At 47.3% G+C, this 230,686-nt stretch carries 178 protein-coding genes and 1 pseudogene (2 of these 179 only partly in view); 82 read left to right on the forward strand and 97 right to left on the reverse strand.

The annotated features are described in order from the left end of the window. Positions 1 to 364: the 3' portion of an FMN-dependent NADH-azoreductase gene (locus DXN05_RS03820; RefSeq protein WP_116845868.1), read on the forward strand. 239 nt of this gene lie to the left of the window's left edge; only the last 364 of its 603 coding nucleotides appear in the window; its start codon lies off the left edge, out of view; the stop codon is at positions 362 to 364. 47 nt (positions 365 to 411) lie between these two features. On the opposite strand, the gene DXN05_RS03825 is transcribed toward DXN05_RS03820, so the two are convergent. From DXN05_RS03825 to DXN05_RS03850, 6 genes are all read right to left on the reverse strand, one after another. Continuing rightward, entirely contained in the window at positions 412 to 828 is a 417-nt protein-coding gene (locus tag DXN05_RS03825) for a nuclear transport factor 2 family protein (protein WP_147313832.1), read from the reverse strand. A gap of 168 nt (positions 829 to 996) precedes the next feature. Beyond that, entirely contained in the window at positions 997 to 2,136 is a 1,140-nt protein-coding gene (locus tag DXN05_RS03830; protein ID WP_116845870.1) for a VWA domain-containing protein, read from the reverse strand. Then, positions 2,129 to 4,420, reverse strand: a complete 2,292-nt coding sequence (locus DXN05_RS03835) for a DUF5682 family protein (RefSeq protein ID WP_116845871.1) — start codon at positions 4,418 to 4,420, stop codon at positions 2,129 to 2,131. Before DXN05_RS03835 ends, DXN05_RS03830 begins: the two co-directional genes overlap by 8 nt. 24 nt (positions 4,421 to 4,444) lie before the next feature. After that, positions 4,445 to 5,524, reverse strand: a complete 1,080-nt coding sequence (locus DXN05_RS03840; RefSeq protein ID WP_116845872.1) for an ATP-binding protein — start codon at positions 5,522 to 5,524, stop codon at positions 4,445 to 4,447. A gap of 14 nt (positions 5,525 to 5,538) precedes the next feature. Then, positions 5,539 to 6,999 (reverse strand): DUF5691 domain-containing protein, encoded by a 1,461-nt coding sequence (locus tag DXN05_RS03845; RefSeq protein WP_116845873.1) that lies wholly within the window; start codon positions 6,997 to 6,999, stop codon positions 5,539 to 5,541. Beyond that, the gene (locus DXN05_RS03850; RefSeq protein ID WP_116845874.1) at positions 6,999 to 8,300 is read right to left on the reverse strand and encodes an SWIM zinc finger family protein; all 1,302 of its coding nucleotides are present in this window, start codon (positions 8,298 to 8,300) and stop codon (positions 6,999 to 7,001) included. Before DXN05_RS03850 ends, DXN05_RS03845 begins: the two co-directional genes overlap by 1 nt. A 139-nt stretch (positions 8,301 to 8,439) precedes the next feature. Here DXN05_RS03850 and DXN05_RS03855 point away from each other — a divergent pair, with 139 nt between their 5' ends. Further along, a complete protein-coding gene (locus tag DXN05_RS03855) occupies positions 8,440 to 9,060 on the forward strand; it encodes a hypothetical protein (protein ID WP_147313833.1) in 621 nt (206 codons plus the stop codon). A 40-nt stretch (positions 9,061 to 9,100) separates the two neighbouring features. On the opposite strand, the gene DXN05_RS03860 is transcribed toward DXN05_RS03855, so the two are convergent. From DXN05_RS03860 to DXN05_RS03885, 6 genes are all read right to left on the reverse strand, one after another. Next, on the reverse strand, positions 9,101 to 11,524 hold the full coding sequence (locus tag DXN05_RS03860; protein ID WP_245975112.1) for a TonB-dependent receptor: 2,424 nt from the start codon (positions 11,522 to 11,524) through the stop codon (positions 9,101 to 9,103). Between the two features lie 190 nt (positions 11,525 to 11,714). Further along, complete coding sequence (locus DXN05_RS03865; protein ID WP_158559114.1) at positions 11,715 to 12,299, reverse strand: hypothetical protein; 585 nt, start codon at positions 12,297 to 12,299, stop codon at positions 11,715 to 11,717. Continuing rightward, positions 12,290 to 16,369 (reverse strand): RHS repeat-associated core domain-containing protein, encoded by a 4,080-nt coding sequence (locus DXN05_RS03870; RefSeq protein ID WP_116845878.1) that lies wholly within the window; start codon positions 16,367 to 16,369, stop codon positions 12,290 to 12,292. Before DXN05_RS03870 ends, DXN05_RS03865 begins: the two co-directional genes overlap by 10 nt. 168 nt (positions 16,370 to 16,537) lie before the next feature. Then, entirely contained in the window at positions 16,538 to 18,634 is a 2,097-nt protein-coding gene (locus DXN05_RS03875; protein WP_116845879.1) for a M48 family metallopeptidase, read from the reverse strand. A 71-nt stretch (positions 18,635 to 18,705) separates the two neighbouring features. Continuing rightward, positions 18,706 to 19,566, reverse strand: coding sequence for a hypothetical protein (locus DXN05_RS03880; RefSeq protein WP_116845880.1), 861 nt, complete (start codon positions 19,564 to 19,566; stop codon positions 18,706 to 18,708). Between the two features lie 444 nt (positions 19,567 to 20,010). Continuing rightward, on the reverse strand, positions 20,011 to 20,211 hold the full coding sequence (locus DXN05_RS03885; protein WP_116845881.1) for a hypothetical protein: 201 nt from the start codon (positions 20,209 to 20,211) through the stop codon (positions 20,011 to 20,013). 141 nt (positions 20,212 to 20,352) lie between these two features. Between DXN05_RS03885 and DXN05_RS03890 the strand changes: the two genes are divergently transcribed. Continuing rightward, complete coding sequence (locus DXN05_RS03890; RefSeq protein WP_116845882.1) at positions 20,353 to 22,227, forward strand: M1 family metallopeptidase; 1,875 nt, start codon at positions 20,353 to 20,355, stop codon at positions 22,225 to 22,227. A 57-nt stretch (positions 22,228 to 22,284) separates the two neighbouring features. Here the strand turns inward: DXN05_RS03890 and DXN05_RS03895 are convergent, their stop codons facing one another. Then, on the reverse strand, positions 22,285 to 23,805 hold the full coding sequence (locus DXN05_RS03895) for a S10 family peptidase (RefSeq protein ID WP_116845883.1): 1,521 nt from the start codon (positions 23,803 to 23,805) through the stop codon (positions 22,285 to 22,287). Between the two features lie 87 nt (positions 23,806 to 23,892). Between DXN05_RS03895 and DXN05_RS03900 the strand changes: the two genes are divergently transcribed. The 5 genes from DXN05_RS03900 to DXN05_RS03920 all read left to right on the forward strand — a co-directional run bounded on the left by DXN05_RS03900 (position 23,893) and on the right by DXN05_RS03920 (position 27,737). Continuing rightward, positions 23,893 to 24,525, forward strand: coding sequence for a class I SAM-dependent methyltransferase (locus tag DXN05_RS03900; protein WP_116845884.1), 633 nt, complete (start codon positions 23,893 to 23,895; stop codon positions 24,523 to 24,525). 230 nt (positions 24,526 to 24,755) lie between these two features. Continuing rightward, a complete protein-coding gene (locus DXN05_RS03905) occupies positions 24,756 to 25,361 on the forward strand; it encodes a hypothetical protein (protein ID WP_116845885.1) in 606 nt (201 codons plus the stop codon). Positions 25,362 to 25,510: 149 nt separating this feature from the next. Further along, entirely contained in the window at positions 25,511 to 25,819 is a 309-nt protein-coding gene (locus DXN05_RS03910; RefSeq protein WP_116845886.1) for a hypothetical protein, read from the forward strand. A 66-nt stretch (positions 25,820 to 25,885) separates the two neighbouring features. Next, positions 25,886 to 26,623, forward strand: coding sequence for a DUF481 domain-containing protein (locus DXN05_RS03915; RefSeq protein WP_116845887.1), 738 nt, complete (start codon positions 25,886 to 25,888; stop codon positions 26,621 to 26,623). A gap of 73 nt (positions 26,624 to 26,696) precedes the next feature. Beyond that, positions 26,697 to 27,737, forward strand: a complete 1,041-nt coding sequence (locus DXN05_RS03920) for an MBL fold metallo-hydrolase (protein ID WP_116845888.1) — start codon at positions 26,697 to 26,699, stop codon at positions 27,735 to 27,737. Here the strand turns inward: DXN05_RS03920 and DXN05_RS03925 are convergent. Then, positions 27,734 to 28,999, reverse strand: coding sequence for an RNA polymerase sigma factor (locus tag DXN05_RS03925; RefSeq protein WP_116845889.1), 1,266 nt, complete (start codon positions 28,997 to 28,999; stop codon positions 27,734 to 27,736). The two genes, DXN05_RS03920 and DXN05_RS03925, sit on opposite strands and share 4 nt — an antisense overlap. 3 nt (positions 29,000 to 29,002) lie before the next feature. Further along, positions 29,003 to 29,347: a YciI family protein gene (locus DXN05_RS03930; RefSeq protein WP_116846380.1), complete on the reverse strand. Its 345-nt coding sequence runs from the start codon at positions 29,345 to 29,347 to the stop codon at positions 29,003 to 29,005. A 560-nt stretch (positions 29,348 to 29,907) separates the two neighbouring features. Between DXN05_RS03930 and DXN05_RS03935 the strand changes: the two genes are divergently transcribed. The 4 genes from DXN05_RS03935 to DXN05_RS03950 all read left to right on the forward strand — a co-directional run bounded on the left by DXN05_RS03935 (position 29,908) and on the right by DXN05_RS03950 (position 33,469). Next, positions 29,908 to 30,600 (forward strand): class I SAM-dependent methyltransferase, encoded by a 693-nt coding sequence (locus DXN05_RS03935; protein ID WP_116845890.1) that lies wholly within the window; start codon positions 29,908 to 29,910, stop codon positions 30,598 to 30,600. 29 nt (positions 30,601 to 30,629) lie between these two features. Beyond that, complete coding sequence (locus tag DXN05_RS03940) at positions 30,630 to 31,214, forward strand: peptidylprolyl isomerase (protein ID WP_116846381.1); 585 nt, start codon at positions 30,630 to 30,632, stop codon at positions 31,212 to 31,214. Positions 31,215 to 31,312: 98 nt separating this feature from the next. After that, positions 31,313 to 32,590 (forward strand): endonuclease Q family protein, encoded by a 1,278-nt coding sequence (locus DXN05_RS03945; RefSeq protein WP_116845891.1) that lies wholly within the window; start codon positions 31,313 to 31,315, stop codon positions 32,588 to 32,590. Between the two features lie 39 nt (positions 32,591 to 32,629). Next, a complete protein-coding gene (locus tag DXN05_RS03950) occupies positions 32,630 to 33,469 on the forward strand; it encodes a hypothetical protein (protein ID WP_116845892.1) in 840 nt (279 codons plus the stop codon). Between the two features lie 96 nt (positions 33,470 to 33,565). Here the strand turns inward: DXN05_RS03950 and DXN05_RS03955 are convergent, their stop codons facing one another. The 6 genes from DXN05_RS03955 to DXN05_RS03985 all read right to left on the reverse strand — a co-directional run bounded on the left by DXN05_RS03955 (position 33,566) and on the right by DXN05_RS03985 (position 39,024). Continuing rightward, positions 33,566 to 35,968, reverse strand: coding sequence for a beta-L-arabinofuranosidase domain-containing protein (locus DXN05_RS03955; protein ID WP_116845893.1), 2,403 nt, complete (start codon positions 35,966 to 35,968; stop codon positions 33,566 to 33,568). A 105-nt stretch (positions 35,969 to 36,073) separates the two neighbouring features. Further along, positions 36,074 to 36,259 carry a hypothetical protein gene (locus tag DXN05_RS03960; protein ID WP_116845894.1) on the reverse strand — a complete coding sequence of 62 codons (186 nt, stop codon included), beginning with the start codon at positions 36,257 to 36,259 and terminating at the stop codon, positions 36,074 to 36,076. Further along, positions 36,246 to 36,818 (reverse strand): zeta toxin family protein, encoded by a 573-nt coding sequence (locus DXN05_RS03965; RefSeq protein WP_116845895.1) that lies wholly within the window; start codon positions 36,816 to 36,818, stop codon positions 36,246 to 36,248. Before DXN05_RS03965 ends, DXN05_RS03960 begins: the two co-directional genes overlap by 14 nt. Positions 36,819 to 37,533: 715 nt before the next feature. Beyond that, the gene (locus DXN05_RS03975) at positions 37,534 to 37,872 is read right to left on the reverse strand and encodes a cupin domain-containing protein (protein ID WP_116846382.1); all 339 of its coding nucleotides are present in this window, start codon (positions 37,870 to 37,872) and stop codon (positions 37,534 to 37,536) included. A gap of 198 nt (positions 37,873 to 38,070) precedes the next feature. Next, positions 38,071 to 38,616, reverse strand: a complete 546-nt coding sequence (locus DXN05_RS03980) for a helix-turn-helix domain-containing protein (RefSeq protein WP_116845897.1) — start codon at positions 38,614 to 38,616, stop codon at positions 38,071 to 38,073. 141 nt (positions 38,617 to 38,757) lie between these two features. Continuing rightward, the gene (locus tag DXN05_RS03985; RefSeq protein WP_116845898.1) at positions 38,758 to 39,024 is read right to left on the reverse strand and encodes an RNA recognition motif domain-containing protein; all 267 of its coding nucleotides are present in this window, start codon (positions 39,022 to 39,024) and stop codon (positions 38,758 to 38,760) included. A gap of 463 nt (positions 39,025 to 39,487) precedes the next feature. Between DXN05_RS03985 and DXN05_RS03990 the strand changes: the two genes are divergently transcribed. Then, entirely contained in the window at positions 39,488 to 40,048 is a 561-nt protein-coding gene (locus DXN05_RS03990; RefSeq protein WP_147313834.1) for a hypothetical protein, read from the forward strand. Between the two features lie 316 nt (positions 40,049 to 40,364). Continuing rightward, positions 40,365 to 40,628 carry a hypothetical protein gene (locus tag DXN05_RS03995; protein ID WP_116845900.1) on the forward strand — a complete coding sequence of 88 codons (264 nt, stop codon included), beginning with the start codon at positions 40,365 to 40,367 and terminating at the stop codon, positions 40,626 to 40,628. A gap of 160 nt (positions 40,629 to 40,788) precedes the next feature. Here the strand turns inward: DXN05_RS03995 and DXN05_RS04000 are convergent, their stop codons facing one another. The 4 genes from DXN05_RS04000 to DXN05_RS04015 form a co-directional block, all read right to left on the reverse strand. Continuing rightward, entirely contained in the window at positions 40,789 to 41,841 is a 1,053-nt protein-coding gene (locus tag DXN05_RS04000; protein ID WP_116845901.1) for a phosphatidylinositol-specific phospholipase C, read from the reverse strand. Between the two features lie 321 nt (positions 41,842 to 42,162). Next, positions 42,163 to 45,549 carry an ATP-binding protein gene (locus DXN05_RS04005; RefSeq protein ID WP_116845902.1) on the reverse strand — a complete coding sequence of 1,129 codons (3,387 nt, stop codon included), beginning with the start codon at positions 45,547 to 45,549 and terminating at the stop codon, positions 42,163 to 42,165. Beyond that, positions 45,515 to 46,120, reverse strand: coding sequence for a DUF4194 domain-containing protein (locus DXN05_RS04010; RefSeq protein ID WP_116845903.1), 606 nt, complete (start codon positions 46,118 to 46,120; stop codon positions 45,515 to 45,517). The genes DXN05_RS04005 and DXN05_RS04010 overlap by 35 nt, the downstream gene beginning before the upstream one ends. Positions 46,121 to 46,150: 30 nt before the next feature. Then, complete coding sequence (locus DXN05_RS04015; protein ID WP_116845904.1) at positions 46,151 to 47,617, reverse strand: DUF3375 domain-containing protein; 1,467 nt, start codon at positions 47,615 to 47,617, stop codon at positions 46,151 to 46,153. A gap of 510 nt (positions 47,618 to 48,127) precedes the next feature. Between DXN05_RS04015 and DXN05_RS04020 the strand changes: the two genes are divergently transcribed. Beyond that, the gene (locus tag DXN05_RS04020) at positions 48,128 to 48,748 is read left to right on the forward strand and encodes a phosphatase PAP2 family protein (RefSeq protein ID WP_116845905.1); all 621 of its coding nucleotides are present in this window, start codon (positions 48,128 to 48,130) and stop codon (positions 48,746 to 48,748) included. A 60-nt stretch (positions 48,749 to 48,808) separates the two neighbouring features. Here DXN05_RS04020 and DXN05_RS04025 read toward each other — a convergent pair whose 3' ends face one another. Together DXN05_RS04025 and DXN05_RS04030 are read right to left on the reverse strand one after the other, a co-directional pair. After that, positions 48,809 to 49,966, reverse strand: a complete 1,158-nt coding sequence (locus DXN05_RS04025; protein ID WP_116845906.1) for a hypothetical protein — start codon at positions 49,964 to 49,966, stop codon at positions 48,809 to 48,811. Beyond that, on the reverse strand, positions 49,959 to 50,936 hold the full coding sequence (locus tag DXN05_RS04030) for a DUF2157 domain-containing protein (RefSeq protein ID WP_116845907.1): 978 nt from the start codon (positions 50,934 to 50,936) through the stop codon (positions 49,959 to 49,961). Before DXN05_RS04030 ends, DXN05_RS04025 begins: the two co-directional genes overlap by 8 nt. Positions 50,937 to 51,099: 163 nt before the next feature. Here DXN05_RS04030 and DXN05_RS04035 point away from each other — a divergent pair, with 163 nt between their 5' ends. From DXN05_RS04035 to DXN05_RS04050, 4 genes are all read left to right on the forward strand, one after another. Then, positions 51,100 to 51,561 (forward strand): PA2169 family four-helix-bundle protein, encoded by a 462-nt coding sequence (locus tag DXN05_RS04035; protein ID WP_116845908.1) that lies wholly within the window; start codon positions 51,100 to 51,102, stop codon positions 51,559 to 51,561. A 204-nt stretch (positions 51,562 to 51,765) separates the two neighbouring features. Next, positions 51,766 to 54,138 carry an ABC transporter permease gene (locus tag DXN05_RS04040; protein WP_116845909.1) on the forward strand — a complete coding sequence of 791 codons (2,373 nt, stop codon included), beginning with the start codon at positions 51,766 to 51,768 and terminating at the stop codon, positions 54,136 to 54,138. Positions 54,139 to 54,265: 127 nt separating this feature from the next. Further along, on the forward strand, positions 54,266 to 55,117 hold the full coding sequence (locus DXN05_RS04045; RefSeq protein ID WP_116845910.1) for a DUF6089 family protein: 852 nt from the start codon (positions 54,266 to 54,268) through the stop codon (positions 55,115 to 55,117). Between the two features lie 197 nt (positions 55,118 to 55,314). Continuing rightward, entirely contained in the window at positions 55,315 to 56,169 is an 855-nt protein-coding gene (locus DXN05_RS04050; RefSeq protein WP_116845911.1) for a DUF6089 family protein, read from the forward strand. A gap of 4 nt (positions 56,170 to 56,173) precedes the next feature. Here the strand turns inward: DXN05_RS04050 and treS are convergent, their stop codons facing one another. From treS to DXN05_RS04065, 3 genes are all read right to left on the reverse strand, one after another. Continuing rightward, positions 56,174 to 59,509 carry a maltose alpha-D-glucosyltransferase gene (treS, locus tag DXN05_RS04055; RefSeq protein ID WP_116845912.1) on the reverse strand — a complete coding sequence of 1,112 codons (3,336 nt, stop codon included), beginning with the start codon at positions 59,507 to 59,509 and terminating at the stop codon, positions 56,174 to 56,176. 38 nt (positions 59,510 to 59,547) lie between these two features. Beyond that, the gene (locus tag DXN05_RS04060; protein WP_116845913.1) at positions 59,548 to 60,627 is read right to left on the reverse strand and encodes an AI-2E family transporter; all 1,080 of its coding nucleotides are present in this window, start codon (positions 60,625 to 60,627) and stop codon (positions 59,548 to 59,550) included. A 61-nt stretch (positions 60,628 to 60,688) separates the two neighbouring features. Next, positions 60,689 to 61,873, reverse strand: a complete 1,185-nt coding sequence (locus DXN05_RS04065) for a DUF5009 domain-containing protein (RefSeq protein WP_116845914.1) — start codon at positions 61,871 to 61,873, stop codon at positions 60,689 to 60,691. Positions 61,874 to 62,115: 242 nt separating this feature from the next. Between DXN05_RS04065 and DXN05_RS04075 the strand changes: the two genes are divergently transcribed. Continuing rightward, complete coding sequence (locus DXN05_RS04075) at positions 62,116 to 62,442, forward strand: DUF6799 domain-containing protein (RefSeq protein WP_116845916.1); 327 nt, start codon at positions 62,116 to 62,118, stop codon at positions 62,440 to 62,442. 64 nt (positions 62,443 to 62,506) lie between these two features. On the opposite strand, the gene DXN05_RS24830 is transcribed toward DXN05_RS04075, so the two are convergent. After that, entirely contained in the window at positions 62,507 to 62,677 is a 171-nt protein-coding gene (locus DXN05_RS24830; RefSeq protein ID WP_170148863.1) for a hypothetical protein, read from the reverse strand. 81 nt (positions 62,678 to 62,758) lie between these two features. Further along, positions 62,759 to 63,148 (reverse strand): VOC family protein, encoded by a 390-nt coding sequence (locus DXN05_RS04085; protein ID WP_116846383.1) that lies wholly within the window; start codon positions 63,146 to 63,148, stop codon positions 62,759 to 62,761. 346 nt (positions 63,149 to 63,494) lie between these two features. On the opposite strand from DXN05_RS04085, the gene DXN05_RS04090 reads away from it, so the two are divergent. Together DXN05_RS04090 and DXN05_RS04095 are read left to right on the forward strand one after the other, a co-directional pair. Continuing rightward, positions 63,495 to 63,731, forward strand: a complete 237-nt coding sequence (locus DXN05_RS04090; RefSeq protein WP_116845918.1) for a DUF3820 family protein — start codon at positions 63,495 to 63,497, stop codon at positions 63,729 to 63,731. A 30-nt stretch (positions 63,732 to 63,761) separates the two neighbouring features. Then, on the forward strand, positions 63,762 to 65,435 hold the full coding sequence (locus DXN05_RS04095) for an AsmA family protein (protein WP_116845919.1): 1,674 nt from the start codon (positions 63,762 to 63,764) through the stop codon (positions 65,433 to 65,435). Between the two features lie 288 nt (positions 65,436 to 65,723). On the opposite strand, the gene DXN05_RS04100 is transcribed toward DXN05_RS04095, so the two are convergent. Then, complete coding sequence (locus DXN05_RS04100) at positions 65,724 to 68,162, reverse strand: TonB-dependent receptor domain-containing protein (protein ID WP_116845920.1); 2,439 nt, start codon at positions 68,160 to 68,162, stop codon at positions 65,724 to 65,726. Between the two features lie 223 nt (positions 68,163 to 68,385). Between DXN05_RS04100 and DXN05_RS24565 the strand changes: the two genes are divergently transcribed. From DXN05_RS24565 to DXN05_RS04150, 10 genes are all read left to right on the forward strand, one after another. After that, positions 68,386 to 68,544: a hypothetical protein gene (locus DXN05_RS24565; protein ID WP_158559115.1), complete on the forward strand. Its 159-nt coding sequence runs from the start codon at positions 68,386 to 68,388 to the stop codon at positions 68,542 to 68,544. A 235-nt stretch (positions 68,545 to 68,779) separates the two neighbouring features. Next, a complete protein-coding gene (locus DXN05_RS04110; protein ID WP_116845922.1) occupies positions 68,780 to 69,613 on the forward strand; it encodes a CvfB family protein in 834 nt (277 codons plus the stop codon). An 851-nt stretch (positions 69,614 to 70,464) separates the two neighbouring features. After that, the gene (locus DXN05_RS04115) at positions 70,465 to 71,343 is read left to right on the forward strand and encodes a sensor histidine kinase (RefSeq protein ID WP_158559116.1); all 879 of its coding nucleotides are present in this window, start codon (positions 70,465 to 70,467) and stop codon (positions 71,341 to 71,343) included. Between the two features lie 172 nt (positions 71,344 to 71,515). Continuing rightward, positions 71,516 to 72,277, forward strand: a complete 762-nt coding sequence (locus tag DXN05_RS04120) for a LytR/AlgR family response regulator transcription factor (RefSeq protein WP_116845924.1) — start codon at positions 71,516 to 71,518, stop codon at positions 72,275 to 72,277. A gap of 442 nt (positions 72,278 to 72,719) precedes the next feature. After that, entirely contained in the window at positions 72,720 to 73,376 is a 657-nt protein-coding gene (locus DXN05_RS04125; RefSeq protein ID WP_116845925.1) for a class I SAM-dependent methyltransferase, read from the forward strand. Continuing rightward, complete coding sequence (locus DXN05_RS04130) at positions 73,377 to 74,528, forward strand: hypothetical protein (RefSeq protein WP_116845926.1); 1,152 nt, start codon at positions 73,377 to 73,379, stop codon at positions 74,526 to 74,528. 353 nt (positions 74,529 to 74,881) lie between these two features. Continuing rightward, entirely contained in the window at positions 74,882 to 75,697 is an 816-nt protein-coding gene (locus DXN05_RS04135) for a 2OG-Fe(II) oxygenase (RefSeq protein WP_116845927.1), read from the forward strand. Positions 75,698 to 75,746: 49 nt separating this feature from the next. Next, entirely contained in the window at positions 75,747 to 76,994 is a 1,248-nt protein-coding gene (locus tag DXN05_RS04140; RefSeq protein ID WP_245975114.1) for a glycosyltransferase, read from the forward strand. Positions 76,995 to 76,996: 2 nt separating this feature from the next. Beyond that, positions 76,997 to 77,920, forward strand: a complete 924-nt coding sequence (locus DXN05_RS04145) for a UbiA prenyltransferase family protein (protein WP_245975115.1) — start codon at positions 76,997 to 76,999, stop codon at positions 77,918 to 77,920. 288 nt (positions 77,921 to 78,208) lie between these two features. Next, positions 78,209 to 78,826 carry an HAD family hydrolase gene (locus DXN05_RS04150; RefSeq protein WP_158559117.1) on the forward strand — a complete coding sequence of 206 codons (618 nt, stop codon included), beginning with the start codon at positions 78,209 to 78,211 and terminating at the stop codon, positions 78,824 to 78,826. A 183-nt stretch (positions 78,827 to 79,009) separates the two neighbouring features. Here the strand turns inward: DXN05_RS04150 and DXN05_RS04155 are convergent, their stop codons facing one another. The 12 genes from DXN05_RS04155 to DXN05_RS04210 all read right to left on the reverse strand — a co-directional run bounded on the left by DXN05_RS04155 (position 79,010) and on the right by DXN05_RS04210 (position 97,013). After that, positions 79,010 to 84,457, reverse strand: coding sequence for a PKD domain-containing protein (locus DXN05_RS04155; protein ID WP_158559118.1), 5,448 nt, complete (start codon positions 84,455 to 84,457; stop codon positions 79,010 to 79,012). A 529-nt stretch (positions 84,458 to 84,986) separates the two neighbouring features. Beyond that, the gene (locus tag DXN05_RS04160; RefSeq protein ID WP_116845930.1) at positions 84,987 to 85,853 is read right to left on the reverse strand and encodes a DUF707 domain-containing protein; all 867 of its coding nucleotides are present in this window, start codon (positions 85,851 to 85,853) and stop codon (positions 84,987 to 84,989) included. 72 nt (positions 85,854 to 85,925) lie between these two features. Beyond that, positions 85,926 to 86,822, reverse strand: a complete 897-nt coding sequence (locus DXN05_RS04165; RefSeq protein ID WP_116845931.1) for a beta-1,6-N-acetylglucosaminyltransferase — start codon at positions 86,820 to 86,822, stop codon at positions 85,926 to 85,928. Then, complete coding sequence (locus tag DXN05_RS04170) at positions 86,803 to 88,170, reverse strand: oligosaccharide flippase family protein (RefSeq protein WP_116845932.1); 1,368 nt, start codon at positions 88,168 to 88,170, stop codon at positions 86,803 to 86,805. Before DXN05_RS04170 ends, DXN05_RS04165 begins: the two co-directional genes overlap by 20 nt. Before the next feature lie 11 nt (positions 88,171 to 88,181). Next, complete coding sequence (locus DXN05_RS04175) at positions 88,182 to 89,432, reverse strand: glycosyltransferase family 4 protein (RefSeq protein WP_116845933.1); 1,251 nt, start codon at positions 89,430 to 89,432, stop codon at positions 88,182 to 88,184. Between the two features lie 31 nt (positions 89,433 to 89,463). Continuing rightward, positions 89,464 to 90,240 (reverse strand): class I SAM-dependent methyltransferase, encoded by a 777-nt coding sequence (locus DXN05_RS04180; RefSeq protein ID WP_116845934.1) that lies wholly within the window; start codon positions 90,238 to 90,240, stop codon positions 89,464 to 89,466. Positions 90,241 to 90,245: 5 nt separating this feature from the next. Continuing rightward, complete coding sequence (locus DXN05_RS04185) at positions 90,246 to 91,373, reverse strand: glycosyltransferase family 4 protein (protein ID WP_116845935.1); 1,128 nt, start codon at positions 91,371 to 91,373, stop codon at positions 90,246 to 90,248. 8 nt (positions 91,374 to 91,381) lie between these two features. Beyond that, entirely contained in the window at positions 91,382 to 93,289 is a 1,908-nt protein-coding gene (gene asnB, locus DXN05_RS04190) for an asparagine synthase (glutamine-hydrolyzing) (RefSeq protein WP_116845936.1), read from the reverse strand. A 2-nt stretch (positions 93,290 to 93,291) separates the two neighbouring features. Beyond that, positions 93,292 to 94,194: a glycosyltransferase family 2 protein gene (locus tag DXN05_RS04195; protein ID WP_245975116.1), complete on the reverse strand. Its 903-nt coding sequence runs from the start codon at positions 94,192 to 94,194 to the stop codon at positions 93,292 to 93,294. Then, a complete protein-coding gene (locus DXN05_RS04200) occupies positions 94,184 to 95,398 on the reverse strand; it encodes a glycosyltransferase (protein WP_116845938.1) in 1,215 nt (404 codons plus the stop codon). The genes DXN05_RS04195 and DXN05_RS04200 overlap by 11 nt, the downstream gene beginning before the upstream one ends. Continuing rightward, positions 95,391 to 96,554 carry a sugar transferase gene (locus DXN05_RS04205; protein WP_211329969.1) on the reverse strand — a complete coding sequence of 388 codons (1,164 nt, stop codon included), beginning with the start codon at positions 96,552 to 96,554 and terminating at the stop codon, positions 95,391 to 95,393. Before DXN05_RS04205 ends, DXN05_RS04200 begins: the two co-directional genes overlap by 8 nt. Before the next feature lie 9 nt (positions 96,555 to 96,563). Further along, positions 96,564 to 97,013: a response regulator gene (locus DXN05_RS04210; protein WP_116845939.1), complete on the reverse strand. Its 450-nt coding sequence runs from the start codon at positions 97,011 to 97,013 to the stop codon at positions 96,564 to 96,566. A 316-nt stretch (positions 97,014 to 97,329) separates the two neighbouring features. Here DXN05_RS04210 and DXN05_RS04215 point away from each other — a divergent pair, with 316 nt between their 5' ends. The 9 genes from DXN05_RS04215 to tkt all read left to right on the forward strand — a co-directional run bounded on the left by DXN05_RS04215 (position 97,330) and on the right by tkt (position 115,196). Next, complete coding sequence (locus DXN05_RS04215) at positions 97,330 to 98,523, forward strand: glycosyltransferase family 2 protein (RefSeq protein WP_116845940.1); 1,194 nt, start codon at positions 97,330 to 97,332, stop codon at positions 98,521 to 98,523. A 202-nt stretch (positions 98,524 to 98,725) separates the two neighbouring features. Next, entirely contained in the window at positions 98,726 to 105,499 is a 6,774-nt protein-coding gene (locus DXN05_RS04220; RefSeq protein ID WP_158559120.1) for a fibronectin type III domain-containing protein, read from the forward strand. Positions 105,500 to 105,575: 76 nt separating this feature from the next. Next, complete coding sequence (locus tag DXN05_RS04225) at positions 105,576 to 106,730, forward strand: acyltransferase family protein (protein ID WP_116845942.1); 1,155 nt, start codon at positions 105,576 to 105,578, stop codon at positions 106,728 to 106,730. A gap of 292 nt (positions 106,731 to 107,022) precedes the next feature. Next, on the forward strand, positions 107,023 to 109,113 hold the full coding sequence (locus tag DXN05_RS04230) for an exopolysaccharide transport family protein (RefSeq protein ID WP_158559121.1): 2,091 nt from the start codon (positions 107,023 to 107,025) through the stop codon (positions 109,111 to 109,113). Positions 109,114 to 109,227: 114 nt separating this feature from the next. Beyond that, the gene (locus tag DXN05_RS04235; protein WP_116845944.1) at positions 109,228 to 110,727 is read left to right on the forward strand and encodes an O-antigen ligase family protein; all 1,500 of its coding nucleotides are present in this window, start codon (positions 109,228 to 109,230) and stop codon (positions 110,725 to 110,727) included. Positions 110,728 to 110,737: 10 nt separating this feature from the next. Beyond that, positions 110,738 to 111,475, forward strand: a complete 738-nt coding sequence (locus DXN05_RS04240; protein ID WP_116845945.1) for a TolC family protein — start codon at positions 110,738 to 110,740, stop codon at positions 111,473 to 111,475. Between the two features lie 37 nt (positions 111,476 to 111,512). Next, complete coding sequence (locus tag DXN05_RS04245; RefSeq protein WP_116845946.1) at positions 111,513 to 112,598, forward strand: acyltransferase family protein; 1,086 nt, start codon at positions 111,513 to 111,515, stop codon at positions 112,596 to 112,598. Positions 112,599 to 112,750: 152 nt separating this feature from the next. Continuing rightward, entirely contained in the window at positions 112,751 to 113,083 is a 333-nt protein-coding gene (locus DXN05_RS04250) for a hypothetical protein (protein WP_116845947.1), read from the forward strand. Between the two features lie 112 nt (positions 113,084 to 113,195). Next, positions 113,196 to 115,196 (forward strand): transketolase, encoded by a 2,001-nt coding sequence (gene tkt, locus DXN05_RS04255; protein ID WP_116845948.1) that lies wholly within the window; start codon positions 113,196 to 113,198, stop codon positions 115,194 to 115,196. Between the two features lie 53 nt (positions 115,197 to 115,249). On the opposite strand, the gene DXN05_RS04260 is transcribed toward tkt, so the two are convergent. The 9 genes from DXN05_RS04260 to DXN05_RS04300 all read right to left on the reverse strand — a co-directional run bounded on the left by DXN05_RS04260 (position 115,250) and on the right by DXN05_RS04300 (position 128,715). Then, positions 115,250 to 116,587, reverse strand: coding sequence for a TldD/PmbA family protein (locus tag DXN05_RS04260; RefSeq protein ID WP_116845949.1), 1,338 nt, complete (start codon positions 116,585 to 116,587; stop codon positions 115,250 to 115,252). Positions 116,588 to 116,590: 3 nt separating this feature from the next. Continuing rightward, a complete protein-coding gene (locus DXN05_RS04265; protein WP_116845950.1) occupies positions 116,591 to 118,228 on the reverse strand; it encodes a TldD/PmbA family protein in 1,638 nt (545 codons plus the stop codon). A gap of 191 nt (positions 118,229 to 118,419) precedes the next feature. Further along, positions 118,420 to 119,751 carry a TldD/PmbA family protein gene (locus tag DXN05_RS04270; RefSeq protein ID WP_116845951.1) on the reverse strand — a complete coding sequence of 444 codons (1,332 nt, stop codon included), beginning with the start codon at positions 119,749 to 119,751 and terminating at the stop codon, positions 118,420 to 118,422. 10 nt (positions 119,752 to 119,761) lie between these two features. After that, positions 119,762 to 121,399 carry a TldD/PmbA family protein gene (locus DXN05_RS04275; protein WP_211329970.1) on the reverse strand — a complete coding sequence of 546 codons (1,638 nt, stop codon included), beginning with the start codon at positions 121,397 to 121,399 and terminating at the stop codon, positions 119,762 to 119,764. 63 nt (positions 121,400 to 121,462) lie between these two features. Further along, on the reverse strand, positions 121,463 to 123,205 hold the full coding sequence (locus DXN05_RS04280) for a hypothetical protein (RefSeq protein WP_116845952.1): 1,743 nt from the start codon (positions 123,203 to 123,205) through the stop codon (positions 121,463 to 121,465). Beyond that, entirely contained in the window at positions 123,202 to 125,331 is a 2,130-nt protein-coding gene (locus DXN05_RS04285) for a hypothetical protein (RefSeq protein ID WP_116845953.1), read from the reverse strand. Before DXN05_RS04285 ends, DXN05_RS04280 begins: the two co-directional genes overlap by 4 nt. Beyond that, a complete protein-coding gene (locus tag DXN05_RS04290; RefSeq protein WP_147313835.1) occupies positions 125,318 to 126,784 on the reverse strand; it encodes a BatA domain-containing protein in 1,467 nt (488 codons plus the stop codon). The genes DXN05_RS04285 and DXN05_RS04290 overlap by 14 nt, the downstream gene beginning before the upstream one ends. Position 126,785: 1 nt before the next feature. After that, the gene (locus DXN05_RS04295) at positions 126,786 to 127,670 is read right to left on the reverse strand and encodes a DUF58 domain-containing protein (protein WP_211329971.1); all 885 of its coding nucleotides are present in this window, start codon (positions 127,668 to 127,670) and stop codon (positions 126,786 to 126,788) included. A gap of 46 nt (positions 127,671 to 127,716) precedes the next feature. Further along, entirely contained in the window at positions 127,717 to 128,715 is a 999-nt protein-coding gene (locus DXN05_RS04300; RefSeq protein WP_116845955.1) for an AAA family ATPase, read from the reverse strand. Positions 128,716 to 128,926: 211 nt separating this feature from the next. Here DXN05_RS04300 and DXN05_RS04310 point away from each other — a divergent pair, with 211 nt between their 5' ends. Further along, complete coding sequence (locus tag DXN05_RS04310) at positions 128,927 to 129,553, forward strand: DUF4159 domain-containing protein (protein WP_116845957.1); 627 nt, start codon at positions 128,927 to 128,929, stop codon at positions 129,551 to 129,553. A gap of 72 nt (positions 129,554 to 129,625) precedes the next feature. Here the strand turns inward: DXN05_RS04310 and DXN05_RS04315 are convergent, their stop codons facing one another. The 3 genes from DXN05_RS04315 to DXN05_RS04325 all read right to left on the reverse strand — a co-directional run bounded on the left by DXN05_RS04315 (position 129,626) and on the right by DXN05_RS04325 (position 134,937). Next, the gene (locus DXN05_RS04315) at positions 129,626 to 130,420 is read right to left on the reverse strand and encodes an SDR family NAD(P)-dependent oxidoreductase (RefSeq protein ID WP_116845958.1); all 795 of its coding nucleotides are present in this window, start codon (positions 130,418 to 130,420) and stop codon (positions 129,626 to 129,628) included. A gap of 87 nt (positions 130,421 to 130,507) precedes the next feature. Then, entirely contained in the window at positions 130,508 to 134,134 is a 3,627-nt protein-coding gene (locus DXN05_RS04320; protein WP_116845959.1) for a BamA/TamA family outer membrane protein, read from the reverse strand. Positions 134,135 to 134,538: 404 nt separating this feature from the next. Then, positions 134,539 to 134,937, reverse strand: coding sequence for a hypothetical protein (locus tag DXN05_RS04325; RefSeq protein ID WP_116845960.1), 399 nt, complete (start codon positions 134,935 to 134,937; stop codon positions 134,539 to 134,541). Between the two features lie 576 nt (positions 134,938 to 135,513). Between DXN05_RS04325 and DXN05_RS04330 the strand changes: the two genes are divergently transcribed. Next, on the forward strand, positions 135,514 to 136,392 hold the full coding sequence (locus tag DXN05_RS04330) for a HEPN domain-containing protein (protein WP_158559122.1): 879 nt from the start codon (positions 135,514 to 135,516) through the stop codon (positions 136,390 to 136,392). A gap of 42 nt (positions 136,393 to 136,434) precedes the next feature. Beyond that, positions 136,435 to 139,380, forward strand: coding sequence for a DEAD/DEAH box helicase (locus tag DXN05_RS04335; RefSeq protein ID WP_116845962.1), 2,946 nt, complete (start codon positions 136,435 to 136,437; stop codon positions 139,378 to 139,380). A 51-nt stretch (positions 139,381 to 139,431) separates the two neighbouring features. Here the strand turns inward: DXN05_RS04335 and DXN05_RS04340 are convergent, their stop codons facing one another. Next, on the reverse strand, positions 139,432 to 140,250 hold the full coding sequence (locus DXN05_RS04340; protein WP_116845963.1) for a chitinase: 819 nt from the start codon (positions 140,248 to 140,250) through the stop codon (positions 139,432 to 139,434). 137 nt (positions 140,251 to 140,387) lie between these two features. Beyond that, positions 140,388 to 140,861: a peptide-methionine (R)-S-oxide reductase MsrB gene (gene msrB / locus DXN05_RS04345; protein ID WP_245975117.1), complete on the reverse strand. Its 474-nt coding sequence runs from the start codon at positions 140,859 to 140,861 to the stop codon at positions 140,388 to 140,390. 240 nt (positions 140,862 to 141,101) lie between these two features. On the opposite strand from msrB, the gene DXN05_RS04350 reads away from it, so the two are divergent. The 5 genes from DXN05_RS04350 (at position 141,102) to DXN05_RS04370 (ending at position 146,651) form a co-directional block, all read left to right on the forward strand. Then, complete coding sequence (locus DXN05_RS04350) at positions 141,102 to 141,716, forward strand: adenylate kinase (RefSeq protein WP_245975118.1); 615 nt, start codon at positions 141,102 to 141,104, stop codon at positions 141,714 to 141,716. Between the two features lie 163 nt (positions 141,717 to 141,879). Then, positions 141,880 to 142,965, forward strand: coding sequence for a lipase family protein (locus DXN05_RS04355; RefSeq protein WP_116845966.1), 1,086 nt, complete (start codon positions 141,880 to 141,882; stop codon positions 142,963 to 142,965). An 18-nt stretch (positions 142,966 to 142,983) separates the two neighbouring features. Then, positions 142,984 to 145,029, forward strand: a complete 2,046-nt coding sequence (gene paaZ / locus DXN05_RS04360; protein ID WP_116845967.1) for a phenylacetic acid degradation bifunctional protein PaaZ — start codon at positions 142,984 to 142,986, stop codon at positions 145,027 to 145,029. 161 nt (positions 145,030 to 145,190) lie between these two features. After that, a complete protein-coding gene (locus tag DXN05_RS04365) occupies positions 145,191 to 145,973 on the forward strand; it encodes an enoyl-CoA hydratase/isomerase family protein (RefSeq protein WP_116845968.1) in 783 nt (260 codons plus the stop codon). Between the two features lie 42 nt (positions 145,974 to 146,015). Next, complete coding sequence (locus DXN05_RS04370) at positions 146,016 to 146,651, forward strand: DNA-3-methyladenine glycosylase family protein (RefSeq protein WP_116845969.1); 636 nt, start codon at positions 146,016 to 146,018, stop codon at positions 146,649 to 146,651. A 145-nt stretch (positions 146,652 to 146,796) separates the two neighbouring features. Here the strand turns inward: DXN05_RS04370 and DXN05_RS04375 are convergent, their stop codons facing one another. The 6 genes from DXN05_RS04375 to lptB form a co-directional block, all read right to left on the reverse strand. Continuing rightward, a complete protein-coding gene (locus DXN05_RS04375; protein WP_116845970.1) occupies positions 146,797 to 147,444 on the reverse strand; it encodes a carbonic anhydrase in 648 nt (215 codons plus the stop codon). A 117-nt stretch (positions 147,445 to 147,561) separates the two neighbouring features. Beyond that, positions 147,562 to 149,127 carry a SulP family inorganic anion transporter gene (locus DXN05_RS04380; protein ID WP_116845971.1) on the reverse strand — a complete coding sequence of 522 codons (1,566 nt, stop codon included), beginning with the start codon at positions 149,125 to 149,127 and terminating at the stop codon, positions 147,562 to 147,564. 226 nt (positions 149,128 to 149,353) lie between these two features. Then, a complete protein-coding gene (locus tag DXN05_RS04385) occupies positions 149,354 to 149,650 on the reverse strand; it encodes a hypothetical protein (RefSeq protein WP_116845972.1) in 297 nt (98 codons plus the stop codon). 158 nt (positions 149,651 to 149,808) lie between these two features. Then, positions 149,809 to 150,564 (reverse strand): 3-oxoacyl-[acyl-carrier-protein] reductase, encoded by a 756-nt coding sequence (gene fabG / locus DXN05_RS04390; protein WP_116845973.1) that lies wholly within the window; start codon positions 150,562 to 150,564, stop codon positions 149,809 to 149,811. 167 nt (positions 150,565 to 150,731) lie between these two features. After that, entirely contained in the window at positions 150,732 to 152,249 is a 1,518-nt protein-coding gene (locus DXN05_RS04395) for a GH3 auxin-responsive promoter family protein (RefSeq protein WP_116846389.1), read from the reverse strand. 103 nt (positions 152,250 to 152,352) lie between these two features. Then, positions 152,353 to 153,147, reverse strand: coding sequence for an LPS export ABC transporter ATP-binding protein (gene lptB / locus DXN05_RS04400; RefSeq protein WP_116845974.1), 795 nt, complete (start codon positions 153,145 to 153,147; stop codon positions 152,353 to 152,355). 190 nt (positions 153,148 to 153,337) lie between these two features. On the opposite strand from lptB, the gene DXN05_RS04405 reads away from it, so the two are divergent. Next, positions 153,338 to 154,291 carry a methylenetetrahydrofolate reductase gene (locus tag DXN05_RS04405; RefSeq protein WP_116845975.1) on the forward strand — a complete coding sequence of 318 codons (954 nt, stop codon included), beginning with the start codon at positions 153,338 to 153,340 and terminating at the stop codon, positions 154,289 to 154,291. A 69-nt stretch (positions 154,292 to 154,360) separates the two neighbouring features. Here DXN05_RS04405 and DXN05_RS04410 read toward each other — a convergent pair whose 3' ends face one another. Continuing rightward, positions 154,361 to 155,881, reverse strand: a complete 1,521-nt coding sequence (locus DXN05_RS04410) for a TlpA family protein disulfide reductase (RefSeq protein WP_116845976.1) — start codon at positions 155,879 to 155,881, stop codon at positions 154,361 to 154,363. 72 nt (positions 155,882 to 155,953) lie between these two features. Between DXN05_RS04410 and rlmD the strand changes: the two genes are divergently transcribed. The 6 genes from rlmD (at position 155,954) to cysS (ending at position 163,178) form a co-directional block, all read left to right on the forward strand. Then, entirely contained in the window at positions 155,954 to 157,411 is a 1,458-nt protein-coding gene (gene rlmD, locus DXN05_RS04415) for a 23S rRNA (uracil(1939)-C(5))-methyltransferase RlmD (protein WP_116845977.1), read from the forward strand. 91 nt (positions 157,412 to 157,502) lie between these two features. Further along, positions 157,503 to 158,186 (forward strand): rhomboid family intramembrane serine protease, encoded by a 684-nt coding sequence (locus DXN05_RS04420; protein WP_158559123.1) that lies wholly within the window; start codon positions 157,503 to 157,505, stop codon positions 158,184 to 158,186. Between the two features lie 61 nt (positions 158,187 to 158,247). After that, positions 158,248 to 159,174, forward strand: coding sequence for a rhomboid family intramembrane serine protease (locus tag DXN05_RS04425; RefSeq protein WP_116845979.1), 927 nt, complete (start codon positions 158,248 to 158,250; stop codon positions 159,172 to 159,174). Positions 159,175 to 159,193: 19 nt separating this feature from the next. Further along, on the forward strand, positions 159,194 to 160,324 hold the full coding sequence (locus DXN05_RS04430) for an endonuclease/exonuclease/phosphatase family protein (RefSeq protein WP_116845980.1): 1,131 nt from the start codon (positions 159,194 to 159,196) through the stop codon (positions 160,322 to 160,324). A gap of 75 nt (positions 160,325 to 160,399) precedes the next feature. Continuing rightward, positions 160,400 to 161,521 carry an endonuclease/exonuclease/phosphatase family protein gene (locus DXN05_RS04435; RefSeq protein ID WP_158559124.1) on the forward strand — a complete coding sequence of 374 codons (1,122 nt, stop codon included), beginning with the start codon at positions 160,400 to 160,402 and terminating at the stop codon, positions 161,519 to 161,521. A gap of 151 nt (positions 161,522 to 161,672) precedes the next feature. Next, positions 161,673 to 163,178: a cysteine--tRNA ligase gene (gene cysS / locus DXN05_RS04440; RefSeq protein ID WP_116845982.1), complete on the forward strand. Its 1,506-nt coding sequence runs from the start codon at positions 161,673 to 161,675 to the stop codon at positions 163,176 to 163,178. Positions 163,179 to 163,250: 72 nt separating this feature from the next. Here cysS and DXN05_RS04445 read toward each other — a convergent pair whose 3' ends face one another. After that, the gene (locus DXN05_RS04445; protein WP_116845983.1) at positions 163,251 to 163,694 is read right to left on the reverse strand and encodes a MerC domain-containing protein; all 444 of its coding nucleotides are present in this window, start codon (positions 163,692 to 163,694) and stop codon (positions 163,251 to 163,253) included. 126 nt (positions 163,695 to 163,820) lie between these two features. Between DXN05_RS04445 and DXN05_RS04450 the strand changes: the two genes are divergently transcribed. Then, positions 163,821 to 164,477, forward strand: coding sequence for an SCO family protein (locus tag DXN05_RS04450; RefSeq protein WP_116845984.1), 657 nt, complete (start codon positions 163,821 to 163,823; stop codon positions 164,475 to 164,477). A 30-nt stretch (positions 164,478 to 164,507) separates the two neighbouring features. Further along, positions 164,508 to 164,930 carry a Fur family transcriptional regulator gene (locus DXN05_RS04455; protein ID WP_245975119.1) on the forward strand — a complete coding sequence of 141 codons (423 nt, stop codon included), beginning with the start codon at positions 164,508 to 164,510 and terminating at the stop codon, positions 164,928 to 164,930. A 131-nt stretch (positions 164,931 to 165,061) separates the two neighbouring features. On the opposite strand, the gene DXN05_RS04460 is transcribed toward DXN05_RS04455, so the two are convergent. Beyond that, complete coding sequence (locus DXN05_RS04460) at positions 165,062 to 166,186, reverse strand: CofH family radical SAM protein (protein ID WP_116845986.1); 1,125 nt, start codon at positions 166,184 to 166,186, stop codon at positions 165,062 to 165,064. A 401-nt stretch (positions 166,187 to 166,587) separates the two neighbouring features. Between DXN05_RS04460 and DXN05_RS04465 the strand changes: the two genes are divergently transcribed. From DXN05_RS04465 to DXN05_RS04480, 4 genes are all read left to right on the forward strand, one after another. Continuing rightward, on the forward strand, positions 166,588 to 167,814 hold the full coding sequence (locus DXN05_RS04465) for an aspartyl protease family protein (RefSeq protein ID WP_245975120.1): 1,227 nt from the start codon (positions 166,588 to 166,590) through the stop codon (positions 167,812 to 167,814). 95 nt (positions 167,815 to 167,909) lie between these two features. Further along, the gene (locus DXN05_RS04470) at positions 167,910 to 169,148 is read left to right on the forward strand and encodes a M16 family metallopeptidase (RefSeq protein ID WP_116845987.1); all 1,239 of its coding nucleotides are present in this window, start codon (positions 167,910 to 167,912) and stop codon (positions 169,146 to 169,148) included. Positions 169,149 to 169,192: 44 nt separating this feature from the next. Continuing rightward, positions 169,193 to 170,473: a M16 family metallopeptidase gene (locus DXN05_RS04475; RefSeq protein ID WP_116845988.1), complete on the forward strand. Its 1,281-nt coding sequence runs from the start codon at positions 169,193 to 169,195 to the stop codon at positions 170,471 to 170,473. 11 nt (positions 170,474 to 170,484) lie between these two features. Continuing rightward, complete coding sequence (locus DXN05_RS04480) at positions 170,485 to 170,847, forward strand: phage holin family protein (protein WP_116845989.1); 363 nt, start codon at positions 170,485 to 170,487, stop codon at positions 170,845 to 170,847. 109 nt (positions 170,848 to 170,956) lie between these two features. Here DXN05_RS04480 and fabF read toward each other — a convergent pair whose 3' ends face one another. After that, positions 170,957 to 172,201: a beta-ketoacyl-ACP synthase II gene (gene fabF, locus DXN05_RS04485; protein WP_116845990.1), complete on the reverse strand. Its 1,245-nt coding sequence runs from the start codon at positions 172,199 to 172,201 to the stop codon at positions 170,957 to 170,959. A gap of 178 nt (positions 172,202 to 172,379) precedes the next feature. On the opposite strand from fabF, the gene DXN05_RS04490 reads away from it, so the two are divergent. The 4 genes from DXN05_RS04490 to DXN05_RS04505 all read left to right on the forward strand — a co-directional run bounded on the left by DXN05_RS04490 (position 172,380) and on the right by DXN05_RS04505 (position 178,750). After that, on the forward strand, positions 172,380 to 174,371 hold the full coding sequence (locus tag DXN05_RS04490; protein ID WP_116845991.1) for an alpha-ketoacid dehydrogenase subunit alpha/beta: 1,992 nt from the start codon (positions 172,380 to 172,382) through the stop codon (positions 174,369 to 174,371). Positions 174,372 to 174,519: 148 nt separating this feature from the next. Next, a complete protein-coding gene (glk, locus tag DXN05_RS04495) occupies positions 174,520 to 175,554 on the forward strand; it encodes a glucokinase (RefSeq protein WP_116845992.1) in 1,035 nt (344 codons plus the stop codon). 3 nt (positions 175,555 to 175,557) lie between these two features. Then, a complete protein-coding gene (locus DXN05_RS04500) occupies positions 175,558 to 177,663 on the forward strand; it encodes a S41 family peptidase (protein ID WP_116845993.1) in 2,106 nt (701 codons plus the stop codon). 31 nt (positions 177,664 to 177,694) lie between these two features. Then, positions 177,695 to 178,750 carry an LIC11966 family surface protein gene (locus DXN05_RS04505; RefSeq protein WP_116845994.1) on the forward strand — a complete coding sequence of 352 codons (1,056 nt, stop codon included), beginning with the start codon at positions 177,695 to 177,697 and terminating at the stop codon, positions 178,748 to 178,750. An 82-nt stretch (positions 178,751 to 178,832) separates the two neighbouring features. On the opposite strand, the gene DXN05_RS04510 is transcribed toward DXN05_RS04505, so the two are convergent. Beyond that, positions 178,833 to 180,416 carry an N-acyl-D-amino-acid deacylase family protein gene (locus DXN05_RS04510; RefSeq protein WP_116846391.1) on the reverse strand — a complete coding sequence of 528 codons (1,584 nt, stop codon included), beginning with the start codon at positions 180,414 to 180,416 and terminating at the stop codon, positions 178,833 to 178,835. A 191-nt stretch (positions 180,417 to 180,607) separates the two neighbouring features. Between DXN05_RS04510 and DXN05_RS04515 the strand changes: the two genes are divergently transcribed. The 6 genes from DXN05_RS04515 (at position 180,608) to purU (ending at position 189,916) form a co-directional block, all read left to right on the forward strand. Continuing rightward, the gene (locus DXN05_RS04515; protein ID WP_245975121.1) at positions 180,608 to 183,628 is read left to right on the forward strand and encodes an amidohydrolase family protein; all 3,021 of its coding nucleotides are present in this window, start codon (positions 180,608 to 180,610) and stop codon (positions 183,626 to 183,628) included. Between the two features lie 66 nt (positions 183,629 to 183,694). Then, positions 183,695 to 184,105 (forward strand): four helix bundle protein, encoded by a 411-nt coding sequence (locus DXN05_RS04520; protein ID WP_116845995.1) that lies wholly within the window; start codon positions 183,695 to 183,697, stop codon positions 184,103 to 184,105. Positions 184,106 to 184,134: 29 nt separating this feature from the next. Next, on the forward strand, positions 184,135 to 185,448 hold the full coding sequence (locus DXN05_RS04525; RefSeq protein ID WP_116845996.1) for an amidohydrolase family protein: 1,314 nt from the start codon (positions 184,135 to 184,137) through the stop codon (positions 185,446 to 185,448). Between the two features lie 141 nt (positions 185,449 to 185,589). Then, on the forward strand, positions 185,590 to 188,424 hold the full coding sequence (polA, locus tag DXN05_RS04530) for a DNA polymerase I (protein ID WP_116845997.1): 2,835 nt from the start codon (positions 185,590 to 185,592) through the stop codon (positions 188,422 to 188,424). A gap of 150 nt (positions 188,425 to 188,574) precedes the next feature. Next, complete coding sequence (locus tag DXN05_RS04535) at positions 188,575 to 189,075, forward strand: RNA polymerase sigma factor (RefSeq protein ID WP_116845998.1); 501 nt, start codon at positions 188,575 to 188,577, stop codon at positions 189,073 to 189,075. Positions 189,076 to 189,088: 13 nt separating this feature from the next. Next, a complete protein-coding gene (gene purU / locus DXN05_RS04540; protein ID WP_211329973.1) occupies positions 189,089 to 189,916 on the forward strand; it encodes a formyltetrahydrofolate deformylase in 828 nt (275 codons plus the stop codon). 31 nt (positions 189,917 to 189,947) lie between these two features. On the opposite strand, the gene DXN05_RS04545 is transcribed toward purU, so the two are convergent. Both DXN05_RS04545 and DXN05_RS04550 read right to left on the reverse strand, forming a co-directional pair. Then, complete coding sequence (locus DXN05_RS04545; protein WP_116846000.1) at positions 189,948 to 190,148, reverse strand: hypothetical protein; 201 nt, start codon at positions 190,146 to 190,148, stop codon at positions 189,948 to 189,950. Positions 190,149 to 190,178: 30 nt separating this feature from the next. After that, a complete protein-coding gene (locus tag DXN05_RS04550) occupies positions 190,179 to 190,919 on the reverse strand; it encodes a copper resistance protein NlpE N-terminal domain-containing protein (protein WP_116846001.1) in 741 nt (246 codons plus the stop codon). A gap of 226 nt (positions 190,920 to 191,145) precedes the next feature. Here DXN05_RS04550 and DXN05_RS04555 point away from each other — a divergent pair, with 226 nt between their 5' ends. The 3 genes from DXN05_RS04555 (at position 191,146) to DXN05_RS04565 (ending at position 194,927) form a co-directional block, all read left to right on the forward strand. Next, entirely contained in the window at positions 191,146 to 191,733 is a 588-nt protein-coding gene (locus DXN05_RS04555) for a DUF5606 family protein (protein ID WP_116846002.1), read from the forward strand. 81 nt (positions 191,734 to 191,814) lie between these two features. Beyond that, positions 191,815 to 193,536 carry a M3 family oligoendopeptidase gene (locus DXN05_RS04560; protein ID WP_116846003.1) on the forward strand — a complete coding sequence of 574 codons (1,722 nt, stop codon included), beginning with the start codon at positions 191,815 to 191,817 and terminating at the stop codon, positions 193,534 to 193,536. 266 nt (positions 193,537 to 193,802) lie between these two features. Continuing rightward, entirely contained in the window at positions 193,803 to 194,927 is a 1,125-nt protein-coding gene (locus tag DXN05_RS04565; RefSeq protein WP_116846004.1) for a sensor histidine kinase, read from the forward strand. 64 nt (positions 194,928 to 194,991) lie between these two features. On the opposite strand, the gene argH is transcribed toward DXN05_RS04565, so the two are convergent. The 14 genes and pseudogenes from argH to DXN05_RS04635 form a co-directional block, all read right to left on the reverse strand. Continuing rightward, entirely contained in the window at positions 194,992 to 196,332 is a 1,341-nt protein-coding gene (gene argH / locus DXN05_RS04570; RefSeq protein WP_116846005.1) for an argininosuccinate lyase, read from the reverse strand. 32 nt (positions 196,333 to 196,364) lie between these two features. After that, on the reverse strand, positions 196,365 to 197,444 hold the full coding sequence (locus tag DXN05_RS04575) for a M20 family metallo-hydrolase (RefSeq protein ID WP_116846006.1): 1,080 nt from the start codon (positions 197,442 to 197,444) through the stop codon (positions 196,365 to 196,367). Next, on the reverse strand, positions 197,444 to 198,262 hold the full coding sequence (gene argB / locus DXN05_RS04580; RefSeq protein ID WP_116846007.1) for an acetylglutamate kinase: 819 nt from the start codon (positions 198,260 to 198,262) through the stop codon (positions 197,444 to 197,446). The genes DXN05_RS04575 and argB overlap by 1 nt, the downstream gene beginning before the upstream one ends. 16 nt (positions 198,263 to 198,278) lie before the next feature. Continuing rightward, positions 198,279 to 199,235, reverse strand: coding sequence for a Rossmann-fold NAD(P)-binding domain-containing protein (locus DXN05_RS04585; protein ID WP_116846008.1), 957 nt, complete (start codon positions 199,233 to 199,235; stop codon positions 198,279 to 198,281). Between the two features lie 49 nt (positions 199,236 to 199,284). Next, complete coding sequence (locus tag DXN05_RS04590; protein ID WP_116846009.1) at positions 199,285 to 200,454, reverse strand: aspartate aminotransferase family protein; 1,170 nt, start codon at positions 200,452 to 200,454, stop codon at positions 199,285 to 199,287. Positions 200,455 to 200,557: 103 nt separating this feature from the next. Further along, a complete protein-coding gene (gene argC / locus DXN05_RS04595; protein WP_116846010.1) occupies positions 200,558 to 201,553 on the reverse strand; it encodes an N-acetyl-gamma-glutamyl-phosphate reductase in 996 nt (331 codons plus the stop codon). Between the two features lies 1 nt (position 201,554). Beyond that, positions 201,555 to 201,737: pseudogene (locus DXN05_RS25225) on the reverse strand (cupin domain-containing protein); the annotation flags it as partial. A gap of 86 nt (positions 201,738 to 201,823) precedes the next feature. Beyond that, a complete protein-coding gene (argG, locus tag DXN05_RS04605) occupies positions 201,824 to 203,017 on the reverse strand; it encodes an argininosuccinate synthase (RefSeq protein ID WP_116846012.1) in 1,194 nt (397 codons plus the stop codon). A 23-nt stretch (positions 203,018 to 203,040) separates the two neighbouring features. After that, positions 203,041 to 203,310, reverse strand: a complete 270-nt coding sequence (locus DXN05_RS04610) for a hypothetical protein (RefSeq protein ID WP_116846013.1) — start codon at positions 203,308 to 203,310, stop codon at positions 203,041 to 203,043. Between the two features lie 20 nt (positions 203,311 to 203,330). Beyond that, positions 203,331 to 204,035, reverse strand: coding sequence for a GNAT family N-acetyltransferase (locus DXN05_RS04615; RefSeq protein WP_245975122.1), 705 nt, complete (start codon positions 204,033 to 204,035; stop codon positions 203,331 to 203,333). A 455-nt stretch (positions 204,036 to 204,490) separates the two neighbouring features. Beyond that, entirely contained in the window at positions 204,491 to 207,310 is a 2,820-nt protein-coding gene (locus tag DXN05_RS04620) for an outer membrane beta-barrel protein (protein ID WP_158559125.1), read from the reverse strand. A 387-nt stretch (positions 207,311 to 207,697) separates the two neighbouring features. After that, positions 207,698 to 211,468 carry a DEAD/DEAH box helicase gene (locus DXN05_RS04625; RefSeq protein ID WP_116846016.1) on the reverse strand — a complete coding sequence of 1,257 codons (3,771 nt, stop codon included), beginning with the start codon at positions 211,466 to 211,468 and terminating at the stop codon, positions 207,698 to 207,700. Positions 211,469 to 211,636: 168 nt separating this feature from the next. Further along, positions 211,637 to 212,359 (reverse strand): 2-phosphosulfolactate phosphatase, encoded by a 723-nt coding sequence (locus DXN05_RS04630; protein WP_116846017.1) that lies wholly within the window; start codon positions 212,357 to 212,359, stop codon positions 211,637 to 211,639. A gap of 87 nt (positions 212,360 to 212,446) precedes the next feature. Further along, positions 212,447 to 212,788: a single-stranded DNA-binding protein gene (locus DXN05_RS04635; protein WP_116846018.1), complete on the reverse strand. Its 342-nt coding sequence runs from the start codon at positions 212,786 to 212,788 to the stop codon at positions 212,447 to 212,449. Between the two features lie 161 nt (positions 212,789 to 212,949). Here DXN05_RS04635 and DXN05_RS04640 point away from each other — a divergent pair, with 161 nt between their 5' ends. Further along, positions 212,950 to 213,321, forward strand: coding sequence for a hypothetical protein (locus tag DXN05_RS04640; protein WP_116846019.1), 372 nt, complete (start codon positions 212,950 to 212,952; stop codon positions 213,319 to 213,321). Between the two features lie 4 nt (positions 213,322 to 213,325). Here the strand turns inward: DXN05_RS04640 and DXN05_RS04645 are convergent, their stop codons facing one another. The 6 genes from DXN05_RS04645 to DXN05_RS04670 all read right to left on the reverse strand — a co-directional run bounded on the left by DXN05_RS04645 (position 213,326) and on the right by DXN05_RS04670 (position 218,636). Next, positions 213,326 to 213,562 carry a hypothetical protein gene (locus DXN05_RS04645; RefSeq protein WP_147313836.1) on the reverse strand — a complete coding sequence of 79 codons (237 nt, stop codon included), beginning with the start codon at positions 213,560 to 213,562 and terminating at the stop codon, positions 213,326 to 213,328. Between the two features lie 251 nt (positions 213,563 to 213,813). Next, positions 213,814 to 214,233: a septal ring lytic transglycosylase RlpA family protein gene (locus tag DXN05_RS04650; RefSeq protein ID WP_245975123.1), complete on the reverse strand. Its 420-nt coding sequence runs from the start codon at positions 214,231 to 214,233 to the stop codon at positions 213,814 to 213,816. A 6-nt stretch (positions 214,234 to 214,239) separates the two neighbouring features. Continuing rightward, positions 214,240 to 214,710 carry an SRPBCC family protein gene (locus tag DXN05_RS04655; RefSeq protein ID WP_116846021.1) on the reverse strand — a complete coding sequence of 157 codons (471 nt, stop codon included), beginning with the start codon at positions 214,708 to 214,710 and terminating at the stop codon, positions 214,240 to 214,242. 88 nt (positions 214,711 to 214,798) lie between these two features. After that, the gene (gcvT, locus tag DXN05_RS04660; RefSeq protein WP_317125855.1) at positions 214,799 to 215,893 is read right to left on the reverse strand and encodes a glycine cleavage system aminomethyltransferase GcvT; all 1,095 of its coding nucleotides are present in this window, start codon (positions 215,891 to 215,893) and stop codon (positions 214,799 to 214,801) included. A gap of 190 nt (positions 215,894 to 216,083) precedes the next feature. Continuing rightward, a complete protein-coding gene (locus tag DXN05_RS04665) occupies positions 216,084 to 218,267 on the reverse strand; it encodes a PspC domain-containing protein (RefSeq protein WP_116846022.1) in 2,184 nt (727 codons plus the stop codon). 12 nt (positions 218,268 to 218,279) lie between these two features. Continuing rightward, complete coding sequence (locus tag DXN05_RS04670; protein ID WP_116846023.1) at positions 218,280 to 218,636, reverse strand: PadR family transcriptional regulator; 357 nt, start codon at positions 218,634 to 218,636, stop codon at positions 218,280 to 218,282. A gap of 544 nt (positions 218,637 to 219,180) precedes the next feature. Here DXN05_RS04670 and DXN05_RS04675 point away from each other — a divergent pair. Together DXN05_RS04675 and DXN05_RS04680 are read left to right on the forward strand one after the other, a co-directional pair. Next, positions 219,181 to 219,633: a hypothetical protein gene (locus tag DXN05_RS04675; RefSeq protein ID WP_116846024.1), complete on the forward strand. Its 453-nt coding sequence runs from the start codon at positions 219,181 to 219,183 to the stop codon at positions 219,631 to 219,633. A gap of 6 nt (positions 219,634 to 219,639) precedes the next feature. Next, entirely contained in the window at positions 219,640 to 221,967 is a 2,328-nt protein-coding gene (locus DXN05_RS04680; RefSeq protein WP_116846025.1) for a PAS domain-containing hybrid sensor histidine kinase/response regulator, read from the forward strand. Positions 221,968 to 221,973: 6 nt separating this feature from the next. On the opposite strand, the gene DXN05_RS04685 is transcribed toward DXN05_RS04680, so the two are convergent. The 5 genes from DXN05_RS04685 to DXN05_RS04705 all read right to left on the reverse strand — a co-directional run bounded on the left by DXN05_RS04685 (position 221,974) and on the right by DXN05_RS04705 (position 227,262). Next, positions 221,974 to 223,134 (reverse strand): methionine aminotransferase, encoded by a 1,161-nt coding sequence (locus DXN05_RS04685; protein WP_211329975.1) that lies wholly within the window; start codon positions 223,132 to 223,134, stop codon positions 221,974 to 221,976. Between the two features lie 425 nt (positions 223,135 to 223,559). Continuing rightward, a complete protein-coding gene (gene mtgA / locus DXN05_RS04690; RefSeq protein ID WP_116846026.1) occupies positions 223,560 to 224,255 on the reverse strand; it encodes a monofunctional biosynthetic peptidoglycan transglycosylase in 696 nt (231 codons plus the stop codon). A 68-nt stretch (positions 224,256 to 224,323) separates the two neighbouring features. Further along, entirely contained in the window at positions 224,324 to 224,869 is a 546-nt protein-coding gene (locus tag DXN05_RS04695) for a hypothetical protein (RefSeq protein ID WP_116846027.1), read from the reverse strand. Between the two features lie 64 nt (positions 224,870 to 224,933). Beyond that, the gene (locus tag DXN05_RS04700; RefSeq protein WP_116846028.1) at positions 224,934 to 225,593 is read right to left on the reverse strand and encodes a LysE family translocator; all 660 of its coding nucleotides are present in this window, start codon (positions 225,591 to 225,593) and stop codon (positions 224,934 to 224,936) included. Positions 225,594 to 225,735: 142 nt separating this feature from the next. Then, on the reverse strand, positions 225,736 to 227,262 hold the full coding sequence (locus DXN05_RS04705) for a GH3 family domain-containing protein (RefSeq protein WP_116846029.1): 1,527 nt from the start codon (positions 227,260 to 227,262) through the stop codon (positions 225,736 to 225,738). Positions 227,263 to 227,452: 190 nt separating this feature from the next. On the opposite strand from DXN05_RS04705, the gene DXN05_RS04710 reads away from it, so the two are divergent. The 4 genes from DXN05_RS04710 to thiL form a co-directional block, all read left to right on the forward strand. Further along, a complete protein-coding gene (locus tag DXN05_RS04710; RefSeq protein WP_116846396.1) occupies positions 227,453 to 227,746 on the forward strand; it encodes an ArsR/SmtB family transcription factor in 294 nt (97 codons plus the stop codon). 68 nt (positions 227,747 to 227,814) lie between these two features. Continuing rightward, positions 227,815 to 228,927: an alkene reductase gene (locus DXN05_RS04715; RefSeq protein WP_116846030.1), complete on the forward strand. Its 1,113-nt coding sequence runs from the start codon at positions 227,815 to 227,817 to the stop codon at positions 228,925 to 228,927. A gap of 93 nt (positions 228,928 to 229,020) precedes the next feature. Next, a complete protein-coding gene (locus DXN05_RS04720) occupies positions 229,021 to 229,797 on the forward strand; it encodes an inositol monophosphatase family protein (protein ID WP_116846397.1) in 777 nt (258 codons plus the stop codon). An 18-nt stretch (positions 229,798 to 229,815) separates the two neighbouring features. Continuing rightward, a protein-coding gene (gene thiL / locus DXN05_RS04725) for a thiamine-phosphate kinase (RefSeq protein ID WP_116846031.1) crosses the window boundary here: on the forward strand, positions 229,816 to 230,686 show its 5' portion. It continues 164 nt past the right edge of the window; 871 of the gene's 1,035 nt are visible here — the first part of the coding sequence; the start codon lies at positions 229,816 to 229,818; its stop codon lies beyond the right edge, outside the window.

Raw genomic sequence — 230,686 nt, forward strand, 5'->3', positions numbered from 1 at the left:
TGCTGAGATCAGGGATGCAGACATCCTGGTGATTGGCGCGCCGATGTACAATTTCGCCATTCCCTCTACCTTAAAAGCCTGGATTGACCAGGTAGTAAGAGCAGGTGTTACTTTCAAATATGATTCTAATGGTCCTGAAGGTTTGATTAAAGGTAAAAAAGCCTATATCATTGTTTCCAGCGGTTCTGTTTATTCAGACGGCCCGATGAAAGACTATGACTTTGTTACCCCTTACCTGAAAACGGTGCTGGGCTTTATCGGCATTACCGATGTAGAGGTGATTCGTGTAGAAGGCACATCCGTATCCGGCATCCAGGACGCTGCATATGAAAAAGCAGTGAACAGCATTGCCGCTGTAGCTTAGTTTATACTTACTAACAACAGGAGCAATTGGTTCCTGTTGTTAGTTGTTTAATTTCCGTGCTTGTGTACTTCCATCGAGGCAATCAGCCCGTCTTTCATCAGGAACACATGTTTCAGCGTATCATCTGATACAACATTCTCGTGCATATCGCGTATTACCTGGCGCACATCTACGGTAATTTTGCCGTTGCCTTCATTGGTAAATTGTAATGGCTCTACGTCGGGATCTATAATGCTCCATTGTTTTGCCCAGTAATCGCGTACATTGGTAACGCCTTGTACATAACCGCCTTCGGTTCCGTTTGACCAGCACACTTCGGGGTGCATCATTGATAAGGCAGTGTCCACATCTCTTACATTCATGGCGTAGTACGCCTTCTTCAAAATCGCAGTATGTTTATCCATGGTATCGGTATTATCCGTTTTTATTTTTAAACGGGTTAGTATCAATGGAAAACAATTCATACACTATGCCAATTTTAGCACAACCGGTAATTGTAACAAGTGTTTAGATACTGCATACCATATTTTATCCCGGGATTGTTTAAAAGTTAAACGTTTGAAGTTGGATGTTCTTCGCAGCAGTGATGTGCGAAGGACTTTTTTGGGGAACAATTTTGACCGGGCGGCCTGTTATTTTTTAATGGCGATATTTTCCCCTGCTGCCCATTGCGCCACATCCTGCTTACTGAGTGCGGCGGCCATTAAACCGGGAAACTGATCGGGTGTGCAGGCAAACACCGGTACACCAAGTGCAGCCATAAACTGCGCGTTGCCATGATCGTATGAAGGAGCGCCATCATCGTTGAGGGCAAGCAGTACAACCAGCTGCACGCCTGCGCTCACCAATTCCTGCGTGCGTTTTTGCATACGGGATGCATCGCCGCCCTCGTACAAATCAGTGACCAGCACCATCACCGTATCTGCCGGGCGGGTAATTATCTGCTGGCAATAACCCAGTGCCAGCTGAATATCGGTACCACCGCCCAATTGTACGCCAAACAACAGTTCTACGGGATCGGTAAGCTGTGCCGTTAAATCAACCACAGCAGTATCAAACACCACCATTTTGGTTTGAATGGCAGGCAGGGAAGCCATTACTGCGCCAAAAATACCGGAGTACACCACAGAGGTGCCCATGGATCCGCTTTGATCAAGACAAAGCACCACCTCTTTCAGGGCAGTGCGTTTGCGGCCATACCCAATGCGGGTTTCAGGCACAATGGTTTTGTATTCGGTCTGGTAGTGCTTTAAATTTTTGAGTATGGTAGCATGCCAATTGATCTCGTTGTGCCTTGGCCTGTGGTTGCGGATGCTGCGGCTCAAGCTTCCATTGATGGCCTGTACGGTAGGTTGCGAAAGCTTCTGCATCAATGCATCTACCACTTTGCGTACTACCTGCCTGGCAGTGTCTTTGGTTTTATCAGGAATCACCCTGCTTAAAGTCATTAACGTAGCCACCAGGTGCACATCGGGCTGAATATTTTCCAGCAGCTCTTTCTCAAACAGCATCTGCGTTAAGTTCAAACGTTTGAGTGCATCCTGCTGCATTACCTGTACTACGGTAGAAGGAAAAAAAGTACGTATATCACCCAGCCAGCGGCTTACGTTGGGAGATGAAGCGCCTAATCCACCTGTCTTTTGCTGATCATATAAAGCCTCCAGCGCTTTATCCATCTGCAATTCACGCCCGCTCAGCTGCATGCTGGTGCCGTCGTTTTCGCCGCCGCCCAGTATCATGCGCCATTTACGTATTTCGTGTTCGTTACTCATGACTTGTTTGTTGAATACCCAATAATTGCAATACCACAGGAATAGCACATTGCGCCCGTTCCATATCAATGGCCGCATCTGCAACAGCAGGCAACGGGGCACCGGTACTGCTGTGTTTTACTTTCTCGCCCAGCTTGCGCCGTTCGGGTGGTGTAAACCGGGCAAAGGTTCTGCGCAGCAAAGGCAGCACTTCTTCAAACGGGCCTTCTTCCAGCTCGCTTACCCAGGTGGTGACTACCTGCCACAATTGCGGATCGAGCAGCAGGAAAGCGCCGTTGCCTTTCAGAAAACCTTCCAGCCATGCTGCACTCATGGATGGCGGATTGCTGCGCGACATGCCGTAGTAAAATAGTTGTACCAACTGCCGGCCCTGCAATACCTGCGCATCGGCCAGCAAACGTGTAGCATATCCCTTTAGTACAGGCGCCGCACCCGTGTGATGGGCGATAACCTGTAATGACTGCTGCCATTGCACCGAAATGTCTGCATGTTGCAACAGCCGCACAGCATCATCAGTTTGATACAGCAGCTCCAGTATTTTCTGCGCAGCTGCATCATCAATAGCAGTACAGGCAACCGGTAAACCCACGCAAATGCGTGTGATCATGCTTTCGGTAATGCCGGTAACCATAGCAGCATCTGTGTTACGCACATTGCCGTAACGTATTACGCTCACCAGCCCTGGCACAGCTTCCATCAGCTGCACCACATCGCCGTTAGAGGCGGCGAGGTTTTGTATACACTGTACCAGTTTTTCAACAGCAACGGGGAGTTCGGCGGGTAATGCTTTCGCCAGTAACTGGCACACTATTGCCAGGTGCTGCGCCTTCTCTGCTTCGCTGTTCACATATTTGGTGGCCGCTTCTGCTACCGTATTGCCCCAGCTGCCTTTTTCAATAATGGTAATGGAATATTCCGGCTCCCATTGCAGTCGCCACAGTTCTTTAAAAGTGCCCTTGCCGCCGGTGGCGTGGTTTTGCCCCCAGTTAATATCCAGCAATTGCAGGCGATGCAGAAACACACTGCGCTCCAGGTCGTTTTCCTTACGCAGATCGAGTGTGTATTCCTTCATTTCTGCTGTAGCAGGCAGGCGCAGGCTTTTCTGTGTTTTTTCAATATCGTGCTGCAGCGGCGGTTTGGGTACTTCACCGGGTACATCGCCAATGGTATCACTTACAATTAAGGCATCGTGTATCAGCTGCAGCAGTACATCTTCGCCATTGCACAATACACTCAGCGTGGCTTCATTCAGTTCTTCCAGTCCGGCCTTGCTATAACCGCGTAAGGCGGCTAGTGAACCGGCCATGCGCACGGCGTCTATCACATGCGCTACAGAGGTATCCATTTGTTTGGTACGCAGCAAACCTGCAACGCGGGCCATCCAGCGGGTACCATCATCGTGCGGGTATTGCCAGGTATGGGCATACCAGCCGGGTGAAAAAATGCCTGCGCCATAACCGCTGGTAAAACTCAGGCGATTGTAGGTCCAGGGAATCCAGGTGCATTCTACTTTTACTTTGGGTAAGCCTTTCAGCAGTTCATTATCATCTTTCTGTTTGGGCATATGCTGTAATGCCGGAGCATGCCAGGCGCCGCAAACAACGGCCAGTGTGGTATACAATTCTTTTTCGGCCTGGCGTATGGTTTTACGCATCCAGGCTTCGCGCAGTTTTTCCATGCGCGACATTTTAGGCAATTCATCACGCAGTGCAGACATGGCCTCAGCTACTGCATCAAATATGCCGCCTGTATCCTGCCGGTATTCAAACATATGCTCCCACCATTTTTCTCCATCGCTGAAACCCGCAGCTGCGGCAAGGTGACTGATGGGATCGTGCGCAAACACAGGCATGGCACCGGTATCATCTGTTTCTTCGGCAACCGCACTGTTGTTCATGTGCAGAGGAGGCGGCGCATCATCCGGGTTACCGGCATGCAACGCAGCACGCTGTGCACGCTCGTTCTGTAATGCAAATACATGCGCCACCGGCAGGTCCATAAAACGTACGGGAATATTGCGCTCCCGTGCATATTGAATGGCCTGCCATTCGGGCGAAAACGCTGCAAACGGGTAAAATACTCCCTGCTGCAGGCGGTCTGGCTGGTAGCACAAAATCGCTACCGGCGGCTGCAATTCCTTATGCCCCACCCATTGCAGCAATGCATCTGCATCGGGCGGACCTTCCACCAGCACCATATCGGGCTGCAGCGCTTCCAGGTACTGCCGCACATTACGTGCAGAACCCGGGCCATGGTGCCTTATTCCTAAAACATGAACAGCCATGTTAGTGATTTAAAGTAAACATTGTTATTCCAGCTCACGGCAGGCACGGTAAATATCCTTCCAGTCTTCACGGGTTTTGATCACCGTTTCCACATACTCCTGCCACACCAGCTTATCCTGTACGGGATCTTTAATCACAGCGCCGATAATACCTGCAGCAAGATCGGATGCCGTGATGCGGCCATCACCAAAATAAGCCGCCATTGACAAGCCGTTGTTCACCACAGAAATGGCTTCAGCCGTACTGAGTGTGCCGCTGGGTATTTTTATTTTTGTTTTGCCATCGGCAGTAACGCCGTTGCGCAATTCCCTGAATATGGTTACAATGCGGCGTATCTCCTGCGCAGCCGGCGGCTCCGCAGGCAGTTGCATTACCTTTTCAAAACTTTCTACACGGCGGCGCACAATGTCTATTTCCTCTTCCGTATTATCCGGCACCGGCAGTACCACTGTATTGAAACGGCGCTTTAATGCACTGGACAATTCATTCACGCCCTTGTCCCTGTTGTTCGCCGTAGCGATAATATTAAACCCGCGCACCGCCTGAATAGCAGTATTGAGTTCAGGAACAGGCAATGATTTTTCAGAGAGTATGGTAATCAGCGAATCCTGCACATCGGCACCAATGCGTGTGAGCTCTTCAATGCGTGCTATTTTACCCAGCTGCATGGCACGCATAACCGGTGTTTCAACCAGGGCCTGCCTGGTGGGGCCTTCAGCCAGCAGTCGTGCATAGTTCCAGCCGTACCGCACCGCTTCTTCACTGGTGCCTGCAGTGCCCTGTACAATCAATGTAGAATCGCCGCTGATGGCAGCAGCCAGGTGTTCACTTACCCAGCTTTTGGCGGTACCCGGCAAGCCATACAGCAGCAGGGCCCTGTCTGTGGTGAGTGTAGCCACTGCAATTTCCATCAGGCGTTTGTTGCCGATGTATTTGGGTGATACTTCAAACCCATTGGGCAACGTGCCTCCCATTAAATAGGTAACCACCGACTGCGGTGCAAGCACCCAGTTTTGCGGGCGGTGACCGCTGTCTTGTTGCTTCAGTTCTTCCAGTTCCTGTGCAAACAGTTGTTCTGCATGCTGGCGTAAAATATCAGACATAGAATGATTTGCTTTTATTGATGAAAAACGCGGATGGTTTGTTCTTTCAGCGAAACCAGGCGTACAACGAACGCACTTGTTTGCTGCCAAACCCTTGCGGCATACGCTTCTTTAGGCGCCAGCTGAGCCAGCAGGGGCAATACCGATTCGGGTATATGGCGGATGTGCTGCTGGAAAAACGTGCGGTTGTACAGGTAAGGCTGTTTGGCCACATGGGTGAATATCACTTTGGTTAATTCAAGGCTCCATTTGCGCTCAAAACCTGCCGCCGCACGCAGCACATAATCCGGGTCACTGGCAAAATACTGAATGCAACTGGCATCCTGTTCCACGGCGGGTAGTACACTGAGCAAATCCAGGTAAAACACCTGGCTGTATTGTGCCAATGCCAGCGCCCAGCGCTGATCGTTAAACCGGCGCGTTGCAATCACCAGTGCGCGCACATGCTGCAGGCTTTCTTCCCGTTGCTGAAACCAGGTAATGATTTGCTGCGGCGAAGCACTCCACAACTGCTCCCAGAATACGGGCGGAACAGCTTCTATCAACTGATCCATAATATAGGCATTATCGCTCAGCTCTTTCCTGTTACTGAGTTTATCGATGCCTGTTTTAAAGAGTGCACCCTCCCATTGTGCCGGCATAACAAACTGTATGGTGCCGGCAGTTTTGTTCAGGTTAACCACCTGCTGCAGCGCCTGCTGGTATTGCAGTATAACAGGTGAGCCGGGAATACGTTTCAGCAAACGGGCAGCTTCTTCCTTTACTTTCTGGCTCTTTTCTGTGAGCAGGGATTGCAGCCAGGCAATATCATCAGTGCCTGCATTTACTGACATGAATGATAACAGGTCGGCCCTGGTAGCTGCATTCTCCTGCGGCCAGGTTTGTATTAACCATTCACGTGCAGTAGCTGCATCTGTGCTACGCATATTGCGCAATACCTGTTTGCGTTGCTCCAGTGTGCCTGTTTGCCAAACGGTTTCCATATCCTCTGTAATAAAGTACTGCCATTCGGTATTTAAAGATGCCAGCCAGGCACCGCGCTCACCACTGCATTGCACCACGAGTTCGCGCAGCCGCTTCTCTTTCACAGCAAGGTTCAGTAAACCGGGCAAAAATTCGGGCCATACCAGCTGTGTTTTAGCTGCACATTGAATAAGCCAGTATTCAAGCAGCGGCACACTATCTTCATCCAGCACCTGTTTGAGCAATTGCGTGGCCTGCGCGCTGCAATAGTTTTTTTCTTCAGGGCCTGCTTCTGCAAAAGACACCGCATCGACTGCAACAGGTTGCACACCTGCCTGGCGGATGGTGGCAGTTAAAGCAGCCAGTTGCAGAAAGCCATCTGTTTCATCTTCCTGCTGTTGTTGTATGCTTTGCCACAACGGCTGCAATACAGGCAGCAGATCTGCTGCACCGGCGCTGCGTTTGCCTGTGCCGAGCAAGGCTATATTTACAAGGTTGTTCCAGGTTTGCATTATAATAACTTGTATTCATCATTACGCCACACGCCCAGCAGGCGGTAGGTATTTTCTTTACCCACTACTGCAGTTTGTATAGGCTTACCGCCACTGATGGCGAGCATTTTCCATACACCGGTACTGTTTTCGTCGAGCTGCATCAGCTGCTGTTGTGCATCCTGCAGCCACCAGGTGCCATTGCGTTTAACAGCCCGCAGCTGATCTACTACAAAAGGATATGCTGCCGTAAAAGGCTGCTGTGCAATAAACACACTTTGTACAGCAACCACCTGCTGCCAGTGCGACATGGGTGTTACGGCTGTTTTGGATGTAATACCTGTTTGCTGTTTCAGCAGTGCGCGCTGCGGCATGGCAGAGGGATAATACACCAGCTCGGCCGAAATAACCGATCCCGGTGCAAACGACAGCGGCGGCAGCTGACTGCCTATATAAAACTGCAGTATCAGTGCATGATTGCCGGTTTGCGTACCGTATAGCCAGTTGCGTTCAACGGTTAACTGTTCTTCCTGGTTGTATTCCCTGCCCAGCACCAGCCAATCGTCCTGCACACCGGGCAGCGCACGAATTTCGTCCTGGCTTTGCGGGAACCCGGTTAAACTGCGCACATCCTGCTGCAGCGCAGGCGGCAGCTGATCGATATGCCGGAAGCTTTTCGCCAGCAGGTACAGGCGGCTCAGGTGGTTTACGCAAAGAGAAGGCCAGTGTTCGTTGTAATAGTTTATTTCGCCCAGTTCGCGCAGCATGGCAGCCAGTCCGGGTGCCTGCGCATCAATCATGCGTTTGCTCATGCCCTCTATAAAGCCGGTTCCTTTTTCAGGAAGTTGTGCCAGTCCGCCGCGCACCAGGTCTTTTATCCAGCGCATCAGTTCAGTAACACCATCGCTTACTTTCTGCTGGCGCGCCTGTACGCGCTTTTGCTTAGCGGCATCGCCGGTTTCCTTTCCTGATTTAACGGCTTTCTTTTCCTCACGCTCACCGCGTTTCTGCAACCATTCGTTAACCCATTCAGGCTGTTCGGTTGCTGTAAAAAGAGCAGCATTGCGTGCATACAAAAGCAATACACCCAGCCCGTGTTTACAGGGAAATTTACGACTTGGGCAGGAGCATTTGAAAGCGAGGTTAACGGTATCTACCTGTGTTTGGTAAGGCTTGCTGCCGCTGCCCTGGCATAAACCCCAGATGGCCGCAGGCGTTACACCCAGCTCTGACCATTTGGCCGGGCTGGCGAGCTCTTTACCGGCCTTTTTCGCTGCATCATCCGGCGCCAGGCCAAGCACCTGTTCTTCTGATAAATTCAAACAATGAATAATTTGGATTCTAAGGTAAGGTAAAGGAGTTTATTGCGGCATGCATGGGTTGTTAAAGAATAGGCGCCTTATATCCCTGTTGCAGTTTACGGCGCAACGCTTACATTTGCCTGAACCATACATTAAACCCATGCTTCAGTTACCGGTTAGTATCCGCATTCCGCAGGCAAATGAAATGGCGCACAGGCCCGATATTGATGCTTTGCTGAACAAACGCAGCAGCGCCAATATTGTACAGGGTTTTACCATTACCCCTAACAATACGCCGCAATTGCCTTTTAAATATTACGCAGCCATTAATGTGCACAACAACAAGCTGTGGGAGCTGTTCTCCGCGTTAACCGGCATGCTGCCGGATGAAGTAAGCTGCGTGTATGGCCTGCATGATGATGAGCCCATTACTACCGGTTATTTCGCAAAGGATTATGTGCTGAAAGTATTGCAGCAATACCGCATTGAACTGTCGCAGGACGGCACGCTGGAATTCGGGCTGCTGTTTCATACCAAGGACACGCTGGTTGAACTGTTTGTTACAGCCAGCAAATACATCAAGTTCTGGGGCATGGATATGGATGCCTTTGTAAAAATCATGCTCGACCAGGAAATTCCTTCCAAAGAGCAGCTGGAGTTTGTGGATGAGTATCCTAAAATTGTAGAACCGCTGCGTGATTTTATCCCTTCTGCCAAACATCCCGAAAGCGTGATACACCAGCTAAACATTGCATTTGAAGTAGTAAAGACGCATGACTGATAAAAAAAATCCCCCCGGTTAAACCAGGGGGATTTTTTGACTAGAATTTGTACGTGAGGCTCGCAGCGAAATTTCTTCCTTTCTGCGGGTTTACCGACCAGTAGCCGATATAATAATATTTGTTGGTGATGTTGTTTACATTAAATGCGATTCTCACCTTTTTGGCGTTGAAAAACACACCGCCGTTCAGCAAGGTGTAAGCAGGCAGTTCAAACACACCGGTAACACTGTTGTCGATTACCTTGTACACACCGGCATAGTTGCCACCAAAGCCCAGGCCAAAATTCTTCAAAGTACCCTGGCGAAACTGGTAAGTACCCCACAGGTTGGCCTGGTTCTGCGGGCCCTGGCCACCCGGACTTCTGCCCGGTTCATTGTAAAAATCTTCTTTGTTGCCGTTGATTACTTTGGTACTGTTATGGCTAAAGCCGGCCAGCAGGCTAAGGCCATCAATTGGATTGGCGTGCAAATCGAGTTCCACACCCTTGCTGCCAACCTTACCACCCTGTACAGAGTTGTTGGGGTTGGAAGGATCGGGGTAAACGCGGTTGCCCACTTTAATATCATAATAAGAAACAGTTGCACTGAGTTTGTTATCGATAAAGTTGCCTTTAACACCTGCTTCCCACTGGTTGGCATGCTCGGGTTTAAAGGAGCGAATGCCACTTACCTGGCCATCGGCATCAAATGTTTGCTGCGGCGCCACGTTAATAAAGGCATTCATGTAGTTTACAAACACTGACACTTTATCAATCACAGGCTGGTACACCAGGCCCAGTTTGGGCGATACTGCCCACTGGTGGTAATCATCTGTAGGATCGCTTTTCTCCCCTTTTGAATCAAAGTAATCAGCGCGCAATGCGACCATGGCGCTCAGTCTGGGCGTAAGGTTTACCACATCAGATACATAACCGCTGTAGGCATTGTTGCGGCTGTTGGTGCCTGTGCCATACGTACCGGACAGCAGGTTATCTACCAGCTCTTTGGTTAAATGTACAGGTGGGTGCACTTCACCGGTAGTGGGATCGGTATATTCCACTTCTGCAGCCTGTGGTGTTACCTGGCGGGCAACTTCCCAGCCTGAGCCGTTGTCTTTTACATTGCGGGTAAAGTAATCCAGGCCCACCAGCAAGCGGTTTCTCACGTTACCAATCTTGAAATCACCGTTGAAGTTCTGCTGTACGTCGATAGTACTGGTTCTTTGGTTTTCGTTATGGAAATACTGGTCGAAGTATTTATCGCCGGAAATATCATCCCATATGTAAGTGTAAAAACCTTTTGATTGCACGCCGCCTGTTGAGAACACGGTTTGTGAAGTCCACTGGCGTGACAATTTGTATACTGCCTGCGCCTGCACATTGTAGCGCGGATTGCGGATAGAGAGGTCGTTGCTGGTAAAGGAGCGCTTCCTGTCCAGGTTCAACTCCTGCAGGTTTTTAAAAGGCAGCGGGCTCATCCTGTCTGAGTTAAAGAAAACCGGCGCTACAGCTCTTTTTTCTTCCATCACTTCGGCCATTACATTAAACGTAAGCCGGTCGTTTACTTTATATACCAGTGAAGGCGCGATAAAGAAAGAATGTTTGAAACCCGCATCCTGGAAGCTGTTTTCTGTTTGATAAGCAGTGTTGATGCGCAGGGCAATTTTGTCTTTTTTGCTCAGCGGTGTATTGATATCTGCGGTAACCCTGTTCAGTCCGTAGCTGCCTACCGTATAAGCAACTTCTCCGCCAAAATCATAATAAGGCTTTTTGGTGATGGTATTGATGATACCGCCATAACCGTAAAAGCTGGCTCCGAACAGGGTGCCTGATGGCCCTTTGATCACCTGTATTTCTTCTACATCAGCAGGATCGAGGTTGCCGCTGGTTAAACCGGGCAAACCGTTGATGAGGGAAGGCTGCGCATCAAAACCGCGCAATGCAAAATAAGAAGCGCCGTCGCCTGCCCTGCCGGTGGATTCCCATGTCCTGGCAATACCGGGCACATTTTTCAATGCATCGTCGTAGCTGGTAATCACCTGCTGTTTCATCACTTCTGAAGAAACACTATTGTACACCTGCGGGTTCTCGAGATTTTTCAGCGGCATTTTGGCCACAAACTCACCGCTCCTGTTGCGGTTGGCCGACACAACTACCTCATTCAGCTGCGAAGTATTTTCGTTCAGCAACACATCGGGTGCATAAGTGGTTTCGTTGCTTTTTACTTCTACCCGCACTTCTTTGGTAACAAGACCGGTAAAGGTAGCCACCAGGGTATGCACACCGGGTTTCACTTTTTTAAATTCATATTTCCCGTCTTTGTCAGATGAAGTAACCATGCCGCCGCCTTTAATACCGATGGTTACCGATTCGGCCGGGTGCCCGTCTGATGTTCTGATAACGCCTTTGATGGTACCTGCGCTTGTTTGCGCCCACGCGTAAATGCCTGATAATAGCAGGAAGAGTAGTAATATAGCTTGTCTCACAAACATTGATTTTTCAACGCGCAAAGTACCCAATGTGCAGACGGGGTATTTACATAATCAGGAAATGCGTTTACGAGAAGGGGAAATATGAAGCGGGGATACAAGAAGATCTGAGGGTGTGGCATAAAAGCCTGGGATCAGTAATTAGCCTGACACAAGTCCAAAAACGCACTGTCGCAGAAGTGATAGTTCAAATTAAATATTCGTATATTGAGAAGGCTGCGAATTGACTTGTATTGTATGCCGTTTCAATATAAGACAATTCATGTCTCATCTCAGCCTCATGTCTCGCGCTTAAATATGCTTCGCATTGTTGAGCTGTAGAGAAGAGATAGTTTTCGTTCAGATAACTTTGCAACTTTATTAAGTTAGGGTTGCCATTTTCCCGAATTTCATTCAATATGCCCGAGAAAAAAATGGGTTCCTCGAATTCTTCCAAAATACCGACATCATAACCTCTGAATAATATATGTGGATCTTGTTTCTCCTTAGTTGGGTTTAATAATAGCAAATCGAACTCTTTCTTAAATGCCGCTTTTAATGCTATTGTGTACGAAATGATGGCTTCTTTATCGGCATAACTACCAAGATCATTAGTTATTTCAAATAAAATTTTCCCGGCTTTACTCCATTCTTCATACAATGGCCATTGCATGCCGGAAAATCCTTTATATCTAAACATCTTCTCTCTTTGTGTATGTGCCAGACTGCTCCATACATTGGTATTATCCCGCTCTATAACCAATAATACATTTTCAATTCCCATTACTGACACGGTATATGTTTGTTATGAATGTGAATGTGTCCGTCAGAGCCTTCATGAGCAAAATGTCCCGGTGCGGGATTATTTCCTGATGAAAACTTATGATTCAGTATTTTCACTTCCATTGTAGCATTTAAATTTACTTCTTGGCCCCATTGTAACAAAATGTCGGCATCTCCGGACGAGATTGGCAATTTCCCTTTATTAGAAGCTTCCATTGCTAAGTTGATAAGGGCTTGTTGATCTGGCGTAAAACCTATTAACCCCAACACATCTACCCAAGTACACGGATCCGTCACATACCCATACAACCGCATCCCGCCGCTCAACCCTATCGGGTCCTGGCTGATGTATATGCCCTCGGCCGGACTGTAATACCTGAACCGGTTGTAATACAAGCCGGTTTCAGAATCTTCATACTGGCCCTGGTAACGGAATGGACAACTCCCCGGCTCTCCCTGCTGCATGCGCATGCGGCCGTAGCTATCTAACCTGCCCTGCCAACAGCATGTGCCGTCTTCCCTGTAAATTTCTTCAGGAGTGCCCAGATGGTTTGCAATGATACTGTATTTTTTATCGCCTTTCAGTCTGGCGGCCGGCACAAAATTGCCGGCCTCAAACACCCATGTAATCAGGTCATCCGGCGTGCTTTCACGTGCGTCAAATGTTTTCCATTCGTGCAATGGCGTATTGCCGTCCCATATCCAGCGGGTAGTGGTTTGCCTATAGCGTTTCCAGATGCGGCGCCCAAGCGCGTCGTAACCAAAACTTACCTTATAGCCATCCGGACGAATCACCTGTTGCAGGCTGCCATTGTCATTCCACAGGTATTGCCATATACCGCCATTGGCTTCTTCTTTACGTGCAAGGTTACCTGCTGCATCGTAGTGGTAATGGCAGCCTTTGGCCTTTAACAGCCTGCCGCCTGCACCATATTTGCGATCGGTCTGTGTACTTGTTTCAAAGAGATTACCCGCAACATCAGGCAGGCGGCATTCCGTTTTACCATCACCATACACCAGTTCGGAAAGATTACCGTACACATCGTGTTTAAACTGTACAGAACCGGTTTGTGTATCGCTGACAGACAGCAAACGATCGCTCACACCCCAGTTGTATTGAAGACGCCTGCGGGTGGTTTTGCCATGCAGCACCTGTTGCTCCAGGGGCCTGCCAAAACGGTCATAACGCCATTGCTGCTCAATACCGCCTGTAAGTGCTCTGTGTATTTCATCGCCGGTATCGTTGTGCTGCAACTCGCTTTGCCAGCCACCGGCCTGCAGCGAAGCGGCATACCCCCTGCTGTTATACGAAACCTGTATGGTTGCGCCCAGGGAACTGTTAAGCGCAGTACGGTTACCTGCTGCATCCCTGGTGTGTTGTAATACTACCGGCTGCTGATCCTTTACCAGTATCGTCTCAGCCGTTACCCGCCCCAGTAAATCACGCTCCATGGCAACCGAACAGGCATCATTGTTTGCTTTTACCAGATTGCCGAGGTTATCGTATTCAAATGTTTCGGTAAGCCCGTCTGCATACATCACCTGCGTAATACGGCCTGCTGTATCGTATTCATACTGCGTGCTCCGGTTGCCGGCGCATTGCATGGTAATTACCTGCCCCGCTGCGTTGCGCCGGTAATGGCGGGTAACCCCGTCAAAACCGGTTTCAGCAAGTACACGGCCTTCACTGTCACGTACAAAATGATATTGCTCATTATGTTCATTTGATATACCAGTAAGCTGGCCTTCCCTGTCGTAGATAAACGTTACGGATGCTGCACCCTGCCTGCGGCGCGTAACATTGCCAAAGAAGTTGTATTCCAGCGAAGCTTTATACAGCTTGTCTGCTGCAGCAACCAGGTTATCCATTGCATCGTATTGCAGGTGGCGGATATTGCCATCTGCTTCCCTTACTTCAACCAGGTTATTGTTGCCATCGTATTTGCGGAACTGGTGATTGCCATAAATATCTTCCAGCTGTGTGCAACGGCCAATGGCATCGTACCGGTAGCGGATGCGGGCATTGGCCGACAATACGACTTCGCTTAAAGCATACTGCCGGTTGTAGCGCAGCTGTGTTGTGTGGCCAGCCGTGTTTGTAATGGCAGTAACCTGCCCGCAGGTATATGCATACCTTATTGTGCCGCCTGCAGGATTAATCTCTTCCAGCAGGTTGCCCTGTTCATCATATACATATTGCCAAACGCCGCCATTGGGTTGTGTTACCTGTACAGGCAGATTGTGGCTGTTGTACGCGATGCCTGCATGCCCCTGCCCGGGTAGCCCGATGCCGGTTGTATTGCCACGCTCATCATACCGGTAGTTTTTCACTCTTCCCAGCTCATCCTGCACGCCCAGCAGGTTGCGATTGCTATCGTACCGGTAAATGGTTTCCGCACCCTGGCTGTTGACAATTCTTGTAACAAGTCCGTCGCGATGGTAATAGCCGGAACGATGGCCCAGGCTGTTGCTAACAATGGTGCAGCCGGCCGTATATGCAAAGCGGTAACTGTATATGCCATCCGGTCCAAGCGCCGCCGTGCATTGCCCGCTGCTGTTGTAGGTAAAACGGAAAATAGTGCCGTCCCTGAAGCGGCGGGCAGTTACCAGCCTGTTGTGCCATTGCAGGCTGTTGTAATTACCGCGTGCATCGTAAAAGCTCAGCAACTGGTTTTCACTGCTGAAGCTATACCGTACAGTATCTGTGTATTCACCTGGCAGCTCTGCATGCGGCAGCCGTATTGCTGTAATACGGCCATGATCATCGTTCACCACTATAAGTTCGCGGTGCGTGCTGTCGGTTATTTTCACCAGCTGGCCGCGGATATTGTAGTTGAAACGGATGATAAAACCGTTGCGATCATTGATGCTGCGCAGTTTGTGGTAGCCGTCGCTGCCTGCAAAATGGTTAAATGCATAACAAATACCGGTATTGCCGGTTACGGTATAAATGCCATCCATACTGCGGTGCAGGGTATATTTATCACGCGGGTTAAAGAAGCTGTCGCCAGGCGCTAACCAGGCAAACGGAACGGCGCAGCCATATTGATCGCGTAGTATCACCAGTTCTTCTGCCTCCAGCATTTGCAGGGTAATATCGTAGCTGTGGTAAATGCTTTTCCCGAGCGGCCCCTCATATTCACTGTCACTATAGTAATTGGCTTCCCACACAAACGGTATGGGTCCAGGCAGTGTAAAACCCTGCAGCAAGCTGGCCATATGCCCGCTGGCAGCATCAACCGGTTCGCCGAGGTAATGGCAGATGTGCGGCTGCACTGCTGCACCATGCGCGCGGTAGGCCGGGAACTTTTCCATCAGTGCCCGGTTCATTTTAGTCAGCAGTTTGCCGAGTGTTTTAGACAACAGTTTGCCTGCCCCGCGCATCATACCCATCATCATCAGGGAATTGATTAAATCGGCCGGCGTAAAAGCATGCTCCACGAACGGCCCGCCTACCAGCACCGGTTTGCCAAAGGGCAGTACCGCGATAACGGCTGTTGCATAATTATTAAACAGGCCGGCAGGCATATTGGGTACAAAGCGGCCAATATCCGCACAACTGAATGCACGGCAAAACAGTGCACTCTGTTCACTACCGGCAGTGTGTACGGTTTCACTACCGTGCGACAACTGCCCGTCGTGCGGGGCCATATTGGGAAACACGAATACAGGCCTGGGTATTATTGCATGCAATGGGTTGAACTTTTTAGCCAGGTTCGCCATTTGCTTAAACTTACCGGGCAAAGGCGCAGCCATAGGCGGCAACGACAGTACGCTTGTTGTGGCGGCAGCACGGTAGCAGCCGTTAATGGTAACCGTGCCGCCCACCGGAATATTGGTTTGCAGGGAAAAGCCTCCTTCATTACTGTAAACAGGCATTACCGGCAGGGTCATGTGCAGGTAATCCATGGGATCGAATACCATAGCTGCAAAGGGCACCACCGGGCAGGGAATTACTGTGGGCGGTATTTTGATAAAATGAAAATCGAGCCCCAGTACAATGTCAAAATGCCTGGCAGCCGGCTGCGGTGTAACAGACGGTTTGCGCGGCGGGATATTCGCCTTTATTCTCAGCGCCATAGGTTAACAAGTGAAATGATTCAACAAAAATCATGTGCCTCGCATATGGCTTTTCAATGGACTGGAAGAATAAAACAATAAATTTACTTTCCTGTACTACCCGGAATGTATTCAATTTGTTCAGCAAAGTGCAACGCCCTGAAAGGATGCATTAACGGTGGCAGGGATTTATACAATCGCTGCCGCCTGTTTCTGATCTGCCGGAGCTTTCTCGTGCACCGCGTACAGCCAGTTGCGCAGCGCAATAAACCGCTGCCTGGCCAGCCATTCGCTGTTTTTATGCAACAGCTGGTACAGGGTTTTTAATTCGGCTGATTCAAGCCTGTTGTTGGTAAGGTAGGCGTAATTGGTGATAAGGAAACTTTCAGCTTCTTCCCGCAGCTCATCATTGCCTTCGTATATACCTGCTGCCAGGCATTTCCGCAGGTCTTCTTTTACCATTGGTTCGTATTTGTTCTTGAGCAGCGTAATGCGGTGAATAACATCGTTGATAGAGGCGCCGCCCGATGGCTGGAAAAACGGATGTATGTTTTCTGCGGTTAAGCCAGCCGTATCGCCAAAGGTGTTACAAAGTGCGGCGCGAACAGCATATGCTTCAAAACCGGGAGCTTGCTGCTGCAACAGGTAGCGCCGCACACGCACGTGCAGCTGGCTTAATTGCCGGTCAGCTTCCGCCTTTTCCTGTTCCAGTTTAGCAGCCAGCGCAGCGGCTTCGGAGGCAGGATATTTCTCCCCGTCAAAGTCAAAACTATTGGTTTCTACCTGCCTGGCAGCAATGGCTTTCAGCATTTCAATATCATTATCCAGGATTTTGATGTGGCGCGGCAGTTGTAAGTTCACGGGTGTTGCAATAGCCGCCCATTCTTCTTTCGGCGCATTTATTTCTGCTGCTGTATCCAGTCCTTTTGTTTCAGGATAATAGCCCTGCAATATTGCGGTAAAATGTTCGGGCAATTGCCAGTCGTCTTTTTCTGCCCTAACCTGTTCTGCAAATTCATGCGCCGTATAATAAGTGAGCGAGGCGGTTTCAATGTTTGATAATGCATATAGTCGCTGCGTCATTGCTTCCTGCACCTGTTCGGGGTTATTGAACAGATCCCAGGCCTTTGCTTCAGTAACCGGCGCCTGCATCTGCAGCCGGTCAACATTCACGGCACGTTCTTCATCGGTAGGGTGGCTGGCCCACTGGTCTTTATAGTTTACCCGCGTGGTGCGCAGGGTATCACGAAAAGCAGGGGTAACCACCGGCAAACCGCCACTCAGCGGCAACTGGTAATCGGCAGATAGCTGCTGCAGTACCACCATTTGGTCGGCAAACAGGTTAGCAGATATTTTCTTGGCAGCAAGGTTTTCATTCACACTATCTACGGCCCTGTTATAACTGATATCTGCCAGGGTAATGCGGCCTGATGCGGAGTTCAGGTTATTGCCGCCTGCAACGGAAGCAGCAATTGCATCTGCATGAAATTCCATTTCCCGGCTAAGGCCCATGTATCCTTTGTTCACTATTTTATACATCTGCTGTAATACCCACTGTATGGCCTGCGCCGTTTTAGCGGTAATGGTCATAAATACGCTCAGTATACCGTGCAGGTTACCCCATGCCTGCAGGAAGCCTGTATAACCGCTGTTATTGTACAGCATGTCGTAAATAATGAGGTTTACATTGTAGGTAAAACTGCCCAGCTTCATGCTGCGCTGGCTGAAATGGCCAAACTCATGCGCCATCACGGCTTTAAACTCACCCATGTTGAGGCCATTCACCAACCCTAACCCGATAACCAGGTTTTTTTTCACCGGTAAAAACATACTCCTGAAACTGGAATCGTAAAACACGGATGCATTTACTTCGGGCGAAAGGTAAATTTTACCGGGAAAGGCAGTTTGGGTTTCGGTGGTGAGCTGCCGTATAAATGCAAACAGGTGTGGCTGTTCTGCTTCTGTTATTTCCGTTAGGGCATTATTGCTTTTTTTGCGGGAAGCAAATACAAATTTCACGAGAAAAAACACGAGTGAAACGCCCACAGCCATCAGGCCCAGGCCACCAAGCAACGTGTAAAAACCCAGTCGGGCCGTCATTACAAACACCCCTGCATAAAAGCAGCCTACTGCAAGCGCAATGGCCGCCAGCACCAATAGCAGGTATACAATCATGAAACAAACAATACGTAAAACAACACTTGTAACACCTTTTTTAAAAGACGGGGATACACTAATGGCATCAACACCACCATTGTGCGGGGCGGGAGGAAAATCAATTTTCATATGTATACAATTACAATAAAAAGTGGCTGAATATACTACTTACCTTGTTTTTATTCAATACCTCTTAACCCTTAATTCAGGGCTTTGAGGGCAGCGCTGTCTTTCCGTTGCAGTGCAGCCGTATACAACACCAGCATGCTGTCTGTTTGCGTGTGCGGGTAATGCAGGCTAATATACCGGTAGGCATCGCGGTAATAACCGGCGAGCGTTTCTCCTTCCAGCAGCGGCGTATCGTCTGATCCGCGCAGCAGCAAATTGCGGTACTCCTGTTTTTTGTGCAACGCACCGGCTGAAAAAATAAAGGATTGCAGCGTTCTCTCGCCACAAAAACGCTCCCACCAGATAGCGCGCTCTGCCAGCTGTTGCGGAGATACCACCAATTCAGCATCAATATCCAGTCCCTCCCTGTTTTCCCTGTTCAGCTGTTCCAGGTATTGTTTCATGGTTGCGCTAACGTAACTGTATACATATGCAGGCGCAAAATCGCGGCAAAACACCACGCGCGGTACATCCTCTTCTGCTGCTATTGCAAACCCGTTTTCTTTTAATTGCGTCACATAATCTTTCAGCCCGGCATGAATAACCGGTTTGTGGCCGTTTACTTCATGCAGGGCCAGCACCTCGTAACTGGTGCTTTTATCGTTGCTCATTTGTGTATTCAGGCTGTTTTGAATGCATCCGGCGAGGTGTTCAAATATATAGTAGGCAGTATCGCAAACCGGTGCAGGCTGCCCTTTGAACAGCACCCTGAATTTTTGCGCAGCCAGCGGAAGGGAGGTGGCTTTTGCCGTATCGAGCGATGCGATATACGCATCGTACTGCAGCAGGCGTTTATTGCCATAGGCAAAGAGCGAGCGGCCGTTTGTAACCGGCGCAGACGGGTGGCATGCGGCCAGCAGGCATGCCAGTATAATAAGGATAGAGGGTTTCATGCATTAAATATACACACAATATAACAATGCAATAAAAGCCTCCCGTGCGGGAGGCTTTTGTGTATGCACAGAGAGGCACGTTGTATGATTCATAGCACACAGCAATGAACAGCATACAGTGCAGGTGCTGTTACGTAAAGTATACATTGCTTTTTTCCAGGATTGCTATTGTTTGCGCGGTACAGGCGGCAGGTTTGCAACTGCGGAGTACAGGTAGGCTGTGAAGGTTCAGCGGTGGAAATTGGTGTAGTCATATCTTTTCGGCTATGGCGCAATAATCGGTACCAAGATTACGAAAAAACCGCGAGAATCGGGTGACCGGGGCTAAATGAGTTTGTACTTCCAATCTTACCTGCAGTGAGATCGTCTTTATTGATGGCTCACGAAAAAGCCCCCGCATAGGCGAGGGCTTCCTGTTTATTGAACGAGTTATGGGTTAGTTTTCTAAGCCAGTGCATTATTCATTTCGATATTGGCTTCTCTGTTCGATTTGCGGATATGTTTTTTTACAGCATCATGTGCATCACCGGCTGCGTCAGCTATATCGTGCATTACCTGTGATGTTTTGTTCCTGTTACGCATATACATCATTACACTTGCGGCTACTGTACCTACCACTCCTGCTGCTATTAATATGTTTTTCATAATCGTACGTTTTTGGTTAGTTTATATGCTTTGTATAAATCAATAGGTATGCCAGTTAAGGAAGCCGCCGTTTAAATAAAAATGTTAAAACCGGTATCGTATTGACTTACTTTAGCTTATTCATTGAGATAACTACAGTCTATGTTGAAAAAACTGATTTTTGGTCTGGCGCTTTGCAGCGCCGCGCCCCAGCTGCAGGCGCAGGGGCTTTATATGCCACGTAATATTAAAGCAGCATACGATAAAGGCACCCGTTCGTACACCGGCGAGCCGGGTAAAAATTACTGGCAGAACAGCGGCCGGTACGATATTACCATTACCGCCAACCCGCCCCAGCGTACCATTTATGGCACTGAAACCATCGTATACCGCAACAACAGCAACGATGCGCTTACCAGCCTTGCTATCCGCCTTATTTGTAACATACACAAACCAACAGCACCACGTGACGGTTTTGCTTCGCCCGATTTTTTAACCAATGGCGTTACTATCGACACCCTGCTGGTAAACGGCAAAACGCAACGCTTCAACAACAATGTAGCCACTGTAGGCGGTATACGCCTGCAACAGCCGCTGAAAGCGCACGATTCCATACAACTGAGCATTAACTGGCATTACGATGTATCGCTGCAAAGCAACCGCGAAGGCATGATTGACAGCACCACTTACTTTCTTGCCTATTTTTACCCGCGTGTAGCCGTGTATGATGATTACAATGGCTGGGACCGCATACCGCATACCGGTGGTATGGAGTTTTACAACGACTTCAATGATTATACCTTGCAGGTAAAAGTGCCCAAAAACTATATCGTATGGGCCACCGGTACCCTGCAGAATGCCAGCGAAGTGCTGCAGCCCGCAGTGGCCGCCAACCTGCAGCAATCGTACACATCAGACCAGGTACAACATATTGCCTCCTTGGCCGATGTACAGCAGCACAAGGTTACCCGGCAGCATGACTGGAACACCTGGAAATGGGCAGCTTCCAATATTGTAGATGTAACCGTTGGCCTCAGTGATCATTATGTATGGGATGCATCAAGCGTAATGGTCGACAGCAGCACCCGCCGCAGGGCCAGCATGCAGGCAGCTTACAACGATACTGCTAAAGATTTCCACTACTCTGTAAGCTTCGGCCGTCATGCGCTCAACTGGTTATCGAACAACTGGCCGGGTGTGGCGTATCCTTTCCCCAAAATGACCGCCTTCCAGGGTTATGCAGATATGGAATACCCCATGATGGTAAACGATGGCACAGAAGAAGATACCAGCTTTGCACAGCTGGTGCAAGATCATGAAATAGCCCATACCTATTTCCCTTTTTACATGGGCATCAACGAAACCCGCTATTCGTTTATGGATGAAGGCTGGGCCACTACGCTCGAATACCTGATTGGCATTGCAGAAAAAGGCAAAGAAAATGCGGATAAACTGTACAAGGCATTCCGTGTAAATGGCTATACCAGGGACCCCTCCAGCGACCAGGACATGCCTGTTATTACCATGACCAACCAGTTTAATGGTGTTGGTGCGGGCAGCAATGGCTATGTAAAACCATCTTTAAGTTACCTCGCACTGAAAGATATGATGGGAGATGAAGTGTTTAAAAAATGCCTGCATGCCTATATGCATAACTGGAACGGCAAGCACCCCATTCCCTGGGATTATTTTAATTCGATGAGCACCGCATACGGCCAGAACCTCGACTGGTTCTGGAACAACTGGTTTTTCAGCACCCATTATCTTGATATTGGTGTTGACAAGGTAAACGCACATGGCAAAACAACTGATGTAATTGTTAAAAACACAGGCGGTTTCGCCATCCCTTTTGATGTGGTGGCCACCTATGCAGACGGCACTACCGCCACTTTTCATCAAACACCACAGGTATGGAAAGCGAACCAGACGCAGGCCAGCATCAGCATCCCCTCCGCTAAAAAAATCAACTCCGTTAAACTCGACAACGGCATTTATGTAGATGCCAATGAAGCGGACAACGAATGGAAGGCGCAATAAAAAATCCCCCGGCGGGGCCGGGGGATTTTAATGGTTTTATTGTTTTACTGCGGCTATCTAATACTTCGCCGGTTCTCCCGGTTTGGGCAATGCGTCATGAATAAATTTGCGCAGGTTATCGGTCGCTGTGCCCAGGTCTTCTTTGCGCAGGTACATCATGTGACCGCTGCGATAGCCTTCCCATTTCAGCCTGTCTTTTAAACGGCCGCTGGGGTCAAGCTGCCACATGCTGTATTTCGCGTTGAAATAATCACAGGCGCCATCATAGTAGCCTGACTGTACCAACAGGTGCAGATAAGGGTTCTGGGCCATTGCCTGGCGCAGATCTTCGCCGGTATGGTTGTTCTTGTTATCCCAGGGCCATACCTCGCCAAACATATTGTATTTTAAATCGGTTTTATAGTTCAGCTCATCACGCAGGTAAATATGAATAGCCGGTGTAAAAGAATGCAGCCAGCTGGTTAATTCCGCATTGTAATCAGGCTCGCTGCCATAGGCCTGCCTGTCAACACCGCGGTAACGCGAATCCAGTCTGCCCACGGTAAAACCTTTATCGCGCAGCAGTTCTTTCCAGAACAGGTTGGTAGATACATCGAGGTTATTACCCAAAATTACTTTCTCTGAAATACCGCTGTAGCGCGCCATTTTAGCGGCAATAGCAGCCTTCTTCGCGTCATCGAGAAAACCGCCCCTTGACAAGGCAGGCAGCAATTCATTGATGGTAAAATCCTCTACTTCGGGCAGGTAGGCAGTAAGGTCTTTCTGCTGCAGATCAGCAGCCAGGGCCTTGTGATACCAGGCAGTGGCTGCAAAATAAGGCAGGCGCAAAGCAGCATCTGCCGGGCCATTGCGTTCAATGCCCAGTTCGGTTGGCGATACAAGTATTACGCCGTTCAGGTACATCCACTGTGCATTCTGCAATTCAAGTGCAAGACCGGAAACACGCGTGGTGCCATAGCTTTCACCGATCAGGAACTTGGGAGAAGCCCAGCGGCCGCGGCGGGTAACAAACGTGCTGATCCACTCAGCGAGGTATTTGATATCGGCATTAACACCATAAAACTTAGAGCCGGGTACATCTTTGCTCACCGTTCTTGAATAACCGGTATTAACAGGATCAACATATACAATATCGGCTACATCAAGAATAGAGTTGTTGTTATCGCGCATACCATAAGGCTGCACCGGGTAACCTTCGTCATCCACGTTCAGCAAACGCGGGCCAGTATAACCAATTTCCATCCAAACAGAGGGCGTGCCGGGGCCACCGTTGAAAGAAATCACCAGCGGGCGTGAGGCCCTGTCTTTTACATCGTCTCTTTCATAATACGTGTAAAACACACCTGCAACCGGGCGGCCATCTTCATCCCACACCGGCATGCTGCCTGCGGTGGCGGTGTATGCTACATGCTGACCTTTAATGGTCAATTCATGTTTGGTAACTACTGCAGAATCTACATTTAAAATGCGGCTGGGAGATGGCGGGCGCTCATTTTTAAACCCTCCCTCTTTGGGCTGAGCCTGCGCTATGCTGCACACGGCGCCCATCACGGCGATGGACAGTACAAATTTTCTCATGTTGTTCGGAGACTGATTAGTGAGTGGTAAATATACAGCAGCCCGTTAACTTTGCCCGCGTTAAAGCACATAAAAGGCCAATACAACATGCTGCAATGGACCACCATACAACAACCTGCCTACAATGTTTCGTTGTATATACCCGATGCAACGCGGGTACAGGAAACCTTTGCGCAGCAAAAAGCAGCTGATGCTGCAGCGCCCCTTCCCTACTGGGCCAAACTGTGGCCGGCCGCATTGGCCATGGGCAGCTTTATTACCGAACACCCGGAATATGTGCAGGGCAAACACGTGCTGGAACTGGCAGCAGGATTGGGTTTGCCTTCCCTGGTGGCCGCACCGCTGGCCGGCAGGGTGGTTTGCAGCGATTACCTGCCCGAAGCAGTAGACACCCTGGCGCTTAGTGTGCAGCGCAATCAATTCAGCAATGTAGACTGCCAATTGCTGAACTGGCATTACCTGCCTGAAAATTTAACTGCAGATACATTGATTATGAGCGATATTAATTACGATACCGCCGAATTTGAGCAGCTCTATATAGTACTGGAAAAGTTTATACAAGCCGGTACAACCATCCTTTTAAGCACCCCGCAACGGCTCATGGGCAAACCCTTTATCGAGCGCATTTCGCAGTGGGTAACCGTTTGCGCAGAAACAGCGGTAACACATCAATCAGCCACTACTTTCATCAGCGTATTTGCACTGAAAATGAAATACTAATAAATTACTGTATTCCGCGTTGTATCTCAGTTTAAACACTGATAATATTTCCATTTTAAGCAATATTTTAAGGGCTCTTTTATTGCGCTTTGAAAGACTATTCACTACCTTCATATTGTTTCCAGCCCTACAACTCTTCAGCGTTCTTTTTTAAGGAACCATTACTGTTTTACCCCCGTATTAACCCACGCCCTTACTAAACCTGTAATTGCAAATTAAAACACAACGATATGCAGCAGGTAAAACAAATTTTTGCCCCAGCCACTGAAGACGTATGGATTGCGTTTAACTATGATTATGCCGAACTCGGCAGGTTAACCGACTACCATGTAAACATTGAACAAGATCACCGCGTTACCAGTCTTGACATTGACGTACACCTGGGCGGCAGCGCCGAAGGCGGTTACGAAACCACCATTTTAACCGCACCGCTTGGCCATATGGGCGACTACCGTTTTTCCATACAACCACAGGATATATTCAGCGACATCAGCCACTTGCTGGGTTCAAAACACATTAAACTGGGCTACCCCGAATTTGACAAGGAACTGTTTATAAAAACAAACGACACTGAGCGCACTGCGCAGCTGTTTAAAGACGAGTTTGCCCGCAAGGTATTCAGCGTACTCTCCGGTTACTGGTTTGGTATTAACCGCAATAAAAAAACCGGCCTGTACCAGCTTGAGCTGCGCATGCAGCGTGGTGTAACCAACACCCTGCTGTTATGGGAAATATACTACTCGTTCCATGAAGTATTGATGGGCTTAACACCTGACTACGATCCGGCTATTTCTCTGGTAAACCAGGAAGCCATGGAAGAAGTGGCACACGCATAATACATCATCACGAATACCGCTATCAATAAAAAAGCCGCCTCCACGAGACGGCTTTTTTGCTGGTACAAACTGTCTCTGCACGCTCCGGGCAATAATTGTCCTGGCTGTAACAGGCACAATACTTGGTTAACATTCTAATAAAACAGCCTATGCATCCCAATAAACAAGCGCAAACACAAATGGAGCAACACCAGTACAAGGAAGCCCTCGCCATCCTGGAACACCAGACCACCGAACATCCAGAAAACTTCAGGATATGGCACCAGCAGGGTATGTGTAAATTTCACCTGGGCCATTCCACAAAAAACAAACAGCTGCTGTTGGAAGCATTCAACGAAGTAAAACATGCGCTGGCACTGGCAGCAAAGGCAAACACTCCGTTTCCTGAAGCAGAGGCAGACTTTGCTGCAGTAACCGCTACCTGGGAAAAAGACGTAAAACCCTACTTCGAGTATTAAGCGCCACCCGTCAGGCATATAAATTGCGACAGAACAGCCATTTTGTTACCATCGCAATCAGCGCCTATGACTACAATCCGGTTATTGCTTATTTTTTGCCTGGGTATTTGTACCAGCGCCCGGGCACAGTTCAGCGACAGTGCACATTATTATTTTAACTACAATTCCACCGGCTCTATCAATAAAACCAACGACGGCAGCTCGTACCTGCTGAACAATGGTTTTAAATTCAGTGTAAAGAAAAAGACCGGTGTGCTTAATCTCAACAACAACTGGATTTACGGCCGCTCACAAACCGATCTTACCAACAACGATTACAATGCAAGTCTCGATTTTGACCTGTACCAGAAAAAGATCCCGCATTTTTATTACTGGGGACTGGCCAACTACACCACCAGCGTATCACTCAAAATCAACAACCAGTTGCAAACCGGTGCAGGAGCGGCTTACAGCCTGTACGACAAGCCAAACGCCTACCTCAACATCAGCGAGGGCCTGCTGTTTGAAACCAGTAATTTGTTTTTAAACGATACCACCCATGATATTTACCACACCTTCCGCAACTCGCTTCGGGTACAGTTCAGGTTTGTGGTGAAGAACATTTTCGTGATCGATGGCTCCAACTTTTTGCAAAATTCCCTGTCACGCGGCAGCGACTACATTGTACGCTCTAACCTGAACCTGTCTGTTAAACTGCAGAAATGGCTCAGTTTTACCACTGCATTCAACTACAATAAATTCAACCGTACCAGCCGCGAAAATCTTTTATTGAGCTACGGCCTCAGTTTTGAAAAATATTTTTAACGTTCAATCGTCTATGGCGAATAGAGAATGAAGCGGCATTTTCCCCATCAACCAATACCGCTAACTTTAAAGTATGATACACGCATTCGGGCACAAGCCATCAGGAGAAGAATTAAAACGTATAGAACAATCGCCCCGGTACCGCGGCGGGAGCTTCCAGAACGAACACGATACCCCGCAGCTGGCCGAAGGAGCCAACATTATCACGGTAATGCGCCATGCACTTAAAAAGAACCCGGCTAAAACCCCGCCCTTTTTACTGCCCTCTGTAAAACGCCGGCTGCCCGAACGCTGTGATGCGTTTACCCTAACCTGGTTTGGCCACTCCGCCTACCTGGTACAGGTTAACCAGCTGAACATACTGGTAGATCCTGTTTTTGGCGAACGCCCTTCATTTTCCAAAAACCTGGGGCCTAAGGCCTTTCCCGGATCACGTGCTTACGATGTGAAAGACCTGCCGCCGATTGATATACTGATACAAACACACGACCATTACGACCACCTGGAATACCCCACCATATTACAACTGAAAAACAAGGTAAAACACTGGTACGCACCGCTGGGGGTGGCATCGCACCTGGTGTACTGGGGTGTGCCCGAAGCAGCCATTACTTCGCTCGACTGGTGGCAAACCACTGCCCTGCCAGGCAATATGCAGCTTACGGCCACACCTGCGCGACATTTCTCAGGCCGCGGACTGGTGCGCAATAAAACGCTGTGGACTTCCTTTGTGCTGCAAACACCGAATGAAAAAGTCTTTCTTGGTGGTGATTCCGGTTACGATACCCATTTTGCCGCCATCGGTGAACAATTCGGCCCGTTTGATCTTGCAATTCTTGAATGCGGGCAATACGATGCCTTCTGGCCCTACATACACATGATGCCCGAGCAAACTGCCCAGGCCGCCGTTGACCTCAACGCAAAATGGCTGTTGCCTGTACACTGGGCCAAATATGCACTGGCTGCACATGCCTGGGACGATTCAATTAAACGTGTTACCGCGGCTGCAGCCAATTTACCCTTACAATTAACCACACCACTTATTGGTGAAGAACTGGTATTAAACAGGCACATGCCGCAAAAACAATGGTGGAAAGAGATATTGCCGCATTAGGCCGGCAATTGCGAGAGTTTGTGCTGCAGTAATTTTTTCTCGGCAAGCGAGCTGGTCAGCTCATACGCATGCTGCAGGTGGCGGCGTGCTTCGGGAATGTTATTGCCTTTACTGTACAAATCGCCCAGCACCGCGCTGTACATGTAGTGATGCTTTAATAGATCGTGAATGCCGTAAATATCCAGTATACTATCAATTGCCTGTGGCAAACGGTTCAGTTGTGCCAGTATTACTGCGCGGTTCAGCTGTACAACAGGCAAGGGCTTTTGCGCCAGCAACATATCGTACAGTTGCAGCAGGCGTTCCCAGTTGGTTTGCTCAAACGCAGGCGCCATGCAATGTTCAGCAGCAATGGCCGATTCAATGTGATAAATCGATAACCGGTTACCACTGCTTGATTTGCGCAGGTACTGGTAACCCAACTGTATCAACTCATGGTTCCATTTCTGCCTGTCTTGCTGCTGCAGCAGGATAATTTCATTGTCTTCATTTATACGGCTGTCGAACCGCGAGGCCTGCAAACACATCAGCGAAAGCAGGGCAAAACTTGCGGGCACACCGGCCACGGCATGTGTAGTCAGCAGCCTGCACAAACGCATGGCTTCTGCACATACATCGTACCGTATCAATTCATCGGCCTTCATCGAATTATAACCTTCGTTAAACAGCAGGTACAATACCGTATGCACGCTCTGCAGCCGCGTGTACAGGGCTTTACCGGCAGGTATTTCAAATTGAATCTGCCGGTTTTTAATGTATACCCTCGCGCGGTACAATCTTTTCTGAATGGCCGCTTCGTTCGAAACAAGCGCCCGTGCTATTTCCGCCACACCAAAGCCCGACACCGTTTTCAGCGTTAGCGCTACCTGGTCTTCTGGCGGCAGCGCCGGATGGCAACAGGTAAAAATCAGCCGCAGCTGGCTGTCGGCAATCTCTGTGTCAAGAAAAAACTGTTCAATGGTTTGCGTGGTATCGGCCTGTAACTGGGCCGCTACTTCATCTGATACGAAATTCAATTTCTGCTGCCGCCGTATTAAATCGATCGATGCATTTTTGGCCACACGCATCAGCCAGGCCTGCGGGTTACCGGGCACTGCATTGAACTTCCATACCTGCAGGGCTTTTACAAAAGTTTCCTGTACCACATCTTCTACCAGCTGCAGATTGTGGATACCAAAAATGCGCGTCAACACGGCGATCATCTTTCCCGATTCGTGCCGGAAAAGATGATCCACCAGTTGCTGTGGCTGTTCCCCGTTCATGCGTTATTCCATTTTCATGATTTCACGCACTTCTACCGAACCGTTGCGGTCAAAATCAGGAAAGCCTTTGGCCATTTCAGTGGCGGCTTCGAGCGATTCGGCTTTTACAATAAAATAGCCACCAACCAATTCCTTTCCTTCGGCAAAAGGGCCGTCTGTAACAACTGTCTTGCTTCCCTGCAACACCTTGCCGCCGGGCAGCAATGGCTCGCCGCCCACGTATACCTGTTTTGCACTCAGCTGGTTTACCCAGTTGTACCATTCCTGCATATTGGCCTGCACTTCTTCGGGTGATAACTGTAATTCCTCGTAAGAAGGGCCACGGAAAATAAACATGAAGTCTTTCATATACCGCTTGTTTTTGGTGGTGAAAAATGTTTTTGTACCGGTATGACGAACAACCCGCACCCGGGCAGGACAAAAAAGTAAAATATTTTTTCCGGTTATGCCAGCAATGCTGCCCCAACCTTTTGTGAAAGCATAAAAAAGCGGGTTGCCACACTCAAATAATGGCAACCCGCGCACCAACTGTATTAAAACTAAAAACAACAGCCTATTCTGTACGCAGGCTTTTTACCGGGCTGGCAACAGCTGCTTTTAAAGACTGGTAACTCACCGTGAGCAGGGCTATAAGTATAACTATGGCCGCCGTAAATGTAAACACCCGCTACTGCACATTGAACAGCGCCAGGCAATGAGCAGGTAGTTACGAAACATATAGCAGAAAGGTTTAAGCGTGCATTTGTACCTATGTTCGCTAAAAAATATGCCTTGTTGCAAACAGCTGGCAATCATCTCATTTTTAGTATTTTCACGCGGCAGCCTGTCCGTTTATGATACAGCCCTGTTTGTTTCCGTTACATATGCACACAGCACGTAATTTTGTTGCTCAACTATTTTCAGCGAACATGTCAGATGTTTTGGGAGAAGCCCTGCACGATTATTACCTCGGTACCCAGCAGGGCAAATTATGGATTCACAACAAATACGGTCCCAAAGAGGAAATGTACCCCGGTATCTATTTCCGCAACGAAGCCGACCTGCCCGAACTGGAGCTGATGGCTTTACAGCATTGCCGCGGCAGCGTTCTTGACATTGGCGGCGGCGCAGGCAGTCATGCCCTGTTGCTGCAGCAGCGCGGACTGAATGTTACAGCCCTCGATATTTCGCCCAAAGCGGTGGAAGTAATGAACCTGCGCGGTGTACGACAAACCGTACAGGGGGATATATTCACCTATAACCAGGAACGCTTCGATACCTTGTTGCTGCTCATGAATGGTATTGGCCTGGCAGCAGACATAGCCGGGTTAAAACGCCTGCTGGCTCATTTTAAAACACTGGTGCAGCCGGGCGGACAGGTTATTTTTGATTCATCAGACATTGCCTATCTCTACGATGGCAAACTGCCCAAACAACCACCTTATTACGGTGAGGTGAGCTACCAGTATTCCTACAAAAAGATGAATACCCCGTGGTTTAAATGGTTGTACGTAGATCAGCAAACCCTGATTGAGACCGCCAACAACGCCGGCTGGAATGTGGATATACTGGCAGAAGACGAGTACGACCAGTACCTCTGCAAACTTACCCTGCCCTATTAACCTCATTGCCCATCACCGATACTATACCTATGCGCAAACTATTACTGTTTATCTTACTCACCACCCTCCTGTTCGCCTGTAAAACGAAATACAAGCATCCCCATGTGCTCATTCAAACCAATGCGGGCGATATTGAGGTAGAAGTATACCCGGACCAGGCGCCCAAAAGCGCCGGTGCCTTTCTTAGTTATGTAGACAGCGGTTTGTACAAAAACAGTTCGTTTTACCGCGTGCTGAATACCGATAACCAACCCAGCAATGCCTTTAAAGCCGAACTGATACAGGGCGGCATCTGGCGCACCAACTATAAAAAACGCAGCACTATACCCGGCATACCGCACGAAACCACGCAGCAAACCCACCTGCTGCATAAAAACGGCACCATCTCCCTTGCGCGCCTGGAGCCTGGCACAGCAGGCACCGAGTTTTTTATCTGCATCGGCGACCAGCCCGGTTTTGATTTCGGCGGCGAAAACAATCCCGATGGCCAGGGTTATGCAGCCTTTGGCCGCGTGGTAAAAGGCATGAACATCGTACAAACCATTTACAACCGCCCCGAAACTGACCAGGCTTTTACGCCGCAGGTAGCTATTTTTGACATCACCAGGTTGTAGCGGGAACCTTGTTTGATGGTTCTATGGTTTTAAACATCAAACGTTAAACCTTAAAACAAAACCGCATTTATTGCTAATTTTATTAGTAAATTACACCCATGTTCTACCGCGCCGATCTCCACATACATTCACACTATGCCCAGGCATGCAGTAAAAACCTGAACCTCGAAACCCTGTACCAGTGGGCAAGGGTAAAAGGCATTCACGTGCTGGGCACCGGCGATTTTACACACCCCGCCTGGTTTGCTGAATTGCAGGAAAAATTGCAGCCGGATGGCAGTGGCTTTTTTACCTTAAAAAACCCGCCGCAACAGCATGCACCGGAAGGAATGAAAGTGACGGATACCGATGTGCGGTTTTGCCTTTCAACCGAAATCAGTTCAGTGTACCAATGGGATGGCCGTACACGCAAAAACCACAACCTGGTATACGCGCCTGATTTTGAAACCGTGGCAGAGATCAACAAGCGGTTGTCCAGGTACGGCAACCTTGCTGCAGACGGCCGGCCAACCGTAAGCCTTCCCTCGCGCGATGTGCTGGAACTGGTATTGAACACCTCACCGCGTGCGCGTTTTATTCCCGCCCATGCGTGGACGCCCTGGTTCAGCACGCTCGGCTCACGCGGTGGCTACAACAGCATACAGGAATGTTTCCGTGACCTTACTCCACATATATTCGCCATTGAAACCGGCCTGTCCAGCGACCCGGCCATGAACTGGCAGTGGAGTGCGCTGGATGCCATTACCATGGTATCGTTCTCTGATGCACATTCGCCGCAAAAGCTGGGCAGGGAAGTAACCTTGTTTAACACCGAACGCAGTTACGACGCCATGTTCGCTGCCATGCAAACAGGCAAAGGATTTGGCGGCACCTACGAATTCTTTCCCGAAGAAGGAAAATACAGCTACGATGGCCATCGCCTTTGTAAAGTGGTGCTGAGCCCGCAGCAAACCAACGCATTAAATGGTATATGCCCGCACTGCGGCAAGCCGCTTACCATTGGTGTGTTTAACCGTGTGCATACGCTTAGCGACCGGCAGGCACCACTGCAACCCGCCACTGCCAGTAATTTCAGCCATATTGTGCCATTGCCCGAAATATTGTCTGAAATAAACGGTACTTCGCCTGAAAGCAAAAAAGTACAACAGGCCTTCATCAGTGCAGTCAGCAAATTCGGTAATGAGTTCACCCTGTTGAACGATACTCCTATACCGGATATTGAACGGTTCAACGCCACACTGGCAACAGCCATTGGCAACATGCGCAAAGGACAGGTAACACGCACACCCGGTTACGACGGCATTTACGGTCATATTAAGCTTTTGCAAAATGAGTTGCCCCGCTCATCACAAACACTCCAGACAAGGTTGTTTTAGTCGCTGTTTTGTTATTTTTGTTTACCTAAAAAAATAACTATGCACAAACACGCCTTAACTTATGCTGCTGCACTTCTACTACTCACCGCACCATTCTGCAGCAAAGCACAAAACACCGTTGACCAGGTAAACAATACTGCAGACAAAGTGAACAGCACCGTTGATAAAGTAGGCGGCTGGTTTAAAAAGAAAAACAAGAATAAGAAAGATACCACGGTAGTAAACCCTGCCAACAACACACAGGCAACCGGCACCAATATCACCATCAACAGCAACTACGATTTTACACCAGGCAGCACAGTTATTTTTGAAGATAATTTTGACAGCACACATATCGGTGGCTTCCCGCACAAATGGCTTACCAATGGCAGCGGCGAAGTGGTAACGCTTGATCAATACCCCGGCAAATGGCTGAACACCACCAACAACTCTGTTTACATCCCTAAAATAAAGGGTGGCATCTCTAAAGACTTTACAGTTGAGTTCGACGTTATTGTAGCCAACAGGAGCAGCAGCGTAACATTCAAAATGGATTTTGAAGACGCACTGAACAACAACTACGACATTTACCCAAGCAACAACGCCTACCTGCAGGTACGCCTGTACGATCCCAATAATCTTTATCTCGACAGCAAGAACGGCAATAAAGACCTTAACACCAACGCCAGCACCAATACTTTTAACAGCGGCGGAAAAGTAAACCATATCGCCATCCGTAAAACCGGCGAACGTTTTCAGCTGTATGTAAACAAAGAAAAAGCATTTGATGTAAACAAGGCATTCGACGGCACACGCACCTACAGCACTTTTAAATTCGAATCAGATTTAAGCAGTCCTACCGGCCTGCTGGTATCTAACTTTAAAATAACCCAGTTATAGGGATCACTTTGTTCATTCAAAACAGGAGAACAAGGTTTACCCGGCACAAAAAACGCCGCATAACAATTATGCGGCGTTTTTTTATGTATAAACAGTTTAGTAATGCTGCACCTGCACTACATCGTACAAGCCGCCGGTAACGCCGGGTTTGCCATAAAAGCCTTTTGATACAAACCGCACCTGCACCTGCTGCTGACCGCGGGTAAGCTTAACCGGTATGGGATACAGCACATCATACCAGTTATCCGGGTTTTGTTTTTCCAGGTATTGTGTAGCAATGGCCGTGTATTTGCCGGTATTCGCATTGTATACTTCAATATCAAACAACCGTACTGCATCTTTCAGCGCAGCATCGCTGCCCCAGTAACGGCATTGTAAAAACATTTCTTTCGCGGGATCTACTTTTACGGTAAAACCCAGCCAGCCATTCACGCCCGCGTCTATCCAGCTTTTGCCATTGAACTGCCCCTTACCCATGTACATGGCCAGCAGGTTGTGTGCAGCAAGTGACAGGGAATCCCCGATGGTAACAACATCTGTTAACTGTGCAGGGCGTGGTGTGCTGATAAGCGTATAACCATTGTACCCTTCATTTTTAATGCGGTTGATGGGTTTAAACACCGCAGTTTTGCCCCCCATTACTGCAGTAAACTCGCAGGGGTTGCCGGTTGGCTGTAAACTTTGCAGCAAGGCCTGTTCTGTACCGCTGAAGGTACTGCGGGCAGCGGCTGTATTCACCAATACATGCGGACCATAGGTAACCGTCACGTACTGCGGCGCATCGGGCATGGGTGCAGTGGCCAGGCTAAACGGGAAGTTCACTTCTACCACATCGCCGGTTTTAAAGCTGCGGTTGAGTATCGCAAAGCTGCCAGGCGCTTTGGCAATAGGCTGTTCTGTACCGTTTAATTTGATGCTTGCATTTTTACCGGCCCATCCGGGAATTAAAATATGCAGCTGCAATGCCGTAGGCTGCACTGTGGTAAAAGTAATTTTAGCATAGCCATTATCGGGAAACACGGTAGACTGTGTAACCTGCACACCTTTCTGTTTCCAGTTTAAAGTGCCGGCCAGCAGGCGGTTTATCCACAGGCCGTTTTTACCATCATTAAAATAGGCACCTTCAGCCAAACCGGCATAGGCTTCCACGCCTGAGCCGTAGCAGCACCAGAAAGTATTGTCTGGCGTACCAAACTCTTTCTTTGCGCCCTGCTTTAAATCCAGGTTGTAAATAAACATCCCGTCATCAGGATTTTGCTGCGCCATTACTGCGTTTACAAAACGTTTTTCATACGCACCTGCCCAGCGCGCATCGCCTGTCCAGGTAAAAGCATATTCGCTGAGTTTATTTAAATTATGCGAACAGCAGCTTTCGCCATTATTGTGGTGTTCGTGCCCGGGCGAGCTGTTTACCTGGTAGTTGATGTTTTTGGGATAGTTAAACAGTTCCCCGCCATAATCCAGCGGTTCAGGATAGGCTGATTTGCCGCTGATGCTGCCGGTAGAAAATTCATGCCCTTCTTCCATCCAGGTTAAAAAATTCAGTGCGCCGGTTTTATACATGCTGTCGCCGGTTATTTCGTAAGCATGTGCCATGCCTACTACGCAGGGCACTTCACTATTGCTGTGCTCGGCATTGCGGCCCAGGTTGTCTTCATTGCCTGCCAGCATTTCGTTAAACCATTTTCTGCTGAATTTATTGGCCAGCTGCAGGTGTGCGGGTTTGCGGGTAACACTGTACAGCTCCAGCAGCACATCGTGCATGCCGCCAAATTCCATAAAATATCCCTGGTACTGCCCGGTATAGCGGCGGGTGTTGAGCATGGTTTCAAGTGTAATCTGGTCAACCCGGTTCAGTCTCCAGCTAAAGTAATCTGCTTCGCCTTCGGCCACTTTCAGCGCCTGTTTGTTGCCGGTTATGTTATAGGCATCCAGCAAGCCCATCAGTATTTTATGAATAATGTAGAAGGGCACATCAGCAGACTGTAAATTCTCCAGCCTGTCGAACTGGCTGGCGCTTTGTGCATTCAGGTACCCGGGATGGCCGGGATAATCGGCTCCTTTTTTTGCGCTGATGGCAGCCTGGCATTCAGCCAAACCGTTCACCAGGTAATTGATTTTATCGAGGAAGCGTGCGGCTTTTGCTGCATCTGTATTTTTGAGCTGGTTGTACATACGGCAGCAGGCGCTAAGGTAATGCCCGGCAAACTCACCACGCAGGGTGCCGCCGCTCCACTCCCATCCACCATAGCCTTTCGCACCTTTGGTATCCAGCCCTGCGAAATCGCGGTAACTGTACAACATGCGGTCACCATCCAGTGATAACAGGTAATCCACGTTTTTTACGGTCATTTCGTACAACCTGCTGCCGGGTGCCAGCTGCACCTGGTTGAGGTTAAAAGCATGCAGTATTTTTTTGTCGGGCTGCTGGGCAATGGTTGTGCTGCCGGCCAATACCAGGGCCCCTGAAACAAGCAAACGGCGGGATAATAATTTCATGAGATGTTACAGCAAATAATTAGTGTCTTAAAAACACTAAATATAAGGGATTAGCTGTTTAGTGCATGCAGGGGCCTGCAGCATTTCGTTATTGAAGCGTGTGCATTACTGCTGCAATTTCTGCAATAGCTCCCTGGCCGGCACTTTGCGGCAATTGCCTTCTTCATCGCCAATGACAAGTTCGTCATTTTCTGCAGCAGCCTGCTCAATTACGGTTTGTACGGCCTGGCGCATACCCTGCAGCACTTTCTCGGTAAAAGTTTGCAGTTCTTCCTGTTTACTGGTATCCATGGTATTCGCTTTGTTGAAGTAATTGTTCCCACATATGTTCGTTGATTACCTGCCCGTTCAACCCCATCAGCCCGCTGGCAATGGGTTCGGGGTTTTCAACTGCATTGCTCACGGCTACCCATTTATCACACAGCGGAATATATACATGCAGCAGGTTGTGCAAGCCACGGTAAAACCTGCGCTCCACAATATCGTCGGGAATATTCTGTTTGCTCTGCTGTACACGGCGCATAGCAAAATCGGGAGAGTTTAACCAGAGAAACAACAGGTTAACCGTATAGCCCAGCTGCCTGGCTTTTTTTATCAATGCGGCATAATTGATAGTGGCCAGCGTGGTTTCAAAAGCAAAATCTACCCCGTTGTGCAGCAGCGTCATCATACGTTGCAACATAATGGCCTCGGCTTCGGGCGCAGCATTTTCAGGATGAAAAGGGGAAATGCCTGCGGCAATATTGTCGGCATTTACAAATTCCGGGCAATGCAGCTGTGGCAGCAAAGCATAGCTGGTGGTAGTTTTACCTGCACCGGGACAGCCTGCTATAATGTAAGCATTGGGCATGGTAGGCGTTCTCTATTGGATTACGGAATAAAACACTGCAACTAATATACCTAACTAAACGCGAAAAACCCAGCACCAGTGTGCCCTGCCGGGATGAATGGCTATTTCTTAACAAAGACCGGCACTGTGCGGCTACATATAAAGGTTTCTGTTCAGGTGATCACGTTACATGACGATTGTTTAAATGCAGGCCGTTATTCATAGTGCAAGCTTTTAAACAACCGCAGCCTGCAGCGTTCTGTTCATTTTTATTCCTGTTTGCCGGGCGCTTGCAGTTTTGCGGGTCAGTAGCTACTTTCGCTCACCCCTTACAGCAATCTGCATATCCCGCCTGTAAAACCAAAACACCCAACACCGTTAACGGCATTATTGTTAACCTGTTTTAAGCGCTGCCTATGACCATATAGCCGGGCCTTCGGCCATTGCAGTACGCTGCCTTTATGGATGCCTGCAACGCCGCCCGCGTATTAAACATATAAAACACCATGTGTGATTATCGCATGTAGTTTATTGCCTGTTTTCCAATTCAGCCTGTTTTTATTACGTTCCCGAAAACATGACCGCGCGGCGCGAGGGGCGCCGCCTTTGTATGAAAAGTAAGATGAAATGATATTGTAACGAATACGGTTTTGCGATGCCGTATGCTCAACGTTCGCGCTTTTAGGTGTTATTACAGCAGGCCGCCCTTTCTCTAAGGGGGGCTTTTTATAACACCTTATTCGTAGCCGCTTTTGATGATAGTGGAGATCATTTTAAAACGCTCATTGGCGTTAATCAGGTTCCATTTGTGTGCAGGTATCACCATACCCTGGCCGGGCACCAGCTCTTTGGAAATGCCCTCTATTATTACTTCTGCCCTACCTTCTATTACCTGTATAAATGTATCGAAAGGAGAGATTTTTTCTGCGAGGCCCTCGCCTGAATCAAAAGACATGAGGGTTACATTACCGGTAGACTTGCGGAGAATGGTTTTGCTTACTACAGAATTTGGAATATACTCGATTATTTCCACTATAATAAACTCTTTGGCTTTGGTTATCTCGCTAGTCTCCATACGCATTTTACACGAAGATACATGTATGATTCTTAATATTTTGAACAATTTGGCACCCCTCCAGCTTAAACAAAACTGCGCCTGGAAAGGCGCGGTTTCGTTGTGTCAGCTGGGTTTAGTACTTTATATGCTAAAGGTCACATATTTACAAATGGTTATGCTTACAGCCTTTTGCAAAAAACTTATATCAATCACACATTAATCATAGTTGTTGCGTTTTATTTTACGGAAATGGGAAGGCGATAAGCCGGTTACTTTTTTAAACTGGTTACTCAGGTGCCCGATACTGCTGTAATGTAATAGATTAGCTATTTCAGTAAGGTTTAGTTCATCGTATACGATCAATTCTTTTACCCGCTCAATTTTCTGGGTAATAAAATACTGCTCAATGGTAATTCCCTTAATACTTGAAAACAGGTTGGCGAGGTAGGTATAGTTGTGGTTAAGTTTTTCGCTGAGATGAACAGACAGGTTTACCTGTAACGGATCTTCTGAATAATATACCAGTTCGATAATAACTAACCGTATTTTTTCTATCAAAACGCTCCTGTTATCATCCATGAGTTCAAGGCCTGCTTTTTCCAGGCTGGCACTCAATTTTATCCTGCTTTCGGCCGATAATTCAGCAGGCATTTGCACCATGCCCAGTTCAACCACGGTAAAAGGTATATCCAGTTCTTCAAGCGTTGAACGCACGACCATTTTGCACCGTGTGCACACCATATTTTTAATAAACAGCTTCATAGTGTCGTGTTAACAACGCAGGTATTGAAGTTACGGACAACCGCGCAATACCTGTATCTAAGGGTTTTTACTTCAACAAATATTTCATTGTTTCGGCCGGCTACCCGTACCGGTAAACCACAGATTAAATTTTATAGCCTGCTAAAAAATGTTCTTTCCTTTCTTATTCTTTGGTCTTGCCACGGTTACAGAAATAAATCGCCCTTCCAGGTTAAAACCTTCAAGGCTGGTAATGGCCGTCTGGCCGTCTTCTTCCCGCAGCATTTCCACAAAACCGAATCCCCTTGATTTACCTGTTTCCTTATCAAGGATAATACGTGAAGAAACCACTTCACCGAAAGGCGAAAAAAGCTGCTTCAAATCATCCTGGCTGATATGAAAATTCAGGTTATGGATAAAAATGTTCATGACAACGAATTAAGATATGGCTGGTGAAATGAGCAAAATTGGCTAGCTGAAAGCAGGAGGGGAATGTCGCAGAATCTGGTGGTGGCGGATACTGGATACATCTCATTGCTCAATTGTAAAACTACCGTATTAATACTACTGCACCAAAACCCTCCTGCAAACAAACTGACCAATTGCACATGGGAACAAGTGCAATTGATCAGATTGGAAAAGAGGAAACGCGTGTAAAGTTTAAGAAAAACTAAGCTGTTTTTCTTACACAATTTGCCCGTGATTTTACATAATTCACACATCTATCTTTACTCAATGTCTCTGTCAATCAGTTTATTGTAAAAATACATATATGTCAGCCCCTTCGGAAAATGATGTAAATTATTGTTGAAATGATGTAAGTCGCCCGGTCTTGCAAAAGCATACCTTAGTAAGCGCCCGCATTATTGAAACCAATATCAAGTTACAAGTGATGAAGCTATTGAAAGCAGTACAATATGAATTAGGCTATACTGAACTGAAGCAAATCAATGCCGGCAAATCACCTTTTATTACCCAACATATTATACCACCTGCCCATCGTTTTGGCCAGGCCGCAATACCTGCAGTATTAATTGGTTTTTATTCCTACAGCCAATCCGGTATAACGGCGGCGGCCAATGTGTTACAAAAGCCGCTCCCGTTTAACTGGATCAGCGAACTATTCAACAATGCCACCCCCGACCTGCTGGTTCGTATTGCCACCTATGCACAGGTACAGCATCCTGAAAGTTTTTTATTATCGCGCCTGCAAGACATCGCTTACGAAGTTATACGCTCCATCAAAAAACACCTTGGCCCGCGCGCCAAACCATTAAACGTAAGACAATACCTGGCCACACAAAAAAAAGACATTCTCAAATACCTGCCGTCGGCCTTGTCGCTGGATATTTTGCTGAACGACCCATCGCTTTGCACAACCGTTGCCAGCCAGGAAAAACCGCAAAACCTGCACTATATTTTAGGAGATAATTTTCCTGGAACTATTCACTAATGCCGGTCCCTGTGTTGCAAAATGCAGGGATTTTTTTAGGCTGAAAGAAGAGGCGGCCTACTCAAGCATCTGTATCGGCGGTCTTCGTAACGTACAGCACCCAATGCGGCATTTGCGCATTAATGCGGTGTTGTTTCCACAACCGGTAAATACCCGTACAGATCAATGTGCCTGCTGTAACGGGCCTGTTGCAACGTTTTGAGCAACACGCTCTACAAAAAATGCGATAGAACAACAATGAACAAGCTGCTTAACCTATCCGGCAAAAATGGAATGGGCTTTGAAATAATACCTGTTATAACCAAATGGATGGTATATGAAACAGGTAATCAACAGCAGCAAAAAATTACTGGGCCGATCGGGATTGGGATGGATAGGTATCAGTGTATTCCGTCTTATATACGACCAGGAAAACATACTGGTGCCGGTACTGCAATATTATGCCACCATGCTTTCCAACCTTTGCCGTTACCTGCCTGCCCTTTGCATCAGCGCCGGGAAACAATGGCTGCAACACCTGCAAGCCAGCCTGCACGCGCTTTCACGATCTCCTGAAAAAAGATCGTTCCATTATAAATAAAGAGCAGCCATTCTGTAAAAGGAATGGCTTCTTTGTTTTATATCCGTGGTGCGATAGCAGCAGGCTCATAGCAGCAATCTGTAGTTTGTCTCATAAAATGTATCCGGTTTTGATTTAAAATGGCGGAGTTAACGATTCAGTAATATAGCAACCGGGTATGTTAAAAGTTGGTATTGAAAATGAGCGATACGCGTGAGGGATCGGCAAAATCCATCGGGATAATACCAAAGCGGCCTTTGGTGTTGGCCGTAAAATAAGCGGCAATACCGTTATTGATTGCTTTGGATACCGCCGTTATATTGGGAATACTGAAGAGTAAAGGTTTATACCCGCTGGCAAAACCGATATACAGGGTATTGCCTTTTGCAGTACGGGCTTCGTCAAAAAAAGTACACATCGACTTCCATTTGTGTTGTGGATTGGCCACTACATAATCATCTTCAATACGCAGGCTGGCCTGTTTGCCATCGATGCTGAAAGTACTCTTCTTCCATTCGCTCGCGTCAATACCTTTAACGTTCCCGGCTGCAAAGCGGCGCAGCAGTACAATTTTGCCACGCGCCTCTTTTAAGGCAGGTACATTTTCACCCAGGTACCAGATGCCGGGATACTGGCGTACATAGTTGGCAAAAGTTTGCTCAAAACTGTGGGTGCAGCCATCTGCACGGTATTCTTCCTTAATGCTCATCACAATGCTTTCGCCCGGGTGATTGCGTAAAAAGGCAGCGCAGGTATTGATGACTTCAGCGAAATACAGGTTCTGGTAAAACGGACCGTGGTTAATGACAAACCCGTTTTTTACGTGGCGGCAGCGGATATCGAGAAAGCGCACGCCAATGTTGAGCTGTGCAGCAATAGAAAGGTTCTGGCATTTGGCAATACCGGCAACAGGTTCGTAACAGGCACCTGCATCATGTGAACCGGGAATAGACAGCTGGGAAAGATTGACAGAATCCGGTAAAGCTCCCATCCAGTTTTCGGGAGAACGACCTGCTATTTTGAATGCATTAAGCGGTGCAGCGGTGGTGTGTATAATACTGCCGACCGTATGGAGCACATCAGATTCAGCATCGTGCGCGTTGCAATTATAAGAAGCGGCGGCCAGCAGCAGCAACGACAGTGAATAACCGACTGTGCGCAACAGCTTTTTTAATAAATTCACACGCATTGCCGGGCATACAGCGTGCTCGGACACCGGGCGGGTTGCCTTCATCGTATATCTGGAAATTTAGTAGGTTTTGTGCTGCGCCCCTGCGCAGGCGTATTGCCGGTTTATCGGGGTATCTGTTCGTCTTGAAACCAGTGCTGATCTTCCGTGTAAAAATAACGAACATCGGCATCCTTTTATTTTGCCCGTTACAACTTAACGAACTAATAATCTAAAGAAACGATGGTTATTATTGTTCAGATTGTAAAATAGCTGATTTGCAGAAGCTGAAACCTTAAAATATTTTAATTATACTAACGGATCTGATACCTTTTGAACATATTGTTGGTTAAGTTTTTCTTGTAAAAGACTAGTATGTTTAAAAACCTATGCTGGTTCAGCTATTTTTTCTTTCAGTTCTTTCATGGTCATGTTGTATAAAATGCTCTCCCTGTTTTTTACCCTTTGTACCAGGTGAACATAGGCAATAAAATCCTGCACTATCTGTATTTTATCACTTGGCGTAACTACCAGCAATTGCAGGTGCAGCTGCTTACACAATTCCATGAGATAGGTGGCTTTTTCTTCATCCTGGTTGCTGAAACTTTCGTCTACTGCAATAAAGCGCAGGCTTTTGCTGTTGCTGCCTTCACGGGTAATGCCAAACTGGTAAGCAATAGCGCTACATAAAATAGTATAGGTTAACTGCGCTTTTTCACCACCACTCAGCTGTCCCATCTGGCGATAGGTTTTCTTCAGCTCATCGGTATTGCGGAATTTTTCATCGGCCCAGAATTCAAACCAGTTGCGCACATCCATTACGCGGGCGCGATATGCTTCGTTCTCATTGAGGCTGTCAATCAGGGGTTGTACTTTTTGCCTGAAGTGTGACGCCTTATCTTCAAAGCTGCTCTGTTGCCAGTTTACAGCCTGCGGCAGACTTTCGAGCAGGCGGTTGCGGAATTCTTTGATGGAGGTATCCGTTACCGCACGTTTGCCCAGCTGGATATAGGTATCGGGCAGGCGGTTAAAGTTGATACCTGCAAGCGACTGGTTAAGCTTGGTTACGCTGTTGCTGATATTGCGTTCCCAGTTCTCCAGCTGCTCACTCAGCTCACCCATTTTGTATACCATGGTTTCGTGCAGGTAGCGTTCGAAGTCTTTTTTGTACTTGGGCAGGTTATCGTTTTCGAGTTTGGCCAGCCATTCCATGTATTCAATGGTATTCGATGCATCATCTCCCAATAACTGTACATCACCCAACCAGTCGGGGAATCGTTGCAGTATGTCGGCAGCGGGGTTTTTAATGCGCCCGATGGCCTTATTTAAACCGGTTTCTTCGCGGTGAACTGCATCCTGCAGCCTGTTGATGGTGCCGGATGTTTTTTCGCGTGTGTGCTGGTAAACGGCATCAATGGTATCCAGCGTTACGGTGCCTACCAGGTCGGCATATTGCTGCTGAAACTGCAGCAGCTGGTCTTTCTCATGCTCGCGTATATGCTGCAGCAGTTCCTGTAGTTGTTGCAGCTGCATGCGCATGTGCGCAATACGGTCTTCTTCCACACGTTTTTTGCCCAGCAGGTCTTCCCGCTCAAACTCCAGTTGCTGCCTGGTTAACAACAGGTCGTCCAGCTGCTTGGTGAGTTCGAGCAACTGGTTACTGCTCTGGCGCAGCTGCTGCAATTGCTCTTCGATGGTGCGGATACTGCGTTGTGCACCGGCTATATTGATCTCTGCAAAACTCTCCTGCTGTTCTATACGGGTATGCGCATATATTTCATTTCTGAGACGCTCGGCCTTGCGTTTGCAGCGTTGTAAGGTTTCTTCTGCGGTGGCCAGTTCATCGGCCAGCAAATGCCGTTTACGGATCAACGATTCCTTTTTACGTTCATTATCCCAGCCCATTACGTAGTTGCCTGCATCACCGCGTTGCGGGCGGTCATCTTTCTCGTGCCGGTCGCGGTTTTTTATAAGGCCGTGCAGGGTAATGGCTTTGTCGTAACGTTCCAGTGTACGTTCATCATCCAGGCAAACGTAATTGAACTGTTGTATTACCTGCTGCTCTACCCATTCTGTTAATGGATGATCGGGATGAAATTCCAGTTTGTGAAACACGGTATCATCATCGGCATATTGCTGCAGGGCGCTATCGTTTACGCGGTAATACACCAGCCTGGCGCGCAGGTCGGTATTGTTGACGTAGCGGTTTACTTTTTTGTAGTGCTTATCGGGAATCAGCAACCGCAGGGCAAAGCCATGCAGCAGTTTTTCCAGTGCCGGCTGCCATTGCAGGTCGGTTGTTTTTACCTGCATCAGTTCACCTGCAAAAGGCAGGTCGTCGGTATCGAGCTTCAGCGCTTCACACAAAGACTTGCGCAGGGTAACGAGGTGGCCGGGAATATTGTGTTTGCTTTGCAGCAATATATTCAGTTCCGCTTCGAGCTGTGTTTTGGAAGAACCGACGGTACGCTGCACATTTTTTGCTTCAAACTCATCGTCTTCATTCAGGCGCGATTCACGGTCAATGCGCAGTTTGGCCCTATGTGCTTCTGTCTTTACGCGTTTGTAAGAAGCTTCATCGCTGATGCCGTTTTCCTGCAAATGCAAGGCATTGCACCATTCGGTAAACTGTGTGGCATTGGTTTCTGTTTGTTTCAGTTTTCCTTTTGCGTCATCCAGGTCTTTTTCCAGTTGTGCCAGGCGCTGACCTGCCTTGTTTTGCTCCAGCTGGTTCCTGGTTACCCTTTCCTGTTCGAGCAATGTACTGATCGCTGCTTTGCCTGTTTCCAGTTTCTGTTGCAGGGCAACCAGGTCGTGTTCAGCTTCCTGTACCGCCTGTTTCAGCAGGTGGTGTTTGGTATAACTGTTCCATACCAGCACGGTATCCAGCTCCTGTTTGGCCTGTACCAGTTGTTGCTGGTGTAAAGTATATGTTTCGTATTGCTGCTGCAGGGGTTGCAGCAGGTGAATCTGCGCTTCTGCTTTTTCAATGTTGCGCTGCGCATCGAGCAGGGTGCCAAGGTGTTTCTTGAGATCGAGAAACTGCTCTTCCATATTGCGCGGCTCGAGCATGTGCATGCGGATAAACTCATCGAGGTTACCCAGTACTTTAATACCTACCGTTTGGTTAAACAAACTCAGCGCCTGTATGCTTTGCATGCCCAGCACTTCGGTCATGCGCTGTGCGTAATTGCTGGCAGCATTAAACCATTCTACCTGTTTGCGGCTGCCGGTGTTGTAGCGCTTATCGATGTTCTTTTTCCAGCTGCCTAAATCAAACGGCTTGAAATCATCTTCAATACGCAGTGGTTTGTGTGCAATGCCAAATACTTTTTTCATATCGCCGTTTACAAAATACCGCACCTGGAACAGGGTGGCTGTTTGTTCGGCCTCATTGGCAAAATTGGCCAGGAGTATGCTGTATACTTCGTCGCGGTTTTCGCGCAGGTACAGGGTTTTGGTGCTGCCGGTGCTTTCGCTGTTAACAGAGCCGTAGCCGCCCTGCACATAAGATTCTTCTGTACGGTCGCCCTTTTTTTCGCTGCCGCTCGACTGGTTGTAAAACCTGTATTTTTTCTCCGGCACAATCAGCGTAAGCAAAGCATCCACAAACGTGGTTTTGCCGCTGCCGTTTGCGCCGGTAAGCAAAGATGTTTCGCCCATGGGTTTTATGCGGTGCACAATTTCATCGAACGTGCCCCAGTTAAACACCTCCATGTATTGCAGGCGGAAACCCGATTTATGATTGTCTGTGCTGAATACGTTGAGCTGCATGTTCGCTTAATTTCTGTTTAAACTGGTCCAGTATTTCCGTATCTACTTTTGCCTTGATGATCTTTTTGATCCTGAACTTCTGTTCATCGGCAATATCATTGTGTTCTGTTTTATCGAGAAAGCCGTTTTCTTCTGCTTTGTCAATCAGCCTGTCCAGCTCCCTGGTAAATTTTACCCGGCTGGCATTCTCTTTAAAGAACAGTTCAGCATATTCTTTTATTTCGCGCCGCTTTTTAATGAGTTCACGCGCAGTAACCTCACCTACTTCAAATTCTGCCATCATTTCGCGCAGCAGTACCAGCATTACGCTTTCATCGTAGGTAAGGGGCCTGCGCTGTATCCAGCTTACGGCAGCTTCATCGTCTTCTTCGGTAACGCGGTGGGTTAAATAAGCGTAGCCATCCTGCTCATCGAGCACCAGCTGCAAACCCAGCTGCTGTACAAAACGCGTAAGCTCGGTTTTATACACAATCAGTTTCTCCCAGGCAGATTTCTCCACATATTCCACCGGGCCTTTCAGCAGTTTAATAAACACCGGTGTATAGGGTAATATTTTATCGTTCTGATTCATATTTTCTTGTTATTGCCGCATTGCGGACTTTTACTTGCTGAACAACAGGTATGGCACTTCTATAAATTTTGTTTGCGCTTCATTGATGGGGATATGCTCTGTAATCTCCTTCATTACCTGCACCCGGCTGCCCTTGTCGCGTACAAAACTGAAGTAGGCAATCACTTCAGCAATACCTGCTTCCAGCCCGGATGCATCTACTATTTCTTTGAGTGTAGCTGTTTGCTGGTGTTGCAGCACCTTCTCCACCTTTTGCCACAACACGCGCTTGTCAACATGGCTTGTATTCAGCAATCGGCTGAAGCGGTCCATATCGGCAATCTTTTCTTCGGCCGATTGCGGTTGTTTTAGTACACTGGTGGTTTTCTTTTGTTCATCGGTAAGCTTTCTGTCCATCACCATACGAATGTCTACGCCTTCTGTAATCTCAATACCGCAGGGTACTTCGTCTTCATCCATCAGTTCAAATACCAGTTCCTTGATATTGCTGATTTGCTGGCGCATGCGGCGGTGGCGGGCAATTTCCTTTTCGGTGATAATGCGGCTGAGTTTCTCGGCCATTTTATCATTGGCTTCATACACATTACGTCCCTGCTGCAACAGCAGTGATTTCACATTCTGCAGAAAATGGCGGTCTGTTTCAATGGCACGGTCTTCGAGCAGGGTAAGCAACTGGTTGGTGAGCTCCCGCCATTCTTCCTGGCCTGCGCGGGAAATAAGAAAGTCCCAGAAAGCATAAAAGCTTTTACCCTGGTCGCTGGTGCGGAGCGCATCGTATGCCTCAAATGCATAGCCGATAATAGCGCCTTTGTTCAGCTCGGCGCGCGTATGTTGTTCTACAATATTGCGGTGTATCTGTTTAAAATTATCTTCCACCTCCCTGAAATCACTGATCAGCTCGTAACACAGGCGGGTAAACAGTTCCAGGCGCTCTTGTACCTGTGCGTTGCTGTACACTTCTACCGGCGCACCGAGTTCCAGTGCTTTAATTTCCTTATCAATTTCGGCACGGCGGTTTTTTAGTTCTTCCAGTCGCAGTGTGCGGTCGTCTTCGGTTTTCTCCACCATATCCTGTAAGGAATTGAAGAGAATTTTAAACCTGCTTTCTGTACCAACAAACTGTCGTTTCTCTAAACTCTGCAGCCATTGAAACAATTTTTCGCTGTGCGAACTCAGCTGGTACAGAGTGCCGCCTGCTTCATCTGGTAAATCCTGCAGCAGCCTTTTCTGCACCCAGTTGAGCAGGTATTTGCGTGCGCGGCTTTCTTCGTCTTCACCAAATTCAATACGCGCTTCTTCAAGGTATTCGGTGCCATCGGCATGCATGCTGAGTGTTTCGGCCAGCAAGGTTACCAGCTGTGGCTCGGCAACAGAAAACACGCCTGCTTCTTTAAACACCGTATATAAAAAAGGCAGCACCCAGTGCGCATTGCGCATACGCAGCATTTGCACAGAAGGTGAGTTGGTAATAATAAATTGTATATCCGGAAAAGCCATAGGCGATTAATCGATGTGTGCAAGTTTAGCGGTATTTCCGCTTCGCTGCGTGTGGTGTTTAGTTTTTGTGGGAAAGATTGGGATAATTAAAAATAAGATCGCATCTTTGTTAAAGAAAACAAAAAACGCTGCATCCTGCGTTTTCATTTATCCACATCAGCAGGCCACCTTACATTGCTTACTAACTACAATAATACGTTTGCCCCGCCTTCAACTGCGGGGCTTTTTTTTTGCGTCGCAGTTCCTGTAACCGGTGAATAGTGAATGAAAATACAAGCGGGGCAAACGTTCATTTACAGGGTTAAATCATACAAGCTTGTTAACGCCCTTTGTGAAGGAAAAACAAAAACCTGCTTAAAAGCCATGTATAAACTTCTGAAACCCCGTGGCAAGGCCCTTTCAGGACCTACTCTTTAACAAATTCTAAGGCAGCATTTAAGGTGTTTCTAAGCATATTTGCCGGCAGAATTCATAATTTGCCGTATCTGGTGATGTAATTATTCCGAAAACATGTTCAAATATCTTTTGTTGCTCTGCGCGGGCATTGCTATGTGTCGTAGTGTGCACGCACAAAACCTTGATGTGGATATTCTAAAACACATCAACCCTTCAAATGGCCATTATTCCGGTGTTATGACCGGGATCAGTAATTCTGCCTACAATATAGGCATTGGCGTACCGGTGGCCCTGACCATTGGCGGGTTTGTATCCGGCAACAAAGACCTGGGCTGGAAAGGCCTGCGCATTGCAGAAACAGTGGCCATTTCGTCTATTGTTACAGAACTGGCCAAACGTGCAGCCAGCCGTAACCGCCCGTCATTTACGTACAAAGGCATCATACACGCCTACAGCCCGGGTAATGATGATAAGTCTATGCCTTCCGGCCATACCTCGCTGGCTTTTTCCCTGGCAACCAGTGTAACGCTTGAATTCAAGAAATGGTATATCGCCGTACCGGCTTATGTGTGGGCAGGCTCGGTAGCCTACTCGCGCATGTACCTGGGTGCACACTACCCTTCTGATGTATTTGCCGGCGCAGTAGTTGGTACAGGTACTGCCTTTGCCACCCGCTGGCTCAATAAAAAATTATTCAACCGGCCCAAACCGGTTTTAAGGCCACTGCCTGAATAAACAAAAGCCCCGTTCACAGCAAACGGGGCTTTTTTATGTCCAATACATTTACCAGGAGTATCAATAATCGCTGTTTGCTCCACCTCCCCCGCTGCTGCCTCCGCCAAACTGCGTATGATCAACCGGCATTTTTTTAATGGCAGCCGATTGCAGCAATAACAGCGCTTTAGCCTGCAACAATCCTTTTTCATCACCTGCACCGGCTTCAAAAGTATAACCGTATTTGCCTGTTTTTACCAACCGTATTAACACATAAGCAATACCCAGTGCCAGCAAACCGCCCCATACCATAGCTTGTTCGGGCGGCATAATGGAGTAGTAGTAACGCACGGTAAAAACTGATACCAGTAATAAAGCCAGGCCAAGCCGCACTATTGCCATATCTTTTTTACGGATACCCGCTACCACATATATCAACGGCACTGCGATGGTAAACACCCAGAAAATCAAGCCCAACACAAAACCAGTAGCCCCAAAACCCGGGAACAGGTAAGCGCCTGCCTGCATAATCACATAAAAATTACCCGCCGTGTACAGGCAGGTGAGTGCCAGCAGGCGAATGCAGGTAAAACAATAACGGTATGCCAGCAAAGATTCGCGCTGTACGTATTTACCGGCCAGCCTGTACAATGCAACCGAAACAATCATTACCAGTAAAGGCAGCAGGTACCAGGGCATCAGCCTGTTACCCAGCGCAAATACCAACGTGAGTAAAGCAACCACTGCCAGCATGCCCATAAACGCATCTACAAAGCGCGCACACAGCGCCGTGCAAATAACCAGCATGACCAGTGCTACAATTGCTAATGGAGGCTGGCCATAGTCTGTGCCGTATAAAGCAACCAAACCACAAATAACAATGCCTGCAAGCAGTACATTGTCTACCCCGCCGTTGTAATATCGTTTGCTTTTGACCATCGCTTCCAGTACAAAATAAGTTGCTGCGCCCATTATTATGGCCGCAATGCTGAAGCCTATTTTGTTAATACCGCCTTCCAGCAAAAACAACGATAAAAAACCGCAACCGAACAACCAGCCCACAACCGTGAGCAGGCCAATGGCAATGGCAATAAACAAATCGGGTGTATATAATTCAGAAGGATATGCCTGCTCAATATTGTTAAGCGATGCCTCACTAATGCAATGTTGTTTGTTTGCAGTTGCGGCAGCCTGTTGCACATACCTGTTGTATAAATCTGCCTTTGAATAGCTATGCATGTGCTTTAAATTTTTTATTGTAATGAATCAGCAGCCAGGTTAGCAACACACTTAAAGAGATGCCATATAACAGTCCCAGGTAAATAACGCCCACTTCATTGGGCATAAGCGCCAACAAGGCGATACCGGCATACATGGCAGCTGCATAACTATAGGCTATGGTTACAGCGAAATAGTAATAACTATTGGCGGCGACAGCGTATTTCAGGCAAGCTGCTGCAGCAGCTGCAATTAACACAAACCACAGGAAGTATGCATCGTGAAAAACAAACATGGCCGTGACAGCACCGATAAAGAACAGGTGCGTACCAAAATTCAGGTACACCTTATAAAAATGCTTCTTCACATTTTTATAAAAGCTGAAGGCAGCAATGCCAACGAGGAAAGCGCCCAGTAAAACGGCTGTATAAATCAGGCGCTCATTGCCAAAATCATTACCGCTGACAACAGAAAGCGGCGCCACCGTAATACCCAGCCATGCAGCCAGGTTACTGATGCCCAGGCTCAACACGCCTGCATGATCAAAATAATAAGCAGTAGCAAACAACAGCACCATGGGTACAAAACCGGCCAGGCCCCATCGCTCACCAAACACATGATATACAAACTGCATGTAGCCCACCCATATCAGCAGCAACAGGCTGCCGAAGAGTATTACATAGTCGAACCCGGTGTTGGGCGACTGCACTTTGGCCTGCGAATAACCGCTGGCCTTTTTAAAACACCATACATAACAAGCCGTGCAGGTAATAGCTATAAAGGCGATTATGGCCATATGACCAATACTGTCGATGTTTTGATAAACGACAATACCAAGACCTGTGCATAAAACCACGATGCCTGCATATAACAAAGTAAGCAGGTCATTACGCACTGATAAGGGGCGTTGTTGCTGCACAGCAACATTGTCGAGTTCATCGGGGGTAATAAGCCCTTGCTGCTGCAGTTTGGAGAAAAGGTTGTACAACATGCTTTAAATAAATGTTAAGCAATATAGGCAAACATTTTCCTGCCGTAAAATACCCCTTACTGGGGAATGCTTTCTACTCGCAAATGCAGCATGCAAGTGTATTTCAACGTAGATGGCACAACGGAACAGTATTTGACCCGTAAGAAGTATAAAAAGCTAAACTATGGAAAAGAATACAGCAGCAATCGAAGTGTTGAACGATCTTATTCAAATCAATAACGATCGTATCGCGGGCTACGAAAAAGCCATTAAAGAATTAAAAAAGAAAGAACAGGACAACGACCTCAGCACCCTGTTTACAGCCATGATTGCGGAAAGCCATGAAATACGCAACGAACTTGGACAGGAAGTGCAAGCCCTTGGCGGTTCTATGGACGATGGTACTACCACCAGCGGTAAAATTTACCGTGCATGGATGGATATAAAAGCCATATTCACCGGGAACGACAGACACGCAGTTCTTGAAAATTGTGAAGCAGGTGAAGATGCCGCACAGAAGGCCTATACCGCTGCGCTTGAATCAGATGTGCTTCCAGCCTACATTCGCCAGATGCTGCAGGAACAGCAGGACGCACTGCGCCAGTCGCACGATGAAATCAAATCGCTGCGTAACCAATACGCATAAGCCGGGGCTAACCTGGAGTATCATACGGGGCATCCTATTGCAGGGTGCCCTTTTTATTTTGTATCTTCTACACGAAAGCGAACAGTTGCTGTATCAAAAACGAACACATTCGTAGAAAAAACAGAACCGACTGCACTTGATTATCAACCATTTGCCAAAGCTGCATCATTTTAGAGCCTGTTTTGGCCTACATAAACCACGACAATGCTCAAAAACTATCTGCTCATTGCCTGGCGCAATTTGCTCAAAAGCAAAGCTTATTCCAGCATCAATATCCTGGGCCTTGCCGCAGGCATGGCCGTAGCCCTTCTTATCGGGTTATGGATTTATGACGAACTTTCTTTTGATCACTATCACGCCAGGCATAACAGGCTGGGCAGGGTAATGACCACCCAGACTTTTAATGATCATACCGGCACACACAATGCCGTATCTATTCCGCTGGGATACGAGCTGCGGGAGAAATACCGGGCAGATTTCAAGAACGTAACGCTTGCCTCCTGGAACTTTTCACATGTACTTGCTGTTGGCGATAAAAAAATAAGCCAGAGCGGCATGTGGGTACACCCGGAGTTTCCCGGCATGTTGTCGCTGAAAATGATACAGGGAAATATCAATGCCCTGAATGCTCCTTACACCATATTGCTCACTGAATCGGTTGCCAAAACACTGTTCGGTAACACGAACCCGATGAATAAAATCATTAAGCTCGACAACAAACACAGTGTTAAAGTAGCCGGCGTATACGAAGATTTACCGCACAACACCTCTTTCTTTGATACCAAATTCTTTATGCCCTGGGATACCTATGTGGCCACAGAAAAATGGCTTACCGAATCACGCACACAATGGGGCAACCACAGTTTTCAGCTGTTCGTGGAACTGAATGACAATGCAGACTTCGATGCCGTAACACGCAAGATTGCCAACATTGCGAAAGAGCATGTAAAAGAAGGCAATGAACACGGGCTGGTGCACCCAATGGACAAATGGCACCTGTACAGTGAATTTAAAGATGGCCGTGTGAAAGGCGGCCGCATTCATTTTGTATGGCTGTTTGGCGCCATCGGCATTTTTGTGCTGCTGCTGGCCTGCATCAACTTTATGAACCTGAGCACCGCACGCAGCGAGAAGAGGGCCAAAGAAGTAGGCATACGCAAAGCCATTGGCTCGTTGCGCCGCCAGCTGATGGGACAGTTTTTAAGTGAATCTATTGTTGTGGCTTTCCTGTCGCTGCTACTGGCCATTATACTGGTGGTATGCCTGCTGCCGTTCTTTAACAGCATTGCCGATAAACACATGCGCCTGCCCTGGGGCAATCCCATTTTCTGGTCTGCCACCATCCTGTTTACCTTTCTTACCGGGCTTGTTTCAGGCAGCTACCCCGCGTTTTACCTTTCCAGCTTTGAACCCATCAAGGTATTAAAAGGCACTTTTAAAACAGGCCGCTTTGCAGCATTGCCCCGCAAAATACTGGTGGTAATACAGTTTACTGTTTCGGTTACATTGGTAATCGGCACCATCATCGTATATAAACAGATCCAGTATGCGAAAGACAGGCCGGTTGGTTACTCCCGTGCCGGACTAATTATGATGAATATGCAAACACCTGAGATCAATGGCCATTATGATGCCCTTCGCGGCGATCTGCTGAAAACAGGCGTGGTGGAAAATATGGCTGAATCATCCAGTCCGGCTACAGAAATATGGAGCAACCAGATTGGCTTTGACTGGAAAGGTAAAGATCCCAACACCACCCCGGTATTCGGTATACAGGCGGTTACCCATGATTATGGTAAAACCATTGACTGGCAGATAAAAGAAGGCCGTGACTTCTCCCGCAATTTCACCACAGACAGCGGCGCACTGATTTTAAATGAAGCAGCAGTAAAACTTACCGGCTTGAAAAACCCGGTTGGCGAACTGATTAAATGGAACGATAAGGAACGCAGGGTAACCGGAATTGTAAAAGACATGGTGATGGAATCGCCCTATGAGCCGGTAAAACCCACTGTTTTCTTCCTCGACTATGGCTGGACACAGGTGATCACTATCCGCGTAAAACCAACCGTGGCCATGCATGAAGCCATTTCTAAAATTGAACCGATATTCCGCAGCTACGATCCCGGCAGCCCGTTTGACTATAAATTCATTGACCAGGAATATGCGCAGAAATTTTCTGATGAAGAACGCATTGGCCACCTGGCCACTTTCTTTGCCATACTCGCGATTTTTATTTCGTGTTTAGGTTTGTTTGGATTGGCATCATTCGTTGCCGAACAACGCACCAAGGAAATTGGTGTACGCAAAGTACTGGGCGCATCGGTGTTTACCTTGTGGGGCATGCTTAGTAAAGACTTTGTTACGCTGGTATCCATCTCCAGCTGTATTGCCGTGCCTATTGCCTGGTATGCGCTGTACATATGGCTGCAGAATTATGAATACCACACGCCTATTTACTGGTGGATATTTGTGGCAGCCATTTTAGGCGCCCTTGCCATTACGTTAATGACCGTTAGTTACCAGGCCATCCGCGCAGCGCTGATGAACCCTGTGAAAAGTTTGCGATCAGAATAAAACAGTTTATTATAAAAAAGCCGGGGCAAACCTGTTGGTATGCCCCGGCTTTTCTTTTACCGCGTGCCAGTAAGCATATTTGAGCCTGCTCCCCTATATTTGCCTGTTCCCTAAACCTCCAATATCAATGAAAAAGCTTTTACTGTTGTGCTGCTGCCTGCCGGTAACACTGTTTGCACAAAACTTTTATTTCTCTGGCAGGATCGGGCTCGCCAATTACCAGGGCGATTTACACCAAACAGGCTTTACCCTCAGCCAGTCTAAATTTCTTTTTTCTGCAGGTGCCCGGTACGATTTATCAGAACATATTGCCGCCCGCTCTTACCTCACTTTAACAGGTGTACAGGGTGATGATGCCAAAGGCTCTCCGGGAATGCAGCAACGCAACCTCAATTTTAAATCGAAAATATTTGAATGGGAACTGGGTGCGCAATACAATTTTTTAAGTTTGAACAACCATTGGTGGACACCCTATGTTTTTGCAGGCCTGGGCGTTTATCATTTTAACCCCTATACATACGACAGTACAGGCGATAAAGTACTGCTGCAGCCGCTGAGCACAGAAGGCGAAGGTTTTGTTCGTCATGTGGATGTATATAAACGCTGGCAGCTCAGTATTCCCTATGGCTTCGGCGCCGATTTTGCGCTTAATGAAGACATGCGCGTAGGTATTGAATTCGGTTTCCGGAAATTGTTTACTGACTATATGGATGATGTTAGCGGCAAATATGTTGACGCTGCGCTGCTGCAAAAAAATGCAGGAGACCAGGCTGTAGCTATGGCCTACCGTGGTGCAGGCGCTTACCCGGCTGCAGGCACTATGCGCGGCAGCGGCGGCGGTAATGATTCCTGGTATTTTGTAGGGCTTACGTTTACCATCCGCTCGTTCATTGACCAGTACAAACGCATCAACGGCTTGCCTGGCTTTAAACACGATAAAAAAGTAGGCTGCCCGGCCACCCGCATTTACCGCTGGTAAAACAGCAACCGGTGATACTGAACCCGCAGGTATTTTTCACCTGCGGGTTTTGTTTTGTGTTCTCCTGTCTTTTCTTCGCTTATTTTCGGGCAGCATTTAGTTTTGTTTACTACTCTTTCCAATATCCTCCCGAAGCCACATCAATCACCTGCCAACCATTCAGGTATCATTTTTGGAAGAATGCGTAATCAAACCGTATGAAAAAATTACTGACACTGCTCTGTTTCTGTCCGATTGCTGTTGTTGCACAGGATTTATACCTGTCTGTGAAGGCAGGTGTAGCCAATTACAATGGCGAACTTGCTACCAGCTCGTTTACACTCAAACAAAGTAAAATAATGGGCAGCCTTGGTGCCCGGTACGATATTACTGAACACATTGCTGCACGCACCTACCTTACGCTTACTTCCCTGCAGGCGAATGATAAATACGGCACACCCGTACACCAGGCCCGCAACCTGAATTTTAAAACCGGCCTGTTTGACTGGGAACTGGCCCTGCAATACAATTTTCTAAACCTGAATTATAACTGGTGGACGCCTTACGTGTTTGCCGGTGGTGCGTTGTACCATTTTAATCCATACACCTACACCACAGACGGCATCAGAACCAACCTGCAGCCGCTGAGCACAGAAGGAGAAGGCATAACCGGTACAGGCGTTAAACCTTACAAGCTTACCCAGTTTGCCGTGCCGCTGGGCGTTGGGGCCGACTTTGCTTTGAATGAAGACATGCGTGTAGGTGTTGAATTTGGTTACCGCGTATTGTTCACCGACTACCTGGATGATGTAAGCCGCAAATACATTAACGAAACCACGCTGCGCAATGCACGCGGGCAAACAGCCGTAGACCTTGCCTACCGCGGCAATGAAGTAAATGCCGGCCCCTACCCGGGACCAGGCGTAGCCAGAGGCAATCCCAATGCCAGAGACAGCTGGTATTATCTTGGTCTTACCTTCACCGTACGCTCGTTTGTAAACCAGTATAAGCAATTAACACGGCCAACCAAACGGTATAAAAAAGTAGGTTGCCCTGAGCGGATGTATAAGTAAGTGCTTACACTTTTTCTTTTTGCGGCGTCAGCAGTGCGGCAATCATATCGAGCGGTACGGTTAACCAGTCGGTACGGTTGTTTTGCAGTTCGGTATTTAAATCTTCGAGTGCCTGCTGCAGCATAAAATTCTGCAGCAGCATTTCCTGGTCGTCTTGTTCTGCTGGTATCAATGCCGTGTTCTTTACCGTATCGAGCCAGGCATAAATAAAAATACCGCTGATATGATGCCACCAGTAGTTGGCAAACGGCAATAATGCAGGCAACTCTTCTTTCTGAATATGGTTGTCGTTGCGGAACGCCTCGTGCGCTGCATAGTGCAGAGAACTAACCATACTGGCCACATCTTTCAATGGTGAGCGCTTTAACCTGCGTTCGCTGTAGCGCTGGGATGCTTCGCCACCATAATCCTGTATTGCCAGGTCTTTTCCGGTAAGCAACACCTGCCCCAGCTGAAAATTACCGTGTATGCGTATTTTCAGTACGTCGAGCTTTTTATCGTAAATATGTTTAAGTGTGCCCAGCAACTCTGTTCTTTTATTGAGCAGGCTTTCTGCCGCAGGTTTTACTTCGCCATCCAGGTTAGCTGCTGCGCGGTTAAGCCGGTGATAGGTTTCACGCACCAGCGACACCATTGATGCAAATAAAGAACGTTGATAGTGCAGCGAAAACTCTTCGGGTTTAAAATCCTTATTTGTTACATCCGATGCCAATGCCAGGTGCATCTGGCCGGTGCGTACACCGAGCAAACGGGCTTGCTCTGCAGCCGAGTTGCCCAGCAATACCTGCAGCATTTCGGGCAGGTGTTCGTAAGGCAAGGGGTTTACCAGTGAACCCACACGCTGTTCGGGATGCAGCTGGTTTCTGTCGCGCGCTTTAATACGCTCCACATAATTGTGCATGCGCTCCATTACATAACTGTGCCCGTCACCATGGTTTTCGATCATCTCCTGCATTATACCCAGTACAATGGGAATGGTATCGTACTTCCATTCAATGGCACCAATAAACGCAGGGATATAGGGAAACTTTGCCTGCTCGGTCAGAAACCGGGTAACTTCAAGATCGGGGTTGATAGACCTGTCTACCTTGCGGTACATCTTCAGAAAATACAGGTTATCATACGTGATAGAAGTATTAAACTGGTCACTGGCGTGGATGCGTGATTTGATCTCGTCTTTGTGTTCGCCCCAGTATTTCTTCATCTCGTTGTTGCCATACAATACAATCTCACTGCTGTTCAGCGCAAGGTGTTTGTTGTTGGTCATGCGTTTGATGAGTTCATGCTGCAGCGGCGCAGTAAAAAAGGCATCGCACAACACGCCTTCGGCTTCACCCAGCCGCATGCGGGCTATAATGGATTGCGGGCAATTGCTTGCCAGCTTGCCAGACTGCGGTGCGGAGGCAAACGTAACCGGCAGCTGGTACATTTCGGGCAAACTGCTCTGGTAACTTACTTCCAGCAGCAGCCAGTATATGGGATGGTCATCTGCCGAAACGGTGGCGTGATTGGTAATGGTGATGGTATAAATGGCATGCTGTCTTCCGCTGAACCATTTTGCCTTTAACAGGTAAGCAGGCAGCAGTTCATTTTCGAGCCTGTCCCTGGTACTGTTCTGCAGCAGCTGTTCCCAACTGGCAATATTTAATTCTGGCAAGGGTGCATTGTCATCTACCTCGGGATGTGCCTTTTCCAGTACAAATGCCTGAAAGCCGTGCGGCGTCATGGTAAAAAAATACGGGCTGTCATCTTTAATAGAAGGAAACTTGTTCTTGCTCGCCATCTCGCGCAGCACATTGCCTTTGTAGGCACTTAAATCCACTTCTGCAGCCTGCGAAAACTTTGACAGGTTTACTACAATAAGCAGGGTTTGCTCCTGGTAACTGCGCGTAAAGGCCAGTATTTTGGGATTCTCTACATTTAAAAACTTCAGGTCGCCCCGGCCGAAGGCCTTGTATTTTTTGCGCATGCCAATCATGCTCTTCATTACCCAGAAAAGTGAAGAGGTATTCTCGCGCTGTGTTTCCACGTTTACTGCTTCGTAATGGTAAGCAGGATCGAGTATCAGCGGCAGGTACAGGCGTTGCGGGTTAGCAGAGGAGAAACCTGCATTCCTGTCGGGCGACCACTGCATGGGCGTGCGTACGCCATCACGGTCGCCCAGGTAAAAATTATCACCCATGCCTATTTCGTCTCCGTAATAAATAACCGGGGTGCCCGGCAATGTAAACAACAGGCAGTTGAGCAGTTCTATTTTGCGCCGGTTATTGTCTACCAGTGGCGCCAGCCTGTGGCGAATGCCCAGGTTAATGCGCGCCTTGGGGTCTTTTGCATAAGCCTTGTACATGTAATCCCTTTCTTCATCCGTTACCATTTCAAGCGTTAGCTCATCGTGGTTGCGCAGGAAAATGGCCCATTGGCAAACATCGGGTATGGCAGGTGTTTGATCGAAGATATCGGTAACCGGGTACCGGTCTTCCATTTGCAATGCCATAAACATGCGGGGCATTACGGGGAAATGGTAATTCATGTGGCATTCATCGCCTTCACCAAAATAAGCAGCTGCATCTTCGGGCCACATATTGGCTTCTGCCAGAAACAAGGTGCCCGGGAAATGCGTGTCGATATGCCTGCGCATTTTTTTCAGAAAAGCATGTGTTTCGGGCAGGTTTTCGCCGTTGGTTCCTTCCCGTTCAAACAGGTAAGGCACGGCATCGAGCCGGAAGCCATCTACGCCCATGCGGCACCAGTAATCGATGATTTTAAAAATCTCTTCCTGTACAACAGGGTTATCATAATTCAAATCTGGCTGGTGATGAAAAAAGCGGTGCCAGTAATATTGCTGTGCCAGCGGATCCCATGTCCAGTTGGATGTTTCAAAGTCCTGGAAAATAATGCGCACATCTTTGTACTGGTTGGGATCATCCGTCCATACATAGTAATCGCGCTCCGGTGAATTTTTGGGTGCCATCCTGGCGCGCTGAAACCACGGGTGCTGATCGCTTGTGTGGTTAATGACCAGTTCGGTAATTACTTTCAGGCTGCGTTTGTGCGCTTCTTTCAGCAGCTGTTTAAACTGGTGAATATTGCCATAAGCCGGGTTAATATTGTAATAGTCGGCAATATCATAGCCATCATCCCGCTGTGGCGAGGGGTAAAAGGGCAACAGCCAGATAGCGGTAACACCCAGCTCCTGCAGGTAATCGAGTTTTTGCATCAGCCCCTGGAAATCGCCGATACCATCGCCATTGCCATCGCAGAATGCCTTGATGTGCAATTCGTAAATAATGGCGTCTTTGTACCAGTGCAGCTGGTCGTCTAATTCCGTTTGCTCATTCATATCAACACTGCTTTATACTTACGTAATACAATGGCAGCCTATGCATGTTTGCGTACAGGCTGTTTGGTGCGCCGCTCTTCTCCCATTAAAATAGCCCAGGGTTGCAAGCTGTTTACCTGTTCGCTGATAATGCGGATGATCGCCATCAGTGGTATAAACAGGAACATGCCGGGAATACCCCAAACCAGTTTACCCATCATCACTGCCAACAGGGTGATAAAGGCATTCATTTTAACTCTTGCGCCTACAATACGCGGCAGAATAATATTCGCATCGAGCGTGTGTGCCACTACAAATACAATGGCCAGTTGCGCAGCCTGCGGGCCGGTACCATTTACCATAGTAATCACCATGCTGATTACCAGTGCCGTGTAAATGCCCACATAAGGTATAAGGTTGAGTACGGCGGCAAACACCGCGATTAGCAATGCATATTTAATGCCCAGCACCAGCAGGGCTGTAAAAATTAACAGGAAGAGTATGGCCATTTCAGTCAGCAAGCCCAGCACATAACCATTCATTACACGGCGTATAACGTTCACGACTTCGTTTACTTTGGCGCGCTGTGTTTCGCTGAAAAAGGCCAGTACAAACTGCAGCAGCAGGTGGCGGTGAAACAAAATGAAAAAGGTAAAGAAGAAGAAGAAAATTGTGAGTATCAGCAGTTCACCCATACCCACAAACGTGGTACCCACCGAGCTTGCTACGGCGCCGGCCATGGTGTTTACAGATTTGTTCAGGTAATTGCTCTGGTCTGCATCATTGATGTGGTATTTGCGGTAAATCCAGTCGTGCAGGTTGTTGAGCAACTGGCTGAACTTCGCCTGCAAATTGGGTAAACTGTGCGTGAAGTTGATTAGCTGTGAACTGAAGAAGTATACAAACAAGGCCACCATTGCCATAAACAGCAATACGGTAATACCTGCGGAAAGCGCCCTGCCCAGGCTGTGCCGCTCGAGCCAGCTGGCAACAGGATATAACAATATGGCGACCAGGAAGGCGAAAAACAGCGGGATACTGACTGTTTTACTCACATACAACAGCAACAGTACAAGCACTACGGCATGCAGTATCAGTGCCACCCGCGCGTACAAGGCAAGCTTTACAGGTGTTTGCATTTATCAATGGTTATGCCTTACCGAAACAATAAGCATACCGAAGCCCCTGCCCTGCCTGTTGCTACACCTTCAAACGCAGCCGCTTTTTCTCCAGCACCCCGGTGAGCAGCACTGTGCCAAATGCCACGGCTGCAGCGCGCAGCAATCCTGTGGCCCCGTTGTTAAAAGCATGCGGGTACCTGAAATCGGTGTAGTAATAAATTGAGTACAGGAAGTAAGGCAACAGGTAACAGGTAAGCGTACTGGTGCCTGCAGGCATAATAAGTTTAAACCAGTGCTGCTTGTTTTTAATATCGATGAGCCAGATGAGCAGGGCAAAAAAAGCAATGCTGATACCGGTGCAGATCGCTACCCAGGCGGGCGTATCATGGTCTTTCGATATCCCATCTAGCGGCCGTACAATAAAACCGGTTATTATGCAAACCGCAGCCAGGGTAATAAGCAGGGCAAACAGCCTGGGGTTGTTTTGTGCAAACAATTGCGCGTAAATACCCGATACCACTACACCGGCCATTACCAGCGCCAGCATGGCACCGTTACCGCCCGGCCAGATGTACTCCCGCAAACCGTTTAAGTCGGAAATAATGTGTGCATGCACCAGCAACGAAAACACGAAGAAGAAAACAGCAGCTGCCACCTGCACCCAGAAACGCCCTTTTGAAAAGAGATAAATAAGCGCGCCTGTGCCGTAAGCCCAGCCTATGAGCCCCAGTATGCCCCACCAGCTGGTTTGCAGGTACTGCGGCGCCTCGTCTGTTCCGCCCTTGTACAATACAGCCAATATAATGAGTATGGCCACACCGATGCCCTGCAGCACATAACGCCGTGCTTTGGGCATGGCAGGCGGATAATCGAGCCATATGAGGAAAAATGCGGCGGTTATACCAAACTCCCATACAGGCCGCAGCACATCGTAGGTCTCGTTAAACTCTTCGAGGTTTACATGATAAAAACCCATTACGATTAAAGCAAAGGCCCGCACTATAATATACCAGGCTATTTTATATACCGGCTCGCCACGTTTTAAACGGTTGTTAATGGCGAGCGGCAGGGACAGGCCAACAATAAACAGGAAAGCCGGGAAAACCGTATCTGCCAGCCCAAGGGCATCTTCATCCGGTTTGGCATGTTCAATCCACGAGGGAATATGCCGTACTGTATCGGCATCGTTTACAAAAACCATCAGCAGCATGGTTATGGCGCGGAAGACATCGATGGACCGTTGACGATTATACAGTGGTTTCATTGAAAATGGAAAATAAAGTCACTCAATATACAGTTACCCATGCATACGTGTTCGTTTTTGTGCATTTGTAATGCAGGGCGGTTTAATTTCAACCCCTGTAAAATGCCTGCAATGCAGCGGGCACAACTGCTAGCAGCCGGATTAATTCTGTGTAAAAATTCCACACACATATAAGTGTTCATTTTATGTATCGCCCTTATTGCGAGAAAACTAGTTGTAACTTTAAGTAAAATGAAAACCATATGAAAAAGCTATTCCTGCTCTTTGCGCTGCTCACATTTGGTGTGGTAGCGGCTAACGCGCAAGACACATCTATGCACAAGATGAAAGAAGCGCACCACAAAATGAAAGATTGCATTGCAATGAAGGATGGAAAGGTTTGGGTGATGAAGGATGGAAAAACCTGGGAAATGAAAAAAGACATGACTTTGTCTGACGGTTCTGTTGTAATGAAAGATGGTTCCGTAAAAAAATCAACCGGTGAAACCGTGATGCTGAAAGAAGGCCAGTGCATTTATATGAATGGCAAAATCAGCGACATGAAAATGAAAGATCCCGGCGGCATGTAGCTTACAAACGAGACAAACAAAACAAGATTTTAAAAGCCCGGCACGTGCATGCCGGGCTTTATATTTAGCTTTTAGAACCGCCGCTCATTTTACCCAGCAGCCATATTACCAGCACTATAACAATTACCACCAGGATTATACCCCACCACATACCGGCTTTAAATATGGTACCGATAGCCTGGCAACTGCTTAATGCAACTGCAAGCGCCAACATAAAAGGAAGTACACGTTTCATATGGTTCAACATTTATTTGATGTTATAAATAATTAGCAAAGCAGTTAGAAATATTATGCCAAAGTTTACCGTTCCAGCTTATCAGGGCTGCGGCATCGAATGCAGGCCAATACGGTTTCCCTCTGTATCTATAATTACAGCCATGTAGCCATACTCGGGCGTTATCTGTGTTTTAGGAACCATTATCTTGCCGCCGGCCTGCGTTACTTTATCCAGTATCCACTGCACATCGGGGTTGGCATTGAGGTAAATTAGCGGCCCGTCTGTTTCGGAAGGCTTGTGAAAACCACCGCTGTCGCACAAGGCACCACCTACGCCTGTCATATCTTTTAAGGGGAACATGCGCATTTTCAGGTTCGGCATTTCCATGGGTATCATATTGATCCCGAAAATGGTTTCATAAAAACGCTGGGCGCGGTCAAGGTCGGTCGCCGGTATTTCAAACCAGCTGATGGCATTGCTGAAGATCATGGTACAGTAGTTTTCAGTACTTACAAAATACAATCAATAAGGTTGTACCGCAGCTGCGTGTTTAACATCCGGGGTGCCGGCTGTAACCTGCCCGTTTTAATCTCCTTTTATAGTTTTCAGCCTTGCTTTAGGCGCTATTTAATTGCACGGGGCAGTACTGCATTGTAATTTTGTTTCAGCAATAAGGGCAACAGAATCAGTTGCGACATTTGCACTCAACTAAATACAAAAAGGTGTTTTTCATAGGTTAGCAACGGCCTGCTTTTTCCAAAGCCAAGGCCTTTTTTTTGCCCCTGCACCAACGCTGTTTAAATACATTTATCTTGCCGCTTTTTAAACAGTATACATGCAAACTCCGGAGCAGCCCGCCGCCAATCCCATATTACAACAACTGGTTACCATGAAAATGCCCTTTGGCAAATACAAGGATCATTTGCTGTGCGACCTGCCTGTTTCTTACCTCGAATGGTTTCAGCGCAAAGGATTTCCCAAAGGTTCTATGGGCATGTTACTGCAAACCATGTATGAAATAAAACTCAACGGGCTGGAATACCTGCTGGAACCCCTGAAGCGCAAACGGTAATTGGTACGGTTTTGCTGATACATTAGTTCTATGAAAAAGCTACTGATTGTATCAGCCATTGTGCTTGTGGCCGGCGCAGCCGGCGTACTGGCCTACCTGCATTTTACCAGGAACAAAGACCTTACGCCGCTTGTAACCAAAAAACTGCAGCAACTGGTGCATGATGGCTCGGGCGGCTTGTACAACCTGAAAGTAGATAGCATTGAGCTGGATGTAATTGCCGGCAATATCCTGCTGTACAATGCCAGCCTGCAGGCCGATTCTTCAGTATTGCAACAAATGAAACAGACCAACCGCGCGCCTGAAAACGTGTTTCGCGTATCGGTTAAACTGCTCGATTTAAAAGGTCTTTCCCCGAAAACGCTGCTCGACAAAAAGAATATTGATCTCAGTACCCTGCATATACGGGAACCAAAAGTGGAAATATTTCACCAAACAGCCAGTGAAGCCAAATCGCCGGACAGCCTGTACCATAAAATAGGGAAGGAACTGCATTCTTTTAAACTCGGCGATCTGCTGCTTGATAAAATTGCCTTTACCTACTACGACCTCGACAAAGGAGGCAAAACAACGCACCTCGACAACCTGAGTTGCCATTTCACCAACATACTGGTTGATTCTACCACACAGCACGATACCACGCGTTTTTTATTCGCGAAAGAAGCGGTGTTGCTGCTCAGCAATTATGAGCACATCAGCAAAAGTGGTTTGTATCGCTTTGCTATTGATTCTATGACCATGGTGGCTACCTCGCGGCAGATACATATCCGCAACCTTACCCTGCGGCCTGCAGGCAAAAAAGAAGACTTCAGCAGCAAAATAAAACTCCGGCAAGACCGCTATGATTTACACATCAGCAATATTTCTGCGAGCAATGTGGATTGGTTTAACCTCCTCATCAACAAAACCATGATTGCCGATGAAGTGAACATTTCAAACGGCAGCTGGGAAATATTCAGCGACCAGCGGGTGCCTCCTTCCAATGAATCGAAACTCGGCTCCTTCCCGCATCAGAAACTCACCCAACTGCTGATGCCGGTGTATATAAAAAATATACGGATACATGACCTCGATATCATTTACCAGGAGTTTAACCCGCTTTCAGGCCAGAAAGGTACCGTTGAGTTTTACCATGCAGATGGCGTGATTAGCAATGTAACCAATGCAGTGGATAAAATAAAAGCCAACCAGTACATGGAAATAAAAGCCCATGCAGCTTTTATGCAGCAGGCAAGAATTGATGCCACCATACGGTTTGATTTAAAAAATGCGGCAGCCGGTTTATTTACAGTAGATGGCAAAGTAGGCAACATGGATGTTACACACCTTAACAAGGCCACTATTCCGCTGGGCCTGTTTGATGTAAAAAGCGGTACCCTGAAACAGTTTACGTTTCACATGGAAGGCAATAACCGCAGGTCTGCTGCAACCACCAGTGTTACGTACAGCGATCTTAAAGTAAATGCCATGGCCAAAGATGAAGACCATCCCGGGGAAGTAAAGAAAAAAGGACTGGCCACATTTATTGCCAACAATTTCATGCTCGCCAAATCGAGCCCTGACAAAGGCAGTTCGCCCATTGAACAGCATGTAACCTTTACCAAAACACCACAGCAAACGTTCTGGGGCTTTATCTGGAAAACAGTGATGGAAGGCATACGCCCATCTATTAAGGGGCAAAAAGAGAAGAAAAAAGATGCATAGAAAAAGCTGTTATGTTAATTATGCGTACAGCACCATCATCAAAGTTCAAACGTCGATGGCGGATTAACTGCAAAAGCTGCATAAATACACACAGTAAAGCAATCTTTAATGTATTTTTTAAAAAATTTGATGGTCTTTATTGGTTATTTAATTGTGTAGCACTCAGCCTTGATGTACCTTTACATTACAAAACAACAACAACTACACCAGTAGTTCACATAACTAAAGATGGTGTTTTTCATAGGTTAGCAACGGCCCGCCTTGTCCAAGGCATGGGCCTTTTTTCTTTTAGGTACGTACCCTGTTTTGTTCATCTGCAGCGCCTTCATGTCTGCCCGCAGGTTTATCACTCAAGACTTTCCCGAAACGCCAGGTAAACGAAATATTGATCACACGCGAATCGCGCTTCTGTATAAAATGTTCGTGCACGTTCTGGTAAAAAATATCGCCGTTGGTTACACGCGTATAAAAGATATCGCGTGCATTGAGTTTAATAGTTCCCTTGTTATGCAACACCTGTTTTGAAATGCCGGCCGACACATCGCCCTGCGGCTGTATCCTGAACTGCCCTTCCACATCTTTTGAATTATAATAACCCGACAACTCTGCTGCCCAGCCGTGTTTAAACTTAAACTGGTTGTTGGCGTTGAACTGCCCGTTAAAGGCACTTGTTTTTACATCATCTCCATTATTGTAGCCTCGCACGGTTTTGTAATTGATATCGCTGTGCAGTGTAGTGCTGAACCAGGGAGCCACCTGCAGCTGTGCATTAAAGCTTACCCCGGCTGTTTGCAGGTTGCCCAGGTTGCCTTGCCCCAGTATGGTAATATTATCAAACGAGTTGAAGATCTCGGTCATGAACTGCGTGGTACGGCTATAATTAAGCGTAGCAGTAAACATGCCCTTATACACGTAGCTCAGTTCAATATTGTTGGTGTATTGCGGGTTCAGGAAAGGGTTGCCCTGTTCATAGGTGTATTTGTTGATAAAGAAAATAAACGGGTTCAGCTGCTGGTAGCCCGGCCTGTCTATACGGCGGCCAAGCGACAAAGAAAACTGGTTGTTTGTATTTACGTTATAGGTAATGTAAGCCGTGGGAAACAGGCTGCCATAGCTGCGCTTAAAAGAAGAATCTGCCTTTTGCGCATTACCCAGCTGATGCCCTTTGGCCTGGGTGTTCTCGTAACGCAAGCCCCCCTGTAATTGCCACTTGCCTATTTGCCCGTTCAGGTTTATATAGGCTGCATTAATATTTTCCCTGTAAATAAAATGGTTGGTTTTGCCATAATCAGGCAACCAGTTGCCGCCAACAAGATTATAGTACCCGGCAGTGTTGTCGGTTTTTACATAACTGCTTTTTGCACCTGCTTCAAGCTTTAAACCATGACTAAATGTTTTGGTGTAATCTGCCTTGGCTGCAAAAATGTCAATCTTCGATGGCAGGTCGCCCTTAATGGTTTCATCCGTTTCCGGTTTATTGGTGGGGTAAGTTGTGTTGTTGAAAAACTGCTGAGCAGTGGATGACTGATAGGTAATATAATCCAGGTCGGCCGACAAATCCTGCGTGGAATCAAACTGGTGATGCAGGTTCAGGTTAATGCCGCCGTTTTTCCAGCGGTTGAAATCGGTATTGGCAGTGGTTGTCACAGAATCGGCGTGGCCGGCTGCATTGTTCCAGAAGCCGGTGCTGGCGTTGTAAATATTGCGTGGCGCAATAAAACCAGTGCCTGTGATACCGATGGTGGTTTTGCGGCTCAGGTTGTAATCCATTCCCAGTTTCAGGTTGTTAGAATGGCGTTTGAAAATAATGTTGGTAGGCTGGTCAAACACAGATGCGATTGTTTTTCCATCCTGCTCATAATAAGTGCGGGTAAGGTGCAGGTTATTAAAATCTTTGTTGCTGTTATAACTGTAGTTGGCAAACACGTTCAGTTTGCTGCTTCGGTAATTGAGGTTAATGCTGTTGCTTGATTTGGCATAACGGCCCTGCCCGTACCCGGCGGTAATGCTGCCATTGAAACCGCGTGTTTTATTTTTCTTTGTTTTGATATTGATTACGCCTGCATTGCCCGATGCATCGTACCGGGCCGAAGGGTTCGTCATAATTTCAATTTGATCAAGCTGGTTGGCGTTCATGTTAGTGAGCAGGTTAGCCAGGTCGGTACCCGACATATAGGCAGGCTTGCCATCGAGCATCACCAGCACATTCTGCTTGCCTTTTAAACTGATGTTCCCATCCTTGTCAACCGTTACGCCGGGCGACTTTTCGAGCACTTCCAGGGCTGTTGCACCTACGTTTGAAATGGATGCATCTACATTCACCACCATCTTGTCGGGTTTAATTTCGAGCAAAGGTTTTTTACTCACAACGGTCACACCACCGATAGCTGCGGCTGTTTGGGTAAGACTGAAACTGCCCAGCACCACAGGCTTTGCTTCAATGGTAACAGGTGCGGAATAATAGGCGGCATGGCCTATGGCTGAAACAGCAACCAGGTAATGGCCGGCAGCTACCTGTTCAAACACAAACAGGCCGTCTTTGGCAGTCACTGTCATTTTTACCAACGATGAATCAGCCAGTTTTAACAAAGTAACCGTAGCACCTTCTACGGGTTTCTCATCAGCGCTTTTTACGGTACCGCTCACAGCAACACCTGTTGCCTGTGCCTGTGAAACAATAACCATAGACAGCACCATCAAATACAACAGGAGTAAGCGTTTTCTCATTTACGATTTTTTGTAAGGATGAATGGATGCACAATCTGCGAATGTAAAATTGCAGCACCACAACCAACACAAAAAAGTATTTGGGGTGAGCGGAAAGAATAATGTACGAAAGGTTTCTTATACAGTTCAAATGGATTTTTCCGCCTTTCGCATAAACGTTTTATCCATTTGTACAAACTGGTATGTGAATTGCACCGTACGTACAAACCAAAATCACGTACACATGAAAAGGAAATGGAAGCTCAAGGAAAAATGGACCCGGGCTGTTGTAAGGCTCACCGGCAGCCGTGCTAAAAAAAGCAAAGTGATGAAAGACGGATTTGAAATAATCCAGGAGGTAGATGCCATTGAAGATGCAGCCTACTATTTTCCAAAATCCTGATCACACCATGCAGTTAATTGTACAAACCTACTTTCCCCATTCCTCAGCATGCCACACCTTCCCTTACGGGTGTGCCGGCATTTTATTGCCCTGTTAACCGGTTGCCTCATTAACCGGCCGTTACTGTATTGCCTTTCCTTTACCGGTGTTTCCTGTTATGCGCCACCAACCGGTTGCCGCCAACTTCCTGTTTACACATATTTAATGATACCTTTACAGCTTAGAAACATTTGCTATGATTAAAGTTGGGGAATACAATTTGTTGAAAGTTTTGCGCAAGGTTGAATTCGGGGTGTACCTCGATGACGGCCATGAAGGAATATTGCTTCCCAAACGGTTTGTACCGCGCGGCCTCAACACCGGCGATGAAATAAAAGTGTTTCTATACCATGATTCAGACAACCGTCTTATTGCCACCACGCAACAGGCCAAAATAAGTGTGGGTGAAATAGCCATGCTGAAGGCCGTTTCGGTAACACCGCAGGGCGCGTTTCTTGACTGGGGTTTAATGAAAGACCTGTTTGTAGCCAAATCGCAGCAAATCACCAGCATGCGCAGCGGTGGTTTGTACCTGGTGCGCGCCTATATTGACGAGCAGACCGGCCGTGTAGCGGCAACCGAAAAACTGGATCACACACTCAGCAACGAGCACCTCACAGTAAAAGAAAAAGATGAAGTAGACCTGGTAGTATACCGCCGCAGTGATGTGGGTTACGTGGTTATTATTAATGGCATGCATACCGGCCTGCTGTACTTTAATGAAGTGTATACCGACCTGGAGCCAGGCAACAGGCTGAAAGGCTTTATCAAAAAAATACGCGAAGACAACAAGATTGATGTGGTAGCCGGCAAGGCAGGTTACGAGAAAGTAGATGATGCCACGGCAAAGGTGCTGCAGTTGCTGAAGCAGCACAATGGCTACCTGCCTTATAATGACAAGAGTGACCCGGAAGATATATACCAATTTTTTGGTATGAGTAAAAAGACGTTTAAAATGACAACCGGCGCGTTATACAAGCAACAGAAAATTAATTTTACCAAAACCGGTATACAGCTATTGGAAGACTGAAAAAAAAGATTATTTTTATTCGTTCATTGTCGGATTTTATCCAATATATCAAGAAAAGCTACCGGGAAAAGGTGTTTTTAGGATTGCACCTTTCCGTCCGGGTAAGCAAGCAACCCAAAATCTTACCAACCCCACGTCAGCGATACTTGCCGCCATATAAAAATGAGCCGGGCAGTATGGCCTCCAATTAAAAGCAGACGCATTGCATAAAACAATGCGTTATGGTTTTTTCTTATTAGCGGCACAGCCGTTTCACATGGGAGAATAACTATGTTTTTTCTGTTGCAAAACTGTTGTTTTTCACATTTTTTGTCAGGTGTAACCGCAGTAATTTGGGTGCATCAATTGATAAAAGAAGCGGAAGCAAATATCCGTCGGTGTAAATGTTCAAGATACATTTATCCCCTGACCGGGAAATAATGGTACGCATATGAATAGATCTGTTTATCTAAAAAAGCCAGGCGGGAAAAAAAATTAAAAAGCCTTTAAATTAAGGGCCGGGTTATCCTATGAGAACGATGAATTATGTAACTTTTCTATCCGATTCTTTGGTCAAATGCAGGACCGGAATTGCATTATTCTCCAGACACAACGGTCTGTTCAAAAAAGGAAATCAGAAAGAAGCCAACTTTGAATCACCAGTTTTTTGGGACAAAGGCCATTCAATCATTAACCCGTCCTCCAGGAAAAGGAAGCATGGAATAACGAAGAAAGGAATATATCTGGCACCGAAAGCAGGAGGAATATACTATTTCATTAGCGTGATAACTGCGTTACTACTCATAAGCGCGCCTTCATGGAATTATTCTTCCATGAGCACCGGCTGGTTGCAGTCCATATGCCCTGGTGGTATGGTCAAAAACGCATCTGCCGGGTTCGCTTTGCTTGCCGATATCGATATTACCGGGATTGTTTCCGGTAATGCCCTGTTAGCCGGATTAATGTTTCTGCTGCCCGGTTTAAAACAAATGCTTGTAATATGGTATGGTGAATTGCTGCTCACTGCTTTTTGCGGCGCCTCCCTGCTGATATATGTACGCCATGTATACGACAGGAAAAAAGAGAAAATGGCCTACCACAACCGTTTGCTCGAAATGCAGGCAAAAGCGCTGACCAACCAGATGAACCCGCACTTCATCTACAATTCACTGAGTACCGTGCAGCACCTGATTATGATTGATGAAAAACAGAAGGCCTTTGACTATATATCCGATTTCTCGCTGCTGATGCGCCAAATGCTCACCAACACCCGCAAATCGTATATATCACTGGATGATGAAGTGGATTTTCTGAAACGCTACCTCGAACTCGAGAAAATCCGTTTTATCAACGCCTTCCAGTACGAATTTCATATTGATGAAGACCTGCGCAGCAACAGCTATTGCATTCCTTCCATGCTTATTCAGCCCATCCTGGAAAATGCAATTAAACACGGGTTTTCACCAAAACGGGAAAACAACCTGCTGAAAGTAACCATGGTGGCACAAAACGATCTGGTGATTTGCAGCGTAGATGATAATGGGATTGGCTGGAAAAAGAAAAATTCTGATTTTACCACTACCATTAAACACGAATCAACAGCACTAACCATTTTGCGCGAAAGACTGAACCTGATTAAATCATACAACGGCAACAGCGGCAACCTGGAGATTATTGACAAATTCCTGGCAGACAACCAGCAGACAGGCACTATCGTAAAAATTTACATCCCGATTATCAATTCGCTCTAAAACCAACTGCTTAATACCAATCCTATTCTTAACCAAAACACAGCCCATGACCAGAAAATAACAATCCCGACAAAAAACCAAAGCACTAAAAACAACAACCCATGATCCTTACCAAACCTTTCAACTTAATTCATGCACTAAAAACAATTGTAACAAACCAAAACTCTACTTTATGAAAACAATCAAGGCTGCCCTTGTAGACGACGAGATCTCGAATCTCCAGATTATGAAAAATATCCTGGAGAACCAATGCGAGGATGTGGAGATAGTATGGGCTACAGACAACCTGGAGGATGCGCATAAATACATCAGGGAAAAGGAAGTAGATGTCATTTTTATGGATATTGAAATGCCGCCGCACAGCTCATTTCAGTTACTCGAAAACCTTTCTAAGCCCAACTTCGAAGTAATATTCGTAACGGCTTACCAGGAATATGCGTTAAAAGCCATTAAAATGGCCGCACTGGACTATATACTGAAACCCATTAAAGGTTCGGACATTGTTCAGGTGATTAACAAGCTGCGCACCATGCGCAAAGACAAATTCGGCGAATTAACCGGTTTAATTAAACACTACCTGAATGGCATGCCCGACAATTTTTCCAAAATTGTGGTACATGTGGCAGATGGGTACGATGTGGTAGACATCAGCAACATTATTTACATTGAAGCGCTGGACAGCTATACCAAAGTAAAACTGCCAGGCAATGTTTCGTATGTAACCTCGCGTTCGCTGAAAGATTTTGAAGACCTGCTGTCGGAAAAAGGATTTTACCGCGTGCACAAGTCATACCTGATCAACTTCAGGCATATTATGAAAATTGTGAAAGGCGTGGCTGCTTCGGTTATTATGACCAACGGTACCTGCATTCCCATTTCTGCACGCAAACGTGATATCTTCTTTACCGAGCTGAAAGGAGTAATTTCTTTCTAAAACTGTATTAACAGCAAACACAACAATATCCAAAATCCAAGAACGATCAATGAAAAACAGCTTTGCTTACAATACAACGACTATTAGCCCATTTACATTTCAATCAAGCCACCTGAAGGCTGCCGGGACGCCCCAAAACGGAATTTCCGCTTAAAGGTTGTCCCGGAGCCCGACGGTACTTGTATATCCGCTCCCGCTTGTTTATTCCCCTTCTGCGTTCTGGCTGTTTTATATCAAGCATTTGTCATTGTAAATAAAATGCTTAACCGCTCCGGCCAACGTTTCTGCCCGGCTTTACTTTCTCTATTTGCTGCATTCACGAATAAAACTGCACACTTCACCAGTTTTACGCTTTGCGCTTTCCCCCGGTAATTATTTTTATGCTGCCAATTGTGTGTTGCACACACCTGTTTTGTAAACAGCCACGCAAATACCGATAGCTATGACCGCTACATTATCCAACAAACACCTGCTCAGCTTTTTAAAGTCGCATGATTACCATGTAAATTTTATTGACAGGCTGAAAGTGTACTACCGGCCGATGGTATGCCCGTTTGTGGACCTGATAGGCCTGGTGAAACCTGGTGAAAAAGTAGGCGATATAGGCTGTGGCTCAGGGCAGTTTTGCCTGCTGCTGGCCCGGTTTGCCAAACCTTCTTACCTGTTTGGTATTGAAATAAGCGACAAACTGATTGACAATGCGCGGCAATTGTTTAAAGGCCATGAACCCAACCTGTACACTTTTGAAAAATACGACGGCCAAACCTTTCCCGATGCCATCGGGGAGCTGGATATTGTGTTTTTGAATGATGTGTTACACCATGTGCCCAAACAGCACCAGCAAACATTTGTAGCCGATTTAATTAAAAAAATGAAACCCGGCGCCCGGCTGGTATTGAAAGATATTGACGGCGCCAGTCCGTTTGTATATTTCAACAAACTGCACGACCTGGTTTTTGCCGGCGAAATAGGCAATGAACGCTCGTTTGCCACAGCGCAGCAATGGCTGCAACAAAATGGCCTGCGTATTACAATGGCTACCAAAAAACGCATGTACGTATACGCACACTATACCATAGTTGCAATAAAAGAAAGCTAAATGATAAAGAAGCTGTTTTTTGTTTTCTGTATTTCACTGCTGGCGATGTATCCCATTTACAAGAATTTTTACAATGGCCGCGCAGTATTAACCTATCAGCGTCATATTGCCCTGATTAACGGGAACTCTGAATATTACAATCCCTGGCAGTACCGCATGCTGAGCCCTGAAATTATTGAAGGACTGATGTGGGTGTATAACCATACGGTTGACAAGGTGTATCCTATTGAAGAGAAGTTTCATTTTCAGCTGAACCCGACTTCAAACCCTACACCGGAAACCGTTGAGTTTTTTACCTTGCTGCAAACCAGGGGCGCCCTGAAATATACTGTAGTGTTTATCCTGTTCCGGTTTTGCCTTAATTTCCTGGTATTGTCGCTCGCGTTTTTATTATGGCAAAAGCTTGTACGCAGCAGGTGGTTAAAATGGACGGGATTAATTATTGTATCGCTGGCTATGGGCAACGGTGTTATTGCCAGCGATCTCGTGTTCAGCACCTACCTCGACAATGTGTTTTACCTGCTAACCGCTATTATTATTGTATACAACAAAAATCCGCGCTGGCTATTACTCATTGTGCCGCTGGCTGCATTTAACCGGGAAACATCCCTGCTTATCCCCTTCCTGTTTTTTGTATCGATGATGGATTTTTCCCAATTCAGTTTCAAACGCTTTAACCTGGCTGCTATCCGTTTCCCGGCAAAGCAGGTATGGCTGCTTACCAGTATTTTATACGTATTGTTCTTCTCCATCTTCATAGCTGTACGCGTGCATTACGGTTACCGGCCACCGCAGATATGGAAGGTGCCTGCCGGCATTCCCATGCTGAAGCTGAACCTGCTGAGTTCAATGGCACCCAAATCGTATTTCGAGCTGCTGGGTGTAATGAGCATTATCCCGCTGATTATTATTTACCAGTTTAAACGGTTTCCCCTGCGCATGCGGGTATGGTTCCTGGCACTGGTACCCATTTGGTTCGCGGTGCATTGCTACACGGTGGTGGCTTATCAAACCCGTATATTCCTGGTGCCGCTGATTATTATACTGGTACCTATGTTATTGTGGTTAATTGAAAACGATTACCAGCAGCAAGACACGCCGGAAGAACCTGCAGCAGGCAAAAAATCCTCCAGGCAGCTGACAACCTATTAAGATCAGCAATACTATATTATATTATAACAAGGGCGCCCGGCAGGCGCCCTTGTTGCAGTAAAGCGGGTTACAATTGCGCATGCGGCAGCCTGAAATGAACGTGCTAAATAAGCGATAAAAGAATAATATCAATTTGCAGCTGCCTTCACAAAGCCCTTTACACAGCGCTTTATTTTGCCGCATTAGCCATATAAAGCGCATCGTTTAACCGCTGAAATTCGACGGATATCAGATAAAAAGTGATGTTCACTTAAAAATAAAATTATGCGCTTTCCTTCTGCCTAATTTGGACACTGAAAATACTGTTATGCCAGTTGCTGGCAGGCATTTATTCACCTTAATACCGTCTGTAAATGAACTTCATTAACCGCTCTGTAGAGGCGCTGCATGGTTTTGCTGACGAACACAAAGCTGCCTATACCACGGCTGACCCATTCCCCAATATTTATTTCGACAATTTCTTCAATCCGGATATGCTGAAACAGGTGCTGTCTGAATTCCCGGACATGACGAAAAATGCAGATATAAAATTCAACGATCACAACCAGGTAAAACTGGCCTCTAAAGGAGAATACAGGTTTGGCGACCAAACCAGGCTGTTTATGCATTACCTGAACTCACAGCCTTTTCTTGAATTTCTGACCAAACTTACCGGTATTGACAACCTGATTCCAGACCCTACTTTTGAAGGCGGCGGCTGCCACCAGATTCAGCGTGGCGGGTTATTGAAAATACATGCCGATTTCAACAAACAGCCACACACCAAACTCGACCGCCGGCTGAATGTGCTGGTGTACCTGAACGAAGACTGGAACGAAGACTGGGGCGGCCATTTTGAATTGTGGGATACCAATATGCAGGGCTGCCGTAAAAAAATACTGCCGCTGTTTAACCGCATGGCTATTTTTTCAACAACCAGCAACTCGTACCATGGTCACCCCAATGTACTGAACTGCCCTCCTGAAAGAACCAGGAAATCACTGGCCTTATATTATTATACCAATGGCCGTCCTGCAGAAGAAGTTGTTCCCGATGCAGACGATCACAATACTTTATTCAGGAATCGCCCTGAGGACAGGAAGTTTCATTTTTCCAGCTCACTGAAAAGAACAATAAAACTGGTTACGCCACCTATTGTACTGCAGGCGCTGAAATTTAAAACCAACTAACCACGCCACACCACTAATCTTTGTTACACCTACAACCAACCCGCACTGCATGATGGAAGTTTCAACTGTACCTGTTTCGGCGACTACAGATGAGCATATCGCCATTAAAGGAAAAGATATTGTAATCATTGGCTTGCAGCCCTGGTATTATGATATCGGGAGTAATTGTAAAAACATCGCCATGCAGTTTGCACAGCACAACCGTGTACTGTATGTAAACCTGCCGATTAACCGCAAAACCTATTATTCGAAAAAGAAAGATGCGGGCATACGCAAGCACTTTAACATTATAAAGAATGGCGGCAGCAAAATAAAACTGATCAAACGCAACATGTGGGAGTTTTATCCTACATCTATCGTTGAATCGCTTAACTGGCTGCCATCTACCACGGCATTTAAAACGCTGAATTATATTAACAACAAGCGTTTTGCCAACGATATTAAATATGCAGTGAATTACCTGCATTTTGAAAACATCATCCTGTTTAACGACAATGATATTTTCAATGGGCTGTTTCTGAAAGAGTTGCTGACACCATCGCTGTACGTGTATTACTGCCGTGATTTTTTGCAGGGATACGATTACTGGCGCAAACACTGCCGTAAGCTGGAGCCTGAACTGATCAGGAAAGCGGATACCATAGTGGCCAACTCTACTTTTTACTCGGATTATTGCGCCACCATTAATCCCAACTCCTATTACATAGGACAGGGCTGCAATACCGCCATCTTCAATCACCTCGACAACCACGAGTTGCCGGAAGATATGCGAAGCATTGGCAGGCCGGTGATCGGTTATATCGGATCGATTGATTCAGCCAGGCTTGATGCCCGGATCATTGAAACAATAGCGAAGTACAATCCCGGCTGGAATGTAGTGCTGGTGGGCCCTGAAGACGATCAGTTTGCACAAAGCAGTGTGCACCAGTTGCCCAACGTGCATTTTCTGGGTAAGAAGCCACTACAACAACTGCCTGCTTATGTTGCCGCATTTGATGTATGCATTAACCCGCAGTTGCAAAACCAGATTACGCAGGGAAATTACCCGCTTAAAATTGATGAATACCTGGCCATGGGCAAACCGGTGGTGGCTACCAGAACAAAAGCAATGCAACTGTTTGAGCCCTACACCTGGCTGGCCAATGAGCCGGCAGACTACCCGGCATTGGTTGAAAGGGCACTGGTACAAAACAGCGAAACAGTAAAAGAAGCACGCATTGCATTTGCGAAAAGCCATAGCTGGGAAAACAGCATGAGCGAACTGTATAAAGCCATTTCAAAGCATTTAAAAAATTAGCTATGTTCACTTCCGGTCATATAACAAATACAAAAACAGGCATCCCGATGGTGATGCTGATGCGCCCGCATCATTGGGTAAAGAACGCGTTCCTGTTTTTGCCGTTGTTTTTTTCCGGTGAAGTGTTTAACATAACCAAGTTACTCGATACCTGCTGGGGCTTCTTTGCATTCGGTTTTGTAGCCAGCAGCATTTACATATTGAATGATTACATGGACTTAGAGGCCGATCGTAAACACCCGGCCAAATGCAACCGCCCGTTAGCGGCAGGCACTGTGTCGAAACCCGCAGCCATACTGCTTTTCATCGGATGCCTGGCAGCAGGTACCATTATTGCGCTGCTGGTAAAACCCAAGTTTGCGTTTGTGCTTGGCCTGTATTTTTTGATGAACCTGGCTTATTCACTCGGACTGAAAAACATTTCGATATTAGACGTTCTCATTCTCTCTATTGGGTTTGTATTAAGGGTAAAAGCCGGAGGAGTAATTTGCGTTATCCCCATTTCCCAATGGTTGATGATCATGATTTTCCTCCTGGCTTTTTTTATGGCAATTGCCAAAAGGCGCGATGATACACTGCTGAAAATGGATTCGGGCGTAGATATGCGCAAATCGATCAAAGGGTATAACCTGGAGTTTCTGAATGTAACACTGGGACTTGTTGCAGCAGTAATGATTGTAGCCTACCTGCTGTATACCATTTCGCCCGATACCATGCATCGCTGGCAAACCTACAGGCTGTATTACACCACCATTTTTGTAATAGCCGGCCTGTTGCGCTACCTGCAGATAACATTGATTGAGAACAACACAGGATCGCCAACCAGGCTTTTGTATAAAGACACGTTTTTACAGATTACACTGGCCTGCTGGATTGTGAGCTTTTATACCATTATTTATTTACCGGATTTTTCATTGTTCAAATAACCTGTAATAAACGGGTATGAACAATGCCATATAAGATACTGAAGAAACTATCTGCGAGGCGGCGGATAATGTGCGCAGCGGAACAGATACTTATGAAGCAAGGAAGGGCTGATCAACATTCTGGAAAAAATAAGCGGAAAAGGATGGGGGTCTTTTTCTGCTGGTTATAGAAACCTTTGCTGAGCAGAATGCCTGAAGCCCTTCCAATTTTTTTACCGGCTTAGCCGGTTCAATGAACAGTTTGAAAGTACAGCTCATCAGAAAGTGCTAAAAATGCAATACGACTTTATGAAGAATTATTCAGATAATTCCATAGCCTTCTTTGATTTTGACGGCACACTGACATCAAAAGACACCCTGATTGAACTTTTGAAGTTTGCCAGGGGAAAAACGAGGTTTTATGCAGGACTGGTGGTGTTATCGCCCATGCTGGCTGCATTTAAGGCACGGTTGATCTCCAATCAGCGAGCAAAGGAAATTATGTTATCGTTTTACCTGAAGGGCATGCCTGCCGAAGAATTTGAAAGCATCTGCAAAGATTTTGCAGCCACGCACCTGCCTTCCCTGTTCAGGAAACCTGCGCTCACCGAGTTAAGGCGTCACCTGCAGAACGACACCCAGGTAGTGATTGTTTCAGCTTCGCCTGAAAACTGGATTTTACCCTGGTGCCAGCAGTTTAACATCAAATGCATTGCTACCAAGCTAAAAGTGCGTGATGGCAAAATTACCGGCAAAATATCGGGCCGCAATTGCCAGGGAAATGAAAAAGTAAAGCACATTTTAAAGAAGTATAATCTTTCACACTATACCAAGATTTACGCCTATGGCGATACACCTGATGATTTACCCATGTTGTCCCTTGCAACCGAAAGTTTTTATAAACCATTCAAGGAGCAGCTGATTTAGTTTTTTACGCCCGTTTGTTTTTCCGTACCATTTTATTACCCGTTTTTTTCCGTACCAATTATTCAAAAACAGTTGCGTTCCTTCTCATGAAAAATACACCTCATTACAGCCCTGCTGTAAAAAAGAAAAAGTGGAGTTTTACCTCCACTTTTTTCTTTTTATTATTTGTCAACAGTGTCTATACTAGTCTTTCATCCTGATGAAAGGCAGTGATTTTCTTACACCGCTATCAGACAGGAGTACTACGTAGTAAGAACCTGGCAACAGCTGTGAAATATCGAGCTGCTGCAGTGGCTGGCTGGCATCTGTTGATTTTACAGACAGGATGCGGCCATTGCCATCCATCAGCATGATGCTCAGCTTACCGGTTCCGCCCTTGGTCATTGCCACGTTAATGGTTGATCCGGTTGCAGGATTCGGGTACAGGTAAGCACCTGCAGTTACATCAATTGCTGCATCTGCTGAAGCCTGCTGAACAATAGCCTTACTTACCCTGATGGTTACTTTTGCGCTGTTGGTAGCACCGTTGTTATCGGTTACCACTACACTGAACACATAGTTACCGGCTGTTGTAAGTTTTGTAGCCTGTGTTACAGAACCCGCAGCATTGGCAATGGTTGTTTGCGCAGGACCGCTTTCCTGTTTCCACTGATATTTGGTAATAGTGCCATCAACATCGTACGATTTGCTGGCATCGAGTGTTACCGCAGATTGTGGTGCAACAATCGCTGTATCTGCCTTATTAATCACTGCCAGCGGCAGCAGGTTAATCGCTTTCTGAACAGTTACTTTTACCACAGCCCATGAAGAAGCGCCCAGGTTATCCTGTATGTTCAGCTGGAAGATGTATTCACCTTCCACCAGGCCGGTTACCGTTGTTTTACTGCCGGTAACGCTGGCAATGTTATAGCTTGAAGGACCCGTAATTTTGCTCCAGTAGTATTTGGCCACTGTGCCGTCGGGATCGTATGAACCTGTACCGTCGAGCGTTACGCTGGTAGTTGGCAGGTTAATGGTTTGATCTTTACCGGCATTTGCAACAGGCGTTTTATTGGCGCCTGCAACAATCACTTTCATGGTGTCTTTATCGCTCTTATTGTTATTATCAGTAACAGTAAGCTCTACCACATAAGTACCTTCTGTAAGGTTGGTGAGCAGGAGTTTGTACCCCTTGCTGTCATCCCATGTACCTGTAGCCGGTCCGCTTACCTTACGCCATTTGTAGCTGGTAATAGTGCCGTATGCGTCGGTTGATGTGTTACCATAAACCGTAGTTGCATTCAGTGGCAGCTGCAGATTGATATCATCACCTGCACGTGCAACAGGACCGCCGGTGCCGGCAGGAGGTGTTGTAACTGGCGGTGTAGTTTCAGGAGGCGTTGTTGTTGGTGGCGTAGTTACCGGTGGTTTGCCGGCATTGGCACTTTTCACCGTAATGTACATGGTATCTGAAGCCAGTACACCAATACCATCTTTCACTTTCAGTTCAATACCATAGGTACCTTCAACCAGGCCGGAGATGGTGGTTTGGGCAGCCAGTGAATTACCAAACTTATAAGATGAAGGACCGATTACTTTGGTCCAGATGTACTGGGAAATAGTACCACCTGTTTCGTATGATTTGCTGCCATCGAGTGATACGCTGTTGGCAGGCAGGGTAATGGTTACGTCGGCACCTGCATTAGGCATTGGTTTGCCTGGTTTGCCAGGGGCAGCGGCATTAACCGTAACCCAAACAGTATCTTTTGCAGTAACACCCTTATCGTCTGTAACGGTAAGCGCAACGCCGTATTTACCTGCTACCAGGTTAGAGAACGTTGTTTTTGATGCAGTAGTGGTGCCCAGCGCAAACTGGGTGGGGCCGCTTACTTTGCTCCAGCTGTACGATTTGATGGTACCGCCTGTTTCGCTTGATTTGCTGCCGTCGAGTGTAACACTGTTGGTGGGCAGGGTGATAGTAACATCTGCACCTGCATTAGCAACCGGTTTACCATTGGCTGCAGGGTTAACAGTAACCCAAACAGTGTCTTTGCCGGTTAAGCCCTTGTCATCAGTCACCGTCAGTGCAATACCATATTTACCTGCAACCAGGTTAGTGAAGGTGCTTTTTGAAGCAGCCGGTGTACCCAGGGTAAACTGTGCAGGGCCGCTTACTTTAGCCCATGCATAGGTTTTGATAACACCATCTGCATCCGCAGAACCTGTACCGTCGAGCGTTACGCTGTTGGCAGGCAGGGTAATGGTTACATCGTTACCTGCTTTGGCAATTGGCGCTGCATTCACAGGAGGTTTACCAGCACAATTGGTTGTCCAGTCAATACCTGCAGCAATGTTTACAGAGCCGGTATTGTTACAAATGATATTGCCTTTGCGGTAAGTATCAAATGTTTTATAGAAGCGGATGCCTTCGCCGGTGTAATTGCTGATTTTGTTGTTGGTGATCGTGAGCCATGAGCTGTCAACAGGGTCGGTGTTGCGGGTATCAACCATGATACCGTCCATACCATATACTGTTTTGCCGCCCAGCTGGCCGCTGCCACTGATGGTATTGTTGTCAATTTTAATATTGCCTGCACCCAGCACCAGGATACCCAGGGCATAAGAGTTTTTCACGGTATTGTCGTGAATATATGCCTGCGAATAACCGCCGAGGCTGATACCGTTACCCTGGTTGGTAGCGTACTCAAAGCCGGAGTTGCTTACCTGGTTATTGTAAATTTCATTGTCACCTGTTTTGGCGCAAGACAGCTGGATACCTGAACGGTTGGTGCTGTCTACAATGTTATTGTACACTTTGATATTGCTGAGGTAAATAGGTTTGGGGTAAATGGTAACACCATTACAAACCACACCACGTTTACCGTTAGGATCGGTAGAACCCATGTACATACCTTCCTGGCCCATGCGGCGGATACGGTTATCGTGAATGGTGATGTGATCCAGTGTCCATTTGCCGTTCTGCAGTGAATCTGCACACTCCTGTTCCTGTTTAACCCAGAAGCCGTAAGTTTTATGATAGATATCGATATTGCTTACTTCCACATTGCTTGAGCGGCCGAAGATATCGATGGCCACGCCGTCGCCTGTGGGGTGTTCAATATGGAAACCGTATTTATCTGCAGTACCGGTTCCGGTTACTTTAATATAACGGCAGTTGTTGAATGCGAAACCGCTGGTTAAAGTTACCGGGCCGCCTTCATTAATAATGGTAACAGGACAGCTGGCAGTACCATACACATCATTGAATGATACATAGCTCCATGGGCTGCCTTTCAGTACCAGTGTATCACCCGGCAGGTAAGCGAAGGTTGGGCCATTTACATAAATACCCTTGTCACTTCCCTGTTTCAGGTAAATTCTTTTGCCTTTACAAGCCGTGCCGCCGCCTGCTGCAGAGCCGTCAACAACTACGGTAGCGTTGGCTGAGCTGGTAATACCATTATCACCGGTTACGGTTAACTGGTAAACATACGTACCCACAACCAGGCTGCTCACGGTAGTGGTAGCCGCAGTTTTGTTGCCGAGGCTGCTCTGCGAAGGACCGCTCATCTGTGTCCATACATAAGACTTGATGGTACCGGTAGAAGCAGAACCGTCTAAGGTAACCGAGGTAACAGGAAGTTTCACCGTAATGTTGGCGTTGGCTACAGCAGCTACCACCTGTGGTATAGTTACTGCGGCTTTCACCGTTACCGTTACCTTAGCTGTAGCTGTGGCGCCCTTGTTGTCCTTCACCGTTAACTGGAATACGTAGGTGCCTGCTTTTGACAAGCCGCTGACACCTGTTTTGGATGAAGCTGCATTGCCAATGGTAGATACGGAAGGACCACTGCTTTGCAGCCAGCTGTAAGCTGCGATGCTGCCATCGGGGTCAGATGAACCTGAACCGTCGAGCGTAGTGGTCGTTTGCGGCAACGTAAGTGTAATGCCGGCGGTAGCCACTTTAGCAACTGGCGGTTTGTTGGCTGCTGCGGTTACCACCACGTTTACAGAGGCAGTGGCAGTTGCACCGTTATTGTCTTTTACCGTTAACTGGAATACATAGGTACCCGCAGTGGTTAAACCACTTACACCTGTTTTAGCTGAAGCTGCACTGCCGATAGTAGATACTGACGGACCGCTGGTTTGTTTCCACGAGTAGGAAGTGATGCGGCCGTCTGCGTCTGACGAACCTGAACCATCGAGCGTAGCAGTGCTGGTTGGTAAAGTAATCGCGATGTTGCCGGTTGCAACTTTGGCAACCGGTGCTTTGTTCGAAGCTGCAATCACAATCACTTTTGTTTGTGCAGAAGCAGTAGCACCCTTGTTGTCTTTTACAGTGAGCTGGAATACATAGGTACCTGTAACCAGGCTTGATACAGTAGTTTTTGCAGCGGCAGGTGAAGCAATGATGGCATTACCCGGACCGCTTACCTGCGACCATGTGTAAGCAGCAATGCTGCCGTCGGGGTCAGATGAACCGGAGCCGTCGAGCGTGGTGCTGCTCACAGGTAAGGTAATATTAATAAGGCTGCTGGAGATCTTTGCAACAGGCGCCTGGTTAGGGGCTGCAGTAACAGTTACCGTTACATTGGCAGTTGCGGTAGCGCCTTTATTGTCGGTTACTTTTAACTGAAATACATACGTGCCTGCTGCCAAACCGGTAACATTGGTTTTGGAAGCAGTAGCAGTGCTGAACTTCGCGGTGTTGGGCCCGCTTACCTGTGACCATGCATAAGAGGCGATAGAGCCGTCGGGGTCAGATGAACCTGAACCATCCAGGCTGGCCGTGCTGGTGGGCAGCTGAACAGCAATAGAGGAAGCTGCAACTTTTGCAACAGGTGCCTGGTTGCTCACCGGCGGTGGCGGCGCAGAAGCTCCGCGGGTAAATTGCAGAAACCATTCATATACGTTTAAGCCATTGGGACGCCAGTTGGGATCATAACCACTCTGCCAGCTCCAGTGACCTACGTTGGGAAGACCGGTGATGGCAGCCTTAATGCCGGGGTTGTAGCTGTTGATGTCATTTACATAACTCTGTGCTGCAGGCCAGAACGAATCGGCTGTACCGCAAATGCTCCATACAGGCAAATTGGTGGTCGCTGCATTTTTAAGACCGGCGATCCTGTTGGGTTCAATCGCAGCATCAGCCATGGGCGACATGGCTGCAATTTTTGCTGTGAAGTTCACATCATCGGTGATACAGGTTAAAGTACCATAGCCACCTGCAGAGTAACCCGTAATATAGATACGTGACGGGTCAATGCGGTACATCTTCTGGATAATGGGCAACATGTAAGCTACGTGCTGTTCCTGGAACGACCAGCTGGGCGCCTGCGGGGAGAACACGATAAACTTGTAGGTTTTACCATCCTTCGGGTTAACCGCCTGCGGTTTAAGACCCTGGGCAATTTTCTGCGGCAAACCATCGGTAATCATCTGGTTGATGTCGGTGCCTGCCTGCCCTGTACCATGAAGGGTGATGATGAGCGGATAAGAAGCGGAAGTACTGTTGTAATCGTCTGGCAGGTAAACCAGCGCTTTACAATTCTGAACTGAGGAATAATTGAGTTGTATAACCTGCTGGTTACCAATTTCGGTCTGTGCAAAAGCAGTATTGTAAACGTTTGCGCTAACAAGCAAAACAAACAATGCTGCAATTTTTCGGAATACATTTCCTCTTCGCTTTAGATAATTGGTGGCGCATTTTTGATGGCCGCGCATACCAAGGCCATGTGGTGGGGGTGTAAAATTTAAACTCATGAATTTGGGGGTTTTCACTATTGAGTTAAAGAAACCGCCCAATCCGAGCAAGTTATATGCCATACACCCAAAATGAAGGCAGGCCAAATAAATATAAATCGGTTTCATATGTAGCCTTATAATTATGAAAATTCATGATAAGTTTTATTAATAAGGCAGCCAGTTTCTCACATTCCTGTTTATACATTTAAATGGAACGTATAGCCTGAAACTTAGTTGGGATAAGGCTTACATAAATATGTTGAACAAATGAACAGCTATCTGGAATGAATGAATAAAACAATAAACATGCAAATGATATAAATTAAATTAATATTAAGGAATGACTTGTTTTGCAATGAACAAGCGGAATGATACCTAACAAAACAGCCCGGGCACTGTTGCCCGGGCTGTATATTATATCATTGCAGGTACACCTCTAGTGCGCTACCAGCTTCAGTTTGCGCAGCAGCTTGTTCTTACGGCTTATAATGCGTGAACCAGGATCATAATCATTCCATGCTCTTTTTACAGAAGCCCATGCCTGTTGCAACATATGCATGCTATGTACTATCCGGTTGCTTCTTTTGTTTACCAGCTGCAGCCTCCCGTATTCACGGTAGTTTTGTTTCCTGGCACCAAAGTCATCAGTGATCTTCTTCCAGTCAACCTGCGGGTCAACACCTATTTTCTGGTATAATTCGCCGCCGCCAACAGGCAGGGTATGTTTCATGGTAACGGTATCAAATACCACCAGCTTGTCTTCAGGATAACCGAGCAGTTTAGACCAAACCGAATCAACGCCCCAGCTGGAACGGTTTCCGGTGAATGATGGCATACAGGTTTGCAATGCCTGGGCCGAGAACAACGGAGACATGACTTCTATCTGCCCTACATAACGGCAAAAGCTGTCGCGTTTCTGTTTAAACATGGGCCAGCTGCAAAACGAATCACGTGATAATGATGCCTGGCTGATGGAGCTGTTGAATGCACGGCTCAATGCAAACAGCTGGTTTATCTGCAGGGTATCTATCTCAATATCGTCGTCGAGAAAATAAAAGTAATCATACTGCTGCAGCCATTCAGGATGAATGCGGGTAAGCAGTTCATGTATCATGAAGTATTTAAAATCTTTCAGGTGGTAAAAAAAATCGATGCCCGCATATTTTTCCGGTGCATTGATTTGTTCATGGTAAAACATCAGGCATACGTCAAACGCTCTTTTTTCAGGATGTTTGAGCCAGCTGTCCCTGAACAGGTACGATTTATTGCCGCAGGGGGCTATGATTATGTTACGGTTTGCCATGCTATTTTATTTAAGGTTGACAAGGAATTCCGCTGCTGTTGTGTAACGTTGCTCCGCACTACCAGCGTTACATCAGGCTATCTGCCTTTTACTGCCGATCAGCTCTTCCAGTACGGAAAAAATATGGTTATCTGTGTCTGTATCAAATTTGCGCGCGAAAAATTTGCCGGATGCCTTCATCTCTTCCAGGTCATTGGTGGTAAGTATTTCTGCATGACCATTACCCGGAAGCCATTTGCAAAACAGCAGGCATTCGCGCAGCCGCTCCCTGAATGCTGAATTGTATAATATGGAAGCGAAAATAAACTCATCGGCACCCCAGCAATATTTGAAGTACCGTGCAATATCGGGCCGCAGTTCCAGCACATCAATAATAAATGCAGCTGCTTCAGAAGTAACGGTAAACCAGTTTGGACCACCTGCCAGCGTGTAGTTTAAAGGAAAGCGGCGCCTGGGCAGCACAGCATTCATCAGCTGCTCCAGCCGGTGCTTACCTTTCTTCATCCAATGCACATTTACCAGGTGATAGTTATATACCCTGCTCAATGCATCGGGCCATTCTTCTTTCAGCGGGCGCGCTGTAATAAACTCCTGCCCGTTGTTTTCTTCCAAAAACCGGAAAAATTCACCGGCAGGTTTCAGCGGAAAGTCCTGCCCGGACATAACATTGATATAATTATACTGTTTAGGCAATATCTCGGCAAAGCCGTTCAGGATAGCCTGGATGGTACCATAAGCCGCCCAGTAGATAGGCGTTCTTTTTTGTACCATAAACACATTGGGCTTAGCAAACAGGTATTGAAAGGGAGTGATATCAGCCTTCCTGTCAACATGTATAAAAAAATCAGCCCCAGGATAATCAAGTGCCTGAATCAGCCTTTCCAGTTGCCGGGGCTGCTTGTGGGTTAATATAAGATGAGCGACTTTCATTTTGGTTTTTACATTACGGTTAGTTCCGCATAATAACATTTTTTTGCTTAAATACCGTGTTCATTCCCAATGAATAGAGCCGCTTGTATAAATCCATCATATGCCTGATAATACTGGGCATTTCTAGGCCTATTTGTTTGCGCATAACCAGGTACCAGGCAATTGTTCCTAATGTAGTGGTAATAAGCGTTCCGATAACTGCGCCATAAAAACCAAAGGTACGCAGGCAGAAGTAATTGATGCAAAGATTACAGGCCAGTGATATGGTATTGATCCAGAAGCACAGTGCTGCCTTGCCGATAGAATTGAGCAGGTTGGCTGCCTGGTTTTGCACCGGGCGCAACAGCCCCATCATCATGTACAACTGCAGGATAAGTGCTGCAGGAATGTAACGTTCCCCTGCAATCAGCACAATCACCGGTTTGGCGAATGCAATGATGAATAAGGCCAGTGGCAGGGTAAATGTAAGCAGGGTACCTACCATACGTTCGTACAGGTATTTTACTTTGCCGCTATCGTCTTCCGCAGCTGCACGGGCACTCTTGGGAAACAGGATGTCTGCCGCAGCATAGGAAGGAATGTCTACCAGTCCGTTTATTCTTGACGCTGCACTATAACAGGCTACCGATGCAGGATTACTGATGAAACCGGCCGTCATGATCTGGTCGAGGTTGGCAAAAATATTCGACATTACACCCGAACCGAAAATATAGCCGCCATAAGAAAAGATCACTTTAACCGATTGCCTGGTAGGACTGAACTGCAGCGTAAGGTATTTGCGGCTGTATATGAATAATACAATGGCCCCGATAAATATGCTGCCTGACATGTATAACGACAACCAGAAAAATGATACCGGCAAATGCAATAGGTAGTGCAGGCTGATGGCCGCAAAAAAGGATACCTGGCGTACCATATAACCTGCAAACACACCCTTGAAGTCCAGGTGGGATTGCTGCACTGCTTCAAAATGCGAGAACATGACCATGAATACCAGGCCTGGTATAAACCAGCGTAATGCAATACCCAAATCAGCGCCGGCATGCAACACAGTGCCCAGCCAGCCGGAACACAATAGCAGGAATACAATAAATGCCACACTGATGCTGGCGTTGATGATAAAAGAAGAAGATGCAATAGCCGTTCGTTGATTGACATCATCGCTTGCACTAACGTATTTCACGTGTGCATTTTTCAGCAGCCCGCTTTTGGTTATTTCAAATACGGTGGTGATGGTTAAAAACAATGCCCATACGGCCATTTGCGGCTGGGAAAGCCAGCGAATGAGTATCAGGAAATTCACAAACCCGAAGAAGGTTAATGAAAACCGCTGCAGCACTGCATAAAAAGCCGACCGTATCCAGTATGAAGAAAAATACTTTTTCAACAGTGGGTGATTTAGTCGTGTAAATTGTTCAGCTGTGCAGGTTCACGGATAACGGGTACAGCATCCTGTACAGAAGCTTGCTCGGGATGCTCCACATCAAAAAAAGCCTGGTATAGTTCCTTTACATTTTCAGACCATTTATCCCAGTTCAGCTCTTCTTCGTACCGTTCACGGCTGCTGAGTACCAGGTTATGGTACTTCTCTTTGTCTGCAAACAGTTCTGCTATCAGTGTGGCATACATCCAGCCTTCGGCGCTATAGGGAACGCAATAACCATTAATACCATCGTGTACAATACCCGGCACACCGCCAGTTTCGGTAGTAATAACCGGTACGCCGTATGCATTGGCCTCGCAGCCAACCAGCAACGAGCAATCGGCACGTGTGGGTATCAGTAAAAAATGGATGGTGCTTAGCAATTCAACAAACTTCGCATGATGCTCAGGCAGGTTTTTATTCAGGAAAGGAATCACTTCCATGTAAGGATGTGATACCCCTTCAGGCGGTTCGCAGCCGCAAACAATGAGCCTGGCCTTAATGCCATAGGTATCATGCAGTATACGCAATGCACTCAGCGCCAGATCTCCGCCCTTGCGTTTCCAGTCTACTGCAAGAAAAAGCATGGTCAGCTCTTTGTTCTCTTCTTTTTTGAAAATAACATCATAAGCCGGAACACTGTCCATGTTGGCACCCATGGATGCCACATATACTTTGCTTACCGGGATTTTATAATCATTCACAACAGACTGTGCTGCCCATTGTGAAGTCATCAGCAGCATGGTACTTTTTTTCAGTGCCTTCTTTTCGAGGTAATTCGATTCCCAGCTACTCCACGGAACCAGGTTTTTATATTCGTTGTATTCGTAATTGCTGATGAGCTTCCAGGTAGCATCTGACATGTAAATGACGGGCACCTTTGTTTTAAGCATGCCCAGGGCCACCGAAGAAGCAGGAGCAAAAATGAAATCATATTTTTTTTGCTGCAGCTTGCGCTCCAGTACTCTTGCTGCGTACCAGGCCACCAGCAGGCTATTCTGCGCAAGATACCTGCGGCCAAACACCGCGCGCGAAAATTTAGACATGGCGCGCAGCATCTTATCAATAAATGGCGGAACTGTTACTGGCCCCAGGAAATCCACATCGCCTACATTCTTCTGTAAAGTTTTGCCTACATAATACGTAATACCCGACCAGGAGCGTTTGTCCTGGGGATCGCTGATTGATATATATGCTATTTGTATCCTGCGTTGTTGGTCTTCCAAAATTTCAAGAAATAAATCGTTAGTAATAATGTTAATTGTTCAGCGGCATTTTTTCCCATACGGTAAAAAAGCCACCGGTAAAGCGGGTAGGCAATATATCTGCAACCTGGCAGTCCAGTTTCTGCAGAAAGGTGATTTTCTTGGTAACAAAGGAAAACGGGAACACATCTTCAATAAAATTGGCCTTACCAAAACGGGTAATCCTGAAATGATGTGAACCGGATAATTTTTCGAGGTCAGATTTGGAAAAGAACTGCACATGATCAAGGTTATCGGCAGCAGACTGAACGGTAGTGCCTGAATAACCCATCATTTTTTTAACTGCCACTACTGCTTTCCAAAGCAGGTTATTGCTGTTGCGCATGCTAAGTACGGGGCGCGTAACCAGCAGCTCACGCGGGCCCTGGCCATTAGGCACGGTAACAATCAGTTTGCCATGGTCTGCCAGGCTTTCGTGCAATACCTGTAACAGCAGATCGGGACTGTTTAAATGCTCCAGCACTTCACTGCAGATGATGGCATCGTATTTAATGCCGGAAGCCACCAGTTCTTCGGCCCCCATTTTTTTAAACTGCACGTTAGACATGGGTTCAATTGCCGCAGCAGCTTCTATGGCTTTTTCGCTAACATCAATACCCAGCACGTTAAAACCGATACGGCCAAGATGCCTGCTGATAACACCATTGCCGCAACCTACATCAAGTATAGTGGCATGCAGCGGCAGTGACTGGCAAAGCACATTGGTGATAAAATCAATTCGTTTGCGATCGGCAATACGGTTGTATTCATATGTAGTAGCGGTACTCATTGTATTTAGTTTGCTAAGGTTTGCAGGTATATATTTTCAATTTTACGGGTCATGTTGTCAACATCAAAACCACCGGCCACAGTTGCGCGTGCAGCTTGTCCGTAACGGGCACGCATACCGGCATCACCGGCCAGCCTTACCAGTGCAGCGGCCAGTGCTGCTGCATCTTGCACGGGAACAATCAACCCGTTGCTGTCATGCTGAACAATTTCGCAGGAGCCGTCTGCCGCCGTGGCTACCACAGCTTTTTCCATAGCCATTGCTTCCAGCAGGCCAATGGGCAGGCCTTCCCACAAAGAAGGCAGGCAGAATATATCCATGGCCTGCAGTACTTCAGGCACATCTGCCCTGAAGGGCTCAAATATTACTTTTGAATCAATGCCGAGCGTGGCAGCCAGTGCAATAGCCTGTTGTTTCAATTCGCCATCGCCTACCATCAGCAGCACCATATTGCTGTTTACAGCCAACGCCTGCTGGAAAGCACTGATCAGGGTCAGCGGATCTTTCTGCTCCGTCATACGTGCAGCAAAACCCACCACGCAGGTATCACCGGCAATACCCCATTTGCTGCGCAGGCCGCCCTGAACAGCAGCAGGATTAAACTGGCGCAGGTTAATGCCATTGTTAATGACGTCTGATTTAAAATGTGCGATGTATTTTGAACCTGTTTGCTGGTTTGAATCAGAAACAGAGATGTTGCGGTTCACCTTGCGTGTAATCCATTGTTCGTAAAAAATGCGCAGTTTTTTGGTAAGCCATGACTGATCATCGTGAAACGACCAGCCGTGAATGGTATAAATTACCGGCAGCCCCAGCGCTTTTGCAGCCCAGTATACATTACTGTTGGCGCGTGTGCCATGCACATGCACAATGTCAATGGCTTCCTGTTGCATCAGGCGGCGAACAGCCTGCCATTTAAATACATCGAAAGGGCGGGTGCTGGGAATTACAAAATTGCGTATGCCTATTTCACCAAGCCGGTCAATCATTTGCCCGCCGGTAAAAGCCAGTACAACCGGCTCAAAACGGGTACGGTCAATATGCTCTACCAGGTTAAGAATATGCGTTTCACCGCCTCCTACCTGCCCTTGCCTGATGGCTTCGAGTATACGTATTTTAGGTTGTTGCTGCATGGGGTATATTATGCTGCCTGGGTTTTGTTCCACCGTTCATACCATAACTGAAACACGAGCAGGTTCCATACTTTCTGGTAGTTTACCTGTTTGCCGGCCAGGTATTCTTCAGTGAGTTTCTTTACAGATTCTACCTGGAACATGCCTGTTTCCTTCAGTTTGGCTTCACCGAGGTAGTACTGCACTTTTTCTTTCAGCTCATCTTTAAACCATACTTTCAGCGGAGCGATAAACGGCATTTTAGGCCTGTCCATCATCTCTTTCGGAATGTATTTGTGCACTATTTTCTTTAACAGGTATTTATTGGTGTGCTGCTGAATTTTCATGCAGGCAGGCAGCTGCGCTACAAACTCAATTAATCTGTGATCGAGCATAGGCTCGCGACCTTCAAGGCCAACATGCATGGTAGCGCGGTCAACCTTTACCAGGTTATTGTCTACCAGGAATGTTTTATAATCAATCGCCAGCATTTTATTAAGGCTGTCGAGGTTGCCGGAGAGCCTGCTGCCGTTGTCAAAATGCGTTTTGTAGCATTCGTGTTCCGGGCGTATAAACCCGCGCGCTTCATCTTCAGTAATGTACTGGCTGATGTATTTCATAGCAGACAGCGGCGTTTTATCTGCCCATATTTTCTGCATCTTTTTATAACGCGTAGCGAAGTTGTATTTCTTATTGAAGTAAGGAATATGATCGGGGTTGATATAATACATGATATTACTCAGCGCACCCTGCATAAACGAAGGCATACCGCTGGTGTACCTGATTGACTGGTTGAACTTATTGTAACCGGCAAAAATTTCGTCGCCACCATCGGCAGATAAAGACACTTTTACATGCTGCCTGGCCAGTTTGCTTACCAGTGCGGTGGGCACAACCGAGTTGTCTGCAAAAGGCTCGTCGTATATTTCGGGCAGGTCGTGAAACACGTCGGCTGCATCAGAAGCCTTGATATACCATTCATGATGATCGGTACCGAGATAGGCGGCGATTTTCTTTGCTTCATCTGCTTCGTTAAAGCCTGCTTCTTCAAAACCGATGGTAAATGTCTTCAGGCGCTCTGTGCGGTTGTGCTGTAAAATAGCAGCAACACTTGAACTATCGTAACCACCGCTCAGGAATACCCCTACCGGCACATCAGCCACCATGCGGTATTCATAGGCAGAAATCATCAGGCGCTCTACTTCAGCCATTGCATCGGCTTCGTTGATCTGCAGCCTGGGCTTGTTGTAATAGTCGGTTACATCCCAGTATTTGGTTTCGGAGAAAAACCGGTTGGTAAGCGACAGTTTAAAATAGTGACCCGGGTTGAGTTTGCAGGTCTTTTTATAAATAGTATAAGGAGCCGGGATATAACTGTATTGCAAAAACAGGGAGAGGCTGTTAATATCAATCTCTTTGGTAAATGCCGGATGCTGGTGAAAAGCCTTCAGCTCTGAACCAAACAGCAGCACATTACCGTTCCAGAAATAGTAGAGCGGTTTAACACCTGCCCTGTCGCGGCAAATGGTCAGTTCCTGGCGCTTGCTGTCGAATATCACATACACAAACATGCCGATGAGTTTGTGCACCACATTATCGCCCCAGCAGTGGTAACCTTTCAATATAACTTCTGTATCTGACCAGGAATTAAAGGTGTAGCCTTTTTGTTCCAGTTCAAGACGTATTTCTTTAAAGTTGTATACTTCACCGTTAAACACCATGCTCAGGTGCTCATAGATCATTGGCTGGTGGCCATTGCTCGACAAATCGAGAATAGACAGCCTGCGCTGACCCAGGCCAACTGCAGCATTGGAAGCTTCAAATACTTTGTAACCCGCATCATTGGGGCCACGGTGGGTAAGGGCATCAGTCATGTGTTGAAGCACATCTGTTCCCGTATTTTTCTTAAAATCGCAAAATCCGGCAATTCCACACATGCTTAACTGTTTTTAATGTTATAATTAGACAAGTTCCATGCAATCCCTTTCCAGAAAGCCTGCAGGTGTTTCATTTCCCTGCGAACCAGGAAGGTGGCCACATTTTTAGGAAGGGTAATGAAAGTGAAATAACAGGTGAACAACACCAGCGGAACACCTTTTACATTACGCCGCATAAACAGGATACGGTTGCGGCTGAGGTAAAAGGTTTTGAGTGTGCTGTGCTTGCCAACGCTCATCGATTCTTTATGATAAATGAGCGCGTTGCTCTGGTAATACACTTTGTACCCTTTTCGCTTTATCTGCTCGCACCAGTCAAATTCTTCGTAGTACAGGAAATACAATTCAGGCATCATGCCTACTTCTGCGATCACCTTTGCAGGCACCATCATGCCGCCGCCATGTGCATAATGGGTTTCAGACACTTTATCGTACTGGCCATAATCTTTTTTGCGGCAGCCAACCATGGTGTTTCTGCCATTGAATACGTTTACCTGGTTGTATCCTGCAAATTCAATAACACCCGGTGCATAGTAGTAGTGAAACTTGGGACTTACGATACCTGCGTCGGGGTATTGCTGAAATATTTCGAGCAGCCCGTCTACAAGGCCTGCAGTCATTACCGTATCGTTGTTCACGAAAAAAAGATAATCGCCTGTAGCTGCTTTAATGCCCAGGTTGTTACCCCCGGCAAAGCCGAGATTTTTTTCGCTTACAATTACTTTAATACCAGGATAAGCCTCCACCAGTGCAGCGGTAGGGTTTTCGGCCGAAGCATTGTCTACCACAATCACTTCTATATTGGGATAGTTAACACAGGCTATCGACAGCAACAGGTCGCATGTAACGGCAACATTGTTGTAATTGATGGTAATGATAGATACCAAAGGTTGATTAGCTGCCATGCTCATGGAATATAGGGTTGTTGATTTCGGTTTGCGTGTGCGCTGTATGGATAAACCTGTTGTTGGCGCCTTTCATGTTAAAGAGGTTGCCAAACATAGCGCCTGCAGCACGTGGTAACTGCAGCAATGACTGCAGCAACTGTTTATTGAAATAAGCTTTGGGCAAAGCAATGGTTAAAGCCAGCAGGTAAAGCAACCACACGCCCAGTGCCACATACAACAACTGCGGCTGCAGCAAATATGCAATAAGTGACAACATGGGCAGAATGGCTAGCAAAAAAACGCGGGGCAGAATAAGATTATTCACCACCGCAAGGTTGAAGTAATTCAAATTACCTTTGAATAACTGTAACAAACCTGGCACTAAAAACTGTTTTAAATAAATAAACTGGCTCGAAACCCATCTTTTGCGTTGCTGCTGGAAAGCCTGTTTTGAGCCAACTTTTTCATCGAACACAAGTGCATTCTCCAGGTAATGGATGCGGATACCGCGTTGCACAATATTTAACTGCAATACCTTATCAAAGCCGCCCACCGCGCTGAGGCTGCCCATTACTTCTTTCAGCAGACCGAAGCGGAAGGCCATTCCCGAGCCGATGACAGCCGAAGACAGCCCCATGGCATAGGTTCCTTTCCTGAAAATGTTGTTGTTGATCGCTTCGCTGCAGGCATCCAGCACAGCGAAAGCAGAATCCATGTTTTTGGCCACCCTTCTGGCCTGTACTGCCTGCGCGCCCGCATCAAAAGCCCTGCTGATGAGTTGCAGGCAATCGGGCGCCAGCATATTATCGGCATCGCATACCAGCGCAATATCATATTGCTCGTGTATGCGGCTGAAAGCTTCGTTCAATGCACGCGTTTTGGTGCTTTTGTCAAACTTCACTTCAATTACATGCAGCGGAAGCGTGCGTAAAGACTGAAGGGTTTGGGGTTGAAAAGAATCAGCGATTATGTAAACATCAAACAAATCAGCGGGATAATTTACCTGTAGCAGGTTACGCGCGGTGGCCATGATGATGCCATCTTCGCGGTAAGCCGGCACCAGTACAGCAATACGCTGCGAGGGAACCTCAGCCGCGGTACGCTGAACAGGCGTGCGGTAAAACAGTTTGCCCCATACAGCCAGTACCAGTAAATACAGTACAGACAAGGCAAAATAAATAACCACCAGTAAAAGCAGTATATAAACAAGGGTATTAAACATCGGCTTTTTGCATTAACACTTTAGGCGTGTTGATTAAAATGCGCATATCGTATAAAAAAGAATGGCGGTTGGCATAGTTTACGTCAAGGTCTATGCGTTCCTGTACCGACATATTGGGTTGACCTCTTTTTTTAATCTGCCACAAACCAGTGATGCCGGCAGGTGCAAGAAAACGCTGTGCAGCCTGGTCAATAGTTAAAGAACATGCTTCGTACAGGGGCAGCGGCCTGTTGCCTACCAGTGACATATCGCCCAGCAGTACATTGATGAGCTGTGGTAATTCGTCAAGGCTTGAATTGCGCAGTAATTTACCGAGACGGGTAACACGCGGATCGTTATTTATTTTCAGGAACATGGGACCAGCGGCATCCTTTTTTACATCGTACTGGTTAAGGTGTTTGATCTGCTCGATTTTTTTATCGGCATCAGGCACCATTGTTCTGAACTTGTAGAATTTAAACACCTTGTACCCCTTACCTGCGCGCAGTGAAGCGTACAATACCGGTCCGCGCGATTCAATCATAATGCACAGGGCAATCATCAGCAGTACAGGCGAAAGAATAGTAAGCATGGTAGCAGCGAACAGGATATCAATTGTTCTGCTGAACACATGTGCCCAGGGTTTGATGAGTTTTTGCGGCGGTGTAAGCTGGTAAGGCAACCTGCTTTTCAGGTTTTTGTATTTTTTGAGCAATGCAATTTTATCCAGCAGGATTGCGGCATCTGTTTGCACATCAATAATATCATCTACATTTTGCCTGGCAGTAAAATGCAGGGCATTGTGCTTTTCGCTGCTGGCAACCAGTATAAAAGGGATATAAACAAATTCTTTGGTAACAGCGAGGTAAGCAGCGAAGTGTGCAATCAGCTGTTCGCCCATATCCATGTCGCAATAAATCACTTCCGGCAGCGTTTCGTTGCCTTTTATGCAGCGTGCAATCAGCATATTGCGGGCCTGGTATACATTGCAGGCATAAACACCGTCGTAACCATTTGTCTGCAGCGCGGGTTGTAATGCAGCAGCAGCAGCCCCGATAAACAGCATGTTTCTGGTGGCAGCTTCAACCGTTGCAACGGGTACTTCGGCAGGCACTACTTTTAAAGTGTAGCCGCTGGTTTCGTTGAACGGTTGTGTATTATATAGTGTTACAGGCATATGGTTAGATTAAGATTTGGAGAAGGATTGATTATAACGTTGTGCAAACTCGTAACCGGCGCTTACACGCAGGTAATTGTTGCCGGAAGGATATTTCACAATAGATTCTTCCACAATACGTGCAAGTGCAACAGGGTCGAATGGTTTGTGCAATACAGCTACCACAACCGACTGTGCGCCTAGCAGGGCCAGGTCAGGATCAGTAGCATCTGAAATGATTACTACCGGTATTTTATTATACAGGTTGCTGGTAGAAAGGTGGCGAACCAGTTCGTACCCGCTGATATTGTTCATATGCAGATCTGAAATAATCAGATCAGGCATAATTGCTTCTGAGAGAAATGCGATGGCTTCTACGCCATCGGCTGCTGTATAAACATTGTATTTCCGCTCAAAAACCACTGTCAGCAGTTTGAGAATCGCCTCATTGTCATCTACAATCAATAATGTTGGTCTCATAAATACAGTTTGTTTTACAAAACGGTTAAATGATGAATGTTTCACTGGCAGCAGCCCTTTATTAAGCGCTTGTAATTTTCCCCGATACCAAATTAAGTAACCTGCCTGCCTGTAAACAGTCAAACCCGTAAACGATCAAAAAATGCTCGGGAACGCGAAAAATAGGAGGTCAAAAAAATTCCTTTTATTTATTTGTGGTTGAAAAAGCATCAGTTACCTTTAACCCGGTTAAATCATCACGATATCCTTTCGGAAACAGTTTTATAGTGCGCCCGTGTTTTCCCCACCCATTTTTCGCCTGTAAACTGTATGCATCATGTTAATCTGGCTACTGTTATTTTATACCAGCATTTTTGTTGTATTATATAATTACCTTGGTTATGCTGTAATTGTGGTTTTGCTGAATGCCGTTAAAAAGCGCCTGTTTCCACAACCTGCCGCTGTAAATGCGCCTTTGCCTACTGTATCATTTATTGTAGCTGCCTACAATGAGGCAGATTGCATTGAGCAGAAAATCCAGAACTCGCTTGCACTCGATTATCCTTCCGGAAAAATAGAATTCCTGTTTATTACCGATGGCTCAACCGATGCCACGCCCGGCATTGTTGCCAGGTATCCGCAGGTAAAACTGCTGCACAAGCCCGAGCGCCAGGGCAAATCTGCTGCACTGAACCGTGTTGCTGCGGCTGCCGGTAATGATATACTGGTATTTAATGATGCCAATACCATACTGAATCCCGGTGCATTATTGCAGCTGGTACAGCATTATGCCGACGCGCGCGTGGGCGGTGTTGCGGGTGAAAAGAAAGTCTTGTCTGCCGCAGACAGCAATGAAGTGGGCGAAGGAGAAGGCATGTACTGGAAATATGAATCTTTCTTAAAGAAAATTGATGCGCGGTTTTACAGCGTGGTAGGTGCAGCCGGTGAATTGTTTTCGATGCGCCGCAGTTTGTTTACAGCTGTACCTCAGAATATTATACTTGATGATTTTGTGATTTCACTGCAGGCTGCACAAAAAGGCTACCGCATTATGTACGAGCCTGCTGCAGTAGCGATGGAGCTTCCCTCCTTTTCCCTGGAAGATGAACAGAAGCGGAAAGTACGCATTGCAGCCGGTGGTTTCCAGGCAATGTGGCTGCTGCGTTCATTGCTTTTTTTCTGGAAACATCCGCGGCTTACTTTTTTATATGTCTCACACCGTGTTTTACGCTGGGCATTAAGTCCCTTCTGTTTAATCATTACACTGCTCAGCAATATTGCGTTGGCCTGTATTACAGATGGTTACTTATATAAGATAACATTGATGCTGCAGTGTTGTTTTTATGCGGCAGCCTTTTTATCGCGTTATGCAAAGCCGGGCACACGCTTGGCCAAACTGCTCAAACTCCCTTATTACTTCGTATTCATGAACCTCAGTGTGGTATTGGGTTTCATTCGTTTTGTACGTGGCGGACAGGCTGCTGCATGGGAAAAATCACGCAGGGCCAGCATTGCGCTCAGCGCTGAATAGGCGTACTGTAACGATAACCCGGTAAATATCCCTTTTCCCAATTCTTTCACAACGCAATTCTATACACTCGCGAACAAATATGGTGGTTTCACCAATTTCGACATTCTGGTCTTGCCTGCCCTGCTAATTTTAAGTTCTATTCTTATAGTTATCCCGTATGTCCAGAACGAACGCTTATCCGTACACTTCTAAACAACTCCAAATGCAAAAGTTTTACCTTGTATTTGCCTTCGCATGTACAACCCTATTACTACTGAGCATTTCTTCGATTGCACAGTCGGTTTTAGATCCGAACGATGCCATTGTATCGTACGACGCCAATAACCCGCCTACACAGCCTGCATACGGCACCATAGGCAAATGGACGCGTACCAAAAAGCTGAGTTGGAACACCGATTCCTACAAATGCTACATCTACAAAGGCATTGCCTTTCGCCTGAAATTCCCAAAAACCTACAACCCAACGCTGAACGATGGCAAGCAGTATCCCATGCTTGTTTTCTGGCATGGTGCCGGTGAATCCGGAGACTTGTCAGACAACGAATACTCTATGTATCACGGAGGCGATGTGTTCAAAGCGGCGGTTGACAATGGCCAGTTTGATGGCTACATCCTGTTTATGCAGAGCAATGGCGGTTTCTGGGGCCCCCAGGCTTATTCTGCCTGCTCTGAATTAATCGAGTACATGGTTACCAACAACAAGCTGGATCCCTTCAGGGTTTCTGACAACGGCCTGTCTGCCGGTGGCCAGGGTACCTGGGAAATGGCCATGGCTTACCCTACCAAAATTGCAGCAGCCCTGCCCATGTCGTACACTTCGATAGGCTATAAGGATAACAGTACGGTTAATACTTTAAAATGGACACCCATCTGGAATTTCCAGGGTGGCCAGGACGGATCTCCCGCACCGCAGACTTCACAGCAGGTGCGCGATGCATTTCTCGCAGCAGGTGGTAATTATACATATACAGAATATCCTGACCTGGCCCACGGTACCTGGGACCGTGCCTGGACAGAACCTAATTTTTTCCCTTATCTCAATGCGGCCCACAAAGCCAATCCATGGGCGCTCACCGGCAAAACACAATTCTGCCCTGGTGAAACTGTAACTGCAACCCTCGGTGTTACCGCGGGTTTTGACGCTTATGAATGGAGAAAAGACGGCACCATTATCCCGGGTGCAACCGGCAACCAGATCACAGCAACAGCATTCGGTACCTATGATTGCCATGTAAAAAAAGGCAATACCTGGTCTGTATGGTCGCCCATACCCATCGTATTACAGCAGAAAGCGCCAACCGTTCCGCCAATTATTACCGTGAACGGACTTGCTACCAAAGTATTACCTGCACCAGACAGCAGCACCACCGTTCCTTTGCAGGTACCGGATGGTTATGCTTCGTACAGCTGGCAGAGCACCAGCAGTGCAACTGTTTTAAGCACTACCCGCTTTCTTTCTGCAGGTGTAGGCAGCTTCAAAGTACAGGTATCAGAAAAGTTCGGTTGCGCCAGCAATTTCTCTGCGCCATTTACCGTGCTTAGTGCAAACGGCGCAAATGGCCCTGATGCACCGATTGGTTTATCAGCAACTGCTGCTTCAAAAACACAGATCAAACTGATCTGGAGTGAAAACCCCAACCCGGCCTTCAACGAAACCAACTACGAAGTATACCAGGCAACCGCAGCCGCCGGTCCTTACAGGCTTATTGCCTTTACCGGAAGAGATACAACCACGTATACTGCAAGCGGCCTCAATGCCAATACCGCCTACTACTACAAGGTAAGGGCTGTGAATAATAACGCGGCTTCCATTTCTGTTGGACCGGCCAGTGCCATTACACAGGCCGACCTTACCCCACCAACAGCGCCTACCAATCTTCGCTCAGGCGGTGTGTCTAAATCATCTGTAACCCTTATCTGGGATGCAGCTACCGACGATGTAGGTGTAAGCAATTATGATATTTATGTAAACGGCGTTAAATCATACAGCGTTGGTGCCCAAACAACGTTTACAGTTTACAACCTGGTAGAAGGCAGCACTTATACCTTCCTGGTAAAAGCAAGGGATTTAAGCGGCAACATATCGCCTTTCAGTAACCAGGCAGCCATTGGCGCAGGTTATAACGGTTTAAACTACAGCTATTACAACGGTGCATGGAATAACCTGCCAGATTTTAAAACGCTCACACCTGTAGCAACTGGTGTAACACCTAATGTTACACTCAACAACAGGCTGGATGAAACCAATTTCGCCTTCCTGTGGACAGGCTATATCACCATTCCTGTTACCGGCACTTATACCTTCCAGACCAGCTCTGATGACGGCAGCAAACTATACATTGACAGCGATTATGTGTTCTCTGCACCAGCCACTGTAAACAATGATGGTTTGCATGGTACAGTAACGGTAACCAGCGCGCCTATTACCTTAACTGCAGGTGCGCATAAATTCAATGCGACATTCATGCAGCAGGGTGGTGGTTATGTGATGAACGTATTGTGGAAAACACCACAAACGGGTGGCCAGTTTGTTGCTATTCCCGACAGTGCCTTTGTCGAGAAAATCACGGGGGGCGCTGTACCAACGGCACCAACGAACTTAACTGCGACGGCCGTGTCGTTTAATAAAATAAACCTCAGCTGGACGGATACCAGCAGCATAGAAACAGGTACAGAAATTTACCGCTCTACATCAGCCGCTGGTCCGTACGTGACCGTAGCAACGCTGAAAGCAGGCAAAACCACGTATAGCGATACAACCGTGCAGGCATCCACTACCTACTACTACAAAATCAAAGATGTAGGTGCGTATGGCTCATCACCGTATAATGACGAGGGCTTTGCTTCTCTGAACTACGGGTATTATGAAACAAATGTCATTTCTGTACTGCCTGATTTCACAACACTTGCTGCAACAAAAACAGGGCAGATCAACAACTTCCTGTTTACGCCGCAGAACAGAACAACCAATGTAGCATTCAACTATACCGGTAACATTAAAATTGCAACTGCAGGTACCTATACCTTCTACACATCCAGCGATGATGGCAGTGCATTGTATATCGATGGCGCGCTGGTGGTAAACAACGACGGTCTGCATGCAACCCAGGAAAAATCAGGTACCAAAGTACTGAGCGCCGGTTTCCACACCATCCGCGTAGGCTTCTTCCAGCAGGGCGGTGGTGAAGTGTTAACGGTGTCTTATGCCGGCCCGGGTATCAGCAAACGCGCTATACCAGACAGTGTAATGAACGTTACACCGGCCAATGCAACTACACAGCCATTACCCAATGCACCCAATGTGCCATCCGGCTTTACAGTAAAAGGTGTTACACCTAACAGCGTAACCCTGTTCTGGAAAGATCTGAACAGCAACCAGACCGCTTACGAACTGTACAGGTCAAGCAACAATAACACCAGCTATGGTCTTATTGCCACTATCCCCAGCACAGATTCTGTAACTTATATCGACAGCAACCTGTTTGCCAATGCCCAGTACTATTATAAAGTAAGGGCCATTAACAACATCAACGCATCAGGCTATGCACCTGAAGTAAGCGCTACCACATCCAACAACATTCCTGTGGTAGGTGCGCTGAGCGACAAGTCTATGCGTTATGGCACAAGCCTGCAGGTAAATATCACAGCTACAGATGCAGACAACGAGCAGCTGACAACTGTGCTTAGCAACCAGCCTGCATTTGCCACCTTTAATTCAACCGGCAACGGAACAGCAACCATCACGTTTAACCCGCAGCAAACCAACCAGGGTGTATACAACAACATCACGGTAACTGTGAGTGACCAGCATGGCGGCAGCAAGGCAGTTAGCTTTAACCTTACCGTTAATGATAACTACAACCCCGTTATTAATCCAATCAGCAACGTAACACTGGGTGAAGGTTCAACTGCTGCAGTGAATGTAAGCGGCACCGACCAGAATCCTTCAGACGCAGTAGCACTCAGCTTCGACAACCTGCCTTCTTTTGTTACCATTGGTTCAAACAGTGCAGGTGCAGCCACGCTGAATGTGAAACCCGGTTATGCTGACAATGGCATTTATACTGTTACAGCCAATGCCAGCGATGGCCGCGGCGGTACGGATAGCAAAACCTTTACTATCACTGTAAACGATGTAAGCACATCCAGGAAAATATACGTCAACTTCACGGCAGGCAACAAACTGGCCAGCGCTCCGTGGAACAACACCGGTAAAAACCCTGTGTTAAACGATGTATATGGTCCGTTCAAAGATGATGGCGGTAACCAAACCACGTCAACCATTAAAGTGCTTTCATCCTGGCAGGCACAAAACCCCGGCGCCAACGATGTTGGTGTAAGCACCGGCAATAACAGCGGTGTTTATCCCGACAACGCAATAAGCACTGCTTATTACACTGCTGCGGGCGCTGTACAGACCTTCAAACTTACAGGCCTGGATACTGCTGCCAGCTACACTTATAATTTAACCTTCTTTGGCAGCCGCTCAGGTGTAACAGACGACCGTACCAGCGTATACACTGTGAAAGGAACCAGCGTATCACTGAATGCGGCCAGCAACTCTAAAAACACGATTTCAGTAAACGGCCTCCGTCCTGATGCAGACAGTTCATTCACCATTACCCTGAAAGCCGGCGGCGCATCTGCTTACGGTTATATCAACACTTTGGTGGTTGAACGCATATTCGACGACGGCTCTGCACCGGCAGCACCGAAAAACCTGGCAGCAACCTTAACTGCCAATAACTCGGCCAGCTTAACCTGGACTTCCGTAGCCTACAACGAAAGCGGCTATACTGTGTTCCGCGCCACCAACCCGGCTGGTCCGTTCACATCAATAGGCACTACCGCTGCCAAGGCTACCGGCTTTGTTGATTCACTGACTTCAGGTGGTACTACTTATTACTACCAGGTTCAGTCATTCAACTCGCATGGCACATCGGCCTTTACACCGGCTGTACAGGTAAGCATACCGGCTAAAACACCTGTACTGGCAACCATTGCCGACCAGTACCTGCGCGGCGACCAGACGGTGAATGTTGCAGTAACCGCTTCTTACGGCACTTCCAGCACACTTACCTTAACTGCTACCAAACTGCCGCCTTTTGCCACCTTTACCGATAACGGCAATGCAACAGGTACATTAACACTGAGCCCGACCAACAACCAGCAGGGCACATTCAGTGGTGTTACCATCACTGCAAAAGATGGCCTGGGCAATACCAGCGTTAAGACTTTCAGCATTATTGTGAAAGATAAAAACCAGGTATCTGTATATGTTAACTTCAACCAGGTGAATCCTGAACCATGGCCATGGAACAGCTTTAATGCTGCACCAAACGCCGGCGCTTCTATCACTAACCTGAAAGATGATATCAATACAGCCACCGGCATTAACGTAACATTGCCAGAAACATGGGCAGGTGCCAACAACGTAGGCGCAACCACCGGTAACAACTCCGGCGTGTTTAACGACAACGTAATGAGCACTGCTTACTTTGAATCTGCCGCAACAACAAGACACATTAACATCAGCGGCCTTAACCCGGCCAAACAATACAGCCTGGTGCTGTTTGCAAGCCGCGGCGGTATTACAGATACAAGGCTCACCAATTTCTCTGTAGGTGCGAAAACCGCTTCACTGAATGCGGCAGGCAACACATCGAATACGGTTACACTGGCCAACATTACACCAGATGCCAGCGGCAACGTGGTACTGAATGTAGCCAAAGATGCCAGCTCATCTTATGCTTACATTAATGCCATGGTGATACAGCAGATTACAGCTGCACCGGTTAACAATACACCGGCCACACCAACCACCCTGGTAGCATATGGTCAGTCAAGAACTTCTATCACACTTAACTGGAAAGATCTTGCAACCAATGAAACAGCGTACGAAATATGGCGTTCAGATACCTATAACGGAACTTTCAGCTTAATTGATACCGTTGCTGCCAACGCAACAGCCTACACCAATACAGGCTTACCGCAGAACAGCAGGTACTATTATAAAGTAAGGGCCAAGAATAACACTGTATTCTCTTCATACAGCAACATGGCAGGTGCAGGTGTGTTAACCTACCTGGTGTACATTCAGTTTAACAAAGATTCTGCTGCGGGTGCTCCATGGAACAGCACGAATGCACTGCCACAGGCAGAGAGCACATTCGGCGGATTCCTGAATGATGCAAACAACCCGACAGGTCTTAGCCTCACTGTAGTAGACGGCGGTTTCAGCGGTGTAAACCCTTACGGTAAGCTCACCGGAAACAACAGCGGTATTTATCCTGATAACGTACTGCGCAGCACCTGGTGGTTAGATGTAAGCAGCACCGGTACTTTGAGAATTAACGGTTTGAACCAGGCTACCAAGTACAACTTCGTATTCAGCGGAAGCCGCGATGGTAACGGAGACAATGGTAACAGAACCACGCAGTATACAGTGGGCGGCGTAAGCGCTTACCTGAACTGTACAGATAACACAACCAAAACCACACAGATCAACGGTATTGTACCGGATGCCAATGGCGCTGCAACCGTCAGCGTTAAAGCTGGTCCGGGTTCAAGCTACGGTTATATTGGCTCACTGGTTATCCAGGCATTTGATGCAGCAGATACATCAGGCAGTACCAGTCCGTTCAGCCGCACTACCCGCACACCGCTGGTAGCTGCAAGGGTTGATTCTGCAACTACCGATGCCAATGTCATCACTTCTATCGGCGCATATCCAAACCCGATATCTGATGATGTTACACTGCGCCTGAAACTGCAGAAACCGGTTGACCGCGCCAATGTGGTAATCACCGACTTTACCGGACGTATCGTGTTCACCAGGGAACTGAGAAACCTCAACAAAGGCGACAACAACCTGAAACTGGGCACCAACGCCGCAGGATGGCCACATGGTATTTATCTGGTTAAAGTACTGGGCATACCGGGTAAAGAACATACCACTATTTCTATCATGAAATAACGTTTCTTATACCCGCCCTTTTTCAAACTAACGAATCTCTGTCACCCCGGTGACAGAGATTCTTATATAGCAACACATGAACACCAACGAAAGAATACACGGTCTCGATGCATTACGTACCATTGCCATGGGCCTTGGTATTGTTTTACATGCCATCATCGCCTACAAACAGCTCCCTGAGGCCAACTGGCCGCACGATAGTTTGTCCAGCCCCTTTCTTGAATGGCTGTACCGTTATATTCACCATTTCCGCATGCCGCTGTTTTACCTGGTAGCCGGCTTTTTTACCCGCCTCGTTATTTTACGCTCGGGCACCCGCTATTTTGCAGAACAGCGCTTCAAACGAATTGTAATCCCCTTTTTATTCGGACTGGTGTTTATTGTTCCGCTATCCACCTTCCCCTTCAACTACAATCATTTCCGCTACGATATGCATCTCGATGCGGCAACCGCATTGAGCCAGGGTTTCAGGCAAATGTTTCACTGGAACGGACTGGTACATTTATGGTTTTTGTATTACCTCATTATTTTTTATACTGCTGCGCTGGCATTGCTGCGGGTATTTAAACACGGGAAAACACCCGCTCCAAAATCTTCAAAACCGGTAACATTGCTACATTTCTTCGGTGCAGTTGCTTTTCTTACCCTATTGCTGTTTGTGTTTAAAATGCAGCAGCCGGGCGTGTACACCGGTATTAAACCACGGGCCGATCTTTTTTGCTATCACGGATCTTTCTTTTTTGCCGGCTGGCTCATGAACCGGTATGCACAAACCCTGGCTATGCTTACCCGGCATGGTGTGTGGTTTTTGGCCGCAGGCACCGCAATTGCTGTGATTGGCTTCACCACAGCTGCATTTGATAACCCTGTTGCAGGTTACTCCCTCAGTGCTGCAGAAACCACCCTGCTTGTAGCAGGCTTTACAGGTGTTTTTGTACGCTTCTGCAATACAGAAAGTAAAATATGGCGCTATTGCTCAGATGCGGCATACTGGGTATACCTGGTACATATTTCCTGTGTAGCCGCTTTACAGGTAGCCTTACTCAATTCAGCTTTACCGGTGGTTTCACGCATGCCGGTGGTATTGCTTATTACCCTCACCATCAGCCTGCTGAGCTACGAATTGTTTGTACGTTACACCATTATTGGCTACTATTTGCACGGCAAAAGAAAACGGTCTGAAAATCAGTCAGCTGTGAAAAAATCAGGCGGGCTCACCACTACCCTGTAACGGCTGCAGGCCGCGCCAAATACGTTACATGCAAAAAAACGCTAAACCTTGGATTGGTATTTTACTGCTTTCACGAACAAAAATTAGCACTTCACCAAGTAAAAAAATTACGCGCGCGAAAGCTGCCTACTTTTAGTATGGTTTAATAACACTAATTCCCCTTAACACTAAATCTCGCTAAATGGACGTCCTTTATTTTTTCCGGGTTCTACTAAAAAGAAAATGGCTTATCATCGGGTCTGCCCTTTTAGCTTCAATAGTAGCGTACTTTTTTACCAGGAATGAGGTGAAGATGTACAAATCCACCACGCGTATTTCTACCGGCTTTAGCGTAATGGATGAAATTAAAATCAGCAATGATAATTTCAACGTATTTGAAGCCGAAACCAAATTCAACAATGCACTGGTAACTTTTACCTCACCATCGGTGTTATCACTGCTTAGCTATAAACTTATCCTGCACGATCTGCAAGATCCCAAACCTTTCAGAACCGTAAAAGATGCACAGAAGAATTCCCCGTTTTATAAATCGGTTGACCAGAAGCGCGCGATAGCGATGTTTGAAAAAAAGCTGCTCACCATGAGCACTTTAACCAGCTTCAACCCGGATGAAAAACAACTGCTCGAATTTTTAAAATATTACGGCTACGATTATAAATCGCTAAGCAACGATATTAGTGTGTATCGCCTGCAACGCACGGATTATATACAGATCGAATACAAATCGGAAAACCCGCTGTTATCTGCGTTTGTGGCCAATTCCCTGTACGATGAATTTCAGCGCTACTACCAGTCTATGCGCACCCAGAAATCAACTGAATCGCTCGATACCCTGCAGAGCCTGATGGAAAAAAAGAAACACGAACTCGATTCCATCAATACCAGCCTGCGCGCGTTGGGCGTGCTTGACCCTACCGTGGAAAGTACCAGCAAATTTGAGCAGATTACCCAACTGGAATCTACCCTTTCCGATCAGCGGGCCAAGCTTACGACACAGCAATACACACTGGACAAGATAAAACAGAAACTCCAGAACCAGCCTGCCGCCAAAGCCGTTGTTAATGTAAACAACGATGAAATGCTGCTGGCACGCAGGGCTATGAATGATGCCTATTCAGAATACCTGCAAAGTGATAAAGACCCGGCACTGTATGCCAAATACCAGCGTTTGCAAAATGCTTACCAAACCAAGGTTGCACAATATGGCAGTACACAGCGCAGCGATGGCACTACTGAAGGCGTTGGTAATATAGCTGACCTGCAGGAAAAGAAAGGTGACCTGGAAGTGGATATCGCTGCAGGCAAACAAAATGCAGACGCACTGCAAAACAAAATAGCTGCCCTTCGTTCAAATATTTCTGCAGACGCTTCTAAAAATGTAGAAGTTGCCGCGCTGCTGAAAGAAGCAGACCTTGCCAACAAGGAATACCTTCAGGCCAAAGAAAAACTGAATTCTGCCAACGACGTAACTGCCGCCGTTAACAACTTCAGGCAGGTGCTCAGTGCACAGCCTGCCATTGAAGCCGAGCCATCCAAAAAACTGATGATCGTGGGCCTGGCTGGCGTATGTACCCTGGTGTTGTGTATTTTAATCATCGCGGTATTAACTTATCTCGACTTCTCTATCAAAACACCGGAAATATTCAGCAAATCAGTAAACCTGAAACTGATTACCATGGTGAATCACCTGAACCTGAAACACCACAAGGTGGCCGACCTGGTAAATGCAGCGACTGTTGATTCAGACTACCAGCCTACCGATGTACGCAGGAGTAATGTGTTCAGGGAATCTATCAGGAAACTGCGTTTTGAAGTAGAAACCAGCGGCAAAAAAATATTCCTGTTTACCAGCGCCCGCAAAGGCGAAGGCAAAACAACCCTTATTCAGGCACTGGCTTACAGCCTTAGCCACAGCAAAAAGAAAGTACTGGTAATTGATACCAATTTCTGCAACAACGACCTTACGGTTCAAATGAATGCCGAGCCGGTGCTCGACAGGCTGCAAACCACCAATGAAGCAGAGATAATTGAACAGGTAAAAGGCTTAGCCTACAGTTACGCAGATTCAAACGTATTTACCATCGGCTGCGAAAGCGGCGACTATACTCCATCTGAATTTTTGCCCGATACCAGCATTCTGTACAACCTCAGGAAACTGACGGAAGTGTACGATTATATCCTGCTGGAAGGCCCTCCATTGAACGATTTCAGCGACAGCAAAGAACTGGCACGCCATGTAGACGGCGTTATCGCCATCTTTGGCGCAGACCACAGCATCAAACAGATTGATACCGATTCTATCCATTTCTTCCATTCCATGAATGGCAAGTTTTGCGGAGCGGTGTTGAACAAGGTAATGATGGATAACGTGAAACTGTCGTAAACCACACACATGGAAACGCCGCAACAACGATTAAAACACGAAAAGCTCATCATTGCATTTTTTGCACTGGTGATTGCTTTCCTGTTTGTGAAGGTCCTTTTTCTCTAGCAAAACATGGCACGCAACAGCATAGTACATATCAGAAGCGAACGTTCGCGGGTACAACCGTTTATTGACAAAGCGATTGTAGACGAAAAACTGCGCAATGTTACGGGCGTAATTATTTTCACCGGGCTCGCGGTTTTTCTGGGCTACCTGATGTCGCATGCGCTTGTGCTCGGACTTACTTTCACCGGTTTGCTGGTGGGACTGTTTGTTTCTGTTGCCTGTATTTCAAGTGCAGAGCTGGGCCTTTACATCAACATGGTATATGCCTTTTTCGGTTTTCATATATCCCGCTGGTTTTTCCACGACGAACTCCCGGTAGGTGTTTTGTCAGATATACTGGTAGTATCCATGTCGCTCAATTTCCTGATCCGCCGCAAGCGAACAAAAACACATACGCAGCAATTCAGCAAATCGCCTGTTGCCATCGTGTTCTTTTTAATAGTGGGTTATACAGCCATACAGCTGTGCAACCCGGAAGTACGGTCCATTGCCGGCTGGTGGATGGCACTGCGAAAAGTAACCAGCGTTTTGTGTATCATATACGCCTCCTTCATCATTTTTGAAAACGAAACAAAAATCATCCGTTTTTTAAAAGTGCTGTTTGTACTGGCAACTATTACGGCCATATATGGCTGCATACAGGAATGGCATGGCTTTTTCCCTTTTGAGATGGAATGGATTACAAGCGATGAACATCGTTTTGGCCTGATGTTCATTAATGGTGGCCTCCGCAAAATGGGCACCATGAGCGACCCTGCAGAATACGCCATCGTAATGGCCTCGTGTGCGGCGTTGTTCCTGGTACTCGGCATCTTCACCAAAAACATACAAAAGAAAATCATCATTTTCAGCGGCTGTATTTTCATGCTGCTGGCCATGGGTTATTCGGGCACCCGCACCGCCAATGCCATGATAGTGGCAGGTTTGCTGGTGTATGTGCTGTTAACCATTGATAAGCCGGCTACGCAACGTTTTGCAATTGTTGCCGGTTTCATTTTCACCGTACTGATGGTTGCCCCCATCAACAACCCCACGGTTGACCGCTTTCGCACCACATTCACAGCATCGCAGGATGCTTCTTACCTGGTGCGTGAGAAAAACAGGCACAATATTCAGCCCTATATTTATACGCATCCCATCGGCGGCGGTATCGGTACTACCGGCGCCAACGGTATTATCAACAATGCCGGCCATGCACTGGCCGGTTTTCAGACAGACAGCGGTTATTTGAAGAAGGCATTGGAACTGGGCTGGATAGGTTTAACCCTGTACTGCGTATTATACTTCCTGGTGTTGAAAGAAGGCACCCATGCCTATTTCGGCGTGGAGAGCAGGAAGCTGAAGTCTATTTACGCAGCCTGCGTTGCATCCCTGTTCAGTTATTATGTAGCCGAATTTTCGCAAAGCGCTATCGGGCAAATTACCGACATGTTCGTGTATTACCCAATGGTGGCCCTGGTTGCGAAAGGCAGATCCTTTTTACCCATTTCTACTCCTAATACATAACCGCTTTATCATGAAACATTTTAAAACTACCCTGCTTGCATGCATGCTGCTGGCGGCAGCAAACCGAACTACTGCCCAACATGTATATACCAACGCAAACGAGCGTGATAAAAAACCTGTTCAAACCACACCACTGTTCAACGATTCAACTACCAATATCCGCGAAAAGCTGGTGCTGCTTGCCATGCAGGGCCCGCTGATGAAAGAAACGGATCACGATAACCGTATCGCTGACCTTACCCTTAAAAAGGCGAAGAACTCCTGGTTAAACCTGCTTACTGTTTCTACCAATTATAACGATCAGTCGTTCGCGAAAAAGAATCCCAACCAGAATTACTATGTGTATCCAAAGTATTTTTTTGGTATTACCATCCCGGTAGGCATTTTCTTTTCACGTGGTGCTGAAATAAAAATTGCACGCGAACAGGCAGCTGTAAGCCGCAACAAGCAAGACGATGCCAAGTTGCAGCTGCGCTCCGAAGTGTTAACACAATACGAGCAATACCACAGCATGGGCGAGCTGATACGTGTTCAAAGCCAGGTAATTGAAGATGAACAGGCTGTATTTCTGCAAACCGAACAAAAGTTCCGGGACGGCACGGTTTCACTTGCCGACTTCAACATGGCATCTAAAGCGCTTAATAATGAAATAGCACAGCGCATCAAATTGCAGATGCAGCAAAACGTATATAAAGTAGAGCTGGAACGCTATATTGGCATGCCGCTCGAAGAAGCACTTAAAAGATAAATGCATAGTATAACTCCCAAGAAAACCACCTCCGTACATGAAACATTTTCTGGCAAAGGCATTTAACCTGGAAATCCTGCAAAAAAGCAGGCTTGCCTGGGTCGACTACCTTAAGGGCATCGCCATTATACTGGTAGTATACCGGCATGCCCTGCTGGGAATTGAACGCGGCGGCATCGTTATTAATGCATCGCTGGAAAATGCCAACATGATTTTTTACAGCTTCCGTATGCCGTTGTTTTTCGTATTGTCGGGCATTTTCATCGGCGGCAGCCTGTTAAAAAAACAACCGGGAGCGGTTATTCAAAACAAGTTTAATACCCTGCTGTATCCTTACCTGGTATGGACTTTTATCCAGATTACCCTGCAGGTGGTGTTATCGCGTTTTGTAAACGCCAGCCGCAGCTGGGTAGATTACACCTATATTTTATACCAGCCGCGCAGTCTCGATCAGTTCTGGTACCTGCCGGCACTGTTTAATACCACGCTGGTATATGTGCTGCTTAAAACAAAACTGAAAACCCCGCATTGGCTGCAGCTGCTGCTTGGCCTGGCTTTTTACTTTACCGCCCGTTACGTGGAAAGCATCAGCATGATTTCGGACTGGATGAAGTTCTATATCTTCTTCGCCATTGGCGATGCCATTGCCAGACTGTTTTTTACCGATTCCGTGCAACGTGTTTTGCAGCAGAAACGCAGCCTGCTGCTGTTTGCACCGTTTTTTGCACTGGCGCAATGGTATTATGTTTCCCATACTGTGGGCGAAGCTTTATTCCTGGTAATTGCCCTAACAGGCTGTGTTTTTATGTTTATGATCGCTTTTCAGCTACAGCGTTTGCAATGGATGCCTTTCCTGCGGGTACTCGGTTTCCACTCCATTTACATTTACGCCATGCACGTTATTGTGATAGGCCTGCTGCGGGTGGTGCTGATCCGGTTTGCCGGTATTCACCAGCCGCTGGTGCTGCTGACCCTGTGCATTACGGGCGGTGTATTTATACCGGTGATTATATATAATTGCCTGATCAACCGCGGACCGCTCTGGTTTTTGTTTTCACCCCGCAAACCCGGTGCGGTTAAAAAAGACAGCCGAGAAACCACGGCACCGGTTCTCGCATCATAGCCGTTTCCGCCTTGGGGAAAAATCACCACAAGCGCAGGCACGTTACAATCTTTTGTTTCCAGGGCAGGCCCCGGGCGGCCAAATTGCAACTTTTGGTGATGTATTTGCTATGGAATAGCAGCAATCCACTTCATTCATTCAAATCTGCACAAATGAAACAAAAAATTTTTCTGCCGTTTTTAGCCCTCTTCTTATGCTGCGCTTCATTAACCGTACAGGCTGCCCGGGTTGATACCAAAGCAATTGAAGCCAAAGTTGCCGGTATGACCCAGGAAGAAAAACAGGCAAGGTCTGAAGAGATCAAAGCAAGGATAGAAGCCATTAAATCAATGGATAAGTCGCAGTTAACCAGCGAAGAACGTTCTGCTTTGAAATACGAAGTAAAATCCATGAAGAAAGAAGCCAAAGCAATCGGCGGCGGCGGTATTTACATTTCACTTGCAGGTATCCTGATCATCATTCTTGTGCTTATCCTGATATTATAGTTCCGCACACCATTTTTTTAAACAGGGATAAACGTTTTAGACATGTTTATCCCTGTTTTTTATATGTCCCTTGGTACATCATTTGTGCGTTTTCAGCAAACATTTTCAAGAAATGGCGAATCAATCTATCGAGCAGTTAAGCATCAATACCGTTCGCGTACTGGCGGCTGATGCTGTTCAGAAAGCAAACTCAGGTCACCCCGGTCTTCCCATGGGGGCTGCACCGATGGGGCATGTGCTGTGGTCAAAAAGTATGCGTTATAATCCTGCCAACCCGCAATGGCCCAACAGGGACCGCTTTGTACTTTCTGCGGGGCATGGTTGCATGCTGCAATATATTTACCTGCACCTTACCGGTTACAACACCACCATGGACGACCTGAAACAGTTCAGGCAACTGCACAGCCGTACCGCGGGCCACCCCGAATATGGCCTGCTCGATGGTATTGAAGTAACCACCGGCCCGCTGGGACAAGGTTTTGCCAATGGCATAGGTATGGCCATTGCGCAACAATACCTGGCTTCGCGTTACAACAAACCCGGGTATGATATCTTCAACTACAAAATTTTCGCCATCTGCAGCGATGGTGATATGATGGAAGGCGTGAGCTCTGAAGCCGCTTCCATTGCAGGCCACCTTGGGCTGGGCAATATTGTTTACCTGTACGACGATAATCATATTTCTATTGAAGGCGATACCAGCATTGCGTTTGATGAAGATGTAGCCAAACGCTTTGAAGCCTATGGCTGGCATGTGCAGGTGCTTACCGATGGCACTGATATCGCAGCCATTGAAGCCGCTGTTGAAAATGCCAGGGCAGAAACCAACCGCCCTTCGCTGATTAAAATACGCACACATATCGGCTACGGCAGCCCCAACAAGGCAGATACCGCAGAAGCCCACGGCTCACCGCTTGGTGAGGAAGAAGTAAAACTGGTGAAAAAAGGCTTTGGCTTTAACCCCGATGAATACTTTGTGGTATCGCCCGAAGTAAGCGCGTTTTACAAAGCTGCCGGCGACAAAGGCGCACCGCTGGAAGCAGACTGGAATAAATTATACGAGGCATACAAAAAAGAATTTCCCGACCTGGCAAAAGAATACGAACTGTTCAGCAACAACCAGCTGCCTGTTGGCTGGCTCGAAAAGCTGCCTGTATTTGACGCAGCCAAAGGCAAGATGGCTACCCGCAAAGCATCGGGTGAAGTGCTGAATGCCATTGCAGACCAGCTGCCAACATTGATTGGCGGCTCGGCCGATCTTTCACCTTCTACCGATACCCATCTCAAAAAATACGGTTCATTCACGAAAGAAGATCATGGCGGCCGCAATTTCCACTTCGGTATACGCGAGCATGCCATGGGCGCTATTTTAAATGGCATGGTACTCACCAAAGGCATTATCCCTTACGGCGGCACCTTCCTGATGTTCTCTGAATACATGCGCCCGCCCATTCGCCTTGCAGCGATTATGAAAGTGCGGCCTATTTATGTGTTCACGCACGATAGCATTGGCCTGGGTGAAGACGGCACCACACACCAGCCGGTTGAGCAACTGATATCACTGCGTTCCATCCCTGATATCACCGTTATACGCCCGGCAGATGCCAACGAAACCGCGCAGGCATGGCGTGTTGCACTGGAACACCATACCGGCCCTGTAGCGCTTATTTTAACCAGGCAAAACCTGCCGATCATTGACCAGGGCAAATATGCCAAAGCAAGCAACCTCGAGCGCGGCGCTTATGTATTGTCTGATTGCGAAGGCACGCCACAACTGTTGCTGATTGGTACTGGCTCTGAGGTACAGTTTGTACTGGCTGCACAGCAAAAATTAAAAGAAGAAGGCATTGCATCGCGCGTGATCAGTATGCCATCCTGGGAACTGTTCGAAAAGCAGGAGGCAGCTTACAAAGAGCAGGTATTTCCCAAAACAGTTACCAAACGCCTGGCTGTTGAAGCAGGCCGCTCACTGGGCTGGCACAAATATGTTACACCTGACGGCGGCGTAATTGGCGTTGATCGCTTTGGCGAATCAGGCCCTATTGAGCCATTGCTGAAAGAATATGGCTTTACCGTGGAAAACGTAGTAGCAAGGGCAAAAGAATTGCTGTAAATAGTGGTTTGATAAAGAAAAAGGCTGTTCCGCGGGGAACAGCCTTTTGTGTTTTATACAGCATCTGATAAAGAGCTGAAGGTAAAATCCCTGATCTTCATGGGCGGTATCAGGGCCTGGGTATTTGATTCACCGCTTACCGTGCGTTCCGGTTTGCCCAATGCTTCCAGGTTATTGAGCATAATAATGGGGCTTTCATTAAAACGGAAATTCTTGATCGGGAATTTGATTTCTCCATTCTCGATGTAAAAAGTCCCGTCGCGGGTAAGGCCGGTGTACAGCAGCGTTTGCGGGTCTACCTCACGTATATACCACAGGCGGGTAACCAGGATACCCTTCTCCGTTCCTTTAATGAGCGCTTCGAGCGAAGCGCTGCCACCTTCCATAATTACACCATCGGGCGAAGGAATGGCTTTTACATTTTTCTTTTGTGCCCAGTAGCGCGAGTAATACAGGTTTTTGATAACGCCTTTATCTATCCAGCTTATTTTTTCCTGCGGCCGTCCATCGCCGTTCCAGGTGCTGGTAGGCAGTTCGGCGTTCAGCGGATCGGAGTAAATGTTCACCCGCTCATCTACCAGCTTCTCTCCCAGCCTGGTGCCGCCGCCCGGTTTGCTTAAAAAGCTGCGGCCTTCATCGGCACTGCGTGCATCCATGCCAAAGAACATGGTTTCGAGCAACACAATAGCAGCTGCGGGCTCAAGAATAACAGTGTATTTACCGGGTTCCAGCGCTTTGGCGTTGGATGATGCTGCCGCTTTTTGTGCAGCAACACGTGTGGCAGCAGCCACATCCAGCTTATTAATATCGTTATATCCTTTCGATGCATACCCCGAGCCCTTGCCGTCTGATGTGCGCAGCGTAACATTAAAGTTTACGTTGGTGCTGGTATTGTAGGCAAACAGCCCGCTTGAATTCATCATGGCAGCATAACCGGCGCTGTTTTCCATGAAACCGGCTGCGGTTAAACTTTTCTCTTTTGAAATTGCCAGGCTCTGCGCCACGGCATCGCTGCGCAGTTTGGGATCGATTGCTGCGGTAGCAGGAACAAACGTTGCCGGGTTATCAAGGTATTGCTGTGGCCCGAGGTTGGGCATAAATTCAGGATTTTCGGGCGCCAGCCTGGCCAGCTCTTCGGCACGGCGTACTACTTTTTCCAGCGAGGCATCATCAAATTCGTTGATGGTAGCCACGCCTACTTTTTTACCGAATGAAGATTGAACTACCAGGCTGCTCTGGCTTACACCACCGCTGGTAGAAACGGCATTACGCGCATAACGGATATTACCGCCATCGCTGCCGCTGAGGTTTACTTCACATTCATCGGCCTTTGAATAGCTCAGCACTTTTTTTAATAATGCCTGCGCTTCGTCTTTTGTGAGTATGGGCATATATTAGATTTTTCTTGCTGTATTAATAACGTTTACACCATTAAACCGGGTAGTAGAAGCGCCATGTGAAACGGCACTTACCTGGCCGGGCTGTCCCTTGCCATCAAAGAAAGAGCCACCCAGGCGGTAATCACTTTCATCGGCAATGGCCGCGCAGCTGTTCCAGAATTCCTGCGTGTTACTCTGGTAGGCTACATCTTTCAGCATACCTGCAATTTTGCCGTTTTTAATTTCATAATACAGCTGGCCGCTGAACTGGAAATTATAACGCTGCTGGTCGATGGAGTAAGAACTGTTGCCAATAATGTAAATGCCTTTTTCTACGTTTTTGATAATGTCGGCCGGTGACAGTTTGTTTTTGCCCGGCTGCAACGATACGTTTGGCATACGCTGAAACTGCACATCGCTCCAGCTGTCTGCATAACAACAGCCCTGCGATGCATTCAGGCCAAGAATATGGGCCTGGTCGCGAATGGTTTGGTAGTTTACCAGTATGCCTTCTTTAATCAAATCCCAGCGTTGTGTGCCTACGCCTTCATCATCGTATCCTACTGCGCCAAGTGAGCCAGGCTGCAGCTTATCGGCAACGATATTTACTTCCTTGCTGCCGAAATTGAATTTTTTCGATTCCCATTTATCCAGCGTCAAAAAACTGGTGCCTGCATAGTTGGCTTCGTAGCCCAACACGCGGTCCAGCTCAGTCGGATGCCCCACCGATTCGTGGATGGTAAGCCAGAGATTGGTGGGGTCCAGCACCAGGTCGTATTTGCCTGCCTCAACTGATTTGGCAAGCATTTTCTGTCCAACCTGCACTGCGCCGGCCTTTGCATCTTCCAGCATATCGTAACGCTTTTTGTACAGGGTGGTGACACCGCCTTTTATTTTATCGGCATCGGCAGGCAGCAGGTATTCATAGCCCATGCCCACAGGAGCGCTAAGTGCATCACGGGTTTCAAACTTGCCTGTTTTAGCATCAACCTTGGTAATGGTGAAGGTGGGCCATATGCGGTGAATATCCTGGTCAATATACGAGCCGTCTGAGGAAGCAAAATATTTTTGCTCATTAACCAGGAACAGGTAAGAGTTTACGTAGTTGCCGCCGCCTTTCAATGCAGCGTCATTTACAGAAAGCAGCAAGTCAACCTTTTCTTTTATAGGAACTTCAAATGCATTTTTTTCGATAGGCGCCTTCCAGGATACTTCGCCATATCCCTTTTGTGGTGCCAGCTGTACAGGCTCTGACAATAAGCGGGCATTTTCCCGGGCAATGGCTACAGCCAGCTGCGCAGCTTTGGCAATGCTGTCAGTATCCATTTTGTCGGTAGCGGCAAAACCCCAGCTGCCGTTGGCAATTACGCGTATGCCTATGCCGTACGATTCGGTGTTGACAATATTCTGCACCTTGTCTTCACGGGTAATAACATACTGGTTCAAATAACGGCCAATGCGAACATCGGTGTAGGTAGCCCCTTTTGAACGGGCTTCGTTCAGGGCTACATCTGCCAGTTTCTTTTTTTGTGCAACATCAACCGTGTACCAGGGGGCATCGAGTGGTACGTTATTGCCCAGAACAGGAATGCGGGGCAGCATGGTAGCGCCCAAACCCATCCCTGCCATTTGCAAAAAGTCTCTTCTTCTCACAAGCGCTAGTTTTGGAGGTGATAAAATTGGAAAGTCAGTTTTCCAATTTAAACTATTCAAAGTATCCTTCCATCAAAAGCGCTGCTTTTTTGATGAGCGGCGGAAGATTGCTGTAACCATTCTGCTGCATGCCTGAAAAAACAGTGCCCCATCTTTCGGATGAGGCACGTATTCAATATTGGGCTGATGCATTATACCGCATCTGACAGGGAAGTAAAAGTAAAGTCCCTGATCTTCATGGGCGGTATCAGGTAACTTCTGTACGATTCAACGCTGATGGTGCGCTCGGGCCTGCCCAGTGCTTCCACATTGTTGAGCATAATTACCGGGCTTTCGTTGAAGCGGAAATTCTTAATGGGATATTTGATCTGGCCGTTTTCGATATAAAAAGTTCCGTCGCGCGTAAGGCCGGTGAGCAATAGCGATTGCGGGTCAACCATGCGGATATACCAGAGGCGCGATACCAGTATTCCTTTCTCTGTAGTCTTAATCAAATCTTCCAGTGAAGCATCACCGCCTTCCATAATAATATTGGAAGGAAAAGGTACGGGCTTTACACCCTTCTGCTGTGCCCAGTATTGGGAGTAGCTCAGGTTTTTTACTACGCCTTTTTCAATCCAGTTAATTTTATCGAGCGGAAAGCCTTCCCTGTTCCAGGTATTGCCGGGCAATTCCGTGTTAAACGGGTCTGAATAGATAGTCACCTTTTCATCCATCAGCTGTTCGCCCAAACGGTTGCCACCACCGGGTTTGCTCATAAAACTGCGGCCTTCATCTGCATTGCGGGCATCAAAACCGCGAAACATGTTCTCCATCATGTAAGCAGCAGCTACCGGTTCCAGTATCACCGTGTATTTACCCGGCTCAATGGCTTTGGCATTCGCTGAGCCATTCGCTTTTGCAGTGGCAATTTTAGTAGCCGTGTAGGTATCGAGTTTGCTGATATCATTAAAACCACGCGCCGCATAACCAGAGCCTGTGCCTTCCTGGTTACGGGTAGTAATGGTGAAAATAACATCGGTATCGGTGTTGTAGGCAAACAGGCCTTTTGAATTCATCACCGCAGTAAAGCTGGTGGTATTTTCAATAAACCCGGCTGCCTCCAGTTTGGCCTCTTTGGCAACCTGTATGCTTTTGGCCACTGCTTCTGCCCTTGTATCGGGCGTTGCTGCTGCGGTTGCAGGCACATAGGTAATGGCTTCTTTAAAATCGGCCGGACCAAGCAGGGGCATATGTTCCGGGTTATCAGGCGCCAGCTGAGCCAGCTCTTCTGCCCGCTGAACTACTTTCTTCAGGGATGCATCATCAAATTCGTTGATGGTGGCAGTGCCTGTTTTTTTACCAAATGTTGCATTTACAGAAACACTCAATGTACTGATATCACCTGCGGTAGATACAGCATTGCGTGCATAGCGGATGTTGCCGCCTTCTGAACCGCTGAGTGTTATTTCACACGCTTCGGCTTTAGAATAACCCAGCACTTTTTTCAGCAGTACCTGGGCTTCAGCTTTTGATAGTATCATAATGCGTTGATCAGATTTTTCGTGCAGTATTAATTACGTTTACACCATTAAAACGGGCAGTGCTGCTGCCGTGTGATACGGCATTGGATTGTGCAGGCTGCCCTTTGCCATCGTTGAAAGCCCCGCCCAGCCGGTAATCCCGCGCATCGGCTACAGCAGTGCAGGAATTCCAGAACTCCTGTGTGTTGGCCTGGTAAGCAACATCTTTCAGCATGCCGGCAATTTTACCATCTTTTATTTCGTAGAAGGTCTGGCCACCGAACTGGAAATTATAACGCTGCTGGTCAATTGAGAATGACCCGTCGCCAATAATATAAATGCCTTTCTCCACGTTTTTAATCATATCATCCACACTCAGGGTATCTTTACCCGGCTGCAATGATACATTCGGCATACGTTGAAACTGTACATCTTCCCAGCTTTGCGCATAACAACAGCCCTGCGATTGTTTGAGACCGATAATATGCGCCTGGTCGCGGATAGCCTGGTAATTGACCAGCACACCTTCTTTAATTAAATCCCATTCACCGCATTTCACGCCTTCATCATCGTATCCTACTGCACCGAGTGAGCCTTTCTGTAATTTGTCGGCCACAATGTTTACATGTTTGCTGCCGAACTGGAAATTTTTAGAACGCCATTTATCCAGTGTCAGGAAGCTGGTGCCTGCATAATTGGCTTCATAACCCAGCACGCGGTCAAGCTCTGTAGGGTGTGCCACAGATTCGTGAATGGTGAGCCACAGGTGCGAAGGATCGAGAATAAGATCGTATTTACCCGGCTCTACTGTTTTTGCTTTTAGTTTCTGGTCAACATCAATGGTGGCATTCTTTACGTCTTCCAGGATATCGTAGCGGTCTTTATAACGCGTAACAATGCCACTTACCTTGCTTTCAGGTGTAGGCGTTAGGTATTCGTAACCCATACCAACCGGTGAACTCAGCGACTTGCGTGTTTCAAATTTGCCGGTGGCCTTGTTGGTTTTGGTTACCGTAAATGTGGGAAAAATACGGTGTATATCCTGGTCAATATACGAGCCATCAGTAGAAGCGAAATACTTCTGTTCGTTCACCGCGAGAATGGCAGAGTTAACGAAGTTGGCCCCGCCCTGCATGGCAATGCTGTTTACTTTCAGCAGCAGATCGGCCTTGTCTTTTACCGGTATGGCAAATGTATTTTGCTCAATCGGGGTTTTCCAGTTTACTTCACCATAACCCTGCTGGGGCGCCAGCTGTACGGGTTCGGTAATAATTTTCGCATTGGCTTTGGCTACTGCTACTGCACGTTCGGCCGTTTTGGCTATGCCTTCGCGCGTAACATTATTGGATGCCGCGAAACCCCAGCTGCCATTGGCAATAACGCGTATGCCCACACCAAACGATTCGGTGTTTGAAACACCCTGCACGCGGTTTTCACGCGTTACAATAAACTGGTTCAGGTAGCGGCCAATGCGTACATCGGCATAAGTAGCGCCTTTTGATTTTGCGGCATTCAGGGCAATATCCGCCAGCTCTTTTTTCATGCTTACGGTCATGCCTTCTTCCAGCGCCTGCAAGGGATCAATAGGGTTGCCGAGTAATGCAAACTTCGGCAACATCACAGCCCCCAGGCTCATGGCCGAAAGCTGCAGAAAGTCTTTTCTTTTCAATGTGTTCCCTCCTTTTAGTTAAAAAATAGTTTTGGTTAAATTGATGCACATTATCTTAAACCATTAAGTATAAGCCAGCTTCCGTTCTATCCACAACACTGTACAAGCCAGTAACAGTACTACTGCTGCATACCAGGGCGATAACTCCTGCTGTTCTGGCTGTTGCTGTGTAGCAGTGACCGCCGCATTTTGCTGTAACCGGCAAAAGTCGCGTGTGGCGATGAGCCTTTGCTGCCTTTGCACATTCAGCCAGTCTTGCAGCGCATATGCATACCACCAATGTGTGTCGCCATGCGTACCGATGCCTGCCTGCCAGCCTGCTGCTGCCGGCCAGTAACTGCCCTCGTATAAATAAGGCAGCTGCGGGTTTTGCGCGAGCGCAATGGCTGCAGCGCCTACCTGTATCTGTGGTGGAACTGCTGCATTTATTACAAGCCGTACCGCGTGCCGCACCAGTGGTAAGGCAGGCAATACCTGCCATTGCTCTGCTGTTTCTCTTTTACGCGCGGCCTGTTGTAAAAGGCCGGTCCAGTAAGCAGCATAGTCTGCCTCATGTGCAGCCAGCAGCCAGCTATAGCTATTGTTAAGGGTGGTATATACCAGTTTACCACTCCCCAGCAAGGCTGCCGCAGCCAAAGATTTGCGCTGGTTATTCTGTACCAGCGGCTGCATCCATTCGCTTGCCTGGAGATACGATTGCTGTGTTGTTGTAAGTGCTGCGGTAACAGCATTGTTTTCATCACGCAGCAATAACTCCTGCGGTGTGACCTCTGTTGAAGGCTGCACAATGAAAGGCTGCTGGTAAAAAGCTGTTTTGTTATATGCAGTATCCGACCGGATAATCATACCCATCCCCTTTGCCGTTACCTGCGCCTGCAGTGTTGTTATTTCACTTGCGGGCATGGCCTGCAATGCCGCAGCATCGGCAATACACACATCTATTGAATCGAGCAGTATATTGTTCAACCTGTCAAGCGAAACAGCAGGTGTATTTAAAAACGAAGTATGGTATTTTTCTTTGCTGATGGCCGTGCGTATAAATACGGTATGCCCATTGCGGCCCAGCCAACCTGCGAGAAACTTGTTTTCAAAGTCGGGTGAAGAAGCCAGGAGCAGCACCTTCAGCCTGGGCGCTTGCTGTACCGTAACAGCAACCGGTTGCTGCTCCAGCGTGTCTTTCGCCTGTAATAAAGTGAGGGTATACACCGCATTACCCAGGTGCCTGGGCACCGTTCCCAGCGTAAACTGCCTTATTCCCGGCGCAAGCGTAAGGGAATCGAGCAGGGTTGATCCCATTTGCAATAACAGTTGCAGGGGCTGGTTAGCATTGCCTGTTACAGCGCCTTGCACCTGTAAGCGATTTCCTTCAGTTAGCTGCGGCAGCCAGCTTACCGCGCCAATGCCTGCGACCGGCGTTGCCGGATGAAACACGCACTGTGCGGGAGGCAATTGCTGCAACTCATCCGGCAACAGGCCATAACCCAGCAGGTGTATGATTTGTATGTTTGCCGGCACAACTTCCCCCTTGTTCCATTTATAGATTTTTACGCCGTTGTTTGCTTTCAGCAGGGCCTGCAAACTGTCTTCATCATAGCCATCTGTCAGCAGCAGGGCTTTACCCATTGCCGTTTTATTTACGGTGTAGTGCACAGGTATGGCCAAACCGCCAAAACCTGCAAGTGCAAGTACTGTACACCACAACCGCAGCCAGCGCCGCTTTTGCGGCACACGCCGCCACTCTTTCCACAACAGCAGCACGGCAGCAGCGGCAAGCAATAGCAGTACTATCGTATTCCATTGCCTCATGGTTTGCGGGATTGGTTTAGCTGGTGAAAATATTGCTGCGACAGGCTATTGCCGGTTGTGCTGTTTGCGGCAGGCGTGCTTGCCGGTGCAGACAGCAATTGCTGCAAAGCGCTGGAAACCGCATTCATATCCTGGTTTGAAAATGGTTGCTGCCGCTGTATTTTTTCTGTTATCCTTTGTGCCGCCTCGTATGCAGCAAGATAACGGGCCGGTGCATGCGCTGCTTCTTTGCCCAGGGCTGCTGTTGCCTGTTGCAGCAGGGATACGTTGTTTGTATTAACCGCAGCCCCTGCCTTTAATTGCTGTAACATACCCAGCGCACTACGCAGCCTGGTTATTTCGGCAGATGCCGGTTGAAACTGCTGACGGGCAGAAGGTGAAATAATTTTACTCAGGTCACCACTCAACCGTTTCTCCTGCTTTAACGGCGGTGTTTTGGCGCCTGTTTTGGCTACATAAGCACGGGATTTTTGCTGCAGGTCTTTCAGCAGCCGTAGGGCCTTATAAGCAAAGGGCAAGGCCTCCTGCGGTTTAAAAGTGCGCAGCCGCAGTTCGGCATTCCACATTTCCGTCAATGTAGCCTTGAGCTGCTTTTTTGTTTCGGGTTCAAAAAAGCCGGCATCTTCTGCGTTGTCGTGCTTATCGGTGTAGGTATCGAGTATTTTGGCTGCATTACCAAAGTCGGCAGGGTTGTAACTATCTGCTTCACCTGCTGCACGCGGGTCGCCGATATTGGATTCTGCTTCTTCACCCAGGAACTTGCCATAACGCAAACGCAGCAGCTTCTGGTCAATACCCAGGTTATTGCTCCTGTTTTTAAATGTTTCTGCTGCAAGGGTATCTTTTTCCCGGAGCAATTGCTCTGCATCCAGTATAATTTGCCGCTCGCTGCGAAAGTATTCAGGCTTCAGGTTTACGCCGTTTACAATGCCATCCATACTCATCAGCTGCGCAGTATCGGGGAGTGATACAATCAATACATCCGACCGGGTTTGCTGCGCATGTACGTCTGTTGCCTGGATATAAAAATACAATTCATCACCGGGGTGCATGCCCAGTTGTGCGAGGTCCAGCGTTTTTTCAACTGTGTACAATGGCAGGTGGCCGGTGAATGCCGTGGCAAAGGGTATTCGCTGTTCTTTAAACTTTACAGCTTCGCCGTTACCGCTGGCAATGGTAGCCACAATAAATGCCTGCTGTACGCCATAATCATCTGTAATGGCAGCTTGTACATGTGCGGACCGGGGCATGCCGTAATCAATTACTGTGTAGGGTTTGGGGGCCTGCACCTGAATGGCCGGCGGCTGGTCTTGTTTTATCTCAATTTTATTAAGCCCGCCTGCAGTTTTATTCAGCACTACCTGGTAAAAACCGGGTTGTATAAGGGTTTTTCCGCCGGTCCATTGCCGCCGAGCTGTATCAGTGGCCTGCAAAGTAAGTACTGTGCTGTCGTTGAACAGCAGCTGTACTGCAGTCGCCTTTTCTGTAGTTTGCAGGTTCCATTGTACATGTGCGCCCGCTTCTGCCAGTATATCCGGCTGTTGTTGTTTCCTGGCAGGCAATTCCAGGTAGGCAGGTGGTGTAATGATAATTTGCAGCGATTGCGTACCGGCTACCGGCATACGAACCGGCTCACTGCTATTGGCTTTAGGCTGCCCATTGCTGCCCGCCTTATGCAAGGGCAACAGTACGCTTAACGCAGCCATCACCATTGCACACAACAGCAGCCAGGTGGCTTTTTTCTGCCGGGATAAAAAAGGTTTCAGTTCGGGCAAATCCACCACTGCTGTTTGCAATTTGCATACCTGCAACTGCTGCAGCAGGTTTAAATCATGTTGCGGCAGTAACAGCAATTGTGTGCTTTGTTCCATTTCGGCATAATGCGCGTTCAGGTAACGTACAACATCTTCATCACGTAAACGCCAGGCCTGTGAACCAGGCAGCAGGGTTGCCAGCATGGCTATACCCGCCACAATACCCCAGTACCAGCTAATGTGCCCCAGGTGTAACACCACACCTGCAATTACTGCAGTAGCCAATGCTGTTGTTACATACAACCTTAACGCCTGCATGCGCCAGGTTTTACGCAAACGGTTAATGATAGGATGCGGGTTAGACTGCTGCATTAGCCCTCCTCTTTTGTCTTAATGCTACCAGCCGTTCAGTGATAAACACCAGCAACAATATTATCCAGCAAACAGGTGTAAGGTTAATTGTTGCAGCGTTTGCATTACTGCCCGCGCTATTACCTGCTGCCGGCAAAAACACCGGTTGCACCTGTAAGCTATCCAGCGTACGGTTATCGTATTTGTAATGCGCATTTTGCGGCAATAGCAGTTGCAACAACATAACCGGGAATGCACTATTCCAGGTAAGATTGTTCCATTCGGTATTAAACCGGCTGTAAAAATGCACGATGGTTTGCCCATTGCTGGCGGTGCCTGCCAGTAAAGCCTGACCAAATGCATCGCGCCACAACACATGCGCAGTATCAGTTGCAGCAGTATTGCTGCGCAGCAATGCTACCGGTTGCTGCATACCAGGTATAAGCGGCGGTAAAACACTGTATTGTTGCGTGGCTTTATCGCCATCATACAACAACACATGCCGTGCATTGGAAGCAGGCAGTTTTTTATCGCTCAGCCAAAACAACCAGTCTGCCGGGTGTGCCTCGTCCTGTTTACCGGTATAAGGCGCAATCATTATACGCCGGCCGGTGTATTGTGCTATGGCTTTTACCGCTGCAGTTACATATGCCACATCTGGATTGTTACCTGCGTATTCAATGTGCAGGGTTGCCGTATCCGCTACAGCCGTATCGCCGAAGGCGGCCACATTTAACAAACCGTGCTGATTGCTGAATACGAAGCCAGGTGCCCCGGTTTTGGCGGATATAACTGCAGTTTCAAACACGGTAGCCGCAGTATTGGATGCACCGCTGATAATACGCAGGCTATCGCCCGCAGCAGCATAGGCGCATTCAATCCAGCGGGCTGTATCGGTTGGCGAAAATGTTATCCATTGTACCACCCTGCCGGTAACCGGCTTTACGCCTGTAAAATGTTGCATGGCATTGCTGGTGAACACTACAAAAGGTAGCCCGGCAGGCGCCTGCTTATCAAGTTGCGTAAACTGCTGCCAGTACAACGCACGGTTTGTTACTGCAGCCGGTTGTGTTGTATCAGCAAAACTGGCCGCTGCAGCTGCATTGTTGAGATAATGTAATATATAGCCGCTGTTAAGCAGGGAATCTATCGTTGTATGAAAATGATGGTAGGTTGCTGCCAGTTGCGATTCATCTACCACCACCCAGCCTTTTTGCCGCGCAGCTGCATTGTAGCGCCATAGTGGTTTTGCGAGCAGCACGGCCAACAGGGCTATCAGCAGGCAGCGCAATAATAGCAGCAGCCACTCTGTAATGCGTATGCGGCTATGACTGTTCTGCTCATTCTTTTCCAGCAATGCAATGCTGCCTACCTGCATGGTACGGCGCTGCCTGCTGTTCCATAAATGAATCAGCAGCGGAATCGCCATTCCGCCCATAGCGAGTAGTTGTATGGGTTGTTGCAGCTGCAGCACGTTATCGCATTATTTTGTTCCGTTGTTTTAAAAAATCGCGCAAGGCTTTGTCAACCGGTTCGTTCATTGGCATCAGGTAATAGGCAATACCCTGGTCTAGCTGTTGTGTGCGAACTGCGGCAAGGTATTGTTGCATCCGTTCCCTGTAACCTGCTGCATCCCTGTTGCTGATGCCTACTATTTCTCCTGTTTCCAGGTCTTCCAGCGCGGTATAACCGCTGTAATCCATTTCCAGTTCATTGCGGCCCATCAGGTGCAGTACAATTATCTCGTGGCGCAATGCACTGCAGGTTTTCAGCAGCTGCGCTATTTCGCCGTCACGGTCATACAAATCGGTTATTACAATAAGCAGCTCACGTGTTGTTTCACCTGTAAGCAGTTGCTTGTATTGTGTTGCCGCGGCAAAACTTCCGGCAGGTGCTATCTGCTCCAGCTGATAATAAAAACGCGCCATATGCTGCGGATCTTTCCTGGGCTGCAATGCCTGTACCTGCTGTTGCTGCAATACGTATAAACCCACCGCATCGCCCTGGTTGTGCGCCAGGCAACCAAGACAGGCTGCTACATAACGCGCATACTCTATTTTGGTAAACTGCCCGTCGCGGTGTTTCATCGATGCACTCGCATCAATAACCAGGCGAACGGCTATACTTGTTTCAATTTCCGATTCCCGGATATAATACCGGTCACTGCGCGCATACATACGCCAGTCGAGCCAGCGTAAATCATCGCCCGGCTGATAGCTGCGGTACTGGCTGAACTCGAGCCCTGCACCTTTTACATTGCTTTTATTGATACCGGCCATAAAACCGCTGATCGTGGTTTTGGCAGCCAGCGACAAATCTTTAATAGCCATCAGGATGGCAGGATCGGGCAAATGCGACATAAGCCGGAAATTTTAAAACAGGAATCAAACAGGCTGTTCACCCTTACTACAATATGCCTTTTGCCATGGGTGTTTGCTTCAGCAGTTCGGCCGTTACCTTGTCACTCGTAATGCCTTCTGCATCGGCTTTAAAATTCATGAGTATGCGGTGGCGCAGCACCGGGTAAGCCATGGCTGCAATATCTTCCGTTAATACGGCATACCGCCCTTTAAACAGCGCCCTGGCTTTGGCTGTAAGTATCAGGGCCTGGCCGGCTCTTGGTCCGGCACCCCAGCGTACCCACTCTTTTACATAGGCCACAGGTGTTGTATCCGGGCGTGTGCCACGCACCAGGCCGGATACAAATTCTACCAGGTCGTCGCTGATGGTTACATCACGCACCATACCCTGCAGCTGTTTAATTTCCTCCCCGTTCAAAACAGGCTGAATGGTTACTTTTTTATTCCCGGTTGTATTGCTCAGTATCGCTTTTTCTTCTGCAGCGCTGGGATAGCCAATCTTCACATACAATAAAAACCTGTCCAGCTGCGCTTCCGGCAAAGGATACGTGCCTGCCTGTTCAATGGGGTTTTGGGTGGCGAGAATAAAAAAAGGTTTATCAAGCGGGTAGGTTTGCCCGCCATAAGTTACTTCAAACTCCTGCATGGCTTCAAGCAGGGCAGCCTGTGTTTTAGGCGGTGTGCGGTTAATTTCATCTGCCAGCACAATATTCGCGAACAAGGGACCTTTATTGAATTTAAAGAAGCGCTTGCCGGTTACATGATCTTCTTCCAGCACTTCGGTGCCAACGATATCGGAAGGCATAAGATCGGGCGTGAATTGTATACGCCTGAATGAGAGGTGCAGCGCCTGCGACATGGTACGCACCATCAATGTTTTCGCCAGGCCCGGCACGCCTTCCAGCAGGCAATGGCCACCGGCCAGCAGGGCCACCAGCATTTCATCCAGGATAGCATCCTGGCCAACAATCACCTGTTGAATTTCCTCCTTCAGTAATTTCAGCTTTTCGAGTAATTGCGCTACCGTGTTTGCAGTTATTTCCAATGCCAACAGTTTTAAAAATCATAAATGAGGCCAGCAAGAAGACAAGAGAACCACCACAGGCACCAGGCAAAAATCTTTGCAGCTCATGTGCACTTTGTATTGATGTGGTTCTTACTTTTAAACAGAAAGAGGAAATTAGTTATAAATACAGGAATTTTAAAAAAAATACACAACCGGTAACCGACAATATCCGGGTTTACAGCGAAAAGCAATGAGCAGTGCAAAATTCACCTTTACACGATTAAGATACCGCTCGGGCGATTGGGACACCGATCAGCGCATGCCCGCGAACCTGCTTAATTCATTGCTGGAATACACAACCATCCCTATTGATGTAAAGGAAAAAGTAATCGACCTCAGCAGCAATGATCTCTTCGACGCCCCCTTCTGTTATCTCAGCGGCCACAAACTGGTACAATTTGATGCCCAGGAACGTGCGCACTTTAAACAATATGCAGAAAACGGCGGTTTCATTTTCGTAGACGATTGCAACCATGATATCGACGGCCTTTTTGCCAAATCGTTCGAAGCCCAGATGAGCAGCCTGTTTGGCGCTGCCGCCCTGAAAAAAATACCCAACAATCATCCGCTGTACCATTCGTTTTTCTCCTTTGAAAAAGGCCCGCCTACTACCTCTTTTGAACTCAATGGCTGGGGCGATGACCTGGTGCACGATTACCTGAAAGCCATTGAAATAAATGGCCGCATTGCGGTACTTTACAGCAATAAGGATTATGGCTGCGAATGGGATTATGATTTTCGCAACAAACGTTTCCTGGCAGAAGACAATACCAAATTCGGTGTGAATATTATTGTGTATGCAATGAACAACACTTAAGCCGGGAGTTCTTTAAAAAAACAATCCCATACGTTTGTACGGGATTGCATTGACAGCCTTATACGAACTGCGTTATACAATAAATTTCGCCACACCGCCATCTGCACGCAGCGATGCGCCATTCGTTGCCGATGACAACGGGCTTGCAATGTACACTACGAGGTTGGCGATTTCCGCAGGCGCTGCAAAGCGCTGCAGCAATGAAGTGGGACGCAATGTTTTGAAAAATTCCACCTCCGCTTCTTTTACCGTAATGTTTTGTTGTTTTGACCAGGTGCTGATCATTTCCGTAACACCATCTGATGCGGTAGGACCAGGTAGTACCGAATTTACCGTAACCTTTGTTTTCTTCGTTAACTCTGCCAAACCACGGCTCACTGCCAGCTGCGCGGTTTTTGTCATACCATAATGAATCATCTCTTCAGGTATGTTCAGGGCAGATTCGCTGGAGATAAAAATGATCCGTCCTTCGTTCTGTTGCAGCATTTTAGGCAGGTAGGCGCGTGATAATCTTACGCCGCTCAGTACGTTCACTTCGTAAAATTTCAGCCAGTCTGCATCAGCTATTTCAGTAAAGGCTTTGGGTTCAAAAATACCTACGTTGTTAACAAGGATATCCACTTCAGGCAATGCCGCAATCAATGCATCCACTTCATCTGCTTTAGAAAAATCAGCGGCGATACCCTGCACACCGGCTGCGGGATATTTTTCCTTCAACTGTTTTACCACTGCATCAACCTTGTCTTTTCCCCTTCCGTTTATTACTACAGACGCACCTTCTTTAAGTAATCCTTCAGCAATTGCCAGTCCGATACCGGTAGTAGAGCCGGTTACCAGGGCGCGTTTGTTGGTTAATTGTAAATCCATGTGCTTGTATTTTTTATGCAAATTTCCGTTGTTCAATTCCACTTCAGGTGGTATACAACAGGTAATTGCTGGTAAAGTTCTATGGTGTCAGAATCTGAAATTAAGTGCGAAATAGGGCAATACTCCTTCGTGCGAATAACCTATCGTTACGCGAAAAACTGCCATGCGTACAGGCGCTACATACAAACCGCCGCCAACACCATTGTGCCATTGGCCCGAATGATCGTCTGTTGCCCATACGCGCCCAATATCATAAAAACCCAGCAAACCAAACTCACCGGGAAACAGGTACGAGGTAAAATCAGTAAGTTTTACACGAATTTCCAGGTTATTGTAAGCCATATGTTTTCCTGCAAAGCGGTATTGCCGGTAACCAAGCAGGTTGCCCTGCCCGCCGAGGTACATGGATTGATAAAATGCCGCATGTCCCAAACCAATACCGCCGCCCAGCCTGTCGGCCAGCACAACAGACGATTTAGCATTCAGGCTTTTGTAAAATGCAAACTGCGGAACCAGCTGCGCATAATTTTTAGCATCCCCGCTGAAGCCTTTGTAGGCCCGCGCACGCACATCGATAAACACACCCCAGGCAGGCAGCACTTTGTTGTTCCGGGTGTCGAGTATATACGCAGCTTCAATACCTGCATGCATTTTAGCGCGTGCAACTGATAAGCTGTCATAAGTGCCTATATCTCCCGGGTGCGTGGTAATAAATCTGTCCTCGTTATCAGCAGAATCGAGATCGTAAAACTGTACTGCCGGCCCAACGGATATGCTGCTTCTGTTGCTGCTGTTTCTCCAGCGTAACATGGCATTGGCCAGTATATTGGCAAAACGGGTGCGGTAATAACGGATGTAGTTGTCACCCGTTTTAATGAACGGCGTTTCATTGCCTTCCCCAAAAAAGTTAGATACATTGCTGGGTACCCGCGCATCGCCATGCAGCACAATATCGGCCTTACCTAGCGCATTCATCCACTCACCGGTGTATACTACGCGAAATGCCCCTGTGGCAAAAGCCACACCTGCCTGCAATTGCTGGCTGCTGGCATAAGGTGTTTTGCGGAAGCCCTGCTGAAAATGAACAAAGCCCATTCCTGCTATAATACCATCATCCAGGTTATACCCTACCACCGGCAACGGAATGGTTTTATTATAGCGGTTGGTTTGCACAATAGCCAGGTTATCATCGCTGTTCGAGATATGTGTATGCACGGTTTGGGTATTGCCTTCCAGCACGGCATTGGTGCCGTCGTAAATGTTTATGTTGTGAAACCCGCCCGGAGCACCCTGTATTACATAATGCTTGGCTTCCCTGCTGCCTACTATGCGTACGGCAATGGGGGAGCTGCTTTTGTTAATTACTACACTGTCACTCCCTTCGCCCAGGAACACGCGTACCTCGCGGGTTATTTCGGGGTCGAGTATGCGGTTGTACAGTTCATCTTCAATTTTTCCTTTTTTGGATATTTTGTATACACCCACCCATAACCGGCCGTTTGTGGTGTCGTTAATGTACACCAGCTCATTTTTATCGGAGGTTTGCACGTCTACAATCCTGCTCATAAACCGGTAGTAATCGCCCGAAGCGCGGGTCATATCATCGCGCCTGCTTTTCATCATGGCCAGTAACTGTGTATGGCGGATGGAATCTACCGCTTTGGGCATCCGCCGCAGGGCTGCTTCCAGCACCGAATCGGTGAACGAGGCCACAAAACGGAGGGTAATGTCCATCCACTGGCTGTAGCTGATGTTGTTTAAAAAACGGTCGTGCAGCGGCGCACCCCAATACATCAGCTCGTTTACATTTTCCACCTTGTCCCTGAAACCCTGGAGGTACGGAGCTGCCCATTTACGCGAAACCAGTCGAGGTACCCTGCCCTGGTTGGTGTATAAAGCCTGGTCGCGGTCGCGCGGGATAGCGGTGTAAACCGAGCTGCCGTTTTTCCTGTGCTCCAGCCAGCGCCACTGGTCTTCGTGGCGGTCCCAGTCGGCCAGGTACATATCCAGCAGTTTATCGCGCAGAAAAGCTGGTTGGTTCACCGAATTATCATTGTCTTTCTGTACCGCTTTCAGCAGTTTAACGGTGCTGATGCTGTTTCCGTAGGGTTCCCTTTCTTCAAACAGGCAAACCTGGCCTGCAAAATCCCTGCTATAGCTGCCCAGCGCCTTATCAGGCGCCACATATACTACCTGCGGGTTCGCATGTGGTACACCGGCTGCCTGGGCAAGTGCGGCAGTTGTTAAGGCAGAATAGGGGTGTGCAGCCGAAATGTTGTCCTGCACCAGGTCTTTCGCAAAGGTTTGCTTCAATACATCGGGCAATGCGGCTTCGGGATTTTTCTGAATGGTACGCAATACCCATTCTTTCCCTTCCTTATCGCGCAGCCGCAGCGATTTGGTCTGGTGCCCGCCGCCACGCTGCAACGGCGTAAAACCTCCGTTGGTAACCGACAGTTTAAATACGGGCAGCATAGCCGGCGTACTCCATTCCTTGCGGTAGTTTTCACCAAACATAGAACGGTGCCACCTGCTTACACTGTCATACGCCGCAAAAGGCGCCACACGCACGCTATCGGGGTATGTGGCATTCAGCACAGCTTCTTCCTGCTCTTTCACTGCAACAAACGACTTAACCCAGCTGAATACCGGTTTTATTGTATCATTTTCAAAACTGTAGCAGGTTAAACGAACGGCATTATTGGCCAGCACATCGGCTGTTACATAGCCCTGGCTGCCTTGCGCAAACAAGGAATTCCTGCCTTTTTTTACGGTATTGGTTTTACTGTCTGCACCACTGATCACCTGCAGCATATTGCCATTGATGAGCTGTAAGGTATGCTCGTGACCGGATACATGAATAATATTGGGGTAAGGCTTCATGGCATCTGAAAACCGTTTAATCATGTCTTTGTACAAAGGATGACGCAGGTCTTCCGGATTCGGGATAGCCACGCGGTACAATGGATACAGTGAACCCACAACCGGCAGCGGCAGATACAGGTTTTTATTGATATCGGTAAAAGGGAACAGGTGCTGCCGCAGACTGAAATAACCGCCATGCGGGCCGTATGATTTAAACGGGTGGTGTGTGGCAAAGAAAATGACTTTGAACCTGTTTTTATACAGCAGGTCTTCCATACGGGCAATCACTTCATCTTTGGTGGTACATTCACAGCCGGCATTATCTGACGGTTTGCCATAGGGAAACAGCCACCATTCAGAATCTGCCGCGATGATCACCACATTGTCGCCAATGGGTATTTCAACCGGGCCCGGGCAACCATCGGGTGGCAGCAGCTTCAGCAATGAATCGCCCAGGCTTTCGAGGTAATCGCCCTGCCTTACAATTTTCGCGTACCCGTTTACGCCAGTCCCGTCCCAATCGTGATTTCCCGGTACAAAATATACCGTTGCACCCTTGCTGCGCATGGGCTCAAACTGGGAGCGCAGTATGTTTTGTGTACCGTCCTGGCCACCGGCCTGCAAAGCCATGCCTTTGGGGTAAATATTGTCACCCAGGTAAACACTTACCGTTTTGCCGGGCAGCACATTAGCCGCAGCGTGACGTATCAATGCCTGCTGGCCGGCGTTTATTTCACCGGCGTCGCCCATGAGTATAATACGCTGCACCACACTGCTGTCTTGCGACAGGGCAGCCAATGGCAATAAAAGCAATGCAAAAAAGCCAATCCGTTTTAACCGTGCTATCATAGTAATCAATTCTTAAGGGGGAAATTCAGAGCCGGAAAGGGCATGTACAGCAGACAGGGATCTGTAAGGTTGCACAGACCCGGTAACCATTTACACAATGGTATTGCATGTAAAATACTTACTAAAACGTATAAAAACAAATAACCCGGGCACAGCTGTACCCGGGTTATTGCGTTGACTGGTAATTATTTAACCAGGTATACGTTATTGCTTTTTTCAGCACAATGTCTTTTGATGAACGGCCTATCATAAGCTGGAAGGTGCCGGGCTCAACACAGCTTACATCATCTTTCACATACAACTGCACTACTTCATCGCCTGCATGTTTGCCTGCTGTTTTACCATACCCGTTGGCCCATCCGGGTTGCCCGGCATGCGAACCTGGCTTGTAAGGAAAATTTGGGCTATTCGGCAGCAGCAGGCTGCCTATTGCTGCCTTTGTTAAGCAGGGTAATAATCTGGTCTTTGTCTTTTACCAGTTGTTGCAGCAGTATAATATTCTGTTGCAGGGCATGCATCATTTCATCGCGTGTAAAGTAGGTTGCATGTTCATCATTTGTTTCAAAAGCATGCCGGTGATTTTCTCCTAACATAGAGCCTTCGCCGGTGATAAGCCATATTAGACTTAAGTCGAAGTAGTGGTTATAAATTTTTTCGAGAATATCTGATCCGATAGTACCTTTTCCCTTGGCTTGTTTACCTAAATAGCCATTGGAGAGGCCACAATTTTGCTCAAAAGCATAGGCAGTGATGTTTTTGTAGGCAAGGTAGCGGTAAAGGCGGTCAATCAAGCGTTCGGTCATTGGCGAATTTAATAGAAAAAAGTTGCTAAAAAATTTGACATTCTGGACGGATGCCGTAATATTGTGTTTGAAAGGTACGAGATTGTGTTTGAAAGACGTGCAGTTTGCGCGGTTACTTTCGGCAAATAGCGCTTGGTCTTCCCTCTTTCAACAGCCTAATCTGGGGTTGTTATTTCGGGCGCTATAATTTATAATCGGTATGTGGCCGTCGATAATTCAGGTCGCCGGTACATATCCAAGAATATCCTGGAAAACTGCGGTAGCCTGCGCGGCTATTGCAGCCTTTATTTTCACTAATTATATGTTATTGTTAGGGTATGTGCAGTGTTGCTGCGCAGGGCATTGTTTTGCCTTGTGGGAAGCCTGTGTGTGCCTTAATAAACAGGTTTTATTTCTACTGGCATTCAAAGAGTATGCGGTTAGGCGTAGGGCTATGCTGCAATCTTACTTAGTGAACAACAACGCACTCTCCTGCCGCGGGTAATGGCCTGCAAGGGTTTGCACTTAACCTGTTGCCTTAAACGCTTGTGGCAGTGTAACTGCATAAGCCATTTTTCACTTTTAAGTTATTCAAAAATGGAGAACACCAGTTCACTCAGCGGTTCCTTGCAGGAATCACCGTTTGATCAGATAATTCCTGTTATAACACAGTCTGTTCCTGTAGAAAGAATATACCTCACAGGCCGGCAACGACATAAAATAGTGGTTGAAAACATATTTAATGTATTTATCAACCCGTCTACAGAAGAAAGCAGTTACGACCTGGTAGTTATTGTTTCGGCAGAAGAACGGCGCTCTGAAAATGAGTTGCAGGATGTTATTGAAAACCGTTGCAAGGTCATAGCACCTGTTAACGTGTTAATTATGGCATTGCCTAAGTTCAGGCAGCTGCTCGATGTTGGTCATCCTTTTATATTCGCGGTAACACATGCAGCAATGCTGCTTTTCGATTCAGGTACCATCACTGCCACGCTTAACAAACTCCCTGATGAAAAAGAGTTTATTGAGCAGTCGCGTGCCGATATTACCGGATGGTCGCATTCGGCAACCGTATTTCTCGACGGCGCAGGCTATTATGTGCAGGCAGGGCACCCCAACATGTCGGCATTTATGCTGCACCAGGCCACAGAGCATTGCCTTATCGGGTTAATACGAACCATGACGGGTTATAAGGTACACACGCACAACATTGATAAACTGCTGCGTTATGCACGCAGTTATTCACTGGAGCTGAATGGCCTGTTTCCGCGTAACACGCCCGAGGAGATTCACCTGTTTCAGCTGTTGCAGAAGGCCTATGTAGATGCGCGTTACAAGCCCACCTACACCATTACACAGGCCGAAGTACTGATTATCACTACCCGTGTGCAAAAAATTCAGACACTGGTACAGGAAATATGTCACACCCAGTTAAATGCCCTTGAAAACAGCATTAACCAGGCCGGTATTGCATGATAATTCTTTATTATTGCGTTGTTTTAAAACAGTGCAGCAGGTATGCAAGATCCGGAACAGAAAAAAAGCAAAAAAACCATTATCCTTCCGGCCGTAACAACCGATAAGGGTAGTAGTAAAAGCAAGAAAAAAACAACGCACGGGTTATTAATTGACCTGAGCAAAAAACAGCAGGGCGCATTTAAAATTGCGGGATTACTGGTTGCCGAACTGAACGGCAGCCGTGATTACAAAACTTTTCCACTGGTAAACGAGATTTCACTGTTCGATTTTAAATCGATGCCGGTTGAATTGTACCGCATTATTTATGCTTTAACTGCCGACCAGATCAATGCACAAAAAAACTGGCTTACTGATCAGTACCGGGAAAAAATGCCGGAAGGCTTTACTGAAGAAGCCTATGTACAAAAAGGCATTCAAACCTATTTGTACAATATTTTTCAGCAGCTGCGCCCGTTTGCAGGTATTTTAAAATGGTATTACCAGGTTGCCGACGACTTACTCCCGAGCAACATGGTAATTAAGCCTGCAGCCATCAGTAACTTTTCACCGGCAGTGGCATTTGAACTGCTGCGCACATATAACGGTGTGTTACGGATGCAAACGCTTATCCGCATTAACAATCATCCTTTTCTCGCTACCGACTTTAAACGGTATGGCTTTTTACTGCAGAGTAAAAACGAATTCTTTATCCTCTCACTGAAAGACGCCCAGACAATGGACCACTTTCCCAACGGCTATATTGATGTGGCTGCCGGGAAAGAGAAAAGCTTTATAGCTGATACCATTACACCGCTGGCGCAACAGTATACAGTAAACCAGGATATACTGATGCAGGAAGAAACCATCGATGTTCTTCCGCAACCAAGGGTGTATTTCAGCGAACTCAACGGCAGTTTTCTAATGATCAGTATCCGCTGGCAATACGGTGAATTTGAAATTGAAGACAATGCAGATACCCGTACCACTATTGTCAGCAACCAAACCAGGTTTGCCATTCAACGGTACAGTGCCGTTGAAGAAGAAGCCCGTTCTTATATTCGCTCGCTGCATCCCAAATTCGCACAGCAACGGAATGATTATTTCTACCTGTCGTTTTCTGAAGCAGAAAAAAACCAATGGTTTGTAAAGTTTTACCGCAAACTGATTGACCGCAATATCCCTGTATACGGGATGAACCAGATGCAGCACTTCAGGTACAATACACACGTGCCTGTAATAAAAGTTGAACACAAAGGCAATGGCATCGATTGGTTTGACCTGTATGTGGAAATCAGCTATGGCGACCAGCAGATAGCCATAGCCGATCTGCAGAAGGCTTTGCTGAACCGGCAACCTTATTTGTTGCTGAAAGACGGAACACTGGGCATGATACCGGAAGAGTGGCAGCATAAGTTAGGGCTGCTGCTCAAAATCGGTCACCTGCAAAACAACAGCCAGCTGCGTTTGTCGAAGCTGCACTGGACACTTGCACAGGATTTACAGGATGGTGATAAACTGGTGCAACAGATTATTACGCCTGACTATATTTCAAAATGGGAGCAGCTGCAGCAAAATGGCCACAACCTGTTTAAAGTGCCCGCTACGCTCAACGCATCACTGCGCGACTACCAGAAAGCTGGTTTCGAATGGATGTGCCTGCTCGATGAAATGCAGTGGGGTGGCTGTCTTGCAGATGATATGGGTTTGGGTAAAACACTGCAAACCATTAGCTTTTTGCACTACCAGACAGAGAAATACCCGGCCGATACCCACCTGGTTATTTGCCCCACCTCGCTGATGTACAACTGGCAAACAGAGTTGCAGAAATTTTCTCCGCATTTGTCGTACCGCATTTACCATGGCCCTTCACGGTCGTTTAATGTTTCGGAGTTCGAAAACACGCAAATCATCATCACCAGCTACGGCACCGTACGCAGTGATCTTGAACAACTGGCTGCTTTTAAATTCGGATACATTGTATGCGATGAAAGCCAGATTATAAAAAACGCCGGCTCGCAGGTGGCCAAAGCCGTGTTGCAACTGCAATCGCGCAACCGCCTGGTGCTAAGCGGTACACCCATACAGAACAACACGTTTGATTTGTATACCCAAATGCACTTTATTAACCCCGGCCTGCTGGGCAATAAAGAATTTTTCCGGTCAGAATTTGCATTGCCTATCGATAAGTTTGGCGATAAAGAAGCGGCTGCCAAATTGCGTAAAATGATTTATCCTTTTATGCTGCGCAGGACCAAGGAACAGGTAGCCAAAGATCTGCCGCCCAAAACAGAAATTACCCTGTGGTGCGAAATGGAAGAAGAACAGCGCCAGGTATATGATGAATACAAAAATCATTACCGCAGCAGCCTGCTCGAACGTATTGAGAAAGAAGGTATCGGCTCCAGTTCGGTATACATCCTGGAAGGCCTCACCCGCCTGCGCCAGATATGCAATGCACCACAGCTGGTGAAAAATGCCACACACAGTGCTACCGAATCAGTTAAGCTGAAAGCGCTGATGGAAGAGATCAGGGAAAACATGGGCACGCACAAGGCACTGGTATTTTCACAGTTTACCGGCATGCTGCAGCTGATTGCAGACGAGATGACCAAAGAAGGCATTTCCTATTTTTATCTCGACGGTTCTACCAAAGCAGAAGAACGCCAGGTACTGGTGAATCGTTTTCAGCAGGAAGCAGATGTACAGGTGTTCCTGATTAGTTTAAAAGCAGGCGGCGTAGGCTTAACCCTAACCGCAGCTGATTATGTTTACCTCGTAGATCCCTGGTGGAACCCTGCGGCAGAGCAGCAAGCCATTGATCGTGCGCACAGAATTGGCCAGCAACAAAAAGTATTTGCTTATAAAATGATTTGCCGCGACAGCGTGGAAGAAAAAATACTGGCATTGCAGCAACGCAAAAAGGCATTGGCAGCCGATTTAATCAGTGAAGAATCGGGTTTTGTAAAATCACTCAGCACCGAAGACATTGCATTTTTATTCAGCTAATCATATTGCAACAACCAATACCGGGGCCGCTTTTCAGCGGCCCCTTTTTATTTAATTACCATAGGGCTTCATACCATTACAGTCACAATCGGGCCCGGGCTGCACACCCAGTTTTTTGGCACAGAACCGGTAAAAATTAACCCGGTTTTCCCTGTTGGCAATCACTTCTTTGTCTGTGGCATTGCATTCAATGCCGCCGTTAATGATATTAATGGTCATGCCAAAACCAGGCGTCCTGTTGGCAGCTTTGTCTTTTTCATCGGGCATCCATTTGCCGGTCATTACCTCATGGCACGAAGGTTTGGGCTTTTGTGCGCGCATCCAAAACCAGAGGGCTGTTTTAAAAGCTACGGTACCATTGGTTGCTGCCAGCTCTGGCTGCTGCAGCAAGGGCAGCTGCAGTTCATCACCAGCCAATCCATAGTTATACGCGTAGGTTATTTGCAACGGGCCGCGCCCGTGATACGATTTGCCTTCCACCGGTTTGTAAGCACTGGTACCGCCGGTATTGTATTGCGTGCAATGCCCGTCTTTACATGCCTGCTCTTCTGTAAACATCAACCCGTACAATAATCTTCCGCCCGGCGCCCCGGCCCAGCCCCCACCTGTTTCCTGGAAAGCATGTGCCAGGAAGGCTGCAAGCTCCTGTTTACGCACCGCCACAGTTCCTTCACCACAAAATGCCGGAAACGCATCGGCCGCACTTAACAGCGCTTCGTAGGTATACATGCGGTGATGATGCGGAAACAATTGTTCATATTGCTGTTTGGTTAACAGCTGCTGCACACCGTTTTTTGCTGCTGCAAAAAAAGGCATCAGCAAACACAAGAGCACAAGCTTTACTGTAACAACGGGCGCTTTTATCTGCATGTTTTACTGTTTATACAAAGTGCATACAATTTATACCATTCTTTGGAGATAAACCGGCGCTTAGAGAATAGTATGGGATATAACAAAAATACCCGGTGGTAAACCGGGTGTTTTACTGATGGTATTGTGCTGCAATATTATTGCCCTTCTTTATACTTTTTCTCTGCTTCCTGCGCTTTGGCAAAATCGAGCACTACGCCATTGATACAATAACGCAAGCCTGTTGGCGGGGGGCCATCTTCAAATACATGGCCCAGGTGCGATTTACAACGGCCACACATTACTTCTGTACGTTCCATGCCATAGCTGTTGTCTGGCGCGTAAATAATAGAACCTTTGCTAATGGGCTCATAAAAGCTGGGCCATCCGCAGCCGCTTTCAAATTTGGTATCACTTTTAAATAAAGCATTACCGCAAACGGCACAGTAGTAAGTACCTATCTCTTTCGAGTTTTCGTACTTGCTGGTGTAAGGGCGTTCTGTTCCTTTCTCTCTGGCAACGGTATATACTTCGGGCGACAGTATTTTTTTCCATTCATCATTACTCAACACTACCTTACTGCTGTCTGTCCGGGAGTACACCTCATTTTTCTTATTGTTTGTACTATCCATATGTCTTTGTTTATTGTTATTCTGGGCATAACAGCCTTGCAAAACGGCTGTCGCTAATAGTAACACCAGTAAAACTATATTGGTTTTCATATTAAAATTATATTGTTACAGAATTACATACGCAATACACATCCTTATGGTTTACAGGTAATAACGTAATAAAAGGTTAAACCTTACACTGAATATTCTTCAATGGAGGCAGAATTTTGTTAAATGATTTTAAACGCTTTAAACGTATATTTGTCACTCACACAAGGTTATTCGATAATGTTCAATATTATTTTATTTGGCCCTCCCGGTAGCGGAAAAGGTACACAAAGTGAAAAATTAATTGCAAAATACGGTCTTAAGCACCTAAGCACAGGCGATTTGCTGCGCAGCGAAATTGCAGCCTCCACGCCGCTCGGCCTGGAAGCCAAAAATTTCATGGACAAAGGGCAGCTGGTACCCGACGAGGTAGTAATTGGCATGATCAGTTCTGCACTGGAAGCCAACCCGCAGGCCCAGGGCTTTTTATTCGACGGTTTTCCACGCACCGAAGCGCAGGCTGAAGCACTGGACAAACTGCTGAAATTGAACCAAACCGAAATTCACGTGGTACTGGCACTCGATGTGAGCGATGAAGAACTGGTAAAACGCCTGCTGAACAGGGGTCTCACCAGCGGCCGCTCAGACGATGCAGACGAAAAAGTGATCCGCGCAAGAATTGCCGAATACAACCTGAAAACAGCTGCTGTTGCCGCTTATTACAAAAAGTTCGACAAAGTAGTGCATATCAAGGGTGAGGGTACACTGGACGAAATATTCCAGCTGCTGAGCAACGAAGTAAACGGCCGCATGGCTGAAAAAGTATAGTTTATAACCTGACAAATCAACATAGATCCCGCCCCTCACAAGGCGGGATTTTTTTATTTCCCTGTTTACCCGCTTGCTGTAAAATCGCCGCTTCCTGTACGTACACAACTTTTAATTCCTGCCTATTGTTTAAATTGTTTGTACAGCAATAGTTATCAACAATATGATGAAATTCCTGTTACCCGCACTGCTTGTTTTGTATTCCGGCAGTGCCTGCGCGCAGCAAAAGTTCGATGCACCTGAATACCATGATATTCTTTTCCTGAATTTTAAAGCCATTGGCGATACAGCCCACCAGCAATACAGTTTATTGAAAGGCAGCTACCGCCGCCTGATGCGCTCGCCCGAAGTTGGCCTGCACAATGTTTGTGAATTTTACATCCGCGACAGCACGGCCATACTCAGCCTGCGTGGCACCATCAATAAAACCGAGAGCTGGCTGGAAAATTTTTACGCAGCCATGGTTTGTGCCAACGGCAGTTTACAGCTGAACGATTCAACCCGGTTCAATTACCAGCTGGCGCGGGATTCAACCGCTTATGTGCATGTTGGCTGGCTGGTAGGTTTAGGCTTTTTATCGCCCTACATCCGCGAAGGCATGGATTCGCTTTTGCAGGCAGGCATACGGCACGTGGTTATCGCCGGTCATAGCCAGGGCGGTGCGCTTGCTTTTTTAACCACTTCTTACGTGTATTACCTGTACCATGAAAAATATCCCGATCTGCAGCTAACTACTTACGCCAGCGCACCACCCAAACCCGGCAATATGTATTACACGTACGACCTGGATTTTATCAGTCATGGCAATACATTCCGCGTGGTGAACACGGCAGACTGGGTGCCCGAAACGCCATTTTCCATTCAAACGCTGGACGATTACCGCCTGCCCAACCCGTTCTCAAACCCCAAGCCCACCATCCGCAAGCAGAAATTCCTGGTGCGGCTGGCGCTGAATCACATCTACAACAAAATGAAAAACGGCTCTGCTACGGCCATGAAACGCTACCGCAAATACCTGGGCAGTATGATTTACAAGCAGGTTAAAAAAGCACAACCCCAGTTGCAGGAACCCGAGTACCGCTACAGCGTAAACTACAGTACAGCCGGCGTTCCCATTATATTGCCGGCCGATAGTGCATACCACAAAAACTTCGTGTTCAACGGCAGGAATGTATTCATTCACCATGGATACAATGCCTATCAATACCTGCTGAAAGAGTATTTTCTTTCAAATGCTACCAATCGTTAGCTTTGTAAAAACAGCCATATGAAAATTGATAATTATGTTTTAGGCAGATGGATTCCCGGCGATGGTGAGGGGCAGGCATTGTATCATGCCGTAACAGGTAATACCATTGGCTTTGCCAGCACCAAAGGACTTGATTTCGGCGCTGTGCTGGATTACGGCAGAACAAAAGGCGGACAGGCTTTGCGTAAAATGACTTTCCCCGAACGCGGGCTGATGCTGCGCGCCCTGGCACTGCACCTGCGCGAACACCTTGATGAATTTTACAACATCAGCTACTGGTCGGGCGCAACCCGGGCAGACAGCTGGATAGATATAGAAGGCGGCATCGGCAACCTGTTTTCTTACGCTTCGCTGCGCCGCAAATTTCCCGACACACCTTATTGCCTGGATGGTGAAGCGCACCTGCTTGGCAAAGAAGGACAGTTTATGGGTCACCACCTGCTGGTGCCGCGCGAAGGAATAGCCATACACATCAATGCTTTCAATTTTCCTGTGTGGGGTATGCTCGAAAAAATTGCGGTAAACCTGCTGGCCGGTGTACCCGCGGTAGTAAAGCCTGCTACGGTAACATCTTATCTTACCGCAGCAGTAATGCAACGCATCGTATCGTCGGGCATTTTGCCGGAGGGCGCAGTACAGCTGCTTTGCGGTTCTGCAGGCGATTTGCTGAATCATGTGCAATCGCAGGACGTCATCACATTCACCGGGTCGGCCTCTACCGGGCGCCAGCTGAAAGCACACCCGCGTGTACTGGATGAAAGCGTGCCGTTTAACATGGAAGCCGATTCGCTCAACTGCATTGTGCTTGGCAACGATGTTACACCCAATATGCCTGAGTGGGATATTTTTATTAAAGAAGTGCGCCGCGAAATAACCGTGAAATGCGGGCAGAAGTGTACTGCCATCCGGCGCATTTTTGTGCCGCAGCATTTGCTGGAAGATGTGCAGATTGCCCTGGGCAAAGCCCTTGCACAAACCACTATCGGCAACCCGCTGAACGAAAAAGTACGCATGGGCTCGCTGGCAGGCATGGCCCAGCGCGAAGAGGTAAAGGCCCAGGTGCAGAAGCTGCTGGCCTCCTCGCAAATTGTATATGGTGCGCTGGACAGTGTTGAATTAATTGACGCAGATGCCAGCAAAGGTGCTTTTATAAGCCCGCTGCTGCTGCTGAACACCCAACCCCTTCACAGCCCGGCAGTACACGAAGTAGAAGCATTTGGCCCGGTGGCAACACTAATGCCTTACCACGATATGCAGGAAGCCATTACCTTATCGCGCATGGGCAAAGGCTCACTGGTAAGCTCTGTTGTAACAGCCTCAGATAACATTGCGCGCGATTACGTACTGGGCGCAGGTGCCTACCACGGCCGCATATTGGTGCTTAACCAAACATCGGCCAAAGAAAGCACCGGGCACGGTTCTCCCCTGCCGTTACTGGTACATGGCGGCCCCGGCCGCGCTGGCGGCGGTGAAGAAATGGGCGGGATACGCGGGGTAAAACATTATATGCAGCGCGTGGCTGTACAAGGCTCGCCTACAACCCTTACTGCCATTAGCCAGGTATACCAGCCGGGTGCGCAACAAACAGAACACCCGGTTCATCCTTTTCAACGTTACTTTGAAGACCTGCAGCCCGGCGATACGCTGGTAACCGGTAAACGTACCGTTACCGAAGCAGACATCAGCAATTTCGCCAACCTTAGCTGGGACCATTTTTATGCCCATATTGATCATACTTCGCTGGAAGGCACTTTGTTTGAAAAGCCTGTTGCACATGGTTACTTTATACTCAGTGCAGCAGCGGGCTTATTTGTAGATGGTAAAAAAGGGCCGGTACTGCTCAACTATGGTATTGATGAACTGCGTTTTACCAAACCTGTTTATGCAGGCACCACCATACAGGTACACTTAACCGTAAAAGAAAAAATAAACCAGCAGAAAAAAGTGCCGGAAGACATTGCCAAAGGCATTGTAAAATGGCAGGTTCAGGTAACAGATCAAACCGGTGAAACCGTTGCCATCGCAACCATTTTAACCATGGTTGCAAAAAAAGAAAACACCTGACCAATGGGTAACAACTGCTGGAACAAGCGTATGCCAGGTGCTGCCAAAACAATTTGTAACAAGGCTGATTTACAGGTGTTTTTAACAACCATCTTACCTGTTTCTGCTTTAACTTTATACACGACCTAATATTCTGTTTCATTCCTTTAACCTTATTAGCCATGACTGTGGACAGTACCAATAATACACAGACCGGATATGTTCGCTCAGAAATTCACAGCAACATCGCGACCATAGAATTTTTTCATCCGCAAAGCAATTCGCTGCCCGGAAAATTACTCAGCGAACTGGCCCATGCCATTACCAGTGCCGGCAACAATCCCAACGCTCATGTAATTGTGCTGCGCGCTGCCGGTGACGGCGCTTTTTGTGCAGGCGCATCGTTTCACGAGCTGGCAGCTGTTGAAACCGAACAGCAGGGCGCACAGTTTTTCAGCGGGTTTGCACATGTAATTAATGCCATGCGCAAATGCCCTAAGTTTATTATTGCACGCATACATGGCAAATGTGTGGGTGGCGGCGTTGGTATTGCTGCTGCAGCAGATTATGCCATTGCACTGGAAGGCGCTGAAATAAAACTCAGCGAATTATCCATCGGCATCGGCCCCTTTGTAATAGGGCCTGCTGTTGAACGCAAAATGGGCTTGTCTGCCTTCAGCCAGCTTGCCATTGATGCCAGCATGTGGCGCAACGGCGACTGGGCAAGACGCAAGGGCTTGTATGCAGAGCTGCACCCAACACTTGAAAGCATGGAAGAATCTATTTCACGCCTCAGCCACAACCTTTCGCACAGCAGCCCTGTTGCAATGGCCGAACTGAAAAAAAGCTGCTGGCACGATACGGATCATTGGGATCACCTGTTGCATGAGCGTGCAGTAGTAAGTGGCAAACTGGTGTTAAGCCAGTACGCCAAAGATGCCATCCATCAATTTAAACAAAAATAACAACGGTATATTCACTACTATTGCGCCAAACGCAATAGCTGCATGATCAACTGTTTCAGCGGCGATACACTTCCTGCACAGTGCGATAAGCTCGCCCGGCAGCATAAGGTGTTTGCCGGTATTATTAAGGCGTACGGCTATCCTCCTTTCTGGAGCCGTACGCCTTCTTTTGCTACCCTGGTGCACATTATTTTAGAGCAACAGGTATCCCTCGCCTCTGCCAAAGCTGCATTTTTAAAACTCCAGGAAAAAACGGGGCATATAACGCCGGCTGCATTACTGGCATTAACAGATGAGGAAATGCGTGCCTGTTACTTCAGCAGGCAAAAAACCGGGTATGCGCGTGCACTTGCCCAGGCGGTACTGAATAATAGCTTACAACTGGAAACATTGCCCTTATTAAATGATGAGGATGTACGCAAACAGCTCACAGCCATTAAAGGCATAGGCAACTGGACGGCCGATGTGTTTTTGATGATGACCCTGCACCGCACAGATTGTTTTCCCGGCGGAGATATTGCCTTACTGGCCAGCGTACGCGAAAACCTGTCCCTGCCTGCATCTGCCACAAAAGATGAAATTCTGTCTATCGCAACAGCATGGAGCCCGCTGCGCACAGTGGCAGCATTTATGTTATGGCATGCCTATATTGAAAAGAGAGGTATCAAAATTAATTAGGAAAGGAGATCGCAGCCGCTCCCTTAATACGGGGAACGGCTGTAGACCAGATCTCTTTTTTGCAGCAACGGCCTTAGGTAAATCACTGCTGCCTGCACAGCAAGCAGCAGGTTATTTACAAAACCGCTTATTTAAAACAGTAGGTTTAAAGGTCATCATACGTGTACAGGCTATCCATTTCTGCGCCTGGCTCCATTTCAAATACAGGGTTAATTACACCGTCTTTCAGGCCATATACCCAGCCATGCAGCTGCGGGCGCTGCTCGTGTTTCCATGCTTTTTGTATGATGGAAGTTTTGGCCAGGTGTATTACCTGCTCTTTTACATTCAGCTCCACCAGCCTGTCTGCACGTTTGCCCATATCAGGAATGGCATCCAGCTCGTCTTTATACAAACGGTATACGTCTTTGATATTGCGCAGCCACATATTCAGCACAGCGCCGAAATTGTGGTTGCTCATCGATGCTCTTACACCACCGCAGTTGTAGTGGCCGCAAACAATTACATGTTTTACCTTCAGGTGGTTTACTGCATAATCCAGTACGCTAAACATGTTCACATCGGTATGCACAACCAGGTTAGCCACATTGCGGTGTACAAATATTTCACCGGGCTGTGTGTTGGTAATCCTGTCTGCCGGCACACGGCTGTCGCTGCAGCCTATCCATAAAAATTCAGGCGTTTGAATTTCAGACAGGCGGTTAAAATAATCCGGGTCTTCATGTACCTTTTCCTGTGCCCATGCCTTGTTTTCCAATAATAACTTTTCGTAAGAGGTAAGTGACGATTTCATTAATCTTTGTTTTTTGTAACAGCCTTTCGGTTGTTGTGCTTGCCATAATGAGATTCCAATCATTCATTCGCTCAAAGCTTCACCGCTTACCAAAGTTACAAACAGATCGTGAAGTTACTATATTGCCACTGCCTGACCTGGCAATTTAATAAGCCGGTGCATGGGTTTTGCTTCACTTTTGCGCAGCTCAACCCGTATTTTTTTAAGGGGTGCATGTTGCATAAATTCGTTGATTACGTCAATGATATCTTTGTCGATAAAATCGGCACGCGATGCATCGATCATAATGTACGAATTCGCCGGTACTTCTTCCAGCTTGTTTTTAATGAGCGACTTGTTTAAAAAAGACACATCTTTCCGCAACCTGAACAGGAATTTATTTTCATCACGTACCACAAACACTGATGAGCGGAAGTTGCTGCGCAGCATAAAATACAAACCTACTACAATGCCAACCACAATGCCTTTCAGCAAATCGGTAAATAAAATGGCTGCAATGGTAACCACAAAAGGAATAATCTGGTCGATCCCTTTTTTATACAACGCAATAAATAACTGCGGCTTAGCCAGTTTATAGCCGGTTAAAATCAAAATGGCTGCCAGGGCTGCATTGGGTATCAGATTTAAAACGGGCGCAATAAAGAGCACACACAATAGCAACAATACACCATGACCAATTGTTGCCATTTTTGATTTTGCACCGGCATTTACATTAGCCGAGCTGCGAACAATAACCGAAGTAACAGGCAAACCGCCCAGCAATCCGCTGATCATATTGCCTGTTCCCTGCGCCAGCAATTCACGATTGGTAGGCGTAACCCTTTTGTAGGGGTCCAGCTTGTCAATGGCTTCAATACTCAGCAGGGTTTCAAGACTGGCCACAATGGCCAGTGTAACACCCGTGGTAATAACATGCGCGTTGCTGAACAGTGATGCAAAATCGGGCATGGTAAAAAAGCCCAGGAAATCAGACGGCTTTTCTGCTACCGGCAAATGCACCAGGTGTTTGTCGCCGACTACAAGTTGTGGTGCGGCATTCATAAACAGCATATTCATTAAAATACCTGCGGCTACCACAATCAGCGGTGCAGGTACCAGTTTCAATACGCGGTTGTGTTTAAACAGTTTTGTTTCCCACAACAGGATAATGCCTACAGATACCAGCCCTATGATTACTGCACCGGGTGTAAGCGCGCGCAGCGCATGGGTAATGCCGCTGAAGGTGTTTTCCGATGCATTGCTGAAGCTTTCGTCGCCGATATAATCTTTGTCGTACCCCACCAGGTGAGGTATCTCTTTTAAAATCAGTATCAGGCCAATGGCAGCCAGCATTCCTTTAATAACGGCATTGGGAATAAAATCGCCAATGATACCGGCTTTTAACAGTCCCAGTACAATTTGCAGCGCGCCGGCAATTACTACAGCTACCAGGAACGACTGGTAGGGCATCTGCAGTAATGCCGCGGCTACAATGGCCGTAAGGCCAGCTGCAGGCCCGGCTACACTCAATTGCGATTTGCTGAGCAAACCAATCGAAATACCACCCACCATCCCGGCGATGATACCCGAAAACAATGGTGCACCGGAAGCCTGAGCCACGCCCAAACACAATGGTAATGCTACCAGGAACACAACTATAGATGCGGGTATGTCGTACCCCGCATTAGAGAAAAACTTTTTCATTCGATTACAGGTTGAACGGTTACAACACGTGCATGCCGCAGCATGTACAGTTGTTTGCCGTAATAAGGTAAAATTGATGATTGCAGTAGTAATGGCAGCCTGTGCATCGATGCCATTCAGTTAATATCCCGCGCGCAAATACCTGTAAAAGTGCGCAGAATGCCTTAACCCAATAACATTGGCGGGTAATTACTGCCGGTAAAATAGCATTTGATCAGAGGGCTGTTTAAGCCATATTAGGTGGCGGACAATGAATGTCGCCTGCGTGTGCAGCGGGAAGTTCTGTATCGAAATGAATGAATTGGCGTTTGTGATAGCCGCTGATGCTCTCTATGGTATAGCCTGGCACCAGGAAGCTGTCGTTACCGAAGGGATCAGATTTTGCGAAGTCCTTGCCAATATCATGCGGCAACTCTTCTGTCATTTGGCTGCTGCTCAAAATTCTGCCTATCTGCCGTACAGGCAGCATCTGCGTGGTAAGCACCAGCAGACAGAATAGTGTGAGAATTTGTTTCAGCTTCATGTTTAACAAAAATAACAATCACAACTATAATATACAAAACATGTGGCAGGTTTAACAAAAACATGACGTGGCTTTAATTTGAGGTAAGTGCCTGCACAAGAACAGCCGGTTTCAATGAACCGGCTGTTATAAAAATCATATTGCTGAATTAAGCTATATTAAATATTCAACCCGCCGCATACGCTCAGTACCTGGCCGGTAATATAGGAGCTCATGCCAGAGGCCAGGAACAGCGTGGCATCTGCAATCTCTTCACCCTTGCCAAAACGGCCGAGCGGTATTTTTTTCAGGAACTCTTCTGCGCCTGCACCTTCTTTGAGGTAATGCGTCATATCGGTTTCAACAAAACCGGGAGCAATGGCATTGCAACGCACATTGCGGCTGCCCAGCTCCAGCGCTACCGATTTGGTAAAGCCGATGATGCCTGCTTTGGAAGCTGCATAGCTTGCCTGGCCTGCATTACCGCGTACCCCTACAATAGAGCTCATGTTAATGATGCTGCCTGCTTTGGCTTTCATCATGGGACGGATTACCTGTTTGGTCATGTTGTACACGCTTTTCAGGTTTACGTCAATTACTTCATCCCATTGCTCGGGCGACAGGCGCAGCAACAGGTTATCTTTACTGATGCCTGCGTTGTTTACGCATACATCAACCGTTCCAAACTCTTTTACCACATCGCTTACAAATGCTTCACAGGCTGCAAAATCAGCTGCATTGCTTTGATAAGCTTTGGCTTTAACACCCAGGCCGGCGAGTTTTGTTTCCAGCGCAGCGGCCTTGTCGGCACTGCTGCTGCTTACAAATGTAAACGCTACATTGGCGCCATGCTCAGCCAGTTTAAGGGCAATGGCTTCACCAATTCCGCGTGCGGCACCGGTTACAATGCATACTTTACCATCAAGTAATTTCATGTACAACAGATTTTTTATTTGGTTAAACCCCGTTCAGCGGGGCAGGGTATACCATTTTCAGATGCGGCAAATGTAGTGCTAAAGGCTTGCATGTAGCAACGCAACCGGTAAAACTTAACAGGAGAAAATGGATGAACAATACAAACGGCTGTTCAAAAAGCCCGGCATCAATGCTGCGGCTTAAGCATGGCCAGTATTTCTTCTACATACAGCCTGTTGTTGCTAAGGCGGGGAACCTTGTGCTGGCCACCCAGCTTGCCTTTCGTCTTCAGCCATTCTTTAAACACACCCTTGTCGAGGCTGTGAATTACCGGCAATCCCAGGGCTATATCTTTATGCCGTTTGGCTTCGTAATCGCTGTTCACAGCTTTCAGTGCATTGTCGAGCGCTACGGTAAAGCGTTGCATATCTGCAGGCGGATGTTCAAATTCAATTAACCATTCATGTGCGCCGTTGGCATTGTCGCTGAAGTATACCGGTGCAGCTGTATAATCGTTTACCACAGCGCCTGTTTCGCGTGAAGCAACAGCAATAGCCTGGTCTGAATTGTCTACAATCACCTCTTCACCAAACGCATTGATAAAATGTTTTACCCTGCCGCTCACTTTTATACGAAAAGGGAACAGGCTGGTAAACTGCACCGTATCGCCCAGCAGGTAACGCCACAGGCCGCCGTTGGTACTTATTACCAAAGCGTATTGCTTATTGAGTTCCACATCGCTGAGGCCAATGGTTTGCGGGTTCTTTTTACCGTATTCTTCCAGGGGCATGAATTCGTAAAAAATGCCGTGTGATAAAAACAGCAGCATGCCGTCTTCATCCGGGTCGTCCTGCGCGGCGAAAAAGCCTTCGCTGGCATTGTACATTTCAAGGTAGTTAACACCCGGCCCGATAAGCTTATGAAACTGTTCTCGGTACGGCACAAACGACACACCGCCATGTATGTACAGTTCCAGGTTGGGCCATACTTCCTTTAAAGTGGCCTTGCCCGATATTTCAAGAATGCGCTTAACCAGCACCATCGTCCAGGTGGGTACGCCTGAAATAGAGGTCACGTTTTCGTAAATGGTGCTTTGCGCGAGTTGTTCGATTTTGGATTCCCATTCATCCATCAGGGCGATAGACAGTTCGGGCGTTCTTAACCACTGGCCGTAAAAAGGTGCATTCTGCAGCAGCACAGCACTCAGGTCGCCGCAATGCACATCTTCATTGAGTTTGCTCACCTGGTGGCTGCCGCCTATTACCAGGCCTTTGCCGGTTAGCAGGTCGCTCTCGCGGTTATAATTGTAGTAAAGGGTAAGCACATCACGCGCACCCTGGTAGTGGTTATTTTCCAGGCTTTCGTCGCTGATGGGTATAAACTTGCTTTTGTCGCTGGTGGTGCCGCTGCTTTTGGCAAACCAAGCTACCGGCGTGTTCCAGAGCAGGTTTTGTTCGCCGTTAATGGTGCGTTCTATATAAGGCTTGAGATCGTTGTAGTCCTGTATGGGTACAGTTTGTTTGAAAGTGCGGATGTTGAACAGCTCATTAAACCCGTACAACCGGCCAAATTCAGTATACTGGCCGTGGGTAACCAGGTCTTGCAGTACTTCGCGCTGTGCGGCTACAGGATCATTTTTCCATTGTTCAATTTTCCAGTAGCGCAGGCGAGCCAATCGTGATATTGCGGGGCTAAGTAGTTTCATGCCGTCTTCCGGCAAAATAACAAATGCAGGGCAAAATGTTTTAAATACTTTGTAAAATTACTGTAGTGATAATTTGCCCCTGCAAACCGCAACCACGCCTGTTTTACACCGAAGGCTGGTTTTCCTGTTCCTCGCGCTGCAGGCTCTTGTTGCGCTCCATATCAATAATCCAGTCTTTACGGCGCAGCTCAAAGTTGGTGCCCAGGTAAAGGCGGCGCACCTGTTCATTTTCAGCCAGTTGTTCGGCTGTTCCGTGCTGGAATATTTTACCCTCGATCAGCAGGTAGGCCCTGTCACAAATAGAGAGCGTTTCGTTTACGTTGTGATCGGTAATTAATATACCGATATTTTTATATTTGAGCCTGGCAACTACGGTCTGAATATCTTCCACGGCAATAGGGTCAACACCTGCAAAAGGCTCATCCAGCAAAATAAACTTGGGATCCACCGCCAGCGCGCGGGCAATTTCAGTACGCCTGCGTTCACCGCCGCTCAGGCTGTCGCCATTGTTTTTGCGCACATGGTGCAGGTTAAACTCATCGAGCAGTGATTCCAGCTTTTTTTTACGTTCGCCGCGGGTAAGATTCGTCATTTCAAGCACTGCAAGTATATTATCCTCTACGCTCAGCTTACGGAAAACCGAGGCTTCCTGCGGCAGGTAACCAATGCCCATTTGCGCCCTTTTGTACATGGGCAGCTTTGTTATTTCCACATCGTTCAGAAAAACCTGGCCTTCATCGGGCTTAATCAGTCCTACCACCATGTAAAACGTAGTGGTTTTACCGGCACCGTTAGGGCCCAGCAATCCTACAATTTCACCTTGTTTTACTTCTACCGAAACATGGTTTACCACGGTACGGCTGCGGTAGGTTTTTACCAGGCTTTGCGTATGTATCATTAAACTCAATGGAAACGTTTTGGGCAAAAATAGCCTTTGTATAATAATCGGCAGGTATCAAATTCTGAATTAACAGTTGTTTTTAGTACAGGCCCTGTATTGTATATTGCACCAATTTCTTACAAAAGGGCATCACAGCTATTGCATAGTAACTTGTTCTGCTCTGGCCAAAAAGCACAAATATTCCACCATGAAAGTGACGGATCACATTCAACAGGCAAAAGATACCCTTATTTCCTTTGAAGTACTGCCTCCTTTAAAAGGTAAAAGCATCAGTTCCATATACGATCACCTTGACCCGCTGATGGAATTTAAGCCATCGTGGATCAATGTTACCTATCACCGCAGCGAAACCATGTTTAAAAAGAAAACCGACGGCACTTTTGAAAAGATTGACGTGCGTAAGCGCCCGGGTACGGTTGGTATTTGCGCGGCCATCATGAACCATTACCAGGTAGATGCCGTACCGCATATTATTTGCGGCGGTTTTACCAAACGGGACACTGAAGACGCCCTGATAGACCTGAACTTTCTTGGCATTGACAACGTGCTGGTGCTGCGTGGCGACGCGGCTAAAAACGAAGCCGCCTTTGAGCCTGAACCAGGCGGCAACAGTTATGCCATTGACCTGCTGAAACAGGTATCGCGCCTAAACCACGGCCTTTACCTGGATGAAGATATACAGGGCGGCGGTAAAACCAACTTCTGTATTGGCGTAGCCGGCTATCCCGAAAAACATTTCGAGGCACCCAACCCCGAGATAGACATGAATCGCCTGAAAGAAAAAGTAGAGGCAGGTGCAGAATATATTATGACGCAGATGTTCTTCGACAACAGCAAGTATTTTGCTTTTGTAGATGCCTGCCGCAAAAACGGTATCAATGTGCCTATTATACCGGGCTTAAAACCCATTACCAACAAGAAACAGCTGTCTGTACTGCCCAGGATTTTCCATGTTGATTTGCCAACAGAACTGTCTAACGCCATCATGAAATGCAAAACCGATGCAGAATGTGAGCAGATAGGCACAGAATGGCTGATTCAGCAAAGCCGCGAATTAAAAAAACAAGGCGTACCTGTACTGCATTATTATACACTGGGCAAACCAAAAGTAATTCACAACGTGGTGAAAGAACTGGTGTAACCATTTTATACATGAAAAAGGCACGAGGTATATACTTCGTGCCTTTTTATTTACCCGGATAACCCGTTCCTATTTTTTTGCATTGCCTGCTCCGCTGGCTTTCTGCGCTTTTATTTTTGCCTGCATCACCTGGTCAAACTGTTCAAGCGTAAGCTTTTTACCAATGATATTTTTGTTGGCATCGAGCAGGTACATGGTAGGCGTTTGAAACACATCGTACAACTGCCTGAAATTGGCCCTGCCCGCTTTATTGTCGGCCTCGTGTGCAGCTTTGGGCTGGTATACATGCACCCATCCGTTTAAATGGTTGTCTTGTATAAACTTTTTCCACGCGGGTGATACATCGTCTTTGTCTTCCACATTCACCGCGTATATTTTTACGCCCATTTTTTTCCATTTCGCTTCGTACATCGAATCCACTTCAGGCACCTGCACCTTACAATGGCTGCAGGTGGGGTCCCAGAACACAACAAAGGTAAAAGGTGCCTTTACATTGTACAGCGGTGTTACTTTATTGGATGAATCTTTCAGGTCAAGTACAGGCGCCGGTTCATCAATCTGGTTGGCCATCATGCTGTAGGCGCGGTTAAAAATAAACTCGCGCTGTTTCGGGTTAAGCCAGGTGGTATCCCCTTTTGAAAAATACTGGTTAAACAAAAAGATAAACACCTTATCCTGCCCCATTATTTCGGGGTTAATGTACTTATCGGTAAACCTGCCCAGCCAGTAACGGTGAATGTCATCGTTGGCACGCGAAGAGAGCAGCAGGTAATTTACCTCCTGTATCAGTGTATCGGGATGCGGTACTACATAATATTTAAAATATTCTTCCACCTTGGGATCGAGGAAGGGGGTATGCAGCAAACGTTCGTCATTAAAGTCGATGCCATCAAAGTAATGGTCGTGCACATAGTGCAGCGGGTATAGCGAATCTTTGGTACCGTTAGGCAGGGTGGGTACCGGCGGCGCTTCAGGCCTTTTCATGGCCTGGAAAAATACGGCCATCATGCTTTCGGGCCTGGTTGCAATAACCTGGTCCCGGTAATCATTCAGCTCCTTCCCGCTTTTTTGCAGTTCGGCGCGTATAGCGGCAAAATCGGCGGCAGTTTTTGCTGATTTGAGATTGCCCTGCAACTCATTGATATGTGGCATTTTCTGGGCAAGGAATGCAGAATAGGCCTGGAAAAGGTCATTATCCGGTGAGCCGGTTACCACCGCTTTATCTGGCTGAAGGGTATCGGCCTTGATAGAAAAATGCTGCTGCTCATCCACCAGGAAATCGAATAAAATGGCCTTGCGGGGTGAAACCAGGAAATAAATACCACCCGGCAGTTTCTTTTTTCCTTTAAAAACGGCGTTGCTGTTACCGTCTACCCAGGCCGAATCGACCAGGTTTTTGAATTTGCCAAAATAACAGCCCATGTATAACCAGCAATTTTTTAAGGGGGTAATGGTTGCCGGAATACTGTAACCATTGGCGGCTGTTGCAGTTGTTTTAGCGGAACCTGCCGCTGCCTTACTTTTTGACTGTTGAGCACTGGCCGAAACTACAAGCAGGCAAAAAGCGGGTAAAACCCATAGTCGCTTCATGATATCAGATTGATTGAGCCGTAAATTTATTTAAAATGCTGTATCATTTATCTGCAACACTACCTTTGCAGCGTGAGAAAGTATAAAAAACCGGTAGTATTACAGAACGTTTTAGTAGAAGATTATGCCGCAGAAGGCAAATCGCTTGCCCGTGTAGATGGAAAAGTGATTTTTATTGAAAATGCCGTTCCGGGCGATGTGGTTGACCTCCAGCTGTCAAAAAATAAAAAAGACTGGGCTGAGGGCTGGCCTTTACAGGTAAAAAGTTATTCGGCAGACAGAGTGCAACCTTTTTGCGCGCATTTTGGCGTGTGCGGCGGCTGCCAGTGGCAAATGCTGCCTTACGAGAAACAGCTGGTATACAAGCAAAAACAGGTGTACGATAACCTGCACCGCATAGGCAAGGTAAGCCTGCCCGAAATGATGCCTATTGCCGGTTGCGAAGAAACACGCTACTACCGCAACAAACTCGAATACACGTTTTCTACCAAACGTTTTGTTTCGAAAGAAGACTATAAAAAGTTCAAGGAGAAACAGGAGGCCGATGCACTGGCCGGGCTGCCGCCGCAGGAAAAAACCGAAACCAGCGATTATGCCGCAGGTTTTCATGCAAAAGGCATGTTCGACAAGGTGGTGGAAATTAACACCTGCCATTTACAGCACGAACCTACCAACCACATACGCAAGGCCATTGCCGCTTATGCGCTTGAGCATGGTCACAGCTTTTACGACATCCGCCAGCACCAGGGCTGGCTGCGCACCATGCAGGTACGCCTGGCAACCACCGGTGAGCTGATGGTAAATATTGTTTTTGGCTACGAAGCCCCCGATGAACGCAAAGCCCTGCTTGATTATGTGCTGCAGCGTTTCCCGGAAATAACCACACTGCTGTATACAATTAATACCAAGAAAAACGATAGCCTGTTTGACCTGTCGCCACAGGTATACCATGGCAAGGGATATATCATTGAAAAGCTGGAAGATTTCAGTTTTAAAATCAGTCCCAAATCGTTTTTCCAGACCAATACCAGGCAGGCTGAAAAATTATACCAGATTACGCGTGAGTTTGCAGCGTTAGATGGTACCCAAACGGTCTATGATTTATACTGCGGTACCGGGAGCATCGGTATTTTCACCAGCAGGCTGGCCAAACGTATTGTGGGGGTTGAAGTAGTGGCAGAGGCCATTGCCGACGCAAAAGAAAATGCAGCCCTCAACAACCTGCCGCACACTGCATTTTTTGCAGGTGATGTGGTAGATATATGTGACGACGCCTTTTTTGCGCAGCACGGCAAGCCCGATGTGATCATTACCGATCCGCCGCGCGCAGGCATGCACGAAAAACTGGTAAACAAATTACTGGAAATAGCTGCACCCCTGATTGTGTATGTAAGCTGTAATCCCGCAACACAGGCAAGAGACCTGGCATTGCTGGGAGAAAAATATTCGGTAGAAAAAATTCAGCCGGTAGACATGTTCCCGCATACACACCATATCGAGAATGTGGTGCAGCTGAAACTTAAACCATAGCGCTCAAAGAAAGAACCGTATGACAGATTTCAGGCCAGGAGGTTTTCAGATGTTACCGCCGGTAATCAAAAACATCCTTATTATAAATGTAATGGTGTTTGCAATACAGTGGTTTACTGTAAGGCAGGGCAACCCGGTAATGAGCAACTTGTTTGCCCTCCACACTTACCAGAGCCCTTTGTTTAAGCCCTGGCAGTTTATTTCCTACATGTTTTTGCATGACACCTCCAGTATATGGCATCTTGCTTTTAATATGCTGGCACTTTGGGTATTTGGTGCCACCCTGGAAGACATGTGGGGGCCACGCCGGTTTGCGCTGTTTTACCTGGCTTGTGGCCTGGGCGCCGCATTCTGCCACATGTTGGTGTTATATTTTGAAAACAATATAATGATCAATGAATTTAATATACTTCAATCGGCCAATGGCGATATGAACCAGTATTATTATTTCATGAAACACTATGGCGTAACAGAATCGCCCGGGGAATCGCTCGCAATCAGGCTCAATACGCCAACCATTGGCGCATCAGGTGCGGTATTTGGTTGTTTGGCGGCTTTCGGCTACCTGTTCCCCAACCGCTACCTGATGGTTTACTTTTTTATCCCGTTAAAAGTAAAATGGCTGGTGCTGATCTATATTGGCAGTGAACTGCTGGCTACAGCGCGGGCAAGCGCAGGCGACAACGTGGCGCACATCGCACACCTGGGTGGCGCATTGGTTGGCTTTCTTTTGGTGTATTACTGGAACAAAACCAACCGTCGCACGTTTTACTAAATAATTGGCACTGGATTCGCGTAGTGTAATATAATCACGTTTTTGATCAAACTATTTTGTTATGGGCGTAATGGAACAGGGCAAACGCAATCGCATGCTTTTGGGGCATGATCACAATTCACTCACCTGGCTTATCATCATTAATGCAGTTGTGTTTGTGCTGCTCAAATTTATTGCCGTAGCCTACGCCGTTTCAGGCAGCGCAAGTGCTGCTGCCGACTTTCAAACCGAGGTGGTAAGCTGGTTTGTAATGCCCGCCGATATACATAAGCTCGGCGTAAGACCCTGGACCATCCTCACACAAATGTTCACCCATACCGATGTGCCTTACCTGGTAGGCAGCCTGCTGTGGCTGTGGTGTTTCGGTTATATTATGCAGGATTTAACGGGTAACCGCAAACTGATACCCGTATACATTTACGGCGGCTTGGCCGGGGCCCTGTTTTTTGAACTAACTATGTATGCAGTGCCTGCCTTGCGCAGCCACATACCAACTGCCGCTTACTACAACGCAGGCGCACCGGTAATGGCCATTGCTGTTGCCGTTACAGTGCTATCGCCCCGCTACCGTATATTTCCCATGATACAGGGCGGCTTGCCCCTGTGGATACTGACCCTTATTTTTGTAGCCATTGATGCAACCTTTGCAGGTACCAACCTGGCTGTGGCTATTGCACATCTTGCAGCTGCAGGCATCGGCTACCTGTTTGTTAACCGCCTGCGCCACGGGCAGGATTTGGGCAAATGGATGGATGACCTGTTAACCTGGACAGACAACCTGTTTAACCCTGAGAAAAAACACCAGCCGCGCTCCTCCCACCAAACACATTTTTACAAGGCCACGCGCCAGCCCTTCCATAAAACATCCAATATTACCCAACAGCGTATTGATGAAATACTCGATAAGATAAACCAGGAAGGCTACCATTTTTTAACAGAAGAAGAAAAGGAATTCCTGAAACGCGCCAGCGAACAAAAGGATATTTAAAAACCCGCCCCTCCAATTCATGAAAAAATTTTTTGTATGGCTCTTCAGGTTGCTTTGCTGGATTGTGATGGCAGGTTACCTGGTTGCCGCATGCAGCAGCTATTGTAAGCCCTCCGTTTATTTTTTCAGTGAAGCCCTGGCACTGGCTTATCCCATTGCATTGATTTTACTGTTCGTGGTAATTGTAATAAATGTTTTCGTAAACCGTAAACTGGCATTACTTGCCACTGTTATCCTTTTTCTTGGTTTTGGTAACCTGCAACGCAGCTTTGCCTTTCATCCCCTGGCAAAAGTACAGCGCACGCACACCGACAGCAGCGCGTTGCGTATTCTTACATGGAATGTATACTTCTTTCAAAACGATCACTGGTTAAAACACGATACGCCCAACCTGCCGCGCAGGCAAATGGTAGAAGCCATCCGGAAATTCAATCCCGATGTGCTCTGCTTCCAGGAATATCTCTCGTACTCCAATACCAACTGGAATGTGAACATGAACGAGACCTTCGCAGAAATGGGTTATAAGTACCAGTTCTTTTCCAACGATAAAAAGTTTACAGTAGCCAATGGTTACTCGCAGCTGGGCACCATGATTTTATCGAAGCTGCCATTTATTGATACGCTGCGCCTTCCCCTGCACAATACCAATACCGAGCACCTCGAAGCGGTTGACGTAGCGTTTCAGCAAAAGCCCGTTCGCATTTTTGCCACACACCTTGCTTCCCTTGGTTTGTATACCGATACGGAACATACCGGGCTTGGCAGCGAAAACATTTACGAACTTACCTACTCCCGCAAACGCACCGTACTGCGTAAACTAAAAACAACCGGTGTAGAACACGAAAAAGAAAGCGCTATTATCAGCAGGGCCATCAACACCAGCCCCAACCCGGCTGTATTCTGCGCCGATATGAATGCAGGCCCCTGTGCATATGCGTACCGCGTAATACGTGGCAATATGCAGGACGCATACATCCGCCGTGGCTTTGGATTTGGCCAAACCTACGATGCTCTTTCGCCTACCCTGCGTATTGATGTATGCCTGGTAGACAAGCGGCTGGAGGTAACCAATTGTTTTGTTGAAAAGCTGCATGGCCTGTCAGACCATTTCCCGGTAATCACCGATGTTCAATGGAAAAACAATAAATAATGCCGGCGTCAAAAAACAGGTATCCTTCCGCACAATTATGCCGTATGAATGCTATATGAAAGAGTATATTTACATATGGCCGGCATTGTTCGTACACTGACAAAAAAACTGTTTATATCGCTGAATATCCTGTTGGCGTTGTGCTTTCTTACAGCATGCCTGGTACCCTATTTGCATCCTGCACGCTGGTGGCCCGTGGGTTTTGTGGGCCTGTTGTTTCCCTATGTTGCCATCCTGCTTTTTTTCTATCTTATTTTCTGGCTTATCATAAAACCGAGGCTGGCCTTATTGCCACTGTTTTGCCTGCTGGCCGGCTGGCAGCAGTTTGCTTCGCTGTTTGCCTTTCATTTTAATAAAAACCAGTTCAGCGAGGTAAAAATCGATCCGCAGGTACGCGTGCTCAGCTGGAACGTGGGCAGCATGTCGGGCGCCAGCAAAAACAAGGAAAAACAAAAACACGCCCGTACCGAAATAGCAGATGCCATTATTAAAAGCAAGGCCGACATTGTATGCCTGCAGGAATTCAGTCATTCGAGCACCCAGGGGCCGCAGGCCAATAACCTGGGCTTGTTCAAAAACGATTATCCCTGGCATTTTTATTCACAGGATTACTCCCGCCGCCAGGGCTTTTACCAGTACGGCTCGGTGATATTTTCCCGCTACCCCATTATCGATTCGGGTAAAATCAGTTATCCCGGGAAACGTTCAGAAAGCCTGATTTACGTAGATATTCTGAAGGCAAAAGATACCATCCGCATATTTACCACACACCTGCAATCGTTCCGTTTCAACGATTCGGATTACCAGGATATGGAAAAAATAAAGCAGCAGGATTCTGCCCTGTTCAACGCATCGCGCAACCTGTATAAAAAAATGCAGCTGGCCTTTACCCGCAGGGCCATACAGGCCGATATTGTACGCGGCTATACCGATGGTTCGCCCTTTCCCTCCCTTATTTGCGGCGATTTTAATGATGTGCCTACCTCGTATACTTATTCGCGTATCCGCGGTAACCGCCAGGATGCCTTCCTGGCCTGCGATTTTGGAATAGGCCGAACGTATATTGACATTGCGCCCACCCTCCGTATTGATTATATTCTGCCCGATCACCGGTTTACCATACACCAGTTTGATATGGTGGACGAAGATTTAAGCGACCACCTGATGCTGCTGGCTGACCTGAGTTTGAAAAAATAGAATATCTTCGCGCCATGACCACGCATTCAGTATTTACCATCCTTTCTTGTTGCCCCTGCTGCTGCCGGCGCAGCAAATAATTATTTCTACCCGGCCAGCCTGGAACAGGCACACTGAATTCGCTTAAATCATTAAAGTTATTTTTGATTGTATGTCAACACTGAAAGTGTACAACTCACTAACGAGACAAAAAGAAACATTTGAACCATTGGTAAACGGGCATGTTGGCATGTACGTATGCGGCCCCACCGTTAGCGGTGAAAGCCACATGGGCCATGCACGCCCCTTTATTACTTTCGATATTGTTTACCGCTACCTCATGCACCTTGGTTATAAAGTACGTTACGTACGCAACATTACCGATGCAGGGCATTTTGAGGAAGAAGGCCGCGAAGCGGAAGACAAGATCAGTAAAAAAGCCACTATTGAAAAACTGGAACCCATGGAACTGGTGCAGAAATACACCAACCTGTACCATTGGGCCATGAGCCAGTTTAACAACCTGCCGCCCAGCATTGAGCCTACTGCAACAGGCCATATTGTAGAACAGATAGGCATGATTGAAACCATTATCGCCGATGGTTATGCGTACGAAGTAAACGGCTCTGTTTATTTCGACGTAGAGAAATACAATACCGATTTCGCACCCAAAGGCCAGCCATACGGCATGCTCAGCGGCCGCGTGCTCGAGGATATGCTCGAAACCACCCGTGACCTTGACAACCAGGAAGAAAAACGCAACAAAGCCGATTTCGCACTCTGGAAAAATGCGCCACCCGAACACATTATGCGCTGGAAAAGCCCATGGGGCGAAGGTTTCCCCGGCTGGCACATTGAGTGCTCGGCTATGAGTACCAAGTACCTGGGCGACCAGTTTGATATTCACGGTGGCGGTATGGACCTCCAGTTCCCGCACCATGAATGCGAAATTGCCCAGAGCACTGTTTGCAACCACAAAACACCTGCGCGTTACTGGCTGCACAACAACATGATTACTGTTAACGGCAAAAAAATGGGTAAAAGCTATGGCAACCAGATTAGCCTTACCCAAATGTTTACCGGCAACCACCCCATACTGGAGCAGGCCTATGCGCCCATGACCATCCGTTTCTTTATTCTGCAAACGCACTACCGCTCTACCCTCGATTTTGGTAATGAAGCACTGAAGGCCGCAGAAAAAGGTTTGAAACGGTTGTGGGAAGCCTATGAGCTGTCGCAGAAAATTGAACTTACAGCAGTACAATCTGCCGATGCAGCGCTGGATGCCACTGTACGTAAGTTGCTCGCCACCTTCGATGAGTATATGAACGATGACTTTAATACAGCCAAAGTACTGGCCAGCATGTTTGAGCTGGTACCCGTGATCAATGGTATTAAAGACAAACATATTGCCGCAGATGCGCTGAGCGCAGAAACCTGGCAGCTGCTGCAAAAACAGCTGAAGCTGTTTGTAGAAGATATTTTCGGGCTGAAAAGCGAGCTGGCCGGAGGCGATGGCAAACTCGACGGCGTAGTGCAGTTGCTGATCACCATACGCCTGGACGCCAAAACCAAAAAGGATTATGTAACCAGCGATAAAATACGCAATGAACTGGCCACGCTGGGCATTCAGTTAAAAGATGAGCGCGACGGGGGAACCAGTTACTCGGTTAACTAAACGCCGCACACCGGCATATAAAAAGGCCATCCTGTAACAGGGATGGCCTTTATTTTTTGTATAAACTTATTGTCAGGCAGCTTTTGTATTGCTGTGTGCTTCATGTTTGTGCGCAGTTGTACTGCCGTGTGCGCAGTCATCTGCATGACAATGATCGGCCTTTCGGCAAAAACGGTAATTGATATAGTGTGCTGAAACAATCAGCACCACAGCGGGCGGTAAAAACCAGAACTGGTAACTATGCCACACCTGCTTGCAAAACAACAGGGCAAAGCCGGCTGCAAACAGCATTACCGGCAGCAGGCGATGATGGTGTTTCGTAAAACCATGCCTGAATGAATAGGCTCCAATAACCAGTGCCAGCGCAATCATACCGTACTCGAACCAGGCATTATCAATAATATTGATCCCAAAAATGGGTAAACTACTCAAAATCAACGGTAATAATGCGCAGTGTATCGCACATACCAGCGACGCGGTAATCCCCATGGCATCCCAGTTAATCTTCCAGTTCATGCTCCTCCCGTTTAGAAAACACAAAACTACAGCTTTGCAACTTTGTTGCAAAATAAAGTTAAGCAAAACAACATTCTGCGGTAATAGCTGGCAGGTGTCGTAACTTTGCAGGTATAAACAGGCATTATGCGGAAAAAGCTGATCGTATATCTGGTGTTTTTTGTGGCATTGGCAGGCGGCTTCTGGTATTTTTTATTCAGGGGAACCGATAATTGGAAATCTAAGTCACCGGTAATCAATACGGTACGTGATTTTTCCTTTACCACACAAGATGGAGCGCCTTTCACACAGGCCAATATGCAGGGTAAGGTTTGTGTGGTAGAATACTTTTTCACCACCTGCCGCGGTATTTGCCCCAGGCTTAACACCAATATGCACAAGATTTATGACGCATTCCGAGATGAGCCGAATTTTATGATTGTATCACATACCTGCGACCCCGAGCGCGATTCAGTACCGGTACTAAAACATTATGCGGATTCGTTAAAGGTAGACACCAAACGCTGGGTATTTTTAACCGGCCGAAAAGATAGCCTGTACCAGGCAGCCCGCAGCAGTTACCTGCTCGACGATCCTAAAAACAGCGTGGCCAATATAAACGACCAGTTTTTGCACACCCAGTTTTTTGCCGTGGTTGACAAAAATGGCCAGGTAAGAGGCCAGATTTATGACGGGCTAAAAGAAAACGAGCTCAAAAACCTGCAGGAAACAGTGAAATCGTTGCTGAAAGAAAAAACAGGAGAAAGTGGGTTTGCCAACAATATGTTTGGCAGCACCCCATAAATATCAATATCAGGAGGATGAACCATGATAGTGGAAACAACAATAAACGAAACCTTACGGAAAAACCAGCTGAGCGTAACCGATAGCCGCAAAAAGATTCTTGAACTCTTTTTGCAAACACAGGGAGCGCTGGCGCATTCAGACGTAGAAAAACAAACCGGTACTTTATTCGACAGGGTTACCATTTACCGTACCCTGCAGACTTTTGTTGAAAAAGGCATTATTCATACCATACCCACAGCAGATAATTCCGTTAAATATGCCCTTTGTATTGATGAATGTACCGAAGGTCATCACCACGACAACCATGTGCATTTTGTATGCGATGAGTGTAATACTACATTTTGTTTAACCCATGTGCAAATTCCATCTGTAAAATTGCCCGGCGGTTTTACCGGCAAACAAACAGATGTAATCATCAGCGGCATCTGCAGTCGTTGCGGCAACCAATAACAACCATCAACATTATTCAATAAAAACGGGCTGGTAACTTTTGTTGCCAGCCCGTTTGCTGTATGATACCAGCCGCAGAATTCAGCTGCAGCTATTAGAATAACCATCCAACCATCCATCCTGCAACTATATTAATAATCGATCACCTGCTCAACAATTGCAGCCGGAATGGGTCGCCATTCATACTGCTGGTTGCGCAGCTGGGGTTCAAAACCTGCTTCTTTAATCGCCTGCTGCATGGTTTTGTAGGTGAAGCGGTGCGGTGCGCCGGCTGCGCTTACCACGTTTTCTTCAATCATAATACTGCCCCAGTCGTTGGCACCGCTGTGCAGGCAAATCTGCGCAGTTTCCTTGCCTACAGTTAACCAGCTGGCCTGTATGTTTTTCACATTTGGCAGCATAATACGGCTAATGGCAATCATGCGGATGTACTCATCGGGCGTGGTAAGATTGTGTACGCCGCGGATACGCGTAAGCAGGGTATCTACATCCTGGAAGGTCCAGGGAATAAACGCCAGGAACCCTTTGGCTTCTGCAGGTTTCAGGGCCTGAACCTCGCGCAGGCGGGTTAAATGGATAAAACGCTCTTCCAGTGTTTCCACATGACCAAACATCATGGTTGCGCTGGTGGTAATATTTAGTTTATGGGCTTCGTGCATAATGGCCAGCCATTCATCACTGCCACATTTGCCTTTGCTGATGAGGCGGCGCACCCTGTCTACCAGTATTTCGGCACCAGCACCGGGCAATGAATCCATACCGGCCGTTTTCAGCGCCAGCAATACATCGTGGTGGCTTTTCTTTTCGAGCTTGCAGATATGGGCTACTTCGGGGGGGCCGAGTGTGTGCAGTTTAATGTTCGGGTATAAAGCCTTCAGTTCAGAAAACAGGTCAACATAAAACTGTAAACCCAGTGCAGGATGGTGACCGCCCTGCAACAGCAGCTGGTCGCCGCCATATTTCAGTGTTTCTTCAATTTTACGCTTATAGGTGGGAATATCGGTGATGTACGCATCAGCATGACCGGGTATGCGGTAAAAATTGCAGAACTTGCAATTGGCAATGCACACATTGGTGGTATTTACATTACGGTCTATCTGCCAGGTAACCTTACCGTGCGGCACCTGCTTTTTACGCAGTTCATCCGCCACATACATCAGTTCGGTTAAAGGTGCATGCTCAAACAGGTACATGCCTTCTTCAATAGATAAAAACTCAAAATTGAGCGCCCGCTCATACAACGCTGATAAGTTCATGCTTGCTCTTCTTTTTACAAAAACGGCTATGCCATTCAGACAACAAATGTAAGTAAAGTATACAAGCAGCCACGCAAACGTGCAAGGCAAGAATTTTTTTTGCCCGGGCCCCAAAATTTATTTCAATGGGATAACATTCGTTTAAAACAGTTGCCGGTGGGCAAATAATTGTTGTTTGTACCCTGCAAACTGCATTATCCTTTTTGTTCAGCTGCATAAACAACAGTTTAGTTGCTGTTTATATATACCGCTCATCCGTAAGTTGTTTGGGTAATTGGCAATTGCAGCGTAACTTATGTATAAAAGCCCGGCTTGCTATCTCAATTGAATTTTCCGGCCAACGCCCGTTAATCATTGCCACCAGCACCGTGTTTCTGAAACCATCCAAAACCACTGTTTACATGCTTATCATACGCCGTATGAAAATGGCAGTGCTTTTACCTGCTGTACTTGCCTGCTGTATGCTGCACAGCCTCACACTGCGGGCACAGGAACAGTTTATTGCCCCTTCTGCCAAACTGCTTACCAGCTTTCCTTTTAAAATGCTTACCGGCGGTATCATCATTGTAACTGCCACCCTCGATGACCATGCCGATTCGCTCAATTTTGTGCTCGATACAGGCAGCGGTGGCATTTCGTTGGATTCTGCAACTGTTGACTATCTCAAACTCAAACGAACGCCCTCTGCCCGTACCATACGCGGCATTGCGGGTGTAAGAACCGTTGAGTTTACCTATAACCACAGTCTGCACCTGCCTGGCTTAACAAGCGACAGCCTCGATTTTCACATCAACGACTACGATTTGCTGAGCAGTGTGTACGGCATACGTATCGATGGCATTATGGGCTACTCCTTCCTGCGCAGGTATATCGTGGCGGTTGACTACGACAAAATGATGCTCAATATTTTTACACCTGGCTCGTACAACTACCCCCGCAATGGTTATTTCCTGCACCCCATTTTCTCTAACCTGCCCATGCAGCGGCTGGATGTAAAAGATGCCAAAACCGTATCGAGCCGTTATTACCTGGATACAGGCGCCGGTTTGTGTATGCTGTTTTCCCAGAATTTTATGGACGACAGCGCCTGGCTCAATAAAAAACGCAAACTATACCCCACACAGGCCGAGGGACTGGGAGGCAAGAAAAACATGTCGCTTACAGTGATTAAAGAAGTAAAGCTGGGGCCCTACCGCTTCAAAAAAGTTCCTGTATACGTATTTGATGACGAGTACAATGTTACCTCGTACCCGGTGCTGGCAGGGCTTATCGGTAACGATATCATGCGCCGCTTTAATGTGGTGCTCAACTATCCCGACCAGCTGATTTATATAAAACCCAACACACACTACAATGATGTATTCGACTACTCTTACACCGGCCTTGGCATGTATGTAATTGACGGCTCGGTGCATGTAATAGATATCATCACCGGATCTCCTGCCGATAAAGCCGGTTTCCAGAAAAACGATATCATTGTAGGGGTGGGCAATAACCTGTCGAATGACATACAGGCCTATAAAAACCTGCTCCAGATAACCAATACCCGTGTAACTGTTGTTGTACTGCGCCAGGGCAAACTGGTACAGCTTAGAATGAACATCAAAAGCATTTTACGGGGCCGCTAACTTACTCGTACTGTTAAACTTAGCTGCAGCCTGCCACAGCGCCGGCCAAAAGCGGTGCAGTTTCCGTAATTTGCATTTCTTTTTAGTTTATACATATGATTCAATATAACAGGTTTACATTAGACAACGGATTACGTGTGTTGGTACACGAAGACCAATCTACCCCCCTGGCTGTGGTAAATGTGATGTACGATGTGGGTGCGCGTGATGAAGATCCCAACAAAACAGGTTTTGCCCATTTGTTTGAGCACCTGATGTTTGGCGGCAGTATCCATATTGACGATTATGATGAGCCGTTGCAGCGTGCAGGCGGCGAAAACAATGCTTATACTACCAACGATTTAACCAACTATTACTGCCAGCTGCCTGCGCAGAATATAGAAACCGCCTTCTGGCTCGAAAGCGACCGTATGCTGAGCCTTGCCTTCAGTAAAAAAAGTCTTGATGTGCAGCGCAAGGTGGTAAGCGAAGAATTTAAAGAGCACTACCTCAATAAACCTTACGGCGATGTATGGCATAAAATGCGCGAGCTGGCCTACACCACGCACCCCTACCGCTGGATGACCATTGGCAAAGACCTGAGCCATATTGAAAACGCCCAGCTGGATGATGTGAAACATTTCTTCTTTAAACATTACCGCCCTATTAACGCCATCCTGGTTGTAGCCGGCAATGTAAAAACTGAAAACATCAAACGCCTGGCAGATAAATGGTTTGGCAACATACCCATGGGTGAAAAATACGAACACCGCCTGCCGCTTGAGCCTGTACAGAAAGCCCCCCGCCTGCTGGAAGTAACTGCTGATGTGCCGGTAAATGCCTTTTACAAAACCTGGCATATGGCATCCAGGCTGGAACAGGGTTATTACAATGCCGACCTGGTTACCGAGATACTGGGCGGTGGCGGCTCGTCACGCCTGTACCAGTCACTGGTAAAAGAACAGAAGTTGTTCAGCAACCTGGAGTGTTACCATTTCGGCAGCATAGATGCAGGCCTGGTTGCGCTGGAAGGCAAGCTGGTACAAGGTGTTAAAATGGAAGATGCTTCCAAAGCTGTTGAAGCCGAGCTGGACCGCATGAAACAGGAAGCCGTTTCAGAAGCAGAGTTGCAGAAGGTGAAAAACAAAACGGAAAGCATTATTGCCTTTGAAGACATGGGCATTATGAGCCGTGCCAACAGCCTTGCATTTTACGAGTTGCTGGGCGATGCCAACCTCATGAACACAGAGCTGGACAGGTACAACGAGGTTACGGAAGAACAAATTAAAACCTGCAGCCAGCAGCTGTTCGATGTAAACAACAGCAATGAAATGCGCTACTACAGCAAGAACTAAAACAGCGCAAACGAATTTTTTACTACCAAGATCTATTTAACCATATGCTCAACAGAAAGCAGGAACCGGATATACACGACGCAGTTGACTTTGATGTAACGCTGAAGCCTTACGAATCGTTCACGCTTGACAATGGTGTGCCTGTGTACACCATTGATGGCGGTGCACAGGAAGTGCTGATGCTGGAATGGGTATTTTATGCCGGCAACTGGTACGAGCAGCAAAACATTGTTGCTGCTACTGCCAACTTTATGCTCAAGAACGGCACTGCCGGCAAATCGGCTTTTGCCCTCAACGAACATTTTGAATTTTACGGTGCCTATTTAAACCGCAATTGCTACAACGAAACCGCATCGGTTACGTTGCATTGCCTGGCCAAACACTTACCCGATTTATTACCGGTGGTGGCGGAGATATTCTCTGAATCAGTTTTTCCGCAAAACGAACTGGACATTTACAAACAGAACCAGAAACAGCGCCTGGAAGTAAACCTGAAAAAATGCGATTTCGTATCAAACAGGTTGATTGATGAATATGTATTTGGCATTGACCACCCCTATGGCAAATACACCTCTACCAAAGATTACGATGCGCTGCAACGCGAATCGCTGGAAGCATTTTACCAGCAGTTTTACAAAAACGGCCGCTGCATGTTGTTTGCAGCCGGTAAATTGCCGGCAGATATTGGTACACAATTGAACAAGGTATTTGGCCAGCTGCCATTTAACCGTACAGAAATGCCCGCAGTATCACATGCGTTTACACCTGCTACGGAAAAGAAATACCGCATTATCAACGATACCAACGGCGTGCAGGGCGCCATCCGCATGGCAAGGCCCTTTCCTAACCGCCACCATCCTGATTTTCCGAAAGTGCAGGTGCTCAACAACATACTGGGCGGCTTTTTCGGTTCAAGGCTGATGAGCAATATCCGTGAAGACAAAGGTTATACCTATGGCATTCACAGTTACCTGCAAAACCACGTACACAGCAGCGCCTGGATGATCAGTACAGAAGCCGGCCGCGATGTTTGCGAAGCAACGATTACGGAAGTATACAAGGAAATGCAGCTGCTGCGCGACGAACCCGTTGATGCGGAAGAACTGCACCTGGTAAAGAATTATATGATCGGCAGTGTACTGGGCGATCTTGATGGCCCGTTCCAGATTATCGGCCGCTGGAAAAATTATATCCTGAACAATCTTACAGACGCGTGGTTTTACAATAGCCTGCAAACCATCAGAAGCATTACCGCTGAAGAATTGCAGGCACTGGCACAGCAATACCTGCAGCCGGATGATTTTTATGAACTGGTTGTAATATAATTGTAATTGGCATGGGAAAGTTTATAGGGAAAATACTGGTTACTGCACTCGCGGCCCTCATTGTGTCGTACCTGATGCCGGGCGTGCGTATTGACAGTGGCACCAGCGCCGTGCTGCTGGCCCTGGTATTGGCCCTGCTGAACGGGTTTGTAAAACCGGTTCTCATCATTTTAACCATCCCTATCACGCTGGTTACATTCGGCCTGTTCCTGCTTATTATTAACATGGTCATCATCAAATGGTCGTCGGATATAGTAGGCGGTTTTCACATTGCAGGCTGGTGGGCAGCATTCTGGTTCAGTATATTGCTGTCTGTCGTAACCTTCTTTCTCGAAAGCATTATTTCGCGCCAAACGCGCGAGCCGGAACAATAGCCATTCATCCAACACATTCAAAATAAAAAGCGCTGCTCACGGATAAAACCGATACGCAGCGCTTTTTTTATGTATTACAGCCGCCGGTGATACCGGCTGTTTGTTGTAATTATCCTTCAAACTTTTTAAACAATGCGGTAGCAATGTGGCCGCCAAAACCGAATGTATTGCTCAGTGCGTAGTTAACGGTTCTGTCAACTGCCTTACCCAGTGTAAAGTTGAATTTACCTGCAATGGCTTCATCTACCTCGGTGGTGTTAATGGTAGGTGGCACTTTGCTTTCTGAAATAGCTTTGATACAGGCAATGGCTTCAATGGCACCGGCAGCACCCAGCAGGTGGCCTGTCATTGATTTGGTAGAGCTGATGTTCATATCAGGGCGTGCGCCGAATACACGTTCAATACCTTTCACTTCACTTGCATCGCCCATAGGGGTAGAAGTAGCGTGTGTATTGATGTAATCGATCGCTGCGGGTTCAATGCCGCCTTCTTCCAGTGCAGCAAGAATACCAAGGTAAGCACCTTCACCATCAGGGTGTGTGCCAGTTAAATGGTAAGCATCTGCAGCCATACCGCCGCCAGCAACTTCACCGTAAATAGGTGCACCGCGTTTTACAGCACTTTCATAGCTTTCGAGAATAATGGCGCCGGCGCCTTCACCCATTACAAAGCCATCTCTTTTTACATCAAACGGGCGTGAAGCGCCTGCAGGATCTTCATTGAAAGTAGACAGTGCTTTCAACGCGTTAAAACCACCGATAGAGGTTTCGTTCACCGGTGCTTCAGAACCGCCGGTGATAATAATATCGGCCTTACCCCAGCGAATGTGGTTAAATGCATCAATCAATGCCGTGTTGGATGTTGCACAGGCAGATACAGTAGTAAAGTTAAGTCCGCGCAGCCCGTACCTGATGGAGATAATACCAGAGGCAATATCTACCAGCATTTTGGGAATGAAGTACGGGTTAAAACGCGGCGTACCATCACCTTTTGCAAACTCTATCAGCTGTTCCTGGAATGTTTGGATACCACCGTTACCTGAACCCCAGATAACACCGATGCGATTGCGGTTGAGTTTTTCAAAATCGAGCTGTGCATGTTTTACTGCTTCTTCAACAGCAACCAGGGCGTACTGTGTATACAGGTCGTATTTGCGGGTATCACTTTTTTCAAAGTGATTGAGTGGATCAAAATTCTTGAGTTCGCATGCAAAGCGGGTTTTGAACTTTGACGCATCGAACTTGGTAATGGGGGCTGCACCACTTACACCATTGATAAGCGACTGCCAGTAATCTTGCACATTGTTTCCTAGTGGGGTTAATGCACCCAAACCGGTGATAACAACTCTTTTCATTGTATTTCAATTTAATTGAGGGCGGCGCGAAGGTAAACAATAAATAGGCAGCAAACCTGCAACAGGTGTTTGTTTTGAACAGGGCTTGTTAAATTTGTTAACAAACAGCCGTTCGTAGGGGAAAGGCTGCAATGCAATGCAGTGAGGCATTACCTTAGCAATACATTCTACTACAGATATGAATTTTCAGCGCAAACAGTTTACCGGCAACGAGCTGGTATCCATTTACAGGGAGCTGCTGCTGCCCAGGCTTATTGAAGAAAAAATGCTGGTGCTGCTGCGCCAGGGCAAAATAAGCAAGTGGTTTAGCGGTATTGGCCAGGAGGCTATTGCTGTAGGCTGCAGTTATGCGCTGCAAAACGATGAGTGGCTAATGCCCCTGCACCGCAACCTGGGTGTGTTTACCAGCCGGGGCATGCCTTTGCACAAACTGTTTATGCAATGGCAGGGCGACCAGGATGGTTACAGCAAGGGCCGTGAGCGCAGTTTTCATTTCGGCAGCGCTGCGCATCATATCTGCGGCATGATTTCGCACCTGGGCCCGCAACTGGCCATTGCCGATGGTGTGGCGCTGGCGCACAAGCTGAAAGGTGAACAGAAAGTAGCCCTTGCCTTCTCGGGCGACGGCGGTACCAGTGAAGGAGATTTTCACGAAGCGTTGAACGTGGCCGCTGTGTGGGACCTGCCTGTGATTTTCGTGATCGAAAACAATGGCTATGGCCTTAGCACCCCCACGCATGAACAATACCGCTGCGAAAACCTGGTTGACAAAGCCAAAGGGTATGGCATGGAAGGCGTGCAGATAGACGGTAATAACATTCTCACCGTAATAGATACCCTGCGTGGCGTACGCGACTATTGCCTGCGTGAACAGAAGCCTTACCTTATTGAATGTATGACTTTCCGCATGCGCGGTCATGAAGAAGCCAGCGGCGTAAAATACGTACCGCAGCAACTGTTTGCCGAATGGGCCCAAAAAGACCCTGTGCGCAATTACGAGCAGTTACTGCTGAGCGAACAGGTGCTAACCCCGCAGGCGCTTGAACAAATACAACAGGAAACAAAACAATACATAGAAAAGGAATTACAGCTTGCTGCCGAATTAAGCAGCCCGGTTACCCTGAACATTGCAGCAGAACTGCAGGATGTGTATGCCCCGCCTGTACTATCGGCCCGCAGTTATGAAGAAGCACTGGAAAAAGGTTGCACTGAAAAAAGACTGATCGATGCCATTAAAGATGGCCTGCTGCAATCGATGGAGCTGCACGACAACCTGGTGCTTATGGGGCAGGACATCGCTGCTTATGGCGGCGCGTTTAAAATAACCGAAGGATTGTTTGAACGTTTCGGCGCCAGCCGCGTGCGCAATACCCCGCTTTGCGAAAGCGCGATTATTGGCGCAGCACTTGGATTAAGTCTCGAAGGTTTTCGCTCGGTAGTGGAAATGCAGTTTGCCGATTTTGTGAGCGTTGGCTTTAACCAGATTGTAAACAACCTTGCCAAAATACATTACCGTTGGGGTCAATCTGCCAACGTGGTCATACGCATGCCCACAGGTGCAGGCGTAGGCGCCGGCCCGTTTCACAGCCAAAGTACCGAAGCATGGTTTGTACATACGCCCGGTTTAAAAGTCGTTTATCCATCTAACCCGGCAGATGCAAAAGGGTTACTGGCAGCAGCCATTAACGATCCCAACCCGGTTTTATACTTTGAACATAAAGCCCTGTATCGTAGTGTAAGCGGGCAAGTACCCGATGCATATTATATCACGGAAATTGGCAAAGCCAGCATTGTTCAACAGGGAAAAGATATTTCGGTAATTACGTATGGCGCAGGTGTACACTGGGCGCTTGAATATGCGGCACAGCACCCGGAAATAAGCCTGGAGATAGTAGACCTGCGCACACTGCTGCCGCTTGATGAAACAGCCATCCGCCAAAGCGTGCAACGTACCGGCAAAGTGCTGGTGCTGCACGAAGCCAGTATTACCGGCGGCATTGGCGCCGAAATAACCGCATGGATAGCCGAACATTGTTTTGAACTGCTCGATGCCCCGCCCATGCGTTGCGCATCGCTCGATACACCGGTTCCCTTTAATACAGAACTGGAACAGCAATACCTGGCCAAAAGCCGCCTGCATCAATCCGTGCAGGCACTGCTGCAATATTAAGGGCTATTGCAAGCTGATGGCCGATGCCGATTCCAGCGAATCTGCATGCTACACGCGCTGTAAACCCATGCAGTCATACACTTGCCGTATTATTTTACTACCTTAGTAAACAGGAACAGCTGTTTTTATTCACCAAAAACGAAAGGCATTGATACCGATTGCAGTTTACGGAAAACAACAGACAGGAGACACCATTCAGTATGTATTAGCAGCAGATGTAGGCGGCACAAAAGCCAACCTGGCACTGGTTCAGGTAGAGGGGCTTAAAATGCAGTTGCTGAAGCGCAAAAAATATCCTTCGCAGGAATATGCTTCCTTTATTGACATTATCACCGATTTTATACAGGATGTACCGCACAAGCCCGGCAAAATATGCGTGGGCGTCGCAGGCCCGGTCATTAACGGCGAAGTGGAGTTCACCAATCTTTCCTGGATGGTTTCTGAAAAAGAACTCAGCCGCGAAACAGGTGTTACCGCTGTAGCCCTCATCAACGACCTGGAGGCAACGGCCTATGGACTTGCCACCCTGCCAGACGAAGATTTTACAGTACTGCATGCCGGCAATGGTGCACCTGCCGCAGGCAATATTGCCATTATTGCACCGGGCACGGGCCTGGGCGAAGCCGCCTTGTTTTTTGATGGCAGGGCATTTCATCCTTTTGCAACAGAAGGCGGCCATACCGGCTTTGCACCACGCACCGCGCTCGACTACCGCCTGCTGCAATACCTGCAGCAGCAAAACAAAGTGGTAAGCTGGGAGCATGTAATTGCAGGACCCGCCATTTATGTGCTTTACCAGTTTTTACGCGATGCAGAGAAAATGCAGGAACCGGAATGGCTTACCAAACTGCTGGCAGAAGGCAAAGACCCCTCTGCGGTGGTAAGCAGCACTGCTATTGAAAAGCAGGAGCCCCTTTGCGTGAAAACCATGGAGCTGTATATCCGTTACCTTGGTTATGAATCAACCAACCTGGTGCTGAAAATGAAAGCCAGCGGCGGGTTGTATATCAGCGGGGGAATTCCTCCCAAAATATTGCCGCTGTTGCAGCAGCCTGCGTATTATGCTGCCTATTGCGACTGCGACCGCATGAACGACCTGGTGGAAGCTGTACCTATCAGGGTTATTATGAACGATCACGCTCCGCTGTTTGGCGCAGCTTATTACGGAGCGCATGGCATTTAACGCATGAAAAAAACAATATCAACCCTGCTGCTGCCCGTATGCCTGTGTACGGTTGCGGTGGCGCAACAACAAATAACTGCAGTTGCCAGGGCCAAAGATGCTTTTTTGATTACCCGCCTGGCAGCAACATTGCATGTGCAACCGCGGGCGTTGAACGAAGTGCTGTCGAACGATTTATACAACAGCGTTCTGGAAACGCTCGATGATCAGCGGATGATATTTACCAGCGAAGACATGCGCCGGCTGGAGCCATTTCGTTATACATTGCATCAGCAGATTGCCAAACAGCAAACCGCTTTTTTAACCACATTGGTATCGCTGTACAACACCCGCATACGCCAGGCAGATACCATGGTTACCGGTATCTGCAGTAAACCGTTTCACCTGGGCACACCTGAATTGCTGGGCGCAGCAGAAGATACCAGCTACCCGGCAGGCGCAGCCGCCATGCGGGCAAAGCTGTATAAAATTATAAAGCTGGCCGTACTCAATGACATCGCCGGCAAACTCACCGACAATGGTGTTGGCGGCGCAGCCAATGTGCAACACCAGGGCGATAGCCTGGAAGCTGTTGTGCGCAAAAAAACAGCCGCCTTCTTTCACCGCAACCTGTTGCGCTATGCCACTACGCCACATGGCTTAACCGATGCCATTGGCAATATTTACTGTAAATCGCTGGCCAATTGTTACGATCCGCACACAGAATACTTCCCGGTATCGGAAAAGGAAAACTTCGACAGCGAACTGGGCCAGAAACGTTACCGCTTTGGCTTCCAGTTAAAAGAAAGCGAGAACGGAGATGTAAGCATAGATGCCCTGATGCCCGGTAGCCCTGCGTTTCGCAGCGGTATGCTGAATGTAGGCGATAAATTGGTTACACTGCAATGGCAGGGCGAGCAGCCGGTTGACATAGAACAGGCAGGCGCCACAGAAATAAGCAGCCTGCTTAGCAGTAGCAACCACGACCAGCTGTACCTCACCGTTAAAAAAACAGATGGCAGCTTACGCAAAGTGCCGCTGGTAAAAGAAATAGTAACCGATGATGCAGATGAAGACGCCGATAAGGTGAAAAACTTTTTGCTCAAGGGGCAAAAGAACATCGGCTATATTTTACTGCCGGCCTTTTATACCAGCTGGGGCAACGATCCCAACGATCAGTCGGGCGGCTGTGCCAATGATGTAACCAAGGCGATCATCAAATTAAAAAAAGACAAACTCGACGGCCTTATACTGGACCTGCGTTTTAACGGCGGCGGCTCTCTGCAGGAAGCAGTGGCGCTTGCCGGTATTTTTATCAATGCAGGCCCTGTACTGCAGTTGTGCGGCCGTGATACCACAGCCATTGTTACCCTGCGTGATGTAAACCGCGGCACCGTGTACGATGGGCCTTTAATGATACTTGTAAATGGCTACAGCGCATCTGCCTCTGAAATTCTGGCCGGTACCTTGCAGGATTACCACCGTGCGGTGATTGCAGGCTCAGACACGTATGGCAAAGCTACCAGCCAGGTAGTATGGCCGCTTGATACAGTTGCTATTCGCAGCAATAATCCGCGTGTTGCGCAAACAGCATCGTACCTGAAAGTAACCGGCGAACGCCTGTACCGCATTACCGGGGAAGCTGCACAGTTTACCGGCGTAATACCAGATATTGCCCTGCCGGATGTAAGCGACTACTCAAACGAGAAAGAAAAAAACGAGCCCTTTGCCCTGCACAGCAAAGCCATTGCCCCCAACAAATATTACCGCCCCTACCCTGCATTGCCGCTGGCTGCCATGCAGCAAAAGGCGAATACCTTGTTTACAAAATATCCTTATTTCACAGCAGTAAAAAATTACGGCACTTACCTGCAGCAGGATAAGGAAGAAAACGACGTGCAGCTTACCCTGGCAGATGCATTGAAGCGCAGGCAGCAATTGCGTGATCTGCAGAAAACATTATCTACTGATAAAGTAGTCGGCGAATCATTGTTTACTGTTGAAACGGTGAGCTTTGATGCCGCTAAAATAAAAGCAGATGCACTTAGCCAGGAAATGAACGAAATTGCGCGGAAATATGTTGCCACCGATCCCTATATTCATTTCGCATTCGCACTGATGAGCGAATAATCCTTATTAAATTAATTCAACCATGCGATATATGAAAACCAAAAGGCTACCCATGTTTTGCAAAAAAGCATTGGTGCCACTGCTGCTCATCTTTACCCCTTCGCTGCTCTTTGCCCAAACCGATAACCCGGGCAGTTACATGACAGCCATCAGCAACGCCCTCGAAAACATGAACCGCACTTACATGAGTTATATCAGTGCTGCGGCACACAGCAGGCGTGCAAAGAAAATTGAAAAGCTGCGGCAGCAAACCATTGAAAGCATCATCAATTCAAAATACAAAATCTCCGAACTGCCCATTTACAAAGGCGATAACTCGCTGCGCAAAAGTGCCATTGACTATGTGCAGCTTTGTTACAAAGTGTTTAATGATGACTATGCCCACATCGTAAACATGGAAGAAATAGCCGAGCAATCGTACGATGCGATGGAAGCCTATATTCTGTTGCAGGAAAAAACCAATGAAAAAGTACAGCAGGCATCAGACAGTATGCATTTTGCCATACAACGTTTTGCCACTAAATACAATGTGCAGCTGATTGAAACAACAAACGAGCTGAGCGAGAAAATGGGCGCTGCCGATAAGTTGAACCACTACCGCAATCAGGTATTTCTCTGCTTTTTTAAATGCAACTGGCAGGAAGCGCAGATTATAGAAGCCATCAATAAAAAGAACCTTAACAACATTGAGCAATCACGCAATGCCTTAAGCAACTTTGCAACAGCCGGTCTCTCAGCGCTGGACAGTCTTAAAAGTTTTGAAGGTGATGCAAGCCTGTCAGCCGCCTGCAAACAATCATTGACATTCTATAAAAACGAAGCGGAAAAAGACTTTCCGAAGATGCTCGATTTTTATTTAAAGCAGGACAACTTTGAGAAGACAAAGAAATCGTTTGAATCAAAAGCTACGCGTACCAAAGACGATGTTGACACCTATAACAAAAGTGTAAACGAAATGAACAGCGCCGCCAGCGCCTTTAATAAGGTAACTGCCGACATGAATGCCAACCGCACACAAGCCACACAGGGCTGGGAGCAAACAGAACGCAGTTTTGTAGATACACATATGCCGCATTACAAATCGTAATCCGGTTTTACTACTGTAAATTAAAACGGCCAGGCAACAATGTTGCGTGGCCGTTTTGCTTCCGCAGGGCGAAATAGCCTGTTTATAATTGTGCAGGTGCTACATTTTGTTTGCGCAGTACCAACCCGTTGCGGCTGCCATTGCCTTTGCCGGCTACGGCAGTAATTTTCCCGTTTACCAGCACATAGTCAAACCCGGTAGAGTACTGGTGTGGTTGTTCAAAACTGCTTTTATCTGTTACTGTGGTTTCATCAAAAATCACGATATCAGCGGCAAAACCTTCGCGCAGCAAACCACGGTTTTTAAGCTGAAATTTTTGTGCAGGCAGGGAAGTCATTCTGCGCACTGCTTCTTCTAACGTCAGCACTTTTTCTTCCCGCACATATTTACCCAGCACCCTGGCATTGGTGCCATAGCCCCTGGGATGCGGCACGCCTTTGCCAAACACGCGAATACTGGCATCAGAGGCAAACATATTGAAAGGGTATTGCATAATGTATTTCACATCTGCCTCACTCATGCCGTGAAACACCATCCCCGCTCCACCCTTTTTCATCATGTCCAGTACAGTCTCTGCTTCGGCCGATGCCTTGTGTTTTCGGTTCAGCTGCAGGTTAATGGCTTCAATGCTTTTGCCGTTGAAACTACTGTCTGCACTAAAGCTCGCCACCACTGCATAACTGAAATGTTTCAGCGAACGCTTGCGCAGCTTTTGCAGCATGGCAGCAATAATGCGTTCCCTGACAACCGGGTTATTGATGCGCGCGTTAATGGAATCCTGGTTATCTGCCAGCGCCCATTCAGGCAGCAGGGTACCCAGCGAAGTACTGCTGGCTGTGTAAGGATATTGATCAATGGTTACATCAACCCCTGCCTTGCGGGCATTGATCACCAGTGGCAACGTTTCCTTACTCCGTCCCCAGTTTTGCTGACCACTTACTTTAAAATGTGAAATCTCTACCGGCAAACCAGCCACCTTGCTTATGTTGATGGCTTCTTCAATGGCCTGCACCACACTGTCACCCTCATCGCGAATGTGCGAGGCATACACACCGTGGTACAATGCAGCTATTTTAGCCAGGCGCACCACCTCCGGTGTTTTTGAATACGTACCTGGTGTATAAATAAGCCCGGTTGATAAACCCACTGCACCTGCCTCCATGGCTTTGGCCACCAGGTGCTCCATCTCCAGCATTTCCGCTTCGCTGGGGTCGCGGTTGGCATTGCCCAGCACCGCTTCGCGCACATCGTTGTGCCCGATAAGGCTGGCTACATTTACCGAAAGGTGCAGTGAATCGAGAAAATGAAAATATTTATCCATTTGCACACGCGAAGCGCCACAGTTGCCGGTAATCACGGTGGTAACGCCATCGTTGATAAAGTTATCTGCCGTCGGTTGTTTTACCTCATCGTCTTCAATATGGGTATGCACATCAATAAACCCGGGTGCCACTATATGGTTATGTGCATCTATTACCTGGGCCGCCTGCATCATTACCTGGCCTATGGCTATTATTTTTCCATCTTTTATGGCAATGTCTCCATAAAACCACGGGTTGCCCGAGCCGTCAATAATACGGCCATGTTGTATCAGTATATCCGCCTGTACCTGTGCGCCAAGTGTCACCGGCGCGGCCAGCAGCAACAATGCAAAAATTTTTCTCATGTATGCAGTATTCACTTGAAAAGTACAAAAACATACCTGTATTCTTTTAATACAGTACCGGAAATGCAATACAAGCTGCAAAATGGGTTTATTTCGGCTATCCAACTAAATGATTCGGTAGCAATCCCCGGAAGAAAAAGTAAAATCGAGTAGCTTTAAAGCGAGACTACTAATTGAGAAAACAATCTACTATGCACATGAAAAAATGGACATTGCTCCTGGCAGGTTGTACCCTGCTGAGCAGGCTGTCGGCACAGGAGACCTTTCCTGTCAACGGCGTGGCTGACAAAAGAGAACAGTGTTACGCGTTTACCCATGCAACCATTGTAAAAGACATTAAAACCACCCTGCAGGATGCGACCCTGGTAATCAGGAAAGGCAAAATTGTAAGTGTGGGCAATGATGTAAGCATTCCCAAAGATGCTGTGGTAATTAATTGCAAAAGCAAGTACATCTACCCTTCTTTTGTTGACCTGTACAGCGACTATGGTATTACGGCCCCCCAGCGCGAAGCACGCGGCTTCGATTTCAGGGCCCCGGCACAATTAAACTCTAACCAGAAAGGAGCCTATGGCTGGAACCAGGCACTGCATACCGATGTAGATGCATCCGGCATTTTCGCGGTTGATGACAACAAAGCCAAAACGCTGCGCGATGCAGGTTTCGGCACCGTGTTAAGTCACCAGAAAGACGGCATTGCCCGCGGCACAGGTGTGCTGGCTACTTTGGCTAATGAAAAGGAAAACCTGGTTATCCTGAAAGAGAAAGCCAGCGCACATTACTCTTTCAGCAAAGGCACTTCTACGCAAAGCTATCCCAGCAGCGTTATGGGAAGCATTGCCCTGCTGCGTCAAACCTATCTTGATGCCAAATGGTACAAGGGCAACCCCACCGCAGAAGGTGTAAACCTTACCCTGCAATACTGGAATGAAGAACAAACCCTGCCGCAGATTTTTGAAGCCAACGACAAATGGGCAGCATTACGGGCCGATAGAATTGGCGACGAGTTTGGCGTGCAGTACATTTTAAAGGCAGGCGGTAACGAATACCAGCGCCTCAAAGAAATGAAAGCCACGGGAGCTACTTTCATCCTTCCATTGAATTATCCACAGGCGATGGACGTAGAAGACCCCAATGATGCGCGCGCTGTATCACTGGCAGACATGAAGAACTGGGAAATGGCACCCGCAGAAGCCGGCCTGTTTGAGAAAGAAGGCATCCCTTTCACCATCACCGCCGCTGATTTAAAAGACACCAAACAATTTATCGCCAACCTGCGCAAGGCAATTGAATACGGCCTCAGCGAAAGCAAAGCGCTCGAAGCTTTAACCAAAACACCGGCTACCTTAATTGGCGCTTACGATAAGGTAGGCAGTATTGAAACCGGCAAACTCGCCAACTTCATCATCACTACCGGACCTGTTTTCGCAGAAAAAACCACTTTCCTCCAAAACTGGGTGCAGGGTGATAAATACGACGTGAAAAACGATGGCTGGAGCCCTGTAACAGGCACATACAGTGTTACCGTTAAAGGTGCTGCAGGCAGCAAAACCTATACACTCGATGTAAAAAATGAAAACAGCGCCAGCATCATCGGCACAGATACCATCCCTGCTAAATTCAGCTTCGATGGCAAACTGGTGAAACTGAGCTTTGGCGAAACCAAAAAAAGCCGCAGCAGCATACGCCTCAGCGGTGTTAGCAGCGACAGCAGCTGGCAGGGTAATGGCGTAGACACAGCAGGCAACAACCTGTACTGGACCGCCGCATTTGTAAAAGCACTGGCCGAAACAAAAGACAGCGCCCGCCATAAAATGCCGGTAAAGCTGGGCAAGGTAACATATCCGTTTGATGGTTATGGCTGGGAAGAACTGCCCAAACAGGAAACCATCCTCATTAAAAACGCCACTGTTTGGACTAACGAAAAAGACGGCAAAATAGAAGGCACGGATGTGCTGGTAAAAAATGGCAAAATCGCGGCTATAGGTAAAAACCTGTCAGAAGCAGGTGCGCGCATTATCGATGGTACAGGCAAGCACTTAACACCCGGCATTATTGATGAACACTCGCATATTGCAGCCGCATCAATCAACGAAGGTGCACAAAGCGTAACAGCTGAAGTGCGCATTGCAGATAACCTGAACCCTGATGATATCAATATTTACCGCCAGTTAAGCGGTGGTGTTACCAGCTCACACATTCTCCATGGCTCTGCCAATACCATCGGCGGACAAACGCAACTCATCAAACTGCGCTGGGGCCTGGATGATGATGGTCTTAAATTCAAAGGCGCTGATCCATTCATCAAATTCGCACTTGGCGAAAACGTTAAACGCACCACTTCACAAAACAACAACCGCTTCCCCGATACCCGCATGGGTGTTGAGCAGGTGTTGAACGATGCGTTTGAACGCGCAACTGCTTACCAGAAAGCACTGGCAGCAGACCCTACCACACGCCGCGACCTGGAATTGGATGCCCTGGTAGAAATCATGAATAAAAAACGCTTTATTACCTGTCACTCTTATGTGCAAAGCGAAATCACGGCGACCATGCGCATTGCAGAAAAATATGGTTTCCGTGTAAATACTTTTACGCATATTCTTGAAGGGTATAAAGTAGCCGACAAAATGAAAGTGCATGGCGCCAATGCTTCTACCTTCTCTGATTGGTGGGCTTACAAAGTGGAAGTAACCGATGCTATTCCTTACAATGCTGCGTTGATGACTAAAATGGGTTTGAATGTTTGTATCAACTCAGATGATGCTGAAATGGCCCGCCGCCTTAACCAGGAAGCAGCCAAAAGCGTGAAGTACGGCGGACTTACAGAAGAGGAAGCCTTTAAAATGGTAACCCTCAACCCTGCCAAAGCATTACACGTGGAAGATAAAGTTGGCAGCATCAAAACAGGCAAAGATGCCGACCTCGTTTTGTGGAGCGCCAATCCGCTGAGCATTTATGCAAAAGCAGAAAAAACCATTGTTGACGGTACGGTGTACTACGACATAGATCGCGACCAGCAACTGCGCAAACAAATCACTGCAGAAAGAACCCGCCTGGTAAACAAAATGCTTGCCGAGAAAAAAGCCGGTGGCGCTGTAACGCCCGCCCGCCCAAGCTTCCAGGTAATCTTAAGCTGCGGCGACCACGACCACCACGACGGCCTGTTCACCGTTGATGCGGGGGATGAAATGAACAACACGACTAACTAAAAAATCGTATTTTTTAAGTTCAAAAGTTCTATTGTTCAAAAGTTCCAGTTGCTAAAACACACCACTATGGCCGCTATCAAAAAATTTGAGGACATACTCTCTTGGCAGAAGGCAAGAGAGTTAACAAAACTGATAGGTCAGTTTATAGATGATGGCCGCTTTAAAAGCAATTTCAGGTTAATCAACCAACTCGAAGGCGCTGCGGGTTCAATCATGGACAATATAGCAGAAGGTTTCGAACGAAGTGGCAACAGGGAATTTATGCAGTTTCTCTATATCTCGAAAGGATCATGCGGAGAATTCAGGTCGCAGTTATATCGTGCACTAGACAGGGAATACTTTCAGAAAGAAGAATTTTCCTTGCTATATAATAAGTCAATTGAAATTGCAGTACTTATTCAAAAGCTGATTGACTACCTTGATCATTCCGCGCTGAAGGGAAGCAAGTATAAACACCGGGACCAAATTGAACAATGAAACTGTTGAACATTTAAACTAAAAAGACCATGAAGAAATATATCGTGACACTAAGTGCATTCCTGGCGCTTGCTGTTACAACAAAAGCACAGGACGACGTGTACCCTACCAAAGCTTACACCGGCAGACTGTATATCACCAATGGTACCGTTCACGTTGGCAATGGCCAGGTGCTGGAAAATGCAACCATTGCCGTGGAAAATGGTAAAATCATACAGGTGGGACAAAATGTACCGGTTCCTGCAGACGTAAAAGTATTTGATGCAAAAGGCAAACAGGTATACCCCGGCCTGATATTGCCGGTAACAGATCTGGGCTTAAAAGAAATTGCCAACGGCGTTCGCGGCAGCAATGATTATGAAGAACTGGGTGAAATCAATCCCAGCGTTCGCGCTATTGCGGCTTATAATACCGATTCTAAAATCATCGGTTCCTTACGCGCCAATGGTATTTTGCTGGCCGGTGTTACACCGCAGGGCGGCAGCATCAGCGGTTCCTCTTCTGTAGTGCAACTCGATGCATGGAACTGGGAAGATGCATCCTACAAAATAGACCAGGCTATTCACCTGAACATGCCTACATTTATTACACGCCCCAACCGTTTTGCAGCTTTCCTTGGTATACGCGGCGAACAGGCACCCGATGCTACCAAACAGGCGCTTGAAAAAGTGCAGGAACTGAAAAGCTTTTTTCAGCAGGCAAAAGCCTACCTCGCAGAAAGCAGCCATAAACAGGAAAACCTGAAGTTTGAGGCAGTAAAAGGCTTGTTTGATAAAAGGCAGAAATTGTTTGTACATGCCGACCAGGTAAAACAAATGATGGTGGCTATTGATTTTGTAAAAGATTTTGGTTTGGATGTGGTGATTGTTGGCGGCAGCGAAAGCTACCAGATTGCCGACCTGCTGAAACAAAACAACATCGCCGTTATCCTGAACGAACAGCATGCGTTGCCTTCTGCTGAAGACGATGATGTTGATCAGCCCTTTAAAACACCTGCAACCTTAAAAAATGCCGGGGTACTTTTTGCGCTGAATGATACGCACGATGAAAGCCGCTACCGCAACCTGCCATTCAACGCCGGCACCGCTGCAGCCTATGGTTTAACTAAGGAAGAAGCCCTGCAGGCCATTACGCTAAACAGTGCAAAAATCCTGGGGGTTGACGATAAAACCGGCTCGCTCGAAGTGGGTAAAGATGCCAATATCGTGATCAGCGAAGGCGATATTCTCGACATGAAATCCAGCCTTATTTCCAAATGCTTTATCCAGGGCCGCGATGTAAGCCTCGATAACAAGCAGAAACAACTCTATGAGCGCTACAAATACAAATATGGTTTAAACTAAATTTCTCTTGTGCTATTTGAGCGCAGAAGGCCCCACCCGGGGCCTTCTTTATTTTCTGACTGTTGTGCAACCGGTTATCCTGCCGCAGGCCCATCCTTCAGCACAGCCCCAAATTCCGCGGTCATTTATTACCTTCGCCATATGAGTAAAAAACTGTTTTTGCTGGATGCCATGGCGCTTATATACCGTGCCTACTATGCGTTGATACGTAGTCCCCGCATTACATCAAAAGGAAAAAACACCAATGCGCAGTTTGGTTTTACCAATACACTGTACGATCTGATCAATAAAGAAAAGCCCACACACCTCGCCGTGTGTTTTGATACACATGCGCCCACCGAGCGCCATACCGACTTCAGCGAGTACAAGGCCAACCGCCAGGAAGCACCGGAAGACCTGCTGGAATCTATTCCCGATATCCAGCGCATCATCAAGGGCTTCAACATTCCCTGCGTTGAACTGGATGGTTATGAAGCAGATGATGTAATTGGCACACTGGCATGGCAGGCAGCTGATGCAGGTTACGAAGTGTACATGGTTACGCCCGATAAAGACTATGGCCAGCTGCTGATTCATCCCAATGTATTTATTTACAAACCACCATACATGGGCAACAAAGAAGAAATTCTCGATGCGCAGAAGGTGTGCGACAAATGGGGTATATCCCGCGTACAGCAGGTGGTGGATATTCTGGGCCTGATGGGTGATGCGGTGGATAATATTCCCGGTATTGCAGGCGTGGGAGAAAAAACAGCAGCCAAACTGCTTAAAGAATACGACACGCTTGAAAATGTGCTGGCCAATGCCGCCAGCATCAAGGGCTCATTGGGTGAAAAAATAAGAAACGGCATCGAGGCCGCCACCATAAGTAAAAAGCTGGCCACCATCATTACCGATGTGCCGGTGCAGTTTCATGAAGAAGACTTTAAACTGAAAGAATGGAACCGCCCCGAACTGGAGGAATCGTTTACAGAGCTGGAGTTCAAATCACTCGGCAAACGCATTCTCGGCGATTCATTCAATGCCTTTCAAACTGCACCACAGGGCGTGCAGACCGACTTATTCGGTAACGTGGTAGATACCCTGCAAAACACCGTAAAAAAAGCACCTGCCGCTGCTGCTGAAGATGATTCGGAAGTAACCGGTCTGTCAGCTGATAAAAACATTCACAATACCCCCCACCAGTACGAACTGGTAGAAACTGATGAACAAATTATCGGCTTGGTAAAACAACTGCTCAGCGAACCGGAAATCTGTTTCGATACAGAAACCAATAACCTCGATGCCAACGATTGTGAGCTGGTGGGCATGAGCTTCTCCTGCAAACCGGGCGTAGCTTATTATATTCCCTGCCCTGCCAGCCAGGACCGCACTAAAGCCATACTTCAACTGCTATCGCCGCTGTTTAATAAAACTGATGTGCTGTGGATTGGCCAGAACGTGAAATACGATATGCTGGTGCTGAAATGGTACAATGTTGAACTGAAAGGCAATATTTATGATACCATGCTTGCACATTATGTAGTTGAACCGGAAGGCAGGCGCAGCATGGATTTGCTGAGCGCGCAATACCTGCAGTACGAGCCTGTGCATATTGAAGAGCTCATTGGTAAAAAAGGTAAGTCGCAGGGTAACATGCGCGACGTGCCTGTGGAAAAAGTAAAAGAATATGCCGCCGAAGATGCTGACATTACGTTGCAGTTAAAACATGCGCTGCACCCGCAGTTAAAACTGAAGGCTGTAGACGATGTGTTTAGCAAAGTAGAAAACCCGCTGGTGAAAGTGCTTACCGATATGGAGTTCGAGGGCGTACGGGTAGACATCAACTTTTTGCAGGAATATTCGCGCGAGCTGGAGAAAGATGCCGCTGCCTGCGAAAGCAGGGTGTACGAGCAGGCTGGCGTAAAATTTAACCTGGCTTCCCCCAAACAACTCGGAGAAGTATTGTTTGAAAAACTGCAGCTCGATCCCAAGGCTAAAAAAACAAAGACCGGTCAGTATGCAACCGGGGAAGATGTTCTGATGAAGCTCAGCAACAACAACCCGATTGTAGAGGACATATTAACCTTCCGTGAGCTTACCAAGCTTAAATCTACCTACGTAGATGCGCTGCCCCAGATGATCAACCGTAAAACCGGCCGCGTGCATACCTCTTACGCGCAGGCAGTAGCGGTTACCGGCCGTTTAAGCAGCAACAATCCCAACCTGCAAAATATTCCCATCCGTACAGACAGGGGCCGTGAAATACGCAAAGCCTTTGTACCGCGCGATGCCGAGCACCTGCTCATTAGCGCCGACTATTCGCAGATTGAACTGCGTATTGTGGCAGCCATTAGCGGCGACCCCAATATGTGCGAGGCATTTAAACTCGGCAAAGACATTCACACCGCCACAGCTGCCAAAGTATACGGCATTGCCGAAGAAGAAGTAACCAAAGAGCAGCGCTACAAAGCCAAAAGCGTAAACTTCGGTATCATTTACGGTCAGGGGGCATTTGGTTTGGCCGACAACCTCGGTATTAGCAGAACAGAAGCCAAAACCATTATCGACAACTATAAAAAAGAGTTCTCCGGCATCAATAAGTACATGGATGACATGATCAATTTTGCCAAGGAACATGGTTATGTACAAACCCTGATGGGCCGCAAACGCTGGCTGAAAGACATCAATTCTGCCAACTTCACGGTACGTGGTTTTGCCGAACGCAATGCCATTAACTCACCCATACAGGGTACGGCCGCAGATATGATTAAAATGGCCATGATCCGCATTCACGAAGCCATGAAAAAAGAAAACCTGCGCAGCCGCATGATTCTGCAGGTACACGATGAGCTGGTGTTTGATGTGCACCAAAGCGAACTGGACACCCTGAAGCCGCTGATTCTCGAAAACATGAAAATTGCCCTGCCCCTGCCCAACGAGGTGCCGGTAGAAGCAGAACTGGGTTCTGGCATCAACTGGCTCGAAGCGCATTAATTATAATAAGGCTTTAGTATAACATTGCCCGGTACCGACGGTTTGTTCGGTAACCGGGCAATGTATTTATGGCCCTGCCATCCCCTAACATTATTATAACTTTCCATTATCACCGTTTTTATTATTTTTAGTGATAGCGTCATTCACCATATGTCCACGATCATACCTGCCAATCCACTGCCCTTTCACGACTTCTTTGGCTGCATTGCAGCCGGCGACAGCGAGGCTTTTCAATCGTTTGTAGACCGTTACTGCTTTACCGTTTTCGCCTTTGCCACACAAATAACCGGGGGTAAAAATGCGGCAACCATTATGGCGCTTACCATCGAAATATTTCTTTTTATCTGGAACAACCGCCAGCAGCTGGCGGAAGAAGAAAAACCGTCCGGCTTTGTATACAATGTAATTTTCGGTCACCTGCACCAGTTCCTCGAGGAGCAGAATGACCAGCACCGTATAAGACTGCTGCAAACCATGCAGCCTAAAAAACGGGCTATCGCCAAGGCCATTAAGCAACAAATGTGGAGCGCTGCCCAGCCAGCCATCAGCTTCAACGCAGCCTTTACAGGCGCCAGGCAGTACAGGCAGTTTAAAAAACTGGCAAAGGTTCCGGCCATTAGCTTTAGCCGCGTACATACCGGCCGTATGTAGTATATTCATGCTTATGGTAGCAGTTATTCAATGTACCGACCGTGTTGGCCTGGTTGCAGCCATTGCCAATGTAATGGCCATCAACGGCATGAACATTTTATCGATGCGCGAGCATGTAGAGCTTGGGAGCAGTATGTTTTTCTCCCGCCTGGAATTATCGGGCGAAGCTGCTGCAGACATTATTACCACTCAACTGCAACAAGTGTTGCCTACGGATGCCATTGTACAGGTAAACCCGCTTCCGCAAAAGCGCATTGCAGTGCTGGTAACCAAAGAATATCATTGCCTGGGCGATATTTTATTGCGCCACCATTTTAATACACTCGGCGCTTCGGTACAATGTGTAATCGGGAACCATGCATTACTGGGTGATATCTGCGGGCGGTTTGGCATTCCTTTTCACCATGTGCCGCATGATGGTATTGGCAAGGAACAGTTTGAGCAAAACCTGCTCACAACCCTGCTGGCGTACCAGTTTGATTATATTGTGCTGGCCAAGTTCATGCGTATTCTGTCACCTGCGTTTACAGCACATTTCCCGCTGCGCATCATCAATATTCACCACTCCTTTTTACCGGCGTTTATCGGCGCAAGTCCTTACAAACAGGCGTTCGACCGTGGCGTTAAACTCATTGGCGCTACAGCCCACTATGTAACCAGTGATCTGGATGAAGGCCCCATTATTGCACAGCAGATTATACCTGTTAACCACAATTTCACGGCGAAAGATATGGTGCATGCAGGCCGTGAAATTGAAACAGCCGTACTGGCCAGGGCCCTTTCCCTGCTGCTGGCAGACAGGGTGTTTGTACACAACAATAAAACGATTGTATTTGAGTAAAACCCGCGATAGTATTGAGATTCCTTCACTTCTACAGCGCTGTCTTCTTCAGTTGCTTTAACATGTGTGAGTAAGCTTTTGCAATCAACGTGCTGTAGGCAGTATGTTCAAATGATTGCATAGCTGCGGTTTGCTTATCTACCAGGGTAAGCGTCATCAAACCATCATCGTTCATCGACAGGTCGATATCGTATTTCAGCAACAGTTGTTTCAGCTTGGTAGTATTGCGCATGCCCGCAAAGTAAAACAGATTTGCACGAACTTATTCCCTGCATTTTTCACCCGGTGTAAAACGGATGAATTTCTTTACTACAAACAATTCGGCTGTTTTGCCCTCTTCTCCCGAGGGGCCCTGTTCAAAACTGCCTTCCAGTTCTGCAAAAACGGGTTCATTGCCTGCTTTGCGCAGTTTGCCATACGCTTCCTGCATTTGTTTACTTACTGCCGAAGCACCAACCGGGAAATCTTTGTCCATTGAGCAAACATGCAGCACAGCCGCATCGGCCATATAGCGGTACATGCCGTGTACCAAAATACTGCCCTTCGGTGCAAACACGACACTCTGCCGGTGTATGGTATATTTTAAGCGGGTGTTATTAATAATAGCGCCTTCATTGTCAAGAATGCTCAGTTCGCCGGGGCCGGTAATTTTAAACTGGTGCGGCCCTTCGGTGGTTTCGCTCAGGCGCAGCGTACTGTCTACAATAGTATAGTTGCCCAACTGGTAAAACAGGCGATGGCTGGTATCCCTGGCACCTACATACTCCTGCTCCATAATAAACGTGCTGTCAGATTTCAAACTCAGCCGCATCACAATGCCTGCGCAATCTGCACAGGGAATGGTATCGGCAAAATAACCCGCAAAGCTGCCGGCACTGAAAGGCGACATGTTCATGGAATGGCGCACTGAATCGGCATTAACAATGCTGGTATTTTTTCCCGCCTGCTGGCATGAAGTGGCAGCAAAGGCAGCGGCGGTGAGCAATAACATAATTTTTTTCATAATCTATCAGGCAGATAAACGCCCGGGGAAAATGCCCCGGCCAACTGGCCAAACACGGCTCTGATGGGTACTGCGCAATTTTTGCGCCGGAAAATACCGGAAAGGCACATCATTAACCGGCTGATTTTCAATAAAAACAAAATTCGGTTTTTGAAGTGCCGAACTCCATTTGGCTTCTCAGTTTTTTACTTGTAGGTTTGCAGTCCTTCAAAAATTAAATTGATTCATGGAGTACAGCAGAATTATTTCCGTTACTGGCTTAAGTGGTTTGTTTGAACTGGTGGGCAGCAAATCAGACGGCGCCATCGTTCGTTCACTCGAAGACAAATCTACCAAGTTCGTAAGCTCACGCATACATAGCTTTTCTCACTTGGAAAGCATTGAAGTATATACCGAACGCGACAATGTTAACCTGGTGGAAGTATTCCAGGCCATGAACGCGAGCAAAGAAAGCCTGCCTTCAGAAAAAGAAGCTGGAGCAATCAAGGGTTATTTCCAGAAGGTGTATCCTTCAATGGACTTTGCCCGCGTATACGGCAGCGACATGAAGAAAATGGTAAAATGGTTCAGCATCCTCAAAAAAGAAGATGTTGAATTTAAACTGAGCGAACTGCCCGAAGAGGAAGAAGAAGCCACAGCAACCGAAGCAGTAGCAGCACCGGCTCAGGAAGAAGCGCCTGCACCTGCACCTGCAAAAAAAGCAGCTAAAAAAGCACCTGCCGCAGCAACAGAACCAGCTACCGGCGATGCAGCTGATGAAGCAGCAGCTCCTAAAAAAAGAGCGCCGCGCAAAAAGAAAACAGAAGAAGAATAGTAATTTATTCCATACCTTAAATCCGGGTACCAGACTGCTTATACGGCAGTTCGGCTACCCGGATTTTAAATTTACAGACATATGAAATATACAGCCGATATCAAAAAACTCGAAAGGAAGTTCTTACCAGCCGATTTCTCCGTTACCACCTGGGATGCACTGGAACCCTATTTCAAAACACTGGCCGATTACCCCATTCAGTCACGCGCCGACCTGGAGCAATGGCTGCACAATATCAGTGAACTGGAAGCCGCCATCAGCGAAGATGCCTGCTGGCGCCAGATTAAAATGACCTGTGATACCACTGACGTCAAACTGGAAGAAGCATTTACCTATTTCTGCATGGAAATACAGCCCAAAATTCAGCCTTACTCCGACGTGCTGAACCGCAAGCTGGTAAACAACCCATTTACACAGGAACTGGATCAGCAGCAGTTTTTTACCTACCAGCGTTCCGTGAAAAAAAGCATCGATCTGTTCCGCGAACAGAATATACCCATACAGGCCGAGCTGAGCGTAATGCAGCAGCAATACGGCGTTATTGCCGGCAAAATGACCATCGAGGTGAACGGCCAGGAATACACGCTGCAACAGGCTTCCAGGTTCCTGGAAAACCACGACCGCAGCCTGCGCGAAACCGTGTATCGCAAAATAAACGAACGCCGCCTGCAGGATAAGGATGCGCTCAATAACTTGTACACCGGCCTCATCGAAAAACGCAACCAGGTAGCCCTGAACGCCGGCTTCGCCAACTACCGCGATTACAAGTTTGAAGAGTTGGGCCGTTTTGATTATACCAAAGAAGATTGTTTCCAGTTTCATGAAGCAGTAAAACTGCATGTGTTGCCACTGGTCAATAAAATATACGAGCGCAAAAAGCAGAAACTTGGTTTGGATACATTGCGCCCATGGGATACCGAAGCAGAGCCCGCAGGCATTCAGCCGCTGCACCCGTTTAACACAGGAAGCGAGCTGTTGCAAAAAACCATTGCCTGCTTTCGCTCGCTGAACCCCTTCTTCGCAGACTGCCTCGAAAAAATGAACAGTCTCGGCCACCTCGATCTCGAAAGCCGTAAAGGCAAAGCGCCGGGTGGTTATAACTGTCCGCTGGCAGAAAGCGGTGCACCATTTATTTTTATGAATGCCGCAGGCCAGATGAGTGATGTGACCACTATGGTGCACGAAGGTGGCCATGCTATTCATTCGTTTCTTGCACACCCGCTGCCACTGAGTGCGTTTAAAGAATACCCCATGGAAGTGGCAGAAGTGGCCAGCATGAGCATGGAGCTGTTTACCATGAACCACTGGGAATCTTTCTTCGACAACAAGGAAGACCTGCAGCGCGCCAAAGAACACCAGCTGGAAAGAGTAATCACCATTTTCCCCTGGATTGCTACCATCGATAAATTCCAGCACTGGGTGTATGAACATCCTGCGCACACGATTGAAGAAAGAACAGCCAAATGGATGGAAATCCTGAACGAGTTTTCTTCGGGCGCCATTGACTTCAGCGGACTGGAAGAGTTTCGTGCAAACGGCTGGCAGCGCCAGTTACACCTGTTTGAAGTGCCTTTTTATTATATTGAATACGGCATTGCGCAACTGGGCGCCATTGGTATGTGGATGCAGTACCGCAACAACCCGGAGCAGGCATTGCAAAACTACATCAACGCATTATCACTCGGCGGCACCAAAACACTGCCCGAGCTGTATGCCGCAGCAGGCCTGCGTTTTGACTTCTCGCCAGAGCATATTCAAACACTGATGAGCTTTGTGAACAGCGAAATGGAAAAGCTGTACTAAAAAAGCAGGCAGTAACACGTTACATAAACATTAATTCCAATACAAGGATGTCTTTAACAGGCATCCTTTTTTATGCCTGCTTAATAACCCGGGAAACCAGCTCTTAAAAAAACCTTTATGCCTTATAATATTGGATTAAGAATGCCCGCAGCGCTGGACGCCAGCAAAAGAATCGCCTACCTTCACTTTGTAATTCAACCCGTGATAACAAACCAAATTCATACAAGAAAGAACGGAGGCTTTTCAAAGCATAAAACAGTGTGTGTATGACAAGTATCAACAAAAAAACACATAATAAAAAATCCCTGCAGGCCGAGCTGGAGAAGAATGAATTCCTGCTGAACGAAACAGGTAAAATGGCGCGCGTGGGCGGCTGGGAATATGATATTGCATCCGGACAGGTGTTCTGGAACAAGGAAGTTTATGCCATTTGCAATCTCCCCGAAACCAATGAAATAGGGCTTGATAATGCATTGGCTTTTTATCCGGAGCCCTATGCTTCCATCCTGCAGCAGGCTGTACAAAAAGCCATTGAACTGAAAGAACATTACGATCTTGAAATACAATTGCAACGCACCTCAGGCGAATTAATATGGGTGCGTACCATTGGCAAGCCGGTATTAAATGCAAAGGGTACTGTAGTGGCTCTCAGGGGCACAATACAGGATATTGACCAGGAAAAAAGAAAGCGCATAGAATTGCAGGAATCATCGAATATCATTGCTGCACAAAACAAACGCCTGCTCAATTTTGCCTACATTGTTTCGCACAACCTGCGTTCGCATGCAGGCAATCTTACTTCATTGCTCGAACTGGTTAAAGCCACCGATAATGAAACAGAACGCCAGGTATACATGAGCACCTTGTACAAACTCGGCGAATCATTGTCGCTCTCCATCAAACACCTGAGCGAGGTAGTAAAAATGCAGACAGACGTGAAAACGCTGAAGAGCAATATCCTTTTTGAAGATATTTTTGACGATACTGTTTCGATACTTGCGCCCACCATTGCAGAGACCAATACCATTATTGATGCAGACTTTATAGCCTGCCCTTATATTGAAACGGTACCGGCGTATATGGAAAGCATTATGCTGAACCTGCTATCAAACGCCATTAAATACAAACACCCCGACAGAAACCCGGAAATCATTATCCGCAGCGCCATTCAGGGCACTGCCAAATACTTAACCGTTGAAGACAATGGTTTGGGTATTGACCTGCACAAACACCGCGACCAACTGTTTGGCATGTACAAAACCTTTCACAACAATGCCGATGCACGTGGCATAGGTTTGTTTATCACCAAAAATCAAATTGAAGCGCTGGGCGGCGCTATTGAGGTTGAAAGCAAAGTAAACCAGGGAACCAAATTCACGATCCGGTTTTAAAAGAATATACGCATTAAAAAGCCCCCGCAGCAAATATTACAGGGGCTTTTTGCATGTTATATACTTATGCCTTTTTGCCAAGCAGGCGGTCAATGGCAGTATGGTATTGTTCAAAGTTAAAGGAGCGTACCACCTGCTCCATGGAGGCTGTGATAGCATCATTGCGCAAATTGCCGATGCTGCCTTCGTGTGTATGCTGTACAGTTGTATCGTAGGTAAACGCACCGGCTTCAATGGCCAGCCCAACCTGCTTGTAAGCATCGCGGAAAGGCACACCGGCCAGTACCAGTTTGTTTACCTCTTCTACGCTGAACAGGTATTTGTATTTTTCATCCTGCAGTATATCGGCCTGTACGGTCATGTTCGATAACATCAGTGCAGCCATGTTAATACAATCGCGCAGCGTGTCAAATGCAGGGAATAGATGTTCTTTCAGCAACTGCAGGTCGCGGTGATAACCAGATGGCAGGTTGGTAGTCATCATGGCTATTTCGTTGGGCAGTGCCTTAATGCGGTTGCAGTGCGCGCGGATCAGCTCAAACACATCGGGGTTTTTCTTGTGCGGCATAATGCTCGAGCCGGTGGTAAGTTCTGCCGGGAAGCTCACGAAACCAAAGTTCTGGTTCAGGAACAAACAGGCATCCATAGAGAGTTTGGCCAGTGTTTCAGCCACATTGGCCAGCGCAGTGGCCACAACACGTTCGGCCTTGCCCCTGCCCATCATCGCGTAAACCACATTCTGGTTTAAGCCTGCAAAGCCCAGCAGTTCTGTGGTTAGCGTGCGGTTAATAGGAAAGGACGAACCGTAGCCGGCAGCAGCGCCCAATGGGTTTTTATTCACGATATCGTAGGCTGCTTTCAACGTAATGGTATCATCTGCCAGGCTTTCGGCATAAGCGCCAAACCACAAGCCAAAAGAAGAAGGCATGGCCAGTTGCAGGTGTGTATAGCCCGGCAGCAGGTGTTGTTTAAACTGCTCGCTTTTCTGCACCAGCAGTTCAAAGAAGGCCTGTATGCTGTGTACTGTTTTTTCAATTTCAGTACGCATAAACAGTTTAATGTCTACCAGCACCTGGTCGTTGCGGCTGCGGGCAGAATGTATTTTTTTACCGGTATCACCCAGTTCCTGCGTAAGCAGGTATTCTACCTGCGAGTGCACATCTTCCATGTGCTCATCAATGGTAAATTCACCTGCTTCAATACGTGTGTAAATGCGGCGCAGCGCCTGCACCAGGGTGTCAGCTTCTTCTTTTGTTAACAGGCCAACAGTTGCCAGCATGGTGGCATGCGCGGCAGAGCCCTGCACATCAAAGGGAGCCAGCAGCAGGTCAAACTCACGGTCTTTACCCACGGTAAACTGTTCCACTTCTTTTAATGACGCTGTATTTTTTTGCCAGAGTTTCATAATTCACACCAATTAAAGCAGGTTACACCAAATTATTTCGAAGATGCATGCAGCACCCTGTTCAGCATGTCAATATAAGTTGCAATGCCGTTTTTAATTTCATCGAGATATATAAATTCATCAGCCGTATGACTGCGTGCACTATCGCCCGGACCGCATTTCAATGCCTGGAAGGGCATCAGCGCTTTGTCTGAACAAGTGGGCGAGCCATAGGTTGTTTTACCCAATGCTATACCGGCCAGCACTATCGCATGATCGGCATCAATACGGGTAGAGCGCATACGCATGCTGCGCGGTTGCACATCGCTCTGTATGTTGGCGCGTATAATGTCCAGTACTTCTTCGTGTGTGTACGCATCGGTTACACGCACATCTACCACAAAGCTGCACTGTGCAGGCACTACATTGTGTGCCTTGTTTTCTGTTTGAATAACCGTTACGCTCATTTTAACAGGCCCCAGCCATTCAGATACTTTCGGAAACTGGTAAGTGCTCAGCCATTGAATGTCTTTCAATGCCTTGTATATGGCGTTATCACCCTCTTCACGTGCAGCATGCCCGGCACGACCTGTAGCCATACCATCCAGCACCATCAGGCCCTTTTCGGCAATCGCAAGGTTCATTTGCGTGGGTTCGCCAACAATGCCAAAGGCAATGGGTGGCAATACGGGCACAAGGGCTTCAATGCCATTGTAGCCGGATATTTCTTCTTCAGCGCTGGCGCCAAGTACAAAGTTAAAGGGAAGGTTTTCCTGCGGGTAAAAATGCAGGAAAGTGGCGATCAGTGATACCAGGCATCCGCCGGCATCATTGCTGCCCAAACCATATAATTTGCCCTCTTCAATAATGGCTTTGAAAGGATTTTTGGTATAACCGGGGTTGGGTTTTACCGTATCGTGATGAGAATTCAGTAAAATGCTGGGCTTTGTTTCATCGAAATAACGGTTTACAGCCCATACATTGTTCATGTGGCGGTGCGTGGTAATACCTTTCGATTGCAGAAACTGCACCAGTACATCAGCAGTGCCGGCTTCTTCTTTCGAGAAAGAAGGCGTTTCTATCAGCTGCTGCAGCAGGTGCAGGGCATCCTGGTATAATTGATCCGTTTCCATTAGTTTGTAATAAGTGTACCGGTTGTTTGCGACTGGGTATTTTGCAGCAGGTCTTTTGCATCGCCAATCAGCACTTCTTTTACACCAGTGTCAATAGCCGCAAAGGCGTTATCGATTTTGGGTAAAATACCTGCAAACAGTTTGTCTTCTGCCAGCAGCGCGCGGTATTTGTCTTTTGTAATTAGGGTTATCACCGAGTTATCATCATTCACATCTTCCAGTACGCCTTTCTTTTCAAAGCAATAAATCAGGCGTACATCGTAGCTGTTGCTGAGTGCAGTAGCGATAGACGATGCGATGGTATCTGCATTGGTATTTAAAATATGGCCCTGGCCATCATGGGTTAAAGGAGCGAACACCGGCACCAGGCTATGGGCCAGCAGTATGCGGCAGGTATCAAGCGGCAAACCGGTTGCCTGCACATCACCTACCCAGCCGTAATCAATGTCTTTTACCGGGCGCCTGGTGGCAGGTATCATATTGCCGTCTGCCCCGGTTAAGCCAATGGCATTGCAACCGCGCGACTGCAGCTGCGCCACCACTTTTTTATTTACCAGTCCGCCATACACCATGGTTACCAGGTCAATGGTATCACTGTCGGTAATGCGGCGGCCGTTTACATATTTCGATTCTATACCCAGCTGTTCGCCAATTTTTGTGGCTATTTTTCCGCCGCCGTGTATCAGAATTTTTTTGCCTTCAACTTTTGCAAAATCATCCAGAAAAGCGGCGAGGTTTTGTTCGGCATCAATTACGTTGCCGCCAATTTTAATCACAAACAAACGCTCGCGGCCTGCCTGCTTTTGTGCATCCTGCATACAGTAGATTTATCGCTTATAAACTGCGTAATATTTCGCTGATCACAGCCTGTGCTGCCCATACCCTGTTCGATGCCTGTTGCGTTACTGCGCTGTTGGATCCGTCAAGAATTTCATCGCTCAGTTCCACATTTCTTCTTACAGGCAGGCAGTGCATTACTTTGGCGTTGTTGGTTTGCTTCAGCTTTTCATCTGTAAGCATCCAGGCCGGATCGTTCTCGTAAATTTTACCGTAGTCTTTAAACGTGCTCCAGTTTTTCACATACACAAAGTCGGCATTCTTCAATGCTTCATCCTGGCTGTGTGTAATGGTGGCGCCTTTGGTAAACGCTTCACTCAGCTCGTAATCCTCGGGATGTGTAATCACAAAATCAGTTTCGCCCCAGGCATTGATCCATTGTGAAAAACTGTTGGCAACGCATTGCGGCAACGGCTTTACGTGCGGTGCCCAGGTAAGCACCACCTTGGGTTTGTGCTGAATGGCTTTGCGGTTTTCGGTTATGGTAATAATATCTGTAAGGCTCTGCAATGGGTGCAGGGTAGCACTTTCGAGGCTTATTACCGGTACGCCGCAGTATTGTATAAACTGTTTGATGTAGAGTTCGCTGTAATCGTCATCCCTGTTTTTTAAAGACGGGAATGTGCGGATGCAGAGAATATCAAAATAGCTGCCCAGGATTGGGGCAGCATCTTTCACATGCTCAACTGTATTACCGCTCATGATGGCGCCTTCTTCAAACTCAAGCGCCCAGCCTTCCTTGTCAACATTAAACACAATGGCTTCCATACCCAGGTTGCGCGCAGCCACCTGTGTACTAAGCCTGGTACGTAAACTTGGGTTTAAAAACAACAGGCCGATACGCTTATCGGCGCCGAGGTTCCTGTCTTGAAAAGGATTGGCTTTGTACGACAATGCTTTTTGAACAAGCGCGTTGATGTCGTTTACATCATGAACAGAAATAAAGTTTCTCAACTACAAACAATTTGATTTTTGATGAAATAAATGATCCGGCGATAATTAACTACTGCTCTTCAGCAACCGCTTCCTGCTTGGGTTTCAGCGATTCTATTTCTTCCTGCAGCAGTTCAATAAACTCATCCACCTGTTTGCGGGTAATAGCCAGTGAAGGCAGTAAGCGTATTACATTCGGTTTGGCTTCGCCGGTAAAAATCTGGTATTTGGTCAGCAGGTTTTTACGCAGGTCTTTAATTTCTTCTGGTACATCAAAGCCGATCATTAAACCGCGGCCGCGCACATTGTTGATGCCGTTGATAGATTTAAGCCTGTTGAGCAAATACATGCCACGCTGGCGCGACTGCTCAATAAGGTTTTCAGATTCTATTACTTCGAGCACGGCAAGTGCAGCAGCGCAGGCCAGGTGATTACCGCCGAAAGTGGTGCCCAGCATACCGTGTTTGGGTTTAATATGCGGTGCAATTAAAATACCGCCGATAGGAAAGCCATTACCCATGCCTTTCGCCATTGCATAAATATCGGCGTTTACACCGGCATAATCATGCGAGAAGAATTTACCGCTGCGGCCATAACCACATTGTACGCTGTCGGCAATGTATACTGCACCATACTCATCGCACAGGCTGCGTATTTTTTGCAGGAAGCTGTCGGTAGCAATGTTAATACCACCCACACCCTGTATACCTTCTACAATAACAGCAGCAACTTCGCCACCGTTTTCTTTGAAGGCCTGCTGCAAAGCTTTTTCATCGTTGAAAGGAACAAAGATGATGTTGTCGGTTTCGTTTACCGGTGCAACAATGGCAGGGTTGTCGGTAGCAGCTACTGCCAGCGAGGTACGGCCATGAAAACTTTTTTTGAAGGCAATTATTTTTTTACGGCCTGTATGAAACGAAGCGAGCTTCATTGCATTCTCATTCGCTTCTGCGCCTGAGTTGCAGAGAAACAGCTGGTAATCTTCCTTTCCGCTTACTTTGCCCAGTTTGTCTGCCAATTCCTGCTGCAGGGGAATATGTACAGAGTTGGAATAAAAAGCAATTTTCTGCAGCTGGTCTTCAATACGCCTAACCCAAAGCGGGTGTGTATGGCCAATTGAAATAACGGCGTGACCGCCATACATATCCAGGTATTGAACGCCATCAGCATCCCATACATACGAGCCCTGTGCTTTAACGATGGTAATGTCGTTAACAGGATAAACATCAAATAAATTCATAGCCTTTACCCCGGGCGGGGAATTTGTTTTGGCCCGGGCCGCCAGTGGTCCGGGTGGTGAAAAATTTTATTTGGGTCGCCGGTATTCTTTTCAGAACACCCGGCTAGAAATAGTTGGCTTTCAGCTTCAGGCCTGCGTTTTCAGGTAAATCAAACAACAGGTTCATGTTTTGTACGGCTTGTCCGGAGGCTCCTTTCAGCAGGTTATCAATTGCGCTGTGCACCACTAGTTTAGAACCCACTTTTTCCAGCTGCACTACACATTTGTTGGTGTTTACCACCTGTTTCAGGTAAATGGCATCCTGGTTAACGATGGTAAAAGGATGATCCCTGTAAAAATCTGTATACAAAGTTACCAGCTCTTCCAGTTTCAAAGCACAGTTAAGTTGTGAGCTGATAAAAATACCGCGTGTAAAATCGCCGCGCCACGGAATAAAATTGATCGCCGGTTCTTCCCCTTTCGAAAAAGCGGGTTGCAATTGTTGCATCGATTCGGTGATTTCTTTTAAATGCTGGTGCGTAAGTGTTTTGTATGCCTGTATGTTATTGGCCCTCCAGCTAAAATGTGAGGTAGCTGCCAACCCCTGCCCTGCACCGGTTGAGCCGGTAATGCCCGTGGTGTACACATCTTCAGTTAACAAACCGGCTTTTGCCAGAGGCAGCAGCCCCAGCTGAATGCTGGTAGCAAAACAACCCGGGTTGGCAATATTGCCTGCTTCGCGGATGGCTGCTTTATTCAGTTCCGGTAAGCCGTATACAAACTTCCTGTCGTTAACCGAAGATTTGGCAGCAAGCCTGAAATCCTGCGACAAGTCGATGATTTTCACATGCGCGGCAACGGGGTTTTCTTCCAGGAATTTACGTGCTTCTCCATGCCCTACACACAAAAACAATACATCTATATCATCGCTGAGGTCGCCGGTAAAAGCAAGCGCTGTTTCACCTACCAGGTCGGCGTGTACTTTCCACACAGCGTTGCCTGCATTGCTTTTGCTGTTGATAAAAACGATCTCCGTATGGGGATGGTTTATCAGCAGGCGTATCATTTCGCCGCCTGTATATCCTGCCCCGCCTACAATTCCTGCGCGTACTTTTTTCATGCTATTCGCAATTGATTCTGTCATTTGATGTAGAAGGCTGCGAGCTTAAAATAAACTCGAGGGGTGCATTGCCCTTATTCATAATACGGTGTTTAGTACCCGGTTGTATATGAATCCCTTCTCCTGCTTTTACGGTGCAGGTTTCACCGTTCAGTTCAAAACTGGCTATCCCGCTCAGCAAAAAGAAAAACTGCTGTGCTTACAAAATCCTATCCATGGCAGCCCGGCGCCCATTCATAATGCCGCAATGCCTGTTCTTTAGAAAAAATATTAGTCATTGCTTTCTTTTACCTGGTGCCAGATCATGGTCTGGTTACCAAAAATTTTACTGAAGCCACGTACGTCTTCGCCGCTCCAGCCATTGTTCATTTCACCATATTTGCCAAACTTGCTGCTCATTAAATCGTAAGCCGATTCAATGCCTATTACCTGGAAACGGTAAGGCAGCAATTGTACAAATACATCGCCCGTTACATTTTCCTGCGCACTCTGCATAAATGCTTCCATATCGCGCATTACCGGGTCAAGAATCTGGCCTTCATGCAGCCAGTTGCCATAGAAATTTGCGATGGTATCTTTCCAGCTCAGCTGCCATTTGGTTAATACGTGTTTTTCCAACGCATGGTGTGCTTTCAGTATCACCACGGGTGCAGCAGCTTCAAAGCCCACGCGGCCTTTAATACCAATGATGGTATCGCCTACATGAATGTCGCGGCCAATGCCATACGCGCCTGCAATGGTTTGCAGGTATTGAATGGCTTCTGAAGGGTGACCAAATGTTTTATCGTCAACGGCGGTTAATTCGCCTTTTTCAAAATGCAGTTTTACTTCACGGCTTTCGCTTGCTGTAACCTGGGTAGGCCATGCCTCTTCAGGCAACATGCCTTTTGAAGAAAGTGTTTCCCTGCCGCCAACACTGGTACCCCAAAGGCCCTTGTTGATAGAGTAGGCAGCTTTTTCAAAATTCATGTCAACCCCTTTGGCTTTCAGGTAAGCGATTTCCTCTTCACGGCTCAGTCGCAGGTCGCGGATAGGGGTAATGATTTCAACACCGGGAATCATGATATTGAAAACCATGTCAAAACGCACCTGGTCGTTACCGGCACCTGTGCTGCCATGCGCAACAGCAGTAGCGTTCAGGGCTTTCACGTGTTCGGCAATGTGTAACGCCTGTACCAAACGCTCGGCGCTAACGCTCAGCGGGTAAGTATTGTTTTTTAATACATTGCCAAACACCAGGTATTTGATGATACGGTCGTAATAACCTTTCACCGCATCAACGGTGGTGTGTGTTTTTACACCCAGTTTATAGGCATGTGCTTCAATTTTAGTGAGCTCATCGGCACTGAAACCACCGGTGTTTACAATTACACTGTGTACTTCGTATCCTTTTTCTTCACTCAGGTATTTAACACAGTAAGTAGTGTCTAATCCGCCACTGAAGCCAAGCACTATTTTTTTCATGTATCGGTTTTCTTTTATAACTGTTAGGAAAGTATTGATGCGGTAATCTGGTTAAGGTGATGTTGCAGGTGATTAACATAGTCCTGCGCTACAAATTCCAGTGTGTGTTGTTCAGGCTTGCCTGCACCGGTTAAACAAATGTTCCGGTGCAGCTCAGCAGGCATGTGTTGCAATACCTGGCAGGGGTGCAGGTTTGGTTCAGGTACCATTGCCAGTTCAACAGCCGGATACCGGTTTAGTTTATCCGTGTATTCATGTACAATTGCCGAAAGCGCTGCTGAAACTGCCTGCATCCTTGAAACCTTGTTAACCGTTAATGAAATATTGCGTTTTTTGATTTGGGTTTGGGTGAAGAACCGCCACCGCCGTTGTTGTCTTTTTCGCGTGTGCGGAAAATAATCTGCTTCAGGCGCATCAAACGTTCGTATACCTTGCTTTTCTTTTCAAAATAAGCGGTGGTTTCTTTGGGTTCGTAGTGATCCGCAGGATCGTACAGCATAGCCGTGCACATACAGTTTTTGCGGCCTTTGCTCATCAAAATATCATAATTCACGCAACTTTTACAGCCTGCCCAGAAATCTTCATCATCTGTTAACTCAGAGTAGGTCACCGGCTCGTAGCCCAGTTCGCTGTTAATTTTCATAACAGCCAGCCCGGTAGTTAAACCGAAGATTTTTGCTTCAGGATATTTTTCGCGTGAGAGGTCGAATATTTTACGTTTAATCTGTTTGGCCACCCCGCTTTTCCTGAATTCGGGCGACACAATTAAACCGCTGTTCGCCACAAACTTGCCATGGCTCCACTCTTCAATATAACAGAAGCCCACCCATTGACCGGTAGTGGTTAACGCGATCACGGCTTTTCCTTCGAGCATTTTGCTTGCCACGTATTCCGGAGAGCGTTTGGCAATACCTGTTCCGCGGGCCTTGGCCGACGATTCCATTTCATCGGTAATCCGCACTGCGTAGTGCGTATCTTCAAACCTTGCTACCCTTACAACGATATTCGACTGTTCCACTATAAATGAAATTGAAAAGTTCGTAATTAGAAATATAAAAGAACATACACAGCCACTTTACCACAGCAGCCGCATAAAACAGGAAACATCCCAAAATGTAAGCCGGGAATATCAGATTCTAGGTCGTCGGATCAAAAACAGAAAGCGAGGGTTACCCAATGCATTCAACCCAACCATCAGAGAAGGATGGCTGGCTAACAAGTAACGATGGGCGGCGTAGTATTTCAACTTTAGTTCTGAATGTAAGTGTGATCCAAAAATGATTATTTGAGGATGTAAAAGTAACAATGTTTGGAAAATTTGTGGATATTTTTTTATGAAAAAAAGGTTAACGCTTCCCAGGCCTGCAATCTGCGCCCCGTCTGCATTATAACACGGTGCCTGTTGCCAAACAAAAGCCCGGCCGGTTTTTAACCGGCCGGGCCTGTGCTATTGTACTGATACTGGGCCTTTTACTACATGGGACCGCCACCGCGGCGACCACCGCCACCACCGCCGCCATTGCCTCCACCCCATCCGCCACGGTTACCGCCGCCATTTCCGTCGCCGCGGTCACCGCCAAAGAAGCCCGGCATGCGGCGCTGGTTCTGGTTGCCTGCAAAATTGCGCAGGTTATAGGTAAAGGTGAGCATAAAATAGCGTTTCAGCGTATTGGTGCGGGTATCTGTAATGGTATTGGTAGTCACAGCGCGCGCTACCGCCGTATTCTGGTTCAGCAGGTCAAACACCTGCAACCGCAGTTCTGCTGCATGATTTTTTAAGAACTGTTTGGCAATGGCCGGGTTCCATAAGGGCACACTGGCATTGTACCCGGGGGAGTGATTGCCGTTGTAGCTATAATCAAGATCCGACGCTACTATCCAGCCATTTTTGCTGAAATAGGTGATCTCTGCAGAGAAAGCCTGAAAAAAATAGTTCGCGTTGGTGCGTGTATTCACGGTGTTGCGGGCAATATTATAGGTGCTGGTTGAAGAAAAATTCATGTCAAAGTAATTGTCCAGGTTGGTAGTCCAGCGAATGGTGCCGTTTAAACCGGTATTGCGCGTATAGTTGCTTTCGCCATTAACCAGCGACTGGCTTTGCTGGTAGCTGATATTACTGCCCAGGTTCAGATTCGATTTGGGATGTTTCAGCGGCAGCGACCAGTTTACATAACCGTTTACATTATAGGTTCCGCTAAGGTTTACGTATGTACTTACCTTACTGCCTGTGGAAGAGTTTTGCACAATGCTGCTTTGAATATCGTTTACAATCGTGCTTGCATTGATCGTGGCAAAAAACGAACGTTGGTTAGTGGGGTTCAGCGAATGGTACAGAAAACGCACGCTGTGTGTAAACTGTGGTTTCAGATCAGGATTACCTACCTGGAAATTGATTGAATCGCTTGTTGTACGGATAGGTTGTAACTGCGCGGCCGAAGGTTGCCCTGTTGAGCCATTGTAAAAGAACCGCAGGTTTTTTGTTTTCGAAACGTTATAGGTGAAAATGGCGCTGGGTGTAAAGTTCACATAGTGATTCGATATCGATGTACCCTTGGTACTGTTGATGCTGGTAAGATCAGAGAACTGCACACCTGAACCAATATTGAAATTGTATTTCGTATTCTGCAAGCGGTAGGTAAGCGTAAGCCTGTTTGAGGTGGTGGTATTTTTAAAAGAGTTGCTGAACAGGCTGTCAAACGAAGTAAAGCCCAGCTTTACATCATCGTACTGGTAAGTGTTGTTGACAGAGGTACTGCTGAGGTACGAATAATTGTACCGCAATTCCAGTATCTGGTTCTTGGCCAGTGGTTCTGTATACGACAAAGAGGGACTGAATGTATGCGAACGCGAGGTATCGAAATAATGTTGGTTAATGGTATCAATCCTGTTTTGCGTATAAAAGTTGTTAACGGCATAGTTATACCCGTCACCCTTACTTTCACTTCCGGAATAGTTTAAATTCAGAGATATAGTGCGGAAGCGCTTTTTAAAGCGGTGCATCATGGTAAGGCTCGCGCCGTTGATAGAATAACCACTGTTCTGGCTATGGGTGTTACCCACCGAACTGTAAATAGGTGTATTGTCGTTCGTACGCATGTTCATTGAAGAGGAAGAGCCGCTGGGTGTTGAATTGCTGAAACTAACACCTGGTCTGAATATTAGCGTATTACTCGAATCAAACCTTGTTTCAATATTAAAGTTGATGTTGTGGTTCTGACTTTTTGAAACAGAACGCTGATCCTGGTCGTTGGTGGTGGTGGTATCTTTAGTCAGCTGGTTAACCGTGTGGCTTTGTGTGCTGGTATTTGTTTTCAGGTTATTGTAAAAATAGTTTCCGTATGCATCGGTATTGGTGCCCCAGGTATCGCGGTAATTAAGTCCTGCGGCCAATGTTGTAGTAATGCCCGAACCGCCACCACTTGCTGTAATAGAGCCGCCACCACCCCTGCGGCCGCCACCGCCCATATCGGCTGGCGTAAAGTTTTGCTTGTTTACATCATTTACCTGGCCTATCAAAGAAATTTGTTGCGTGCCGTTAAACCGGTGCAGGTTCATACTTTCATCGTACGTACCATCTGTACCCGCCCCTAATACGGCCTTACCAAAATAGCCTTTGCGCTTATCTTTTTTCGTGGTAATGTTAATTGTTTTTACACGGTTGCCATCGTCAAAGCCAGAAAGCTTGCTTTGATCGCTCAGGTCGTCAAACACCTGTATTTTATCTATTACATCGGGCGGCAGGTTTTTGGTGGCCTGTTTGGGATCATCACCAAAAAAGCGTTTGCCATCTACCAGTATCCTGCTTACGGTTTCGCCCTGTGCAGTAACAGCCCCGCTTTTGTCAACCGTAATGCCTGGTATCTTTTTCAGCAGGTCTTCTGCAACTGCATTGGGTTTGGTTTTAAAACTCCCTGCGTTAAACTCCATCGTGTCTTTTTTAATCACCAGCGGTGGGGATGATTTTACTACAACGGTCTCCAAGGTGTTTTCCAGTGTTTTTAAATACACTGTGCCCAAATCAACCATGCTGTCGCCGGTAACCTTAACAGGTTGCTGCAGCAAACCATATCCCTGGAAAGCCACCTGTATCAGGTAGGCTCCGGTGTCTACTTTTGTAAAGGAGAAATGACCCTTATCGTCTGATATAACATAAGTCACCAGTGAAGAATCAGCCGCCTGCAGCAGGCTGATGGTGGCAGCACTCAATACCTGTTTCGATGATGAATCGGCCAGTTTACCGGCAATAGTTCCGGTTTTGCCGCCCTGCGCTTTCAGCTGTACAGTGGCGGACATTATACAAATACAAAGCATCGCAATAAACTGCCTGCTCATAAACATTGCTTGGTTAAATTGAAAAAATTACTGTTCGTAAAGCTATTACCTGTTACTGCTATTATGGCACAATATCGGTAGTCCCTATAACGGAATAGGTATATACGAAACCAGTCGTTTCGCGCAGAACATCAGTATAAAGTGGAGGGAATACCTGTAATTTAAGCCTTTTACAGCACATCTGCCGATGAATACAAATTCTTTAACGATTAAACCGGGAAAAGGATAATCCCGGCAACACGAAAGGAACATTTTGCCTGGCCTGATAGATCAATGCCGTTTATGAAGCGCCGGCCGGGCATACTGCCATAAACGGCATTGAGTGAATACGGGTTGAATATATATTGTTTAGCTGAACAGGTATTCGATGTCTTCCCGCGTAAGGCTCTTTACAAAACCGCTGTCATCCGTAATCAGGTCTGCCGCCAGTGCTTTTTTCTTTTCCTGCAGCTGAAGAATTTTATCTTCCACTGTGTCTTTACAAATCATGCGGTAGGCAAAAATGTTTTTGGTTTGACCAATACGGTGCGTACGGTCAATGGCCTGTTGTTCTACTGCCGGGTTCCACCAGGGGTCAACGATGTACACATAATCTGCTGCGGTCAGGTTCAAACCCACACCACCTGCTTTCAGTGAAATAAGAAATACGCGGCAGTTATCATCATGCTGGAATCTTTGAATGGCTTTCTCACGGTCAGGTGCCGAAGTGCTGCCATCAAAATATTCGTAATCCACACCCAGCTCTTCCAGCTTTTCCCTGATCAGCGCCAGCATACCCAGGAACTGTGAAAACACCAGTGCTTTGTGGTTGCCGATATTTTCTGTTATTTCACGGCCAAGCTCATCCAGTTTTACAGATACATTCGGGTATTTGTCTTCCTCTTTCATGATGGCCGGACTATCACAAATCTGGCGCAGTTTCATGAGGCCCTGTAAAATGGTCAGTTGCGATTTCTGCACACCCTGCGCATCTACCACACCCAGAATTTTATCCCTGAAATCGTTGCGGTAAGCATCGTATATAGTGCGCTGCTCATCACCCATTTCGCAGAACAGGATCATTTCCGATTTAGCCGGCAGGTCTTTTGCCACCTGTTCTTTGGTACGACGCAAAATAAAGGGGAACAGCAGTTTCCGCAAGTGTTCTTTCTGTTCTTTTTCGCCAAACTTGTCAATGGGTATGGCAAACTCCTGTTTAAAAAATTCCATACTGCCCAGCATGCCGGGGTTCAGGAAGTTCATTTGCGCGTAAATATCAAATGTATTATTCTGTAAAGGAGTACCACTTAAACAAAGCCTGTTTTTAGCCCTGATCAGGCCGGCAGCTTTTGCCACCTTACTGCCCGGGTTTTTAATGGCCTGGCTTTCATCGAGCACCACATAATCAAAGGCAATTTCTACAAACTGCTTGATGTCGCTGCGCAGGGTGCCATACGTAGTAATAATAACGTCTGTCTGCCTGTCCAGCAATCCTTCTTTTATGCGTGTGCCGCCATGATGTATGTAGTAAGTAAGTGTAGGCGTAAATTTTTTGATCTCATTTTCCCAGTTGTACATCAGGGTAGTAGGGCATACTACCAGTGCACGCAGGCTTCCGTTCGTGTGCCTGATATGATGCAGGAATGATAATGCCTGGATGGTTTTACCCAAACCCATATCATCTGCAAGAATACCGCCCCATTGCACCTCAAACAGGTAATTGAGCCATTGGAAACCAGATACCTGGTAAGGGCGCAAAATAGGCATCAGGTGTGCAGGCGCTTCCACCGCTTCAATCTGGTGATTCTCGCGCAGGCGCTCGTATTTGGCTTCCAGCTGAAATACCAGCTCTTCCTCATCACGCTGTTCATACAGCTCTTCTATAACGCTGAAGTGATATTTACTCAGCTTCATGTTTTCGGCCTTGCCATCACCAACCCTGAACAGCAGCGAATATTTCTTAATCCACTCTTCCGGCAAAATACCCAATGTGCCGTCCTGCAGCTGTACGTATTGCTGTTTATTGGCCAGGGCTTTTTTTACATCGGCCACCGTTACTTTCTGCTCACCAAAATGAATGTCTACTTTGGCATCGAACCAATCGGTATGGCTGCTGATGTAAATTTTGGTAGAAGGTTTCGCCGTATTAAAGCGGAAGTTTTTCAGCGCCTCAAAGCCATACACGGGAATGTTCAGCTCCCTGGCTGCGTCAACAAACAAAAAGAACCAGTTATTCTTCAGCACATCCGACCCCTTCAATGCCAGTGTGCTGCCCTCTTCGGGTTTTATAAAGTTTGAATGCAGGTTTTCAATGCCCGATAAAATATTCTTCTCCAGTTCCAGGTTACGGTTAATCACCAGCAACCTGTCTGCCGCAGGAATAATGATTTTGTCTTTATCGCCGGGGCGCACATCGTACCCCTTGTAACTGAATACCGGCTGAAACAGCAGGTAATCGCCTTTTTCTTTCAGCAGGATTTTCGCTTCCGGCTTCTGATCGCGCAGTTCTTCTTTCTGTACGTTGTTAAACGTTACCTGGTAATCTTTTGAAAGCGGCACCAGGAACTGCTGCAGCTGTGTTTGCCACTGATCGGCCGGGATAGTCAGCGTACCGGTTGGCATAAACTTTTCGATCAGCATAACATCTTCCGGTTTCTGCCAGCCGTAAAACACGTCCTGGTACTGGAAAAAGAAGCTGCTGCCAAAATCGTTGTCACCAAGGCTCACGCGCTCTTCGGGCAGTTTAACCCTGCAGCTTACCAGGTAACTGCCGTCAACATAGTCTACCGTAAATTCCGGCAGTACCCATTCCTGGCTGCATGCAACCTGTTTAAGATTGGCTGTTTGAAAATTTTTGCGCTGCGGCAGGTAAAACACAAACGGCTTGTCGGCCATATCTGTTACCAGCTTTTTGTATTTGGGATGCAGGTATTCCAATATCAGGTGGCGCGTTTCTTCCGGCAACTCATCGTCGTGCTGCTGAATAATGTTTTCCCAGATACCGCTGAACGGCGAGTTCCGGTTCAGGTAACGGCTTACTTCACCCGGCAGCAGCTTGCGCAGCTGCTGCACCAGCATTTTATCATTTTCGTCAAAAACTTCTGTGTTGATAAACTTGGCCAGGTCAAGCCGTTCTACCTTGCCCACGTAGGCATCGCCGGCTTCGTTTGGCTCGCCCTGTATGGCATCGAGCTGCACATAGGGGTATTGGTGCGGGTTATAGCTAAATACAATGCCCAGCTTGTAACGTGGCAATACCGGCGCTTCATCTTCCTCTTCAACCATCACCGACGATACTTCCGTAACCGGTTTGGGTTTTATTGGTACATTGCTGCCGCCCAACCCGCCTACACGTTTGATAGTGGGATCAAGCACACGCAGAAAGGGTTTGCCGTCTTTATAGGTAAATTCAAATTTCCCGTCAATATCGTCCTGTAATGAGTAGCCATATAAGGCCAGCAGCTTGTCTTTTTCTTTGTCCCAGTTCCGGATGGAATCAAAATAGTTGGGACCATAGCTGTTCAGCAGTTGCAGCAGCACAATGGTTTTGTGCACGCAAAGCGGGTGGGCCGGATCGCTGCCGCAATCGCAGCTGGTATCGAAATTACGCTCTTCGTTTTTTTGAATGAGGATATGATACACTGTTCCATCCACTTCCACTTCGGCCCGAACCCGTTCATCACGGGCATCCGTAATATTGGCCCTTGAGCTGCGGAGATAATTTTCGGCTTCAGTGAGGGAAATGGGTGCGGTAAGAAGTTTGATGAGCTTTAAATCCAGTTGCTTCATTTTCAGCACAGTATGCCGCTGGTCGTACTGCTGTTCTTTTTCACCCAGCATATTTTTATCAACCAGCTCCTGCAGCTGAAACAGCGAAGCCGCTTCATGGCGGCAAATTTCACCGAGGTTGTAAGGGCACCCGCAGCGCAGACTTAAGGTTTTGGGATCTTTAAATTTGCTGATATGCACCTTGTAGTAAGTGGCATAGGCATCATCTTTTACCCGGAATATGACCGATCCAAGCAGTTCGTCATATTCCACCAGTTCTACATTCCCAACGGCATGAATCTTTTTTCCGCGCCGGATTACTTCGTCGGTACCGTTGTTATATACGTATTTTATTAAATGCGGTAGTGCCATGCTTTTATCTGCCCGGTTAGCTAAGAGGCAACTGACAAGACGGGTATTTTGCCACCACAAATCTTACCATCGCTCAGAAAAGGGCAATTTGCAAAAGTAAAGGAATTAACCGCAGATAACCGTTGAAATTTTGAAAATCTCGATGAACTGATTGTTAATTGTGAATGGTTATTTTACAATCAATGCACCGTTTTCATACACCGGAAGTACGTTCGCAACATCGGGGGTAACACAGTATTCAAGGTCCTTTTCCAGGCCGTAGGCCGACAGGCGGTGCCAGTGCGTGGTTTTGCGGATAAAGCGGTACATATCATCCTGGTGCTGCGTGTACATTTCTTCCGCCATCAGGCTACTGTCGCAATGGATGGTAAAATTTTCTTTAACACGCTGAATTACAGCGCCTGCAAACAGGGTGTCTTCAAGGTTTACCCGGTCTTTCCATGCCGAGCAACCCAGGATCACGTTTTTGTTTTCGCTCAGCAGGTAATCGCAAACTGCAGATAAATTCGGGAAAGAGCCGGTGATCACATCAGATGCGCCTCTTTCCAGCGCCATATGCAATAGCTTGGTGCCATTGGTAGTGGTAAGCACCAGGGTTTGCCCGTTGATAAATTCGCGGGGATATTCGGCAGGAGAATTTCCGTGCTGCAAGCCTTCCACCACTTTACCATCACGCTCACCGGCAGTAATGCCGCCGGTAATTTTACCCAGCTCAATACATTTTGCCACACTGTCAACCGGCAGCACTTTGGCGGCTCCATTGTATAAAGCTGTTGCAATGGTTGATGTAGCGCGGAAAACATCTATAATAACTACTATACTGTTCGAAATGTCATATAAATCCAGCAAACGCGGAGACAACACTGTATTCAATACCGGCTTATTACTCATAAGCGGCAAAGATAATATCTTCAGCACAATGGTTTTACAGGAAAAATCCCGTGCGCAGGCTGCGCACGGGATTTTTCAGCCGGTTTATCAGGAAGCTTTTTTGGCAAGCATCATCAGGTCCAGTGCCTGTATTTCAGTAACCGTGCGGTTAATGCCGTCTCTGCCTTTAAAACTGCGGCTGATTAATTTACCTTCTATCACCACTTCGGAGCCTTTGGAAAAATGTTTCTCGGCAATTTCGCCTGTTTTACCCCAGGCTACTACCGTGTGCCAGTATGTTTCAACCACCTTCTCTCCTTTGTTGTTGCGGTAATATTCGTGGGTTGCAATGTGAAATTTTACCCGCTTTTTACCTTCGCCAAATGCTGTTACTTCAGGGTTGTTGCCCAGGTTTCCAATGAGCTGTACTTTGTTTCTGATGTTGTTCATATGTTCTTTTTACAGGTGTTTGCAATAAGCTGCCACAAGGCGCCAGCCGTTTACACCACAAAGTTCTGCACCAACCCCGCCTGTGAAACGTTTTTAAATGCTTAAGTACGGATATAAACGTTTTAAGTACTTAAAAACGGATATTGATGTAACTTTCTGTTATGAACACCGCTAACCAAATGTGCCTTGAATGTGGTAAACCACTGAAAGGGCGCAGAGATAAAAAATACTGCGATGATCAGTGTCGCAATAACTACAACAACAAGCAGCAACATGGCACAGATGAGCCGGTGCGGCGCATCAACCACATTTTAAAAAGAAACCGGCAGATTTTGAAAGAGGCGCTGGGCAATGACCGCACCATTGTGCTCGCGCACGAAGCTTTGCTTGAAAAGGGATACGACTTTACCTACCATACCGATCAGTTTGTTACTCAAACCAACCAGGTATACCACTACTGTTACGATTATGGCCTGAAGAAAAACGACAACAACAGGTATATGATCGTTAAAAAAATGGAGAAAAAAAATTGATCCGCTACTGTTTATAGCGAATGTCTACCGGGGCTGCGCCGGTGTAAATAATGCCAAGTTGCTGCGCTGCTTTTTTGTCAATCGACACTACTACGCCACTCCTGGTCACTTGCCTGTTTAAAATAATAGCGCTGGCAGTATTGCCGTTCTGAAGATTAACCAGCTTCGCATGACGAACTTCAGCAGTTTTGTCGCTGTCGGTTGCAGATACCGGCGTGTACATGGCTTTACCTGTTTCCATGTAAGCAGTTTTGCAGGAAGTAATAAGGCCACACAGCATTACAAGGCATATGAATGCCTTAAATTGAAGGGGTTTCATTATAGGGTACATTTAAGTGTTATCTCGCAGCTGCAAGATACTTTGTACACCTAAAACTTACAAGCAGGGAATAAACTAAACAGCGAAATTTTCGCCTGTTTAACCGGGAAAAATTGGCATTAGCAATTGTTTGTATGTGTGTTAGCTGAAATGCAGTAACGGTTGTGTAACCGTTACTTGCGATAGCTTAACTGAACATCGGCCACACCAGCACCCAGCATTCCCAGCTGCCGGGCAGCTTCCTTGCTCACATCTATAATGCGGCCTTTTACAAATGGCCCGCGGTCGTTGATACGCACCTGTACCGATTTGCCGTTGGTTTTATTGGTAACTTTTACCAGCGTATTAAATGGCAATGTGCGGTGGGCTGCCGTTAGCTGGTTCATATTGAATATTTCCCCGTTAGCCGTTTTGCGGCCATTGAACTGTTCTGCGTAATAAGAAGCTTTACCCGATTCGGTGTATACCTTACCATGACCGGGTGTTTCGGTTGAACCTGTTGAATGCACTTTGCGGCTGCACGAAGCCAGCAGCAGCCCGCAGCACAACAGCAGCGCTGCGCTGCGCATGAAAAAAAGGGTTGATGTATACATGAAGGGTTAGTTTAAAAAGTGCATCCACTTGTCCGATTCGGCAACCGATTTAATCAGCTCGTTGCGTTTTTCCAGCAGCTGGCGCCAGTATTTTATGTAAAACAACTGCTTCAGCGATTTACCCCAACTGCCTGTTTGCTCAAACTGGAACAAGTCAATCATCACCGTTCCGTTAGCCATGCTCTTAAAATGGCGCTGGTGACTGAGTTTCGAAAAATCACCGTTCAGCATAATTTCTTCGAAAAAGGAATGCATTTCCAGCCTGGCTGTTTGCAAGCGCAGCGTCCATGCCTTGCCAAGCCGTTTGGTTTGCCAGGTAATTTCCTCACCCATCTGCAGCAATCCGCTGGTTTTACCATTGATGATGGTTTCACGCTGGCCCTGCAGGCTCTTGCGCTGCAGCGCTATGTTACGGCTTAAGTCAAACACCCTGTCTACAGGTGCATGTACAATAGTGGTGAGATGTATTACGGGCATATAGGGATATTGGGGGGTTAAAACAAAAACAGACCGGAACCGAAAATAGTCCCAATCTGTTTTATTTTAAAAAATATTTATATCCCGTTTAGGCGAAAGGAAATTTTACCACTTTGGCTTTTACCGGTGTGTTGCGGATATCGATATAAATTTCTGTATCAGCTGCAGCATGGCCAACCGCCACATAACCCAGCCCGATGGCTTTGTTCAGTGAAGGGGCCTGGGTTCCGCTGGTAACTTTGCCAATGGTTTGGCCGGCAGCATCTTTAATCAGGTAGTCGTGCCTGGGTATCCCCTTTTCCAGCATTTCAAACCCTACCAGCTTGCGCTCAATACCTGCCGCTTTCTGCTGCTCCAGTATGGCTTTCGCGGTAAAGTCTTCGGCCTTGTTCAGCTTGGTAATCCAGCCCAGTCCTGCTTCCAGCGGAGATGTTGCATCGTCAATATCATTGCCGTACAGGCAATAACCCATTTCCAGGCGAAGGGTATCGCGTGCACCCAAACCAATCGGTTTTATACCTGCAGCCTTGCCTGTTTCAAAAATGGCATCCCATATTTTTGAGGCGGCGTCATCTTTATCTTCAAAGTAAATTTCCACACCGCCCGAGCCGGTATAACCCGTAGCGCTGATAATAACATTGCTTACGCCTGCAAAATCGCCTTTGACAAAGGTGTAGTATTTCAGGTTCATGATATCCTGTGAAGTAAGCGGCTGCAGAATTTTGCAGGCATTGGGCCCCTGTATGGCCAGCAGGCAGGTTTTATCGCTGATGTTGTGCATTTCTGCACCTTTGGTATTGCGCTCGCTGATCCAGTTCCAGTCTTTTTCTATGTTCGACGCATTTACCACCAGCATGTACACGTTGTTTTCTTCAATACAGTAAACAATCAGGTCGTCTACAATACCCCCCTGTTCGTTGGTGAGTGAAGAATATTGCGCTTTACCGGATGTTAATTTAGAAGCATCATTGGTAGTAACACGCTGAATCAGTTCAAGCGCGTTGGCGCCTTTCAGCATAAATTCACCCATATGGCTTACGTCAAAAACACCCGCATTGTTGCGAACGGCCGCATGCTCATCATTAATACCTGAATAACTGATGGGCATATTATACCCGGCAAATGCTGCCATCCTGGCCCCAAGCGCCACATGCTTACCGGTAAAAGGCGTATTCTTTATCATACAGTTTTTATAAGTGCGCAAAAATAGGGACTTGTTGCTGATAAAAAAGCCTGCCGGGCCCTGCAAACGCTTGTGCACAAAAAAACCGGCAGCGCAGTGGCTGCCGGTTGTACTTTTTTAGCTGAAAAGGAGAAGAACCCCGTTCTGAGAGCAAAACCGGGTTCTTGCTTCTCCCCAACTTTAACCGATTTTAGAAGGATAACCGCGTCATCAGTAAACCCGCAGGGCCGGGAACAATATCCGTTTTGCCTTTCAGCGCGGCGCTGGCTTCGGGTTTGTAGTGATAACGGTTAGATGTATCCCTTTTTATTTTATCTTTTAATTCCTGCTGGCGCTGGTCGATGTCTTTTTTCTGTTCGTCCAGTTTTCTCATTTCTTCTTCAGAATCAGCGCTGGGCCTTACCTTGGTAGCTTTCAAGCCATTGTCGGTCATCACATACTCCACATTCTCCTGCCAGTCGTAACCGTTGTCCCAATTGTCGTCCCAGTCTACATTCCAGCCTTTGTGGCGCCTGTTGCGGAATTCGATATTGAACCATTTGTAATCCTTGATCCTGCCATCGAGCTGGATTTTTTTACCAACCGGCACACCTACGATCAGCAATACCTGCTGGTTATGAAATTTCATATTGCTGGTTAAGGCAAAACCCGGGGGCAGTGTTAACAGGCTGTCGGCCTGCTGCACAGGGAACTGGATTTTACCGGCGTTATTTTTGGCTTCCTGCGCGCTGGAACCATGGCTGAATTTTACCAGCTGGGTATGAAACAGCGTGTCTTCACTTTTTACCACTTTTACCCGCACGGTGCGTAACACCACGCTGTCTTCAGAAAGAGTGTAAAAAGGCGCATCGTCATCATCATCCCAATCGATCCCGAATTTCACTACCGACCAGTTTTTAAGGTAATCGCTGTGTTCGCTTGAAACATTGAGCACCAGTTTGTTTTTCGAAGGTTGAACAAGGTCTATTTTATCACCCACACCAATCTGTGAGCTGTAGCTGCGTGTGATAGAAGCTGCCAGGCAAATGGCGCAGATCAGCCCGATCACCCACAAGCCGCTGAATGTATAGCTGAGGTAAGAATTTTTTGATTTAACACGCATTACCCTTCTTACTACCCATATTACCAGGCCTATTACAGGAACTGTAAAAAACAGTACCAGTGTAGCCCAGGCCAGTGCGTTTTGCCAGAAACCATCGAGGAAAAAGTTTTTAACAGGCAGGTAACTAACGCCACCCACCACCGCACCAACCAGTATCATCAGCATGGCAAAGGCAAATACACCGGCGATAAACAGGAAGAAGGCTTTAAATAATATACCGATGGCATTACCTATTCCCCTGCTGCCACGCGAAGCCGCTGCGCCTACTTCTGTACCAAACTGTTTGCCTTTTTCGGTTACTGTTTCTGTAAACTCTTTGCTCCATTCAGTGGCTTTCTGCGATATCTCTGCACCCCATTTTTCGGTGCGGTTTTTAAACTGGCCCAGATCTTCCTGGATAGAATTTTTGATAGAATTCAGGTCTACTTTTTCACCGCGCATTTCCAGTTTCTCGGAAGTAGAATGCGCTTCAGGAATCACTACCCACAGTATCACGTAAATCACAGACAAGGAGCTGCCCAGCGAGCCGAATACAATGGAAGGACCCGGATCATAATCGCCGAATATTTTTCTAAGTATCGATACAATGATGCCTATTGCCAGCGGTGAAGCAAAGATGAGGCGGGGTATCCATACGGCAATGTCGAAATAGGCAGCAATACCGCTGGCCACGCCGGCAATTACCTTTTCATCAGGATTGCGGAACAGGCGTTTGCGGAAATTTGCCTTTTCCAGCCTGGTGCTGGGCAAAATGGCCCATAACAATATATACACCAGCAAACAGGTACCAAAGCTGCCGAATGTAATAATGGTAAACACAATACGCACCAGCGTGGGGTCAATACGCAGGTAGGCGGCCAAACCTGAGCATACGCCGCCCAGCATTTTGTCATTTTCGTCGCGGTACAGGCGCCTGTGCGGCTCTCTTTCCCGGTAGCCTGCATCCTGGTAGGTGTTTTCGCGGTTTGTATTTTGGCCCTGGGCGGCAGACTGTGCCTGTGTATTGTCGCCGTCTTCAAAATCTTCGGGGCGGCCAATACTGGCTATTACCGTATTAACGTCTTCATCGGTGATGCAGGTAGCGCCTTTCTTCAGGTTATCGTTGAATAATTCTGCAATTCTTCCTTCAATGTCGTTGATAATCTCGTCACGTCCTTCTTCACCCGCAAAATGAATGCGCAGGCTTTCGATATACTGTTTCAGTATATCATAAGCTGTCTCCTCTATTGGGATTACCCTTCCCTGAAAGTTGATGTTTATTACCTTTTTCATAATCAGTGCGGGTTATTGGTTTAAGTTGGGATTTTCGTTATTGGCAGGCTGGGTAAGCGCGTGAACCGCGTCGGCCAGCTCTTTCCAGGTTTTTTCGAGGTCTTCGTAAAATGCAAGCCCCTTGTCTGTCATGCTGAAATATTTGCGCGGGGGGCCCGAAACGCTTTCCACCCAGCGGTAAGTAAGCAGGCCGGCATTTTTTAGCCGGGTTAACAGCGGGTAAAGTGTTCCTTCCAGAATCTGCAGGTTGGCGCTTTTCATGCTGTCAACAATATCACTCGGGTAAACTTCACCCTGGCGGATAATAGACAATATGCAAAACTCCAATACCCCTTTGCGCATTTGACTCTGTGTGTTCTGAATATCCATAACTGGAATTTTTTGAAAGGTTGCAGCAGTTGTTCAAGTCCGATGCAATCCGGTGATAAGCTTTTGTTTCCTGGTTAAGGTTGGGATCATTTCCTTTTGCACTACAAAGATGGGAAGAATTTTACTACTATGCAACACATAGTACCAGTTTTTTTAAGGTAATAGGTCGGAGCAGCATCTATAAAAGCGCAAAGGTTATTGATTACTAATCATTTATTCAATTTGAATTATTTTCTGAAATAGATAAGCGGTAAAAAGACAATGCCGAATGGCGCGGATGGAAACGTAAAATGCCGTGCAAGTACTCAACCAGCCCGCTGGCAGCCTTCAACCTGAAAAACAGTCTGCCGTAAATGCCCCAAATGACATGTTAAAAAATTTACCTATTTTATTTGCTCAAAATGAAACAAAAATTGGAATTTGTAGACCGGCCTAGAATTTGTTCAGTTTCAAGCCGTTCATTTTGTTCACTAACCTAAACTCTGTCTAATTCGATTATATTGTAAGCAGACAAAACGGATTAACAAACCAAACTATCCTTTTTATGAAAATGCCGGCATCCAAAACACTGCTCGCCTTTGTTACCTTTTTTCTCTTACTCAGTTTTACCATTGCTACCATTGCTGCCTGGGCACAGGGCTCTACGGTAGACAGTGATGCGCACATGCACATGAACGGTCACTCAGATGCCAGTTTCTGGTTTGGGCTTATGGAACTGCCTTTCCTGTTTATTTGCGTGGTTTTTGCTTTTATGACGGCCAGCGCCCTGCGCGGCGGCAAATTCGGCCGGGGCATGAACCTCCTTGCCTGGGGTTTCCTGGTAATGGCGGTGGGCCACCTGCACATGCAGCTCGACCATTTTTACAACCTTAACCTTTTCCGCAGCTGGTTTGGCAGTATTGGTGGCGCACTGGCCTGGTTTGTAGCGCTGGTGGTTACCTGGCTGTTATCGGCCACAGGATTTTATTCAATGTATAAAGCAGGCAAAGGCCGCTAAAAGCCGGTGAAAAGTATTTTTACGATATTCAGGAAGAAGATACCCGTCAGCGCTGTTCCCGTAAAAGATCAGCGGCAACTGTTCGATTTCCTTATCCGGGAAATCTCGGTGCCCAAACGGGCCGAAGAACTGATTGCCGTTGGTAAAAGAGACAGGAGCAGCGCTGCAGATGAGCTATTGCCCGACTATTTCCTGTTCGAACGGTACCTCACTAACCTGGACCCGGAACAGAAACACACGCGCAAAAGCCTGCGCACTGCCATCCAGCAAAAATTCCCCGAACTGGCCAGTGATCCTTTTTTATCTATTCTCTTTATTTCAGACATAGAGAAAAGACAGCGGCTGTCTGTGTTTTTTGTGCAGCAGTGCCTTACTATCTGCGGCAACAGCTTCGGCACTTCCAACAAATTTCTTGAACAGCTAAGCCTGCATCTCGCCGCCTCGCAACGGCAAGATGCTTCGGAACAAAACCTGCAGGATTTGCAGGGACTTACCGATTCGTTGTATAACTATGTTACCACCAATTTCGGCCAGGGACTGGCAGAGCGTATTTACAACAATGCTTACCAGGAAACTGCCCGCTTTTACCGGCAGCTCGAAGTGTTTCCGCACCTCATTTCCATATTGCCTAAAAGCATCGTGGGGCTGGCGCAGCTGAACATTCTCACCCAATCGCAGGTAGAACAGATTTACCTCGAAAAACAAAAAGAAACCGAAGGACTGAACATACAGCTGAAGCAGAAAATTGAAGAGGCAGAAGAAGCGCGCAACCTGGCGCTGAAAAATGAAATTTTGCTCAGTTCGGTAATTGCCAGCTCGCTTGATGCAATGGTTAGTCTTGATGAGCATGGCAGCATTATTCACTGGAACAGGGCCGCAGTGGAGATATTCGGTTACCAGCCCGAAGAAGCCATTGGCCAGAAATTATCCGATATCATTGTTCCACCCAACCAGGCAGCAGCACACAAACACGGGTTTGAACGCTTTTTGCGCACGCGCGAAAGCAGCATTATGAACCGCCGGCTGGAACTCAGTGCCATGCGCAAAAACGGCGACATTTTCCCGGTAGAGATTGTTATTACCATGGCCGAACATAAGGACGGCCTGTATTTTAACGGCTTTATCCGCGACATTTCCGAACGAAAGGAAAAGGAGAATGAATTAATTCAAACCCGCCTGCAGGCCGAGCTGGCAGCCAAAGCCAAAACCGATTTCCTGAGCGTGATGAGCCATGAAATAAGAACGCCGCTGCACGCTATCATCGGCTTTTCGCACCTGTTGCTCGAAAACAGGCCAAGGGCCGATCAGCAGGAGTTTTTAAACATGCTCAAGTTCAGCGGTGAAACGCTGCTGCATATCATCAATGATATCCTCGACTTTAATAAACTGGAATCAGGCAAACTGGAACTGGATACAGAAGAGTTTAACCTGAAAGACCTGCTGGATAACATCTACAAAACCTTTTTGCCCAAGGCCAAGGAAAATGGCATTCAGCTGCAGCTGTTATTCGACCAGCGTTTGCCGGCGCATGTAAAAGCCGATCCCGGCCGCATCAGCCAGGTCATCAACAACCTGGTAAGCAATGCCATTAAGTTCACGCCCAAAGGCTCGGTAAAAATCATTGTTACGCTTGAATCGGAAGAGAACAATGATTGCATGGTTGAGTTTGCCGTAAAAGATACCGGTATTGGTATTGCGTATGATAAACAGCAGAAAATATTTGACCTGTTTACCCAGGCAGACAGCAATACTACCCGCAAATATGGCGGCACAGGCCTTGGCTTGTCTATTGCAAAAAAACTGCTGCAGCTGATGAAGAGCGATATAAAACTGGAAAGTGATACCTGGAACGGGTCTAAGTTTTATTTCAGCGTACGCCTGCAAAAAGCCGGCGGTGTGGCAGAATCTCCGGATGATGCCATGCAAAGCGAAGGGCGTTATAACCGGCATGCATTTGACGGTAAAAAAATACTGCTTGCCGAAGACAATGAAATTAATGTAATGGTTGCACGCCAGTTTGTTGCCGACTGGGGCGGGTTGGTTGTGGTGGCCAATAACGGCATTGAAGCAGTTGACCTGTTTACCACAGACACATTCGACCTGGTACTGATGGACCTGCAGATGCCCCAGATGGATGGTTTTACCAGCAGCCGTGAAATACGCAAACACAATAGCCATGTGCCCATTGTAGCACTTACGGCCTCGCCTATTGATGAGGTAATCGGCAATATCATGTCGAGCGGCATGAATGATTATATCAGCAAGCCTTTTGTGCCCGATATGCTGTACAGCAAGCTAAGCAAGTATTTGCTGCAGGCAGCCCCTGTACAGTAACGCTGGTTATACCCTGCTGATCACCGCGTTTTTTAATTTATCAACCGCTTTCTCCAGCGTGCTGGCCTTTTTTGCAAAGCAAAAGCGCAATACTTTATCGTCTTTTTCATTGTGATAAAATACCGATACCGGTATGGTGGCTACACCTGCTTCGCGTGTTAAGCGAATGGCAAAGTCCCTGTCACTTTCGTTACTCAGGTGCGCATAGCTGTAGCACTGAAAATAACTGCCGTGCGATGCCAGTGGTTTAAACGGCGTTTGCTGCATCAGCTGCTGAAAGTAATCCCGTTTGTGCTGTAAAAACTTACCGAGCGAAAGATAGGCCTCGGGGTATTGCAGAAACTCGGCAATAGCCACCTGCATGGGTGTATTACAACTAAAGCTGTTAAACTGGTGCACCTTCCTGAACTCTGCCATGAGCTGTGGTGAGCTAATGCAGTACCCCAGCTTCCAGCCGGTGCAGTGATAGGTTTTGCCGAATGAAAAACAAACAAAACTGCGCTCCAGTAATTCCGGGTAACGCAGTACGCTCATATGTGGTAAATCGTCGAAAATAAGGTGCTCATATACCTCGTCACTTACAATCAAAATATTGGTTCCGCGTACAATATCCTGCAGCTGCTGCATATCCTGCTCGTGCAGCACACTGCCCGTGGGGTTATGGGGCGAATTGATAATGATGGCGCGGGTGCGGGCCGTTATTTTGCTTTTCACTTTATCCCAGGGTATGCTGTAATCCGGATACTGCAGCGATATGTATACCGGTACGCCGCCGTTTATTTTAACGTTGGGTACATAGCTGTCGTACGAGGGTTCAAACACAATTACCTCATCGCCTGGTTGCAGTATGGTAGTGAGCGCCGTGTAAATGGCATAGGTGCCGCCGGGTGTTATGGTAATATCGGTATCGGGATTTATGTTGCTGTTATACAGGCGCTGCGCTTTTTCGGCAATGCGTTCGCGCAGTTGCATCAGGCCATTCATGTGCACATACTGGTTAAAGCCGTTTTTCATGGCTTTGTTCACCAGGTCGGTCAGCTGCGAATCCATGGGAAAATCAGGGAAGCCCTGCCCCAGGTTTACCGCATTGTGCTCTGCGGCCAGCTGGCTCATTACGGTAAAAATAGTTGTACCAACATCGGGCAGTTTGGAAACAAATGTTTGCAAGATTTGAGGTGTTTGGTCAAAGATAACTAAGCTGCGTAAAAAAGCCCCTTCTTTCAAAGGGGCTATTACAGCAGGACTTAAGAAAAGTTTTGATTGCGGCACAGCGCGACACGAATAGGTTTTTGGTTGAGAAACAGTACGGATTACATTGTTTGATCGTAGTAAGCAATCGTTAGGGCCATTGTTATTTTCTAACTACTTCGTAAAACAACAATACAGTGATCAAAATGAAAACCGCATTTTCCCGGGTCAGTGGAAATGCTTTCATTTCATTTGTTTTAACAAATCTAACCAAGCATTTCAAATGTTAACTTAAATACAATTTTAAATAACATTAAAAAACAATGAAAGCAGCCGCTTATGCTGCAACAAACAAAAACAGGCGGCTCGCTCAGAACCGCCTGTAAAAAAATGATATATGTTGTTTAACGTGTTAGTGCTTGTACATCAGGGTCGTCTGAAATTGCATTCATCTGTTTCAGTATCCACTGGGCTTTCCAGCTTACCCTTGGACTTAATGGCTTAACCGTAAATTTCTTCGGGTTGGGCAAGCAGGCAATAATCATGGCTGCTTCCTGGCGGGTAACATCTTTGGCATGTTTGCCAAAATACTGCTGCGATGCAGCTTCTACACCAAAAATGCCGGGCCCCATTTCAATTACGTTCAGGTAAACTTCCAGTATGCGTTTTTTGCCCCAGGTCCATTCAATGAGTTTGGTGAAATAAAACTCGGGCACTTTACGGGCATACTTCATAATGCCTTCACCCTGCCACAAAAACACATTTTTTGCCGTTTGCTGGCTAATGGTGCTGGCACCTGCGCCGCGTACTTTCTTTTTCTTTTTAGGATTCGCATTCAAACTCTTTTCAATAGCCTTCCAGTCAAACCCGCTGTGATCGGGAAACAACTGGTCTTCGCTGGCCATTGCCGCAAGTTTAAAATTGGGCGATATTTCATCCCAGCCAACATAGTCACGTTTTAAACCATAGCCGCCCATCCAGTTGGCGGTTTGCGTAAGTGTAACAGGCGGAAAAACCCATTTGCAGATAATGAGGTATACCAAAGATGAAACAAAACAAAACAGGAGGATACGCCATATCCATCGCCATACTTTTCCCATAAGTGCAATGATTGTGATTTAGCGGTTGAGCGGGCAAGATACTGTGTTTATTGAATGATGCCGTTTTATTATTTGGTCATATTTACATACTCGAGATGGTATTTTTTCCCGATGGTATAACCCAGTGGTTTCCGCTGTTTAAAAAAGTGAATCTGGCTTACCAGGAATCCCAGCCCTGCAGTAGCAAAATAAGCAATGGCATAATCGCCTTTTTCAGTAGTGTGTATACTGTTAATGCCGATAATACCACCTGCTATAAACGCTGCGCCTACCAATGTATTGCCCACCGAGGCCATAGAAATGCGTTTGTGCGGCACAATGGCTATTTCTTTCAGGGCTACGCCGGTAGTACCCCAGTTAATCAGTTCGGGTTTTGAGCCGTACATGGTGGGCACCATTTCGGTGCTTTGCACTTTTATAAAAATGGAATCGTTGCGGCACTTGTCTACAATGCCTTTCAGGTATTGATCGTACGTAGTATAAATGTAGATATTAGAGCCGCTGTAATACCGTTCAATGGTGCGGTCTCCTTTTTTAAGCAATACAAAATCTTCCTGGGCGCAGGCGCGCTGTGCCACAAAGCCCAGCAAAACAATAAGCAGGCAGTTTTTCATGCAACAAAATAAGAAGGGCTGCGTAAAACGCAACCCAACAATTCGTTAAAGCAGCAGAACATTTTTAATGTACCAGTTTATCGCCATGGAACAATAAGCCCCAGGCCAGCGCCACGCCAAAGCCAATTAATATTAACCCGGAAATACGGTTAATGATGTGCACATTGTGCCCGGTAAGTTTCGGCCGTATTTTTCCTGCCAGTAATACTTTTAAAATATCACTGCACAATACAAATAACAGGCAAACAGAAAATACGATAATACGGTATTGAATAGGATGGTCTTCTGTTTTGGCATCGGCCAATATGGTGGCAGAAGCGGCAAACCAGAACAGGAACACACCGGGATTCAGCAGGTTCATAAAAAAACCGGAGAAGAAAATACCAAACAGGTCCCGCTTCCGGAATACTTTGGTTTTAACGCTCGCATCATCGGCCAGCACTGTTTTTTTGAAAAAGAAATTATAGAGGCCAAGCACTATTAAAAAAATGCTGCCGCCAATGCCTATTACTTTTTCATGGCTCATCACCGATTGAAAAAGTTGCGTAAACAAATTACACACCAGCACCAGGGTAATATCACTGCCCGAAACACCGGCAATAAAAAAATACCCTCCCCTGTGCCCGTTATTAATGCTCTGTTTAATGATGGAGAAAATAACCGGTCCTACCGAAATACTCAACATTAAACCCAATGCCAAACCTTTTACTAACGCAGCAGCCATAGCAAGCCTTTAAATAAAATGGGCTAAAATTGTTTGATGACTTGAGTTACAATACAACCAGGTTAAGGTTCAGTTTATCCATGCCAGGTATGGGATACCTGCAAACGCATGGGAAGCACTTAACCAGCAGCATTGCGTTGATTTATACGAGCTCGCCTTTTAAGAACTTTTTCCAGTCTTCCAACATTTTGCCTTTCAATACACGGGGAAACTTGTGTTGCCCGCCCACTTTTCCTTTCAGGCGCATGAATTCCATAAACTGTTCTTCCTGCAGCACATCCAGATACACGTTGCGCAGTGCGCTTTTGCGCTCTACCGCATAGTCATCGTTTATCTGCTTCAGCTTATCGTCAATTTTTCTGCCCAGCAATTCTGCATTCACCACGTCGTCGCATGCAACATACCAGTGGTGTGCAAAAAAATTGCCTTCAGGCTCGCCAACAACGGTGTATTCAGGTACGCAGATATTCATTTCTTCACTCACCACCTGTATGGCTTTGTTCATATTGTCAACACTCAGGTGTTCACCTACCAGGCTAAGAAAATGCTTGGTACGGCCGGTGATCACTATTTCGCAACGCTCTTTGTCAACAAAGCGGATGGTATCACCAATCAGGTAACGCCATGCACCTGCGCTGGTACTCAGCAGCAATGCATAGTCTTTTCCTTCTTCCACTTCATGAATCATGAGTGCTTCAGGATTATCGACCATATCGCCGTCGGCTGTAAAATTTTTGTGATCAAACGGCACAAATTCAAAGAAAATATGCTCGTTGGTTACCAGGCGCATGCCTTTGCTGTGCTGCCTGTCCTGGTAGGCGATAAAACCTTCACTCGCCAGGTAGGTTTCAATATAGGTGATGGGTTTGCCCAGCAGTTTTTCAAACCCTTTTTTATAAGGTTCAAAACTTACGCCGCCATGCACAAAAAAAGCAAGGTTGGGCCACATATCGTGAATGTTATCGAGCTTATACTTCTCAATGATCATTTCCATGCACATCTGTATCCATGCAGGAACACCAACAATAAAACCGATATCCCACTCAGGCGCCTTGGCCACAATTTCTTCGAGCTTGCGGTTCCAGTCGCGCTGGCGGGCAATTTTTTTACCCGGCTTGTAAAATGGCTGAAACCAGAATGGTGTTTTTTTGGCCGTGATACCACTGAGGTCACCGGCATAATAACCCGTTTCTTTCTGCAAATCGGTACTGCCGCCCAGCATCAGCCAGCCTTTGCCAATGGCTTTTACCGGCACATCTTCATAATTGCGCAAACTAAGCAGCTGCTTGATCATGGCAATTTTATTGCCTTTCAGCAAATCGGATGTGATGGGAATGTATTTGCTGGCTGCTTCGCTGGTGCCACTGCTCAGTGCATAGAACTTAATTTTCCCCGGCCAGCAAACATCGGGTTTACCTTCGAGGGTTAAGTGCCACCATTCTTTATAAATGCTGTTGTAATTATATGTAGGTACCAGCTCCTGGAATTTTCTTCCGGGATGCTTGCTCATCAGCACCTCATCAAACCGGTATTTCTGCCCAAACTGCGTAAAGCGTGATTTCTTCAACAGTTTTTTCAATACCCGTAGCTGCTGCCTGCGCGGACTATTTTGCGGCAGGCGTAGTGCCTTGGCAATGCTTTTTGGTAATTGTATATCAAAAATGGCCATTAGAGGTTATTGGTAAGGGTCGCGAAGCTAACACAATAAAGCTAGCAATCTACCTTCAATTAATGGAATTGTTTGCGTTTTATTTTAAAAACAGGCAATTACATGCAAGTGTTCATGCCCATTTGTTTACAATTTTACAATTTTTTCAAGAAAATTGATTCATTTATATATTTCGATGTATTTTTGCATTATGGAATTAAAACGGTTCGAAAAAATATCAAAGGCGCTTGGTGATACCAACCGGGTAAAAATACTGCACCACATTACCGGCAAAGGTGGCTGTGGCAGCTGCTCAGATATCAACGAGCTCATTGATCTGGCACAACCCTCTGTAAGCCACCATATTAAAATATTAATTGAAGCCGGTTTGATAGAGGCTACCAAAGAAGGACGCAACCATAAATACACCCTGAGCAAAACAACGCTGAACGATTACATTCATGCGCTGCAGCAGTTGCGGCTGCCGGCCTGTGAGCAAGCGTAAATTTTTTTTACCTAATTCATTGAAGATTTTAAATATATCAATTCGTAAATACAAAACACCAGCTTTTTATGAGTTCTGCAATACCTTTTACACAGTACAAATTGGGAGATATCCTGCTTAAAAACAGGTTGGTAATGGCACCGATGACCCGTGGCAGGGCCATTGATAACCAGCCTAACGAGCTGATGGCCGAGTATTACACACAGCGGTCGAGCGCCGGTTTAATTATTTCGGAAGGCATTGCCCCATCGCCCAATGGCCTGGGTTATGCACGTATGCCGGGCATTTATTCGGCGGAACAGATTGCCGGCTGGAAAAAAGTAACACAGGCAGTACATGCCAAAGGCGGTAAAATATTTGCCCAGCTGATGCACTGCGGCCGCATGTCGCACCCGCTGAATGTACCGGAAGGCGGTAAAATAGTGGCACCTTCGGCCATTGCCTCAGGCACGGATATGTGGACCGACCAGCAAGGTATGCTGCCTGCCCCTGTACCCGAAGCCATCAGCACAGCAGCCATTCCCCTCACGATAGATGAATTTGTACAGGCAGCCGAAAACGCCATTACTGCCGGTTTCGACGGTGTGGAATTACACAGTGCCAACGGTTATTTACTGGAGCAGTTTATGTCGCCCGGCAGCAACCATCGCAGCGATGCCTATGGCGGTTCTATTGAAAAACGCGCCCGCATGGTGCTCGAAGTGGCCCGCGCCGTAAGCCAGCGCATCGGAACAGGCAAAACAGCCATCCGTATCTCTCCCTTTGGCACAGCAGGCGGCATGGAAGTATATGAAGAAATAGCACAGGCTTATCAATACCTGGCTGCCGAGCTGCAGCAGCTGGGCCTGGTGTACCTGCACATTACCGATAACAGCTCGGCCGGTGTACCCGATGTACCGTTGAGCCTGAAACAAAGCATCCGCAAATTATTCAGGAATACATTGATACTCTCCGGCAGCTATGGCTACGATATGGAACGTGCCGAAGAAGACCTGAGCACCGGCCTGGCCAATTTAATTGCACTGGGCCGCCCTTATATCAGCAATCCGGATTTAAAAGAACGCCTGCAAAACAACTGGCCACTGGCAGAACCGGCATCGGCAAGTACATATTATGCAGGCACAGCAAAGGGATATACTGATTATCCAGTGTACAAGGAACAACCCGTACTGGCCTACTAATGTCCCTCCACATACAAACATGCATGGCAAAAGATATACGGCAGGAGCGCCGATACCTCCATGATACCAGCCCCTTCCTGTATCTTTGCCAGCATGTTAAAACAAACACTTATCAGCGCCACACAGGCAGGCGCAGCCGTTATAAGGGAGTATTTTAACGGCAACTTCAAAATATCCGAGAAAGAAGGCGTTAACAACCTGGTAACCGAGGCAGACCATGCTTCAGAAAAAGCCATATTCGCCGCCATCCGCGAACAGTTTCCCGGGCATTTTATTTTAAGTGAAGAAGCAGGTGAAATCATCCAGGATTCTACGTACAAATGGGTAATTGATCCCATTGATGGCACTGTAAATTTTGCCAACGGCATTCCCATCTGCTGCGTTTCCATTGCTATTGAGCACGAAGGCAAAATGATTATGGGTGCTGTGTACAATCCTTTTATCAACGAATTCTTTTTTGCAGAGAAAGGCACTGGCGCCTTTCTCAACGATAAAAAATTGCAGGTAAGCCAGAAGGGTGATTTGCTGAAAAGCTGCCTGGTTACCGGTTTTCCCTATACTTACCTTGATGCGCCCAACGGGCCGCTTGATGTTTTCGAAAAATTAATCCGCAAAGGCATCCCCGTACGCCGCCTTGGCAGTGCAGCCATTGATTTGTGCTGGGTTGCAGCAGGCCGCTTTGACGGTTTTTATGAACACAAGCTGCAGGCATGGGACAGTGCTGCCGGTTTTTTAATGGTAGAAGAAGCGGGTGGTAAAATCACCGATTTCAAAGGCGATTATTATAATCCCTACCAGCCGCACATTATTGCCACCAATGGCCATATTCACGATGAACTGCTGCGTGTGGTAAATGGCGGAACCTTATAAAATTCAAAAAACAAGCTCATGAGTGAGAATAGAACGGAGATTGCTTCTCTCGGTGAATTCGGCCTGATAGAACATCTCACCAAAAACTTTGAAACACAGCAGGCTTCCACCGTGGTAAGCGTGGGCGATGATGCAGCGGTAATTGACCATTTTGGCAAGCAAACCGTTGTTACCACCGATCTGCTGATAGAAGGCATTCATTTCGATTTAATGTATACACCGCTGAAACACCTTGGCTATAAAAGTGTGGTGGTAAACGTGAGCGATATCTACGCCATGAATGCTACTCCCACACAAATAACCATGAGCATCGGTATCAGCAACCGCTTTAGCCTCGAGGCCCTCGACGAATTTTATGAGGGTGTTTACCTGGCCTGTGAAAAATACGGCGTAGATTTAATTGGCGGAGATACTTCTGCATCGCAGAAAGGCTTTATTATTTCGGTAACGGCCATTGGCGAAGTTAGTCCGGGCCAGTTTGTGCAGCGCAGCACAGCCAATGTGGGCGACCTGGTTTGTGTAAGCGGCGATCTTGGTGGTGCATTCCTGGGTTTAACCCTGCTGGAAAGGGAAAAGAAAATTTACCTGGAAAGTCCGCAGGTGCAGCCCGACCTCGAAAATGAAAGTTATATTGTAGGGCGCCTGCTTAAACCGGAGGCCAGGAAAGATATTATACAGTTTTTTGAACAGCAGCAGATAAGGCCAACCGCCATGATGGATGTGAGCGACGGCATCAGCAGTGAAATACTGCACATTTGCCGCCAGAGTAAAACCGGTTGCCGCCTGTTTGAAGAAAAACTGCCTATTGCAGAACCCAGCAGGGCTGCGGCTTTTAAATTCGGCCTCGACCCAACGGTTTGCGCACTGAACGGTGGTGAAGATTACGAAC

This window comes from Deminuibacter soli (assembly GCF_003412455.1).
GTDB classification, from domain to species: Bacteria; Bacteroidota; Bacteroidia; order Chitinophagales; family Chitinophagaceae; genus Deminuibacter; species Deminuibacter soli.

Excerpts from the sequence above, each read along its gene's own strand:
- DXN05_RS03930 (WP_116846380.1), bottom strand. The coding sequence starts at position 29,347 with ATGAAAGACTTCATGTTTATTTTCCGTGGCCCTTCTTACGAGGAATTA.
- DXN05_RS03925 (WP_116845889.1), bottom strand. The coding sequence starts at position 28,999 with ATGAACGGGGAACAGCCACAGCAACTGGTGGATCATCTTTTCCGGCAC.
- polA (WP_116845997.1), top strand. The coding sequence starts at position 185,590 with ATGAGTAAAAAACTGTTTTTGCTGGATGCCATGGCGCTTATATACCGT.
- DXN05_RS04535 (WP_116845998.1), top strand. The coding sequence starts at position 188,575 with ATGTCCACGATCATACCTGCCAATCCACTGCCCTTTCACGACTTCTTT.
- msrB (WP_245975117.1), bottom strand. The coding sequence starts at position 140,861 with ATGGATAGTACAAACAATAAGAAAAATGAGGTGTACTCCCGGACAGAC.
- DXN05_RS03935 (WP_116845890.1), top strand. The coding sequence starts at position 29,908 with ATGTCAGATGTTTTGGGAGAAGCCCTGCACGATTATTACCTCGGTACC.
- DXN05_RS04370 (WP_116845969.1), top strand. The coding sequence starts at position 146,016 with ATGATCAACTGTTTCAGCGGCGATACACTTCCTGCACAGTGCGATAAG.
- DXN05_RS04015 (WP_116845904.1), bottom strand. The coding sequence starts at position 47,617 with ATGGCTTTTCCGGATATACAATTTATTATTACCAACTCACCTTCTGTG.
- DXN05_RS04230 (WP_158559121.1), top strand. The coding sequence starts at position 107,023 with ATGTACAAATCCACCACGCGTATTTCTACCGGCTTTAGCGTAATGGAT.
- DXN05_RS04525 (WP_116845996.1), top strand. The coding sequence starts at position 184,135 with ATGAAGAAATATATCGTGACACTAAGTGCATTCCTGGCGCTTGCTGTT.
- DXN05_RS04565 (WP_116846004.1), top strand. The coding sequence starts at position 193,803 with ATGACAAGTATCAACAAAAAAACACATAATAAAAAATCCCTGCAGGCC.
- DXN05_RS24565 (WP_158559115.1), top strand. The coding sequence starts at position 68,386 with ATGAAAAGGAAATGGAAGCTCAAGGAAAAATGGACCCGGGCTGTTGTA.
- DXN05_RS03875 (WP_116845879.1), bottom strand. The coding sequence starts at position 18,634 with ATGAAAATTGATTTTCCTCCCGCCCCGCACAATGGTGGTGTTGATGCC.
- DXN05_RS04375 (WP_116845970.1), bottom strand. The coding sequence starts at position 147,444 with ATGAAATCGTCACTTACCTCTTACGAAAAGTTATTATTGGAAAACAAG.
- DXN05_RS03985 (WP_116845898.1), bottom strand. The coding sequence starts at position 39,024 with ATGAACATTTTTATCCATAACCTGAATTTTCATATCAGCCAGGATGAT.
- gcvT (WP_317125855.1), bottom strand. The coding sequence starts at position 215,893 with ATGATAAAGAATACGCCTTTTACCGGTAAGCATGTGGCGCTTGGGGCC.
- DXN05_RS04205 (WP_211329969.1), bottom strand. The coding sequence starts at position 96,554 with ATGCCTGTAACACTATATAATACACAACCGTTCAACGAAACCAGCGGC.
- DXN05_RS04490 (WP_116845991.1), top strand. The coding sequence starts at position 172,380 with ATGAATTTTCAGCGCAAACAGTTTACCGGCAACGAGCTGGTATCCATT.
- DXN05_RS04115 (WP_158559116.1), top strand. The coding sequence starts at position 70,465 with ATGGTCAAAAACGCATCTGCCGGGTTCGCTTTGCTTGCCGATATCGAT.
- DXN05_RS04095 (WP_116845919.1), top strand. The coding sequence starts at position 63,762 with ATGAAAAAGCTACTGATTGTATCAGCCATTGTGCTTGTGGCCGGCGCA.
- DXN05_RS03920 (WP_116845888.1), top strand. The coding sequence starts at position 26,697 with ATGATACACGCATTCGGGCACAAGCCATCAGGAGAAGAATTAAAACGT.
- DXN05_RS04625 (WP_116846016.1), bottom strand. The coding sequence starts at position 211,468 with ATGGCACTACCGCATTTAATAAAATACGTATATAACAACGGTACCGAC.
- DXN05_RS04710 (WP_116846396.1), top strand. The coding sequence starts at position 227,453 with ATGGAATTAAAACGGTTCGAAAAAATATCAAAGGCGCTTGGTGATACC.
- DXN05_RS04125 (WP_116845925.1), top strand. The coding sequence starts at position 72,720 with ATGACCGCTACATTATCCAACAAACACCTGCTCAGCTTTTTAAAGTCG.
- DXN05_RS04220 (WP_158559120.1), top strand. The coding sequence starts at position 98,726 with ATGCAAAAGTTTTACCTTGTATTTGCCTTCGCATGTACAACCCTATTA.
- DXN05_RS04035 (WP_116845908.1), top strand. The coding sequence starts at position 51,100 with ATGGAAAAGAATACAGCAGCAATCGAAGTGTTGAACGATCTTATTCAA.
- DXN05_RS04120 (WP_116845924.1), top strand. The coding sequence starts at position 71,516 with ATGAAAACAATCAAGGCTGCCCTTGTAGACGACGAGATCTCGAATCTC.
- DXN05_RS04640 (WP_116846019.1), top strand. The coding sequence starts at position 212,950 with ATGAACACCGCTAACCAAATGTGCCTTGAATGTGGTAAACCACTGAAA.
- DXN05_RS04110 (WP_116845922.1), top strand. The coding sequence starts at position 68,780 with ATGATTAAAGTTGGGGAATACAATTTGTTGAAAGTTTTGCGCAAGGTT.
- DXN05_RS04405 (WP_116845975.1), top strand. The coding sequence starts at position 153,338 with ATGAAAGTGACGGATCACATTCAACAGGCAAAAGATACCCTTATTTCC.
- DXN05_RS03990 (WP_147313834.1), top strand. The coding sequence starts at position 39,488 with ATGAAGCTATTGAAAGCAGTACAATATGAATTAGGCTATACTGAACTG.
- DXN05_RS04200 (WP_116845938.1), bottom strand. The coding sequence starts at position 95,398 with ATGTTTAATACCCTTGTTTATATACTGCTTTTACTGGTGGTTATTTAT.
- DXN05_RS04395 (WP_116846389.1), bottom strand. The coding sequence starts at position 152,249 with ATGAAACTACTTAGCCCCGCAATATCACGATTGGCTCGCCTGCGCTAC.
- DXN05_RS04135 (WP_116845927.1), top strand. The coding sequence starts at position 74,882 with ATGAACTTCATTAACCGCTCTGTAGAGGCGCTGCATGGTTTTGCTGAC.
- DXN05_RS04330 (WP_158559122.1), top strand. The coding sequence starts at position 135,514 with ATGGAGAACACCAGTTCACTCAGCGGTTCCTTGCAGGAATCACCGTTT.
- DXN05_RS04085 (WP_116846383.1), bottom strand. The coding sequence starts at position 63,148 with ATGATCTTCAGCAATGCCATCAGCTGGTTTGAAATACCGGCGACCGAC.
- DXN05_RS24830 (WP_170148863.1), bottom strand. The coding sequence starts at position 62,677 with ATGAAACGTGTACTTCCTTTTATGTTGGCGCTTGCAGTTGCATTAAGC.
- argH (WP_116846005.1), bottom strand. The coding sequence starts at position 196,332 with ATGAAACTCTGGCAAAAAAATACAGCGTCATTAAAAGAAGTGGAACAG.
- DXN05_RS04700 (WP_116846028.1), bottom strand. The coding sequence starts at position 225,593 with ATGGCTGCTGCGTTAGTAAAAGGTTTGGCATTGGGTTTAATGTTGAGT.
- DXN05_RS04670 (WP_116846023.1), bottom strand. The coding sequence starts at position 218,636 with ATGGATATTCAGAACACACAGAGTCAAATGCGCAAAGGGGTATTGGAG.
- DXN05_RS04325 (WP_116845960.1), bottom strand. The coding sequence starts at position 134,937 with ATGACCGAACGCTTGATTGACCGCCTTTACCGCTACCTTGCCTACAAA.
- DXN05_RS03890 (WP_116845882.1), top strand. The coding sequence starts at position 20,353 with ATGTTGAAAAAACTGATTTTTGGTCTGGCGCTTTGCAGCGCCGCGCCC.
- DXN05_RS04435 (WP_158559124.1), top strand. The coding sequence starts at position 160,400 with ATGGCCGGCATTGTTCGTACACTGACAAAAAAACTGTTTATATCGCTG.
- DXN05_RS03960 (WP_116845894.1), bottom strand. The coding sequence starts at position 36,259 with ATGGATACCAGTAAACAGGAAGAACTGCAAACTTTTACCGAGAAAGTG.
- DXN05_RS04420 (WP_158559123.1), top strand. The coding sequence starts at position 157,503 with ATGGTGTTTGCAATACAGTGGTTTACTGTAAGGCAGGGCAACCCGGTA.
- DXN05_RS04010 (WP_116845903.1), bottom strand. The coding sequence starts at position 46,120 with ATGAATCAGAACGATAAAATATTACCCTATACACCGGTGTTTATTAAA.
- DXN05_RS04050 (WP_116845911.1), top strand. The coding sequence starts at position 55,315 with ATGAAAAAATTACTGACACTGCTCTGTTTCTGTCCGATTGCTGTTGTT.
- DXN05_RS03995 (WP_116845900.1), top strand. The coding sequence starts at position 40,365 with ATGAAACAGGTAATCAACAGCAGCAAAAAATTACTGGGCCGATCGGGA.
- DXN05_RS04235 (WP_116845944.1), top strand. The coding sequence starts at position 109,228 with ATGGCACGCAACAGCATAGTACATATCAGAAGCGAACGTTCGCGGGTA.
- DXN05_RS04550 (WP_116846001.1), bottom strand. The coding sequence starts at position 190,919 with ATGAAAAAAATTATGTTATTGCTCACCGCCGCTGCCTTTGCTGCCACT.
- DXN05_RS04515 (WP_245975121.1), top strand. The coding sequence starts at position 180,608 with ATGCACATGAAAAAATGGACATTGCTCCTGGCAGGTTGTACCCTGCTG.
- DXN05_RS03895 (WP_116845883.1), bottom strand. The coding sequence starts at position 23,805 with ATGAGAAAATTTGTACTGTCCATCGCCGTGATGGGCGCCGTGTGCAGC.
- DXN05_RS04100 (WP_116845920.1), bottom strand. The coding sequence starts at position 68,162 with ATGAGAAAACGCTTACTCCTGTTGTATTTGATGGTGCTGTCTATGGTT.
- cysS (WP_116845982.1), top strand. The coding sequence starts at position 161,673 with ATGTCAACACTGAAAGTGTACAACTCACTAACGAGACAAAAAGAAACA.
- DXN05_RS04240 (WP_116845945.1), top strand. The coding sequence starts at position 110,738 with ATGAAACATTTTAAAACTACCCTGCTTGCATGCATGCTGCTGGCGGCA.
- DXN05_RS04040 (WP_116845909.1), top strand. The coding sequence starts at position 51,766 with ATGCTCAAAAACTATCTGCTCATTGCCTGGCGCAATTTGCTCAAAAGC.
- DXN05_RS04520 (WP_116845995.1), top strand. The coding sequence starts at position 183,695 with ATGGCCGCTATCAAAAAATTTGAGGACATACTCTCTTGGCAGAAGGCA.
- mtgA (WP_116846026.1), bottom strand. The coding sequence starts at position 224,255 with ATGGGAAAAGTATGGCGATGGATATGGCGTATCCTCCTGTTTTGTTTT.
- DXN05_RS04505 (WP_116845994.1), top strand. The coding sequence starts at position 177,695 with ATGAAAACCAAAAGGCTACCCATGTTTTGCAAAAAAGCATTGGTGCCA.
- DXN05_RS04445 (WP_116845983.1), bottom strand. The coding sequence starts at position 163,694 with ATGAACTGGAAGATTAACTGGGATGCCATGGGGATTACCGCGTCGCTG.
- DXN05_RS04150 (WP_158559117.1), top strand. The coding sequence starts at position 78,209 with ATGAAGAATTATTCAGATAATTCCATAGCCTTCTTTGATTTTGACGGC.
- DXN05_RS04335 (WP_116845962.1), top strand. The coding sequence starts at position 136,435 with ATGCAAGATCCGGAACAGAAAAAAAGCAAAAAAACCATTATCCTTCCG.
- paaZ (WP_116845967.1), top strand. The coding sequence starts at position 142,984 with ATGAAAATTGATAATTATGTTTTAGGCAGATGGATTCCCGGCGATGGT.
- treS (WP_116845912.1), bottom strand. The coding sequence starts at position 59,509 with ATGAATGAGCAAACGGAATTAGACGACCAGCTGCACTGGTACAAAGAC.
- DXN05_RS04025 (WP_116845906.1), bottom strand. The coding sequence starts at position 49,966 with ATGCATAGCTATTCAAAGGCAGATTTATACAACAGGTATGTGCAACAG.
- DXN05_RS04450 (WP_116845984.1), top strand. The coding sequence starts at position 163,821 with ATGCGGAAAAAGCTGATCGTATATCTGGTGTTTTTTGTGGCATTGGCA.
- DXN05_RS04195 (WP_245975116.1), bottom strand. The coding sequence starts at position 94,194 with ATGGCAGCTAATCAACCTTTGGTATCTATCATTACCATCAATTACAAC.
- DXN05_RS03945 (WP_116845891.1), top strand. The coding sequence starts at position 31,313 with ATGTTCTACCGCGCCGATCTCCACATACATTCACACTATGCCCAGGCA.
- DXN05_RS04560 (WP_116846003.1), top strand. The coding sequence starts at position 191,815 with ATGAAATATACAGCCGATATCAAAAAACTCGAAAGGAAGTTCTTACCA.
- DXN05_RS04635 (WP_116846018.1), bottom strand. The coding sequence starts at position 212,788 with ATGAACAACATCAGAAACAAAGTACAGCTCATTGGAAACCTGGGCAAC.
- DXN05_RS04645 (WP_147313836.1), bottom strand. The coding sequence starts at position 213,562 with ATGGAAACAGGTAAAGCCATGTACACGCCGGTATCTGCAACCGACAGC.
- DXN05_RS04610 (WP_116846013.1), bottom strand. The coding sequence starts at position 203,310 with ATGCAGGCAGTTTCAGCAGCGCTTTCGGCAATTGTACATGAATACACG.
- DXN05_RS04045 (WP_116845910.1), top strand. The coding sequence starts at position 54,266 with ATGAAAAAGCTTTTACTGTTGTGCTGCTGCCTGCCGGTAACACTGTTT.
- DXN05_RS04030 (WP_116845907.1), bottom strand. The coding sequence starts at position 50,936 with ATGTTGTACAACCTTTTCTCCAAACTGCAGCAGCAAGGGCTTATTACC.
- DXN05_RS03955 (WP_116845893.1), bottom strand. The coding sequence starts at position 35,968 with ATGAAATTATTATCCCGCCGTTTGCTTGTTTCAGGGGCCCTGGTATTG.
- DXN05_RS04675 (WP_116846024.1), top strand. The coding sequence starts at position 219,181 with ATGAAAATGCCGGCATCCAAAACACTGCTCGCCTTTGTTACCTTTTTT.
- DXN05_RS03855 (WP_147313833.1), top strand. The coding sequence starts at position 8,440 with ATGCTTCAGTTACCGGTTAGTATCCGCATTCCGCAGGCAAATGAAATG.
- DXN05_RS04665 (WP_116846022.1), bottom strand. The coding sequence starts at position 218,267 with ATGAAAAAGGTAATAAACATCAACTTTCAGGGAAGGGTAATCCCAATA.
- DXN05_RS03905 (WP_116845885.1), top strand. The coding sequence starts at position 24,756 with ATGCAGCAGGTAAAACAAATTTTTGCCCCAGCCACTGAAGACGTATGG.
- DXN05_RS04090 (WP_116845918.1), top strand. The coding sequence starts at position 63,495 with ATGCAAACTCCGGAGCAGCCCGCCGCCAATCCCATATTACAACAACTG.
- DXN05_RS04285 (WP_116845953.1), bottom strand. The coding sequence starts at position 125,331 with ATGCAGCAGTCTAACCCGCATCCTATCATTAACCGTTTGCGTAAAACC.
- DXN05_RS03965 (WP_116845895.1), bottom strand. The coding sequence starts at position 36,818 with ATGCCCAATGCTTACATTATAGCAGGCTGTCCCGGTGCAGGTAAAACT.
- DXN05_RS04130 (WP_116845926.1), top strand. The coding sequence starts at position 73,377 with ATGATAAAGAAGCTGTTTTTTGTTTTCTGTATTTCACTGCTGGCGATG.
- DXN05_RS03975 (WP_116846382.1), bottom strand. The coding sequence starts at position 37,872 with ATGGAGACTAGCGAGATAACCAAAGCCAAAGAGTTTATTATAGTGGAA.
- fabG (WP_116845973.1), bottom strand. The coding sequence starts at position 150,564 with ATGAAATTACTTGATGGTAAAGTATGCATTGTAACCGGTGCCGCACGC.
- tkt (WP_116845948.1), top strand. The coding sequence starts at position 113,196 with ATGGCGAATCAATCTATCGAGCAGTTAAGCATCAATACCGTTCGCGTA.
- DXN05_RS04380 (WP_116845971.1), bottom strand. The coding sequence starts at position 149,127 with ATGAAAAAGTTTTTCTCTAATGCGGGGTACGACATACCCGCATCTATA.
- DXN05_RS04470 (WP_116845987.1), top strand. The coding sequence starts at position 167,910 with ATGATTCAATATAACAGGTTTACATTAGACAACGGATTACGTGTGTTG.
- DXN05_RS04385 (WP_116845972.1), bottom strand. The coding sequence starts at position 149,650 with ATGAAGCTGAAACAAATTCTCACACTATTCTGTCTGCTGGTGCTTACC.
- DXN05_RS04160 (WP_116845930.1), bottom strand. The coding sequence starts at position 85,853 with ATGGCAAACCGTAACATAATCATAGCCCCCTGCGGCAATAAATCGTAC.
- DXN05_RS04295 (WP_211329971.1), bottom strand. The coding sequence starts at position 127,670 with ATGTCGCATTTGCCCGATCCTGCCATCCTGATGGCTATTAAAGATTTG.
- DXN05_RS04620 (WP_158559125.1), bottom strand. The coding sequence starts at position 207,310 with ATGTCCGCCACTGTACAGCTGAAAGCGCAGGGCGGCAAAACCGGAACT.
- asnB (WP_116845936.1), bottom strand. The coding sequence starts at position 93,289 with ATGTGTGGAATTGCCGGATTTTGCGATTTTAAGAAAAATACGGGAACA.
- DXN05_RS03885 (WP_116845881.1), bottom strand. The coding sequence starts at position 20,211 with ATGAAAAACATATTAATAGCAGCAGGAGTGGTAGGTACAGTAGCCGCA.
- DXN05_RS04630 (WP_116846017.1), bottom strand. The coding sequence starts at position 212,359 with ATGAGTAATAAGCCGGTATTGAATACAGTGTTGTCTCCGCGTTTGCTG.
- DXN05_RS04590 (WP_116846009.1), bottom strand. The coding sequence starts at position 200,454 with ATGAATTTATTTGATGTTTATCCTGTTAACGACATTACCATCGTTAAA.
- DXN05_RS04465 (WP_245975120.1), top strand. The coding sequence starts at position 166,588 with ATGCTTATCATACGCCGTATGAAAATGGCAGTGCTTTTACCTGCTGTA.
- DXN05_RS04260 (WP_116845949.1), bottom strand. The coding sequence starts at position 116,587 with ATGCCCATACTCACAAAAGACGAAGCGCAGGCATTATTAAAAAAAGTG.
- DXN05_RS03950 (WP_116845892.1), top strand. The coding sequence starts at position 32,630 with ATGCACAAACACGCCTTAACTTATGCTGCTGCACTTCTACTACTCACC.
- purU (WP_211329973.1), top strand. The coding sequence starts at position 189,089 with ATGGTAGCAGTTATTCAATGTACCGACCGTGTTGGCCTGGTTGCAGCC.
- argG (WP_116846012.1), bottom strand. The coding sequence starts at position 203,017 with ATGAAAAAAATAGTGCTTGGCTTCAGTGGCGGATTAGACACTACTTAC.
- DXN05_RS03980 (WP_116845897.1), bottom strand. The coding sequence starts at position 38,616 with ATGAAGCTGTTTATTAAAAATATGGTGTGCACACGGTGCAAAATGGTC.
- DXN05_RS04510 (WP_116846391.1), bottom strand. The coding sequence starts at position 180,416 with ATGAGAAAAATTTTTGCATTGTTGCTGCTGGCCGCGCCGGTGACACTT.
- DXN05_RS04060 (WP_116845913.1), bottom strand. The coding sequence starts at position 60,627 with ATGCAAACACCTGTAAAGCTTGCCTTGTACGCGCGGGTGGCACTGATA.
- DXN05_RS04575 (WP_116846006.1), bottom strand. The coding sequence starts at position 197,444 with ATGGAAACGGATCAATTATACCAGGATGCCCTGCACCTGCTGCAGCAG.
- DXN05_RS03825 (WP_147313832.1), bottom strand. The coding sequence starts at position 828 with ATGAATTGTTTTCCATTGATACTAACCCGTTTAAAAATAAAAACGGAT.
- DXN05_RS04320 (WP_116845959.1), bottom strand. The coding sequence starts at position 134,134 with ATGATAGCACGGTTAAAACGGATTGGCTTTTTTGCATTGCTTTTATTG.
- DXN05_RS04715 (WP_116846030.1), top strand. The coding sequence starts at position 227,815 with ATGAGTTCTGCAATACCTTTTACACAGTACAAATTGGGAGATATCCTG.
- DXN05_RS04650 (WP_245975123.1), bottom strand. The coding sequence starts at position 214,233 with ATGTATACATCAACCCTTTTTTTCATGCGCAGCGCAGCGCTGCTGTTG.
- DXN05_RS04720 (WP_116846397.1), top strand. The coding sequence starts at position 229,021 with ATGTTAAAACAAACACTTATCAGCGCCACACAGGCAGGCGCAGCCGTT.
- DXN05_RS04545 (WP_116846000.1), bottom strand. The coding sequence starts at position 190,148 with ATGCGCAATACTACCAAGCTGAAACAACTGTTGCTGAAATACGATATC.
- DXN05_RS04365 (WP_116845968.1), top strand. The coding sequence starts at position 145,191 with ATGACTGTGGACAGTACCAATAATACACAGACCGGATATGTTCGCTCA.
- lptB (WP_116845974.1), bottom strand. The coding sequence starts at position 153,147 with ATGATACATACGCAAAGCCTGGTAAAAACCTACCGCAGCCGTACCGTG.
- DXN05_RS04555 (WP_116846002.1), top strand. The coding sequence starts at position 191,146 with ATGGAGTACAGCAGAATTATTTCCGTTACTGGCTTAAGTGGTTTGTTT.
- DXN05_RS04315 (WP_116845958.1), bottom strand. The coding sequence starts at position 130,420 with ATGGATTTACAATTAACCAACAAACGCGCCCTGGTAACCGGCTCTACT.
- DXN05_RS03830 (WP_116845870.1), bottom strand. The coding sequence starts at position 2,136 with ATGAGTAACGAACACGAAATACGTAAATGGCGCATGATACTGGGCGGC.
- DXN05_RS04165 (WP_116845931.1), bottom strand. The coding sequence starts at position 86,822 with ATGTTATTATGCGGAACTAACCGTAATGTAAAAACCAAAATGAAAGTC.
- DXN05_RS04425 (WP_116845979.1), top strand. The coding sequence starts at position 158,248 with ATGGGCGTAATGGAACAGGGCAAACGCAATCGCATGCTTTTGGGGCAT.
- DXN05_RS04355 (WP_116845966.1), top strand. The coding sequence starts at position 141,880 with ATGATGAAATTCCTGTTACCCGCACTGCTTGTTTTGTATTCCGGCAGT.
- DXN05_RS04480 (WP_116845989.1), top strand. The coding sequence starts at position 170,485 with ATGGGAAAGTTTATAGGGAAAATACTGGTTACTGCACTCGCGGCCCTC.
- DXN05_RS04410 (WP_116845976.1), bottom strand. The coding sequence starts at position 155,881 with ATGAAGCGACTATGGGTTTTACCCGCTTTTTGCCTGCTTGTAGTTTCG.
- DXN05_RS03910 (WP_116845886.1), top strand. The coding sequence starts at position 25,511 with ATGCATCCCAATAAACAAGCGCAAACACAAATGGAGCAACACCAGTAC.
- DXN05_RS04705 (WP_116846029.1), bottom strand. The coding sequence starts at position 227,262 with ATGGCCATTTTTGATATACAATTACCAAAAAGCATTGCCAAGGCACTA.
- argC (WP_116846010.1), bottom strand. The coding sequence starts at position 201,553 with ATGAAAAAAGTACGCGCAGGAATTGTAGGCGGGGCAGGATATACAGGC.
- DXN05_RS03915 (WP_116845887.1), top strand. The coding sequence starts at position 25,886 with ATGACTACAATCCGGTTATTGCTTATTTTTTGCCTGGGTATTTGTACC.
- DXN05_RS04430 (WP_116845980.1), top strand. The coding sequence starts at position 159,194 with ATGAAAAAATTTTTTGTATGGCTCTTCAGGTTGCTTTGCTGGATTGTG.
- DXN05_RS04210 (WP_116845939.1), bottom strand. The coding sequence starts at position 97,013 with ATGAGACCAACATTATTGATTGTAGATGACAATGAGGCGATTCTCAAA.
- DXN05_RS04075 (WP_116845916.1), top strand. The coding sequence starts at position 62,116 with ATGAAAAAGCTATTCCTGCTCTTTGCGCTGCTCACATTTGGTGTGGTA.
- DXN05_RS04225 (WP_116845942.1), top strand. The coding sequence starts at position 105,576 with ATGAACACCAACGAAAGAATACACGGTCTCGATGCATTACGTACCATT.
- DXN05_RS04340 (WP_116845963.1), bottom strand. The coding sequence starts at position 140,250 with ATGCAGATAAAAGCGCCCGTTGTTACAGTAAAGCTTGTGCTCTTGTGT.
- DXN05_RS03870 (WP_116845878.1), bottom strand. The coding sequence starts at position 16,369 with ATGGCGCTGAGAATAAAGGCGAATATCCCGCCGCGCAAACCGTCTGTT.
- DXN05_RS04500 (WP_116845993.1), top strand. The coding sequence starts at position 175,558 with ATGAAAAAAACAATATCAACCCTGCTGCTGCCCGTATGCCTGTGTACG.
- DXN05_RS03835 (WP_116845871.1), bottom strand. The coding sequence starts at position 4,420 with ATGGCTGTTCATGTTTTAGGAATAAGGCACCATGGCCCGGGTTCTGCA.
- DXN05_RS04065 (WP_116845914.1), bottom strand. The coding sequence starts at position 61,873 with ATGAAACCACTGTATAATCGTCAACGGTCCATCGATGTCTTCCGCGCC.
- DXN05_RS03845 (WP_116845873.1), bottom strand. The coding sequence starts at position 6,999 with ATGCAAACCTGGAACAACCTTGTAAATATAGCCTTGCTCGGCACAGGC.
- DXN05_RS04695 (WP_116846027.1), bottom strand. The coding sequence starts at position 224,869 with ATGAAAAACTGCCTGCTTATTGTTTTGCTGGGCTTTGTGGCACAGCGC.
- DXN05_RS04245 (WP_116845946.1), top strand. The coding sequence starts at position 111,513 with ATGAAACATTTTCTGGCAAAGGCATTTAACCTGGAAATCCTGCAAAAA.
- DXN05_RS04655 (WP_116846021.1), bottom strand. The coding sequence starts at position 214,710 with ATGCCCGTAATACATCTCACCACTATTGTACATGCACCTGTAGACAGG.
- DXN05_RS04000 (WP_116845901.1), bottom strand. The coding sequence starts at position 41,841 with ATGAAGGCAACCCGCCCGGTGTCCGAGCACGCTGTATGCCCGGCAATG.
- fabF (WP_116845990.1), bottom strand. The coding sequence starts at position 172,201 with ATGAAAAGAGTTGTTATCACCGGTTTGGGTGCATTAACCCCACTAGGA.
- DXN05_RS04270 (WP_116845951.1), bottom strand. The coding sequence starts at position 119,751 with ATGATACTATCAAAAGCTGAAGCCCAGGTACTGCTGAAAAAAGTGCTG.
- DXN05_RS04310 (WP_116845957.1), top strand. The coding sequence starts at position 128,927 with ATGAGCAGTGCAAAATTCACCTTTACACGATTAAGATACCGCTCGGGC.
- DXN05_RS04180 (WP_116845934.1), bottom strand. The coding sequence starts at position 90,240 with ATGAGTACCGCTACTACATATGAATACAACCGTATTGCCGATCGCAAA.
- DXN05_RS04460 (WP_116845986.1), bottom strand. The coding sequence starts at position 166,186 with ATGAACTTATCAGCGTTGTATGAGCGGGCGCTCAATTTTGAGTTTTTA.
- DXN05_RS03940 (WP_116846381.1), top strand. The coding sequence starts at position 30,630 with ATGCGCAAACTATTACTGTTTATCTTACTCACCACCCTCCTGTTCGCC.
- DXN05_RS04475 (WP_116845988.1), top strand. The coding sequence starts at position 169,193 with ATGCTCAACAGAAAGCAGGAACCGGATATACACGACGCAGTTGACTTT.
- DXN05_RS03900 (WP_116845884.1), top strand. The coding sequence starts at position 23,893 with ATGCTGCAATGGACCACCATACAACAACCTGCCTACAATGTTTCGTTG.
- DXN05_RS03880 (WP_116845880.1), bottom strand. The coding sequence starts at position 19,566 with ATGAAACCCTCTATCCTTATTATACTGGCATGCCTGCTGGCCGCATGC.
- DXN05_RS04145 (WP_245975115.1), top strand. The coding sequence starts at position 76,997 with ATGTTCACTTCCGGTCATATAACAAATACAAAAACAGGCATCCCGATG.
- DXN05_RS04215 (WP_116845940.1), top strand. The coding sequence starts at position 97,330 with ATGTTAATCTGGCTACTGTTATTTTATACCAGCATTTTTGTTGTATTA.
- argB (WP_116846007.1), bottom strand. The coding sequence starts at position 198,262 with ATGCAGGATGCACAAAAGCAGGCAGGCCGCGAGCGTTTGTTTGTGATT.
- DXN05_RS04250 (WP_116845947.1), top strand. The coding sequence starts at position 112,751 with ATGAAACAAAAAATTTTTCTGCCGTTTTTAGCCCTCTTCTTATGCTGC.
- DXN05_RS04020 (WP_116845905.1), top strand. The coding sequence starts at position 48,128 with ATGTTCAAATATCTTTTGTTGCTCTGCGCGGGCATTGCTATGTGTCGT.
- DXN05_RS04005 (WP_116845902.1), bottom strand. The coding sequence starts at position 45,549 with ATGCAGCTCAACGTATTCAGCACAGACAATCATAAATCGGGTTTCCGC.
- DXN05_RS03840 (WP_116845872.1), bottom strand. The coding sequence starts at position 5,524 with ATGTCTGATATTTTACGCCAGCATGCAGAACAACTGTTTGCACAGGAA.
- DXN05_RS04280 (WP_116845952.1), bottom strand. The coding sequence starts at position 123,205 with ATGAGGCAATGGAATACGATAGTACTGCTATTGCTTGCCGCTGCTGCC.
- DXN05_RS04140 (WP_245975114.1), top strand. The coding sequence starts at position 75,747 with ATGATGGAAGTTTCAACTGTACCTGTTTCGGCGACTACAGATGAGCAT.
- DXN05_RS04185 (WP_116845935.1), bottom strand. The coding sequence starts at position 91,373 with ATGCAGCAACAACCTAAAATACGTATACTCGAAGCCATCAGGCAAGGG.